Annotated in this window: 197 protein-coding genes, 5 tRNA genes and 3 pseudogenes (2 of these 205 running past the window's edge); 113 read left to right on the top strand and 92 right to left on the bottom strand. The window is 33.6% G+C overall.

All coding sequences use genetic code 11. The annotated features are described in order from the left end of the window. From FDY99_RS04025 to FDY99_RS03995, 7 genes are all read left to right on the top strand, one after another. A protein-coding gene (locus FDY99_RS04025; RefSeq protein ID WP_139419362.1) for a class I SAM-dependent methyltransferase crosses the window boundary here: on the top strand, positions 1-1,235 show its 3' portion. 226 nt of this gene lie to the left of the window's left edge; only the last 1,235 of its 1,461 coding nucleotides appear in the window; the start codon falls outside the window, past its left edge; its stop codon occupies positions 1,233-1,235. 2 nt (positions 1,236-1,237) lie between these two features. Further along, positions 1,238-1,864, top strand: a complete 627-nt coding sequence (locus tag FDY99_RS04020) for an alpha-ketoglutarate-dependent dioxygenase AlkB (protein WP_228448733.1) — start codon at positions 1,238-1,240, stop codon at positions 1,862-1,864. 658 nt (positions 1,865-2,522) lie between these two features. After that, positions 2,523-3,803 (top strand): hypothetical protein, encoded by a 1,281-nt coding sequence (locus FDY99_RS04015; protein ID WP_228448732.1) that lies wholly within the window; start codon positions 2,523-2,525, stop codon positions 3,801-3,803. Next, positions 3,776-4,423: a condensin complex protein MksE gene (locus FDY99_RS04010; RefSeq protein ID WP_139419358.1), complete on the top strand. Its 648-nt coding sequence runs from the start codon at positions 3,776-3,778 to the stop codon at positions 4,421-4,423. The genes FDY99_RS04015 and FDY99_RS04010 overlap by 28 nt, the downstream gene beginning before the upstream one ends. Then, complete coding sequence (locus FDY99_RS04005; RefSeq protein ID WP_139419356.1) at positions 4,420-7,662, top strand: DNA repair protein Rad50; 3,243 nt, start codon at positions 4,420-4,422, stop codon at positions 7,660-7,662. Before FDY99_RS04010 ends, FDY99_RS04005 begins: the two co-directional genes overlap by 4 nt. After that, on the top strand, positions 7,659-8,612 hold the full coding sequence (locus FDY99_RS04000; RefSeq protein ID WP_139419355.1) for a hypothetical protein: 954 nt from the start codon (positions 7,659-7,661) through the stop codon (positions 8,610-8,612). Before FDY99_RS04005 ends, FDY99_RS04000 begins: the two co-directional genes overlap by 4 nt. A gap of 374 nt (positions 8,613-8,986) precedes the next feature. Beyond that, a complete protein-coding gene (locus tag FDY99_RS03995; protein ID WP_139419353.1) occupies positions 8,987-10,564 on the top strand; it encodes a recombinase family protein in 1,578 nt (525 codons plus the stop codon). Positions 10,565-10,989: 425 nt separating this feature from the next. Here the strand turns inward: FDY99_RS03995 and FDY99_RS03990 are convergent. Then, positions 10,990-11,063: transfer RNA gene (locus FDY99_RS03990), tRNA-Arg, on the bottom strand. Between the two features lie 32 nt (positions 11,064-11,095). After that, positions 11,096-11,170 (bottom strand) — tRNA-Pro (locus FDY99_RS03985). Positions 11,171-11,917: 747 nt separating this feature from the next. Here FDY99_RS03985 and FDY99_RS03980 point away from each other — a divergent pair. Further along, on the top strand, positions 11,918-15,037 hold the full coding sequence (locus tag FDY99_RS03980; RefSeq protein ID WP_139419351.1) for a M60 family metallopeptidase: 3,120 nt from the start codon (positions 11,918-11,920) through the stop codon (positions 15,035-15,037). Between the two features lie 675 nt (positions 15,038-15,712). Beyond that, positions 15,713-16,915: a CynX/NimT family MFS transporter gene (locus FDY99_RS03975; RefSeq protein ID WP_139419349.1), complete on the top strand. Its 1,203-nt coding sequence runs from the start codon at positions 15,713-15,715 to the stop codon at positions 16,913-16,915. A 310-nt stretch (positions 16,916-17,225) separates the two neighbouring features. Here the strand turns inward: FDY99_RS03975 and FDY99_RS03970 are convergent. The 3 genes from FDY99_RS03970 to FDY99_RS03960 all read right to left on the bottom strand — a co-directional run bounded on the left by FDY99_RS03970 (position 17,226) and on the right by FDY99_RS03960 (position 17,506). After that, positions 17,226-17,299: transfer RNA gene (locus FDY99_RS03970), tRNA-Arg, on the bottom strand. 32 nt (positions 17,300-17,331) lie between these two features. Then, positions 17,332-17,406, bottom strand: a tRNA-Pro gene (locus FDY99_RS03965). A gap of 13 nt (positions 17,407-17,419) precedes the next feature. Further along, a tRNA-Ser gene (locus tag FDY99_RS03960) sits at positions 17,420-17,506 on the bottom strand. A 136-nt stretch (positions 17,507-17,642) separates the two neighbouring features. On the opposite strand from FDY99_RS03960, the gene FDY99_RS03955 reads away from it, so the two are divergent. The 4 genes from FDY99_RS03955 to FDY99_RS03940 all read left to right on the top strand — a co-directional run bounded on the left by FDY99_RS03955 (position 17,643) and on the right by FDY99_RS03940 (position 22,229). Further along, positions 17,643-18,668 (top strand): N-acetylmuramoyl-L-alanine amidase, encoded by a 1,026-nt coding sequence (locus tag FDY99_RS03955; RefSeq protein WP_139419347.1) that lies wholly within the window; start codon positions 17,643-17,645, stop codon positions 18,666-18,668. A 68-nt stretch (positions 18,669-18,736) separates the two neighbouring features. Continuing rightward, positions 18,737-20,137 carry an aspartate ammonia-lyase gene (gene aspA, locus FDY99_RS03950; RefSeq protein ID WP_102978508.1) on the top strand — a complete coding sequence of 467 codons (1,401 nt, stop codon included), beginning with the start codon at positions 18,737-18,739 and terminating at the stop codon, positions 20,135-20,137. Positions 20,138-20,227: 90 nt separating this feature from the next. Continuing rightward, positions 20,228-21,082 carry a glycosyltransferase gene (locus FDY99_RS03945; protein WP_139419345.1) on the top strand — a complete coding sequence of 285 codons (855 nt, stop codon included), beginning with the start codon at positions 20,228-20,230 and terminating at the stop codon, positions 21,080-21,082. Between the two features lie 118 nt (positions 21,083-21,200). Then, the gene (locus FDY99_RS03940; RefSeq protein WP_139419343.1) at positions 21,201-22,229 is read left to right on the top strand and encodes a glycosyltransferase family 4 protein; all 1,029 of its coding nucleotides are present in this window, start codon (positions 21,201-21,203) and stop codon (positions 22,227-22,229) included. Here FDY99_RS03940 and FDY99_RS03935 read toward each other — a convergent pair. From FDY99_RS03935 to FDY99_RS03925, 3 genes are all read right to left on the bottom strand, one after another. Then, entirely contained in the window at positions 22,222-23,697 is a 1,476-nt protein-coding gene (locus FDY99_RS03935) for a lipopolysaccharide biosynthesis protein (protein WP_139419341.1), read from the bottom strand. The two genes, FDY99_RS03940 and FDY99_RS03935, sit on opposite strands and share 8 nt — an antisense overlap. A 9-nt stretch (positions 23,698-23,706) precedes the next feature. Beyond that, positions 23,707-24,501, bottom strand: a complete 795-nt coding sequence (locus tag FDY99_RS03930; protein WP_139419338.1) for an FkbM family methyltransferase — start codon at positions 24,499-24,501, stop codon at positions 23,707-23,709. 104 nt (positions 24,502-24,605) lie between these two features. After that, entirely contained in the window at positions 24,606-25,283 is a 678-nt protein-coding gene (locus tag FDY99_RS03925) for a DUF2461 domain-containing protein (RefSeq protein WP_139419336.1), read from the bottom strand. A gap of 273 nt (positions 25,284-25,556) precedes the next feature. On the opposite strand from FDY99_RS03925, the gene FDY99_RS03920 reads away from it, so the two are divergent. The 8 genes from FDY99_RS03920 (at position 25,557) to FDY99_RS03885 (ending at position 33,912) form a co-directional block, all read left to right on the top strand. Beyond that, positions 25,557-27,278, top strand: coding sequence for a DEAD/DEAH box helicase (locus tag FDY99_RS03920; protein ID WP_102978514.1), 1,722 nt, complete (start codon positions 25,557-25,559; stop codon positions 27,276-27,278). A 232-nt stretch (positions 27,279-27,510) separates the two neighbouring features. Next, a complete protein-coding gene (locus FDY99_RS03915; protein WP_074229593.1) occupies positions 27,511-28,149 on the top strand; it encodes a DUF47 domain-containing protein in 639 nt (212 codons plus the stop codon). Between the two features lie 15 nt (positions 28,150-28,164). Further along, positions 28,165-29,307, top strand: a complete 1,143-nt coding sequence (locus tag FDY99_RS03910; protein WP_102978515.1) for an inorganic phosphate transporter — start codon at positions 28,165-28,167, stop codon at positions 29,305-29,307. A gap of 102 nt (positions 29,308-29,409) precedes the next feature. Next, positions 29,410-30,381 carry a polyprenyl synthetase family protein gene (locus FDY99_RS03905; protein WP_074230251.1) on the top strand — a complete coding sequence of 324 codons (972 nt, stop codon included), beginning with the start codon at positions 29,410-29,412 and terminating at the stop codon, positions 30,379-30,381. 73 nt (positions 30,382-30,454) lie between these two features. Continuing rightward, positions 30,455-31,411 carry a GSCFA domain-containing protein gene (locus tag FDY99_RS03900; RefSeq protein WP_139419334.1) on the top strand — a complete coding sequence of 319 codons (957 nt, stop codon included), beginning with the start codon at positions 30,455-30,457 and terminating at the stop codon, positions 31,409-31,411. Between the two features lie 31 nt (positions 31,412-31,442). Further along, positions 31,443-31,970, top strand: coding sequence for a DUF4269 domain-containing protein (locus FDY99_RS03895; RefSeq protein ID WP_139419332.1), 528 nt, complete (start codon positions 31,443-31,445; stop codon positions 31,968-31,970). A gap of 5 nt (positions 31,971-31,975) precedes the next feature. Further along, positions 31,976-32,743, top strand: a complete 768-nt coding sequence (locus FDY99_RS03890; protein WP_139419330.1) for a TatD family hydrolase — start codon at positions 31,976-31,978, stop codon at positions 32,741-32,743. Between the two features lie 11 nt (positions 32,744-32,754). After that, the gene (locus tag FDY99_RS03885; RefSeq protein WP_139419328.1) at positions 32,755-33,912 is read left to right on the top strand and encodes a hypothetical protein; all 1,158 of its coding nucleotides are present in this window, start codon (positions 32,755-32,757) and stop codon (positions 33,910-33,912) included. Positions 33,913-33,950: 38 nt separating this feature from the next. On the opposite strand, the gene FDY99_RS03880 is transcribed toward FDY99_RS03885, so the two are convergent. The 6 genes from FDY99_RS03880 to FDY99_RS03855 form a co-directional block, all read right to left on the bottom strand. Then, entirely contained in the window at positions 33,951-35,219 is a 1,269-nt protein-coding gene (locus tag FDY99_RS03880) for a DEAD/DEAH box helicase (protein ID WP_139419326.1), read from the bottom strand. Between the two features lie 166 nt (positions 35,220-35,385). After that, positions 35,386-35,877, bottom strand: a complete 492-nt coding sequence (locus FDY99_RS03875; RefSeq protein WP_139419325.1) for a DUF6438 domain-containing protein — start codon at positions 35,875-35,877, stop codon at positions 35,386-35,388. A 77-nt stretch (positions 35,878-35,954) separates the two neighbouring features. After that, entirely contained in the window at positions 35,955-36,593 is a 639-nt protein-coding gene (locus tag FDY99_RS03870) for a porin family protein (RefSeq protein ID WP_139419323.1), read from the bottom strand. Positions 36,594-36,678: 85 nt separating this feature from the next. Beyond that, the gene (gene obgE, locus FDY99_RS03865) at positions 36,679-37,662 is read right to left on the bottom strand and encodes a GTPase ObgE (RefSeq protein ID WP_139419320.1); all 984 of its coding nucleotides are present in this window, start codon (positions 37,660-37,662) and stop codon (positions 36,679-36,681) included. 81 nt (positions 37,663-37,743) lie between these two features. After that, on the bottom strand, positions 37,744-38,322 hold the full coding sequence (locus FDY99_RS03860; protein WP_139419318.1) for an adenylate kinase: 579 nt from the start codon (positions 38,320-38,322) through the stop codon (positions 37,744-37,746). A 140-nt stretch (positions 38,323-38,462) separates the two neighbouring features. Next, on the bottom strand, positions 38,463-39,017 hold the full coding sequence (locus tag FDY99_RS03855; protein WP_074229582.1) for a phosphoribosyltransferase: 555 nt from the start codon (positions 39,015-39,017) through the stop codon (positions 38,463-38,465). 172 nt (positions 39,018-39,189) lie between these two features. Here FDY99_RS03855 and FDY99_RS03850 point away from each other — a divergent pair, with 172 nt between their 5' ends. The 6 genes from FDY99_RS03850 (at position 39,190) to FDY99_RS03825 (ending at position 46,082) form a co-directional block, all read left to right on the top strand. Then, positions 39,190-39,867 (top strand): response regulator transcription factor, encoded by a 678-nt coding sequence (locus tag FDY99_RS03850; RefSeq protein ID WP_139419316.1) that lies wholly within the window; start codon positions 39,190-39,192, stop codon positions 39,865-39,867. Between the two features lie 175 nt (positions 39,868-40,042). After that, a complete protein-coding gene (locus tag FDY99_RS03845) occupies positions 40,043-41,329 on the top strand; it encodes a sensor histidine kinase (RefSeq protein WP_139419314.1) in 1,287 nt (428 codons plus the stop codon). Between the two features lie 54 nt (positions 41,330-41,383). Continuing rightward, positions 41,384-43,366 (top strand): LTA synthase family protein, encoded by a 1,983-nt coding sequence (locus FDY99_RS03840; RefSeq protein ID WP_139419312.1) that lies wholly within the window; start codon positions 41,384-41,386, stop codon positions 43,364-43,366. 77 nt (positions 43,367-43,443) lie between these two features. Beyond that, the gene (locus tag FDY99_RS03835) at positions 43,444-44,235 is read left to right on the top strand and encodes a phosphatase PAP2 family protein (protein ID WP_139419310.1); all 792 of its coding nucleotides are present in this window, start codon (positions 43,444-43,446) and stop codon (positions 44,233-44,235) included. A 9-nt stretch (positions 44,236-44,244) separates the two neighbouring features. Then, positions 44,245-45,273, top strand: a complete 1,029-nt coding sequence (locus tag FDY99_RS03830) for a sulfite exporter TauE/SafE family protein (RefSeq protein WP_139419308.1) — start codon at positions 44,245-44,247, stop codon at positions 45,271-45,273. A 110-nt stretch (positions 45,274-45,383) separates the two neighbouring features. Next, positions 45,384-46,082 (top strand): DUF1826 domain-containing protein, encoded by a 699-nt coding sequence (locus FDY99_RS03825; RefSeq protein ID WP_139419306.1) that lies wholly within the window; start codon positions 45,384-45,386, stop codon positions 46,080-46,082. Positions 46,083-46,587: 505 nt separating this feature from the next. On the opposite strand, the gene FDY99_RS03820 is transcribed toward FDY99_RS03825, so the two are convergent. From FDY99_RS03820 to FDY99_RS03795, 6 genes are all read right to left on the bottom strand, one after another. Beyond that, entirely contained in the window at positions 46,588-47,817 is a 1,230-nt protein-coding gene (locus FDY99_RS03820; RefSeq protein ID WP_139419304.1) for a type II toxin-antitoxin system HipA family toxin, read from the bottom strand. Next, on the bottom strand, positions 47,814-48,119 hold the full coding sequence (locus tag FDY99_RS03815; protein WP_139419302.1) for a helix-turn-helix domain-containing protein: 306 nt from the start codon (positions 48,117-48,119) through the stop codon (positions 47,814-47,816). The genes FDY99_RS03820 and FDY99_RS03815 overlap by 4 nt, the downstream gene beginning before the upstream one ends. 148 nt (positions 48,120-48,267) lie before the next feature. Further along, entirely contained in the window at positions 48,268-49,641 is a 1,374-nt protein-coding gene (locus FDY99_RS03810; protein ID WP_162304134.1) for a 5-methylcytosine restriction system specificity protein McrC, read from the bottom strand. Next, positions 49,634-50,722, bottom strand: a complete 1,089-nt coding sequence (locus FDY99_RS03805; RefSeq protein ID WP_139419298.1) for an AAA family ATPase — start codon at positions 50,720-50,722, stop codon at positions 49,634-49,636. The genes FDY99_RS03810 and FDY99_RS03805 overlap by 8 nt, the downstream gene beginning before the upstream one ends. Before the next feature lie 85 nt (positions 50,723-50,807). Further along, positions 50,808-51,080, bottom strand: a complete 273-nt coding sequence (locus FDY99_RS03800) for a hypothetical protein (RefSeq protein ID WP_139419295.1) — start codon at positions 51,078-51,080, stop codon at positions 50,808-50,810. A gap of 29 nt (positions 51,081-51,109) precedes the next feature. After that, the gene (locus tag FDY99_RS03795; RefSeq protein WP_139419293.1) at positions 51,110-52,090 is read right to left on the bottom strand and encodes a TlpA family protein disulfide reductase; all 981 of its coding nucleotides are present in this window, start codon (positions 52,088-52,090) and stop codon (positions 51,110-51,112) included. 623 nt (positions 52,091-52,713) lie between these two features. Between FDY99_RS03795 and FDY99_RS03790 the strand changes: the two genes are divergently transcribed. Both FDY99_RS03790 and FDY99_RS03785 read left to right on the top strand, forming a co-directional pair. Then, positions 52,714-53,001, top strand: coding sequence for a helix-turn-helix transcriptional regulator (locus tag FDY99_RS03790; protein ID WP_139419291.1), 288 nt, complete (start codon positions 52,714-52,716; stop codon positions 52,999-53,001). A gap of 69 nt (positions 53,002-53,070) precedes the next feature. Next, complete coding sequence (locus FDY99_RS03785) at positions 53,071-53,211, top strand: helix-turn-helix domain-containing protein (protein WP_228448922.1); 141 nt, start codon at positions 53,071-53,073, stop codon at positions 53,209-53,211. Between the two features lie 537 nt (positions 53,212-53,748). Here the strand turns inward: FDY99_RS03785 and FDY99_RS03780 are convergent. Beyond that, positions 53,749-54,603: a hypothetical protein gene (locus FDY99_RS03780; protein ID WP_139419289.1), complete on the bottom strand. Its 855-nt coding sequence runs from the start codon at positions 54,601-54,603 to the stop codon at positions 53,749-53,751. Positions 54,604-54,994: 391 nt separating this feature from the next. On the opposite strand from FDY99_RS03780, the gene FDY99_RS03775 reads away from it, so the two are divergent. After that, positions 54,995-55,837: a tyrosine-type recombinase/integrase gene (locus tag FDY99_RS03775; protein ID WP_079467322.1), complete on the top strand. Its 843-nt coding sequence runs from the start codon at positions 54,995-54,997 to the stop codon at positions 55,835-55,837. Next, a pseudogene (locus FDY99_RS03770) lies at positions 55,821-56,927 on the top strand (IS91 family transposase). The gene FDY99_RS03775 and the pseudogene FDY99_RS03770 overlap by 17 nt, the downstream one beginning before the upstream one ends. Before the next feature lie 224 nt (positions 56,928-57,151). On the opposite strand, the gene FDY99_RS03765 reads toward FDY99_RS03770, so the two are convergent. Next, on the bottom strand, positions 57,152-58,081 hold the full coding sequence (locus FDY99_RS03765; protein WP_139419287.1) for a hypothetical protein: 930 nt from the start codon (positions 58,079-58,081) through the stop codon (positions 57,152-57,154). A 427-nt stretch (positions 58,082-58,508) separates the two neighbouring features. On the opposite strand from FDY99_RS03765, the gene FDY99_RS03760 reads away from it, so the two are divergent. Both FDY99_RS03760 and FDY99_RS03755 read left to right on the top strand, forming a co-directional pair. Then, positions 58,509-59,351 carry a tyrosine-type recombinase/integrase gene (locus tag FDY99_RS03760; RefSeq protein ID WP_079467322.1) on the top strand — a complete coding sequence of 281 codons (843 nt, stop codon included), beginning with the start codon at positions 58,509-58,511 and terminating at the stop codon, positions 59,349-59,351. Beyond that, positions 59,335-60,441, top strand: a complete 1,107-nt coding sequence (locus FDY99_RS03755) for an IS91 family transposase (protein ID WP_079467321.1) — start codon at positions 59,335-59,337, stop codon at positions 60,439-60,441. Before FDY99_RS03760 ends, FDY99_RS03755 begins: the two co-directional genes overlap by 17 nt. Before the next feature lie 236 nt (positions 60,442-60,677). Here FDY99_RS03755 and FDY99_RS03750 read toward each other — a convergent pair whose 3' ends face one another. The 4 genes and pseudogenes from FDY99_RS03750 to FDY99_RS03735 form a co-directional block, all read right to left on the bottom strand. Beyond that, positions 60,678-61,613 (bottom strand): HNH endonuclease, encoded by a 936-nt coding sequence (locus FDY99_RS03750; protein WP_139419284.1) that lies wholly within the window; start codon positions 61,611-61,613, stop codon positions 60,678-60,680. 202 nt (positions 61,614-61,815) lie between these two features. Further along, complete coding sequence (locus tag FDY99_RS03745; RefSeq protein ID WP_139419282.1) at positions 61,816-63,042, bottom strand: IS4 family transposase; 1,227 nt, start codon at positions 63,040-63,042, stop codon at positions 61,816-61,818. An 87-nt stretch (positions 63,043-63,129) separates the two neighbouring features. Further along, the gene (locus FDY99_RS03740) at positions 63,130-63,687 is read right to left on the bottom strand and encodes a serine acetyltransferase (protein ID WP_139423757.1); all 558 of its coding nucleotides are present in this window, start codon (positions 63,685-63,687) and stop codon (positions 63,130-63,132) included. A gap of 15 nt (positions 63,688-63,702) precedes the next feature. Beyond that, a pseudogene (locus tag FDY99_RS03735) lies at positions 63,703-64,845 on the bottom strand (glycosyltransferase); the annotation flags it as partial. 70 nt (positions 64,846-64,915) lie between these two features. Between FDY99_RS03735 and FDY99_RS03730 the strand changes: the two are divergent. After that, a complete protein-coding gene (locus tag FDY99_RS03730) occupies positions 64,916-65,239 on the top strand; it encodes a DUF4298 domain-containing protein (protein WP_139419280.1) in 324 nt (107 codons plus the stop codon). Here FDY99_RS03730 and FDY99_RS03725 read toward each other — a convergent pair. Next, the gene (locus FDY99_RS03725) at positions 65,223-65,483 is read right to left on the bottom strand and encodes a hypothetical protein (protein ID WP_139419278.1); all 261 of its coding nucleotides are present in this window, start codon (positions 65,481-65,483) and stop codon (positions 65,223-65,225) included. The genes FDY99_RS03730 and FDY99_RS03725 overlap by 17 nt on opposite strands. A gap of 155 nt (positions 65,484-65,638) precedes the next feature. Here FDY99_RS03725 and FDY99_RS03720 point away from each other — a divergent pair, with 155 nt between their 5' ends. Then, positions 65,639-66,610 carry an IS30 family transposase gene (locus FDY99_RS03720; RefSeq protein WP_139419275.1) on the top strand — a complete coding sequence of 324 codons (972 nt, stop codon included), beginning with the start codon at positions 65,639-65,641 and terminating at the stop codon, positions 66,608-66,610. A 651-nt stretch (positions 66,611-67,261) separates the two neighbouring features. Here the strand turns inward: FDY99_RS03720 and FDY99_RS03715 are convergent. The 9 genes from FDY99_RS03715 to FDY99_RS03675 form a co-directional block, all read right to left on the bottom strand. After that, complete coding sequence (locus FDY99_RS03715; protein ID WP_139419273.1) at positions 67,262-67,897, bottom strand: hypothetical protein; 636 nt, start codon at positions 67,895-67,897, stop codon at positions 67,262-67,264. Next, the gene (locus FDY99_RS03710) at positions 67,894-68,775 is read right to left on the bottom strand and encodes a toprim domain-containing protein (RefSeq protein WP_139419271.1); all 882 of its coding nucleotides are present in this window, start codon (positions 68,773-68,775) and stop codon (positions 67,894-67,896) included. The genes FDY99_RS03715 and FDY99_RS03710 overlap by 4 nt, the downstream gene beginning before the upstream one ends. Positions 68,776-69,007: 232 nt before the next feature. Further along, positions 69,008-70,231: a virulence-associated E family protein gene (locus FDY99_RS03705; RefSeq protein ID WP_228448731.1), complete on the bottom strand. Its 1,224-nt coding sequence runs from the start codon at positions 70,229-70,231 to the stop codon at positions 69,008-69,010. Positions 70,232-70,274: 43 nt separating this feature from the next. Further along, positions 70,275-70,559 (bottom strand): helix-turn-helix domain-containing protein, encoded by a 285-nt coding sequence (locus tag FDY99_RS03700; protein ID WP_056222955.1) that lies wholly within the window; start codon positions 70,557-70,559, stop codon positions 70,275-70,277. Between the two features lie 200 nt (positions 70,560-70,759). Next, positions 70,760-71,899: a site-specific integrase gene (locus tag FDY99_RS03695; protein ID WP_139419266.1), complete on the bottom strand. Its 1,140-nt coding sequence runs from the start codon at positions 71,897-71,899 to the stop codon at positions 70,760-70,762. A gap of 169 nt (positions 71,900-72,068) precedes the next feature. Then, the gene (mnmE, locus tag FDY99_RS03690) at positions 72,069-73,454 is read right to left on the bottom strand and encodes a tRNA uridine-5-carboxymethylaminomethyl(34) synthesis GTPase MnmE (protein WP_139419264.1); all 1,386 of its coding nucleotides are present in this window, start codon (positions 73,452-73,454) and stop codon (positions 72,069-72,071) included. Between the two features lie 85 nt (positions 73,455-73,539). Next, entirely contained in the window at positions 73,540-74,118 is a 579-nt protein-coding gene (locus FDY99_RS03685) for an NAD(P)H-dependent oxidoreductase (RefSeq protein WP_139419262.1), read from the bottom strand. Positions 74,119-74,193: 75 nt separating this feature from the next. Beyond that, positions 74,194-74,760, bottom strand: a complete 567-nt coding sequence (locus FDY99_RS03680; RefSeq protein WP_139419260.1) for a Crp/Fnr family transcriptional regulator — start codon at positions 74,758-74,760, stop codon at positions 74,194-74,196. Positions 74,761-75,054: 294 nt separating this feature from the next. Further along, on the bottom strand, positions 75,055-76,824 hold the full coding sequence (locus FDY99_RS03675) for an aminopeptidase P family protein (RefSeq protein WP_139419257.1): 1,770 nt from the start codon (positions 76,822-76,824) through the stop codon (positions 75,055-75,057). Positions 76,825-77,166: 342 nt separating this feature from the next. Here FDY99_RS03675 and FDY99_RS03670 point away from each other — a divergent pair, with 342 nt between their 5' ends. Both FDY99_RS03670 and FDY99_RS03660 read left to right on the top strand, forming a co-directional pair. Then, the gene (locus FDY99_RS03670; protein WP_139419255.1) at positions 77,167-77,604 is read left to right on the top strand and encodes a DUF6526 family protein; all 438 of its coding nucleotides are present in this window, start codon (positions 77,167-77,169) and stop codon (positions 77,602-77,604) included. 205 nt (positions 77,605-77,809) lie between these two features. Next, on the top strand, positions 77,810-78,913 hold the full coding sequence (locus FDY99_RS03660) for a DNA topoisomerase IB (RefSeq protein WP_139419253.1): 1,104 nt from the start codon (positions 77,810-77,812) through the stop codon (positions 78,911-78,913). A 14-nt stretch (positions 78,914-78,927) separates the two neighbouring features. Here the strand turns inward: FDY99_RS03660 and FDY99_RS03655 are convergent, their stop codons facing one another. Further along, entirely contained in the window at positions 78,928-79,434 is a 507-nt protein-coding gene (locus FDY99_RS03655) for a hypothetical protein (protein ID WP_139419250.1), read from the bottom strand. A gap of 133 nt (positions 79,435-79,567) precedes the next feature. Between FDY99_RS03655 and pruA the strand changes: the two genes are divergently transcribed. Continuing rightward, positions 79,568-81,193 (top strand): L-glutamate gamma-semialdehyde dehydrogenase, encoded by a 1,626-nt coding sequence (gene pruA / locus FDY99_RS03650; protein WP_139419248.1) that lies wholly within the window; start codon positions 79,568-79,570, stop codon positions 81,191-81,193. A 247-nt stretch (positions 81,194-81,440) separates the two neighbouring features. Here the strand turns inward: pruA and FDY99_RS03645 are convergent, their stop codons facing one another. Together FDY99_RS03645 and FDY99_RS03640 are read right to left on the bottom strand one after the other, a co-directional pair. Further along, entirely contained in the window at positions 81,441-82,286 is an 846-nt protein-coding gene (locus tag FDY99_RS03645) for an ABC transporter permease (protein WP_139419246.1), read from the bottom strand. Positions 82,287-82,288: 2 nt separating this feature from the next. Beyond that, a complete protein-coding gene (locus FDY99_RS03640; protein ID WP_139419244.1) occupies positions 82,289-83,191 on the bottom strand; it encodes an ABC transporter ATP-binding protein in 903 nt (300 codons plus the stop codon). Between the two features lie 182 nt (positions 83,192-83,373). Here FDY99_RS03640 and FDY99_RS03635 point away from each other — a divergent pair, with 182 nt between their 5' ends. From FDY99_RS03635 to FDY99_RS03620, 4 genes are all read left to right on the top strand, one after another. Next, entirely contained in the window at positions 83,374-84,723 is a 1,350-nt protein-coding gene (locus tag FDY99_RS03635; protein ID WP_139419243.1) for an AAA family ATPase, read from the top strand. Between the two features lie 621 nt (positions 84,724-85,344). Next, positions 85,345-86,304, top strand: a complete 960-nt coding sequence (locus tag FDY99_RS03630) for a T9SS type A sorting domain-containing protein (protein ID WP_139419241.1) — start codon at positions 85,345-85,347, stop codon at positions 86,302-86,304. 460 nt (positions 86,305-86,764) lie between these two features. Continuing rightward, entirely contained in the window at positions 86,765-87,877 is a 1,113-nt protein-coding gene (gene prfB / locus FDY99_RS03625; RefSeq protein ID WP_139419238.1) for a peptide chain release factor 2, read from the top strand. A gap of 87 nt (positions 87,878-87,964) precedes the next feature. After that, positions 87,965-88,681, top strand: a complete 717-nt coding sequence (locus FDY99_RS03620) for a DedA family protein (protein ID WP_074231570.1) — start codon at positions 87,965-87,967, stop codon at positions 88,679-88,681. A gap of 302 nt (positions 88,682-88,983) precedes the next feature. Here FDY99_RS03620 and FDY99_RS03615 read toward each other — a convergent pair whose 3' ends face one another. Then, entirely contained in the window at positions 88,984-89,844 is an 861-nt protein-coding gene (locus FDY99_RS03615; RefSeq protein WP_139419236.1) for an alpha/beta hydrolase, read from the bottom strand. A gap of 293 nt (positions 89,845-90,137) precedes the next feature. Between FDY99_RS03615 and FDY99_RS03610 the strand changes: the two genes are divergently transcribed. Beyond that, the gene (locus FDY99_RS03610) at positions 90,138-91,043 is read left to right on the top strand and encodes a DUF808 family protein (protein WP_074231576.1); all 906 of its coding nucleotides are present in this window, start codon (positions 90,138-90,140) and stop codon (positions 91,041-91,043) included. 56 nt (positions 91,044-91,099) lie between these two features. Here FDY99_RS03610 and FDY99_RS03605 read toward each other — a convergent pair whose 3' ends face one another. After that, positions 91,100-92,059 (bottom strand): alpha/beta fold hydrolase, encoded by a 960-nt coding sequence (locus FDY99_RS03605; protein WP_139419234.1) that lies wholly within the window; start codon positions 92,057-92,059, stop codon positions 91,100-91,102. A gap of 171 nt (positions 92,060-92,230) precedes the next feature. Between FDY99_RS03605 and FDY99_RS03600 the strand changes: the two genes are divergently transcribed. Continuing rightward, a complete protein-coding gene (locus FDY99_RS03600) occupies positions 92,231-93,148 on the top strand; it encodes an acyltransferase family protein (RefSeq protein ID WP_139419232.1) in 918 nt (305 codons plus the stop codon). Between the two features lie 63 nt (positions 93,149-93,211). Here FDY99_RS03600 and FDY99_RS03595 read toward each other — a convergent pair whose 3' ends face one another. The 6 genes from FDY99_RS03595 to proS form a co-directional block, all read right to left on the bottom strand. Next, positions 93,212-93,562, bottom strand: coding sequence for a prevent-host-death protein (locus FDY99_RS03595; RefSeq protein WP_074231583.1), 351 nt, complete (start codon positions 93,560-93,562; stop codon positions 93,212-93,214). A 105-nt stretch (positions 93,563-93,667) separates the two neighbouring features. Next, positions 93,668-94,786, bottom strand: a complete 1,119-nt coding sequence (dnaJ, locus tag FDY99_RS03590) for a molecular chaperone DnaJ (protein ID WP_074231585.1) — start codon at positions 94,784-94,786, stop codon at positions 93,668-93,670. Positions 94,787-94,884: 98 nt separating this feature from the next. Continuing rightward, on the bottom strand, positions 94,885-95,421 hold the full coding sequence (locus FDY99_RS03585; protein ID WP_102979394.1) for a nucleotide exchange factor GrpE: 537 nt from the start codon (positions 95,419-95,421) through the stop codon (positions 94,885-94,887). 461 nt (positions 95,422-95,882) lie between these two features. Beyond that, on the bottom strand, positions 95,883-97,220 hold the full coding sequence (locus tag FDY99_RS03580; RefSeq protein ID WP_139419230.1) for an Nramp family divalent metal transporter: 1,338 nt from the start codon (positions 97,218-97,220) through the stop codon (positions 95,883-95,885). A gap of 109 nt (positions 97,221-97,329) precedes the next feature. After that, positions 97,330-98,625, bottom strand: coding sequence for an OmpA family protein (locus FDY99_RS03575; RefSeq protein WP_139419228.1), 1,296 nt, complete (start codon positions 98,623-98,625; stop codon positions 97,330-97,332). A gap of 127 nt (positions 98,626-98,752) precedes the next feature. Continuing rightward, entirely contained in the window at positions 98,753-100,228 is a 1,476-nt protein-coding gene (proS, locus tag FDY99_RS03570) for a proline--tRNA ligase (RefSeq protein WP_139419226.1), read from the bottom strand. A gap of 146 nt (positions 100,229-100,374) precedes the next feature. Between proS and FDY99_RS23620 the strand changes: the two genes are divergently transcribed. Both FDY99_RS23620 and FDY99_RS03560 read left to right on the top strand, forming a co-directional pair. Continuing rightward, positions 100,375-101,445, top strand: coding sequence for a prolyl-tRNA synthetase (locus tag FDY99_RS23620; protein ID WP_139419224.1), 1,071 nt, complete (start codon positions 100,375-100,377; stop codon positions 101,443-101,445). A 30-nt stretch (positions 101,446-101,475) separates the two neighbouring features. After that, on the top strand, positions 101,476-102,903 hold the full coding sequence (locus FDY99_RS03560; RefSeq protein ID WP_139419222.1) for an OmpP1/FadL family transporter: 1,428 nt from the start codon (positions 101,476-101,478) through the stop codon (positions 102,901-102,903). Between the two features lie 173 nt (positions 102,904-103,076). On the opposite strand, the gene FDY99_RS03555 is transcribed toward FDY99_RS03560, so the two are convergent. Then, positions 103,077-103,793 (bottom strand): ZIP family metal transporter, encoded by a 717-nt coding sequence (locus FDY99_RS03555; protein WP_076563050.1) that lies wholly within the window; start codon positions 103,791-103,793, stop codon positions 103,077-103,079. Further along, complete coding sequence (locus FDY99_RS03550) at positions 103,793-104,518, bottom strand: class I SAM-dependent DNA methyltransferase (RefSeq protein ID WP_139419220.1); 726 nt, start codon at positions 104,516-104,518, stop codon at positions 103,793-103,795. The genes FDY99_RS03555 and FDY99_RS03550 overlap by 1 nt, the downstream gene beginning before the upstream one ends. Positions 104,519-104,640: 122 nt before the next feature. On the opposite strand from FDY99_RS03550, the gene FDY99_RS03545 reads away from it, so the two are divergent. Both FDY99_RS03545 and FDY99_RS03540 read left to right on the top strand, forming a co-directional pair. Next, positions 104,641-105,810, top strand: a complete 1,170-nt coding sequence (locus FDY99_RS03545; RefSeq protein ID WP_139419218.1) for a THUMP domain-containing class I SAM-dependent RNA methyltransferase — start codon at positions 104,641-104,643, stop codon at positions 105,808-105,810. Positions 105,811-105,814: 4 nt separating this feature from the next. Continuing rightward, positions 105,815-106,213, top strand: a complete 399-nt coding sequence (locus FDY99_RS03540; RefSeq protein ID WP_139419216.1) for a branched-chain amino acid ABC transporter substrate-binding protein — start codon at positions 105,815-105,817, stop codon at positions 106,211-106,213. A 30-nt stretch (positions 106,214-106,243) separates the two neighbouring features. Here FDY99_RS03540 and FDY99_RS03535 read toward each other — a convergent pair whose 3' ends face one another. From FDY99_RS03535 to FDY99_RS03525, 3 genes are all read right to left on the bottom strand, one after another. Next, positions 106,244-106,591 carry a DUF1622 domain-containing protein gene (locus FDY99_RS03535; protein ID WP_074231599.1) on the bottom strand — a complete coding sequence of 116 codons (348 nt, stop codon included), beginning with the start codon at positions 106,589-106,591 and terminating at the stop codon, positions 106,244-106,246. Between the two features lie 364 nt (positions 106,592-106,955). After that, a complete protein-coding gene (locus FDY99_RS03530) occupies positions 106,956-107,894 on the bottom strand; it encodes a YeiH family protein (protein WP_139419214.1) in 939 nt (312 codons plus the stop codon). A 71-nt stretch (positions 107,895-107,965) separates the two neighbouring features. After that, positions 107,966-108,856, bottom strand: coding sequence for a LysR family transcriptional regulator (locus FDY99_RS03525; RefSeq protein ID WP_139419212.1), 891 nt, complete (start codon positions 108,854-108,856; stop codon positions 107,966-107,968). A gap of 103 nt (positions 108,857-108,959) precedes the next feature. Here FDY99_RS03525 and FDY99_RS03520 point away from each other — a divergent pair, with 103 nt between their 5' ends. After that, positions 108,960-109,964, top strand: coding sequence for a glycosyltransferase (locus tag FDY99_RS03520; protein ID WP_139419210.1), 1,005 nt, complete (start codon positions 108,960-108,962; stop codon positions 109,962-109,964). Positions 109,965-110,137: 173 nt separating this feature from the next. Here the strand turns inward: FDY99_RS03520 and FDY99_RS03515 are convergent, their stop codons facing one another. Then, on the bottom strand, positions 110,138-111,367 hold the full coding sequence (locus tag FDY99_RS03515) for an aminotransferase class I/II-fold pyridoxal phosphate-dependent enzyme (RefSeq protein ID WP_139419208.1): 1,230 nt from the start codon (positions 111,365-111,367) through the stop codon (positions 110,138-110,140). 145 nt (positions 111,368-111,512) lie between these two features. Between FDY99_RS03515 and FDY99_RS03510 the strand changes: the two genes are divergently transcribed. After that, the gene (locus tag FDY99_RS03510; protein WP_074231604.1) at positions 111,513-111,971 is read left to right on the top strand and encodes an Lrp/AsnC family transcriptional regulator; all 459 of its coding nucleotides are present in this window, start codon (positions 111,513-111,515) and stop codon (positions 111,969-111,971) included. A gap of 155 nt (positions 111,972-112,126) precedes the next feature. Here the strand turns inward: FDY99_RS03510 and FDY99_RS03505 are convergent, their stop codons facing one another. From FDY99_RS03505 to FDY99_RS03495, 3 genes are all read right to left on the bottom strand, one after another. Continuing rightward, entirely contained in the window at positions 112,127-113,158 is a 1,032-nt protein-coding gene (locus tag FDY99_RS03505) for a bestrophin family protein (RefSeq protein ID WP_139419206.1), read from the bottom strand. A gap of 95 nt (positions 113,159-113,253) precedes the next feature. After that, a complete protein-coding gene (locus FDY99_RS03500; RefSeq protein ID WP_139419204.1) occupies positions 113,254-115,326 on the bottom strand; it encodes an alpha-ketoacid dehydrogenase subunit alpha/beta in 2,073 nt (690 codons plus the stop codon). A gap of 76 nt (positions 115,327-115,402) precedes the next feature. Next, positions 115,403-117,538, bottom strand: coding sequence for a S8 family peptidase (locus FDY99_RS03495; protein WP_139419202.1), 2,136 nt, complete (start codon positions 117,536-117,538; stop codon positions 115,403-115,405). 240 nt (positions 117,539-117,778) lie between these two features. Between FDY99_RS03495 and dnaE the strand changes: the two genes are divergently transcribed. Then, the gene (gene dnaE, locus FDY99_RS03490) at positions 117,779-122,446 is read left to right on the top strand and encodes a DNA polymerase III subunit alpha (protein WP_139419200.1); all 4,668 of its coding nucleotides are present in this window, start codon (positions 117,779-117,781) and stop codon (positions 122,444-122,446) included. 334 nt (positions 122,447-122,780) lie between these two features. Further along, entirely contained in the window at positions 122,781-126,476 is a 3,696-nt protein-coding gene (locus FDY99_RS03485; protein ID WP_162304133.1) for an Ig-like domain-containing protein, read from the top strand. A 337-nt stretch (positions 126,477-126,813) separates the two neighbouring features. Here FDY99_RS03485 and FDY99_RS03480 read toward each other — a convergent pair whose 3' ends face one another. Beyond that, positions 126,814-127,641 (bottom strand): ion transporter, encoded by an 828-nt coding sequence (locus tag FDY99_RS03480; RefSeq protein WP_102979414.1) that lies wholly within the window; start codon positions 127,639-127,641, stop codon positions 126,814-126,816. Positions 127,642-127,700: 59 nt separating this feature from the next. On the opposite strand from FDY99_RS03480, the gene FDY99_RS03475 reads away from it, so the two are divergent. Both FDY99_RS03475 and FDY99_RS03470 read left to right on the top strand, forming a co-directional pair. Beyond that, positions 127,701-128,798, top strand: a complete 1,098-nt coding sequence (locus FDY99_RS03475; RefSeq protein WP_139419196.1) for a Nif3-like dinuclear metal center hexameric protein — start codon at positions 127,701-127,703, stop codon at positions 128,796-128,798. A gap of 2 nt (positions 128,799-128,800) precedes the next feature. Then, on the top strand, positions 128,801-129,577 hold the full coding sequence (locus FDY99_RS03470) for a zinc ribbon domain-containing protein (protein ID WP_074231614.1): 777 nt from the start codon (positions 128,801-128,803) through the stop codon (positions 129,575-129,577). A gap of 236 nt (positions 129,578-129,813) precedes the next feature. Here FDY99_RS03470 and FDY99_RS03465 read toward each other — a convergent pair whose 3' ends face one another. Continuing rightward, on the bottom strand, positions 129,814-131,592 hold the full coding sequence (locus FDY99_RS03465; protein ID WP_139419194.1) for an AMP-dependent synthetase/ligase: 1,779 nt from the start codon (positions 131,590-131,592) through the stop codon (positions 129,814-129,816). Positions 131,593-131,831: 239 nt separating this feature from the next. On the opposite strand from FDY99_RS03465, the gene FDY99_RS03460 reads away from it, so the two are divergent. Together FDY99_RS03460 and FDY99_RS03455 are read left to right on the top strand one after the other, a co-directional pair. After that, complete coding sequence (locus FDY99_RS03460; RefSeq protein ID WP_079464901.1) at positions 131,832-132,971, top strand: acyl-CoA dehydrogenase; 1,140 nt, start codon at positions 131,832-131,834, stop codon at positions 132,969-132,971. Positions 132,972-132,996: 25 nt separating this feature from the next. After that, positions 132,997-133,362, top strand: coding sequence for a hypothetical protein (locus FDY99_RS03455; protein ID WP_115950923.1), 366 nt, complete (start codon positions 132,997-132,999; stop codon positions 133,360-133,362). Positions 133,363-133,503: 141 nt separating this feature from the next. Here FDY99_RS03455 and FDY99_RS03450 read toward each other — a convergent pair whose 3' ends face one another. Beyond that, positions 133,504-134,418: a DUF4349 domain-containing protein gene (locus FDY99_RS03450; protein WP_139419191.1), complete on the bottom strand. Its 915-nt coding sequence runs from the start codon at positions 134,416-134,418 to the stop codon at positions 133,504-133,506. 220 nt (positions 134,419-134,638) lie between these two features. Between FDY99_RS03450 and FDY99_RS03445 the strand changes: the two genes are divergently transcribed. Then, a complete protein-coding gene (locus tag FDY99_RS03445; protein ID WP_139419190.1) occupies positions 134,639-135,133 on the top strand; it encodes a hypothetical protein in 495 nt (164 codons plus the stop codon). An 11-nt stretch (positions 135,134-135,144) separates the two neighbouring features. Further along, the gene (locus tag FDY99_RS03440) at positions 135,145-137,469 is read left to right on the top strand and encodes a reprolysin-like metallopeptidase (RefSeq protein ID WP_139419189.1); all 2,325 of its coding nucleotides are present in this window, start codon (positions 135,145-135,147) and stop codon (positions 137,467-137,469) included. A gap of 84 nt (positions 137,470-137,553) precedes the next feature. Here the strand turns inward: FDY99_RS03440 and FDY99_RS03435 are convergent, their stop codons facing one another. Both FDY99_RS03435 and rsmA read right to left on the bottom strand, forming a co-directional pair. Beyond that, on the bottom strand, positions 137,554-139,149 hold the full coding sequence (locus tag FDY99_RS03435; RefSeq protein WP_139419187.1) for a peptide chain release factor 3: 1,596 nt from the start codon (positions 139,147-139,149) through the stop codon (positions 137,554-137,556). A gap of 582 nt (positions 139,150-139,731) precedes the next feature. Next, positions 139,732-140,502 carry a 16S rRNA (adenine(1518)-N(6)/adenine(1519)-N(6))-dimethyltransferase RsmA gene (rsmA, locus tag FDY99_RS03430; protein ID WP_139419185.1) on the bottom strand — a complete coding sequence of 257 codons (771 nt, stop codon included), beginning with the start codon at positions 140,500-140,502 and terminating at the stop codon, positions 139,732-139,734. A 91-nt stretch (positions 140,503-140,593) separates the two neighbouring features. On the opposite strand from rsmA, the gene FDY99_RS03425 reads away from it, so the two are divergent. The 14 genes from FDY99_RS03425 (at position 140,594) to FDY99_RS03360 (ending at position 154,891) form a co-directional block, all read left to right on the top strand. Beyond that, positions 140,594-141,490: a cell division protein FtsX gene (locus FDY99_RS03425; protein ID WP_139419183.1), complete on the top strand. Its 897-nt coding sequence runs from the start codon at positions 140,594-140,596 to the stop codon at positions 141,488-141,490. Between the two features lie 2 nt (positions 141,491-141,492). After that, on the top strand, positions 141,493-141,789 hold the full coding sequence (locus FDY99_RS03420) for a DUF3098 domain-containing protein (RefSeq protein WP_074231623.1): 297 nt from the start codon (positions 141,493-141,495) through the stop codon (positions 141,787-141,789). 99 nt (positions 141,790-141,888) lie between these two features. After that, positions 141,889-142,707, top strand: a complete 819-nt coding sequence (locus tag FDY99_RS03415) for an undecaprenyl-diphosphate phosphatase (protein ID WP_102979422.1) — start codon at positions 141,889-141,891, stop codon at positions 142,705-142,707. Positions 142,708-142,711: 4 nt separating this feature from the next. Then, the gene (locus FDY99_RS03410) at positions 142,712-143,167 is read left to right on the top strand and encodes a hypothetical protein (protein ID WP_139419181.1); all 456 of its coding nucleotides are present in this window, start codon (positions 142,712-142,714) and stop codon (positions 143,165-143,167) included. After that, positions 143,167-143,865 (top strand): tRNA pseudouridine(55) synthase TruB, encoded by a 699-nt coding sequence (gene truB / locus FDY99_RS03405; protein ID WP_139419179.1) that lies wholly within the window; start codon positions 143,167-143,169, stop codon positions 143,863-143,865. The genes FDY99_RS03410 and truB overlap by 1 nt, the downstream gene beginning before the upstream one ends. Further along, a complete protein-coding gene (locus tag FDY99_RS03400; RefSeq protein WP_139419177.1) occupies positions 143,862-144,437 on the top strand; it encodes a hypothetical protein in 576 nt (191 codons plus the stop codon). Before truB ends, FDY99_RS03400 begins: the two co-directional genes overlap by 4 nt. Further along, a complete protein-coding gene (rluF, locus tag FDY99_RS03395) occupies positions 144,437-145,156 on the top strand; it encodes a 23S rRNA pseudouridine(2604) synthase RluF (RefSeq protein WP_139419176.1) in 720 nt (239 codons plus the stop codon). The genes FDY99_RS03400 and rluF overlap by 1 nt, the downstream gene beginning before the upstream one ends. A 221-nt stretch (positions 145,157-145,377) precedes the next feature. Next, on the top strand, positions 145,378-146,163 hold the full coding sequence (locus FDY99_RS03390; protein ID WP_139419174.1) for a hypothetical protein: 786 nt from the start codon (positions 145,378-145,380) through the stop codon (positions 146,161-146,163). An 11-nt stretch (positions 146,164-146,174) separates the two neighbouring features. Next, positions 146,175-147,017, top strand: a complete 843-nt coding sequence (locus FDY99_RS03385) for a hypothetical protein (protein WP_139419172.1) — start codon at positions 146,175-146,177, stop codon at positions 147,015-147,017. A 2-nt stretch (positions 147,018-147,019) separates the two neighbouring features. Next, positions 147,020-147,850 carry a hypothetical protein gene (locus tag FDY99_RS03380; protein WP_139419170.1) on the top strand — a complete coding sequence of 277 codons (831 nt, stop codon included), beginning with the start codon at positions 147,020-147,022 and terminating at the stop codon, positions 147,848-147,850. Between the two features lie 266 nt (positions 147,851-148,116). Continuing rightward, entirely contained in the window at positions 148,117-149,907 is a 1,791-nt protein-coding gene (gene rpsA / locus FDY99_RS03375; protein ID WP_074231631.1) for a 30S ribosomal protein S1, read from the top strand. 187 nt (positions 149,908-150,094) lie between these two features. Then, positions 150,095-152,710 (top strand): T9SS-dependent M36 family metallopeptidase, encoded by a 2,616-nt coding sequence (locus tag FDY99_RS03370; RefSeq protein WP_139419168.1) that lies wholly within the window; start codon positions 150,095-150,097, stop codon positions 152,708-152,710. Positions 152,711-152,827: 117 nt separating this feature from the next. Next, the gene (locus FDY99_RS03365) at positions 152,828-153,811 is read left to right on the top strand and encodes an EamA family transporter (RefSeq protein ID WP_139419167.1); all 984 of its coding nucleotides are present in this window, start codon (positions 152,828-152,830) and stop codon (positions 153,809-153,811) included. 84 nt (positions 153,812-153,895) lie between these two features. Then, positions 153,896-154,891 (top strand): alpha/beta fold hydrolase, encoded by a 996-nt coding sequence (locus FDY99_RS03360; RefSeq protein ID WP_139419164.1) that lies wholly within the window; start codon positions 153,896-153,898, stop codon positions 154,889-154,891. 373 nt (positions 154,892-155,264) lie between these two features. Here the strand turns inward: FDY99_RS03360 and rplS are convergent, their stop codons facing one another. Beyond that, a complete protein-coding gene (gene rplS, locus FDY99_RS03355) occupies positions 155,265-155,621 on the bottom strand; it encodes a 50S ribosomal protein L19 (protein WP_034709455.1) in 357 nt (118 codons plus the stop codon). Positions 155,622-155,888: 267 nt separating this feature from the next. On the opposite strand from rplS, the gene FDY99_RS03350 reads away from it, so the two are divergent. Then, positions 155,889-158,636, top strand: a complete 2,748-nt coding sequence (locus FDY99_RS03350) for a fibronectin type III domain-containing protein (RefSeq protein ID WP_139419162.1) — start codon at positions 155,889-155,891, stop codon at positions 158,634-158,636. 175 nt (positions 158,637-158,811) lie between these two features. Beyond that, positions 158,812-159,513, top strand: coding sequence for a CoA transferase subunit A (locus FDY99_RS03345; RefSeq protein WP_139419160.1), 702 nt, complete (start codon positions 158,812-158,814; stop codon positions 159,511-159,513). Between the two features lie 143 nt (positions 159,514-159,656). Here FDY99_RS03345 and FDY99_RS03340 read toward each other — a convergent pair whose 3' ends face one another. After that, positions 159,657-160,337: a DUF3575 domain-containing protein gene (locus FDY99_RS03340; protein ID WP_139419158.1), complete on the bottom strand. Its 681-nt coding sequence runs from the start codon at positions 160,335-160,337 to the stop codon at positions 159,657-159,659. 163 nt (positions 160,338-160,500) lie between these two features. Further along, on the bottom strand, positions 160,501-162,306 hold the full coding sequence (locus FDY99_RS03335; RefSeq protein ID WP_139419156.1) for an ABC transporter ATP-binding protein: 1,806 nt from the start codon (positions 162,304-162,306) through the stop codon (positions 160,501-160,503). 122 nt (positions 162,307-162,428) lie between these two features. On the opposite strand from FDY99_RS03335, the gene FDY99_RS03330 reads away from it, so the two are divergent. Next, positions 162,429-163,082, top strand: coding sequence for a CoA transferase subunit B (locus tag FDY99_RS03330; protein ID WP_066678629.1), 654 nt, complete (start codon positions 162,429-162,431; stop codon positions 163,080-163,082). Between the two features lie 334 nt (positions 163,083-163,416). Here FDY99_RS03330 and FDY99_RS03325 read toward each other — a convergent pair whose 3' ends face one another. Then, on the bottom strand, positions 163,417-164,223 hold the full coding sequence (locus FDY99_RS03325; RefSeq protein ID WP_139419154.1) for a DUF4197 domain-containing protein: 807 nt from the start codon (positions 164,221-164,223) through the stop codon (positions 163,417-163,419). Positions 164,224-164,640: 417 nt separating this feature from the next. On the opposite strand from FDY99_RS03325, the gene FDY99_RS03320 reads away from it, so the two are divergent. From FDY99_RS03320 to FDY99_RS03290, 7 genes are all read left to right on the top strand, one after another. Further along, positions 164,641-166,887 carry a glycoside hydrolase family 20 protein gene (locus tag FDY99_RS03320; RefSeq protein ID WP_139419151.1) on the top strand — a complete coding sequence of 749 codons (2,247 nt, stop codon included), beginning with the start codon at positions 164,641-164,643 and terminating at the stop codon, positions 166,885-166,887. A gap of 32 nt (positions 166,888-166,919) precedes the next feature. Beyond that, positions 166,920-167,912, top strand: a complete 993-nt coding sequence (locus tag FDY99_RS03315; protein WP_139419150.1) for an isoaspartyl peptidase/L-asparaginase family protein — start codon at positions 166,920-166,922, stop codon at positions 167,910-167,912. Positions 167,913-168,004: 92 nt separating this feature from the next. After that, positions 168,005-168,370 (top strand): hypothetical protein, encoded by a 366-nt coding sequence (locus tag FDY99_RS03310; protein ID WP_139419148.1) that lies wholly within the window; start codon positions 168,005-168,007, stop codon positions 168,368-168,370. 195 nt (positions 168,371-168,565) lie between these two features. Next, positions 168,566-169,228 (top strand): copper homeostasis protein CutC, encoded by a 663-nt coding sequence (locus tag FDY99_RS03305; RefSeq protein WP_139419147.1) that lies wholly within the window; start codon positions 168,566-168,568, stop codon positions 169,226-169,228. Positions 169,229-169,714: 486 nt separating this feature from the next. Beyond that, positions 169,715-170,092, top strand: coding sequence for a GxxExxY protein (locus tag FDY99_RS03300; protein ID WP_139419145.1), 378 nt, complete (start codon positions 169,715-169,717; stop codon positions 170,090-170,092). Then, a complete protein-coding gene (locus FDY99_RS03295; RefSeq protein WP_139419143.1) occupies positions 170,093-172,579 on the top strand; it encodes a beta-mannosidase in 2,487 nt (828 codons plus the stop codon). 221 nt (positions 172,580-172,800) lie between these two features. Continuing rightward, positions 172,801-173,292, top strand: coding sequence for a DinB family protein (locus tag FDY99_RS03290; RefSeq protein WP_074231646.1), 492 nt, complete (start codon positions 172,801-172,803; stop codon positions 173,290-173,292). A 91-nt stretch (positions 173,293-173,383) separates the two neighbouring features. On the opposite strand, the gene FDY99_RS03285 is transcribed toward FDY99_RS03290, so the two are convergent. From FDY99_RS03285 to lptB, 5 genes and pseudogenes are all read right to left on the bottom strand, one after another. Continuing rightward, positions 173,384-174,484: a linear amide C-N hydrolase gene (locus tag FDY99_RS03285; RefSeq protein WP_139419141.1), complete on the bottom strand. Its 1,101-nt coding sequence runs from the start codon at positions 174,482-174,484 to the stop codon at positions 173,384-173,386. 5 nt (positions 174,485-174,489) lie between these two features. Continuing rightward, positions 174,490-175,440, bottom strand: coding sequence for a helix-turn-helix transcriptional regulator (locus FDY99_RS03280; protein WP_139419139.1), 951 nt, complete (start codon positions 175,438-175,440; stop codon positions 174,490-174,492). A gap of 223 nt (positions 175,441-175,663) precedes the next feature. Then, positions 175,664-177,388: an ABC transporter ATP-binding protein gene (locus tag FDY99_RS03275; RefSeq protein ID WP_139423755.1), complete on the bottom strand. Its 1,725-nt coding sequence runs from the start codon at positions 177,386-177,388 to the stop codon at positions 175,664-175,666. Positions 177,389-177,551: 163 nt separating this feature from the next. Then, positions 177,552-178,139 (bottom strand): hypothetical protein, encoded by a 588-nt coding sequence (locus FDY99_RS03270; RefSeq protein ID WP_139419137.1) that lies wholly within the window; start codon positions 178,137-178,139, stop codon positions 177,552-177,554. A gap of 353 nt (positions 178,140-178,492) precedes the next feature. Then, a pseudogene (gene lptB / locus FDY99_RS03265) lies at positions 178,493-179,218 on the bottom strand (LPS export ABC transporter ATP-binding protein); the annotation flags it as partial. Between the two features lie 150 nt (positions 179,219-179,368). Here lptB and FDY99_RS03260 point away from each other — a divergent pair. From FDY99_RS03260 to FDY99_RS23680, 6 genes are all read left to right on the top strand, one after another. Continuing rightward, a complete protein-coding gene (locus tag FDY99_RS03260; RefSeq protein WP_139419135.1) occupies positions 179,369-180,277 on the top strand; it encodes an AEC family transporter in 909 nt (302 codons plus the stop codon). 208 nt (positions 180,278-180,485) lie between these two features. Continuing rightward, complete coding sequence (priA, locus tag FDY99_RS03255; protein ID WP_139419133.1) at positions 180,486-182,933, top strand: replication restart helicase PriA; 2,448 nt, start codon at positions 180,486-180,488, stop codon at positions 182,931-182,933. Positions 182,934-183,092: 159 nt separating this feature from the next. Further along, a complete protein-coding gene (gene dacB / locus FDY99_RS03250) occupies positions 183,093-184,559 on the top strand; it encodes a D-alanyl-D-alanine carboxypeptidase/D-alanyl-D-alanine endopeptidase (RefSeq protein WP_139419131.1) in 1,467 nt (488 codons plus the stop codon). A gap of 80 nt (positions 184,560-184,639) precedes the next feature. Continuing rightward, positions 184,640-186,562, top strand: coding sequence for a M1 family aminopeptidase (locus tag FDY99_RS03245; protein ID WP_139419129.1), 1,923 nt, complete (start codon positions 184,640-184,642; stop codon positions 186,560-186,562). A gap of 61 nt (positions 186,563-186,623) precedes the next feature. Then, complete coding sequence (locus FDY99_RS03240) at positions 186,624-187,031, top strand: hypothetical protein (protein WP_139419126.1); 408 nt, start codon at positions 186,624-186,626, stop codon at positions 187,029-187,031. 312 nt (positions 187,032-187,343) lie between these two features. After that, positions 187,344-187,451 carry a T9SS type A sorting domain-containing protein gene (locus FDY99_RS23680; RefSeq protein WP_139423754.1) on the top strand — a complete coding sequence of 36 codons (108 nt, stop codon included), beginning with the start codon at positions 187,344-187,346 and terminating at the stop codon, positions 187,449-187,451. A 143-nt stretch (positions 187,452-187,594) separates the two neighbouring features. Here the strand turns inward: FDY99_RS23680 and FDY99_RS03230 are convergent, their stop codons facing one another. Next, positions 187,595-188,461 (bottom strand): cupin-like domain-containing protein, encoded by an 867-nt coding sequence (locus tag FDY99_RS03230; protein WP_139419124.1) that lies wholly within the window; start codon positions 188,459-188,461, stop codon positions 187,595-187,597. A 166-nt stretch (positions 188,462-188,627) separates the two neighbouring features. Between FDY99_RS03230 and kbl the strand changes: the two genes are divergently transcribed. From kbl to gldG, 6 genes are all read left to right on the top strand, one after another. Continuing rightward, a complete protein-coding gene (kbl, locus tag FDY99_RS03225) occupies positions 188,628-189,824 on the top strand; it encodes a glycine C-acetyltransferase (protein ID WP_139419122.1) in 1,197 nt (398 codons plus the stop codon). A gap of 68 nt (positions 189,825-189,892) precedes the next feature. Then, positions 189,893-190,333: a toxin-antitoxin system YwqK family antitoxin gene (locus tag FDY99_RS03220; RefSeq protein WP_139419120.1), complete on the top strand. Its 441-nt coding sequence runs from the start codon at positions 189,893-189,895 to the stop codon at positions 190,331-190,333. A gap of 83 nt (positions 190,334-190,416) precedes the next feature. Further along, a complete protein-coding gene (locus FDY99_RS03215; protein WP_139419118.1) occupies positions 190,417-191,067 on the top strand; it encodes a hypothetical protein in 651 nt (216 codons plus the stop codon). A gap of 92 nt (positions 191,068-191,159) precedes the next feature. Next, positions 191,160-191,714 carry a CopD family protein gene (locus tag FDY99_RS03210; RefSeq protein ID WP_139419116.1) on the top strand — a complete coding sequence of 185 codons (555 nt, stop codon included), beginning with the start codon at positions 191,160-191,162 and terminating at the stop codon, positions 191,712-191,714. 109 nt (positions 191,715-191,823) lie between these two features. After that, the gene (locus FDY99_RS03205; protein ID WP_139419114.1) at positions 191,824-192,552 is read left to right on the top strand and encodes an ABC transporter permease subunit; all 729 of its coding nucleotides are present in this window, start codon (positions 191,824-191,826) and stop codon (positions 192,550-192,552) included. 4 nt (positions 192,553-192,556) lie between these two features. Beyond that, entirely contained in the window at positions 192,557-194,224 is a 1,668-nt protein-coding gene (gldG, locus tag FDY99_RS03200) for a gliding motility-associated ABC transporter substrate-binding protein GldG (RefSeq protein WP_102979457.1), read from the top strand. A gap of 532 nt (positions 194,225-194,756) precedes the next feature. Here the strand turns inward: gldG and FDY99_RS03195 are convergent. After that, on the bottom strand, positions 194,757-195,884 hold the full coding sequence (locus tag FDY99_RS03195; RefSeq protein WP_139419112.1) for a hypothetical protein: 1,128 nt from the start codon (positions 195,882-195,884) through the stop codon (positions 194,757-194,759). 325 nt (positions 195,885-196,209) lie between these two features. Here FDY99_RS03195 and FDY99_RS03190 point away from each other — a divergent pair, with 325 nt between their 5' ends. Further along, entirely contained in the window at positions 196,210-196,884 is a 675-nt protein-coding gene (locus FDY99_RS03190; protein ID WP_074231662.1) for a YceI family protein, read from the top strand. A gap of 273 nt (positions 196,885-197,157) precedes the next feature. Here FDY99_RS03190 and FDY99_RS03185 read toward each other — a convergent pair whose 3' ends face one another. The 7 genes from FDY99_RS03185 to FDY99_RS03155 form a co-directional block, all read right to left on the bottom strand. Further along, positions 197,158-197,670: a ClbS/DfsB family four-helix bundle protein gene (locus tag FDY99_RS03185; RefSeq protein WP_139419110.1), complete on the bottom strand. Its 513-nt coding sequence runs from the start codon at positions 197,668-197,670 to the stop codon at positions 197,158-197,160. Between the two features lie 19 nt (positions 197,671-197,689). Continuing rightward, positions 197,690-198,328, bottom strand: coding sequence for an ABC transporter ATP-binding protein (locus FDY99_RS03180; protein ID WP_139419108.1), 639 nt, complete (start codon positions 198,326-198,328; stop codon positions 197,690-197,692). After that, positions 198,315-199,226: a hypothetical protein gene (locus FDY99_RS03175; RefSeq protein WP_139419106.1), complete on the bottom strand. Its 912-nt coding sequence runs from the start codon at positions 199,224-199,226 to the stop codon at positions 198,315-198,317. The genes FDY99_RS03180 and FDY99_RS03175 overlap by 14 nt, the downstream gene beginning before the upstream one ends. A 175-nt stretch (positions 199,227-199,401) precedes the next feature. Next, entirely contained in the window at positions 199,402-200,154 is a 753-nt protein-coding gene (locus FDY99_RS03170) for a YwqG family protein (protein ID WP_139419104.1), read from the bottom strand. 22 nt (positions 200,155-200,176) lie between these two features. Then, complete coding sequence (locus FDY99_RS03165; RefSeq protein ID WP_139419102.1) at positions 200,177-200,995, bottom strand: DUF2314 domain-containing protein; 819 nt, start codon at positions 200,993-200,995, stop codon at positions 200,177-200,179. A 306-nt stretch (positions 200,996-201,301) separates the two neighbouring features. Further along, entirely contained in the window at positions 201,302-201,640 is a 339-nt protein-coding gene (locus FDY99_RS03160; RefSeq protein ID WP_228448730.1) for a hypothetical protein, read from the bottom strand. A gap of 8 nt (positions 201,641-201,648) precedes the next feature. Further along, the gene (locus FDY99_RS03155) at positions 201,649-202,077 is read right to left on the bottom strand and encodes a DUF4268 domain-containing protein (protein ID WP_139419098.1); all 429 of its coding nucleotides are present in this window, start codon (positions 202,075-202,077) and stop codon (positions 201,649-201,651) included. Between the two features lie 164 nt (positions 202,078-202,241). Here FDY99_RS03155 and FDY99_RS03150 point away from each other — a divergent pair, with 164 nt between their 5' ends. From FDY99_RS03150 to FDY99_RS03125, 6 genes are all read left to right on the top strand, one after another. Then, a complete protein-coding gene (locus FDY99_RS03150; RefSeq protein ID WP_074231726.1) occupies positions 202,242-202,649 on the top strand; it encodes an RrF2 family transcriptional regulator in 408 nt (135 codons plus the stop codon). A gap of 86 nt (positions 202,650-202,735) precedes the next feature. Next, the gene (locus FDY99_RS03145; RefSeq protein WP_139419096.1) at positions 202,736-203,428 is read left to right on the top strand and encodes a phosphoadenylyl-sulfate reductase; all 693 of its coding nucleotides are present in this window, start codon (positions 202,736-202,738) and stop codon (positions 203,426-203,428) included. Between the two features lie 24 nt (positions 203,429-203,452). Next, positions 203,453-204,361: a sulfate adenylyltransferase subunit CysD gene (cysD, locus tag FDY99_RS03140; RefSeq protein WP_139419095.1), complete on the top strand. Its 909-nt coding sequence runs from the start codon at positions 203,453-203,455 to the stop codon at positions 204,359-204,361. A 134-nt stretch (positions 204,362-204,495) separates the two neighbouring features. Further along, positions 204,496-205,737, top strand: coding sequence for a sulfate adenylyltransferase subunit 1 (locus tag FDY99_RS03135; RefSeq protein WP_139419094.1), 1,242 nt, complete (start codon positions 204,496-204,498; stop codon positions 205,735-205,737). A gap of 26 nt (positions 205,738-205,763) precedes the next feature. After that, positions 205,764-206,648 (top strand): sulfite exporter TauE/SafE family protein, encoded by an 885-nt coding sequence (locus FDY99_RS03130; protein WP_139419092.1) that lies wholly within the window; start codon positions 205,764-205,766, stop codon positions 206,646-206,648. Positions 206,649-206,728: 80 nt separating this feature from the next. Next, positions 206,729-207,019 (top strand): putative quinol monooxygenase, encoded by a 291-nt coding sequence (locus FDY99_RS03125; RefSeq protein WP_139419090.1) that lies wholly within the window; start codon positions 206,729-206,731, stop codon positions 207,017-207,019. A gap of 236 nt (positions 207,020-207,255) precedes the next feature. Here FDY99_RS03125 and FDY99_RS03120 read toward each other — a convergent pair whose 3' ends face one another. Both FDY99_RS03120 and FDY99_RS03115 read right to left on the bottom strand, forming a co-directional pair. Continuing rightward, positions 207,256-208,551: a T9SS type A sorting domain-containing protein gene (locus FDY99_RS03120; protein WP_139419088.1), complete on the bottom strand. Its 1,296-nt coding sequence runs from the start codon at positions 208,549-208,551 to the stop codon at positions 207,256-207,258. 244 nt (positions 208,552-208,795) lie between these two features. Next, entirely contained in the window at positions 208,796-209,362 is a 567-nt protein-coding gene (locus tag FDY99_RS03115) for a hypothetical protein (protein WP_139419086.1), read from the bottom strand. A gap of 447 nt (positions 209,363-209,809) precedes the next feature. Here FDY99_RS03115 and FDY99_RS03110 point away from each other — a divergent pair, with 447 nt between their 5' ends. From FDY99_RS03110 to FDY99_RS03070, 9 genes are all read left to right on the top strand, one after another. Next, positions 209,810-211,930 carry a TonB-dependent receptor plug domain-containing protein gene (locus tag FDY99_RS03110; RefSeq protein WP_139419084.1) on the top strand — a complete coding sequence of 707 codons (2,121 nt, stop codon included), beginning with the start codon at positions 209,810-209,812 and terminating at the stop codon, positions 211,928-211,930. A gap of 10 nt (positions 211,931-211,940) precedes the next feature. After that, positions 211,941-213,050: an HmuY family protein gene (locus FDY99_RS03105; protein WP_228448729.1), complete on the top strand. Its 1,110-nt coding sequence runs from the start codon at positions 211,941-211,943 to the stop codon at positions 213,048-213,050. A 24-nt stretch (positions 213,051-213,074) separates the two neighbouring features. Next, entirely contained in the window at positions 213,075-213,953 is an 879-nt protein-coding gene (locus tag FDY99_RS03100) for a heme/hemin ABC transporter substrate-binding protein (RefSeq protein WP_139419080.1), read from the top strand. Continuing rightward, complete coding sequence (locus tag FDY99_RS03095; protein WP_139419078.1) at positions 213,937-214,977, top strand: FecCD family ABC transporter permease; 1,041 nt, start codon at positions 213,937-213,939, stop codon at positions 214,975-214,977. Before FDY99_RS03100 ends, FDY99_RS03095 begins: the two co-directional genes overlap by 17 nt. Beyond that, a complete protein-coding gene (locus FDY99_RS03090; RefSeq protein WP_139419076.1) occupies positions 214,977-215,747 on the top strand; it encodes a heme ABC transporter ATP-binding protein in 771 nt (256 codons plus the stop codon). Before FDY99_RS03095 ends, FDY99_RS03090 begins: the two co-directional genes overlap by 1 nt. A 1-nt stretch (position 215,748) precedes the next feature. Beyond that, positions 215,749-216,399 carry a class I SAM-dependent methyltransferase gene (locus FDY99_RS03085; protein WP_139419074.1) on the top strand — a complete coding sequence of 217 codons (651 nt, stop codon included), beginning with the start codon at positions 215,749-215,751 and terminating at the stop codon, positions 216,397-216,399. Between the two features lie 5 nt (positions 216,400-216,404). Continuing rightward, positions 216,405-217,433, top strand: coding sequence for a hemin-degrading factor (locus FDY99_RS03080; protein ID WP_139419072.1), 1,029 nt, complete (start codon positions 216,405-216,407; stop codon positions 217,431-217,433). A gap of 192 nt (positions 217,434-217,625) precedes the next feature. Then, positions 217,626-218,498, top strand: a complete 873-nt coding sequence (locus FDY99_RS03075) for a ChaN family lipoprotein (RefSeq protein ID WP_139419070.1) — start codon at positions 217,626-217,628, stop codon at positions 218,496-218,498. Positions 218,499-218,813: 315 nt separating this feature from the next. Continuing rightward, on the top strand, positions 218,814-219,443 hold the full coding sequence (locus tag FDY99_RS03070; protein WP_139419068.1) for a peptide deformylase: 630 nt from the start codon (positions 218,814-218,816) through the stop codon (positions 219,441-219,443). 7 nt (positions 219,444-219,450) lie between these two features. On the opposite strand, the gene FDY99_RS03065 is transcribed toward FDY99_RS03070, so the two are convergent. From FDY99_RS03065 to FDY99_RS03050, 4 genes are all read right to left on the bottom strand, one after another. Then, the gene (locus FDY99_RS03065) at positions 219,451-220,077 is read right to left on the bottom strand and encodes a hypothetical protein (protein ID WP_139419066.1); all 627 of its coding nucleotides are present in this window, start codon (positions 220,075-220,077) and stop codon (positions 219,451-219,453) included. 178 nt (positions 220,078-220,255) lie between these two features. Beyond that, on the bottom strand, positions 220,256-220,678 hold the full coding sequence (locus FDY99_RS03060; RefSeq protein WP_074231688.1) for an organic hydroperoxide resistance protein: 423 nt from the start codon (positions 220,676-220,678) through the stop codon (positions 220,256-220,258). Next, the gene (locus FDY99_RS03055) at positions 220,675-221,112 is read right to left on the bottom strand and encodes a MarR family winged helix-turn-helix transcriptional regulator (RefSeq protein WP_139419064.1); all 438 of its coding nucleotides are present in this window, start codon (positions 221,110-221,112) and stop codon (positions 220,675-220,677) included. Before FDY99_RS03055 ends, FDY99_RS03060 begins: the two co-directional genes overlap by 4 nt. 27 nt (positions 221,113-221,139) lie before the next feature. Beyond that, positions 221,140-221,772 carry an NAD(P)H-dependent oxidoreductase gene (locus FDY99_RS03050; protein ID WP_139419062.1) on the bottom strand — a complete coding sequence of 211 codons (633 nt, stop codon included), beginning with the start codon at positions 221,770-221,772 and terminating at the stop codon, positions 221,140-221,142. Positions 221,773-222,058: 286 nt separating this feature from the next. On the opposite strand from FDY99_RS03050, the gene pheT reads away from it, so the two are divergent. The 3 genes from pheT to FDY99_RS03035 all read left to right on the top strand — a co-directional run bounded on the left by pheT (position 222,059) and on the right by FDY99_RS03035 (position 226,107). Then, positions 222,059-224,461, top strand: coding sequence for a phenylalanine--tRNA ligase subunit beta (gene pheT, locus FDY99_RS03045; protein WP_139419060.1), 2,403 nt, complete (start codon positions 222,059-222,061; stop codon positions 224,459-224,461). Positions 224,462-224,531: 70 nt separating this feature from the next. Then, on the top strand, positions 224,532-225,611 hold the full coding sequence (locus FDY99_RS03040; RefSeq protein WP_139419058.1) for a hypothetical protein: 1,080 nt from the start codon (positions 224,532-224,534) through the stop codon (positions 225,609-225,611). Positions 225,612-225,696: 85 nt separating this feature from the next. Next, on the top strand, positions 225,697-226,107 hold the full coding sequence (locus tag FDY99_RS03035) for an META domain-containing protein (RefSeq protein ID WP_074231693.1): 411 nt from the start codon (positions 225,697-225,699) through the stop codon (positions 226,105-226,107). A gap of 52 nt (positions 226,108-226,159) precedes the next feature. On the opposite strand, the gene FDY99_RS03030 is transcribed toward FDY99_RS03035, so the two are convergent. The 7 genes from FDY99_RS03030 to FDY99_RS03000 all read right to left on the bottom strand — a co-directional run. Beyond that, positions 226,160-226,399, bottom strand: a complete 240-nt coding sequence (locus FDY99_RS03030; RefSeq protein WP_002977986.1) for a hypothetical protein — start codon at positions 226,397-226,399, stop codon at positions 226,160-226,162. Between the two features lie 155 nt (positions 226,400-226,554). Next, positions 226,555-227,445, bottom strand: coding sequence for a 3-hydroxybutyryl-CoA dehydrogenase (locus FDY99_RS03025; protein ID WP_185148749.1), 891 nt, complete (start codon positions 227,443-227,445; stop codon positions 226,555-226,557). Next, a complete protein-coding gene (locus FDY99_RS03020) occupies positions 227,445-227,861 on the bottom strand; it encodes a hypothetical protein (RefSeq protein ID WP_139419055.1) in 417 nt (138 codons plus the stop codon). Before FDY99_RS03020 ends, FDY99_RS03025 begins: the two co-directional genes overlap by 1 nt. Before the next feature lie 30 nt (positions 227,862-227,891). Further along, positions 227,892-228,764: a CGA/CIA family class A beta-lactamase gene (bla-A, locus tag FDY99_RS03015; protein ID WP_139419053.1), complete on the bottom strand. Its 873-nt coding sequence runs from the start codon at positions 228,762-228,764 to the stop codon at positions 227,892-227,894. A gap of 90 nt (positions 228,765-228,854) precedes the next feature. Continuing rightward, positions 228,855-229,244 carry a hypothetical protein gene (locus FDY99_RS03010; RefSeq protein WP_139419051.1) on the bottom strand — a complete coding sequence of 130 codons (390 nt, stop codon included), beginning with the start codon at positions 229,242-229,244 and terminating at the stop codon, positions 228,855-228,857. A 110-nt stretch (positions 229,245-229,354) separates the two neighbouring features. Further along, positions 229,355-230,065 (bottom strand): LytR/AlgR family response regulator transcription factor, encoded by a 711-nt coding sequence (locus FDY99_RS03005; protein ID WP_074231699.1) that lies wholly within the window; start codon positions 230,063-230,065, stop codon positions 229,355-229,357. Next, a protein-coding gene (locus FDY99_RS03000; RefSeq protein WP_139419049.1) for a histidine kinase crosses the window boundary here: on the bottom strand, positions 230,043-230,686 show its 3' portion. Its footprint extends 127 nt past the window's final position; 644 of the gene's 771 nt are visible here — the last part of the coding sequence; its start codon lies off the right edge, out of view; the stop codon is at positions 230,043-230,045. The genes FDY99_RS03005 and FDY99_RS03000 overlap by 23 nt, the downstream gene beginning before the upstream one ends.

The raw sequence follows: 230,686 nt of genomic DNA, 5'->3' as shown, positions 1-230,686 counted from the left end.
GTTTTTATTTCAAGAGAGCAAATATACTTGCCTCGGTAATGAACTGTTCGAACCATATTGGTGAAAACATCTTTAAGAATAGACTCAGGGCATGGATGCACCATAGGCAGTATAGAGATGCGGAATCGCATTGTAGGCTTTTTGGGAAGTATCTTGAAAAACTATCATCGGCGATAACTGATGGGGTGGAGGATTACGAAAATGACGTACTACGTGATCTATACACCTATCACGTGCAGACTGCTGCTCTACTTGAGGGAAAAGGCAAAATAGCTGCACTGCATACCTTCGAAGAACTCTTTGAAGATCCTGATTTGCTTCAACAGTATCCTATACTTGAGATCTACCAACAGAACCGCCAGCAGTTTACCGCAGAGATAGCGATCGAAGATGAAGTTAAAAAAATTTATGAGCCTTCTATTTTCACAGAAGCGCTGTTTAACAATAAGTTTCTTGATTATCTCCGTAACCATCCCAGAACGGAATGGCATGAGATTTTGCTGGGCTATGACCAGTATACCGTCAGGAAAAAGATCATTAATTTTGGGCAGGCACATTTTGATGATTTATATGGCCATCTGACCAGTAATGATATTGTTAAACTTTACTGTTATTTTAATATGCGCAAACATTACTACTCCTCCTTGTATTTGTTTGACCGTTTCAACCATATAGCTCGATTTCATGGGACAAACGGCAGGATTAAGTTTATTGATGTAGGCTGTGGTCCGGCTACTTCGGGCATAGCACTGGTAGACCATCTCTATTCGGATAGTGCTGAACTTGTTTCTTTTGACTATTTTGGTGTCGATTATTATGGGTCGATGCGTGAGGAGGCTGAATACATGATGCAGAACAGCGCATATAACGATCAGGGTACGACGTTTTATCTTGCCGATCTTGCAGAACTGGGCTATGAGCTGCTAGACAACGCAAATAGCATTTATATAAATACCTGTTACCTGTTTGCAAGCGACAGTCTTAATGAGAATAAACTAGCAGAGGATGTGATGCACATTAGAAAATCTAAGCCTGATGTACCTTGTTACCTTCTGTTCCAGAACAGCACGGACCCTGCTAAAAATGTGAAATATAACAATTTTAAACGACTGCTGAGATATGTGGAGCCTCCCATATTTTCGACTACTGCAAGGGTCAGTTACAATAACAGAAGGAGCAGCATGTTTGGTCCGACACACGAGGATGTATACTTTGAAATTTTAGAATTAACTTAAAAATGTACGATTTATTTAATCCACTACCGGATGATATGGACAAAATCCCATCAATAAATGAAGGGATAGATTTAAGTGTAATCAGAGGACTTGGATATATTCCCAATTTTATCACAGGTGCAGAGGAAAAAAATCTTTTGGAGTCCATTAACAGGGAGCCATGGCTGAATGATTTAAAAAGACGTGTTCAGCACTATGGTTATAAATACGATTATCGTGCGCGCTCGTTGAATTATTCCATGTATCTTGGGGATCTCCCGGCATGGGTAGATCCTGTTGTTCATAAAATGCGGCGCAGAAATTTGATTGATCAGAATTTTGATCAGTTAATTGTTAATGAATATCTCCCAGGACAGGGTATTGCCGGGCACGTTGACTGTCATCCATGTTTTGGAGAGACTATCTTTGCACTCAGTCTAGGGTCAACATGCCTAATGGATTTCATCAATATTGAAAGTAAAAATATAGTTTCACTTCTTTTGGAGCCTAGAAGCCTGTTGATTATGTCTGAGGAAGCCCGTTACAAATGGACACACGGTATCGCCGGGAGAAAGACTGACGTATATAAAGGACGTTCTTTTCCTAGGAAAAGCAGGGTTTCGCTGACTTTTAGGAAAGTTATTTTCTAAATTAGTTTTGGCTATTGCAGAGCTGTGGAAACCAAATTCAAAGAAACCGGATAAAAAAATAGCTACTAGATGCCTAATACATATTGTTTTTGGTCTAAATAATCAGTTCCGAATTAAAGGTGGTGATCAAACTAAAGTTTTCATTAAGGAATTAAGATTTAATTAGTCGAAATTGCCAATATAAATTGTGAGCTTCAAAATTTTATCATTTTGTAGATCATAGATTCCCTAAAAAACAATTCCTCAGGTATCTAGATCAGATTTACACATCACATTAACATTTAACGGGGACCTGATAAAAGCTGGATCGAATTCTTACTCAAAAACGGAAAACTGGTGAGTGCCTTCGATTTTTTTAACAAGGGATTGAACATTGATTGGTATAATACGCAAAGTAAATATACAATTCATAATTGTACGGTTTATTGTTTCTTAGAGTTAATACTTCTAGAGTTAAAATCGGCATACTTATCATAATTGTTGAAATTTCAGCCAATTAAATATTGTGTCTACTCAAAATTTGTTGATAATAAAAATGGATAGCCGTAATACTTTACTTTTTGTTTTTAATATATTTGTTTAAGAACATCTTTTTTAATCTATTACTAATACTTTTTGTAGCCATTTGAGTGAAAATTTAAAACCTGATTTCAACTTTGTGAGTGTTCTCAGTGAGAACGAAACCTATAAGCTTCTTTTTCCCGCAAAAGAGGTGGGAATGGCAATTGTCATACTTTATGAGAGAATTGTCAATAAGGAATTTGATGACGACAAGTTCTCCGAAAAAGATATCCATACGGCATTTGAGGAAATTTATCAGACCAATATGCGGTATCCCAAAGAAGTGTACAGTGGTCATATTATGGATCTTCAGGAATATTTTTTGGATTATGATCAGGAAAAGCAAAAGTATTATTTTAAGGATTATGCCAATAAATTCTGTTTGCATGCAAAGGATACGCTGAAGGGCGCATTTAACCCCACAAGAATTCAGCAGATATGTTCCCATCTGAGTTCAACACTCAAAAATTCGGATGATCCCAGATTCTGGCTCGAGGAAACGTTTAAAAAATTTGAACCGGACCTCAGGGAGCAGCTTGATTTTTTGGACCGTCAGATTGTGCTGTCCGTTGAGGATTTAAAAAATGAGACGAATTTTTCGGATCATAGTTTTATTGATGTACTTGTAGCCACACAGGAGCGGTTGTCACAATCGCAAGCACATGTGCAGGAGCTCCGTTCGGCGTATTCAGAAACCAATAATATCCGTGCTACCTTGGATAATATAGATTTTACTGATCCGGTAATCAATGATCTGATCTTGGAGGTTCATGCGTGCCTGAGATACATCAATGACAGGCTCAATTCACTCGACCGGAAATTAGACCGTATTCAACCCAAGGTCCGCAAATTATTTTCCACATTGAATAAGCCTTCGTTTAGTTCAAAAGTTGAGAAATTTATAATCCATCTTCTGAATGAAAGTGTTTTGGAGAATAGGAATATTGTTTTTCCCGGAAACATTAAGCCACCACAACTGCACATCGATACACCTGAATTTACTATTGTAAGCAGAGATAAGGAGCTATTTCCACCAAAGCCGAAGGAAAGAAAAACATATGTTCAAAATGAGGAAATCATACAGGAGAATGTAGAAAAGGTCAAAAGGGAAATCCGGGAGATGGAAGTTATTGGCAAGTGGGAGAAACTGATATTTGCGGAGCTTGAATTAAAAGGCGAGATCAGATTATCAGCCTATTTTTTTGAGATACTGAGAGATTCCCAGAGCAGCCAGATCGCGGTAACTGTTTTGTTCAACGTTATAAAGCAGGTATATGCCAGTGAGGGTAAATTTAAACTGTTAACAGAAAAAACTCTGCAGAGAGATTCTGAACATAAAAATATTGGATTATGGAAAATGTCAATTATCAGGACATAATGCTCGATTTCCTCTATGATGAGGAAGCACGGGAAATTTTTGCCACAATTGATTATCAACTGAAGGATGGCGTGCATTTTCAGGATAGCGGGAGCCAGACCAGATACTTCGCCTATATACAGCGGAATATAAAAAGTCTTGTGAATTATTACCATAATTTTTTTGGTGTGCGGCTGAGTGAGGGGGGCGAGAGTCCGGACAATTATTTTTATTTGGATTTCTATGGAAATGACCGTGGGAAAATTTCCTCCAGGCACCGTAATATCCTTAAAAGCGAATATGTGATTATCGGCTTTATACTTTATAAAATCGTATATATTGACAATGATTTATTGCTCGACTCTGTCCAGAGACTAAAGGAAAAGATCCGGATCGACTATGATGATTATAAAAGGGGCATTTATTATCTGATCGCAAAATCAAAAAATATCGGTCCCGGCAATGTAAATGACACGATGTTGGATTCCACGGTACAGTCAGCTCTGATCGAGTTCAAAAAGATCGGATGGCTGATTTTAGAAGGCGATGAATTCACCGTGCTACCGGCGTTTGATAGGTTGATAAAGATTTATGAGGAATACATTGTGGATATTGATAATACGTTAAATGAACTGAAATGAAAGATTATCCGCGAATAAAAAGACTGTCAACATTAGGAATCATCAGGCATCAGCACTTTGACTATGAGTTCGGTCCTTTCAGAACGGATTTTGTCGGGGAAGGGGGCGCAGGTAAAAGTATGATTTCCGATCTACTTCAGCTGATCTTTGTTGGGGTCCGTTATTTCCATTCTCCCACCAAAGGTAGTGGTCCCAGAGAGGCTAAGACTCTGGTGTTACGATCGGAGGGAAAGGGTACTGATATGGGCTATGCATTTTTGAGCCTTGAGCTCAAAAAGAACCAATATGTGATCGTCGGGATATATCTGGAAAGTTCGGGCGCTGCAGAGATGTTCATTGTTCAGCAGGGGAATAATTTTGAAGCCGATACGAAGCTGGCAACGTTTGGCCAGCTGCTCGGTGTTGCTGAATTCCAGCGGGATAATTCCATTTTGCCCATCAATGAATTACGTGACCATATCATTGATAATTTTAACCTGACCTGTGAAAGCTGGGAGAGGACCCAGACCTACCATAAGATTTTATTTAACAATGATATTCTGCCGCTGGATCTTTCGGTAAGTAACCAGGCATTGCATAATTACGCAAGGATTGTTCAGGCTTTTTCGCGGGAATCGCTAGATATGGATAAGAGTGTCAGCTTGCAGTCTTTTCTGTTCGGTGATGAGAAAGAAAAAGAATTTTATAACAGGTTTGAAACCACGGTTGAGGAGCTGCAGGGTGATGAGAAGCAGTTTCAGGATAATGTCGCGGAAATAGATAAGCTTAAAATTAAGCAGCAGAAACTCAGTGATCTGCTCGATCTGAAGGTTTTAAAGGAGCGTCTTTTTAAAGACTATATCGAAGCCGAGTATGATTTCCTGGGCCAGCAACAAGATGGTCTATTTAAGGAGCTCGAAGAATTGATACTAAAATATGAAGAAAGCACCAGGCTCCTTCCACTTCTTGAATCTGTTCTTTTAAAAAAAATGGAGGAAATAGCACAAGAGCAACCTGTAATTGAGAAACGGGTTGAGGATGCTCTTGTTCTAACAAAGGAATGGACCGATAAACGTAAGAAAAGAGGTGATTTCTTGCGCTGGCTGGATGAGCTGGAAATTTCTGCCGAACAGGTTCTGGCCAAATACGACAGCTATCAGGAATCCAAGGATAATATCCGAAAGATAAATGAACTTGAAGCGCAGATTCAAAAGAATAAGATATCAACAAACCTGCTGGCCAATTATTCGGGAAAAGCAGTACTTGTACAGATTCAGCATAGTTGTGACCTATTGCAACAGGAAATCGAATTTAAAAATAAGCTTCGGTCCCTAAACAACCTGGATGAAGCCACTTCTATTGCCAGATGGGCTCTTGAAACAGACAGTGTTTTGAATCAGAGACAGGAGGGAATCATCAGAATGTTCCAGAATCAGGACATCAGGGTCGATCAACCGCAGGATAAGCTGTACAGATATCTTCCGTCGCCGGAGATATTGATTCACGGGGAGATTCCAGTTTATAGCGAAGATGAGCTTGGATTTTGGCTAAATCTCAATGGTGTTCTTGAATTTATTTCAAAAGATTTTGAACCTGTGTTCAATACCGGAAACAAAGATGACATTAAAAAATATTTCGAGGTCCAGACCAGTAACATTGCTAAGGATATACAGGGTTTAGAAAAGAGTTTAGCAGATTTAAGTGTTCTTTACAGGATTCTTGAAGAACTTGGAGATGCCGATGAATATGTTAAAGCCTGGGGGGCAAAGTGGGAGCTGGATGTGCAATTACAGTCTCATGAACTGTTTGCGTTAAAGAAAGATGAGCTTGTCGATCATTTCAATTTGGCGAATGATAGTGAAGTGCCGGCAAAAGCAATGCAGTATGAAAACTCCTACAAAACATTAAAAAAGGAAGAAAGTGAGTTGATAACCTTATCAAGCAATCTATCCCAACTGGAGAAATCTTTCATTGATGCCATATCCGATGAACAAGTTGTAGGCATAAAAAGTAAATGGCGTTTTGATTCTGCAGAGCAGCCTACTGTCCTTAATGATCTGGTCGATGCTTCAGATAATGCGGAGTTTTATGATGATTTTTTCGGGATTTACAAAAATCAGGAGAAGAATTATGCTGGTTCAGAAAGGATTAAAGAATTGGATCGACTGATAAATGAATTAAAGTCGAAGAGGAATGATGCATATGGTAAGTGTCCGGAACTCTTTGTTTCAACCTATGTTCCCAAGATCAGGCAATATGAGGAGGTTGAGCAATTGCGTGAAGATTGTTCTGCAGCAGAAAATAAATATATCGTCAAATATAATGTCATTGCAGGGGAAAATTTAAACAATAATTTCAAAAGATTCGAGGATTCGGGAGATTTTCAGGCTTTGTGTGCAGAGATCTTACCTCCCGAAATTCTAAGTGATGAAAATATTTTGGAAAAAGATGTTATTGAAAAAATAGGAAAGTATCTGGCTGATATAAATTTAAAGAACAAGAAATTGAATTCGCGTAAGCTGAATAAACTGGCTTCGATTATTGAAGATGTCTGGCTTGAAGTCAGTACCCAGTTAAACATCGCACGACAGATTCGGAATTTTCTGAACGATGATGAGAAAATAATCTCCGGCGGTCACAAGGCTACCTTGGCTGAGATAAAAGACAATTCACTTTCAGCCGACTGGATGCAAATCTTTGTTGAGAAGATTAAAAAAGATGCTGAGCTTGGATCTGACGAGACTTTATTTGAACAGGAGAAAGGGATTACAAATGAGCTTGAAAAGTATCACTCTTTAACCGATAAACTTCAGCAGGCCTATTACCGCTCGGGCGGTGACCGAAACCTTAAACCCAAAATAAAAGATCTCTTAAATCCTAAGTCGTATTATGGACTTAAATTTTCAATGGTAAACAGTTCCGGAAAGAAAAATGATGGAAGTAACAGTCAGACGTATTCTGCAATTGCACTTTTGTGTATTGCCAAGTTAGCATTACTTGACAAAAAATCTGGCAGTAAAGACAAGGATGCAATTCGTTTTATGGCCATTGATGAAGCAGCAGGTTTGGGCAAAAACTTTGATATGCTATATAAAATAGCAGAGGCTAATGATTATCAGATTATTTCTATGTCAATATCTCCCCATAAGATAGATGCAGCCAAGCAGAATATCTACCTCCTGCATAATAGTGTGGAGGACGATGAGGTAAATTATGATCCTGTCCCAATATTTGGTCTACTTGAAAACGGAACAGTATGAGAACAGTAGAGTGGAAATATTTAAGAGGCCTCCATGAATTATATGTAGGTGGTAAAACAAGGTTAAAAATACTGAACAACAGTTATATTGAAAGGATCATTTTTACGCAAAAAAAGCTTGTAAGATATCAAAAAGGAAATCACTTAGTTCTCGAGTCCTCGAGTAGGTTTAAACCTTTTTATGAAAAAGAATTTTTGGAAACTTTTCTCTATTACAATAAGTTTTTTGAGGAATCAGGGCTGGAGAATAACAGTAAGAAAAATTTTACTGAACAAGATCTGAAGGCTTTAATATTTGTATTTTACAATAAACAAGAGATCAAAAAGAGGATGACCACCAGAAAAAAGCTTTCAGCGGAGCTTTTTAGAAAAGAAAACTCAAAGTATATCGAGAACAGGCCTTCTTTGGAGAAAGCGATATTGCAACTTTTAGAAGTAGATGCATTTCCTGAAAATGATCCAAAAAATCATCAATGGAGATGGGTCGTTGACTGCCTGGAGCCGCAGGTTATCGTACTGTGCGAAAATCTGGATTGCCTGAAGGTACCTGTTGAATACAAAAAGAGCAACATTGAACTCTGGTACGTTGGCGGTAATAATACGAAGCCCCTGCAAGACATTTCGGCAGATAAGCTGGGCCTGCCCATCTATTATTTTTGTGACTGGGATTATAACGGCCTAGATATCTATTGCCAGGTGAAAAATATTTTTAAAGAAAAAGGAAAAGATATAATACTCATTGAACCTCCTAAAAATGCTAAAAAATTACCAGTCACGGTAAAACATCACAAAAGTAAATGGAGCCAGGAAAAGCAATTTTCAGGACTTGACCAGTCTCATTTTACGATTGGGCAGATTGAGGTAATTGATTCGCTTATTTCAAAAGATGAATGGATTGAGGAAGAATCTATTGATTTAATAGAATATTTAATATTCGCGTGTAGAAACTAATGACTCATTAATTTTAGTTTGTTAAGATTTTGTATGTTTTAACCAATATAAGGAGTTGTGGCAAATTCGTGGTAGATAATTTTTTTTACTAAGTCATTGATTAATAATGTTTAATTGCATTAGATGGTAATCTCTACACAGATTCGAACCATTCTTTTCAGAATAGTATAAAATTCCACTATTTAATCATTTTCAAATTACTGCCATGATTCTACAATAAATATAAATCATGCTATTATCTAGTAGAACAGAATATGACCGAAGCATAAATATTTTTTGTTAAAATATGTATGTAAACTCGTCAAATAATTTGTTCTATTTTTCGTTTAAATATATAGGAGTTCTAACTAAAGGACTTTAATTAATACCACGCCATGCAAGCCGTTTATCTGTACATACGAGTCAGTACTGATGAACAGGCTGTAAAAGGATATTCCCAACGCAGCCAGCTGGATCGACTTGTGCACTATTGTAAAGATCACAATCTCATTGTTACCAAAACTATTTTCGAAGACTATTCTGCGAAAACATTTAACCGGCCAGAATGGAACAAATTGTTCGCTGAACTTAAGCTCATTAAAAATCAATCTTCACTTATTCTCTTTACTTATTGGGATCGATTCAGCCGCAATATTATGGACGCTTACAAGATGTTAGAAAGATTGCAGAATATGAAAGTTTCTATTCAGGCAATTGAACAGCAGATAGACTTCTCAATTCCGGAAAGCAAAATTATGTTGGCAATGTACTGGGCTACTTCTGAAGTAGAAAACGATAAAAGAAGCCGTAATGTACGTTTGGGAATGCAAAAAGCAAGACTGGAAGGAAGATGGATTAACAAAGCTCCTCTAGGATATAGAAATAAAATAACATCTGATGGAAAAAAATATATAGCCCTCTACGAACCGGAAGCATATATTATCCGTGAGGCTTTTACAGCTATAGTGAGACAAAGTAAATATTGTTTAACTGAAATATACAAGGATGCGTTATCAAATGGGCTTCATTGCAGTAGAAGTGCATTTTACCGGCTGGTAAGAAATCCTATTTATTGTGGTAAAATAAAAATTCCGGCATTCGAAGATAAAGCTGAAAGAATTGTTGAGGGTGCTCATGAGCGTCTTATACCTGTCGTTTTATTTGATCAGGTTCAAAGAATAATAAAAGGCGCAGATTTAAACCATTCTAAGAAACTAACTTCAAAAAGGATAGTCAATGAAAATTTAATTTTTAGAGGAGTCCTACAATGTCCTAATTGTGGAAATACGCTTACAGGAAGTGGATCGCAGGGACATACTAAAAAATATTATTATTATCACTGTGTGGGACTCTGTTCATACCGGGTAAGAGCCGACCTTATCAATTTAAGTTTTCTCTCATTTCTTAAGAACAATAGAGTGGTAGAACCATTTTTAGAACTTGCCAATAGTATCTCAAAGGAAATTTACGGTGAAGAACATCATGATTATATTCAGAAAAAAGAGGAGATAAAGAAAGAAATGGAAAAATTGATTGATAGGGGATTCAATGCACAAAAGCTATTTTCAAATGGGAATATTGACTATGATGATTATATACTAATAAGAAGTCGTTGTCAGGAATCTTTAAAAGATAATACTGATAAGTTGAGACAGCAGGCTTTAAAAATAGTGGCTGAAAAACATACAGAAAAGGGAACTGATTACATAATTAACCACTTAGGGGAGTTTTATGAAAATTCAGATACTATAACCAAACAGAGAATTATCAGGTTGTTTTTTCCGGAGAAAGTAAAAGTAATAGAAGGGAATATTGGAAAAATGCTATCAGAAAGTGTTAAGACTATATTTGGATTAACTGCTTCAGCTTCGAAAATAAAAGAAATCCATGGTCAGCAGACAGAGCAAGCAATAGTTGAATTTTTTAAAGAATTATATTTTTTAGGGTATGAACAAAACTTAAAAAATATCTAAAAATTGATTGATTAGTTTTTGATTTTTCAGAGTAAAGCTGATATTTTAAATTGTATTTATATAAAACGCTGAAAAACAATATTTTATATGGCATTTGAAGTGTTCGAAATCCTGTATAGATAACGTGATGGGCTTGTCTTTTCGAACTTTTTGCTCCACAGAAAAAAAATGATTTTGGTATTTATTTGATTTTCAGTTATTTAATATTTTTGAAAAAGTTCGAATCCTGTCAGGTTCGTAGCAATAATATGGAGCTTTAATCGAAAAATCGTCTTAAAAAGATAAAATATTGGTTTTTTAAGAAAAAATTTTTGCTTTAAAAAATAAGGTAAAAGGGTGAAAAATACTCTAAATAGACTGAATAACAAGTATTTATAAATAAAATGACACCATTTGGCCTAAATTGTCCTAATGGTGTCATTAAGTGAGCGCGAAAGGATTCGAACCTTTGACCGTCTGCTTAGAAGGCAGATGCTCTATCCAGCTGAGCTACGCACCCATTAAATAATTTTGAGAAAACTATTAAAACAGTCGGGGCGGCAGGATTCGAACCTGCGACCTCCTGGTCCCAAACCAGGCGCGATGACCGGACTACGCTACGCCCCGATTAAAGGTCATCTTAACAAGAATTACCTTGTTTTTTGTGGGTGCAAAGATAGAATATTTTTTTGTAATTCAAAATAAAATTTGCAATAATTTTTCGTGACTATTAGAATTTTATTTTTTTGCTATCATTATGATGTTAATAATCATGGATTTATCTGAAATTAAAAAATTAAAAGAATTTTATAATTTCACTTTGATAATATAGTGTTAGTGATTATAATTAAAAGTTGGGAAAGTTAAATTATCTTTTTTATGTAGTACAGTATTTTAAGATATATCAAATTGTCTTTAGAAAATTACTCGAATTGTGCTGAATGATCGATTTGAAGCTGCTTGTGTAAGCTTGCACGTTTTTATAACCTTCTTTATATACGATTGCAGAGATTGTCAATTGATTAACGCAAAAACTACAGACTTTAATTATATAATAAAACATGACATCTGCTAATATAAAAATGACAGAAAGCAGGTCCGAACTATTTCAAAAAATTAATATCTTTTCTTCTATTTAGAATATATAATTTATAATAAATGTTTTGTTTTCTTGTGAAATATTAAAAAAAATATCTTCGATTTTGATCCTAATAATTATTTTCTTTTTAAACTAAATTATTTTAATTAAAAATAATAAATTGATAATGTGTATGTTATATTTTTTTTAAGAGAAAGATTACTTTGTTGAAAAACTTATATAAAGAATTAATATATTTATCTTTCAATTATTGATAATCAAAAATTTAACACAAGATGAAAAACAATTTTTTTATTATTTTATTTCTTTTCTTCTTACAGACGGCTTTTGCTCAGCAATATAAAATGCCTGTAATTTATGTGAGATCGTTACAACCAGCGCAATCAGAAATGGATGCAGTAATGTGTAATGATAATAATGTCAATACACTTTATCATTCCGGATATAATTTAAGTACTGCAATTCCAGATCAATTAAATTTCAATTTTTCCAATCGAGTAAAAAGTATAAATAAATTGATATATAAGCCAAGGCTTTCTGGTACTCTCGGAATTTGGACAAGTGTAAAGATTTCATATTCTACACAATCAAGCCCTACAGTTTTTACTACAGCAACCGGAGTTATTTCTTGGGCGGCTAATAATACGGCTAAAACCATAGATTTGCCTACAGCAATTATTAATCCTGCCGTTATAAGAGTAGATGTTTTGAGTGCTCAGAATAATTATTCAACCTGTGCAGAAATGGAATTTTATTCTTCAGAACAAATGGATCCTGTACAAACAGAATGTACACTTGCAACCAGTGAGTTTGCAGCTTATACAGATATTCAAGTATTACCCTTGGTTACAGGATCAGTTGCTTCAAGTTTCCAGCCGGGTGCAAACATTCAGTTGTCTTTTGATGGTGATGTTAGCACAATTTATCATTCCAATTGGAATGGAACAGCAGCCAGCTTTCCTATTTCTTTGACTTATAGATTTAATGGACAAACGGCAATGAATTATCTAAAATATACGCCAAGACAGAATGGTGAAAATGGTTTTTTTGGAAATGTGAAAATAAGTTACAATACTGTTTCCAATCCCACTTATATTGATCTTTTAACACAAAATTTCGCACAAACAGGCACAAGTAAAACGGTGATTTTTCCTTCCACAATTACTCCATTAAATGTTAAAATTGAGGTTTTAGATGGCAAAAATAATTTTGCAAGCTGTGCTGAAATGGAGTTTTTTCGAACAAATCCAAATGGTTTTAATTCTTCGCTGTATTCTAATTTATTTAATGATAGTATTTTTAGTACACTAAAGCCTTCTGTTACTCAGCAGGATATTAATGCTATTACCTCACCATTCATAAAAGGATTAGCTCAATGTTTGTTAAATAATACCTATAATAAGAAATACAGAGTTCAGACATTTAGTTCTTATAAAACAACTGAATCTATAAACAGTCAATATAAAATAGGAAATTATAACGGATTTGAAAATCCTACAGGAATTGCATTTCAATCAAACACGACAGCAATTATTTTTGCAAAAGATATTACAAATATAAATAGAGCTTATTTAAAAATAAGAGATTTTGCTACAGAAGGATCTTCTTCTTCTCAAAATTATTATGAATTGAAAAATGGATTAAACATTATTGAGATTAAGAATGCAGGACTTGGATATATTGCTTATTATACTGATGATGCAAATGCGGTACCTATATCGTTAAATATCACAGCAGGTATTGTAAATGGTATGTATAAAAAAGGTACAACATCTACAGAATGGGCAGAAATGTTAACCAATAATGTTTATCCAAAAATTGATATAGAAGGTTATTACACAAAACTTGTAATTGATAAGTTTGCTGTAAGTAATTTTCATTTTACAACAGCGCAACCTTTAATTGATAAGTATGATGTAATTGCAAAGTCTGAAAGAGAAATGATGGGCTTTTTTAAGTTCAATAAAAATTTTAAAAACAGACAACTTGTTTATACTGAATCTTCAGGAGGTTGGTTTGCGGGAGGTTTAGGCGTTCATTTAGATCTTTCTTGGGGACTTTCAAATTCGACTTCGGCAACTGGGTTTAGCCTTTGGGGGGTCACTCATGAATTAGGACATATAAACCAGATAAGACCAGGCTTGAAATGGATTGGAACCACAGAAATTACAAATAATTTATATTCATTGTGGGCATATTACAATTTGTATTCACCCACAGGAACTAACCGGTTTACAAGGCTAGAAGGTGAAATTGCAGATCAAACAGCTTTTCCTAAAGTTGCCGGGAACAGATTTGGAGAAATTATTATTCAGACACAGATTAATGGGAATAATATTATGGATCAGTTCGGAACAAATTATGCGAACCCAACTGATGCGTATTTTAGAAGCCTTGTTCCGTTTTGGCAATTAGAATTATATTATCAATTAGCAGGTGCTTCAAAAGGAGCTCCAACCCTTGCTTTTGATTCGGATATGTCAGATGAAGATATACAATCTCCAACAACCCCTGTTTCGGGAATAGATTATGCACATTGGTTGGCAATAGTAGCTGAGAAAGTGAGAACTACTGATGAATCACAACTCACGCAGGGGCAGTTGGTTATGAATTTTGTAAAGAATACGTGCGATGCGGTACAAGAAGATCTTACTGATTTCTTCACAAATACAGGATTTTTAAAACCTATTAATGCCACACTTTCAGATTATACAACCGATCAGCTTACGATTACACAAAGTATGATTGATGATACTAAGGCTTATATCTTAATGAAGGGGTACACAAAGCCGGTATCTCCGGTGATTAATTATCTTTCGGCAAACAGCTTGAATGCTTATAAAAATCTTCTTCCTGTTTCTGGTGTTACAGGGATTGGGGTTCAACTGATAAACAATGCACAAGGTCAGTTCTTATTGGTAAATAATTCTCAGTGGAGTAATGCTGTTGCATTTGAAACTTATGATACAAATAACCAATTAATTAGTGTTTCTATTGTAGGAACAGGAGATACTACATTGGCAAATACATATGTTGATTTCCCTTCCAATGCTGTAAAAGTTTATGCTGTGGGATACGACGGGCAAAAAATTCTGGTTTATCCGACAAATATGTTAGGTGTTAATGATATTAAAGTAAATAATAACAACATTATTATTTATCCAAATCCTCTAAAAAATGGACAAAAATTAGTTATTGATATTAAAAATTCAAAAGAAAACCTGAAAGCAGAAATGTATGATATGACAGGTAAGTTATTTATTTCTGTAAAAGGATCTTTAAAAGGTATTAATGAGGAAATTAATAATCAAATGCAGAATTTAAAAACTGGAATTTATATTATTTCAATAAATGATGGAACTAATAAATATCAATCCAAGATTATTAAAGAATAATATTTTATATATATGAATTAAAAATCCTCATGTGAAAGCTTGAGGATTTTTAATATTTTAAAGATATTTTACAGTTTCTTTTTAATTAGATGCAGTAAAACACATTGCAACGTTCTACATAAAGATCAAAAAATGCACTGAAATTTTCAATTAATTAAAATTATATTAACCCCCAATTTAATATCCTCGCTAATCCTGAAGAACAACTATTAGCTCATAAAAATAAAAAGACTCACAATCTTTATTGTTAGTCTTTTTATTTGTGAATGAATAATTGTCGAATTGTTTAATTCTTCACTTTTTGTAAATCTATTTCCGGCGAAATGCCTTTCATTTTTATGCTTTGCACTTTACCTTTTTATCTAAACTAAAGATGGGAAATATCTCTGTACTCTCATGTAATGACAAAAGTGTTTGCTTTGATTTCCTTTAAAAAAATCTCAACTCTTCCAAACCATTTATCTTTATATAGCCGATTAAAGCTTCATTTTTAAGGTTGTATTTATGCATACATTATAATGTACCCAATCGTCTTCAAGCTAAACAAAATTAAGCCTGGGAAATTTCATCAACGTCTAAAGTTCCGGCAGAAATTATGTCGTTTCAGATTGATATTATGGCAAATTTATATAAAATAACCAAGCTAATTTTGTAATATCAATTTTATAGAACATCATGAAAAATAAAATAAGAGAGGGTTTTTCTTACATCCTGTTGATAATAAATGTGTTAGTTTTGGTTTTAGTGTCTAGTAATTTGCGTTCTCCCATTACTTCTGTAGGTCCGGTTCTGAATCAAATTAGTAATTCGCTTCATTTAAATAATTTGCAAAGCAGTATGCTCACGTCAATTCCTCTCATGATGTTTGCGAGTTGTTCGGTTTTGGTGAGTAAATTTTCGCACCGTTTCAGTATCAATCGATTTTTATTATACGCATTGATTATTTTAAGTTTCGGGCTTTTTATGCGAGTATTTGGCTCGGTCTGGACTTTATTTACTGGGTCAGTATTTATTGGCTTAGGAGTTTGTATCGGAAATGTTATTACGCCGGGTTATATTAAAAATAATTTTCCGAAACAGATAGGTTTAATGACCGGTATTTTTGCAGTCTCTATGAATCTTACTGCTGCTTTGGCTTCAGGATACAGTGTGAGTCTTGGTGAATGGACAGGATATGGATGGCGTGGTTCTTTAGGAATTTGGCTCGTAATTGCATTGTTAGCATTGTTTGTCGTAGCTGTAGAATTGTTGCTGAATAAATCTAGAGTACAACAGACTGGGACTTCGCTTGTTAAATCTGATTTTAATATGTTTAAATCTAAACAGGCTTGGAATATCAGTATTTTTATGGGACTTCAGTCTTTAGTGTATTATTCATTAATCTCTTGGCTGCCGGCTGTTCTTGGCGATTATGGAATGCAGGGAAACGAACCGGGTTGGATTTTATTTATCATACAGATTTCGATGATTCCAATCACTTTTGTAGGGCCAATTATTGCAAATAAAATGAAAGATCAAAAAGCGATGATCGTTTTTATCTTTATATTGATGCTCACCAGTGTTTTGATGTTTGCCTGGTTGAGATCAGAATGGATTTATGTAACCGCAGTATTATTAGGTTTATCAAATGGTCTTTCATTTAGTTTATCAATTTTATTTTTCTCTTTACGAACAAAATCCAGTGCCAATGCAATTAAAATTTCAGGAATGGCACAATCTGTAGGGTATTTGATAGCAGCTTTCGGACCAGCTATTTTTGGTAAATTACACGATTTTGACTTCTCTTGGAAGTGGTCTTTTTACTTTTTAGGACTTTCGATTACAACAATGTTTTATTTTGGAATGAAAGCGGCAAGAAGAAAATTTGTAGAAGATTAAATGAGAAATTTTACAGCTGAAAAAGAATGGGGGGATTTTTCCAATAATTTGCTAAATAATATTTGGTGAATTATTTTAGAAAAAAATGATTTAGCAAAATATAAAAAGTTCAAAAAAATAAAAAAACTCACAATAGAAATTGTGAGTTTTGTGTGAGCGCGAAAGGATTCAAACCTAAGACCGTCCCGATTAAATCGGGATGCTTTATTCATTTGAATATTTGTCGAAAGATTTTAGAAGAAACTATGCGGTAAAATATAGTAAGTTCATTAAAACAAAAAAACTCACAATAGAAATTGTGAGTTTTAAGTGAGCGCGTCAGGATTCGAACCTGAGACCGTCTGCTTAGAAGGCAGATGCTCTATCCAGCTGAGCTACGCACCCATTGAATAGTTTTGAGAAAACTATTAAAACAGTCGGGGCGGCAGGATTCGAACCTGCGACCTCCTGGTCCCAAACCAGGCGCGATGACCGGACTACGCTACGCCCCGAGAATAATAAGTGCGGAGAGTAAGGGATTCGAACCCTTGGTACCGTTTCCAGTACGCATGTTTAGCAAACATGTCCTTTCGGCCACTCAGGCAACTCTCCTAAATAACGTCTTTTTGAATGATCGCTGCTCCGTTATTGCGAGTGCAAATATAGAACAGATTTCTTTATTTACCAAATAAATTTCAGAAAAAAATTGTGTATTTTTACGCTTATAAATGATTAAAAATTTAAACTAATGCGTAAGACATTATATATCATAAGCTTAAGTACACTTGTTTTTTCATGTACGTCACAAAAAAATATTAAAAAAAATACGTACCGCTCGAAAACTCCAGTCTCACAACCAAAAACTGTCATTAATTCTACTTCTCAGGAAAAAATTAAACCACAAATAACAAAAGAAAGTGGAGTAGAGTTTTTTACTACCAATATTGCAGATATCACTAAAAATGATAATACGGCAAGTTACGGTTCTATTGTTTCGGCAAAACCTGCAGGATATAAAGTGGTGAAGACCCATTTCCCCGCAATTGCACAAAATTTCAGACAAAAATATCTGATTCTTCATTACACCGTTTTACCGGATGATAAATCGGTAACAGTTCTTACTCAGCAAGGCGTTAGTGCACATTATCTTGTAAATAATTTAGGTGACAATGAGATCTATCAATTGGTAGACGAAAACAAACGTTCTTATCATGCAGGAGTAAGTGCATGGCGTGCAGATAAAAACCTAAACGACACCTCAATTGGAATTGAGATCGTCAATATGGGATTTACAGCTGATGCAACTGGAGCAAGAACCTTTCAGCCTTTTAGTGATGACCAAATTAAAAAAGTGGCAGCTTTGGCTAAAGATATTGTAACCAGATATAATATTCCTGCAACCAATGTTTTGGCGCATTCAGATATTGCCCCTTTAAGAAAACAAGATCCGGGTCCACAGTTTCCTTGGAAAAAATTGTACGACGAATATCAGATAGGAATGTGGTATGACGAAGCTGCAAAACAAAATCTTTTGACTTTAGCACAGACTGATGTTTCAACGAGATACAATGACTCTCCGTTCATCTTTTTGGTTCAGACTGCATTGCAGAAATTTGGTTACGAAATTTATCCTAACGGAAAGTGGGATGATGCTACCAAAAAAACAATTGAAGCATTGCAATATCACTTCAGACCTCAAAACTACGATGGGATTATGGATGCCGAAACATGGGCAATTCTTCAAGCTTTAAATCAAAAATATCCTACAAAATAAATTTTTAAAGCGCATCTTTACGGTGCGTTTTTTATTAATCAAATAATTAAACTATTAAATAATATTTAATGGAAAATTTCAGACAAGAAAGTGATTTACTCGGTGAATTAAATGTGCCGTTAAATGCTTATTACGGAGTTCAGACTCAAAGAGCAATAGACAATTTCAAAATTTCAGGACAGCTTTTGTCATCATATCCGGAATTTATTAAAGGTTTGGCGTATGTGAAAAAAGCGGCTGCTAAAACCAATTATGAATTAGGTCTTTTAGATCAGGATTTATATTTTAAAATTGCAGAAACCTGTGACGAGTTAATCGGTGGATTATTCCACAGCGAATTTCCGGTAGATATGATTCAGGGTGGAGCAGGAACTTCTATTAACATGAATGCTAATGAAGTAATTGCGAACCGAGTTTTAGAAAAATTAGGTAAAAATAAAGGTGAATACGAATTCTGTTCGCCAAACGATCATATCAATCTTTCGCAGTCTACCAATGATGCATATCCTACCGCAATCAAAATGGGATTGTTGCAGATGAACGAAAATTTAGTGAAAAAATTGGTGGGAATCGTGGAAGCTTTCCGTGAAAAAGGAAAAGAGTTTCATGATGTCATTAAAATGGGAAGAACGCAACTTCAGGACGCTGTTCCGATGACGATGGGACAAGAATTTGAAGCATTTGCAGCAACTTTAGAAGAAGATATTTCTAAATTAAATAACAACGCCAATCTTTTTGTTGAAGTCAATATGGGTGCAACGGCAATTGGTACCGGAATCAACGCTCCAATCGGTTATGCTACGCTTTGTGCTAAAAATTTAGCTGAACTGACGGGATATCCGGTGATTTCTGCTCCAGATTTGGTTGAAGCAACTCCAGATACAGGTTCTTATGTGATTTATTCTTCAGCAATGAAGCGTCTTGCGGTGAAACTTTCTAAAATCTGTAATGATTTAAGATTGCTTTCTTCAGGACCTAGAGCCGGATTATCTGAAATTAATCTTCCGCCAATGCAACCCGGTTCATCGATTATGCCTGGAAAAGTAAATCCTGTAATTCCGGAAGTGGTTAATCAGGTTTGTTTTAAAGTGATTGGAAATGATTTGACAGTGACTTTTGCTGCTGAAGCCGGACAATTACAATTAAACGTAATGGAGCCCGTTCTTTCGCACGCGATTATGGAAAATATTCACTTCTTGTGTAATGCTCTAGAAACGCTTCGTGAAAAATGTGTCATCGGAATTACTGCCAATAAAGACGTTTGTCTGAATATGGTAAAACACAGCATTGGAATTGTAACTGCTTTGAATCCTTACATCGGATACAAACAGTCAACAAAAATTGCAAAAGAAGCTTTAGAAACCGGTAAAAGTGTTTATAATTTAGTTCTGGAACAGAATCTACTTTCTCAGGAAAAATTAGACGAAATTCTGGACCCTAAAAATATGTTGAAACCGCACAATAAATAATATTAACGATAATTGATAAATGATAATTGATGCAAGCTAATTGTTGAATTTTATCATTTATCAATTGTTATTCATCATTGGTAATTTACATTGAAATTTTTAATCATAATTCCTGCACACAACGAGGAAAATAATCTTCCGTTTACTTTAGATTCTTTACAACAGCAAAGTTTTAAGGATTTTAAAGTAGTAGTGGTGAATGATGGCTCGACTGATAAAACTTCAGAGGTCATTAAAAAATACGCTGACCGAGATTCCCGATTTGAAACCATTAATTTGGAAAAATCCCTGCACCAACCAGGTTCAAAGGTAGTTGCGGCTTTTAAAAAAGGTTTAAAAACCCAGGATTTGAATCAGTTTGATGTTATCTGCAAGTTTGATTCGGATATTATCTTGTCTGAAAATTATTTACAAACTGTCGCAGATTCTTTTGTGAAAAACCCTGATTACGGTTTGGTTGGAGGACTATTATATGTTGAAAAAAACGGAGAATGGGTGTATGAAGGAAATTCCAACAAACATCATGTTCGTGGTCCGATGAAAGCGTATCGAAAGGAATGTTTTCTTCAAATGGGTGGTTTGCGTGAAACATTGGGTTGGGATAATATTGATGCAATTCTTCTGCAAAATTTAGGGTGGAAAGAAGTTGTTCTTCCTGATTTACACGTAAAATTAATTAAAGTAAAAGGTGCAGATTATACCATAAAACCAGCTGATTATTATGGACGATATTTTTATTTCTTAGGCTTAAATCGCTTCCTGACTTATGTTGCGGCAGCAAAAGAATCTGCAAAAATAAAATCGCCTTCTTTTTTATTTCAGATTATCAGTTCGTACGAAAAATGCAAATCTCAAAATCTTGAGTTGAAAATTTCAAAAGATGAACAAAAAGTGATTAATGAGCAGCGTTGGAATCAGTTTAAGAAGAAATGGTTTAAAATGTGATACATTTTAAATTTCAATAGAAATGGGCGTGTCATCCTGAGCTTGTCGAAGGAAGACCATATTTTTAATACAATGAATACAATTGGCTTTAGCCAAAACTTAAAATCTAAATTTCACTTTGAAAAAAATAGCTTACATAGAAATCGATACCCACGCAGAAATTGCGGCCGATTTTATGAATTTGATGAACGATTCAGAAGAATTTTCTGTGGATTATTATTTTTCAGAAAGAATTAAAAATCAGATTCAAACAAGTGACGAAGCTGTTTTTTTATCAGATAATTCGATGATTTTAGACCAGCTTAAATCTAAGAAATATTACCTGATTATTATTGGAACAGTTCATCGTTACTTCAATACTTTTTTGAATATTACCAATAAATATAAAACAGCTGTTATTGTTCATAATCTCAATTTTTCAAAGGCTTCCAAATTAGGTTTAATCAAAAATGTTTTCAAAGAAGATGTTATTTACCGATTGAAATTATGGTGGAAGGAAGGTCTTTTTAATACATCAAAAGTTTATAAAAAATCAAAGAATCTTTTGGTTTTGGATAAAGAATTTTCTTCGCAGGAATGTCAGTTTTTGCCACTTTTTTACACCAAAGAATTTCCTCAAAATAAGAATGAAAGATTCACTGTTGTAATTCCGGGCGGAGTTTCTCAAAAAAGACGTGATTATCAACATGTTTTAGAGGTAATTCAAAAAGCTGAAAGAGCGAAAAACATTGAATTTGTTTTTTTAGGTAAAGCAAAAGGAGAGGAGCTTGAAGCGATTGAGAGAATTTCTAATCAATTTAATATTACCTATTTCAAAGAAAGAGTTTCGCAGCAAGATTTTGAAATGTGGATGAAAAAAGCGGATGTTTTGTGGTGCCCGATTCAGCAGCAAACAGAATTTTTCAGCCAAAAAGAAGTGTACGGAAAAACAAAAATGACCGGAAATATTGGGGATGCAATAAAGTTTGGTAAAATCGCTGTTTTCCCCGCAAATTATACTTCAAATCTAGATTTTATTGTTCCTGAAAAAGAAAATGTTATTGAGCAGTTTTACGAATTGCAGAATGCTCAATATGATTTTCAGAAAGAATACAGCAAACAAACAGTTCTTGAAAATTTAGAAAATCTTCTTCACAAGCTTACTTAAATTTCAAAATACTTTTAAAGAATTTCATATTCAGATAATCTTCGATCGGGAATATTTTGGTGAAATGATTTCCAATAAATATAAGCACTAAAACAACAGCCGGTTTATAAATAAGATTAATGAAATTATTATCAAAAACAGGCAAAACAATCGCCACCGTAATCGCTAAAGTACAGATAATCGAAACGAAAATCATTTCAATAGAAAAAGGCGAAACCTTAAACACGAAATAATTGAAAATAACTTTAATAAGATTGTAAAGAGTAACCGAAATTGCGGTTGACAGCGCAATTCCAATCAATGAAAGGTCGGTGTGGTTGATGAAATACCAGTTTAAGCTAATCGTTAAACCAGCCAGTAAAAGCATTACGATAATATTGAATTTGTAATATCTTGAAAGTGAGATAATATTTCCGTTAAAACCTGTCGCTAAATCCATTAAAACTGCAGAACCCCAAATCCAGATAACCGGTTCGTACATTCTTAATAAATCTCCTTTATTCGGCATGAAATGCGTTAAATAAGGGAATCCTACCATAATACAGCCAAACAAAACAGCTCCTAAAAAATAAATAGTTAACGATGTTTTTTTATGAAATCTGTCAAGTTCTTTCATGTCTCCATCGGCTAAATTTTTTCGGATAATCGGCGCAGAAATATTAAATAATCCCAATTGTGGAATGGAAATCAATGAAATAAGTGCCAATAAAATGCTGTAAACCGCGATTTCTTCTTCACCAATAAATTCACCGATCATATAGTTGTTGATTGCCATATGATTTCCGAAAGTTCCTAAAAATCCAAAGAAACTATACGCCGCAAATTCTTTGTAAAAATTATCTTTTTTAAAGTAATCTCTGCTGAAATCAAAGTATATTTTGTCAAGTTTATTGGTGTAATAAATATATCCTGTAAGCATTAAAGCAAACATTCCGAAGAAAAAAGCTAATGCAATCTGCTCTGAAAACTGAAAATAAAAAAACAGACAGAAAGAACCTAAGTTGGCTAATTTCGGCAAAAGATTGTCGAAGATATTAGAAACAACAATTCTTTTATAATTGGAAATATATCTATTGAAAATCGCACATAAAGAAAGCGTTAAAACAAGCGGCAAAATGTATTTTTTGCTTTCCCAGATTTTCATTTTTGTAAATTCGGGGAAAAAGCTTGGGATAAGGAAAAAAACAACCAAAAAGATTAAAAAATTAATATAAACCAATGCTAGAGAAAGAGACAACATATTTTGATGTTTGTCGTCTTCATGAGCCTTTCCAAAAAACTTCACATTCGAATATGAAATTCCCAACACCACAAAAGGAACCAGCATTTCTGCAGCAGACATGATGTATCTTAGTTTTCCGTAAAAAAAGAGGTCGTTGGTGAAAATAAAAATGGAGAACATCCCGATCAACGTCGCGACGTACCCGATAATGGAATACTTAAAACCCTGCCTTGCTACTACACTCATATTTAGATTTTAAACGTTTTTGGGAAAGAAAATGATATTGTTGATGTAGTCGGTTTTATTTTTTTCGTCGCTGATGTTTTTTAATAAAATTTCTTCAGTCAGTTTTTCGAGGGTAAATGTTTTTCGGTTTAGATAATGCGCTTCAAAACCCCAGTTTTCAACTTCGAAAATCTCGTTCCAAATGGGTTGATCGTGGTGTCTTTGTTCCATTTCAACCATTAAGGTTGGTTTGAATTTTTGTATGGTATCTTTTCCGCCAAAAAGAGTTTTCATTTCGTTTCCTTCCACATCGATTTTGATGAAATCTATTTTTTTGATGTTTTTAGATTTCGCCCAATCATCCAGCTTTACAACTTCTACGGTTTCTGTATAAGAGTTTTCTTCGTCTTTTTCTTTGTAAGAAGTATTTAAAGTGCCTCTTGAGGCAACCATTTTTCCTTTAATGATCGGAACTTTAAATTGTGCCGTCGTATTTTCGTCAGAAAGTGCCACAGAAGAAATATGCATCGTCGGGAAAAGTCTTCTCAGTCTGATGTTGAGTTTTTTATTAGGCTCAAAAGCGTAAATATTCTTGTGATTCAGCTTGTTTTCAAACTGGTAAAGAAAAGTTCCTACATTGGCTCCGATGTCAAAAATTACAGCATCGTTTTTTAAATATTCTTTGATCCAAACCAACTCTGGCTCTACATTACGGCCTGAAAAATTTTCTTTGGTGAGATTTTTTAAACTTTTAAAATACCTCTGTTTATAAAAACTTGGACTGATGTACTGTAGTTTTTCTGCGAGTTGCTGGTATAAAGACATTGTATGGAAATTTGACGACCAGCAAAGGTAATGAAAAATGTTAAATTGTTGTTAAAAATATTTAATTGTAATAGGTTGATTATCAGTGTTTATTTTGCTTTTGTTTAATTTTTAAGATTTGAAATTGAGGTATCTAGAAAATCATTCAAAGGTTTTGCAGCTTCAAATATTTTTGAAACGTTTTTTACAGCATTTTTATCAGAAAGATCTTTGTTGGTGATGTTGTGAACTCCAATGAAACTTTTTAGTTTTAAATATTCTCCCATCGGATCTTCTTTTTCAAAGCCTTGTGGAACGTTCTTTAGTTTGTGCTCCTGATCGAGTTCCTCATAATATTTTTTGAAATCTTTATCATCGATTGCTTTCAGGAAATCATCTTTAAAAAGAGAGATTTCTTTTCTGATTTCTTTTAAAACAGGTGAGTCCGGTAAATAAATTCCGCTTCCTAAAAAAGATTTCCCGGGTTGTACATGAAGATAAAATCCTGCTTTTGTATTTATCTTACCCATTCCAAGTGAGGCTCCGAAATAGTTTTTGTATGGCGTTTTGTCTTTTGAAAATCGGGTGTCTCGGTAGATTCTGAGCAAAGATTTTTTAGCATCAAGTTTTAAAATAGTTTCATCAAACTTTCCCATTTCGCTAATCAGCTCTTCAGTGAAATCCTGAAAATCTGATTGTGCTTCAAGAAAAAGATTTTTATTATCATTAAACCATTCTCGGTTGTTGTTTTTATCAATAAGTTTTAAAAAATCAAATACTTTGGATGAAATCTGAGATGCCATATTTTAAATTTTAATCAAATGTAAATAATAATATTCAAAATAAATACCCATAGAATTTTCATTAATTCATAATTATTACTCTACAAAATGTATTATTTGCTAATTGTGATTATTGTTGAAAAATTTTTAAATTAAAAATAAAAAAGATGTAGTTTTTTTGTCTAAATATAAAAATGATTGTGGTTTTCTAAAATAAAATTATCAATTCGTTAATATTGTATAATTCAATATCCAAATAAAAACCGTATCTTTGCAAAAATTTTATAATATTTAATGAATTTATTTACGGAGACCAATTTAAGTCCTGATATCCTTAAGGCCATTGGCGAACTGGGTTACGAAAGCCCGACAGAAATCCAAAAACAGACTATCCCTTTCATTCTTTCAGATATTCGCGATCTAATCGCACTTGCGCAGACAGGGACAGGCAAAACAGCAGCGTTTTCGCTTCCGATTTTGGATATGATTGACGATACGAGTCGCAAAATCCAATTTTTGGTGCTTTGTCCGACACGAGAATTATGTCTTCAGATTACAAAAGACATCAAAAATTATTCAAAGTACATGCAGAACATCAAAACTACAGCAGTTTACGGTGGAAGCAGTATTATGGATCAGATTCGTTCTTTAAAGGAAAAACCACAAATTATTGTGGGAACTCCTGGAAGAGTAATCGATTTGATTAACAGAAAAGCATTAGACTTTTCAGCAATTCACTGGTTGGTTTTAGACGAAGCAGATGAAATGCTTTCAATGGGTTTCAAAGACGAGTTGGAGACCATTATGAAAGAAACTCCTGAAACAAAACAAACTTTCTTGTTCTCGGCAACGATGAGCAAAGAGGTGGAGCGTATTTCAAAAAATTATTTGACAAAACCTCACCGTATCTCTGTGGGTTCTATTAACGAAGTTAAAAAGAACATTAAGCACGAATATTATGTGGCTGGTTACCGTCAGAAAAAAGAGGCTTTGAAGAGATTAATCGATTCAAACCCTAATCAATACTCAATTATTTTCTGTAGAACAAGAATGGAAACTCAGGAAGTTGCCGATTTCTTGATGCAGAATGGGTATGCAGCAGATGCTCTTCATGGTGATCTTTCTCAAGCGCAGAGAGATACGGTAATGAAGAAATTCAGATTGAAAAATATCGATATTTTGGTGGCGACTGATGTTGCAGCTCGAGGATTAGATGTAGATTCTTTAACTCACGTTGTACATTATTCTTTACCAGATGATCCTGAAGTATTCGTTCACAGAAGTGGTAGAACGGGTAGAGCAGGAAAAGATGGTATCTCTATTTCTTTAATTAAACCTGAAGAAAGCAGAAAATTGAAGCAGATTAAATCTGTTACAAAGATTGAGATCGTTGAAGCTAGAATTCCCACAGGTGAAGATATTGTAAAAGCTCAGGTTGCAGGTGTTTTCGAAAACTTGTTAGAAGTACACGAAGATTTCTTTGAATTTGATGATTCATTGATTCCTGATCTTTCTGAATTTACAAAAGAACAATTGGTGCACAAATTACTTCAGTTCCAGTTAAAAGATCTTGCTTTGTACTACAAAGACAGACATGATCTTCTCGAGCAGAAAATGAGCAGCAGAGATGATGACAGAGGAGGAAGAGACCGCGACAGAGGAAGAGATCGTGACAGAGGAAGAGATCGTGATAGAGGCCCAAGAGGAGATCGTGACGGAAGAAGCGACAGAGGAAGAGGTGATCGTGGTGGAAAACCTAGACAAAGAGACGAGAACATGACTAGATTTTTCTTCAATCTTGGTAAAAAAGATCAGTTGAAAAAATTAGATGTTTTAGAAATCATCAACAAGGCTACTTCAAGCAAAGGTAACAAGAGAGCTGAAATTGGTAATATCGAAATTCTTGAGAAATTCTCATTCTTTGAGATTGAAAAATCTTATAAAAATGAGCTTTTAGGAAATATCCAATCAATGAAGTTCAAAGGAAAAGATATGAGAGCTGAAGAAGCTAACTAATCTTATTCATACCATATTAAAAAAGCCGGCATTTTTTGTCGGCTTTTTTGTTTATATTTTATTTAAACAATTGTTTAAAATATTGATTCAAAGGCTTGTACAAAGATGCAGGTTGATAGTGGTTTTTTATGTGAACAAATATTACTTCAATGTGAACAAAAATTAACGCTGGATGCTTTTTGGTGACATGGTTTTTTAGGAAATTTGCACACGAATTTATAAATACTATAAAATGGGCATTGGTAATATTTTCCACGCTTTTCAACCGAAAGATAAAATCTTCTTTGTACTTTTCGAAAAAGTTACAGATAACCTGGTTGCTATGTCTAACGATTTTAATCATGGAATCAAAGATTTTGATCTGAATGATGATTCTATGTTAAAATTGATGAGCGACTACGAGCACAAAAATGATGAGCTTACTCACGAGATTTTCGTTGAATTGGGGAAAAACTTCATTACACCTTTTGATCGTGAAGATATTCACACTTTAGCTACAGGTTTAGATGATATCGCAGATTATATTTACGCTTCTGCTAAATATATCTTCCTTTACAAATCTCCTTTGATGAAGGCTTATGCAGATTTTTCATTATTGATTCACAAAGCTTGTCTTGAGATTCAGAATGCGATGAAAAACCTTAAAGGTTTCAAAAATATGGAGCAGGTGAAAGAAGCTTGTATTAAAGTAAACTCTATAGAAAATATTGCAGATGATCTTCTTTCAAATTCTATGGTAGAATTGTTTGAGACCAATGATGCAATTAATATTATTAAAATTTCATCAGTATTAAATTACCTTGAAGTAGTAACCGATAAAGCAGAAGATGTTGCCAATACAATTGAAAACATCATGATTAAATACGCATAAAACAATATAACAGAAATGGAATTTCCTATTTTACTTACGGTTATTATTGCTTTAGCTTTAATCTTCGATTATATCAACGGTTTTCATGATGCGGCAAACTCTATTGCAACCATTGTTTCTACTAAAGTTCTTACACCGTTTCAGGCGGTACTTTGGGCAGCGGTTTGGAACTTTGCAGCTTTCTTTATTGCTGTTTATATTATCGGAGAATTTAAAATTGGTAATACAATTGCAAAAACCGTCAACGAAAACTTTATTACTTTAGAAGTAATTTTTTCAGGACTTATTGCGGCAATTGCTTGGAATCTTTTAACATGGTGGTTTGGTATTCCTTCATCATCATCACACACTTTGATTGGTGGATTTTTAGGAGCAGCATTAATGCACGCTTTTCTGTTAGATTACCGCGAAGTTGTTGCAAGTCAACCTGACTTAGGAATGTTTGCTACGCTAAAAGAAGCGATGATGAAAGTAACCACACAAGATGTTGTGAAATTTAGCAAAGTAATTCCTATTTTCTTATTCATATTCTTAGCTCCGGTTATTGGGATGATAATTTCAATTATCATTACTTTAATTATCGTTCATTTATATAAAAAATCAAATCCGCATAAAGCAGATAAATCATTCAAAAGACTTCAGTTGGCATCTTCGGCTTTGTTCAGTTTAGGACACGGTTTGAATGATGCTCAGAAAGTAATGGGGATTATTGGTGCAGCTCTTATTTACTACCACGTAAATATGTTGCAGGATCCTGTTTATTTGAATATTGAAGCGGCAGAACGTTTTAATTATTTCTCTAAACATTACATGTGGGTTCCTTTGGTTTCTTTCATTGCCATTGCATTAGGAACAATGAGTGGTGGATGGAAAATCATCAAAACAATGGGAACCAAAATTACAAAAGTAACACCATTGGAAGGAGTAAGTGCTGAAACAGCAGGAGCAATCACGCTTTTCATCACTGATCACTTTGGTATTCCGGTTTCTACAACACATACCATTACAGGGTCAATTATTGGAGTAGGTCTTACGAAAAGAATCTCTGCGGTACGTTGGGGAATCACGGTAAGCTTACTTTGGGCTTGGGTTTTAACAATTCCTATCTCGGCGATTGTTGCTGGAGTTACTTATTTGATAATTACCTATTTCTCATAAGCGAAAAATTTTATCACAATACAAAACTTTGTCCGTTTGGGCAAAGTTTTTTGTTTTACAACCCCTGAGAAAATCGTATTTTTGTTCAAATTAAAATCTTTTATGGAATTCTTAGACACCTACCAACAGATTGTTGCTGATGCTATTACTAAATATACGTTTAAAGACAAACCTACAGAGCTGTATGAGCCGATGAATTATATCATCTCGCACGGTGGAAAACGTCTCCGTCCGATTATGGTTTTAATGGCTTGCGACTTGTTTGGTGGTGATCAGAAAGAAGCGATAAAGCCGGCTTTGGCGATTGAGTTTTTTCACAACTTTACGTTAATTCATGACGATATTATGGATGAAGCTCCGCTAAGAAGAAATAAGCCGACTATTCATACCATTCACGGTCTTAATACTGGGATTCTTTCAGGAGACGGTTTAATGCTTAAAGCCTATAAGTTTTTTGAAGATCTGGAACCTGAAATTTTTAAAGCTTGTGTAAGAATTTTCACTCATACAGGTTTGCTTCTTTGTGAAGGTCAACAATATGATATTAATTTTGAAACTCAGGAAAATGTAACGTTTGAAGATTATATCAGAATGATTACTTACAAGACCGGAGTTTTGAGCGCATCTTCTTTTGAGATTGGAGCAATGATCGCTAAAGCACAGTTTAAAGATGCCAAAGCAATTTTCAATTTCGGAAAACATATCGGTATCGCTTTCCAGATTATGGATGATTATTTGGATGTTTTTGGTGATCAGGCTCAGTTCGGTAAAAAACATGCCGGAGATATTTATGAAAACAAAAAAACAGTACTTTATCTTTTGGCAAGAGAGCACGGAACTGAAGAAGAACGTAAAGAATTAGACTATTGGTATTCTAAAAAAACTGATAACATCGATAAAGTTTACGGTGTTGAAAAGATTTTCAGAAGAACAAGAGTTGACGAAAAAGCATTACGCTTAATCGAAAAACATAATGAAATCGGACAAAGCTATCTTGCAAAAATAGATGTTCCCGAAGAAAAGAAAAAACCATTCTCTGAACTTGCAAATTACTTGTTGAGAAGAGAGAGTTAAATTTAGATAGTAGATTTTAGGTTGCAGGTAGTAGTTTCCTATAACCTAAAATCTGCAACCTTTTACCTGCAAAATGAAATTCCGTACAGAAGTTGACATACAATCATCGCAGCAAAAAATTGAAATTGAAGATAAAATATTTTCAATAGGCTCTTGCTTTGCTTCGGAAATGTCAGATTTGTTTCAGAAAGGTCAGCTTCAGACGGTAAATAATCCTTTTGGGACGATTTTTAATCCGTTTTCGATTAACAATTCAATAAAAAGGCTTCATGATTCAGAGTTTTACTACGAAGACGATTTAATTGCGTATAATGACGAATATATTTCTTTGGATCATCATACCAATTTTGATACAAGATACGTTCACCAGACTTTAGATAAAATCAATTCGAAAATAGAAGAGGGAAACCGTTTTCTGCAGGAATCCAATTGGGTGATTATTACTTACGGAACTTCGTTTATCTATGAATTTGAACCTAAAAAAAAGCTGGTTGCGAATTGTCACAAAATCCCACAAAAATTCTTTGAAAAAAGACTTTTAACTTATCAAGAACTCACAGATTCTATTTACGATACAATCATTAATCTTCAGGATATTTGTCCTGAAAATGTCCAAATTTTGTTTAGTGTTTCACCCGTTCGTCATACAAAAGACGGAATGATTGAAAACCAATTGAGCAAATCTAAGTTGATAACGGCGATTCATGAAGTGGGTTCACAATTTGAAAATTGCCATTATTTACCGATTTACGAAATCTTAATGGATGATTTGAGAGATTATCGGTTTTATAAAGATGATTTGATACATCCTAATTCACAGGCTGTTAATTATATTTTTGAGAAATTTGGTGAAGCTTATTTTTCTGATGAAACCAAAGATTTTATTAAAGAAAATTTTAAAATCAATAAAGCTTTGGAACATCGAACAGATGATGAAAAAGACCCGAAATTTATCGAGTTTAAAGAAAAACTGAATCTGAGAATTGAAGCTCAGAGACAAAAAGTAAAACACGATATATTCAAGGTTTAAAGTTCAATGTTTAATGTTAAAACCTAATGTAATGATTGATTTTACAAAACTCGATTATCTGAAAATAGGAAATGAAAAGCAAAAAAGAGCTTACGAAATTCTTACAAAATATAAAATTTTCGAAAAATTAGACAATTATTCACCACTTTTAACTGGTACAATTCCCATCGAAATTGATATTGAAAATAGTGATTTGGATATTATTTGTGAAGTTGATTTTAGATATGAAGAAGATTTTCTGGAAGAAATAAGCTTAAGTAAATTAATTCCGTATGAAGTTGATGTTATACTTGAATATCCAAATTTAAATGATGAGAAATGTATTACTTTAAATTTTATGTTGGAAGAATTTCCAATCGAAATTTTTGCACAAAATAAACCGACAATTGAGCAAAATGCTTACCGCCATATGATTGCAGAATATAAAATTTTGCAGGAAAAAGGAGAAGAGTTTAAACAAAAAATAATCGATCTTAAGAAAAAAGGTATAAAAACCGAGCCGGCTTTCGGAATGCTTTTAGGTTTAGAAAAACCTTATGAAGATCTTTTAAAATTTTAAAAATAATGATTGATACACATACGCATTTATATGCAGAAGAATTTGATGAAGACAGAAAGGAAACGATTCAGAGAGCTTTAGATAAAGGAATTACAGAGTTTTATCTCCCGGCTATTGACTCAGAATCGCACGAAAAAATGCTTCAGTTGGAAAGCGAATATCCTGATCAGATTTTTTCGATGATGGGATTGCATCCTTGTTATGTAAAGCCAGAATCTTGGGAAAAAGAACTTGAAATTGTAAAGAATTATCTTGACCAAAGACATTTTCCTGCGATCGGAGAAATTGGTATTGATTTGTATTGGGATAAATCGACTTTAGATATTCAGGTAAAAGCTTTTGAGCAACAGATTGACTGGGCGATAGAAAAAGATTTGCCCATCGTTATTCACACCAGAGAAAGTTTTGACGAAACTTTTGAAGTTTTAGAAAGAAAAAAACACACAAAACTTCGAGGAATTTTCCATTGTTTTTCAGGAAATTTAGAGCAGGCAAAACACGCTTTAGATTTAAACTTTATTTTAGGAATCGGTGGAGTAGTGACCTTTAAAAACGGGAAAATTGATCAGTTTTTAAATGAAATTCCATTAGATAAAATCGTTCTGGAAACAGATTCTCCTTATCTTGCTCCTGTTCCTTTCAGAGGAAAAAGAAATGAAAGCTCTTATCTTGATCTGGTTGCCGGAAAATTGGTAGATATTTATCAAAAAGATTTTGCAGAGATTGATAAATTGACGAGTGAGAATGCGAAGAGAATGTTTCAAAGAAATTAATTGAACGATTAATGAAGAGTACTTTGTTTAAATTTTTAGAAGATTCAAGAATGATGAAAATAATTATTTTTATCATTTACTTCATTATCAATTTTTTATTTTTAGTAAAATACGGCTCTCGTCAGGAAAAAGTGCCCATTTTATTTTTGGCTGTAATTTTTATTCTTATTCATGGAATATTCTATTTTAGTTATCATTCTATTGTAAATAAATTAAAACTAAGCTCAAAAACTATTTATGTTTTAGTGATTGTTACAGGTATTATCTATCTGTTTTTATCACACCTTACCAAAGATCCTTATGCCCTGAAGATTGATCGTTGGCAAACTGTCGAATATTCGCTTGATTACTGGCTTCATGGAAAATATATTTACAGCACCAGAAATTTTATGGGAAATGTTCCTTCTTATTTGCCTGGTCAGCTTTTATTTTTGGTGGGTTTTTATCTTATTGGAAATGTAGGATATTTGCAGGTTGTAAGTTTAGTGCTTTTTAGTTTTGCTGTCATAAAAGAATTTAAAACCAACAACATCCGTTTATTAGGGATTTTGATGATGTTTTTTTCTCTTTCTTTTATTTATGAAGCGGTCTGTAAAAGCGATTTCATTTCGTCTTTTATCATAGTTTCTTTTTTTATTATTTATTGGAATAAAAAATATAAAAATAATTATTTTCAGAAACCTTTACTTTTAGGTATTATTTTGGGTGTCTTATGCCTTACAAGAACTGTGGTGATTATTCCTTTAATTCTTTTTTTATGTAAACCATTTTTTATGGCTTCGTGGACAAAGAAAATTAAGTTTACTTCAATGTATCTTACCACTATTACCTTATTGCTCTTATCAATACTTTTGCCGGCTGAAAATTTTGATTACATTTTAGCTTATAATCCTTTAGGAATGCAAGGTCAGTCTAATATTTTTATCATCTTAATTTTTCTTTTATTATCTGTTCTTTTATCATTTATTGTAAAAGAAATCCAACATATTTTTTATCTGTCAACAATTCTTGTGTTTAGTTTAATGTGCAGTCACATTATCGAACAATTGTTAAGACAAACAACTTTTAATTATCTCAATATTACTTATCTCGCAGCAGCTTTACCTTTCTGTATCATAAGCTTTTGCTTTCTGTCACAGAAAGAAATTGCAGATAACAGTCAATTATAGATTCAACAAAAAAGCCTTCCAATCGGAAGGCTTTCATTTTATTTCTTTCTAGAAAAATTGCTTTTATTCTTTGGCTTTTTAAAACCGACATCTTTTCTCTGTTGACCAGGATTTGCTGGTTTTGGTCTCGGTGTAAAAGGTTTGTTGTTAGAATCTCTTTTCTCAACAACCAAATTATCGGTGTGATAAGGATGATCTTTTACGACAGGAATTTTCATTCCGATCAGTTTCTCTGTATCTTTTAAATTTAATAAATCTAAACCATCAACGAAAGAAAGTGAACTTCCTTCAGCTCCGGCACGACCTGTTCTTCCGATTCGGTGAACGTAAGTTTCTGCAACGTCCGAAAGCTCGAAGTTGATCACATATTTCAGTTCATCAATATCAATTCCTCTCGCTGCAATGTCTGTAGCCACCAAAATACGTGTTTTTCCTGATTTAAAATTATTTAAAGCATTCTGTCTCGCATTTTGAGATTTATTACCGTGAATCGCTTCTGTCGGGATATTAGCGGCTTGTAGTTTTTTAGCAATTTTATCTGCTCCGTGCTTTGTTCTTGAAAAAACTAAGACAGATTCAGAAATTTTATTTTGTAAAATATGAGAAAGAAGATCCAGTTTTTTATCTTTATCTACAAAATAAATAGATTGTTTAATAGTTTCTGCAGTAGAAGAAATTGGCGTTACAGACACTTTTATAGGAGTATTCAGAATAGAATCTGCCAATTTCTGAATTTCTGTAGGCATTGTTGCAGAGAAGAAAAGAGTCTGTCTTCTTTGGGGTAAAAGTTTAATAATTCTTTTTACATCGTGTACAAATCCCATGTCAAGCATTCTGTCGGCTTCATCCAAAACAAAAATTTCAAGATTTTTAAGAGAAATAATTCCCTGTGCAATAAAATCTAACAATCTTCCCGGAGTTGCTACCAAAATGTCAACACCTTTTCTCAAAGCTGCCACTTGATTTCCCTGTTTTACACCACCGAAAATTACCAGTTGTTTTAAGGGTAAATTTTTTCCGTATGCATTGAAGCTTTCTTCAATTTGTATAGCCAATTCTCTCGTTGGAGTAAGAATTAATGCTTTAATATGATTATTTTTCGGTCCTTTTCTTTCTGTAAGGTTTTGCAGAATTGGGATAGCAAAAGCCGCTGTTTTACCTGTTCCTGTCTGTGCTGTACCAAGTACATCTCTGTGTTCTAAAATCGATGGAATCGCTTGTTCCTGAATTGGAGTTGGTTTTTCGTAACCTTGGCTTTGAAGCGCATCTAAGATGGGCTTAATTAGTTTTAAGTCTGTAAATAACAAAATATATATTGCGTATTAAAATAATGCGGTCGAAGCAGTATACTTCATCATTTTTTAGCAGATCTGCCAAAAATTTTAACAGAATTTTTAAGTAATATCAATTACTATTTGGCTGAGAATGCCGCGAAATATGTTGCAAAGATAGTTTAAATAATTTTAAGTGTAATTATTGAACCTTTTCCCACTGCTGATTGTGCTTTAAATTCTCGAAAAATTGGTAAACTGTAATCAGTTTTTCAGTTCCTCGTTTTCCATAATCTTCGATGTTTTTAGATGATCCGTCATTAAATTTTACTCTAAGATAAGAAGTCGGCATATCTGTAATATTCCGTGAACCGTATTTTTCATTAAGACTTTTTATATCTAAATCGTCAAGAAGTGTAACCAGTTTTTTGTAATCAGCTTCTTTAATAGTTGTTTTGAATGTTCCTTCTCTGGGTTTACTAAATTCTCCTTTTGAAAACTCTTTCGAAAAATTAAAATGTTCGGCTTCCAAAATAGCTGTTCGGTCAGGATTGATGGTCATTTTAAAAATAGGGCAAGAACCAAAACAAGCTCCAGCTTCATATTCTATGGTTGAGTATTTTGACGAAGACATTTTCTGTGAAGAACATGAGAACAGAAAAATTATTGTCAATAAGCTTAATAAATATTTCATTGTTTTTTATTTAATATAAATCTTTCAATAAGTATTCCAAATAAAAAGAGAAACCTTTTGAGTTTCTCTTGTATGTTTTAATTAAATCTATATCCTAAACCAGCTTGCAGAAAACCAATTTTTGTTTCAAAACCATTTTTGTGTGTGTCAAAAAAGTTGAAGTTGTATCGCGCGTCAACAAAAATTTTATCTGTTATTTTATATTCTGCACCAAGAAAAGGGAAGAGGTTTAGCGTTTTATAGCCAACTAAATCCTGAGAATCTGTACCATTTACAATTTCATCGGTTTTAACTTTTTCAGAAAGATTAAAACCGAAATTCATTCCTGCAGAAGCAGAAAATTTTGGAATAAAATAGTATTTTACTGAAACCGGAACCTGAATCTGAGTAAATTGATAATTAAAATCAACATTTCCCATTTCTACAATTTCGCTGCCAATAAGCTGTACCAAAGGAAGAGAATCTGTACCGCCAATCTGAGTGTATAAAACTTCAGCCTGAATGCCTACTTTTGATGAAAGAGGCTTTTCTGCTACAAAACCTGCATAGAAATAAGATTTTGAATCTAATTTGTCATCAAAAAATTTCATGTTTGATAAGGAATAACCTGCTTTTACGCCAAATTTAAAATCTGCATCAGAGGTAGATTCTTGAGTTTGAGCACTAATAAGTCCCGAAATTGTGACTGAAAGGGCTAAAAAAAAATTCTTAGTCATAATTTTTTAAGTTTAATTTAAAAATGAAACGGAGAATTATGAAAGAAATTGTGCTGTAATCAACGATTATAGCACAATATTATTTTTATCCGTGAAGCCTTTTCCAAATAGCATCTTTCAGTTCCGTTAAACCTTCTCCGGTAACACCCGAGAAAAATAACGGTTTTTTGTTTTCCGGAAATTCTGCGGCGATTTCTTTTTTCAGTTCATCATCCAAAAGATCGGCTTTAGAAACAGAGATAATAAAATCTTTATCTAAAAGCTCAGGATTATATTCTTTCAATTCGTTTTCCAAAATTTTAAACTCCTGAAAATGGTGTTCAGAATCTGCAGGAATTAAGAATAATAAAATTGAATTTCTTTCAATATGTCTTAAGAATCTGTGACCAAGACCTTTACCTTCTGCAGCACCTTCAATAATCCCCGGAATATCTGCCATTACAAAAGATTTGTAATTTCTGTAATCTACAATTCCTAAGTTGGGTGTTAAAGTCGTAAATGCGTAATTGGCAATTTTTGGTTTTGCAGCAGAAACTGAAGCTAAAAGTGTAGATTTTCCTGCATTTGGGAAACCTACAAGACCTACATCAGCTAAGATTTTAAGTTCGAAAATGATATACCCCTCTTGTCCGTCCATTCCTGGTTGAGCAAAACGTGGAGTTTGATTGGTTGATGATTTGAAAAATTCATTTCCTTTTCCACCTTTTCCACCTTCCATTAAGATGATTTCCTGACCATCTTCCAGAATTTCACCTACAACTTCTCCTTCTTCATTTTTAGCAATCGTTCCAATAGGAACGTTGATGTAAACATCTTCTCCGTATGCTCCTGTTAACTGGTTTTTTGCTCCGTTTTGTCCGCGTTCCGCTTTTACGTGACGGGTGTATCGAAGGGGAAGTAAAGTCCATTCATGGGCATTTCCTTTCATGATGATGTGTCCTCCGCGACCTCCGTCACCTCCATCAGGACCACCTTTAGGAATATATTTTTCACGGCGAAGATGGGCAGAACCCGCACCTCCGTGACCGCTTTTACAATGAATCTTTACGTAATCTACAAAATTTGACATATATTTTTAACTTAGGATTTAGGGCTTAGAGCTTAGGATTTAGCGTAAATAACTATTACCTAACCCCTAAACCCTAATTCCTTATTTTACTTTTTCTACTTCAGCAAAAAGTTTTTCAGAAATCTCGTTGATTTCTCCTACACCGTTGATCTCTACATATTTACCTTGTTGTTTGTAAAGTTCGGCTACTTCTGCTGTTTTTGTGTAGTATTCTTTTATTCTGTTTTCGATAATTTCTACATTGCTGTCATCAGATCTTCCGCTGATTTCACCTCTTTTCAGTAATCTTTCAACCAAAATAGAGTCTTCAACAACTAAAGAAAGACAAACATCGATATTATCATTCAGTTCTTCTTTTACAATTTTTTCCAAAGCTTCTGTCTGCACTGCAGTTCTAGGATATCCGTCGAAAATAAATCCTGCAGCATCGCTTGGTTTTCTGATTTCGTCAATCAGCATATCTGTTGTTACCTGATCCGGAACCAATTCTCCTTTATCGATATAAGATTTTGCCAGTTTTCCCAATTGGGTATCATTTTTCATGTTGAATCTGAAAAGATCACCTGTTGAGATTTGCTTTAAATTAAATTTCTCGATTAAGTTTTGCGCTTGAGTACCTTTTCCACTTCCTGGAGGACCGAACAGAACAATGTTTATCATAATGTTGTTTTGCTTTAGGCAATAGGCAATTTGCTTTTGGCGATTTGCAACTTTGCTTTCAGCTTTTTTAGTTATTATTAAATTTATTTCTTTATTTTACTTTTTTAAGCTAAAAGCTGTGAGCTCATAGCCAACAGCGTTTAATGGTTGATTTGTCCGTCTTCCAATTGGTATAGATTCGATAGGTTTCTTCCTAATTCATCATAATCCAATCCGTATCCTAAAACAAATTTATTTGGAATTTCTTTTCCGATATAATCTAGCTTGAAATCTTTTTTATAAACATCCGGTTTCAATAAGAATGAAGCAATTTTAACAGATTTCGGACGTTGTGTTTCATTAAAATATTTAAAAAGACTTTCAACAGTATTTCCTGTGTCTACGATGTCTTCTACAAGAATGATGTGACGGTCTTTTACATCTTTTGTCAGTTCCATTTTCTGATACACAATCCCTGTAGATTCTGTTCCTGCATAAGAACTCATCTGGATAAATGCGATCTCGCAAGGTCCTGGGTAATGTTTAAGAAGATCTGAAAAAAACATGATAACACCGTTTAAAACACCAATGAAAACAGGTACTTCGTCTTTGTAATCTTCATAGATTTTTAGAGCGGTTGCCTTTACAATTTCCTGAATTTCGGCATCCTTTAAATAGGGAACAAAAGTTTTGTCGTGAACTTGAATACTTTCCATAAAATTTTTCGTAGGGCGCAAAGTTACGGATTTTAGATTAAAATATTTTGTAGTTTTTGCTCATGTATTATTATTGATATTATTTTTATGAAGATTGATCTATTTTAAATCTTATCTTTAGTGTTATTTTAATTCAGAATTTCTTCTAAATTGAATCCATAAATTTGTTGCTGTGAAAATTTTAATCATAGAAGACGAAACAGAATTGTCTAAAAGTATTGCAGAATATCTTTCCGGGGAAAGTTATTTGTGCGAATTTGCCACGACTTTTGCGATGGCAATGAATAAAATAGAAATATTCCAGTACGATTGCATTGTTTTGGATATCATGCTTCCCGATGGAAACGGATTGACTATTTTGGAAGAATTAAAAAAACAGAATAAACAAGATGGTGTCATCATTGTTTCCGCAAAAAATGCTTTGGAAGATAAAATTGTAGGCTTACAGTTGGGAGCCGATGATTATTTGACCAAGCCTTTCCATCTTTCTGAACTCATGGCGAGAATTTATTCTATTATCAGAAGAAAACAGTTTAATAATTCTAATATTATTATTCAAAACGAACTTCAGATTGATATTTTAGCTAAAACGGTTATGATTAACAATCAAAATATTGATCTTACAAAAAAAGAATTTGACCTGCTTCTTTATTTTATAGGAAATAAAAATAAAGTCATCTCTAAAAGTACTTTGGCAGAACATCTTTCGGGTGATTTGGCAGATATGCTCGACAGTCATGATTTTGTTTACGCTCATGTGAAAAACCTCAAAAAGAAATTATACGATGCAGGTTGCGAACATTATCTTAAAACAGTTTACGGAACCGGCTATAAATGGGCCGATAATTAGTTATAAGTTATGAATGATAAAAAGAATATTTTGAAAGATAAGAGCTTTATTTTTGTAATAAGAATTGTAAAACTCTACAAATACATTGTTATACATTAAAAATATTAAAAATGATTCGTAGCGCCATTATAGCAACAAAATCGAAAAACTTATAATTCATAACTTATAATTTTTAATGAAACCGCTTTTAAGTAAAACCACAAAACCATTTATTATCTATGTACTCGTTATTTTGTTAATGAGTATTCCCGTTTACTATTTTATTGTAGATACAATTTGGCAGAGTGAACTCGATGAGCACAACAAAACGATTGCAGAAAAAACGGCGTATGAATTTAATCATCTGAAATTGTCTGATGAAGCTTTGGATGAAAGTATTGAGCTTTGGAACAACATTCAGCCGGAAACGAATATCGAAAAACTTAAATTCGACAATAGAAAAAGAGATCAATATTTTACTATTGAAAAAGCCGAAACTTTTTCTGCGGAACCTGAAATAGAACGTTACCGTTGTCTGGAAAAAGTAGTTTACATCAATAATAAACCTTTTCTTTTTACGGTACAGACCAATATTGAAGAATCTCGTGAAACCATTGCAGCGATTGCGCTCAACACCGCATTTTTCTTTGCGATTATTGTTGCAGGACTTTTAATTCTCAATAGGAGAATTTCGGCGGTGGTTTGGAATCCGTTTAGAAATACATTGGAAAAGCTGAAAAATTTTAACCTGAATCATCAAAGTAAAATAGAGTTTGAAAAAACCGATATTTCAGAGTTTGAAGAACTTCACCAGTCTTTATCTAAATTGATAGAACACAGTATTTCTGTCTATAAAACCCAAAAAGAATTTACCGAAAATGCATCCCACGAATTACAGACGCCTTTGGCAATTATTAAGCACAAATTAGATATTCTTCTTCAGGATAAGGATTTAACTTTAAAACAATACGAAATTGTAGAAGATATGAACAGAGCTTTGACCCGAAGTTCCAGGATCAATAAAAACCTTTTGTTGCTTGCTAAAATTGAAAACAGTCAGTTTGATACAACTGAGAATATTCTGCTGAATAATGTAGTTGAGCAAAGTATTGAAATATTGGAAGAACATTTTCAACAAAAAAACATTAAAGTACAATCTTCATTTGAGGCGGAAGTTTTTGTAAATGGAAACATGAGCTTAACAGAGGTTTTGATCAATAATTTAATCGTCAATGCGATTCGACACACGACTCAGAATGGTTTTATCGATATAAAACTGATGAACTCTTCTTTTCAGATTGCCAATTCCGGAGCGGAAAAACTCAACGAAAATTTTTTGTTTAAAAGATTTTCTAGGCTTTCTACAGACAGTAACGGAAGCGGTTTGGGTCTCGCCATTATTTATGAAATCTGCAAATTTCAAAATTGGAAAATCTCTTATACCTTTGAAAACAGTCAGCACATTTTTACAGTAGATTTTTAAAATTCTAAATTAATTCTAAATTGAGCAACACCTTTACACCTTAAAAAGTAAAGCATGTCCTCAACAAAACTTTCAAATCTTACAGAAAAAGTATTTAACAGTAGATTTTCTGCATTTTTCAGTATTCTAAGTTTATATATTTTATTGTCATTTTTAATAAGAGTGGTATTTCTTATCTGGTCGTCAAAAGATGTAGATTTTAATTTTATTTATATTCTTAGAATATTTTTTACAGGCTTGCTATATGATTTCGTTTCGGGATCATTATTCTTATTTCTTTACCTTTTTTATCTTTTAATTTTTCCAAAAAAATGGATAGGTTCTTTATTTGACAAAGCTTTCACTTATTTTTATTTGGCAGTTATTCTTTTGGTTCTTTATTTCAGTCTTTTGGCAGAAATTCCGTTTTGGGAGGAGTTTGGAGCAAGGTTTAATTTTATTGCAGTTGATTATTTAATTTACACTTACGAAGTTGTAGAAAACATCAATCAGTCTTATCCGTTGCCTTTGCTTATCGCAGTTTTAATTGGCTTGGTTGCTTTGACGTTTTTTATGATGAGAAAATTTAAAGTTTTTAAAAATATATTTTCAGATAAAGTAAACTTCAAAAAACGTTCATTTTTTGTGATTCCTGTAGCGATTTTCACGATTGTTTTGGGATTTTTAATGAAAAATAAATATGCCGATTTCAGCAATAATCTTGTAGATAATGAGCTTGGAAAAAATGGGGCATTTTCGTTTCTTGCAGCTTTCAGATCAAATGAACTTGATTATGAAGCCTTTTATCCTAAAATTTCAGATAAAAAAGCATATTCAATTTTAAAACAAAATCTTTTGCAGGAAAATCAAACTTATACTTCTGCTAAATTTGATGATATTTCGAGAATTACAAAAGGTGATGGAGAGCAAAAACCAAATATCGTTGTGGTTACTATCGAAAGCTTCAGTGCAGAGTTTTTAAGTGCATTCGGAAATAAAGATCATCTCACTCCCAATTATGACCAGTTGGCAAAAGAAAGCATTTTCTTTACCAATCTTTATGCAACCGGAACCAGAACTGTTCGTGGAATGGAAGCGCTTACTTTGTGCGTTCCGCCAACTCCTGGAAACAGTATTGTAAGACGACCAAATAATCAGGATTTATTTTCTGTGGCAACTATTTTAAAAGAGAAAAAATACCAACCTTATTTCATTTACGGTGGTGATGGTTATTTTGATAATATGAATAACTTTTTCGGCGGACAAGGATTTACGATTGTAGACAGAGACCGCGGAAATCCTTTATCAGAAAAGATAAAAACTGAACGTTTTCAAATAAAAGATGAGGAAGTGAGTTTTGAAAATGCATGGGGAATCTGCGATGAAGATCTATACAAACAGGCAATAAAATATGCAGATAAAGAAAGTAATTCAAATAAACCGTTTTTTGAGTTTATTATGACAACATCCAATCATAAACCTTATACATTTCCTAACGGAAAAATCGACCTTCCGCAAGGCGAAAGAGATGGTGCTGTAAAATATACAGATTATGCATTAGGAAAATTTATTAATGATGCAAAGAAAAAACCTTGGTTTAAAAATACTGTTTTTGTAGTGGTTGCAGATCATTGTGCAAGCAGCGCCGGAAAATGGGAAATCAATATTGCGAAACATCATATTCCTGCGATTATTTATAATCTTAAACAAAAACCTGAGGAAATCAACCGACTGACTTCTCAGATCGATCTTATGCCTTCGCTTTTCGGATATCTGAACTGGACCTACACTACCAGTTTGTACGGAAAAGATATTAATAAAACCAAAGTAGGAGAGGAGAGAGCTTTTATAGGCAATTACCGTACTTTAGGATTGCTTAGAAACGATCTTTTCACCCAAATTGATGACAGAAAAAGAGTGAAGCAGTTTACCGTGTCTCCAACCGATAAATCTTTGCAGGAAGTTAACTTTAAAAATGAAGATCTTGTTTCTGAAACAATTTCTTATTATCAAACTGCAAGTGAAAGATTTAAAAATGGTAAAATGAAATCGAAATAACATGCATGGATACGCGAAATTTCTAAATTTCTTCTAAATTGAGTTGCAACTTTGTATCATAATAAAGACTACAAAGTATGTTTACGAAAAGTTTCCTTCCCATTTTACTATTTGCATTTTTAGGATTTCACAAAACGTTTGCACAAGACAGTTTGATGCAGAATGCAGTTCAGGATAGTGCAAATATTTCAAAACTTGATATTGAAGATAAAACGCATCAATTCAGCTATAAAAAACTGATTGTTCCGGCTTCGTTTATTTCTTATGGTTTGGCAAGTTTAAGCATCAAAGAACTCAAACAGCTGAATTCTTCTACAAAAGACGAAATTAAAGAGCATCAACCCGATCACATCAGACTCGATAATTATACTCAGTTTGTACCTGCTGCAATGGTTTATGGCTTAAATGCTTTTGGAGTGGAAGGCAAACATAATTTCAGAGATCGAAGTATTATTTACGGAACTTCGATGTTGATTACTTCAGCAATTACAGTTCCGCTAAAACATGTAACCAAGGAAGAAAGACCGGATGGATCAAATCATCTGTCTTTTCCTTCTGGCCATACTGCGGTTGCTTTTGCATCAGCGCAGTTTATGTTCAGAGAATATAAAGACACCAATTTTCTGTTGGGAATTTCGGGGTATTCATTTGCTGTTTTTACCGGAGTTTACAGAATGCTGAATGATAAACATTGGTTTGGTGATGTATTTGCAGGTGCGGGTTTTGGAATTTTATCGACCGAACTTGCGTATTGGTTATACCCAAAAATCAATAATCTTTTAGGAGGAAAAAAGGAAAAATCACAAGTGATGATTATGCCTTATTATCAAAAAGGAAATGCCGGAATTGGTCTTATTAAAAATTTCTAAAATTTAAAAATGATATTCAATATAGCACTTTTGTTTTTTGGAACTATTCTCGCATTTTGGATAAGCGCAATCTGTGGCGGTGGCGCAAGTCTGATTTTGATTCCTGTTCTCAATCTGTTAATTCCGAGTTCTGTAGTTCCTTTTTCTTTAACGATCGGAACTTTTACAAGCTCTGTATCTCGAATTGCCGTTTTCAAAAAACACATTAAATGGCAGATTTTCTTTTGGTTTGTGCCTTTTTCCATCCCTTCGGTTTTATTGGGAGCTTGGCTGATTAAATACATTAATCCTAATTATTTGCAGTTTATTGTCGCTTTTTTTCTGATTTTAAATCTTTCCGAATTGTTTAAATCAAAGAAAAAAGAAATTCAGGAACAGAAAGCCTACCCGAAATTTATATTAATAATCATCGGGTTTTGTGCAGGTTTGGTTTCAGGAATTACGGGCGCAATAGGATTGCTTTTTAATCGATTTTATTTACGTTTCGGACTTACGAAAGAAGAAATTGTTGCTACAAGAGCCATTAATGAAGTTTTTCTGCATTTTATAAAACTCATTATTTATATTTCTCTCGGTTTATATTCTAAAACAGCATTATGGTTAGGTTTAACGATTGCAGTGGCAACGGTGATTTCTTCATTTACAGTGAAGTATATTCTGCCTTACCTCAGCGAATTTCTTTTTAAAAAAATTGGGTATGGAGCGATGGTTTTTTCAGGATTTCTATTGTTGATAGGAACTTCCGAAAAAATAATTCAGCAGGACAAAATTTCTATTTCCGCTGCTCAGCAAGAATCTGTAATCTCATGGAGAAATACCGATTTTGTAATAGAATTTGCTTTCGATGATGTCTTTGAAGTTGAAAGACCTATAAAATCTGACGAATTGCCGGATCATATAAAACCAAAATACAATTCTTTACTCGGGGAATATGATAAAATTTATCTTGAAAAAGTGTACTCATTCGGTAAGAAACATGCGTACGAATTTTATTGTTATCAGGATAATAAGTTGGCTAAAAAGCTGGAGTATGAATAGAAATGAAAATTCTTAGAATGTATTATTTTTCAAAGATTTTGAACATTATCTTCTAATCTATTCTTTATTTTTGCAAAAGAATTAAACGACTAAATTGTTGATTCTAAAATATGAGCAATACATTTTCTGATAACAATCAAGTTGGAGTAGTTTCTTCTTTTCCCGAATTAATAAACACCAAATTCAAAGGAACGGTGAATGCAATCTGCTGGACTCGAAGTTTGAATGGAGATTTTGAAGAAATTGTTTCTAAGCTTCAATTAAAAGAGAACATTACAGAAGTTTCTATTGAAGATCTTTTAGCTTTAGAACTATCAGAAAAAGGAATGTTAGCAAGAGAAATTATTTTAAATGACTTAGAGCTATTAACAGATTTCGGAGCATTGCCGTCCCTCAATTTGCTTAAAAACTACGAACGAGATGAAGATTTTGATTTCATTTCGACAGATGTATATTCTTTTCATGTAGATCGTTCGCCAATTGGTACCGATACTTTTTTATGTACTTATCACGGCGCAGCAAGCGATATTATACCTAACGATCATGTTGAACAAAAAATTCTGATACCAGAAATCAGAGAAAAGCTTAAAGAGCTACACGACGGACCAGAGGAAGAGTTAGAAGACTTTTTTAAAGAAAACTTTTTCGATCTTCATTATGAGGCAAAACCTGATGCAATTCCAACAAATTTAGGAATAGGAAATCTTTGGCGATTGGCGGTAGATCATCCTTCACAAGAGCTTTTACCTTGTGTTCACAGAGCTCCTGTTGAAAATGATGGGGAATATCGATTGCTTTTGATTTGTTGATTCATTAAAAAACCACACTTTTAGATGTGGCTGTATTTTAATGTAATTTGAACGTCTTTTACTTACCAATACGAAAGTAATAACATCTTATTATCAGTTGTTTACGTAAAATAGTAACATGGTAGAATCAAATAAATTTTTTTAGAAATTTTTCGATACAGTATCTATAGAAGTGTTTATTAATGGTGGTTTACATAGATTGAGGTGTACAAAAGTGGTACACGATTAAGATGCTGCAACATCTTTTTTTTCTACTTTTCCGCACGAATCTCGTCACGTTAAACACTTGTAAACCAATATTTTACAATATTTTATCTTAAATTTAAAAATTCATTTGTACCACTTTTGTACACCTCCAACCTTATAAATTATTGTAAATTAGACAATTAACACTTCCCGAATGCGACAGTGATAATTGATACATTTCGCCTGTACACCTCAATTTTCATCTATTTTTAGAACGAAAATAATTTAAAATTCTAACAAGTATAGCTCAAATTTTCTATTAAAATGTTTTAATTAATCTACTTATCAATTCTTTGTTGGATTTACTAACTCCAAAATCTTCTGATAAATTTGACCATTTACGAAGTGCAGAAGTTGTTTGCTCAATAACATTCTCTATGAATTCTTTTGATAGTTTAGCTTCCTTTCCTAATTTAGTAAGATGTTTGACGGTAATATTTCGTCCTTCTCCCATTACCATAGTGCTTTGTTCTCCACCTGGTCCAGATGAGAAAGTAAGGTCGTAAGCGGGTGATAATTTCCATTCTCCAAATTCATTCATCAGAAACGAAAAATTCTTAGCATGGTCGTCTCTATTGTGCGCCATAACATTGAAAACTGCTAACCGAAACATTTTTTCTACTTCTCGAATGTCTTTGGTTAAAACACTCGTCAATGATAATAAATCTTCATAATCAAGAGACGGAAACCTAAAATTACTATGAACGAGTCCACTCACCGTATGCATATGGAGACGCTTATTTCCTTCTCTATCAAAACGCTTTACAGCAAAATAGCCATTACCTTTTTGTGACGGAAACAAATGGACTTCAGGCATTTTAATTCCTGCATCTACAGCCATTAAAGCGTAAATGTATTCTATTGATCCAGCATCTTTTCCATCTAATGAGTTTGGAAATTTCACCATCCAAGGTTCAAAATTATCGCTTAACAAATTCGCTCCGTAGGATATATTTTTTCTCTCTGCATCAACGCCGATCAATGCTTTTGGTCGTGCTCCAGCAGAGGATCCGTTCAAAGCCAAAAGTTCTGCGATCACTTCTTCTGAATCACCTTGCAAAACGTCTTCTGTTTGAGTAGCCAACACGTCCAAATCAATCATCTCATTACTACTATCTGGACTTTGATCCGGCTCATAAATCAATGCGCCCATACCGTGCAATCCAACGTACGCTAAACGGTCAAGTGGTGAAATATCAGATGAAGAAATTCCTTCCGAGCGAAGCATACGATCAAAGAGCAATCTTCCCCAACCGTCGGGCAAACTATCATTGAAAACACCAGCCAAACCTTCGAAAGGATCTCTTGGAAGCTCTATTACGTCTCGTTGCAAAGGAAGTTTTATAGGTGAAATTTCTAAATTGGTTTGCAGAAATTCTTCATCGTATTGAAAATAGATGATGCCATTACGAATTGCCAAACGTCCAACGGGTTGAATTCCAGAACCAAAATTCAATCCTACTTTTATTTCTTTGATGGCTATTTTCATTTTCTATTTCCTCGTTTTTTAATAGACTTTTCCTCTGATTTTAATACATCATCAATAGATTTAAAATTGTTTTCTTTCGGTTTTAAAGCATCAACCATTTCTTCTAAACCACCAACAACAGAAAGCAATTTTAAAAATGAATCTAATGAGATCAAGCCTTTTTGTTCAAATTTTCTGAGAGTTGGTAAAGGAACACCCGATCTTTCGGCCAAACCTTCCTGTGTCAGATTCATTTGCAATCGTCTTTTCCGGATATTATCAACTAATTTTTTTTGAGTTTTTGACAAAGGAACAAATAACATAATAGTGGTATTTAGTATAATAATATAGTAATAAATGATATTATTGTATTACAAATGTACTGAATTTTCAGGTATTTATATTGTAAAATAAAATAGAAATTTAATTAGTAAGTAAACTAGATATTAATCAAATTCACCTGTATGAAGTTTAGTTATTTACTAATCTAATCTCTTGCAAATACATTTTATTATAAATTGAAGATGTTCTAATTTTCCAATCTAAAACCTGCGCAACTTCTACTGATCCTTCATTGGTAAAATATTCACTATAATTTGTTTCAAGTTGTTCAGTGCTTAATTCGGCAGGATAAATGAAATATGCTGGAATAATTATGTCTTTAGAAATACCCAATTCTTTGTAAATGCTATTTAATCTTGTATATCCTGCCAATTGTCTGGCATCTTCCATAGATGGATTTCCGCTCTTGTAACGGGGTTTATATTTTGCATCAACAATCGCTTTTAAACCGCAGTTAGTATTTAAAATAAAATCTGGCTCATGTCTATTGTATTTCTGGTGGTATTTAACCTCTCCCTCATATGGAAAACGTTCTCGTAGTTTTTTGAAAACATATAACTCAAAAAGTTTGCTCATATCGATCCAAAAAGGTGGATGTAATGATTTGTCTGTGTCTAGACTTTTTGCGATATTATGATCGGTTAATGCCAATATCTGATTGCCCAATTGAACTGCTTTATTATAGTTTTTATAAAAAGGATTTTTTTCCTGATACTTCAGATTCCTAAATATTTTCGGGCTAACTTGATAAAAACCACCTGTACAATAATTTAATAATTCTGTTAGATTTCTGTGTAGTTCGGAATTTTTAGAATACAATTCTAAATGCCCCAAAACTTTAGTTAAAACATAATTTATAAACTGATTAACCTCTGTGTCAATTCCAAATTCTTGATATTTACAAACGGTCTTTGTAATCTGATTTTTTAAAATGTTTTTCTTTATTTGTTCACCAACCAATACTTTCCCTCGAATTCTACTGTTTAAATTTTCTACTTTATCGTAATATGATTTTCTTAGTCCTTTTCTAACTAAGTCTTTTACCACAGATAAAAATTGAGCAATGAGAAAAGGTGTTAATAAAGGTTGCAAAGTATTCTCAATTTCTATCCATTCTTCATCGAACTTGGTTGTTAATAATCCATCCAAATGATCAAAATTTTTAGGCTCTTGTAATGATTCTAAAAGAATTTTCACATAATCTAATTTTATTTCTTTGGTATTCATTTTAGGTTCTATGTAAACACTTAAACCCATTTTCGGAAACCTATCCAAACCAATATAGTAGGATGAATTTATATTACAAGAGTACTTTTTTTGTATTTCTTGTTGGTTTTGATCTAGATTCAGTGATATAGAAACATAGTTATTCTCTTCATCAATTGCAATACAATCATCTAATATTGGTTGATTGAAATAAGATTCCCATTCATTAATTACCTCGAAAAGAAATAAATGGTCTTTTCGTTCATAAAACTCAATATGTTCTGAAATTTTAAGCACTTTCGGCATTTGCTTTTAATGTTTTGATAACCTCTCTTGCTGATTCTTTTAAAATTCCATCTTTGATATATTCTTCTAAAATAGGAATTATTTCATATTGAATTCTGGTTGAAAATTTTTCCGGAATCAAAATTTCTTCACCCTTATCATTCTTATCCTTTTTCTGAATAAAATAAGAATGACCTAACCAAACATCTTGAGGTTTAAAATCTGAAAACAGTGTATCAGCTGGTATTAAATCTACCATTTCATCACTTATGTATTGATCATAATTTTTGATAAATAATTCGCTAACTATCTTGAAAATATCATCCTTAAAAATAATTTTCTCATCTGCTAATTTCTTTGGCAAAACATCTACAAAGGCGAATCTTCTTCTAATCGCATAATCAATATGTCCAACAGATCTATCTGCCTTATTCATCGTTCCTATAATGTATAAATTTGGAGGAAGGATAATTTGATTTTTGTTTTGAAGTGTAGAATCTTCCACTGCATACATAGAATCTACTGTCTTGCCTCGATATTCCAGAGCATATATTAATTCGCCCAAAACCGAGGAAAGATTAGCACGGTTAATTTCGTCTATGATAAGGATGTAAGGCTTCTCTACAACTTTCAAAGTATCAATTTCTGGTATGGTTTTATCTTTTATAAATTTTAAAAATGCTTGTAGAATTAATACATAATAAGTAGCATGTTGTCTTGCAGATCCTGAAATATTCATATTTTGGGATAAATCTTTTCGGATAGAGTTACCATCAAAGTAAGCTTTCTTTATATCCTTAAAGAGCATTCTATGTTCGTAACCTTTCCAATTTGCACCAATATATAAAAATGCATCCTCCTCTAAATCAACAATATTGACATTATCAGTGAGTTTAAAATATTTCTCATTATTTAAATCTTCTGCAATCTTTTCAACGAAATAATCAAATTGTTCATCTATCCATTTTTCTTTTGAAATTTGTGAAACTTCTTTTTTTGAATCTTGATAATTTTGCAAAGCAACTTCGGCAAACTTACCGAGGGCTTTATTTATATTTTTGTACTCAATTTTTTCTCCTTTGGATTCTGCCACAATACCTCTCACAAAATCTTCATAGGTATAACTTGGGTGAAATTGAATGAGTTTAAATTGTTCACTATGATTTTAATGGTTAGTGTTATTTGTCCTTTACCACCAACATAGGCAGTTCCTTTGCGATTTCAACCAATTCAAGGTCATATGCAGAAAGTTCTTTTTGAATGCTTTTCAAATCTTGAAAACTTGAGAATTTCAGATCGACTTTTCCCAGATAGCCTGTTTCATCTATTACAGGTAATGTTGTAATATCGTTGGTTGCTAGGGAGGATAGTAAAAAATCAAGACTGACATTTCGGAGCATATAAGGAGATTTCAATACATTTCCGATAGGTTCACCACCTTTCGATGCCATCTTATCAATACCTGAAGTCCTTCTCAGAACTAAGCATTTAACAGTTTTCTTTTCGATATTCCCAACATAATTGGAATTTCATTGACATACCTAAGCATTCTAGTGTATAGATTATTAGCTTCTTCTTTTGGAACAATGTATTCAATGCTGTACAGCTTCTCAAAATTCCCACCGGTTGTAGTATTGAAATCGATGGCTTCGGGATTTTTTAAAAGATTTATCAGACGTTTATCCGAAAATTTATCTCCGAACTCTCGAAATAATTCATACGAAATACCTCTGTAGATATTCATTAAGGAAAAATTGGTAAACTGTCTTCCATAAATGATTTCTCCATCTCTATGAAACCCTGAACCAAATGGAATTGCCCGTATTCTTCCTTTAGCGAAAAGATTATAACCTAAAATGTTACTCAGTTTTTCCAGTTCAAAATTATCAGAAAGCATCAGCGGACGTTTTCTATCTATCTGAATGACCGTCTGCAAAGAAGATGTTTCATTTTTCAATACCTCTGTAATGGTTTGTTCATTGACTTGTCCGCCATCTGTGGTATTGATGATTTTTCCGTCTTTTATCCAAACAATAAAAGGGACAGCAGTATGAGGAAACATCTGATTTAGCATTTTGTCGTCCACGACTGATAAAACACTTTTGTAACGCTGTCCGTTGGCAGAGCCAAAGAATTTTTCAATCGTTGCCCCGTCTTGGTCGGTTACTGCTATTATGTTAATCTTATCACCGAATTTCTTTTTGAGTTCTTCCATTTGTGGGAATTTCTTCAGACAGGCACTGCACCAGGTAGCCCAGAAATCCAGCAGGATGAGCTTGTCTTTATCTGCGGTAAAGCTGAAGGTTTTTTGTTGGTGGTTGACTACTTGTAGAGGCTTTGTCCAGAAGCTTTCGGGAAGAGATTCTCCTACTTTAAGAGATTTGTTTTGAGCAAAGGATGTGTTGGCTGCCACAAGTGTAAAAACAAGGGACAAAAGTCCCCTGCAAAAAATATTTTTCATACTTTTGAATGGTTTAATTCGTTAAACTTGGCTCTTTCCTGCTCGGCGTCAACTTTGCGGAAAGGGCTTTTCTATTGGTTTCTGGGTTGATTAATTTTTACTGTCTGTTTCGTGTGATGATTTTTTGATAGACCTTTCGGGAGGAAGCCCTGCCAGTGCACAACACTTCCTGCCAGTACAGGTCAAAATTTGAATATGAATGAAATTTGTGTCTCGTGAAAGCTGTTAAGCCGCAATGGATTGTACACCCCATTGTATAATGCAGTCTGATACTGTATTTTGTGGAAGTAGCTTAGAATTAATTGTAGAGAAAGGCGGACAGCATCGAAAAAAAAACAGCGTGAAAATCTCAACATTATCCGCTTTTGAGGCACTGGTATACCTTGCAACAGATAAGAGGATGAGACTCACGCCGCGGTCGTGAGCCTTCTGCTTATCTTCTCGTTGCATAAAAATTACCAGTTTTCAAAAGCGAGATTCTAAGCGAATAGCTTCTATATTTCTTTGAAGTATCGCAAAAGTACATCTATTGTACTTTATATTTTACAAATATAGTAAAAATATTTAATGGTAACTTATAGGTATCCTAAAATTTAATTGTAAACCGGGAAATTTACAAATAAATGACAGAATTAGAACTTATCAAATCGCAAAAGGCTGTTGGTTACAGAATTTTCGAATTACGAAAAAAGATAATCAATACTGAGACTGGCAATCCTATTTCACAAGATGAATTAGGACTAAGGACTGGTTTGACAAAAAAGACTATAGGGGAGTTAGAAAGGGGGAATACTAATCCTGAATTCAAGACATTACTAATAATTTGTAAAGAGTTAAATGTTACTCTCAGAGAGTTTTTTGATTTTGATGTCAATGAATATTTTAAGCTCTCGCAATTAAAGCGTTACTAATTACAGGTGGGATTTTTTGTTATGGCACCGCCTATCAATTATGTTTAAAGTTGTCAAGCATATAAAGATATAGGTAATTCTTTAAAGAAAAAAAGGAAAGAAAAGAAGTTAACACAACAACAAGTTGCCAAATTAGCAGGCAATATTGACCGTTCAAAAATCAGTGATATAGAAAACGGAAAAGAGATTTTCTGTTTTCAACACTCTTAAAGCTATGTACTACGGTAGATACAAGTATTTTCGATATTTTATCAAGTAAAAACTAATCATAAATATACTAAAATTATTACGTCTACTAAAGCGACTATGATATAGACGTTAGATAATATAATTAAAAAAGTAATGAGTAGTAAGCTTTTAAATAGAAGTTTTTTGAATACTTTCCGTCACCGAATGAATATTATTTCTGCAACCTTGTATCTTCATATTTTGCCCTTTCAGTTTTCAAAGACACCAACCAATCCAGATACATATTTTCAGGCATACTACGATAACCTATTTTATGAATGTGGGCATATTCTTTATTCATCAGATCAAACAATTCTTTGGCTTTCGGATCGCTTAATATAGCCTGAATATCTGTTGTAGCTCTTTCATCAGTTTTTGGAACTGCTTCGTATAGGTTTCTACTTGTAGTAGCAAAGCATTCGCTAAATATGGATAAATTTGTATTGCTCTTTCTTCACATTTTATCGGAAAACTCCCATCATTGTCAGGAATTTTTTTTTGTACACCTATTATCTGCACTTATTTTTTGTCATCTAAATTAAAGTCATTTAACAAAGATTGTCCGAGTTCTTTATTCCAAAAATCGTTATCATTTAAGATTTCATTTTCTATTTTATTTTGTTGGTCGTCGCTTGGGTATTGCATATTTTCAACAACCTTTATTCTATTTCCTAAAAACGAGCAAATTGGAAAATAAGTTAAATCTTGAGGAATATTTAATATACCTTCTTTTGGATTAATTAGAACATCACCTAATGTATTTTCATCACCGTAATTTTTTAGAACTGCCCAAAAAACAAACTTGTTGAATTTGCCATAAATTAAAAGGCAAGTTTGTGGTTCGTTATCAACGATAGTCCCATCCATAACTCTAGTTAAGTAGAAATCTACTCCTTTTAAATCTGTTGGATTTTCTTTAACTCTGTCGGTTAGTAATATGCATATTTTGTTAAAGTTTTGTGGAATTGTTGCATTTAATAAATATTCACGCCACTCTTTTTCAGCATTTATAATTAGATCATAATACCACTTGTGACTAAGATCTTCTTTGTCAAGTTCTGAAATTAAAATCCGCCATAAAAATGAAACTGTAAAATAATAAAGATTTTCATCATATTTTAGAATGTGAACTCCAGCTAAATATGGTCTGAAAATTTTCTCTGCAAACCACTTTTCTCTCTTCGAAAAATCCTGTTCTGCATCTCGACCTAATAGATATTTTTTTATGCCGTCCTGCTTTCTTTTGTCAGGTTCGATAAAACTTCTTAAATATTTTGAGCCCGTTTGTTTTGTGTAGTTGATAACAAATTTTGGAAAAATATGACTTTCTTGAAGCTCAGTTTCTAAATGATAAAGTTTACAAATTCCTTTCATAGTTTGTTTGTGTATATGTTTGTTAAAATTGCAGGTAACTTTTCGGGTATTCACGATGGTGAGGAATCGAAGTACAAATCTTTAATTCTGCACAAAAGTTCAATCGAAGAAATTCTATTGAACTTTGCAGTTTCGCAACACTATAGCAGAACCCTTGTTGAACTAAACCTCCGGTAGCTTTTCCCTTCGCTGTTTTATTAACTTTGGTAAAACAACAAAAAATCTTTAAAATGGCTACAAAAAAAAATCTCCGGAGGAGTTAAGGGTAAACAAAATTCTGAACCGCGCCTCGAGCGAAGTTAGTGGTTTTGCTGAACTGCTGCAACGCTTTGAGCGGAATATTTCTATCCTGGGCAGGAGCCCCAGAACCTTTGATAATTATTCCCGTCATGTGGCGGCCCTGGCGCTTCACTTTGGAACTTTGCCCACCGAACTGGATCCTGAACAGGTCAAAGATTATCTTTTTGAACTGCAGCGGCGGAGCAGAACCCCTTCGCAATCGTATTTTAAGCATACTGTATACGGTCTTCGGTTCCTGCTGAAAACTGAGGGTTTGCCTTATAGTTTTCTGCACCTTCCCACCATTGCTAAAGTGAAGAAACTTCCTGTAATCCTGAGTCGGGAAGAGATCTGGCGTATGCTTCAGAGTGCCGAACTCCTGAAACATAAACTGCTCATCGGTCTGATATACGGCTGTGGACTGCGGTGTATGGAAGTCAGGAATATCGAACTTCAGCATCTGGATTTTGACCGGAAGATGTTGCATGTTGTTCAGGGTAAAGGGAGCAAAGACCGTTACGTTCCCTTGTCGGAACATTTGATCCGGGGACTGAAAACCTTCATCAGTATTGAGAATCCGGTTCAGTATTTATTCAATGGAAACCATAACAGGAATATTGAAGAGATTGATGCGCTCAGCACAGGGGCTTCACGGTCTGCCAGCAAAGATTTCGATTCCCGCTACAGCCAGCGCGGTGTGCAGTGGGTAATAAAAACCATTTCTAAAAAAGCCGGCATCACCAAAGACGTTCACACCCACACGTTGCGGCATTCTTATGCCACACACCTTTTGGAAGACGGCGTTCCGATCATCATGGTACAGAAACTTCTGGGTCATGAGCGTATTGAAAGTACAATGGAATATCTTCATGTGTGCCAGCTCTCGGACCAAAAACCGCACAGTCCTTTGGATACGGTATTTACTTTATGCAGCAGGAATGCAGGCCCGAAGTAAAGGTGCGAGTGTAGCAGAAGTTCTTCGCAAAATCAATTTATCATCCCAAAACTTCAGCGTTCATCAGGAAAAGACGCTTAGGGCATTGTCCAACTGCCGGACTTCTGCCTTGGGTGGTCATATTGATACGTGTGATGGTTGCGGAAATCTTTCCATCAGCTACAACTCCTGCCGTAACCGGCACTGTCCGCAGTGTCAGGGACACAAAAAGGAAGAATGGATCCAAAAGCGCGAACAGGACCTCTTGCCCTGCAGCTATTACCATGTGGTTTTTACCCTGCCGGAGGAGTTGAATGGGCTAGCAATATCCCAGCCCCAACTCATTTACAAAGCCTTATTTGAGGCCGCCTGGGCTACTTTAAACCAGTTCGGCAAAACCGAAGGCCTTCAGTTGGGAATGATTGCCATACTTCACACATGGGGACAAAATCTGAGCCTTCATCCGCATCTGCACTGCATTGTGCCGGGAGGTGGTCTCACGATGCAGGGAAAATGGAGAAAGAAAGTAAGGACGGATAAGTTTCTGTTTCCAGTAAAAGCGCTGAGCAAAGTCTTTCGGGCAAAGTTTGTGACTTCCTTAAGAGCCTGTGGAATTACTGACCGGGATTTAATGGAGAAACTCTTCACCAAGAACTGGGTCGTATATGCCAAGCGGCCTTTTGGCGGCCCGAAACAGGTGATCGAGTACTTGGGGAGATACACTCACAAAGTCGCCATCAGCAATCACCGCATAAAAGAAGTGACGGATCAGCAGGTCCGTTTTGAGTACAAAGATTACCGCAAAGGCGGCGAAAAAAAGGAAATGACTCTTGCAAACACGGAGTTTGTCCGGAGGTTTTCGATGCATATTTTACCGAAAAGATTTGTAAGGATCCGGCATTACGGCATCCTGAGCAGCAGCTGGAAGCGTGGGAAACTGCAGGCACTGTAATCGGATTTGAAAATCAGAGTTACTGCAGCAAAACCGAAAACTTTGCTCCGGAAATGTCGAAGTTGCAAGGAAGGAAACTTAGTCACTATAGCTGTTTTCGGGCAGCGCGGTCCGCCACCGGAATTTCTTTTCGTTATCCAACCATTGTCTGCAAAATAACCTTTGCGGGTAAGGGAATTTATATGCTGCAGCGAAGAAAAACCTGCAGAAAACCACTCATAAAGGCTACCAAATGCCACAAAAAAAAGCAGTCATTCCAAAAAACTGCTTTGTTACCCTAAATCCTAAAATCGAAAACTCCATAGACGGCCAAAAAAGCTCCCGGAGCTTCCGTTCAACGGGCTTTCATCTCGTGTCCTGCGGACAAGACGAAAGCTTAGTTATTAGCTGATGTTTTTCTTAGGTTTAAAATTACTAAATAAATAACCTAAAATTGCTCCAATGATTGTCACTAAAAGCGAGAAAATGATATTAGAATAAGTATTCATTTTATCTTCTAACTTTTCTACTTTAAGGTTGTTTAGTTCCTTTTCTCTATCAATTATTTGATTTAATCTTTCAAAATGATTATCTATTTTTTGTAACTCAAGAATATTCTTAGGGTCTTGAGTTATTAATTTTTCAATATTTATTAATCTTTTCTTAATTTGTTCGATTTCTATATCTGTTTTAGTAATAGTATCCTTTTTTGAATCAATGATTGACAGCTGAAATTTTAGCTTTTCAAGTTCTTTATAAATATTTGAATTTACAATATCATTTTCTTTCTTAGTCTTAGTATTATCAAAATTAAAGATGTCCAAACTTTGAGTCAAAAGCATTGCAATTATAAGAGAAACAATTGCAGTTGCTAATGTTGTGGTTAAAACATTTTTCTTATTAATGTTTTCTTTTTTTTCTTCTTCTATTATAGATTCTAAATCAGCTTTTTCATCGGCTTTTCGTTTAGAAATTAAAGTTTGAAAATTCGGAAATTCGTCCTTGCTAACATTTATCAATTCACTATTGAAAAGTGTATAAATAGAAAAATCGTCATTCGTCTCATTCGGTGTTACAACATAGAATGTAGCATCTTTTTGACTCAAAACTTTTTTATATAAATTATAATTTTCAATATCATCATTAGAAATATTGTTTCTAAAATCTATTAATGCTATATAATTATTGGTTTTTGTATCTAAAATGGCTAAGTCTGCATAGATTATACCTCCTTTATCAACATAGTGATAATTCAATAAGAAAGAGTCATCAGGAAAATTTTTATCTGATTTTAAAAATTGAATAAATTTATTTTTAATGAAGAGTTCTGTCATAAAATATCAGCTAACGGTTAGCGGCTTTGCGAAGGAGCGGATTAGAAAGACGAAGCTTTCAATATTTGCTAAATGTAGCAAAAGCATTTTCTTTTTGCTAAAATATGAAAAAAGGAAATATAAAATGCTGTTGCGACTAAAAATGATCAAAGTTTCTATATTGCCCTTAACTCGCCATTTCGCAAAACCGATGTTGAACTAAACCTCCGGTAGCTTTTCCCTTCGCTGTTTTATTAACTTTGGTAAAACAACAAAAAATCTTTAAAATGGCTACAAAAAAAAATCTCCGGAGGAGTTAAGGGTAAACAAAATTCTGAACCGCGCCTCGAGCGAAGTTAGTGGTTTTGCTGAACTGCTGCAACGCTTTGAGCGGAATATTTCTATCCTGGGCAGGAGCCCCAGAACCTTTGATAATTATTCCCGTCATGTGGCGGCCCTGGCGCTTCACTTTGGAACTTTGCCCACCGAACTGGATCCTGAACAGGTCAAAGATTATCTTTTTGAACTGCAGCGGCGGAGCAGAACCCCTTCGCAATCGTATTTTAAGCATACTGTATACGGTCTTCGGTTCCTGCTGAAAACTGAGGGTTTGCCTTATAGTTTTCTGCACCTTCCCACCATTGCTAAAGTGAAGAAACTTCCTGTAATCCTGAGTCGGGAAGAGATCTGGCGTATGCTTCAGAGTGCCGAACTCCTGAAACATAAACTGCTCATCGGTCTGATATACGGCTGTGGACTGCGGTGTATGGAAGTCAGGAATATCGAACTTCAGCATCTGGATTTTGACCGGAAGATGTTGCATGTTGTTCAGGGTAAAGGGAGCAAAGACCGTTACGTTCCCTTGTCGGAACATTTGATCCGGGGACTGAAAACCTTCATCAGTATTGAGAATCCGGTTCAGTATTTATTCAATGGAAACCATAACAGGAATATTGAAGAGATTGATGCGCTCAGCACAGGGGCTTCACGGTCTGCCAGCAAAGATTTCGATTCCCGCTACAGCCAGCGCGGTGTGCAGTGGGTAATAAAAACCATTTCTAAAAAAGCCGGCATCACCAAAGACGTTCACACCCACACGTTGCGGCATTCTTATGCCACACACCTTTTGGAAGACGGCGTTCCGATCATCATGGTACAGAAACTTCTGGGTCATGAGCGTATTGAAAGTACAATGGAATATCTTCATGTGTGCCAGCTCTCGGACCAAAAACCGCACAGTCCTTTGGATACGGTATTTACTTTATGCAGCAGGAATGCAGGCCCGAAGTAAAGGTGCGAGTGTAGCAGAAGTTCTTCGCAAAATCAATTTATCATCCCAAAACTTCAGCGTTCATCAGGAAAAGACGCTTAGGGCATTGTCCAACTGCCGGACTTCTGCCTTGGGTGGTCATATTGATACGTGTGATGGTTGCGGAAATCTTTCCATCAGCTACAACTCCTGCCGTAACCGGCACTGTCCGCAGTGTCAGGGACACAAAAAGGAAGAATGGATCCAAAAGCGCGAACAGGACCTCTTGCCCTGCAGCTATTACCATGTGGTTTTTACCCTGCCGGAGGAGTTGAATGGGCTAGCAATATCCCAGCCCCAACTCATTTACAAAGCCTTATTTGAGGCCGCCTGGGCTACTTTAAACCAGTTCGGCAAAACCGAAGGCCTTCAGTTGGGAATGATTGCCATACTTCACACATGGGGACAAAATCTGAGCCTTCATCCGCATCTGCACTGCATTGTGCCGGGAGGTGGTCTCACGATGCAGGGAAAATGGAGAAAGAAAGTAAGGACGGATAAGTTTCTGTTTCCAGTAAAAGCGCTGAGCAAAGTCTTTCGGGCAAAGTTTGTGACTTCCTTAAGAGCCTGTGGAATTACTGACCGGGATTTAATGGAGAAACTCTTCACCAAGAACTGGGTCGTATATGCCAAGCGGCCTTTTGGCGGCCCGAAACAGGTGATCGAGTACTTGGGGAGATACACTCACAAAGTCGCCATCAGCAATCACCGCATAAAAGAAGTGACGGATCAGCAGGTCCGTTTTGAGTACAAAGATTACCGCAAAGGCGGCGAAAAAAAGGAAATGACTCTTGCAAACACGGAGTTTGTCCGGAGGTTTTCGATGCATATTTTACCGAAAAGATTTGTAAGGATCCGGCATTACGGCATCCTGAGCAGCAGCTGGAAGCGTGGGAAACTGCAGGCACTGCAATCGGATTTGAAAATCAGAGTTACTGCAGCAAAACCGAAAACTTTGCTCCGGAAATGTCGAAGTTGCAAGGAAGGAAACTTAGTCACTATAGCTGTTTTCGGGCAGCGCGGTCCGCCACCGGAATTTCTTTTCGTTATCCAACCATTGTCTGCAAAATAACCTTTGCGGGTAAGGGAATTTATATGCTGCAGCGAAGAAAAACCTGCAGAAAACCACTCATAAAGGCTACCAAATGCCACAAAAAAAAGCAGTCATTCCAAAAAACTGCTTTGTTACCCTAAATCCTAAAATCGAAAACTCCATAGACGGCCAAAAAAGCTCCCGGAGCTTCCGTTCAACGGGCTTTCATCTCGTGTCCTGCGGACAAGACGAAAGCTTAGTTATTAGCAGAAGTTTTATCTTTTGTATGCCCAGCTCATTAGTTTATTTATTGAGTTTAAGTTATTAATGTAATCATCATTGTTTCCATCATAAATTTTTAATTCTATTTCCTTGCTGATAGAAATTGTATTATTTATTTGTGTAATTATTTTGTCCAACTCTATATTAGGTAATGGAAGAAGTGCTGTAAAACTTCTTTTAGATTTTTCTGAAGTTAAATCAAAAACAATCATCACACATTCTAAGCCTTTATTCATCACAAAATATAATCCTGGTTTCATTTTATTGGTGTTGTATCCCCAAAAATTCTCTGGATAAATTCTTTTGGCTGGATTAAAAATTTGTTCTCTAATTAAGTCGTAACTTTTATCAATTATTAATGAGTATCCAGTTTTTTGGAAAAGTATTATAAATGCAGTTTTTAATATCGAATATTCTAAATTTTCAGGTATAACTCTACTTTTTAGAAAATTAAAATCAATGATTTTATCTTTTCCAACTTTTTCCATTATGGGATTAAGTATTTTAGGGTTGTTATTTTTTGCACTGTGGAAAATACTCATTTCTCCCTTTTCATCAATTGAAATAGTTGTTCTTAAAGTCACACCATCAATATTTGTTAAGGCTTTAAATTCTGTGTTAGGAAGAAATAATTTATTGTCTAACTCCTTCATTCTTTCTGCAAGATGAAAATCAATTTTTTCCCCAGCTTCATTATTACACTTTTTACAGGTCAATGTGTTAGCTCTTCCACCTAGAGATTTTGGTGGTGCATCTTCGAGTGTTAAGAAATTATTTTCATCGATATACATTGACATATAGTTTTTTAGACAAAGTGGACATAAGTAACTGTCTTTTTTGCTTGACACTAATTGGTTATCTTTTAAGAGATTGATATTATTAATGTATTTTTTGAAAATTCGTTTTCTTTGTGCTTCGTATCTTGACATAATCTTTGGATTAAATTTCTACTAACTTCTAAATTTACGCATTGCGTCAATCTGATGTATATAACTTTCGCAAAACTATTCCTACCACTAATATAAAATTTCACTATCAAACGGATAAACACACAAATGAGTAATATTCCTTCATAAAACATTGTTTTTCAATATGTTTTTATAAGAATACAAAAACTCACCTCTCTGTTTTTCAGAACAATTCTGTCTGTATCCAAGGTGGTTTTCTTCGTTTTTTCTGTTTCGTGTAAGTTCTCCTGCTGTTCTGTACCATCCAAAATATTTCCAGATGGCTGATTAAATGAATCCTGATGAGTGCCGCAATGGTAGAAAATGCCTTTTTGCTCTTTGATTTTACACGTAGAACTTGCAACAGTAGCTGTGCAATCAGGGTACACCAAATTTGGGTTTTGATGCCGTTTTCTGTTTCGGAATAAAAATAATGTAACTGGAAGTTTTGTTTGAGTTTTTTGAACAATAGTTCAATGTTCCAACGAAGTTTGTACAAAAAAGCGACTTCTTCCCGGCTGATTTCAAAATTATTGGTGATAAACTCAAAAATCCGCCCTTTATCATCCCTGTAGTTTACTTTTCTGAGGCATAAAGTCTTTTGCTTATTGTCTTCTTTGTAAATGAGATGAACGTGCTCTTCCAGCAAAACACTGGATTCTCCGTCTTGCAACTCTTGTCTGAAGAGTTCTTCCTCTACTTGATATACCGCATTTTTCTTCAATCTGCACACAAAATTGACTTGTTGCTCCGTCCAATGGGCAAATTGTAGGTAATGATTGTAAGCTCTGTCAAAAACAATCATGCTGTGGGCTGCCAGATTCAAATACTGAAGAAAATTTTTGTCGTGCAGTTTAGCTTCGCTGATTTTCACAAATTCAGGCGTATCGCTGTGGGCATCTGTCATCATGTGTACTTTCAGTCCGCCTTTTTTCTTTCCTTCGTTCTTGGGGTTTCTGCCTACTCCTTTCATAATGTCTGAAAACAAGCGTATGGTACTGGAATCGAAGATGAAAAGCTTGGCAAAAGAAACATTATCAATACGGCTGACCGACAAAACGGACTTGAAATGTTCCAATAACATAAAATAGACATCCTTGAAAAATTCATTGTCCCTGCCCCGAAGCCCATAGCCTGCCGTGCTCTTGGCGGGAGATTTTTCCATTCCCAAATAATTGAGTTTCCCTGCCAAACCTTGCATCCCATCGCATATTTCACCCATAGAATCGCATCGGCTGAATATGCCGAAAAGCATCGTCATCAAATGCGTCCACGAATCAAATGTTTTATAATATCGGTCTGATTGATGCTTGTTAACCAATAAATCAAACTTGTTGCGGGGGATAAATTGCAATATTTGTTTGAAAATTGGCTGACCGACTAAATTCTTTTCTGTATTTTTATGGCTCATATTTTTAGTGTGTAGTAAAACTAAAGTATGAAAAAAGGAGCTACCTGAACAGATGGCTCCTTATATTTTTTTGTCGGTTAGTAGTGATTAAATTTTATTATTAATGTATCCCATTGTAGCATTGGTATTGCTACTGATGCTTGCGGGATTGCCGATAACCACAGAATGATCAGGAATATCGAAATTCACATAAGCGTTCGGTGCGATCAGAACATTGTTGCCAATTGATATTTTTCCCACCAACACCGCGTTTGGACCAATCCACACTTCGTCACCAATTACAGGAACGCCCTCATTTTTTCCACGGTTGGCTTGGGCAATCGATACGCCTTGTGCGATGTTGCAGTTTTTTCCAATTTTCGCTTTTGGGTTGATCACTACGTTTCCCCAATGTCCCAAATAAAAACCCTCTCCAATTTGTGTTTCCGGATAGATTTGGAAGCCGTATTTAATTTGATGATGCCTTAAAACTAATCGCCAAAACATTCCTAATACAGAGTTTTTCCTGTAATGCTGGGTTTTCCGTAAGATATAGATAAAATGCAAGTTGGGATTGATGCATTTTGCCCAAATTTGCAAAGGAGACAGCCAATTTCCGCTTTCCCTATAAAAATCCTTCTGGATACTAGTGTGATTACTTTGCATAAGACAAAAATAAAGATTATCGATGATTTTTTGAATGTGTTGCACAGATTTTTCGAGGGTAAATGGCATTTGGTAACCTTTCATATTTTCCAGGTATTTGTCGAAAGATTCGGGATTTTCAAGTGCTTTTTTCATTCCATCATAAATTCCCTGTTCGGAATTTTCTACAATAAGTCCTAATTTTCCGTTTTCCAGCATTTCGCTAACTCCCGAAACTTCGGTGGCGATAATTTTCTTTTTTAAAGTAATTGCTTCAAATAAAACCGTCGGAAAACCTTCATATCTCGAGCTCAGAACAAAGAAATCCGCATTCCGAAAGTGCGGATAAGGATTGTCGGTAAAGCCCGTCATATCTGCAGTATCGACCACACCAAGATCAGATTTCAGTTTTTTGATGTTTTCAAAATCATAACCATCACCAACAATTTTGAGTTGGTGATTAAATCCTTCTTCTAGAAGTTTTTGATGTACTTTCAACAATCTGTCGAAACGTTTCTGCGGAAAAACGGTTCCTACAGAGACGAAAACGGGTACTGCGTTCGATACTTCCTGCTTTTCTCTTCCGGCTTTTTGCAAAATTTCTTCAGTATCCAATGGATTATAAACGCGGACAATCCGGCTCTTTTCATCCTCATTCTTTGCGAGTGATTCAAAATCTTTCTGAATATGCTGGGAAATCACCATTATTTTATCAAAACCGAAAAACTTCTGGATTTCGTTGTCGGTGTAGTTGTGAAAATGAGTTTTGCGTAAATCATTATGAATCCAGACGATTTTTTTTGAATTCTTTAATGGCGAATTTAATATTTCATCGCGAAATCCGTGGATTGCAGCAAATTCGATGTCGTATTTTTTATTCTTTAAAATCGTGGAGTAGAGCAGTTTCGGAAACTTCTACAAAACAAACTGATACATCACGCGGAAAACTTTTACCGGAATATCCTGAAGCCGGTTGGTGGTAATCATCTCGCCTTTGTTCAGGTAAATAACATTAATCCAATCTGGGATTTCACTCAGATATTTTCCGGAATACAAATTCAGTAGAAGATCAATTTCGTATTTATCGTCCGGAAGTTTTTTAAGAAAAGTCGCCAAAACTTTTTCTGCGCCGCCATGACGCAGAGAACCGATTCGGACGAGGATTTTCTTTTTTTTCATGCTAAGGAAACCGTCTTTGCAAACTTAATTTTCATCAAATATACGTTTAGTCTTTTTTAAATTTTTATTTTTGCAGCAAATTTTAATGGAAATGGAAATTGATCTTGAAAGAATCACCGAGATGGAAAATGCCTTGAACCAAACCGACCAGTTGATCAAGGAAATGGAAAATCTATTGAAAAAATGGGAAGAGAACCTACCCAATTACCAAAAACTTTATAGTTATTACTACAGCGAAGAATGGAGCAAAGATTTCGAAGTGGCGAACGAAAATAAATTTCCAGTCGGTTTCCCGCACGGTGTTTTGAGTGAAGATGCGGCTTACAATACGTTGGGAGATTTCCGCGAACTGTCGCTAAGAATGTTGAAAATTGGCGTTAAGGGCGTGGAGTAGAATTTTTCACAGGTTTGTAGGTGTGCGGAAGATTTTTTTGGAGATAATCTTCGAGTGCTTTTCGGTTTTGTTCCAATTCTCGCGGATACATCACATTGTTCGTCAGCAATCGTTCGCCATATTCATCAATAGTACAAATGAATTTCGCGGGACTTCCAACATAAACCGAATTATCTGGAACAGAAGAACTTACTACGCTTAAAGAACCGATAATACAGTTGTTTCCTATGGAAACTCCCGGCATGATAACACTTCTTAAATTCCATTAGTAAGTGCAACAATTAAGTAAGAATATTCTCTCTTTTGAATGAAGGCGTAGCCGAAATGAAAAAGAGAGAATGTCCGGGACAAACTCTCTTCAAAGAAATGTTTATCTTCGTTTAATAACGACAAAAAACGATGGGATATAAACATTTAACTTTATCACAAAGATGCGAAATTAAAGCGTATCTTAAATGCGGAAAATCACAAACTTTTATCGCGGAACAACTCGGCGTGGCAAAATGTACTATTGGTAGAGAATTGAAGAGGAATCAGGGCAAAAGAGGAGGCTATGACCCTCACAAAGCTCAAGAGTCTGCTGATATTAGAAAAGAGAGATTCTGCAAGAATAGGCGATTTACCAAGCCTGTTAGAGATTTTGTAGATGATAAATTAACCAAAGAACAATGTTCTCCGGAACAAATTGTGGGCTACTGCCAGAAGCACGAAATCCCAATGGTAAGCATTGAACGGATTTATCAATATATCCGGGAAGACAAAAAGAACGGAGGTACATTGTATACGCATTTGAGACATCAACTCAAACATAGAAAACGACCTGTTTCAGGGAAGAAAGAGGTGATTAAAAATAAAAAATCTATAGATGAAAGACCGGAAATAGTACTCACTAATGAAGAATTTGGACATTTTGAAGTAGATTTAATCGTTGGAGCGGAGCATAAAGGAGCTATCGTTACCGTCGTAGAGCGGAAAACCAAATTCCTGTTCATGAAAAAATTACGAGGAAAGAATGCCAAAGAACTGTCTAAATCCTTGATTGATTTATTATTACCTTACAAAGGATGCATCAAAACCATAACAAGCGACAATGGAACGGAGTTCTCAAGACATGAAGAAATCAGTAAAAAACTGGAATGTGAATTTTATTTCGCTCATCCTTACTCATCGTGGGAAAGGGGGTTAAATGAAAATACCAATGGACTCATTAGGCAATATATTCCAAAAGGAACTTATTTTGAGAAAGTTAGCCATGAGAAAATAAAAGAATATCAATATAAAATCAACCGTAGACCTAGATTAACATTAAATTTTGAAGAGCCTAAAAACTTATTTTTTAAATTTGTGCATAATGTTGCACTTGCTAGTTGAATCCGTCCTCATATTTTTAGTGTGTAGTAAAACTAAAATATGAAAAAAGGAGCTACCTGAACAGATGGCTCCTCATATTTTTTTGTCGGTTAGTAGTGATAAAATTTATTTTGATGGTTTGATTGTTTGGTACTTACAAATATTTTTATCTTTAGTTTTCTTTGGATTGACGAATGTTTTGTTTTTTGATAACCACAAATTTAGATAGAATAAACTCCACTTCTTACTACAGAACTTAAAATACTACCTACAGTAAATCGACAATCAAAAGATCTTTTTAATTTCATCCTTAAATCTCAACAAACCTTTCGCTTTATTTGGATTGTTTTTAATCCACTGTTGTATCTACTTATTATTCCTGTTCAAGATTTATCATTTAATTTTCTTCCTATATTTTTTGTCTTTTCACCAGCAATATCTTCAATATAACTGTACGAAATTCATATTTCTTTATCCTAAAAAAAAATATTTCTAAAACAAAAAAAACGAGTTCCGAAGTTTTTTCACCCTTTTCGCGGAAAAGGCAAGAGAGTCTTGGTAGTACAAAATGTAAATTTTGTACGTACAAAGACACATCTTGCTATATAGTTTTCATAAATTAAAAATTATATTTTAGTCTACCTTAATTTAGACTAGTGGTCATAGATGATTTTAGTCTAGTTTCGGTCTTTTAATAATTGGAAGATTAGATAGCAAAGAACTTCCATTAAAGTGTGAAACATCAAGGGTATTCATATTTTTTTCGAGAGTAGATTGCCAATTCAAAATAGGTCTTCCTAATGAATTTTTCCAATCTGCTTCTTCCCATTTGTGAAATTTTTGAATCAATAGATCATCTAACATTTCTGAATAGTCTTTTAAAGTTTTTGCAAATTCCATAAACTGTTTCAGGCTAGGATATTTGGAATTTGAATTATTCACAATAATTTCCGGCTCCAGAATCTGATCTAATTCTTTAATAAAATCTTCTTTTATTTCAGTTTTTGCTATTACGTTTGGTGAGTCATTTACTTTTAAAATGAAACGATTCGGAAAACCACGATTTCTATTGTAATCTAAAAGTCCTAAAAGTTTGAGTTTATTTTTCGCAGTAATAATCGTTTGTCTGGAAAGCCCCAGTTCTCTTGCCATTTGATAGTCTGATAATACAATTTCCTTTCGCAGATCTTCACATTTGTAGAGGATAAAAGTGAAAACAGCTATGGTATTTGCACCAATTTTATTTTTTGAATTTAAATCAAAAATTTTTTCAAATAAGTTTACGTCAAAAGTTTTAGAATTTTTCATCGCTTAAATCTCGGTTTAGACTGGTTTTCAACTGCACTGGTTTGTTGATTAAGGTATTCATTCAAATCTTTAAAATCTGAATATAAAACCCGACAATCTTTCGCATTTTGTATTTCACTACTAATGATTTCAACAGCACGATTTCCAGCTTCATCATTATCTAAATAAAGCCCCACTTTTTCATATTTTCCTAGTGAACTTTTAATATTATGAATCATCGAAACAGAATTCAAAATGAGATAATCAGAAGGTTCTTTTTTTAATTCATTTTCTAAATTTTTAAATGAAACAAAATCGAAAAAACCTTCGAAAATCCTAACTGAATTTGAATCGTTTTTAATTGTTGAAATATCTTTTTTGCCTAAACAAATTTTGGAGTACTTATTGCGAATTTCGTAACCGCCAGAATCGTTTTTGAAGCCAATTCCGAAATAGTTTTTATCGTTCATTCGGTAATGAATTTCGTGTAAAAATTGGGTATGATTTCCCACTTTTCTCTCATTCAAATATTCTAAAAGTCCAGGATGCTGAACATTTTTAATTTCAATGATTTTATAATTTTTAGAAGGATTTTCTAATTTACGATTAGAAAGATTTTGCTGATGAAAAGAAGAGAAATTCTGATTTTCTGCCCAAAGTAAAACTTCACTTACTGATGCATTCAAATATCTTTTCATAAAATCGATATTTTTTCCGCCGATTCCTTCAGAGTACAAATACCAATAGTTTAGACTTTTATTAATTTTAAAAGAGGCGTGGTTCTCTTTGGCAAATGGATTGAGAAACCACGCTTCTTTTTTTGATTGTTTCGTGGGAAGGTGTCCGAGAGAAAGGAGGACTTCTTCCAACGGGATTGTATTAAATTGTTTGCAGTTCATTTTTTAATTTTTCTGTGATTTTTGTTTAAAAGACTTACCTAATTACCAAAATCTTGATAATCAAAATAATAAATCCAATTATTCAGCTACCTTAAATCACCTACTTACCAGAATTTTCTTTTATAGGTAAGTTCAAGTAGATTTAAACAACTGGACCTACCTTAATAATAAATTGGTTTTCAAATATTTAAAACTTTTAGGTAAGTAGGTAAATGATTATGTATTATTAAAATTAATTTGCGATTTTCGATCGAATGAGGTAACCGTAAATTTGTCTTTGCGGATGTTTAACTCTGGGAAATTTGAAAGACGATAAAGCTCTTCCGATTTTCAAATGGTTGAGGCGAATTCCGTGAGAATTGAGATCAATTATCACTTCTGTGGCGGTTTTAAATTCTTCTAGATTGTCAGATGCTTCATAGAACTTACTTACCATTTCCTGTTCTAAAGTCATTTGAGTGAAGCGTTCATTGCGTTTTTCGTTTTCGGAAATATCTGCTAAAGTGAGTTCAGGATTGTAATTTTCTCGTTTATAAGCGTTGAAATAAGCTTGAGACCAAACTTTATCAATATCAATTTCAGATGAATAATTGAAGTTGATTTTCTCGATGACTTCAAAAATAATCCAACGAACACTTCCTGATTCGTCTGTTAGAAAGTCCGTTTTGTTGGTAGAACCAACAAAACTGCAAATTCTTTCCAGATATTCAGCTTTCCTGGCATAAGGCAATCTTTCGTTGATATGCGTTTTTGAGATCATCGCTTTCAAAGAATTGATGTCAGCTTTTGCCAAAACCGAAAGTTCATCTAAATTGACAATCAAATTTTTGCACAATTTTATTCTGCTATCTTTATCCAAACCAATATCTTCCGAAAGGTAATTCGTTAGTTTTTTAGGAATAAAAAATCTTAAGAATGTTGACTTTCCACTATTCTGAATGGTATTTGCCAAGACCAAACAATGTTTATTGATTTTCTCTTTTTCTAAAGCACAAAAGACCGCTCTTGTAAACCACTTTTCAACGTGATACAAAAATTTTTCATCATCGTTAGTCTTCACATAACTGCATAATTTTGAGATATGATCTTCGCCATCCCAATCCTCCAAACTTTCAATATATTCTGAAATAGGATTATACTGTTCTATCAAATGGCTTCTGACTAAGATCTCCAACTTATTAATCGGTATATTAATTCCAGATTGAATAAGCTCTATATACAATGAGTTTAAATTTAAATCTGTCCATTTTTTATCTTGAATCAGTTTGATTTCAAACTCCAGAGAGATGGTGTTAAATCTTAATGAATACTTCGAATTGAGATAATTTAGAGTACGATCAAAAATAGTTTTGCCTTCTGTACCATTTTGATACAGAGTATTTTTCTCTTCCATAAAAACATCTGGGTATTGTGGAAATAGAAACAAATAATTATTATATTTGTACTTTACTTCCAAGTAAAACAAAGATTTTAAGCCTAACTACTGCTATAGTTAGGCTTTATTTTTTGCGTAAAGAAAATTCTATCGCTTCTTGTTGAATTTCATCATTTGATTTATGGCTGTTTTTTAACAACCATTCGTCAATTTTTTTGCGTTCAAAAAATAGAACTTTCCCGTTGGGCTTAGAAAAAGGAATACTGTGCGAATGAACTAATTTGTAGATGTAGGATTTCTTGAATCCCGTATAATCTGCAAGTTCTTCGACGTTGAGAATTTCCTTTAAACCGAAAATATGTTTTTCAATTCGGTTGAGTTTGTGCAGAATGATTTCGTTATTTTCCATTGCTTTCGTTTAACAAATTTAATGAAGCAAAAGTCATCATAGAAAATCATAAAAACAATAGAGTCAAACACTTAAAGGCGAAATAAGAATAATATGGATTAATCTGGAATTTCAAAAGTCTAAATAAGAATAATCTGGATTAAAATAGATTCAGTACAATTTTACTAACTAAAATATTACTCTACCTAAAAATATATTTTTTACAGTTCGATATTTAGTTCTGGGATAATCTCAGCGGCTTCTTTCATTTTGCTATCCACAATTTTAGCATAAATCTGCGTCGTTCTCAATTCTCTATGTCCTAATCTTTTGGAAACTGTATAAATATCTGCACCATTTTCCAGAAGTAAGACAGCATTCGTATGTCGAGCTGAATGAAATGTAATATGTTTCGGAACCGCAGCACGATTGCACCAGCGGATAATTTCAGTATTGTAGGTCATTCCATATTTTAAGCCCTTGAAAACTCTTTCTTGCGGATCTTGTCTTTCACCCAACAATTCTCTGGCTTGTTTTGAAATATAGAGATATTCTACACCCTCTGTTTTTTCTTGTCTGAAATTGACTCTAGAAATATCACCTTCATCACGAACTTCTTTCCAAATCAAAGTATTTATATCCGACCAACGTAATCCGGATAAACACGAAAAAAGAAAAGCTTTTTTCAAAACCGGATATTTACATTCCGCTTTTGCTAATCGTTGTAGTTCGTCAAAAATCAGATATTCCCTTTGGCTTTCAGCCTGCTCAAATGATTTTATTTTTGAAGCATAATTTACTGTCAAATATCCATTATCAAAAGCATTTCGAAGTGCAGCCTTAAATTTATTGAAATATGAATATTTTGAATTTTGAGAAAGTGGAATTTCACTTCTGGTGAGAGCGTCCTTTTCAAAATATCGGTGAACTTTTTTGACAAACTTTTCATCAATTTCATCGAAAGTCATATTCTTTGAAACGATTTTTTTTAAATGTTGCAAAGTAGAATACCAGTTGCCGTAATTATTAGAAGAATCCTGCAATCGTTTTTCATCTGTCAACTCTTCAAAATATGTTAAAAAAGTTCTTTTACTTTTCACCGTATCTTTTAAGTCGTAACGTCCTTGGACATATTCAGCTTTTTTGATTGCCAAAATACTTTCGGCAAGAGCCATAGCTTCTTTATTTTCTTTTTTTTCCTTAGGCGTTTTAGGTTCGGGGTGCAAATATAGTTTCAAGTACTCAAAATCCCGCAAATGAATTCTTTTTCCTTGTACATTGGTGGAAGAACCTTTGTAATACTCAATGAAAAGACTAATCCTTCCATCAGCTAAATTTTTCTGTTTTAAAGTGATATTCATACATTTTATTTGAGGTGTACATTTGTACACCTCGTGGCTAATTTTAGTAGCTCAAGGTGTACACCAGGTGTACAAATATATAAATAAACTCCAAAAAGAGAAAATAAAAATTATATAAATATCTGATAGTCAACTAAAAGGCAGAAAAAGAAATCAAAGAAAAGCTAATTTATTTCCCGATACAAAACTTAGAAAAAATATTCCCCAACACTTCATCATTCGTCACTTCACCTGAAATTTCTCCGAGATGTTCTAACGCATTTCTCAACTCATAAGCTAAAAGCTCTGTTGAAATTTGAAAAGTAATGGCTTCTTTCACTTTATTCACTGCATCCAAAGATTTTTCTAAAGCTTCATAGTGACGTTGGTTGGTGATGATCACGTTGCTTTCTTCAGATTTTAGCTGTTCTACGTAAGACGATAGTTCGTCTTTTAAATCTTGCATATTTTGATTTTCAACTGCCGAAATGGTAATGAAATCAAAATCTTGTGAAATTTCCTTTCGGAAAATATTTTCGACTAGTTCATATTGAGAAGGAGAAACTTCATCTATTTTTGTTGCGCAGATAATCAATTTTAAATCATCTCTTTGCAAAGATTTTATCATCTCGATGTCTTCAGAAAAGTTTTCTGTGGCTGCATCGGCAAGGTAAACAAGAATGTTGGCATTTTCTACTTTTTCTTTTGCTTTTTTTACACCGATTGCTTCGATTTCATCGGCAGTTTCACGTAAACCGGCAGTATCAATTAATCTGAATGCATGACCTTTTATGTGAAGTATTTCTTCAATGGTATCTCTCGTCGTTCCGGCAATATTGCTCACAATTGCTCTTTCTTCTTTTAGCAAAGCGTTGAGAAGGGTAGATTTTCCTGCGTTTGGTTTTCCAATAATCGCAACGGCAGTTCCATTTTTAATAGCATTTCCGTATTGAAAACTTTCAATAAGAGAATTTAATTTAGTTTCAATTTTATCAAGCAATTGATTCAGAGCGCTTCTGTCTGCAAATTCTACATCTTCTTCAGCAAAATCAAGTTCTAATTCGATTAAAGAAACAAAATTTAATAAATCGGTTCTTAGAAAAGAAATTTCGTTGGTGATTCCACCTTTTAGTTGGTTTAGTGCTACTTTTCTTGAAGCTTCATTTTCTGAAACGATCAAATCAGCAATCGATTCAGCCTGGCTTAAATCAATTCTTCCATTCATGAACGCACGCATTGTAAATTCACCGGCTTTTGCCATTCTTGCTCCGTTTTTAATTAAAACTTCAAGAATTTTTTTTGCAATATGTGGTGAACCGTGAAAAGAAATTTCTACAGAATCTTCAGCGGTAAAGGTTTTCGGAGCTTTAAAAACAGAGATCATTACTTCGTCAATTACCTCATCGCCATCTTTTATAAATCCGTAATGAACGGTGTGCGACTGCACTTTTTCAAGATTTTTACCGTCAAAGATTTTAGCTGAAACAGAAATTGCATCATCCCCGGAAATTCTGATAATTCCGATGGCTCCGATTCCGTTGGCTGTAGCAAGTGCGCAGATAGTGTCATGATTCATTTTGCAAATTTACGGTTTTAAATGAAAATTTTTTATGCTCATTTGCAAACATATTTTTTCGGATTAAATTTTACCTAAAACTATTTTATTTAAGCTTTTCACCCAGTGAATATACTTTTTCAATCCATTTTTTGCGTTGCTCTTCTTTTGCGTTTTTAATAATTCCTATATAAGTAACTTTTACAGGTTTTATTCCACAAAATTCTAAGGTTGATTTTTTGAGCTGATTGATACTTGGTCTTCCATAAAATATCCTGTAATACCAACTTGGTTGATCTAAAGTTGTAATGATATGTGCGGTTTTTCCGGTAAGAAGCTTATCCCACCAAACTGAATTTTCACGATATTTAAATGATAAACCGGGAAGAAAAAGACGGTCGATAAAACCTTTTGTAACCGCAGGAAGTCCGCCCCACCAAACTGGATGTACCCAAACCAAATGATCTGCCCATTGTATAATTTCCCAGGCTTTTATTAAATCGGGTTCTAATTCCATTCTTTTTTGATAACCAAATTGTAGATTAGGATTGAAATCAAGATCGCGGATAATGATCTCCTTTATTTCTGCTGCTGAATTTTCTGCTCCTTTTTTATAAGCTTCGGCTAAAGCGAAATTAAATGATTCTTGATTGGGGTGCCCGTTGATCAATGCGATTTTTTTCATGATTTAATTATTTGAATACTCTGATTCTTTCATACAAAATTATGCATCATACGTATCAATGAAAAGGACAAATGTCTAAAAAGAAATTTCTTTCCTGATGCGACTTAAATGTCTTTGGGTAATGCCTAAATAAGATGCTAAATATTGCAGAGGAATTTTTTGGATATAATCCGGTTGATTTTCAATTAGAAAGGCATATCTCTGAGCTGCATCATCCCGTTGAAGCTGGAAAAAACGTTTTTCAAGTTCCAGATATTCCTGTTCGGCAATCATTCTGAGAAATTCGCTCCAATCCGGATTTTCAGATGCAAGTTCCTGAATTTTTTCTTTCTTAATGACGAGTAGAGTAGCTGCTGTAATAGCCTGCAGATTTTCTATGCTTGGTTTGTCGGAAATAAATGACGAATAAGAAGCCATCAAATCATTAGGAAATCTAAAGCAATAGGTATTGTCTTTTCCTTCATGCGAAGTATAATAAGATCTGAAGATTCCTGATTGTATAAAAGCGATTTCCCTGCATCTTTCGTTTTCTTTCACAAAGAAATCATTTTTGGCAAGCGTTCTTTCTTTAAAAAAAGTCAAAAGATGATCTATTTCATTTTCAGAAAAAAGGTTGAAACTTTGAAAGAACTGCCGAATCATTTCGTAAATAAATTAGGTTATTAATTGTAACAAATTTAAGTAAAGATTCGCACTAATAAAAAAACGTCACCTCTATTAAATAGAGATAACGTTAAAGGATATTAGTTTTTTAGTATATAACTGTGATCGGTTTTGCTTGCACAAAAATAGCTGATAAGAATTTATTTTCCTTCAGGATATTCCTCATAAATAATACCGTAAAAATACGGTTGCGTAAAATGAAAAATCGTCCTGCAAAGAAATTTGCAGGACGACTAGTATAATTTATATCAGAATAATTGATAATTTATTCTTTTAAAACGGGCTCACAAGTGATAAAAACCACTCTTTCACTTCGCCTTCCAAATGTGGAGCCAATTTTTCTTCACACGTTTTATGATAAGAATTTAACCAGTTGATTTCATCTTCAGAAAGAATTTCTTTTACAATATCATTTTTAAAGAACGGGCAGAACGTTAATGTTTCAAACTCGTAAAATGTACCGTGAATTGTAGTTTCAGATTCTTTTACGGCAATCAGGTTTTCATGACGGATTCCATAATCGCCTTCCAAATAATATCCCGGCTCATTTGAAACGACCATTCCAACCAAAAGTTCCTGCGGATTCATATCTTTTCTGATATTTTGAGGACCTTCGTGAACGTTCATAAAACTTCCAACTCCATGACCTGTTCCGTGATTGTAGTCTTTTCCGTGCATCCATAAAGGAAGTCTTGCGATCGCATCCAACTGAACTCCTCTTGTTCCTTTTGGAAATTTTACCATCGATAAACGGATCATTCCTTGTAAAACCAGAGTAGAGTTGGTTTTAAATTCTTCAGAAACAGCTCCCAAAGCTAAAGTTCTTGTAATATCTGTTGTTCCTTCTAAATATTGACCTCCAGAATCAACCAAAATACTTGCGTCATTGGTCACTTCTTTGCTTCCTTCGCTTTTTGCAGAATAGTGCATCATTGCGCCGTTATCTTTATATCCAATGATACTTCCAAAACTTTCACCTACAAAATTTTCGCCTGCAGCACGGAATTCTCTCAGCTTTTTACCGATAGAATATTCGTTCATGGTTTCTTTTCCTGCATTGTGCGTTAACCAGTAAAGGAATTTTACCATCGCAACACCGTCTCTTACCATTACTTTTCTGAAACCTTCCAATTCAGTTTCGTTTTTTTGAGCTTTCATCAGATTTCCCGGAACAGCAGCTTTTACAAATTTATTGTCAATTTTTAAAGCTTCAAAAATCGATTGGTTGCTGTTTGGTGAGACTAAAACGTTTTCGTTTTTAATCGTTCTAAGATGATTGTAGAATTCTTCGTAAGGCATCATTTTCACGAATGATTCATCCATTTGTTTTCTTGCTTCAACCTCCATTTTTTCAAGGTCTGTAAACAAGATCGCATCATTTTTAGTAATTAAAATATATCCTAAAAACACAGGATTGCTTTCTACATCACTTCCTCTTAAATTCAAGGTCCATGCAACATCATCAAGACTTGAGATCACATGAACAGTAACTTCCTGCTCTTCCATTTTCTGACGGATTGCAGAAATTTTATCGGTAACAGATTTTCCTGCTCTGTCAAGCGGATGTACAAAAATTGGATTTTTTGAAGGAGTGCCTCTTTCTTTCCAGACTTCTTTTAATAAAGGAGAATCTACTAAAGTTAAATTTTTTGCGTTCAGTTTTTGGTATAAAAGTTCCCAGTTTGAATGGGATGTTGCCAAAGCATTAACTGCCACTTTTCCGTTGGCTGGAATTTCAGAGATAATCCAATCGATATAATTGGGTGTTCCTTCCATTCCGTCTTTGAAAAGGTCGATTCCTGAACCAGCCAATTCAATTGGAGCCTGAGTGAAATATCTTCCGTCTGTCCAAAGTCCAGCTTTATCTTTAGTAATTACCACGAAACCTGCAGAACCGAGAAAACCTGAAAGCCAGGCTCTTTCTTGCCATTCTTCAGGTAAATATTCGCTCATGTGAGGATCTGCAGAATATACTATAAATGCATCAACATTATTTTTCTGCATTTCTTCACGAAGCGCAGCTACTTTTTCCTTTGAAGTCATTTTTTTATCAATTTTAAAGATGGAAAGTTACGAATTAATGCTGATTTCAAGATTAAAAAAACGGACAAAGTTTGGATGGATTTGTTGGATGTCGGAAGCGGGAAGTTAATTGGGAATATAGATTCAAAACTTTTGATTTATCTCTTTATAAAAATCTTTAAAGGCTTCGACTTCGCTCAGCCTGACAATTGCAATTCTAAATATTACGTATAGAATTAGAGACGCAATCATCAGCGAAGTCTCCAGCTTCCCTCATCAAACATCCAGTCTTTTCACATACCACATCATATTCTTCATTACGGAAAATTTATTTTTTGGAAAGATTATTGCAGTATCGGCAATATGGGAACGCAAAACTATAATAACCACCGAAAATTTTATCCGCCGCATCATTTTATTTACCTGCCATTGTTGCTCATCGCAGAGATCTTTGGAGTTTATAAAATCTTCGCAGATTCAGAAAACCAACTGTTATGGTTGCTGTTTTCGATCGTCCTATTTTTAATTCTTTATTTGGGAATTATGGTGCGTCAACATTACGCATTGGGACTGCAAAATCGTTTGGTAAGACTTGAATTTAAACAAAGATATTTTGAACTGTTCAACAAAAGATCAGATGAGGTGGAAGAAAAGTTGAGTTTCGGTCAAATTGCAGCTTTAAGATTCGCTTATGATGAAGAATTTAAAGAGCTTTTATATAAAGCTTTAAAAGAAAATATTTCAGGAGATCAGATCAAAAAATCGATCAAAAAATGGAGACCAGATCACCATCGAATTTAGAATAATTAACAACCTAAATTATATTACTATGAAAAAGTGGACTTTATACAGCATGACTATCCTTAGTTTAATGCTACTTACGAGCTGCGAAGCAGTGGAAACAATCTTTAAAGCAGGAATGTGGTGGGGAATCATTCTGGTTGTAGGAGTGGTAGGAATCCTAGTATGGCTTTTTTCTCGGGGTAAAAACTCATAACCAATTTTTATGGAACAATCAGACTTAGAGATTATTTCTCATCTTAAGCCATCGAAGATTGTGAAAATTATGAAAGATCCGGTAGCTTCTGCAAAGGCAGTGAATCTTATTTACACTTCCGATGCAGAAACTTCCGGAATTATTCGCAGGAAAAGAGGTAAAAAGTTTCAGTATTTTAAAGAAGGCGAAAAGATTAAAGATAAGGAAGAGATCAAGCGTATTAATGGTTTGGTAATTCCTCCGGCTTGGGAAAATGTTTGGATCTGTGCTTTAGACAACGGACATCTTCAGGCAACAGGTTTTGACGTAAAAAATAGAAAACAATATCGTTATCATTCCTTGTGGAGCGCTCTGAGAAATCATACCAAATTTTACAGAATGCTGCAGTTTGGTTATGCTTTACCGGAAATCCGTCTGCAGCTTGAGAAAGACTTAGCTTTAAGGAATTTTGAAAAGCGAAAAATTCTGGCTTTAATTGTCAGTTTAATGCAACGAACCAATATTCGTATTGGTAATAATATTTATGAAAAACTCTACGGTTCTTTTGGTTTGACCACTTTAAAGGGAAAACATGTAAAAGTAGAAGGACAAAAAATTAATTTTTCATTTAAAGGGAAGAAAGGAGTAATGCATAATGTCAATCTTAAAAGTAAAAGACTGGCAAAATTAATTATGAAATGCAAAGAAATTCCCGGGAAAGAATTGTTTCAATATGTTGATGACGAAGGAAAAAGACATTCTGTAGATTCTGGAATGGTGAATGATTATATTAAAGAAATTAGTGGCGAAGATTTTACGGCAAAAGATTTCAGAACTTGGTCCGGAACAGTGAATGCTTTAATTGCCTTTAAAGAAATCGGCTACGCTGAAAATAATTCTCAATATAAAAAGAAAGTAAAAGCTGCATTAGATATTGTTGCGGAACATCTTGGAAATACAAGTACGGTTTGCCGAAAATATTATGTTCATCCTTTGGTGATCAATTTATATGAAAATAATTCCATCAAAAAATATCTTGATCAGCTTGAAATTATTGAAGAAAATGATGGTAAAGCCGATTTAACACAGGAAGAAAAATTGGTTTTAAAAATTCTTGAAACTGAGAAAATGTAGGCTATTCCAAGACTTTAATGTCCAATAATAGTGGGTGGAAGATTTTCACCTTCATTCATTTCGATAATTTGTGCGTTTTCATCGAAAGAAACATCAACAGCTCCCGACAAAAATCTAGATAAATTTGTAGCACATTTTTGATCAGGTGATGTAATTTTAAATGGACGATGGCCCATTTGTACGGTTGTACTTCCATCATTCATTTTCATAATCTCATAAGTGCCTTTTATTAAACTTTTACAATTTTTCTGATTAATATTAATCTGAAATCGCTTATTATCAACGAAATTGAACACATCAGGTTTTGTATTGCTTTTATCTAAATAAAGCTTGCCTTCCTTATAGTTTTTCATGTTAAAATGCCATTTTGAGCCTTTTAGAGTGCCATTCAACAATTGATCATCAGGAATCTTATATTCTTCTATTTGTTGTTTTACAGGAATTTTCTCAACATTTTTTTTCTTATGCTGTGCGAAAATATTTTGTGATAAGCATAAAAGAATAAAGATTATTTTTTTCATTTTCTAGAATTTTAATATCTATCAAATATAATCATTCTCATAAATAATAAAACTGAAATAGTTTCTATCGATTTTCAGTCCAAATTAAATGTTGTAAATTTGTAAAAAGCAAAAATTAAACAATACAACTCATATGTCAAAAGCAATTTCGCAAGTACCATTTGCAGTAAATGAGCCGGTAACTTCTTACGAACCGGGATCAGCAGAAGTAAAATCTCTTCTTGCAACTTACAAAAAAATGTGGGCAGAAAAGATAGAAATCCCAATGGTGATCAATGGTAAAGAAGTAAAAACAGGTAATACTGTAAAACTTCAGTCTCCACAAGATCATGCACACGATTTCGGTTTTTATCATAAAGGAACGATGCAGCATGTAGATGATGCAATCAATACTGCTTTAGCGGCAAAAAAAGCGTGGAATGACCTAGGTTGGGAGCACCGTGCTGCAATTTTCTTAAAAGCAGCTGATCTTTTAGCTGGACCTTACAGAGACGTTATCAATGCAGCAACAATGATTGGACAATCTAAGAATGTTCATCAGACTGAAATTGATGCAGCTTGTGAATTCATCGATTTCTTGAGATTCAATGTAGAATTTATGACAGAAATGTATTCTGAGCAGCCGGTTTCTGATGCAGGAATCTGGAACAGAGTAGAGTACAGACCATTGGAAGGATTCTGTTTTGCAGTAACTCCGTTCAACTTTACAGCAATTTCAGGAAACTTGCCAACTTGTATGGCAATGCTTGGAAACGTTGTAGTTTGGAAACCTTCAGACAAACAAATCTATTCTGCAAAAGTAATTATGGATGTTTTAATCGAAGCGGGTCTTCCTGCAGGGGTTATCAACATGATTTTTACAGACGGAAAAGAAACTGCTGAGAAAGTAATGGCTCACAGAGATTTTGCAGGACTTCACTTTACAGGTTCTACAAAAGTTTTCCAGGGAATGTGGAAAATGATTGGTGATAATATTCACAACTACAGAACGTACCCAAGGATCGTTGGTGAAACTGGTGGTAAAGATTTCGTTATCGCTCACCCTTCTGCAAATGTAGAAGCTGTTGCAACTGGTTTGGTAAGAGGTTCTTTCGAATATCAGGGACAAAAATGTTCTGCAGCTTCAAGAGCTTATATTCCTAAATCTCTTTGGGCAGACGTAAAAAAAGTAATGGAAACTCAGATTGCTTCAATTAAAGTAGGTTCTCCGGAAGATCCTTCAAACTTTGTGAATGCAGTGATCGATAAAAATTCTTTCGAAAAGTGTAAAGGCTATATCGACAGAGCAAACGCTTCTAGCGTTGCAAATGTCATTATCGGTGGTAAAACTGATGATTCTAAAGGATGGTTTGTACATCCAACAGTTATCGAAACTACAGATTCTCAATACGAAAGTATGGTTGAAGAAATTTTCGGTCCTATTTTATCTGTTTTCGTTTATGAAGATGCAGATTGGGCAGAAATTTTAAAAGTTGTAGATTCTTCTTCTCCATATTCATTAACAGGTTCAGTTTTCGCACAAGACAGATATGCTGTAAATGAAGCTTTCAAAGCATTGGAAAATTCATCTGGAAACTTCTACATTAACGATAAACCAACCGGTGCAGTTGTTGGTCAGCAACCTTTCGGTGGAGGTAGAGCTTCAGGAACAAACGACAAAGCGGGTTCTAAAATGAACTTACTAAGATGGACTTCTGTAAGATCGATTAAAGAAACTTTCGTTTCTCCTAAAGATTACAAATATCCATATCTTGGTTAATAAATGATAAGTAATGGGCAATAAGTAATTGTTGTTCGTTAATATATACAGCCTCGGAATTTTATTTCGGGGCTTTTCTATTTTAAGATATTAGACTTTTTAGATTAAATATTTTGAATGAAAGAGTCCTGAAAGGACGATTTATCAAAGCATCGGGTAAAGCCCGATGAAATAATTAATAATCAAGTATAACAAAAAAAGTGACTCATTTGAATCACTTTTAATTTTGAATAATATGTAAATAAATTTACCAGTCTCTTTTCTTTAGAATCAAATAAGATCCGAAAATAAATATAGCACACCAAACTAAACAAGCAATAAGACTTTCTGTAGGGTAAGTAAATTCATATTTTAAACCCATCATTTTTGCCATATTTAATCTCATCATAGGATTTGGAATTAAACTAGACATGCTTTCTAATGGTAAGAGCTTACTGAAGAAAAAGCTATTTTGGAAAATTTCGTTTCTTTCTGCAGCCTGTGTTCCTGCTACTTTACTATAAGTTTCAATTCCGCCAAGAATAGATTCTCCTATCCAAATCACAAAAAATGCAAGGAAAACAAAAATCGATTTTCTCAATAGGATCGATAAAAACATTAAGAAACAGAAGAATGAGAACAGTTTTAAAAAATAGTTTCCAATGAAAAATATTTCTTTATAAACTAATGATGATTCAGTAGTTGTTGAATATTGATATCCTAAAAACATTGTGATTGCAAAAACTAAAACAGTAGAAATTAATGTGAAAATAGCAATCGTTAATAATTTGGAACCAATAAATTCTTCTCTGCTCAAACCATCAATTGTATTTTGTTTAAACATTCTGTTACTGAATTCCTGACAAATAGAAAATACAATGATTAGACCAAGGAAAATCTTTAATAAAGCGACAGTCCAGGTTGTAAAATTCCAAATCTCAGGGAAATTGTACATCCCTTGTTCTTTTAAATTAATTGTGCTTCCGAAAAGTTTTAAATCGATCAAACCAATACAAAGGAAAACAACCAATATTGCAAAATACAGTATCGTGAAAACCTTAAAAGGAGTGTAATTCAGATTTTTATAATATTCTAATTTTAATAATTTCATCATGATTAATTAGTGTTTTTTACAAGTTCAAGAAACTGATTTTCAAGCGATTGTTTTTTCTTTGCTAAGTGCGACAAGAAAATACCTTTTTCAGCAAGTTTCTGGTTTAATGTGGATGCAGAAATTGAGGCATCATCACGAACCTGTGCTTTTACGAGTTCACCTTCTGTAGAAACTGAAGTAAACCATTGAAGTTCTTCCAAAGCGTGCAAAAGGGCCGTATTATTATCTGCTTTTAATTCAAAAAAGCCTTGGTTGCTGGTAATTTCATCCACTCTTCCCGAATAAATGGCATTTCCTTCTTTTAAAACAATTACATGACTGCAAATTTTTTCGATTTCATCTAAAAGGTGACTCGCAATAATGATGGTAATACCTTGTTTTGCAATAGTCCCGATAATTTCTCTGATCTGAATAATTCCTTCAGGATCTAAACCATTTGTAGGTTCATCTAAAATTAAAACTTCAGGATTGTTGAGCAAAGCAGAAGCGATTGCCAAACGTTGCTTCATTCCTAATGAAAAGGTTTTAAACGCATCTTTTTTTCTTTCTAAAAGTTTAACCGTGTTTAAAACTTCATCAATTCTCGAAAAAGGAGTTCCTTTGATTTCGGCAACAATTTTAAGGTTGGTTTCCGCACTTAAGTAAGGGTAGAAGTTAGGTTGCTCAATAATAGCTCCGATTTTTTTTAGCGTTTCAGGAGTTGTTCCTTTTTGTCCAAACCAAAACCAGTCACCGCTTGTGGGATTAATGGTTGAAAGAAGCATCCCGAAAGTAGTAGATTTTCCACTTCCGTTGGGACCGAGAAGACCGTAAACATTACCTCTTTCTACATCAAAAGAAATATTGTTGACTACGACTCTTTTGAATTTTTTCGTCAGATTCTTTACTGATAAAATTTTTTCCATGTAGTATATTGTATGTACTATGAGTTTCTCTTTTTTGTGAAATGTTACAAAGAAGATTAATTTTAATATAAATGATGAATGATGAATGATGAATGATGAATGATGAATACTTTTAGCTAACAACCAATAACTAACAACCAACAACCAATTTTTTTCATTAAATTTGATTTAAAGATGTTTGTATGAAGTTAATTGAACTTGCAAAAGAATTAAAGGTTTCTGCAGAAGCCATCAAACAGTTTATTCAGGATTTTGATCTTGATTTGATTGATTGTATTTCGACTCAATTTGAAGTGAAAGAAGATTTTGAAAAATTTGCCCGTGAAAATGTAGATTTTTTGAAACTATATGAAAAAGATTTAGATGAAAATAAAACCGTTGAGCAAATTGCAGAAACCATCAATCAGCCTAAAGAAAAAATAGAAAAAGCCATTGAAGAAAATCCGTCAAATATTTTTGATAACGGATTGTTTCGTTCTTCGATTTCTAGTTATGGAATTGATCAGAAATTAGGCGGAAATTATAAGTTTGTCTACAATTATTTTGGAAATAAAACCAAGCTTCAGCAAAGAGATTTTATCGGTTACCGAGATCTTTTCTTTTATATTTCAGATGTTTTGGAACCGTTTTTAAATCCTCAGCAAACCAAAGACTGGGGAATTCACAAGCCTGCAGGAATTATTTTGTACGGACCTCCAGGAAGCGGAAAGATATTTTGGGCAAATAAAATTGCCGAAATCATTAATTATAAATTTAAAGAAGTTAAAAAACATTACCTAGGTACTTCATTTATTGACGGAAATCAAACCAATTTCAATGATTTTTTGGTATCGATGATGAACGAAGATAGAGTGTTGCTATTCCTTGATGATTTTGATGAAATTATGATGGAAAGAAATGCTGAAAATAATGTAGCTTCCTGCAATCTCGAAACTCAGGAGATTATTCTTCATCACGTATCAAAATTTGAAAGTGAAGGGGTTTTGATGGTGGGTTCTGCCAATTCTGTTGTTGATATTAATGAAGAAATTCTTGCACCCGGAAGATTTGATGTTTTAGTTCCTATATTTCCACCAAATGCAGCCGAAAGGTCAGAAATCATTCTCTATTCAATGACCAAAAATCTGGATAAAGATTCTTTGCTTTTCAAAATTCTTAAAAATAATAAAGCAGATAAAATTCCTTTCTGGACAGAAACTGTTGCGAAAATGAAGGTTTTCAGCAATACAATGCTTATCGATTTTACTCAAAGTTTAAAAAAGAGAATCAAAAACCGTTATCAGAGAACAAAAGATGAAAAACTAAAAATTGATGAAACTCTTCTCAATGGTGCTTTACGTGATGCTGCTGCAAAATTAACGGAAGAATATCTCAATCAGATTGCTCAGTTTTTAAATGATGTAATTATCAACAATCTGGATGATTTCCAAATGAGAATTCACTCGCTAAAAGCGGAACTGGAAACCTATCAAACGGTGGAAGAACCAAGGAGAGAAATTGGTTTTATGCATAATGATGAAGATAAGGCATAATCTGAAAAATGTATAAATTCACCATTTTATTTTCTTTACTGACGGTTCCGTTGGTTGCATTTGTTATATTTTTTGGCGGCGGCGGTCACGGAACTTATATTCCTTTTCTTGTGCTTTTTCCTTTGGGATTAATTGGAACTTTTGTATCTGATAATATAAAAATTTTGTTTTTTGTTCTTGGGCTGTTTCAATTTCCAGTGTACGGTTTTTTAATGGATAAATTTAAAAGTAGGAAAACATTTCTGTTTATTTTTTTATTTCATATTTCTATCATACTTATTATTTTGCTTTTTAAGAAGAATGAATTTCTTTATCACATCATTCACTATTTTCTTTTTAATTTTAAATCATAATCTTTTTCGTGTTATAAATTATTCATAGTGTTTGTTTAATTATTGAGATTGTCGTTTTTATTCTGAGTATTTATTGCTTGAAATAATTAAAATTATTTGAAATATTAGTTTTTAAGCAATTCTATAAGCGGTGAGTATATGTTGAGTATGTACTTTCAGTGCATAGAGTAGCACTTTTCAAAGGTCATCTAATATATTTGTTGATGTTTTGATTCTAACGAAAACTTAGATCTATCAAAAAAGTTAATCAACATTAAATATAAAAACTATGAAAAGAAAACTACTTTCTCTTGGTGTAATTCTAACTTTGGCTCAGTTAAATGCACAGACTTATCAAACATTAGCGGTTTCAGGATTTAATGCAGATGTGATTGCAAACGGAGTTGGTCCATCTTTGAATTCTACAACGATGAGCTTAGATAAAGACACCGATAATTTTGCTTATATGTCGAAAGATTTTAAAGTAAATTCTTCGGCTTCGGCTTTAACGTATGGTTTGCCGGAAAGTGGTTTGATTACTTCTGCAGTTTCTACAACCAGCGGGTTAACTTATCAACTCGCCTCTTACTCTGCAAATAATTCTTTAAGACTTCCCAATGCAAATGATATTGGTACGCTCACTTTAGCAACGCCAAAAGCTGCAAATATTCTGTATGTTCTTGCTGTAAGTGGAAGTGGCTCTTCAACAGGAGAGATAACAGTAAACTTCCAGGATGCTACAACTCAGGTTTTCTCGGCGGTTAATTTTCAGGATTGGTATGACGGAACAAGTGCTGCAATTCAGGGAATTGGGAGAATTAACAGAGCTTCCAATGCTTTAGATGCAGGTGGTGGAACGAACCCCAGAATTTATCAGATTCCTTTAGCAATTAATGTTGCCAATCAATCTAAAATAATAACATCTGTTACTTTCAAAAAAACTTCTACAGCGGTAACGGTCATTAATGTATTTGGGATTTCCGCACAGGTTGCACAGCTTTCTGTTTCTGACGTTAAAAAGGCTAAAGACAAATCGGTTTATCCAAATCCTTTTTCGAATGAATTGAATTTAGCAGATATTTCAGATTTAGTTTCCATCGATATTTTAGATTTTTCAGGTAAGACTGTAAAAAGAAATATTCAGCCAGAATTAAAATTAGACCTTTCATTTTTAGATAAAGGAAACTACATTCTTGTTCTTAAAAATAAGAACGGAACTTCAACTTCTCAGAAAGTTGTTAAGCATTAATTTGGAGTTTTTTTCACTTTGATTATTATATAATTTACACGAAAATCATTGTGGAACAAGCCGGTTTTAATTAATCGGCTTGTTTTTGCTTTTATAAATTAATAGTTATATTAAGTCGGTTTAAAATAATTTTAACTTTAACCGCAAAAGAAACAAAAGACAATTATTGAGCTATTATTAGATAATCAAAGTTTTCAAAAGAATAAAAAATCGAAGATTTTTTTTAGGTTTTTGTGCGCTTTTTTCTTTATACTCATTAACTTTAAATAGAAATATCTAAATCTTTTGTTCCTTTTGTGGTTAAATAAAAAGTCTAAACAAGTTTTTCAATGAAAATTTTTTGAATTTTATATTAAATCTTAATGCCTTTCAAGCTCAATTTTCAAACTTTTAATTACTTTTTTAACATTACCAAAACTCGTGATTTTATCCGTAAATTTGCTTTTCAAATTTTTTAGTTTTGATTAATAACGACCAGATAAAAGAAATTCAATCTAGAATTGAAGACCTTCATAAATATCTTCAGATTGATAAAAAGAAGATAGAGATTTCTAATGATGACGAAAAAACAGCAGCTCCGGAATTTTGGGACAACCCTAAAACTGCTGAGGTTTTTCTAAAGCAGCTTCGTTCCAAGAAAAAGTGGGTAGAAGAATATGAAGAAATCAATACTCAGTTTGAGGATCTTCAGGTTTTGCTTGAGTTTGCAAAAGAAGACCCTGATTCTGAAAAAGAATTGGATGAATCTTTTCCTCAATTGTTAGAGAAAATAGAAAATCTGGAGTTTAAAAACATGCTTTCTAACGAAGGTGATGAGCTTTCGGCTGTTCTTCAAATCACTGCAGGAGCGGGTGGAACTGAAAGTTGCGACTGGGCTGCAATGTTGATGAGGATGTATAATATGTGGGCGGAAAAACAGGGCTATAAAATAAAAGAACTAAATTTTCAGGAAGGTGAAGTTGCTGGTGTGAAAACCGTAACGCTGGAAATCGATGGCGAATATGCTTTTGGTTATCTTAAAGGTGAAAATGGCGTTCACAGACTGGTAAGAATTTCTCCTTTTGATTCTAATGCAAAACGTCATACAAGTTTTGTTTCAGTGTATGTTTATCCGTTGGTGGATGATACGATTGAAATCAATATTAATCCTGCAGATATCTCATTTGAAACCATGCGAAGCTCAGGTGCGGGTGGACAAAACGTAAACAAAGTAGAAACTGCGGTTCGTCTTCGTCACGCACTGACAGGAATTATTATTGAAAACTCAGAATCTCGTTCTCAGCTTCAGAATAAAGAAAAAGCAATGCAGCTTTTGAAATCCAGATTGTATGAAATGGAATTGGAAGAACGTCTGAAAGCCCGAAACGAAATTGAAGCCAACAAAATGAAAATCGAGTGGGGAAGTCAGATCCGAAATTATGTGATGCATCCTTACAAATTGGTGAAAGATGTACGCTCCGGTCATGAGACTTCGGATGTTGATGCCGTGATGAACGGAAATCTTACGCCATTCCTTAAAGCGTTTCTGATGGCCGATGGAACGGCGGTTTCAGACGACGATTTAGACCTATAAAAAATCATGTTTACATTTTTGTTAAAATATGCTAATATATTTTCAGCATAATTTTATTAAGCTTATTTTTGTTCATCATCATTACATATGGAAGAATTCAATAGCTGGAGAGATTTATTAAACCCCGAGTTTTATATCAACATGGGTGGGTTTTGGGTAATATTGTTTATCATATTTGCCGAAACAGGTTTATTTGTAGGGTTTTTCCTTCCGGGAGATTCACTGCTTTTTGTTTCTGGGATTTATGCGGTAGACATTATTTCTAAAACATTTGGTTCTACAGGAAGTGACTTTTTAGACACCACCATTTTGGCAAGTGCAGTCGCTTTTGCTGCGATTGTGGGTAATCAGGTAGGGTATTGGTTCGGAAGCAAAACTGGTCCTGCTTTATACAAGAAAAAAGACACGATGCTTTTCAAGAAAAAGTATCTTTATCAGGCACACGATTTTTTTGAAAAAAACGGAGCTTTAGCAATTATCATGGCAAGATTTTTACCGGTAGTAAGAACTTTTATGCCAATTGTAGCAGGAATTGTGAAGATGGATAAGAAAGCTTTCCTTCGTGATAATATTATCGGAGGTATTCTTTGGTCTTTCAGTTTAATTTTTGCGGGACATTATTTAGATAAACTATTCCTTGATCAGTTTGGTATCAACCTGAAAGAAAAATTAGAGTTTATCATTATTGTAATTGTTTTAATTACGACTGTTCCTGTGGTTCTGAAATTTATGTTTGGAGCACCAAAAGGAAATCCGAAACTGGAAGATGAAGTTTTGGAAGATTTGATTGACAAAGAAAAATAATCAATTTAAAAAATGTAGAAAATAACCTGCAACAAAATTGCAGGTTATTTTTTTTGCTTCTAAAAAACTGACTATCATTTTTTAGCGTAAAGATTCTATAACTTGGGCAGATTTTCAGCACAAATTATCTGCAGAATCTGCATAATCAGCGAGATAAAAAGAAATAATTATATAAGATTTTGGTACATGAAATTTATTTTAACCGCAAAAGAATCAAAAGATTTTACTAAGTTTTTAATTAGTCAAAAGTTTGCAAAACAATTAAAAATTCAGGTTTTTTGGATTTTGTAAACTTTTGAATTTTAATTTCTAATCCACTCCAGGATATTAGGATAAATAATACTGTCTCTTTTTTTCTTGTTAAAAAATCTCGGTGCATGTCCGGTTTTATCCATAAAAACCAGTTTATGCGGAATATCCATTTTCGTTAACACAGAATCTAAAGCTAAACCTTGTTTCTGATTCACCAAAAAATCCTGATTTCCCTGAAATAAAAGCGTCGGAACATTTGTCACATTCGCTATCGGACTTGCTTTTTGAAAATCTTCAGACAAGTTTTTACGGTTAAATTTAGTTCCCACTACTTTTTGAATACTTCCTGAAGTATATTTTGAATAAAATGATTTTAAATAATCATGAGAATAAAAATCTGTCGGCCCGCTGAGAGAAATAATTTTCTTGATTTTATCAGGATTTTGATAACCGTAAAGCAGTGCTAAATGTCCTCCTGCACTTTCTCCCAAAAGAATATAATTGTTCGGACGAAGTTCTGCTTTTTCTGAAAGCGCATTGAATTTTTCGATCACAGAATTAATATCTTCCAACTGATCTTTGTATGTAAGATGTTTGGAAACCAGGCGGTAATTCATATTAATACTCGGAATATTATTTTCAAAAAGCATTTTCTGAATTTGAATCATGTGTTCTTTTCTGCCATATTTCCAAGCGCCGCCGTGAACAATTAAAATAACAGGAGAATCTTGTGGATAATCTGCGGGAAGAAAAATATCCATTTTCTGGCGTTTGTGTTCACCATATTTCAGATTATAAATTTTCTGACTGTCTTTTCCCACCCAAACTCTGAATTTAGAATTGCATGAATTTAATACCAAAGCAATTAATCCTAAAACAAAGAAATGGTAATTGAGAATCAGCTTTTTCATAAAGTAAAGGTAAGGAGAATTTGATTTCAATGGTTATCAATACCTATGATTTTTAGTATCTGTTTAATTTTTTTACCCTAAAATTTCAAATAATAATTGAGACGGAGAGATGACGAAGCGATGACGGAGAAACCTCGGAAGAAAAACAACTTCAAAAGCAATAAAATATTCTGACTGTTTAAATTTTAATCTGAAAAATTATTCAGACAAATGAGATTTAAAAATTCTCTAAAACCAATTAAAATCTATATTTTTGTAAGACTTAACACTTATTAAAAAAATATTAAAATACTATGGCGTCTGGTTTTTTTGCGATTTTAGATGATATCGCTGCTTTGATGGATGATGTTGCTGTAACAAGTAAAATTGCAACCCAAAAAACAGCAGGTATCTTGGGCGACGATTTAGCGGTAAACGCAGAAAAAGCTACAGGTTTCCTTTCTTCAAGGGAAATTCCCGTATTGATGAAAATTATGAAAGGCTCATTTATCAATAAACTGATTATTGTTCCTTTTGTTTTCCTTCTGGAGTGGCTGTATTCGCCTGCAATTAAAATTATTTTAATTATTGGTGGATTTTATTTAGCCTATGAAGGTGTCGAAAAAATTGTCGAATTTTTATTTCACAGAGAGAAAAAAGGACACGAAGTAATCGAAGAAGCCCAGGATGTTGAAGAAGACGGTGAGGCGGTAGAAAAAGCTAAAGTGAAATCTGCAGTTACCACTGATTTTATTTTGTCTCTTGAGATTGTTATTATCGCATTGGCTGCTGCAAAAGATGGTTATCATGCACTTAAATCGCAATTTGATCCGTTTCTTGTAGAAATTGTTACGGTTTCTATCGTTTCGATTATTGCAACTGTTGGTGTTTACGGAATTGTGGCTTTGATCGTAAGAATGGATGATGCAGGTTTTAAATTAATTAAAAAAAGTAATGACAAAGGCTTTTTTGGTAAATTAGGACATTTGCTTGTAAAAGCACTTCCTTGGGTTATTAAAGCTTTGGGAATCATCGGAACTATCGCGTTGATCTTGGTTGCAGGTGGAATTTTTGATCATAATATTGATTATCTACATCATGCATTACCAACTTGGAGTGAAATGCTAAAACAGGTTCTTTTTGGTTTAGCAGGCGGATTGATTGCCCTGTTTTTAATTACCGGAGGAAAGAAAATTTATACATTAGCAACAAAGAAATAATTGTTAGATCTTAATAAAAAAATCCTGCTTCAATCTTTTTGAGCAGGATTTTTATTTTATCTAAAGTTTACCTCCTTCAACCATTTTTCTATTTCAGAAAAACTTTGCGAAGCGTTTTCTACCCAGGGAAAATGCCCTGCTTTTTCTACGAAAACCAATTTAGAATTGGGTAATGTTTTGTGAAGTTGTTCGGCAAATTCAGGTAAATTATTGGTGTCTGCTTTGCCATTGAGAATCAAAGTTTTTGTTTTGATCTGCGAGAATTTTTTCTGTTGATTATAGTAATATTCCAGCATTTTTTCAGTTTGAGGCATTTGTCCGTTCATTGGTTTTCTTCTTCCTGCTTTTGAGATTTCTTTCATAATCGGAATTACTTGTTGTGAAGATTCTTCATCATAACACCACCATTTCAGGGGAGCTTCAGATAAATCTCTTCCATCAGGAGCTTTTTCAGTTTTGTTGGTATACATGTAATCCCAGTCTTTTACGACTTGCGAAAACCATTCAGATTCTTTTATTCTTTTGTTTTCCGATTCTTTTCTTCGGTTGTACACATCTTCCGGTGATGCAACTAAAGAAGTTCCTGTCAAGATCATCCCTTCAACATGATTCGGGTATTTTAAACTATAAAGCATGGCAATTCCGCTTTGATCAGAATGGGCAAAAAACCAAATCTTATCGGCATTGAGTCTCTTTCTTAATTCTTCAATTTCCACAACACTTTTTTCAAGACTGTAATCTTCTATTTTAGTTGGAGCATCAGATTTTCCGGTTCCGCGTGAATCATAATAAACCAGAGTGAATTGCTTTTCTAATGGTTGTAAAGTTAATTCATAGCCTGTTTTTCCTGAATTCGGATGTCCAACAAGCATTACCGGACCGTTTCCTTTAATGGTATAACTGATGTTGATACCGTCAATTTTTTCTGTGAAATTTCCGTTTTTAAGCTGTTGTGCTTGTGTGAAAATTATAAAAAATGTGTTGAAAAAGAGTAGGGCATTATATTTAAATCTCATAATTATTTACAAATAAAATACTTTCAAATATATCTAAATAATATGAATTATTATGCTTTTTTCTATTTATTGCTAAAATGAGCAGAAGAATTATTTGCCTTAATAATCAATTTTAAATATTTACTTTTGCAAAAGTATGAATCTTCAAAAACGGTTTGATTTTATTTAATTATGGGTAGAAATTTATCAATTGATGTTTTAAAAATCATACTGGCTTTTTTTGTCGTGTTTCTGCACATGAATTTTTTGAAAGAAACCTATCCTTTATTGAGCTATATTTTGGTAAACGGCCTTTTTAGACTTGCAGTTCCCGTTTTTTTAGTCATTACCGGATTTTATTTCTTCCATATTGACACTGCAAAAAAACTCAGGAAATGGCTTTTCAGAACGTTTCTGTTGTACGCAATCTGGATGTTGATTTATATTTCTTACTGGAAAGATAATGATGAAATTTTACTAACAATCGTTTTCGGATATCATCATTTATGGTATTTAATAGGAACCTGTTTTTCAGGACTGATTCTCTATTTTCTCAGAAACCAAAACTCACGAATATTGATTGCTTTGGCGATGTTTTTATTCTTTCTCGGCTATATTGTTCAGGTTTTAGGAAATCTACATTATTTAAACGCTGAATCAGATTCACTTTTGAATGATTATCTGCTTTACCGGAATTTTCTTTTTGTATGCTTCCCGTTTTTAACGATTGGTTTTTTGATTAACAAACACCAAATTGATCTTTCAACATATAAAAACTCGTCTCTGTTGGTGATTTTATCAATTTTATGTGTAATTGTTGAATCTTTTTTCAATTATAAATATATCAGTAGCGAAAGCACAGATATATTATTTTCATTGATTTTTGCGAGCCCGTTGCTGTTTTTGTATTGTCAGAAAATATACATTAAAACTACCTCAAAAATTTTAGCCAGTTTTTCTACAGCAATATATGTTGTACATCCGCTAATTATGAAATCTGATTTTTACGAAGAAATTGAGTCTTTCAAAATCTTGATTTTTTTAGCAATTTTAATTCCTGTAAGCCTTGGTTTGGTCTATCTTAATAAGAAATTGAAGTATTTACTTTAAGCTTTATCCCAAGTATTTAAAATAAAAAAAGACAACGAAATAATATAGTTGTCTTTGTATAAATTAGTTCATTTCGTAATTGATAATAACCATTCTCAAAATGAAATGTACGAAATCTTGCTCGGCATCTCTTCTGCTGATGAGTCGGTTTTTATAATCGTAAGATTTAAAAACTTTTATTAATCTCAGATACGTTTCAAGCTCTTCATCTTTAATTCTGATTTTTACGTGCCCGTCTTTTCTTTTGATAATCTGATCATCTAGAGTTCTTACTCTGAATAAAACATCGCATAATATTGGTTTTACGCCACCATATCTCTCCACAATATTTACTTTGAATGCATCAAAAGTAATAGCATGGAAAATTAGTTTAGGTTGAGAATCTGGTGTGCGAAGTTCAAGCTTGTAGTTCATGAGAGGTTTTTTACAATATCCTTTTTACAAGGAATATATCAAATTAAATATTGATGTAAATTTAAAAATAAAAGAGACTTTAAAAAGCCCCTTTTTAAATTTTTTTTAGTTGAATAAATCTTTTACTTTATCGAAGAAAGTTTTTTCTTTTCCAGACGGTTCTGCTACCATTTCTCCGCTGCTCATCTGTTTCTCGAAAAAGTCTTTTTGGTCTTTGGTCAATTTTTGTGGTGTCCAGACATTAATGTGAATAAACATATCTCCTTTACCATAACTGTCGATACTCGGTAAACCTTTTCCAGCTAATCTTAAGATTTTTCCAGATTGTGTTCCAGGATCAACGGTAATTTTTACTTTTCCACCAACGGTAGGAATTTCTTTTTTAGTTCCCAAAGCCGCTTCAGCAAAAGAAACATATAATTCCTGGTGAAGATTATCACCTTCTCTTTTGATCGTGTTGTCTACTTCCTCTTCTACAATCACCAAAAGATCTCCAGGAATACCGCCAAATGGCGCATCATTTCCTTTTCCTCTTACATTCAATTGGATGCCGTCTCTTGCACCTGCAGGAATGTTGATGGTAATTTCTTCTTCATCTTTTATTAAGCCTTGTGCATTGGCTCCTGCAGGAATTTTATCGGCAACTTTACCGATTCCCTGACAAGTTCCACAAGTAGTTTGTGTTTGCATCTGTCCGAACATCGTATTCATCACCTTCATCTGAACTCCGGCTCCGTTACATGTAGGACAAGTTTTTGAAGTGGCTCCTTCTGCCATCTTCATTTTTTTTACTTTAAGAGTTTTTTGGGTTCCGTTCACCATCTCTTCAAGATTCAGCTTGATTCTGATTCTTAAATTAGAACCTTTCACCTGTTGACGACCACCGCCGCCACCAAATCCTCCGAAACCGCCGCCACCAAAAATATCTCCAAACTGGCTGAAAATATCTTCCATGTTCATACCGCCACCGAAGCCGCCACCGCCAAAACCACCGGCACCACCTACTCCGGCGTGTCCGTATTGGTCATAGCGAGCTTTTTTGTTATCGTCGCTTAAAACTTCGTAAGCTTCTGCAGCTTCTTTAAATTTATCTTCAGCATCTTTATCACCGGGATTTTTATCTGGGTGATATTTAATGGCCATTTTTCGGTATGCTTTCTTTATTTCGTCGGCACTCGCAGATTTGCTGACCTCAAGAACCTCGTAATAATCTCTTTTTGACATGATATATTATAATTGATGATTGATAAATGATAGTTGATATTTAAATTTTAAGTGAAAATTTAAATCAATTACCACTCATCATTTATCATTAATGAATTTTAGTTTCCTGTTACAACTTTTGCAAAACGAATCACTTTATCTCCTAAAGTATATCCTGTTTCGATAACGTCTACAATTTTCCCTTTCAAATCTTCAGAAGGCGCAGGGATTTGAGTAATTGCCTCATGGAAGTCTACATTAAAGCTGTCTCCGGCTCTTACTTCCATTACCTTTAAACCTTTTTCGGTAAGCTTGTTTTTAAACTTGTTGTAAATCAATTCAACACCCTGAAGATCTGCCTCATTACCATTTTTGGCAATTTCTTTTAAAGCTCTTTCAAAATCATCCAAAATACCCAACATAGAAACCATCATTTCTTGGTTGGCGTAAGTGAAAAATTCCATTTTCTCTTTTGATGTTCTTTTTTTATAGTTTTCAAACTCAGCGTACAGTCTGATGTAACGGTCTTTTTCTACTGCCAAAAGTTCTTCTGCGGTAGGCATTTCTGTCACATTTTCCTCAACTGTTTCTTCAGTCTGTGTGATATTTTCTTCCTGATTATTGATATTTTCTTCGTTGATATCCTGATTTTCCATATTTCAATAACTTTTTACATTGTTGTTTCACAAACATTCTGCCAAAGAAAAAAGAATGACATTTAGGCAGAGTTTAGTTGGTGGTTGATAGTTGATAGTTGTTGGTTATTAGTTATTAGTTATTAGTGAATGGTTGATTATTGAATATTGTTTTTTTAGTTCTAATGCTGGTCTGTTAATTCCCCTCCTGTGGAGGGGTGGCGAAAATTTCTTTGAAATTTTTGTCGGGGTGGTTAAATAAAGTGAGTTTTAAAATAATTCTATGATTTAAATGCTGTATTTAATTGTTTACAACCCTATTTCCTAGCCCCGATTACAGCAATTGTTTGAGCTCGTTTTTTTGTTTTTGGCTGCGGCGGCTTTGCCGCCGCAGCCAAAAACAAAAAAACAGCGAGTGCGGAAAGCGGGAACAGCTTCAAAAACAATCGACGAGAGTCGAACAATTCCTAAAAAATTAGTAATTATTCTCCGAAAAATGTTTGGTACAAAAGATAAAGATTTAAAATAATGATAACGACAGAAATAAACCAGACACAGATTTTTAAGAATGGTTTATTGACAAATTCGCCCATTTTTGCTTTATCATTGGTGAAAATGACCAAAGGAACCACTGCAAAACTTAGCTGCATCGACAAAATAACCTGGCTTAAAACCAAAAGATCTGTCGTTCCGTGCTCTCCATAAATAATGGTTACAATTAATGCTGGAATTACCGCGATCAATCGGGTAATTAATCTTCTCAACCAAGGTTTTAATCTGATATTTAAAAATCCTTCCATTACAATTTGTCCCGCAAGAGTTCCGGTTAATGTTGAATTTTGTCCGGAAGCTAAAAGAGCAATTGCAAAAGCGATACTTGCCATAGAAGCTCCTAAAATTGGAGTCAACATTTTATAGGCATCATGAATATCGGCAACATGTTCATTTCCTGTAGTATGAAAAGTTGCAGCTGCTAGAATTAAAATGGCTGCGTTTATGAAAAAAGCGAGTAGTAAAGAAACTGTACTGTCTAAAGTTGCAAATTTTATGGCCTCTTTTTTTCCTTCCCTGTCTCTTGTGTAATCACGGGTTTGTACAATGCTGCTGTGTAAATACAAGTTGTGGGGCATTACGGTCGCACCCAAAATTCCTATTCCAATGTATAGCATTGCCGGATTGGTGATGATTTCTTTTTGTGGAATTAATCCTCCTAAAATCGCATTTATTTCAGGTTTCGAAATAATAATTTCATACCCGAAACAAACCAGAATAATAAACATTAAACCCGCAACAATACTTTCTATCCAACGGAAACCTTTTGCCTGAAGCAGTAAAATAATTAATACATCAATCGTGGTAATCACAATTCCCCAAGTCAGTGGAATTCCAAATAATAAATTTAAGGCAATTGCAGAACCGATAACTTCAGCTAAATCACAGGCGGCAATGGCAATTTCACAAAATACCCAAAGAATGAAATTGGTGGTCGGTTTAAAATGATCTCTACAAGCCTGCGCTAAATCTCTTTCGGCCACAACTCCTAGTTTTACCGACAAATGCTGCAAAATCATTGCGAAAATATTAGAAATAAGAATTACAGAAAGTAGAGTGTATCCAAACTGTGATCCACCTGCAATATCGGTTGCCCAGTTTCCCGGATCCATATAACCTACTGCAACCATCAATCCAGGACCTGCAAAGGCAAGATATTTCCTCCAAAACCCTGATTTTTTAGGAATAGAAATAGAAGAGAATACCTCTGGTAATGAATGGGATGTTTTATCTTTTCGCCAAGCGTTTTTCATATTGAATTCAGTCATTGTTAGAAATGACTAACAAATTTAATTAAATAAATGAAATGAACATAAAGTTCTCATAAAAAATCCCGAAAAAAAACTTTCGGGATTCATTTTATATTTTAAAAAGAAATTATTTTGCAAATCTGACAGACATTTTTCTGTCAACTGCTCTTTCTTCGTTTGAAGCTGATGCATCAACTTTAGCAAATTCACTTCCGTATCCATCGGCAGCAATAACCTGTGCTCCTACACCTTGTTTTCCTAACCAATCTTTAATGAAATGAGCTCTGTCTGAAGAAAGCTTTTTGTTCTTAGCTTCATCTCCGGTTTTATCGGTATAACCGCCAATTTTTATTTTTGCATCGGGATATGCTTTTAGAATCGCTACTAAATTTTGTAATTGTCCTTCAGAACCAGCTTCTAAAGCATTAGCACTTCCAATTTTGAAATTTACATGATCAAAATCATACCATTTATCTTTTAAAGCTTCATCGTTTGCTGCATTTTTGTAGCCATCAGATTTTAAGAAGGTAATCATTTGATCTTCCAGTCCGCCTTTGTAACCTTTCAATGCCATTCCGTTTAAATCGATATCTTCATCAACTTTGGCGGTCGTCATTGTAGTTGTATCGTTTTGTGTCGACATCGTATCATTTACAGTATTTAAGCTGTCACCTGAAACAGTTGTTGTAGTCGTAGTTTCTTTTTTATTGCATTGCTTCCATAAAAAGTAGGATGCTGCAATTAAAAGTAACAATGGAAGAAGCCATTTCCAGATAGATCCGCCTTCGGAAGGAGTCGGGTTGTTTGGGAAAGTACCGCCATCTGAAACGCTTCTGGTAACTTCTACTTTCGGTTCTTCGTGTGGAGTTGATGCAATAGTGTCGTTATCATTGTCAAACTTATAACCTTTTGCCCAATCACCAACATTTAAAGATGCTAACGAAAGTCCGGCTGGTAAAAGTGTAGAAACAACTCCTTTCTGATCATTTAATAATGATGAAATGCCAGATTTGTCTAGATTATTTTCTGCAGCATATTTTCCTACAGAACCTACTGTTGCACCGGTTACTAAATTTAATAACGAAGATGAAGAATTGTTGCTGATTCCGGCATAGGTTGCAATGGTATTGATAATTCCACTAAGTTTATCACCGAAAATTGATGACAATAGTCCAGAAATCATAGAATTGTTAGACGCGGTGTCTAATAAATTCCCCAAAACACCTTGCGAAGAAGCATTGGAAACAGAATCCAATACTGCAGGATTGTCAGAATTGTTGGCTAATCCGCCTACAATCACCGGAAGTAAACCCGAAACGGCTTTAGAAATCCCGGCTTCACTTTCTCCAAGTTGCGATGCAGCCTGAGAAATAAGTGCAGAACCTAGCTGCCCTTTGATAAGATCAATGATGTTTAATGACATATTAATTTATTTTGAAGTTAATGTGAGATAAATTTAATCAAAAATCTATCCAAATCATAGGTTTTAAAAAAAAATCTGCAAAAATTCTTAAAATTTTTGCAGATTTAATAATTATTATGTTAATTTTTTAGTAAGCTTTCGCAAATAAAACTCTTCTTTTTGATGGTTTCCCAGAGATCAGAGAAACACCTTCTTCAATATCATCATCTAAAGGAATACATCTAATGGTTGCTTTGGTTTCTTCTTTAATCTGCTCTTCTTCTTCAACAGTTCCGTCCCAATGTGCGTAGATGAATCCTGGCTTTTCTTCTAAAACTTTTTTAAACTCATCATAAGAATCTACTTTTGTGAAATTGTTTTTTCTAAACTCATAAGCTTTAGTATACATATCCTGCTGAATGGTTTTCAATAAATCTTCGATATAAGAATCTAAACCTTCCAATGGACGCGTTTCTTTCGTAAGATTATCTCTTCTTGCGATTTCTACAGATTTGTTTTCTAAATCTCTAGGCCCCATTGCAATTCTCAACGGAACACCTTTCAATTCGTATTCTGCAAATTTCCAGCCTGGTTTGTTTTGAGTATCATTATCAAATTTAACTGAGATACCTTTCAGTTTTAATTTATTTTGAATTTCTAAAGCTACCTCACTAATCTGATTTAGTTGCTCTTCTCCTTTAAAGATAGGAACAATTACCACTTGGATCGGTGCTAAAGTCGGAGGAAGTACTAATCCAAGATCATCAGAGTGTGTCATAATTAAAGCACCCATTAAACGGGTAGAAGTTCCCCAAGAAGTTGCCCAAGCGTGTTCTATTTTTCCTTCTTTGTTAGTGAATTTTACGTCGAATGCTTTTGCAAAATTCTGTCCAAGGAAGTGAGAAGTTCCTGCCTGAAGCGCTTTTCCATCCTGCATTAATGCTTCAATACAATACGTTTCATCGGCACCAGCAAATCTCTCTGAAGGTGTTTTTAAACCTTGTACAACAGGCATTGCCATAAAGTTTTCTGCAAAATCTGCATATACTTTGTTCATTTTTTCTGCTTCTTCTACCGCTTCGTCTTTGGTAGCATGAGCGGTGTGGCCTTCCTGCCACAAAAACTCTGAAGTTCTTAAGAATAGACGGGTTCTCATTTCCCAACGCACAACATTTGCCCATTGGTTGATAAGAATTGGTAAATCTCTGTATGACTGAATCCAGCCTTTATAAGTATTCCAAATGATTGCTTCAGAAGTTGGTCTTACGATAAGCTCTTCTTCTAATTTAGCTTCCGGGTCAACAATTAATTTCCCTGGATTATCTGGATCGTTTTTTAGTCTGTAATGCGTTACTACAGCACATTCTTTAGCAAAACCTTCAGCGTTTTTTTCTTCAGCTTCAAACAAGCTTTTGGGCACAAAAAGCGGGAAGTAAGCATTAACGTGACCTGTTTCTTTGAACTTTTTGTCCATCTCATCACGCATTTTTTCCCAGATTGCATATCCGTATGGTTTTATAACCATAGAGCCTCTCACGCCTGAGTTTTCAGCCAAATCAGCTTTCACAACCAATTCATTATACCATTTGCTGTAATCTTCGCTTCTTGAAGTTAATTTTGCCATTAATTTTTTTTTAATATTTTAACTTTTCTAAAATTATGTAATCTAAAAATAAAGATCTATTTTTGATAGATTTTTGTTACCAATAAGTTGGTATATTTTTGGTACAGAATGCAAATATAATTTAAATTAAAAATTTTTACATTATCATGAAAAGAAATATACATAAAAATTTACTTGGAATGCTAAAATCGAAAGGTATTTTAGCCGTTGCAAGTGGATTGTTGTTAATGTCTTGTGGTGCACAGATGGGTGGATATAGCGAGACTGATGGGGTGTATTATGACCCAAATAAAGATACGTTGCCGGAAGGTGTCATCATCAATGGTAATGAAGGAAACAGAGTAGGAGAATATTATGATTATTATCAGGATGACTCTAATCTGGTTCAAAACGCTCAAATAAATGCTGCTCAACAAGATAATCGTTACAGCAACTGGAATAACTCCAATTGGAATAGTAATGCTACCGATTCTGACTGGGGTAATTTTGCAGGAAACGAAACCAACTACTACGACAATTCGTGGGGAATGATGGGTTGGGGTTCACCTTGGGGTTGGGGCGGAGGCTTCGGTTCTTATTGGGGATCTGGTTGGGGCATGGGAATGTCTTTTGGCTGGGGTAACTCTTGGGGATGGGGAGGCTACAATCCTTATTGGGGAATGGGCTGGAACTATGGTTGGAATAATTATTGGGGATATAATCCTTACTGGGGTGGTTACTACGGAAATCCTTATTGGGGATGGGGTGGTTACTATAACAGAATTCCTTATGCAAGAAGTGGAGCAAACGGTAGATTTGGCACTTCTGGACCTGGAGCTTACAGAACGAATAATTCTGCTTTAAAAAGCGCTTATAATAACGGAGCTGGTTTCAGAAATAATAATTCAAGTATGAGAGCTGGTTCTTACAGACAGCCTACCAATATGAATAATGGAGGGTATAGAACTAACAACGGAGGTTATCGTAATCCTAATAATGGCATGAGACCTAATATGAATAACGGTGTAAGATCTACAAGACCAAACTATAACTACAATCAGCAACAATCTCAGCCAAGATATAGAAATGAAAGTACAAGACCGAGTGATAATGGAGGTTTCAGATCAGGAGGTTTTAATTCTGGAAGTAGCAGTGGCGGTTTCAGAGGTGGTTCTTCCGGAGGCGGAGGAGGTATGAGATCCGGCGGAGGCGGCGGTTTCAGATCAGGTGGTAGATAATATTCAACTTAATAACTATTAAAAAAAATAATGTTAAAAAAATCTCTAGTATTAATAGGTGTGACTGCAGCATTCTATTTGCAGGCTCAGGATATATCAACGATAAGAAATTCAATTGATGTTTATTCAAACACACCAATGGTTGGATCATCAAAGTTTAATGCAATGGTAGGGTCTAACGGAGCTTTGGGAGGTGATGCTACATCGCTTCTTACCAACCCGGCAGGTTTGGGTGTTGCAATTGCAGGTGATTTTTCCGCAACTTTATCCGTTACAGGTAATAAAAATACAAGCACTTTAGCAGGATCTTCAGTTAATTATAATATTACTAAAGGAAATCTTGGAAATGCAAGTGGTGTTGCAGCTTTTCAGTTGATGACAGAAACTCCTTGGAAGTTTATTAATTTGGGAGCAAGTATTTCTACACAGTCACTTGAAAACTATGTAGAAACTGGGGGAAATACCAATATTTCGATTCCCAAAAATCTTGTTGACGGTTCAGGAAATGCAGTGGTAGGTAATCTTGCTTATTTGGGGCATGCTTATAACAGATACGGAACTCAAACTAAATTTAATCTTGGGGTAGGTGCCAATTACAACAACTCTTTATATCTTGGTGCAAGTATTAATATGCATTATGCAGATTTAGAGCAATATGACAGTGCCAATTTTGGGTTAGATTTAGACAATACAATCTATTCATTTGATAAACAATACACTCCTTTTTCTGAAAAATCAAACGGTTTTTCTGCGACTTTAGGGGTAATTGGTAAGATTACTAATCAGTTTAGATTGGGAGCTTCAATTGAAACTCCAACATGGTGGAATATAGATAGAATCTACTCAGATTATTATACAGGATCTGACGGATTAATTTATTATGATGATTTTACTGAAGACAGATCTTTCAGATCACCTATGAAAGCTACTTTAAGTGGTGCTTTTGTTCCTACAAAGAATTTTGCAATTAACGTAGATTATACTTTGGGATTAACGAAACCTAAATATAAAGTTCAGGGTGCTGCAGAAACTGAATTGAATTCTTTCTTTAGCGATTCATACAAAAATTTATCAGAAGTAAGAGTTGGTGCAGAATATAGAATCAAAGCTTTCAGATTGAGAGGTGGTTATTCTTACGCTTCAAGCCCGTTTGACGCAATGACGATAAGTGCTTATTCTAATAATGGTCAAGCTGGAGATACTAATTACAGCGATTTGATTTTAGGAGCAAGAAACACAATTGGTGCAGGTATCGGATATGATTTCGGTAAATTCTATGTTGATGCAGCATATCAAAACATCAGTTCTAAATATAAAAATCCTTTCTTAAGCGGAAACGAAAGCTTCGGAACAGGATATTATTCAGGCGATTTTGATGTAGCTACGCCAAATTCAGTAGTTTCAGATGTTAAGAATATCAGAAATAATTTCTTCCTAACTGTTGGTTGGAAATTCTAAAATACTATTTCTAAAATATAAAAAAGGCTTCGGGAAAATTTCTCGAAGCCTTTTTACTTTTTTCTATATTTTTTATTGTACTTCAAATTAATCAGCTTTGGAAATTTTGCCACGAATGCATAAATTATTAATATGCTCAAGAAATATTCGTGCATTCGTGGCAAAATTTAAATTTAATGATGATGTCCTACATGCGAATGATCATGAAATAAATGCATCATTAAAGCTAATGAAACTCCCAAAATAACCAATCCTATTTTAGACCAATCAATATTGTGGTTTTTATTACTTTCAAATATAATAACAGAAGAGATATGCAGGAAGATTCCACCTACAATAGCTAAAAAATAAGGTTGCCAATCTGGATTAAAATAGTTTCCTAAAAGCATTCCAAACGGTGATGCTAAAGCAAATAACGCAACAATTAATATTGAAGGATAAGATATTTTTGAATTTGTTCTGTTAAATAAAAATGCTCCCAAAATAAAAGAAATAGGCAAGTTATGAAACAAAATTCCCAACAGATAAGGTGAAAACGGGTTCGTTTCATTCGCCAAAGGAATTCCTTCAATAAAAGCATGAATAAAAAGTCCGACCATTAATGCCATCGGAAGAATATTGCTTTCTCCATGATGATGAAAATGCCCATGCTCGAAACCCTTCGTCAAAGCTTCAAGAATCATCTGCAGCAAAACTCCGCCAATAACGAAAATCCCAAGATTACCAATGTCTGAAGTATAAACCTGCGGGAAAACTTCATTTAAACAAATGGTAATTAAAAATCCGGCACTTAAGATCAATAGATTTTTGGAAAATTTTTCTTTTTGTCCAAAATATTTACCGAGTAAAACTCCGGCAACAACACTTAAAATAAGAAGAATGAAAATCATTATTTTTTCTTAAATAAATTGATACAACGTGGCGAAACATCTTTATTGAAATCATTCAATTGATAATCTCCCCAGATTTTAACTCTTTCAAAACCGCTTTCTTCAGCATAGTTTTTAATGGTTTCCAAAGTATGAAGCTTTACTTTTTCGAAAAAATGATGAGATTTTCCGTCTGCTTCAAATCTTATATTTTTAATAATATGCCTGTCTTCGATTTTTTTAGAAATTTTAAAATCAATTCCTTCTCTGCTGATAACGGTTTCCGGAACTAAAGAATTTCTAACGAACTCTTCATTCAGATAATCCAAAACAAAATAGCCATCTTTTTTCAAAGCATTGCAAACCGATTGAAAAACTTTTTTATCATCTTCTTCATTATCAAAATATCCGAAGCTTGTAAAAAGATTAAAAACCGCATCTACAGGATCGTAATCAATAGGATTTCGCATATCGTGAACATCAAAAATCAACGTTTGGTTTTCAAACTTTTTATTATGTTCAATACTTTGGCGGGAAAGATCTAATCCCAATACATCGTAACCCAATTTATTAAGAAAAACCGAGTGTCTTCCCTTTCCACAAGCAAGATCAATGATTTTTGCCGATTGAGAAAGCTCTAACTCTGAAGTAAGCTTAGTGATAAAATTTTCAGCTTCTGTGTAATCTCTGTTGCTGTATAATAAGTGATAATAAGGGGTATCAAACCAAGATTCAAACCATTCCATGATGCAAAAATAGTGTTTTTGATTGATGGTACATCGTTGTTGGTTGATGGTTTTTATAAGATAGAGCGATTTCTATCAACTATAAACTGACAACCAACAACTAAAATGACTATTTTTGCAAAATGGATACAGAAAATCTAAAAATTCAGATAAAAACATTCTTCGGATTAGAACCTATTCTTGCTGAGGAAGTTAAAAAACTAGGGGGAAGAAATGTAGAACTTAAAAACCGCGCAGTAAACTGTGAAGGTGATTTAGGTTTTTTATATAAAGTCAATTACGCAGCAAGAACTGCATTAAAAGTTTTGGTGCCGATTGACGAGTTTAAGGCTTATAACGAAAGCAAATATTACGATAAACTTTTCAAATTTGAATGGGACGAATTTATGGATGTCAATCAGACTTTTGCCATCGATTCTACCGTAAACTCAGAAAGATTCAGTCATTCTCAGTTTATGACTTTTAAAATGAAAGACGCCATCGTAGATTATTTCCAAAATAAATACGGAAAAAGACCAAGTATTGAAACAAAATCTCCGGATATCAAATTTCATTTGCACATCGACAGAGAATTGGTGACCATTTCACTAGATTCTTCAGGAGATGCTTTATTTAAAAGAGGTTACAGAAAAGAGCAGGGTGAAGCTCCAATCAACGAAGTTTTGGCAAGCGGAATGCTGCAATTGGCAGGTTGGGACGGAAAAGGAAATTTTCTTGATCCAATGTGCGGTTCAGGAACGCTTTTAATTGAAGCGGCAATGATTGCTTTGGATCTTCCGGCACAGACTTTCAGAAAAAGGTTTGGTTTCCAAAACTGGAAAAACTATGATGCCGATTTATTTTCAAAAATAAAAGAAGTAAGAATCAATCGTGTGAAAGAATTTACAGGTAAAATTGTAGGATACGATATCGACGGAAGAATGCTGGATGCAGCTGATGCCAACATAGCTTCTGCAGAAATGGAAGATGTAATCGAAGTAAGAAGACAAGATTTCTTTGATTCTAAAAAAGATTTATTCCCGTTATTGATGGTCTTCAACCCGCCTTACGATGAGCGAATTTCTATTAATGATGATGATTTTTACAAGAAAATAGGAGATACTTTCAAAACACATTATCCAAATACTTTGGCTTGGTTGATTTCTTCAGACCTGGAAGCGGTAAAGAAAATCGGACTTCGACCTTCAAGAAAAATAAAACTTTTCAACGGAAAACTGGAAACCAGATTTTTACAGTATGAAATGTATGAAGGAACGAAAAAACTTCATAAATTAGAGAATAAAGAAGAATAAGAATATGCCTTTTAATATTTTTGATGGCTTAGATGCGCTTGTAGATTTACTGACTTTGGATTTTTCTAAAAATTCATCTTCAAAATCTGCAGGCTCTAAAAAGCCTTCAAAAAAATCAAAATACACAACAGAATTATGGAGTGGAAGCTTTCTTGTGATCGCTTCCATTCTTTATTTTATTGTTTTTAAAGATCCTTTTCCGGAAGAAAATTATATACAAAGTGTACTAATTTGTACTCTTATCGGTTTTGCTATTTCTTTTATTCTGTTTTTTTCACTTTATCATCTTGGGCTTTTTTATTTTAAAAGTCTTTTTAAACTTATTTTTTTTAGTGGTTCGGTAATTTTGTTGGTGATTTCTTTTGTACTATTCATTTATTACCAATCAGGAATTTTCTTTTAGAAAATACTTTTATTTCTTTTACAAAACAGTTTAAATTTCTTCTTTTTTCTGCCAAGGAAATTTACCCTCTACTTCAACCTGAATAGAAATGCTCAGAAAAGTACGGATGAGCACAATTAATCCTAAAGCTAAAAGCCGATCAATTGTGGGTTCAGTAACTACTGTTGCGATAATATCTCCTGCAACAAGAATCTCAAGACCTAATAAAATTGCTTTTCCTAATTCTTGCTTTAGTATTTTATAAGATCTGGGATTGGTACTTTGAATAGAAAATAAATACTTTATTAAAGCGATTACTGCTCCGGCGAAAATTGTAAGTACCCCGATAACTTCAATAATTCGGGCAATATAATCTATATAAATTTTAATTTCTTCCATTTTGGCGTAAACATTTTAAGAGAAAATTAAGATACTAATTTTAATTAATTTTTGACCTCCAATAAGTTTTAAAGATTTGAAAATGCAAAAATAAATCTGCGTAATCAGCAAAATCAGCGTAACAAATTTTATAAATCAAATTAATTTAAAATGTTCTTTAAAAGAAATTTAAATAAGAAATTATTATTGTGCACTTTTTGTCATATTAGAAAAGTCTTTGTATGCTTAGTTAAGTGAAATCGAAGATTAGACGAAGTCAAACGCCTTTGCGAGCTTAAAAACAGTGAATTGTTTAAAGAAATCTTTGCGCTCTTTGCGTCAAAATTTTTATTATGATCAAAAATGATAGACATATAAGAAATATTTAAATCCACAAAATAACCAACAAACTTCCCACAGAAATAAGCGCCCAAAGCAAAACACCCTGGATTAAAGGTTTAATTCCAACAGCTTTTAAAGCAGTGATGCTCATGTTTGAACCAATAAGAAATAAAGTAAGGGTTAAACCTTTTTTAGCAAGAAAAACGATGTTTCCGGAAATAGCTTCCACAGCAGGAATATAAGAACTTGCTACAATTGCCAATACAAACAAAAAAATGAAATAGGGGATTTTTATTTTACCAGTCCCATTCTTTTTATTAATAAAAGCAAAGAGTAAACTTATAGGAATAATCCACAATGCGCGTTCTAATTTTACCGTCGTTGCAATTTTAAGAGCTTCATTCCCAAATTTTGAAGAAGCACCAACAACCGAACTCGTATCATGTATCGCCACAGCACACCAAAGTCCAAATTGATGCTGATCCATGTTTAAAAGATGTCCTAAAACAGGAAAGAGAAATAACGCAATAGAATTGAGTGCAAAAATAGTCGCCAAAGAAACTGAAGTTTCATTTTCGTCAGCGTTTATAACCGGAGCAATTGCAGCAATTGCACTTCCGCCACAAATTGCAGTACCTGCAGAAATTAAGGTAGAGGTATTTTTTCGTATTTTCAAAAACTTTCCGATAAGAATTCCTGCACTTAATGTGAGAAATATGGATGCCACTGTAAATACGAATCCTTCTTTCCCGGCTTTCATTGCTTCGTGGATATTCATTCCGAATCCTAAACCAACCACAGAAAATTGTAATAGAAAATGAGTGAGTTTCCCCTGATATTTTTTAAACGAATCCGGAACAATTGACGAAACCAAAAATCCTAATACCAATGCTAAAGGAGCATCTATAAATGGAAGTAAGCAAATAAATAAAGCAAAAAAGAAAATAAATTTTCTGAGCGAAGGTGAAATGTTTTGTATCATAACGATGAATTTCTTTATACAAAATTCAGAAAACTAAATCACATTCATTTATGATAAAATATTATCTATTATTACTTTATGTTATTGTTTAAAAAGTTTAAGAACAGTTTTGGAATATCTTTTAATGAACCATGAAGTTCTACAGAATAGAAGGAACGCAACATTTCTAAGTTGTCGATATCTAAAATTTTTAGTTTTCCGGCAAGAATTTCGTCTGTTATAGAATAAACGGAAACAAAACCAATGCAATCTGATACTTTTAAATACGATTTTATGCTTTCGGTACTTCCAAGATAGGCTTCTGTTTGAATGTCTTTTCTGTGAATTCCAATTTGTTTTAAATAAACATTCAAAACATCCAAACTTCCGGAACCTTGCTCCCGAAACACCCATGGAAACTGCAAAATATCATGAACAGAACAACTGTTTCTTTTGGCTAAAGGATGATTTGCATTTACGGTACACACCAATTCATCTTTTCCAATTTCGGCATATTTCAGCTGAGATTTTCCGGAAATTCCTTCAATAAATCCTAAATCAATTTTTTTCTGAATCAGTAAATTCTCAATTTCTTCTGTATTATTGTTGAATAAAGTAATCTCGATTCCTTGATGTTGAGAAGCAAATTGTGCAAGAATTTTTGGAAGAATATATTGTGCAATGGTTGTACTTGCTCCGATTTTAAGGGTTCCGTCATATTTGTTTTTAACCTGATTCATGACGAACTTTCCTTCTTCGTAAAGATTCATAATCTCTTCTGCAAAAGCCGAATATTTTTCGCCTTCCAAAGTTAATTTCACGCCTTGTTTGGTTCGTTCAAAAAGCTGAACTCCCAACTCATCTTCCAAAGTTTTGATGTGTTTACTCACTGCAGGTTGCGTGATGAATAAAGCTTCAGAAGCTTTAGAGAAATTCAGATGTTTTTTTACTTCCAGAAAAACTTTTAGTCGGAAATCTGACATGAAATTTTTTTATAAAAGTAACTATTTTTTATTTTTAACAAACAATTCAATTCTACATTTGCAAACTGTCTCGCAAAATGGTTAATTTTGAAAAATTTTCAATTTGAAACCTACTATTTCCATCGTTGTTGCTATTTTCAACCGAAAAGATGAACTTTTCGAGCTATTAAATTCACTCAATTCTCAGACTGATAAAGACTTTGAGGTGATTATCGTTGATGATGGTTCTTTGATTGATTTACAACTGACAATCCATCAATTCGAAGAAATTTTAAATATAAAATATTTCAAAAAAACCAATTCAGGACCTGGTTTATCGAGAAATTACGGCGCAAAAAGAGCTTCAAATGATTGGTTGGTTTTTGTAGACAGTGATGTGATTGTAGAGAAAGATTATATTGAAAATATTAAAAAAGATATTCTTACAATTCCTTGCGATGCTTTTGGTGGAGCCGATAAAGCGCATAAAGGTTTTAATCTGATGCAGAAAGCGATTTCCTATTCTATGACTTCTGTTTTTACAACTGGCGGAATCAGAGGAAATAAAAAAGCGGTTTCAAAATTTCAGCCGAGAAGTTTCAATATGGGCGTGAAAAAAGAGGTTTTTGAAAAAGTAGGTGGTTTTTCGGAGATGAGAATTGGTGAAGATCCGGATCTTTCAATGACGCTTTGGGAAAATGGTTTTACCACTGCTTTTTTTGATACTATTGCAGTGTATCACAAACGAAGAGTAGACTTTGGAAAGTTTTCAAAACAGGTCTATCAGTTTGGTTGTGCAAGACCGATCCTTAATCAAAGACATCCTGATTACGTGAAAATTTCTTTCGCATTTCCAACTTTGTTTTTGTTAGGTTACGTTTTAGGATTTATTGAATATTTTATGTTAGGAAAAGGTTTTATCCTTTCTCTTTTCGGGTTGTACACTTTCATGGTTTTAATTCATGCTACCATTGTTACTAAAAATATAGCAATTGGCGCAATGGCGGTGATTTCAACGTATATTCAAATGTTTTCTTATGGATATGGTTTTTTAAAATCGTGGACATTATTAAATGTTTTAAAAATGAAACCTGAAGATGCATTTCCGAAACATTTTCATAAAGTTTAAACTATAGTTTGTCATTGGCTACGCCGAATCTTTGATTTCTGACGAAGGAAGAATCTCAGCGTATAAAAAGATTCTTCACTTCACTTCGTTACGATCAGAATGACATTAAGAATCCGAAATTTTCAAGAAAAATAATAAAAGCTGTCAAAATTTTGACAGCTTTTATACAATAATTAAAATATGGATGAAGTGATTTCATGGTTTAGAACGCTTGTTTTGAGCATGCATTCTTTCATCTTTTCGTAGGTACGTTCGATATCGTGGTCGAGACCGATTGAGAATCTTATTAATCCGTCAGAAATTCCCATTGCTTCACGTTCCTCTTCAGGAATTTCTGATGAAGTTGAGCTTCCGGAGCATGAGAATAATGTTTTATAAAAGCCTAAACTTACCGCTAAATAACCTAGGTTTTCCTGCTGCATCATTTCCATCAATTCGTTGGCTTTGTCTGTTGTTCCTGCATCTAAAGTCAGTAATCCGCCAAATCCGTATTCTTCATGCATCATGCTTTTCATTAATTCATGATTTTTATGAGACTTTAAACCCGGATATGAAACTTTTAAACCATCTTCCTCAAATCTTTCAGCTAAAAATAAAGCGTTGTGACTGTGCTGTTTCATTCTGATATGAAGCGTTCTTAAATTTTTAAGAATACTTGCCGAGCGGAAACTGTCCATTGTAGGACCCAAAAGCATACACGCTCCGTTGTTTACATTTTTGGTGTCATTTATGAATTCCTGACTTGCACAATAAACTCCACCCACAGTATCACTGCTTCCGTTGATGAATTTGGTTAAACTGTGAATCACAATATCTGCTCCCAAAAGAGTAGGAGAGATGGTAAGTGGAGAAAAAGTATTGTCTACAATAAGTTTTAGGTTATGTCTTTTGCAGATCTCTGAAAGTTTTCTAAGGTCGGCAACTTCCAAAAGAGGGTTGCTTACACTTTCGCAATATATAATCTTTGTGTTTTCGTTAATAGCATTTTCTATAGATTCAAAATTATTGATATCTACAAATGAAGTTTCGATCTGGAAAGGCGGCAGAAAATTTTTCATAAAAGCATACGTTCCGCCGTAAATTGTTCTGCTTGAAATAATATGGTCACCCGATTTGCAAACCTGCATCAAAACAGAAGTGATCGCACCCATTCCTGAAGCGGTAACATTGGCAGCTTCAGTATTTTCCATTTTTGCTAAAGCCTCAGAAAGGTAAAGGTTCATCGGAGATGAATGTCTTGAATATAGATAACAACCTTCTGCATTACCTTCGAAGGTATCAAACATTGTTTTCGCTGAAAGAAAAGTATACGTTGAGCTGTCAGAAATTGAAGGATTTACGCCTCCGAATTCTCCGAAATACTGAAGGTCCTGTATTTCATTTGCCGCATTGAAATGGTTCATATTTTTTTGTTTTAAAAATGAATATTTCCAATGCATATAACAACTAAAATTTAAATATTTAGAAAATAAAACTATTAAATATTATTTTTGTAGAATTTAAGTTGGTTATATTTGTTTTATTATAAATTTTAGTAAAATATTATCTATGACTTTTGATGAAACCGATAAAAAACTATTGCAATATTTACAGGAAGACTGTAAGCAAACCACCAAAGAACTGTCTTACAAGCTTGGTCTTTCGGTTACTGCGGTCTATGAACGCATCAGAAAGCTCGAAAATTCAGGTGTAATTTCCAAATATGTAGCTTTGGTTGACAAGACAAAAATTGACAGAAAATTTTTGATTTTATGCCATGTGAAATTAACGCAGCACAAAAAAGAATATGTGATGCAGTTTGAAAAAGAAGTAATGAATCTACAGGAAGTCACCGAATGCTTCCATGTAAGTGGCGATTACGATTATATTTTGAAAATCTGCCTGAAAGATATGGATGATTACAGGAACTTTATGGTGACCAAACTCACGACTTTGCAGCATATTGCAAGTACACACAGCTCTTTCACGATCTCTGAAGTGAAAAATACAACCAAAATTATTTTGTAGTATACCATCGAACGTGGTTATTATGTTTTTGGCAGCTTTTTCCGCCTTCCGCTCCCAATCTTTTTTGTTGGTTTCGACAAGCTCAACCAACAAAAAAGGATTTCCGCTCAAGTCGGGCTGTAAAGTGGTTCGTATTTTAGAATTTAGCTTTAAAATTAAACTAAAACTCCGTTTTTAGAAGTGATTGCATCTGGTAAATCTTTGTCACCTCCCATTTGTAAAAGATCAACTTCTATACTTCGGCAAATTGCAAGCATCGGAATGTCAAACATCAATCCTTCGAAAGGATTTTCAGAATAATCACCCACCAATTCCATAATAATATAGATCCAGCCAATCGTAATACAGAAAGGAATAGAAGCCCAAATCCCCCAATCTCCTAGCTTGGCAAATTCGCTCACCAAACCTAAAGGAAGCAGCATAATAAAGATAACGTTAAAAACAAAAGCGGTACTCGCAAACTGCCTTGGTAAAGGGAATTTTTTAATTCTCTCGGCTTGTCCCTGCAAAGTATAAAATTCATTAAGGCAATCTTGTAACTGTATTTGGTTGAATTCTGAAATGGCTTCCATATTTTTCAGCTCATTCACATCTTTCGATTGCTGAGCAATAAGGTAAGTTGCAAAGTTTTTATAATGATTTTGTAGCTCAGCTTCTTCTTCAGATAAATATTTATTGAGGAAAATAGGAGTTCTTCCGTAATCCGGAAAACCTGCCTTTATCAAACGATTTCGTTTGTGATCGATGTTTTTGAAATGCTCTTCCTCTACTTTAATATGCTCCCATTCAGCTGGAACCAAAAGCTGCTCACGAAAAGCATACAGCCATGCAATATGACGGTGAACAATTTTTTTCTTGCGGTCTTCAATATCAAACTTTCCTAAATTTTCATTGTTGGTATCAAAAGCATAAACCATAGTCGCAAACGAACGGCTTGAATTGACAATTCCGCCCCAAATTTTTCTGGCTTCCCACAACCTGTCGTATGCCTGATTATTTTTAAAACCGACCAAAAATGCTTCTGCTGTACCAATCAAAGCGACCGGAACCCAGGGAATAATCATCCAATCCCAATGAAAAACGTGAAAAAGTACTGCAATCAAAGTACACCAAACAGCAATTAAAATTAAGTGGAATCCTGATAAGTTAAGAACCTGCCTGTAATTGACGTATTTTGTAGTGATCATTTAATTGTAAAATTTTTGTATAACCAAGTTAGCAAAAACCGTACAAAAAAACCTCTAAAAATTTTAGAGGTCTTATTATTTATTTTTTGTCTGAATTAATATTTCAGCATTTCATCAATTTTCTTCGTAAGCTTTTCGGCATTTGGAAGCATTTCTTTTTCCAGAATTAAATTGATTGGAACTGCAGGAGTATCAAGCGATCCTATCGTTTCTACAGGCGCATCAAGATATTTGAAGCAGTTTTTAGAAATACGGTGTGCAAAGGCTTCAGCGAAAGAATTATTAAGTTGTTCTTCCGTTAAAACGATACATTTTCCGTGTGCTTTTACTCTTTCAAAAACTAATTCTTCATCCAATGGAATAAGAGTTCTTAAGTCAATTACTTCCACTTTTCCACCGAAGTTCTTTACGGCTTCTTTTGCCCAATAAACTCCCATTCCGTAAGTTATTACCACTACAGTATTTCCCTTTTTAATTTCTTTATCATCTGCTTCAATTACTATTTTTCCTTTTCCAAAAGGTAAAATATAGTCTTCAGCAGGCTCAATCGTTTTAGCATCTTCAGTTCCGGGAACTTTGCTCCAGTATAAACCTTTATGCTCTAACATAACAACAGGATTCGGGTCGTAATAAGCTGCTTTTAATAAACCTTTGAAATCAGCTGCGTTGCTTGGATAAGCGATTTTAATACCCTTAATATTCGCTAAAATACTTTCAACACTTCCACTATGGTAAGGTCCACCACCGCCGTAAGCTCCGATCGGAACACGGATGATATTGCTTATAGGGAATTTACCCTGACTTAAATAACTAGATTTTGAAATTTCCGTGATCAACTGATTGATTCCCGGATAAATATAATCTGCAAACTGTACTTCAACAATCGGTTTCAAACCAACTGCGCTCATTCCGGTTGTAGAGCCAATGATGTAAGCTTCCTGAATTGCTGTATTGAAAACTCTTTTGCTTCCGAATTTCTTCCCTAAAGTTACTGTCTCACGGAAAACTCCACCAATTCTTTCACCAACATCCTGTCCGTACAACAATGCTTCAGGATGTTTCCACATGATTTCTTGAATAGCGTGAATAGCTGCATCTACCATCACGATTTTTTCTCCACCTTCCGGTTCACGAGTTCCTACTTCTTCTGTGATAGGAGTTGGTGCAAAGATATGTTGCATCACTGTTTCAGGCTTCGGGTCTTCAGCTTTTTGAGCTTTTTCGAATGCTTCTTCAGCTTCAAGACGAGCTTTTTTAGTGATTTGTTTTAATAATTCTTCATCAACACCAGATTCCAGCAATTGATTTCTCAGAATTTCTCCCGGATCTTTTGCTCTGTGCTTCGTTAAATCTTCTTCATCTCTATAGAATTCTCTTCTCACTCCGGAAGTATGGTGACCAATTAAAACTGTTTTTGCACAAACAACCAAAGGTTTTCTTTCTGCTCTTACAAAATCGACAGCTTTTTTCATCACTTCGAAGCTTTCAACGAAATTTGTTCCGTCAACACGCATTCTTCCCAAACCTTCAAATCCGGCTACGAAATCATAGGCATCACAAGTTCTTGCTTCTTCTTTGGTAACCGAAATTCCCCATTCATTATCCTGAACCAAGAAAATAATAGGAAGCTGGTGTAAAGCTGCAAATTGCAACGCTTCACTTACTTCACCTTCAGTCACAGAATTGTCTCCAAGACTACAAACAACCACAGGATTGTTTTCAAATTGCTGTAAATTAAAATCCTGAATATATTTTATTCCCTGTGCAACACCCGCAGTCGGAATTGTCTGCATTCCGGTTGCTGAACTTTGGTGAATAATTTTTGGTTTGTCTTCATCTCTGCTAGAAGGGTGAGAATAATAAGATCTCCCCCCAGAAAAAGGATCATCTGCTTTAGCTAATAATTGTAACATTAATTGGTAAGGCTGAAAACCTATTCCCAAAAGAATGCTTTCGTCTCTATAATAAGGAGAAACCCAGTCTTCTTTTTTTAATTGGTAAGCCGTTGCCAACTGAATAGCCTCATGACCTCTTGATGTGCTATGAACATATTTAGTAACATTTCTGTTCTCTTCATAAATATCTGCCATTGCTTTTGCAAGCATCATGTGATTGTACGCTTTAAGCAAAATATCTTTTGAAACTTTCTCGTGAAGTGTATTTTCCATAGGAAGCAAATATACATAAAAAAACAAAACACTAACAAGTGTTAGTGTTTTGCGTAAAATTATATCTGAGTTATAATTATTCTTTGATAACTTTCTTAGAAATAACGTCTTTATCAGTTTTTACTTCAATGATATAGATACCATTGGTGTAAGAAGATAAACTAATTGTTTCTTGAGCGCTATTGATTACTCCATTTTGTAATTTCTTACCAGATAAATCATATACTGTGTAGCTAGATTTTTTAGGTGCTTTTAAGATGTTTACAACATCTTTTGTAAGAGTTGGTGCGATAACAATTCCATTTGTTGGATTTGTAGCATCTTTTGTTCCTAAAACTTCATTGAACCCTGTAACAATTATAGAATAGTTTTGAGGCGTTAATATAGGAGTTGTAGCATTATTTACAAGTGTCCCTTTATTGGTAATTTCTATTTTATAAGTTCTACCAGCCACTGGATTATCTATAACTACTTGCTCTACATTGTCTACTGTATTGTCGCCTTTTGTAGCTGGAGCCATTGGGTTATTCGCATCCAATTTCCAAGGTTGGTATATAGTATTTGTCGTAGTGTCAATGATTCTTAGATCGAGGTCATTTACTAATCTTGAGGATCTATTATTATAAATGTCGCTAATAAATTCATCAGGATAATCAAATTGAGGATCAATCCAAGTTATAGTAACCTTTAAAGGTTCAGAACCAGAAGCTTTTATTGTTTTGGAGTTCATTACTCCGCTAGTAAGCGTTTCATCAGTAAATATGATAGAATTATTTGATTTTCCAACTAGTAATTCAGCTCCTCTCTTTGCATCGATGAAACCCCATCCAAACCATGGATCTGGACCTACGTTTCCAGCTTCCAAAGCAGAATGAATCATTAGGGTTTTAGCGGAAGCAGCATTAAGTTCAATATTATTGAATAATTGTTTATTGATTTGTGTCCAAAGACCAATAATTCCAGTAACTACAGGAGCTGAAAAAGATGTTCCACTTCCGCCTGCATATAGAGTAGCACCATTAGTATCAGTCGATGGATAATATACATTAGTTCCGGTAGTAGATATGTCTGGCTTAATTCCTCCATCATCTCTAGGCCCAGCACTACTATAACTCGACCTAATTACATCGCTAGCCTGAGTATATTTAAAATTATTACTTGTAATAATATCAGTTGCTCCTACTACAATGATATTTTTCGCTAAAGAACCAGGACCAATACAGTCATGACCTAAAGCACAGTTATCGGCAGGTAAGGTTGCATTGGCTGCAAATGTAACATAGTTATTTCCACTTTTGTAATATTTTGGAGCGGTACCAGATGTTGCATTAGGTCCCATACCAAAATAGTTTCCTGCAGATTTAACAATAATGTAAGAAGGATTGTTATAAACTATATTATCATAATTATAATCATTACTCCAATATGTACCATTTAAGTCAAAAATTAGTCCGTTTTGTATATAGCCATCCCAATAATAACCAGTAACAGGGTAAGGCGAAACACTACTATTGGTTTCTCTCCATCCCGCATTAACGCCATAAGAATGATTAGATATTTTAGGTTGTGCAATAAGAATTTTATCAAAAACAGTACTCGGTGCTAAATTGTTAGGAGCTGGTAAAGTAGTTGTGGCAAACCTATAATTATCCATAATAGAATTAATTGCAATTCCCTTTGTATTTCCTACAGATACAGGTGGTGTTCCTGTAGTTAAATTCACACTTCTAGAACCGATAAACCCTGAAACACCTGTTGCATGATCTGAATATGGTTGAGAAGAATCTTCTTTGTTGTTAATTCTTGCTACACCATTTGTTGTATTATTGAAAGCTGCATGTGATGCAGCTGCTCTACCACCGTCAAAAACAGTGTATTTAATACCTTCTCCATTAAAAGTACCTGTTAAACCAGCTATACTCCCACCAGCATTTAAGACATCAGCATTAGAATTTGAAACTTGTCTTGTATCATCAAGTTGGTAAAAATAAGGTTGGTTAAGATAAAAGCCAGCAAGGTTTGCTTTCTCTTTTTCTATTTCTTTTAAAACTTCTGGAGATTTATCAGCTCCATAACGTTTTGCAACATAAGAGTCAAATTTAGCATTGTTCTCTCTATTCTGTCTTTCAAAATCTCTCTTTAGCGCATCGTTACTTTGCGCGCTCATAAGAGAAATTGCCAATGTACTTATTAAAAGTAAATGTTTTTTCATGATAGATTATAAAAAATTATTACACGATTATGAGTGACAAATATATGAATTAATAACTTTCTGTGAGTAAAATTATTAAATTAGTAAAAAAATATTTAGTTCTTTTATTAAAATTGTTGTTTTTGATATACTTCTTATGATGTTAAAAAAGGGAGTTGTTTTTATAAAGTTATCAGAAAAAATTATAAAAATTGAAGTAACTTTACATTCTCTTTTTTTAATAAAAGCTAGAAAAAATACATGTATTTAGTTTTTGACACAGAAACCACAGGTTTACCAAAAAATTTCAATGCTCCACTATCAGATTCAGACAACTGGCCAAGAATGGTGCAGATTGCTTGGCAATTACATGATGATGAGGGTAATTTACTTGAAAATCAAGATTATATAATAAAACCGGAAGGGTATGATATTCCCTTTAATGCTGCTAGAATTCACGGTATTACTACTAAAATTGCCAATGAAGAAGGTCGTGATCTGCAAGAGATTTTAGAAGAGTTTTCTAAAATTTTGGAGCGCGTAAGAGTAGTTTCCGGACATAATGTTGAGTTTGATTACAATATTGTAGGTGCCGAATTTTTCAGAAAAAATATTCAGGATAATCTTCAGGAAAAACCCAAGGCCGATACCATGATTCTGGGGACAAATTATTGTCAGCTAGGTGGTGGAAGAGGTGGAAAGTATAAATCTCCAAAATTGGAAGAGTTATATGAAAAGTTATACGGCCATAAATTTGATGAAGCACACAATGCCGCGGCCGATGTAAATGCTACAGCTCAGGTTTTCTTCGAAATGATGCGTATCGGGATTATTCCTGCTGAGGTTTTGAAAACTTCGGAAGACCAATTGGCTTATTTCAAAACTTTGCATCCAAATCCTATAAAACCTTTTGGAATAATTATCAGAAGGCAGGTTGCGGATTTCAATAATAAGAAAAAGCAGTCTGATGTTGGAAGTATTGATGATATTGATTTAGGAAGATATTTCAACTTCGATAATAAAAGTGTTTTTTCAACATTAACGGCAACTTCAGGGATTAATGATTTAATAAAGAAAGCTTCAGAAGAAAATTTTCCAGCAGTCGGAATGGTCGATTTGGGGAATATGATGGGGGTTTTCAAATTTGTTTCAGCAGTTGAATCTACCAATTCTGACCGTTTAAAAAAACATAAAGAATTTTTAGCAAAAAAACAGGAAGCTGAAGAAAATGGAACGGAATTCAATGAAGAAGAGCCTGTTTCTGAGCCTTTGATTCCTGTTGTAGGTTGTGAATTTTATATTTCAGACCGTTATGAGCAGAAGCAATTTACCAAAGACGATCCCGACAGAAGAACGCAAGTGGTTTTGTTGGCGAAAGATTTTAATGGATATAAAAATTTAGCAAAACTTTCGAGTATTGGTTTTCTTAAAGGATTTTATTTTGGAGTTCCAAGAATTAGCAGAGAATTAATTGCTGAATATAAAGAAGGGCTGATTGCTTTGACTTCGGGAATTCATGGAGATATTCCTGATGCGATCCTAAATACGGGTGAGCAAAAAGGGGAGGAGCTTTTTAAATGGTGGAAAGATACATTTGAAGATGATTTTTATGTTCAGATTCAAAATCATAAACTTCCTGAAGAAGAGCATTTGAATGATGTTTTATTGCATTTTGCTGATAAATATAATGTTAAAATATTAGCCCAGAATCAAACTTATTATACCAATAAAGATGATTCTAATATTCAGGATATTGTAAGCTGCATTAAAGATGGCGAAAAGTTGACAACTCCTGTTGGAAAAGGCTTTGGAAAAAGAAGAGGTTTGGCAACCGGAGAATATTACATTAAAAATTCTCATGAAATAAAAGAAGCTTTTCTCAATTATCCCGATGCATTTGATGCGTATGAAGAATTTACGGCAAAATTCAGTCCTTATACTTTAAAGAGAGATGTACTCTTGCCGAAGTTTGATATTCCTGAGCAATTTATTCATGCAGAAGATGAGATTGATGGGGGGAAACGTGGAGAAATGGCTTATTTGACGCATTTAACTTATGAAGGCGCAAAAAAAAGATATGCTGATACAGGAATTACTCCTGAAATTAAAGAACGTCTTGATTTTGAACTTGAAGTTGTTGCTAATACAGGTTATCCCGGTTACTTTTTGATTGTACAGGATTTTTGTAACGAAGCCAGAAAAATGGGAGTTTGGGTTGGTCCTGGACGTGGTTCTGCAGCAGGTTCTGCGGTTGCTTATTGTACGGGAATTACCAATGTAGATCCAATTAAATATGATTTGCTATTCGAGAGATTTTTGAATCCGGAAAGGATTTCAATGCCCGATATTGATATCGATTTTGATGATGAAGGTCGTGACAAAATCATCAAATGGGTTGTAGAAAAATATGGTAAAAATCAGGTAGCACAGATTATTACTTACTCGGTTTTGGGTGGAAAATCTGCAATTAAAGATGCGGGAAGAGTTTTAGATTTACCGATTCCTGATACTAATAATATTGCAAAATTAATTCCTCCAAGTCCGGGGATGAACATCGCAAAAGCTTTATCGAAATACGATAAATTAAAGCCTGAAGAGCAAATGCTTGTCGATGAGATGAAGTATGTTCTTAATACTCCCGGTGATGCGCGTCATGATGTTTTGTCAAGCGCAAAAAAAATGGAAGGCTGCATCAGAAATACCGGAATTCACGCTTGTGGAGTGATTATTACACCGGAAGATGTGAGTAATCTGGTTCCGGTTACAATTGCTGCGAAAGATGCCGATATTTTGGTTTCTCAGTTTGATAACTCGGTAGCGGAAAGTGCCGGACTTCTGAAGATGGACTTTTTAGGTCTCCGAACTTTGACGATTATTAAAGATGCTTTAAAAATTGTTAAAGCCAGACATGGAGTTTATATTGATCCGGATTTGATTCCTTTGGATGATGCTAAAACCTATCAGTTATTTAAGGAAGGAAGAACGGTTGGGATTTTCCAGTATGAAAGTCCAGGGATGCAAAAATATATGCGTGAGCTGAAACCGACGGTTTTTGCAGATTTAATTGCCATGAATGCTCTTTACAGACCGGGTCCTATTAAATATATTCCGAGTTTTATCAACAGAAAACACGGAATAGAAGAAGTAGTCTATGACTTGGATGAAACTGAAGAATATTTAAAAGAAACCTACGGAATTACTGTTTATCAGGAGCAGGTAATGCTTTTATCTCAAAAATTAGCCAATTTTACAAAAGGTGAAGCCGATACTTTGAGAAAGGCGATGGGTAAAAAGCAGATTGAGGTTCTAAACAAGATGTATCCAAAATTCATTGAAGGAGGAAGAAAAAACAATTTGAATGAAGAAAGATTAGAAAAAATTTGGAATGACTGGAAAGCTTTTGCAGAATATGCTTTCAACAAATCTCACTCTACTTGTTATGCTTTAATTGCTTATCAGACTGCGTATTTGAAAGCGAATTATCCTGCAGAATATATGGCGAGTGTAATGAGTAATAACATTAACAATACCGAATCGATTACCATGTTTATGGAAGATTGTAAAAGTATGGGTGTTGATGTTTTGGGACCTGACGTAAATGAATCACAATATAAATTTTCGGTAAACGAAAAAGGTCAGATTCGTTTTGGTTTGGGTGCGATAAAAGGAATTGGGGAAGGTCCGAGTGAAGGAATTACCAAAGAAAGAGCCAATGGAAGGTTTAAAAATGTTTATGATTTTTTCGAAAGAATTTTACCTTCTCAGATGAATAAAAGGGTAGCGGAAAGTTTGGTTCTTGCAGGAGCTTTTGATGAATTAGGCTCTTTCCATAGAGGTCAGTATTTTGATATTGATATGTCGGGAAAAACTAATTTGGAACGTTTAATAAGATACGGACAAAGTTTTCAGGAAAGTAAAAATGAAATGGAACATTCTCTTTTTGCTGATTTTGCCGATGAAGTTCAGATTGAACAGCCCAAATTAGCACCTTGTCCGGAGTGGCCGAATATGCATAAGTTGAATAAAGAAAAAGAAACAATTGGTTTCTATCTTTCGGCGCATCCGCTGGATGAGTTTAAATTTCAGTATCAGTTTATGCAGGGAAGTCTTTCTAAAAAATCTGTTTTGGAAAAAGAGGAAGAAGCGAAAGTGGTAACTGAAGAAGTTCCAATTCTTGAAAAAGATTCTGTGGATGAGGTTGCAGATTTAATTGAAATTGTGTCTGACGAATTATTAACGGGTGAAGAAGAGATTATAGAAGAAGTGACTAAGAAAGCAGAACCAAAGGGTGTTTTCGGATTTTTAAATCTTGATGAAGTTGATGCTTATAAAGAACAGGCTTTTGCAAATAAACAAGAAGAACTGTTTGAAGAAAAGAAGAAAGACTGGAAAACACTACAGAAAGAAAGAGAAAATGGTGGTGGCGGAAAAGAATATACTGTTGCCGGTTTGATAACAGAATATGTTGTGAAAGATGGCTTTAGAAGCGGTGAAAAAGTGGCTTTTGTAACATTGGAAGATTATTCTGGATCGTATTCTTTCAGGTTAGGAGATCGTGATTATATGAAATTGAAGGAGAAACTCGAAGTGCAACGTTTTGTGATTTTAAAAATAAAATTTGCCCAGGTAAAAGATGGAAGAGTATTCGTTAATGTAAATGAAGTCATCGAGTTGCAGGAAGCTTTTGAAAAATTTGCAAAAAGTATTTCGTTGGTAATGGATGTGATGGACTTCAGGCCGGAAGATCTCAGTTTCTTTAGAAATTTTTTGAATGAAAATCAAGGAAATCAAAAGTTTAAATTTTACATTAAAAATATTGAGGATGATTCTCATATTGAAGTTCAATCGATGAAACATTCGATAAATCTTAATGGAGATTTAATTAAAAATATTCAGCTTCTTAATAAATATGAGTTTTATCTGAACTAATATTTGGCAATAGATATATAAAAAAGTCGCAATCTAAATCAGATTGCGACTTTTTTATATATTATAAGTAATGAAGTTTTTTGAATAATTATTGTTAAATAGATTGATTGTTGTATTGAATTAATAGTCTAATAATTAATTGTTTATAAATAATTTTAATTGTGGAGTGTTGATTGTAATTAAATGTTTGTTTAATAATATTTCATCTATTTCACTACATTGTTAGTATGTTTTTAAAAAATTAACATTTTTTTTGAATTATAATGTTAATAATTATTAATTTAGCCATCTAATTTTAATTTAACTGAGTATGAAAAAATTTTTACTAACGTGCATGTTAGCTCTAACTGCTGGAGCTTATGCACAAGTAGGACCTCCTTCAGCTGTAAATCCAAATGCCAATAATGGTTATGGTTTTACACAATCTTCGGGAGCCTACACACCACTTTCGGCCAGCCGAACTATTTGGCAATCTGGAGCAACTCTTTCAACCGATGCTATTTCCAGTTTGGTAACAATACCATCCTTTAAGTATAATGGGAGGACGTATAATTCTATTTTTATTAGTAATAATGGGTTTATCACTTTTGGTACAACTCCTAGCGTAGCAACAACCACTACAGGTCTATCAGCTGATTCATCTGCTCCAAATACTATAGAAGGGGCAATTGCTGGTTTTTCGGCGAATTTAGTGAATGCTAATACAACAACTTCTGAAATTGCTTATGAAACGGTAGGCTCTAAATTTGTAGTACAATTTACAGATCTCAAAGTAAGCGGAGGTTCTGCTACTCAATTACTTAATTTTCAAATTCAATTGGATTCATCAAATAATTCAATTGCTATCGTTTATGGAACTTGTGCTTCGGGAAGCGCAAACGGAACAGGGCAGATTGGATTAAAAGGTGCAGAGGCTTCTGATATTAACAATAGAGTAGGGGCTGATTGGACCTCAACAACAGTTGGTACAGCAGCTACATCAAGTGTAACATTAGGGACTACTGGCGGAGCAACAATACCGGCATCTGGACTAACCTTTACATATAACCCAGGAACTTGGATTACTGCTCCAACTACATATGCAACAATTCCTTTTACTGAAAATTTTTCTAATTGGGCAAATGGAAATTCAACACTAGATTTACCTAATGCCTCATATTGGAGAACTTGGCCATCAAGAGGCGATAACTCTTGGAGACAAAGTGATATTTCTTTAAGTGGATTTACTTCAGCTTCGGGTTGGAGCTCAGTCAACGGAACCGCAACAGTAGCTTCTCCGGCTACTGAGCCTACGGCACGATTTCATTCTTATAACTGTTTATATGTTTCTGGATACATGGATTTATATGTAAATCTTTCTGGAAGTTCTGGTGATAGGCTTTTAGCATTTAATTATATTAATCCTACAGGTTCTGATGTTTTACAAATTCAATTATCTACAGACGGTGGAAACACTTTTACTAATATTGGTTCTCCTTTAGGAGTTCAGGCTGCGTGGGCTATGAAAGAGTTTGTTTTACCTTCAACAAGTAGTACAGCGATTTTAAGATTTTTAGCAACCGGAGATAATGGTAGTGATGATATCTATGTAGATAACGTAAATATATTAATTAATAACACTCCTCCTGCATGTACAACCATTACAGCTCCTCTTAATAATGCTACTGGAGTTGTTATTGCTCCCACAATTACTTGGGCTTCAGCTGTGGGGACATCTTCATATAAAATAAATTTAGGAACGATTCCTGGAGGTACTGATGTTCTTAATAGTCTTGATGTAGCGAATGTGCTTACTTATACAATACCTGCTGCAACTCCATTATTGTATGGCAAGCTATACTATGTAACAATTTTGCCTACAAATGTAAACGGTACAGCTACAGGATGTACGGAATTTTCTTTTACAACCAAAAACTTAAATTGTCCTTCTGTGACTGCTCCTGCATCATCTGCGACGGGAGTATCAACTACTCCTGCATTTACATGGGGTGCTGTAACAGACGCTACGGGATATAAGCTTACGATAGGTACTACAGCAGGCGGTAATAATATTTTGAATGCTTTTGATCTTGGAAATGTTACAACGTATACATTACCAACACCATTGATGATTGGAACAAAATATTTTTATACGATAAATGCTTATAATTCTTACAACTCTTCCTTAAGCTGTACTGAAAGAAGCTTTACTACTGCTGGCTGTGCAACTGTGAGTGCACCTGCTGCTGCTGCTACTGGTGTTTCTGTTACACCTACATTTACTTGGACTGCCGCTGCAGGAGTTACTGGTTATAAATTAACTATTGGATCAACTGTAGGTGGTAATAATATTTTAAATGCATTTGATGTAGGTAATGTGACTACTTATACATTACCAACGCCTTTGGCATTGGGAACAAAGTATTATTATACATTGAATAGTTATGATGCTTCAAACACTACTGCAGGATGTACGGAGAGAAACTTTACTACTGTTACTGCATGTCCTACTGTAAGTGCACCAGCTTCTGCTGCTACGGGAGTTTCTGTGACACCTACCTTCACTTGGGCGACTAATGCAAATGCAACAGGATATAAGATTACAATTGGAACTACTTCGGGTGGGAATGATGTGTTAAATGCTTTTGATGTAGGTAATGTTCTTACTTATACTTTACCAACTCCTCTAAATAATGGTATAAAGTATTTTTATACTATCAGTGGATACAATGCGACAAGCACATCTTTAGGATGTTCTGAAAGAAATTTTACGACTTTAGTTACTTGTTTTGCACCTACTGCTTTGGCAATAACTGGTTCAAGTATTACAACATCTGGAGCTACGGCAACTTGGACTGCTCCTTCTACAGTTCCAGCTAACGGATATGAGGTGTATTATAGTACTTCGAGTACAGCTCCGACATTTACAACTCCTTTAAATGCTACAAACTCTGTTACTTCGACTACTACTACTGCTTCTATAAGTGGATTATTATCATCTACAGTATATTATGTTTGGGTAAGATCAGTGTGTATTGGTCCTGATAGAAGCTCATGGACTTCAGTAGTGTCTTTTGCTACATTGTGTCAACCACCTACGCTTCTTTCCACTACAGGAGCAACAGTTTGTCCTAATACTTCAGCTACCCTTTCGGCAACAGCAGATTCGGGAGCAATAATTAATTGGTATAATGGAATGAGTGGTGGTGCTTCTGTGGCAACAGGTACTAGTTTTACTACACCAGCTTTATCAACAACTACAACTTATTATGCAGATGCATCGTATGTAAATACTTCGGCGGGGCAGGCAAGAGCAACATATGCGACAGTAAGTGCTACTGATGCAAGTGATTATGGATTAGTATTTGATGCTACTAGAGCGTTTAAACTTAATTCTGTTAAAGTTTTCTTAGAGAGAAATGCTACGACTAACTTAGTGGTTAATTTAACTAATAGTACAGGAACTGTACTTCAAACTATAACTATTCCGGCAGCGAATTTACCTACTGGTGGAACAACAACTACTCCTGTAAGCTATACAATTGTTTTAGGATGGGATATTAATGTTGGTACTGGCTATAGATTGATGGCAAATTCTGGTCCTTATATGATAAGAGAGAGTGCTTTAGGAGGTTTTCCTTATTCTCTTGGAGCGGCTGGAAATATTACTTCAGGTTATATTAGTGGTACTAGTACCTCATACTATTACTTCTATAGTTGGGATTTAACGACTGTATGTACTTCTTCGCCAAGACAATCAATCGTTGCAACCGTTGACTCTGCTGGATGTCCTAGTTTAGCTACTGGTGAAGTTATTGCAAATGAAAACAATGTTAAAGCTTATCCAAATCCATTTGCAGATGTGTTAAATATTTCAGATGTATCAAATGTGAAATCTATATCTGTGGTAGATATTTCAGGTAAATTGGTTAAAACATTTGATAAGCCAGAATCTGTACTTCATTTAAGAGAATTAAATTCAGGAATGTATTTAGTTATTCTGAATATGAAAGATGGTTCTAAGCAAACTATCAAAGCAATTAAAAAATAATTTATTTTAAATTTCTTTATAAGATTAGGCTGGTCAATTGGCCAGCCTAATTTTTTATAATAAATTTGTGTAAAGAATAAATTAAAAAAGCTTCCCATTTTTTGGAAAGCTTTTTCTTATTCTGTTAAATTTTATTTATCGGGGGATACTGGTTTAATGTCTCCCGTATTCATAAGGTCAAAAACTGTTGGGAAAAACAAAACGAGAATAAAATAAATAATAATCATCAATACGATTAAAGCAAATAGAATAAGTACTAAACTATTCGGCTTATTTTTCTTTTGTGGTTCCATGATTTTGTCGATTTTGGTTAATAGGTCAATTTGTATAAAATCTATTATGCCAATTTCTTGCCACACTGTTTACAATACCGTGCATCATCATCAATATCCTCATTTCCGCATCGGTCGCAGACTAATTCCAAGTTTTGTCTTTTATTCCTCATTTCTGCCGTTACAATTCCTGTAGGAACCGCAATAATAGAATAACCGGCAAGCATCAGAATAACCGCAAAAAATTTCCCCATCGGAGTGATCGGCGAAACATCACCATAACCCACTGTTGTTACCGTTACTACAGCCCAATAAATAGATTGCGGGATTGTTTCAAAACCAGGTCTTCCGCCTTCCACCATAAACATCAGAGAACCAACGATCACCGAAAAAATAATTAAAAATAAAAGGAAAATATATATTTTTCTTGAACTGTTTCTTAAAGCTCGTACAATGACAGATCCATCATTCATAAAATCTAACAGGTTGAAAACCCTGAAAACACGCAGCATTCTGAGCATTCTGAAGATCAGAAAATATTTGGTCACAGGAAAAAAGAAACTCAGATAAAACGGAACCAAAGAAAGAAAATCAATAATACCAAAAAAGCTGAAAATGTAATGCTTCTTATTTTTTAAAACAGCAATTCTTGCCCAATATTCTGCTGTGAAAAATACAGAGATCACCCATTCAGAAATGATGAAATAAACGTGGTATTTTTTATCAAGTTTAGGCACGCTTTCCATCATAATAATGAAAGTGCTAACCAAAATAAGCGATAAAAGCGTAATATCAAACAGTTTTCCGAGTTTTGTATCTGCTCGGTAAATGATCCTAAACAAAAATCTCTTCCAAAGTTTATCTCCAGGAACAAGATTGTGCTCTCTTTCCATGATGTGTTTTTTATTTTAACTAAATTATAACTAATTTCGTCACAAACATACAGAATAAAATGACAATTAAAGAAGTAATTTCTATTATAGAAAAACAGATTGCAATGCCACAGGCGGAAGATTTTGATAATGTAGGACTTCTGTGCGGATTACCTAGCCGTAATGTAAGCGGAGTTTTAGTTTGTCATGATGCTTTAGAAAGTGTGATTGATGAAGCGATTGCCAAAAATTGTAATCTTGTGGTGTGTTTTCATCCTATCATTTTTTCAGGTTTAAAATCTCTTACCGGCAAAAATTATGTTGAAAGAGCGGTTTTAAAAGCAATTGAAAATAAAGTTGCTATTTATGCTATTCACACCGCTTTTGATAATGATTATTCTGGAGTAAATGCAGGAATTTGCAATGCTTTAGGTTTAAAAAATTTAAAGATACTTCAACCGAAGAAAAATAATTTAAAGCAGTTAAATATTTATGTTCCCAGTGATTATTCTGAACAGTTGAAAGAAGCTCTTTTTTCGGCAGGAGCCGGAAACATCGGTTTTTATGATGAATGTAGTTTTAAAACCGAAGGAAACGGTACTTTCAGACCGATTGAAGGTTCAAACCCTTTTTTAGGACAACAGAATGTGAGAGAAAATGCAGATGAAAATATGATTTCTGTAATTTTTGAGGGGTATAAACAACATCAGATTATTGCAGCAATGAAAGAAGTGCATCCTTATGAAGAAGTGGCGCACCAAATTTATTCTTTAGATAATGAAAACCAATATTCAGGATTGGGAATGTATGGCGAATTTGATCAGGAGATGGATGAAAAGGATTTTCTGAGATTTATTAAAGGTAAATTTAATGTTGAGGTGATTAAACATTCAGACTTTACAGGTAAAAAAATAAAAACAGTAGGAGTTTTGGGAGGTTCCGGAGCAAGCGGAATAAAGTCTGCTCTTGCAAAAAAATGTGATGCATACATCACCGGCGATCTTAAATATCATGATTATTTTCAGGCAGAATCTAAAATATTGCTTTGTGATGTAGGACATTATGAATCAGAACAATGGGTTGCTCAACAATTATTTGAAATTTTATCACAAAAAATTAGTACATTTGCAATCTTAAATTCTAGCGAAAAAACAAACCCAGTAAATTATTTCCTTTAGATATGGCAAATTTAACAGATATTTCAGTTGAAGAAAAATTAAGAGCTTTATATGATTTACAGATCATAGATTCAAGATTAGACGAGATTCGTAACACAAGAGGAGAATTGCCAATCGAAGTTGAAGATCTTGAAATTGAAATTGAGGGTCTTGAGACAAGAGCTGAAAAATTTCATGCAGATATTAAAGAGCAGAACGATCAAATCAATACTAAAAATGAAGTGATCAATCATGCAAAAACACTTATTGATAAATACAAATCTCAACAGGATAGCGTAAGAAACAATAAAGAATTTGAAGCTTTAGGAAAGGAGATAGAATATCAGGAACTTGAAATTCAGCTTTCTGAAAAAAGAATCAAAGAATATGGAGCTAAAATTGCTCATAAAGAAGAAACTTTGAATGAGTTGACTACAAAAATCAACGATTTGAAGAATCACCTTAAATTCAAAAAAGAAGAATTGGAAGGTCTTGTTTCTGAAACTCAGAAAGAAGAAGAATATCTTCTTGAAAAGTCTAAAGAATTTGCTGCTAAAATCGACGAAAGATTGTTGGCTTCTTATCACAGAATCAGAACAAGCTCTTCTACAGGTTTAGCGGTTGTAGGTCTTGAAAGAGGTGCTCCGAAAGGATCATTCTTTACAATCCCTCCTCAAAAGCAAATGGAAATTGCTCAGAGAAAGAAAATCATTATTGATGAGCATTCAGGAAAAATTCTTGTAGATGACGAATTGGTAATGGAAGAAAACGAAAAAATGAAATCTGTAATTAAATTCTAATTACTCGTTTTATTAAGAATATAAAGCTGTCTCAAATTTTTGAGACAGCTTTTTTTATGTTAATTGCGAAAGTTAGCAATGATTTAAATTCACCTCCTTTGGAGGGGTGGCGAAAATTTCAAAGAAATTTTTGACGGGGTGGTTCTATGGATGTATTAGTTTAAAAACTACCAAGACTTAAAAAGATTCTCTAAAGGATAAAAAAGCCGCTTCCAAAAGAAACGGCTTCATATTATTTAGTCATGATGCTCATACATCTTATTGTAAAGATCAATAAACTTTTCTTTAATCGCTTTACGTTTAAGCTTTAAAGTCGGCGTAAGAAGTCCCGCTTCAATTCCCCAAACTTCTGGTGTTAATTCAATTTTCTTGATTCTTTCCCAGTTTCCTAAATGTTCGTTGATGTCATCAATCTCTTTTTCTATTCTTGCTTTCAATTCAGGGCTTTTTGCAATCTCTTGCGAAGTGGTACCGATGTTCAGATTATTTCTCATTGCCCAGTTTTTAGCAAATTCAAAATCGGGTTGTACCAAAGCGGTTGGCATTTTTTCGCCGTCACCAACAACCATAATCTGTTCGATAAATTTCGAGGCTTTTGCTAAATTTTCAATCGTTTGTGGGGCAATATATTTACCTCCGGAAGTTTTAAACATTTCCTTCTTACGGTCGGTAATCTGCAGGAAACCATCACTGTCGATGTGACCGATATCTCCGGTTTTGAAATATCCGTCTTCTGTGAATGCCTCTTTGGTTTGCTCCTCATTTTTAAAATAACTTTTAAAAACTGAAGGTCCTTTTACAGTAATCTCTCCATCCTGTTGAATTTTTACGGTTAAATTATCCAATGGATGTCCTACAGTTCCCACTTTCATTTTTCCGAAAGAGTTTACCGAAATTACGGGTGATGTTTCAGTCAGACCATAACCTTCCAAAATAGGAATTCCTGCATTTTGGAACATTAAATTAAGTCGGGAAGACAAAGCTGCCGATCCCGAAACTAAAGTGATAATTTCACCGCCCAAACCTTCTCTCCATTTTTTGAAAACCAGTTTGTCGGCTATAATTTCCTGCAATCCTGAAGGTTTTGAAACTTCTTTCTTTTTTTGAATCAATTGTAAGGCCCAGAAGAAAATTTTCTGTTTTAAACCACCTGCATTAGAACCGGTATTATAAATTTTATCATACACTTTTTCTACCAAACGAGGTACTACACTCATGTAATGAGGTTTTACTTCTTTTACATTTTCACCCATTTTTTCGATGCTTTCGGCAAAATAGATAGAAAAACCATTGTATTGGAAAAGGTAAAACAACATTCTCTCAAAAATATGACAGATTGGTAAAAAGCTTAATACTCTGGTGTCTTTATAATCCAGACTTTTCTTTTTTGGAATTCTAGGAATTGAACCTAAAACATTGGAGACAATATTTTCATGCGTCAACATTACTCCTTTTGGTTTTCCTGTAGTTCCGGAAGTATAGATTAAAGTTGCCAAATCTTCGGTATTGATTGCTTTGGAAAGATCTTCCACTTCAATTTGTGTAGAATCGTCTTCACCCAGATCAAGAATTTCTTTCCAGTTGGCAGCTCCGCTTACATTATCAAAGGTAAAAATACCTTGCAAGCTTGCTACATTATGTTTGATCTTCATTACTTTGGCAAGCAATTCTTTATCAGATACAAAACAGTATTTTATTTCGGCATTATTAAAGATAAATTCATAGTCTTCCGGTGAAATACTAGGATAGACCGGAACTGAAACTACCCCAATCTGAGAAAGCCCAAGATCCATCACTGCCCATTCTGTACGGGAATTTGTTGTAATTAATGCGATTTTATCACCAGGTTTGATGCCTAGTTTTAAAAGCCCTCTCGAAATTTTATTTCCCTGATTGATAAATTCCTGTGTGGAAGTTTTTTTCCATTCACCATGATATTTGGTGACAAACATATCGCTTTTGGGGAAGTGGTCTAAAGCATAGTGAGGTATATCGAATAATCTTTTGATTGACATAATTTTCAAATAATAGTTAGGATTTTAAATATAAGAATTTTTTTTAACTAGGGAAATAAGTTCTTATTGTTTAGAATTTAATAAAATGTATGTCATAATACTTTTAATAATTCAAATTAAAATAATATCTTCTGAATAATTACAAATCTGCTTGAAACCTTCATTAACTCTCAATTAATGAATCTATTTTCAGATTTGCTTAAAAAGTGTAAATTAGCCACCATATAATAGAAAATTTTATGGACTTTAATTTATCAGAAGAACAGCTGATGATTCAGCAGGCAGCAAGAGATTTTGCACAAACCGAACTTTTACCTGAGGTAATTGAAAGAGACCGTGAGCAGAAGTTTCCAGCTGAGCAAGTGAAGAAAATGGGGGAGATGGGACTTTTAGGTATGATGGTTGACCCAAAATACGGTGGTGCAGGAATGGATAGCGTTTCTTACGTTTTGGCAATGGAAGAGATTGCAAAAGTGGATGCTTCTGCAGCTGTGGTAATGTCTGTAAATAACTCTTTGGTTTGCGCTGGACTTGAAAAATTTGCTTCTGAAGAGCAAAAAGTAAAATATCTTACCCCTCTTGCAAGCGGACAGGTAATCGGAGCTTTTGCTTTATCTGAGCCTGAAGCGGGTTCTGATGCGACATCTCAACAAACTACTGCTGAAGATAAAGGAGACTACTATTTATTAAATGGTATTAAAAACTGGATTACAAATGGTGGAACTGCATCTTATTATATCGTAATTGCACAAACTAATCCTGAGAAAAAACATAAAGGAATCAACGCATTTATTGTTGAAAGAGGTTGGGAAGGTTTCGAAATCGGAACGAAAGAAGACAAACTAGGAATCAGAGGAAGTGATACGCATTCTTTGCTTTTCAACAACGTAAAAGTACCGAAAGAAAACAGAATCGGTGAAGACGGTTTCGGATTCAATTTTGCAATGGCTGTTTTGAACGGTGGTAGAATCGGTATTGCTTCTCAGGCTTTAGGTATTGCTTCAGGAGCTTACGAATTGGCTTTGAAATATGCTAAAACAAGAAAAGCTTTCAAGACTGAAATTATCAATCACCAGGCGATTGCTTTCAAATTGGCAGATATGGCTACTCAGATTACGGCTGCAAGAATGCTTTGCTTTAAAGCGGCTTGTGAAAAAGATGCCGGAAAAGATATTTCTGAAAGTGGAGCAATGGCAAAATTATACGCTTCTCAGGTTGCAATGGATACTACCATTGAAGCTGTACAAATTCACGGTGGATACGGATATGTGAAAGAATATCACGTAGAAAGAATGATGCGTGATGCAAAAATCACCCAGATTTATGAAGGAACTTCTGAAATCCAAAAAATTGTGATTTCTAGAAGTATTTCTAAGTAATTAAAAAAACATCAAACACTATCTTATGAAAAAATCTTTGTGGATTACTTTAGGAGTCGTTTTACTTCTTGTAGGAGTTTTCGTTTGGTATAAGTTTTTCTTCGTTTTCGGAGAAGGCGTAAAATCAGGATATCTCAATTATGCCATTAAAAAAGGGTATGTTTTTAAAACGTACGAAGGCAAATTGATTCAGGAAGGTTTTGGAGGAGGTAAAACAGGAACCATTACAAGCTATGAGTTTGAATTTTCTGTATCTGATCCCGAAGTTTTCAAACAACTGGAGCTCAACAGCGGTAAAAACTTTGATCTTCATTATAAAGAATACAAAGGATCACTTCCTTGGAGAGGAAACACAAGATATGTTGTAGATAAGATAGTCAATATGAAATAAATGGAAAAGGCTCTCAATTGAGAGCCTTTTCTTTTACACCAAATCACAATATTAATAAAATTATGAAGTGATAAATTTAAAAGGAAAAACTTAAACTTTATCATTTCTCTTCTTAAAATTTGCTTAAAATTTAATAATAATCTAGTTTGGTTGATTTCCAGACTGTTTGTTGCTTTTCTTTTTGTAGAAATAGTAACCAATCCCGGCAATTACAAAAAGTGGCCAAAGCGGAAGAATAAACAGGAAAATTGAGGTAATTACATTCCAGCCGGAAGAGACTGCGGCTAAAGATTTTCCTCCAAATGTTTCAGGTTTTGCTTTTACCAACGCAGCTTCAGAAGTTCCGTACAACGTAATTTCCATATCACATAGCGTATTGTTTACAAAATATTGCCCGCTCACATCAATTCCTTTATTTTCTACATTTCCAATATTAAAACTAAGGTCATCCATCAGATAATCAAATTTCTGAATCGGAACTTTTACTTTCAGATAAGCGATTTTTGTATCGTTGTTATTAAGAGAAGTATTTTCACTTTTTACAAATCCGTCATATTTTTTCACTAACTCTTTTACGGTTTCTTTGGCTGTTTCAGCATCGTTTACATTCAGTTCCAAAATTCCTGTTTTCTGCATTTTGTTCTGAGAAATTTTTTCTACTTGTTTATGTTTGTCTCTGTAAATGATTTTTGTTTCTTTAATCACTTTCGTAGCCGGAACATTGACCACAATTTTATGAAGAGAATCTTTCTTTTCTGTTTTTGATTCCAGTTTCATACTGCTTATTTTTTCTGATAAAGAATCAACGCTTTTTGAAGTTGCCTCCATCTTTTGAATAGCTTCGCTTTTTGTTTTCTCGAAATCTTTAATTTTAATACTTGCAGAGTCGAATACCGCTTCTGCTTCATTATTAACTGAATTGATTTTCTCACTAACATTTGCAACAGCACTATCTGCGCTGTTAATTGCGTTTTCTAACTGAGGTTGCGTTGCTTCACCTTTTTTACACATTACAAATACGCTTGATACTGCAACTAGTACAATGAACTTTTTCATAAGATTATTTTTTTGTTGAAGTAAAATTAAGAGTGAAGTTTTTGTAATGCTTGTAAAAGAAATGTATGATTTTAGTAAATTTTTATATCTTTGAAAATCAATAATTTGTAAAATTTTTGTAAGTGTTTTACAAAAATTTTAGTTAAATGTTAAAAATGTTAAAAGAAAATATTCATTAGAAATATAATAATATTTACCTTTGCTTTTTAAGACTTTCATAATGAAAAACGTTGGATTGGTAATATTTTCGTTTTTATGGCTCGTTGCAGTATTGAATTGCGGCAATTCTGTTCAACCTACAAGTGATATGAAAACAAATACAGTAATGATTGCAAAGGAGAGTTTTATTGATTTTTCAGAAGTTAGAAGATTAAATAAGGATATTGATTTGAAAGAATTTATGATTCTTGCAACATTTGATCAAACTTTAGATCTTTACGGAAAATTAGAGGATGGAAAGTTTTCCCGATCTGAACCTATACCAACACTTTTTGATAATGAATTTTTTATTGTATTGAAACCACTATTGAAAAAACTAAAATACGGAGATATTAATGTAGTAAGAATTGAAGAAAAAAATTCTGTTTTGAATGTGTATTATAAAGAAATAAAAAACGACGAATATTTATCAAATAAACAAAAAAACCCAATATTGATTTTGAGATTAAAGGGAAATATCCCTTCAAATGTTAAACTTATACCCCTAAATATTTAAAAAGATAAAATATGAAGAAAAAATTACTCATTCTGAGTACTTTACTTGTGTTTTCAGTCGCCAGTTTTGCTCAGCAAAATAACTGGAAGAAATTTAATTCTAAAATCACCAGTGAAGTGCGTGAGAATAATGTAAAAGTTACAGATTATTCTCTGTTTACTTTAAATATCAACGAAATTCAAAGTAAACTTAAAAATGCACCTGACATAGATCAACAGTCTACTCGTAAAGGAATTGTGCTAAATTTTCCAAATCTTGTAGGAAATTTTGATACATATGAAATTTTTGAATCTTCGACAATGCATCCGGATCTTCAGGACAGATATTCTGAAGTAAGATCTTATGTTGGATTTAAAAAAGGAGATAAATCATCGAGTTTAAGATTTACTATTGATCCTTATTTTGGTTTCAATGGTATGGTTAGAAACAATGAGGGTATTTATTATATTGATTCTTATACAAAAGATAACCAAATCTATAAATTGTATGATAGAAAAAAAGCATCATCTTTAAATCAGTTTGAATGTCTTTTCAATGGTGATAGTGAAATGAAAGAAGCAGTTGCTGTTGCCCAAAAAACTGTTATTGACGGACTTAAAAGAAAATATAGACTTTCAATTACTACCACTATAGAATATACAGCATATATTGCAGGCCAAGCAGGTGTTGGCTCAGGAACTAATGCTCAGAAAAAAGCTGCGGTACTTGCTGCTGTCAATCTAGCAGTTACTCGCCTTAATGAGGTTTTTGAGAGAGATATGTCTATAAGATTACAATTGATATCTAATACGGATGCATTATTTTTCATCAGTACCGATACTTTTGATAACTTGAGTGCAACTCAAATGCTTAGTGAAAATATAACGGTTACAAATTCTGTTATCGGGGCAGCTAACTATGATATTGGGCATTTATTTTTTAAAGTAGATAATGCAAATAATAATAATGGCTTGGCTGCAACGCCATCAGTATGTGGAACAAGAAAAGCTGGCGGAGTTACTGGTTGTGTAGTGCCTGTGGGTGACCCTTTTGTGATTGATTTTGTAGCTCACGAAATGGGACACCAATTTGGAGCTATGCATACTCAAAATAACGGCTGTAATAGAAATGCTCCTACGTCTATAGAGCCGGGAAGTGCAAGCACTATTATGGGATATGCAGGAATTTGTGCTCCAAATGTTCAAAGTAATAGTGATGCTTATTACCACGCAGTTAGTATAAGAGAAATGTATACAACGCTTACTGGAACAGGATCACCTTCTACTTGCGGTGAAAAAACACCAATAAATAATGCGGAGCCAATTGTAAATGCAGGCTTAGATAAGAGCATTCCTAAAAGTACGCCATTTGTTTTAACAGCTTCAGCAACAGATGCTAATAATGATTCACTTACTTACACATGGGAACAAATAGATCCAGGAGCGGTAACTGCTACTGCGCCACCAACTTCTACTCTTGCGGCAGGTCCATTATTTAGATCTATTACTCCGACAACGGTCAATTATAGATATTTTCCAAAATTACCTGTAATTGTAGCCCCATCTACAGTAAGTACTTGGGAAGTTCTTCCTTCTGTTGCAAGAGACCTTAACTTTTCAGTTCTGGTAAGAGATAATAATGTATTAGGAGGACAAAATGGTCGTGATGATGTAAAGCTTACTGTTGTAAGTACAGCCGGGCCTTTCGTGGTAACCTCTCAAAATACTGCAGGGGTGGTTTGGGCTGAAGGACAGTCGCAAACAATCACCTGGAATGTAGCCAATACAACAGCGGCGCCTGTGAGTACACCTAATGTAAGTATTTTGTTATCTACTGATGGAGGTGTTACTTTTCCTCATGTCTTGATTGCGAGTACCCCTAATGACGGAAGCCATGCAATTACTGTTCCTGGAGGCTTAGGAAATAGTACTAATGCGAGAATTATGGTCAAGGCTGTAGATAATGTGTTTTTGAATGTAAATTCTCAAAACTTTACGGTGACTTCTTCTGCTGTTGTAGTACCACCTAATCCAGGAACTCCAGGAACTCCGGGAACTCCGGGAACTGCTCCTTCTCCTGTATATGATGGTTTAATGATCTATCCGGTTCCTTCGAATGATGGTATTGTTTATATTAAATTAGATTTCCCTAGACTTATACCACAAGCTCCATATCCATTTTCATATACCATTTATGCAATGGACGGTAAGCTTGTTATACCTAAGAGAAATCGTCTTTTCTTCTCTGATCATTTAGAGAAAATTGATTTAAGAGGCGTACCATCTGGAACTTACATGATTGAAGTTGAATTGATGGGTGAGAAAATTGTTAAAAAATTACTCATGCTGAATAAATAGAAATATTAATTTCAAATAAGAAACCCGTTAAGTTTAATTGCTTAACGGGTTTTTATTTTTTATAAAACTAACTTAAATTAATTTTTAAGCATTCTTAAATTCACTGATGAAATGTAGTTTCACATTCGGGAATTTTTCTTGTGTCATATGAATTGTAAACGAAGAGTCTGCCAAAAAAACTAATTGGTTATATTTATCTCTTGCTAAAAATCTCTGCTTTAATCTTGCAAATTCTTTGAATTCTTCAGATTTTTCGTCTGCTTCTACCCAACAAGCTTTGTGCATAGAAAGAGGCTCATAGGTGCATTTTGCACCATATTCGTGCTCTAAACGATATTGAATAACTTCGTACTGAAGTGCTCCAACAGTTCCGATAATCTTTCTGTTGTTCATTTCAAGTGTAAATAACTGAGCAACACCCTCGTCCATCAATTGATCAATACCTTTTGCCAATTGTTTTGCCTTTAAAGGATCATTGTTATTAATATATCTGAAATGTTCTGGAGAGAAACTAGGAATTCCTTTGAAGCTCAATTTTTCACCTCCGGTTAATGTATCTCCAATTCTGAAACTTCCTGTGTCATGAAGACCGACGATATCTCCAGGAAAACTTTCATCAACCACTTCTTTTTTATCTGCAAAAAATGCGTTCGGAGAAGAGAATTTCATTTTCTTACCTTCTCTTACCAACAAATAATTTTCGTTTCTTTTGAAAGTTCCCGAAACAATTTTCACGAAAGCAAGTCTGTCTCTATGTTTAGGATCCATATTTGCGTGAATCTTGAAAACAAATCCTGTAAAAGTATTTTCTTCAGGCTTTACCAAACGGGTATCACTTTCTTTTGGCTGTGGCATTGGTGCAATGTCGATAAAAGCATCCAACAATTCACGAACACCAAAATTATTTAAAGCTGAACCAAAGAAGACTGGCTGCAAATCTCCTTTCATATAATCTTCACGATTGAATTCAGGATAAACAGATTGTATCAAATCGAGTTCTTCTCTTAAATTTTGTGCTGGTTTTTCGCCAATAACTTCATCAATTTTAGGATCATTAATGTCATCAAACTTAATTGCATCACCTACTTTCTGTTTTTTCTCTTCTAAGAATAACTGAATATTGTTTTCCCAAATATTATAAATTCCCTGGAAATCGCTCCCCATACCAATTGGTAAAGAAAGCGGGCAAACGGTTAATCCCAATTTTTGTTCAACTTCATCCAGCAAATCGAAAGCATCTTTCCCTTCACGGTCAAGCTTATTGATGAAAACCAACATCGGGATGTTTCTCATTCTGCAAACTTTAACAAGTTTTTCGGTCTGTTCCTCAACTCCTTTTGCAACGTCAATTACAACGATTACAGAATCTACGGCTGTTAAAGTTCTATAAGTATCTTCAGCAAAATCTTTGTGACCCGGAGTATCCAAAATATTGATTTTATGATCTCTATATTCAAAAGCCAACACGGAAGTTGCTACCGAGATTCCTCTCTGCCTTTCAATTTCCATGAAATCGGAAGTGGCTCCTTTTTTTATTTTATTGGATTTTACCGCACCTGCTTCCTGAATTGCTCCTCCAAAAAGCAGTAACTTTTCTGTAAGAGTGGTTTTTCCGGCATCGGGGTGAGAGATAATTCCGAAGGTTTTTCTTTTTTCTATTTCTTTGATTAAGTCTGACATATCGTATTTTGAATTTGCAAAAATCGTGAATTTAATCGAATTCTGAAAATTACATTTTCAAGGTTGTTAAAATATGTTTTCAGATGAATGTTGATTTTGCAGATACTTTATTTTTTAGTAAAAAACATCTTTTCTTAAAAGTTTTTATTACATCAGTTTTGTTTGGAATTTAATTTTTATAATATAATGTGTGTAACAAATCTTACATGTTGTCGTTTCTAAATAGCAGCTTTACCATATGTAACAAATCTTAATTATTCTGATAATACTTTGACGGTAACTGCTTACACACCTTCAATCAATAATATTGCGCAAACTCTTGAATATTCTATTGATGGTGGTTTGTTTGGCAGGATTTTAATGTTTTCCTGGAACTTTTAAACAATACAAATTATACTGTAAGAGTAAGAATTAAAAGAACAAGAGATTGCCGACTGCAACGTATTGGTACAAATTTAATTTTGAATACAATAAGTCTAAAACTCAAATGAATCAATCGGGTTGGATCATGTTGAAAAACCGTGAGTAACTCTCAATATTAAATAAAAAAATGCCTTTCAGAATTTGAAAGGCATTTTTTGTTTATTGATTTTCTTTCCAAAGTGTGGTGAAAGAAATAAAATCTGCGACACTAAGCTCTTCAGCTCTTTTATCTAAAAATTCGTGAGTTTTTAACGCTTCAGGAATATTTAAAACTTTCAGTGCATTAGATAATTTTTTTCTTCTTTGATTAAACCCTGCTTTTACTATTTGCTTAAACAAAACTTCATTTCCGGCAAGACCTTCTTTAGGATTTCTGGTCAGTCTTATCACGCCCGATTTTACTTTCGGTGGCGGATTAAAAACATTCTCATGTACCGTGAAAAGATATTTTACATCATAGTAAGCCTGAATTAAAACAGACAAAATTCCGTAATCTTTTGTTCTTGGAACAGCGGCAGTTCTCTCTGCAACTTCTTTCTGGAACATTCCTAACATTTCAGGAATCTGCTCATAATAATCGATGATTTTAAATAAAATCTGTGACGAAATATTATAAGGGAAATTTCCGATAATTGCGATTTGTTCATTTTCTAAACCTGCAAAATCATGCTTTAGAAAATCTCCTACAAAGGTTTCTTCGGTTATTTTTTCGTAATGCTGTTTCAGGTATTCGATAGATTCTGTATCGATCTCTGCAAGATATACTTTTTGTTCTTTTTCAATAAGATATTTGGTAAGAACTCCCATTCCGGGACCTACTTCGAGTACGTTTCCGTAGTTTTCAAAGCTCAGTCCTTCTACAATTTTCCTGGCGATATTTTCGTCGGTCAAAAAGTGTTGACCGAGATGTTTTTTTGCTTTTACACTCAAAGTTTTTTATGATTTCGTTAACAATGATTTTCTCTAATTCGTCCCAAATTTCGGAAGATTTTTTCTAATTTAGCCAAAAATTTTAATATTAATGGCTAAATCTGTAGATGAGTTTAATAAGAAAAGGCTTCGATCCAGCAATATTACTGTCGTAGTAAGTATCGCATTAGTGCTGTTTTTGTTGGGATTAATGGGGCTTATTTTAATCAATGCTCAAAAATATTCCGACTATTTAAAAGAGCAGCTTGTAGTAAATGCTTATTTTGATGAAAATTACGACATCAAAGATTCTGCTAAAATTGCAAAACAAGAAGCCGTTGCTGTTGAATTAATCAGTAAAATGGAAGCGGTAAAACGTACCAAATACATTACCAAAAAAATGGCTACTGCTGAAGCTAAAAAGAGTTTGGGAATTGATACGGAAGCGCTTTTTGAAGAAGATATTTATCCTGCCTCTGTAGAAGTTTCGTTAAAAGCGGGTTATACAGATTCTATTAAAACAGCAAGTGTATTAAAAGAACTGAAGGCAGTTCCCGGAATAAAAGATGTGAAAAACGATACCGATTCTCAGAAAATATATGACAACCTGAATAAAATTTTAAAATGGATTTTAGGATTCTGTGTATTGTTCTTGGTTTTAGCGATTGTATTGATTAACAATTCAATTCGTCTGAAGGTTTTTTCAAAAAGATTTATCATCAAAACCATGCAGTTGGTGGGTGCAAAACGAAGATTTATTTTAACGCCATTCATCAAAGAAGCACTTGTTTTAGGAGTTCTTGGTGCAGTTATCGGTCTTTTAGCACTTTTCGGAGTTTGGTATTATTTTACAACAGCGATCAAAACACCTTTCGTACAAGATACGAATCAGTATATTTGGTTGGTGGTTTCTATATTTGGTGTAGGTTTATTCATCACCGTATTAAGTACAATTATTGCAACATGGAGATTCTTAAGGTCTAATGTTGACGATTTATATTATTCTTAAAAATGAGCAAAAAAACAAATAAATTTTCGGCATCAGATTTTGGTAACGAAACAAAAGTTTCCGACGAAAATACTTTTTACTTCGGTAAGCAGAATTTTAAATGGATGCTGATTGGTCTTGCGTGTATCGTAGTTGGTTTTCTTCTGATGATGGGTCCAGATGCAAATACGGTTGACGGAAAACTAGATCCCAATGTCTGGAACGACGACATTTTTTCAATCAGAAGAATCAGAATTGCTCCTCTTCTTGTGGTGACTGGTTTTGTGATTGAAGTCTACGCAATTTTAAAAAGGAAATAAAATTTTTTTACAATAAAAAGTAAGACAGTAAAAGATTTGAATATTAATTTGAATCTTTTGCTGTTTTTAATCTTTTAATATTTTTTGAATTAAACAAAAATGGATTTAATCAAAGCAATAATCATTGCCATCGTAGAAGGACTTACAGAATACTTACCCATTTCATCTACTGCTCACATGGGTTTTACCGCCAATTTGATGGGCTTAGAAGAAACCGAATTTCTAAAAATGTTTCAGGTTTCCATACAGTTTGGAGCTATTTTATCGGTAGTCGTTGCCTATTGGAAAAAGTTTTTTGACTTTAAAAACCTTAAGTTTTATTATAAATTAGGTTTTGCAGTGATTCCGGCTTTGGTTTTAGGATATATTTTTGATGATATGATTGAGGCTGTGTTGGGAAATCAGATTGCAATTTCCTCAGTTTTGGTTTTAGGTGGAGTCGTTTTATTGTTTGCTGATAAATGGTTTAAAAATCCGGTTATCAATGACGAGAAAGATATTTCAATAAAAAAAGCAGTGACCATTGGTTTTTGGCAGTGTCTTGCGATGATGCCCGGAACAAGTAGAAGTGCAGCTTCCATTATTGGAGGGATGACACAAGGTTTATCACGAAAAGCGGCGGCAGAATTTTCTTTCTTTTTGGCTGTTCCTACCATGTTGGCGGTGACGGTTTACTCTGTTTTTGTAAAAACCTGGGGTAAAACAACTGCAAACCCGATGAAAGGTTATGAGATGATTTTACAATCTCAGGATCACATTATGATTTTTATTGTTGGAAATATTGTTGCATTTATTACAGCACTTATCGCAATCAAAGCATTTATCGGAGTTTTAAACAAATATGGTTTCAAACCTTGGGGTTGGTATCGTATTTTTGTAGGAGTCGCATTGTTGATTTATTTTTATTACTTTAAATAAATTCATGAAATTTTATTTAAATTTTTTGATTGGATTATTGTTTGGTATTTCTACCATTTCCTGTTCTCCGGCTCATGTACTTTTTGTAAAAAACAATACAGACCAAGAAAAAGAAATTTTTGTTGAATTAAGTGGAAATAAATTACCAAACAATATTTTGTTCTGCAAAGAGTTGGTTAATGATGAAAATTTAGAACATAAAGCTTTTCCGAAATATTATAAAGAAGGTAAATGTTTTCACAAGCCTATTAATAGAATAAATGATAAGATTTATAAAATCAATCTTCCTGCAAAATATACGGTTAATATTGCCCCGAATAATTCGATTTATCCTTTTCAAAAAATATCTTATTCAGCTGACGGTAAAAAATGTCTTATTAGCAATCTTGAATCAAAGGATTGTGAACAAAAACTGAGTCAGCAACCTAAATTAGTTTTTATTACTGAAATTTTAAAATAATGACAGCTGAAGAATTACAGTCAGGACACATATTTTTATTAGACAAACCTTTGGATTGGACTTCTTTTCAGGCGGTCAATAAAATGAAATATAAACTCAAAAGAGAATTTGATCTTCCGAAAAAATTCAAAATTGGTCATGCCGGAACTTTAGATCCGCGTGCGACTGGATTACTGATTGTCTGTACAGGAAAATTCACAAAAAAAATCCCTGAAATACAGGATGCTCCAAAAGAATATTGGACCGAAATAAAAATAGGTGTACAAACCGAATCTTACGACACCGAAAAACCTGAAATTCTTCATCAGGATATTTCAAATGTAACCGAAGAAGATGTAAAAAATGCTTTAGACAAATTTTTAGGTGAAATAGATCAGAAACCGCCGATTTATTCTGCAATTAAAATTGATGGAGCAAGAGCGTACAATTTGGCAAGAGTAGGAGAGGAGGTTGAAATGAAATCCAGAAAAACAACCATTCATTACATCAAAGATGTTGAAATCAATTTTCCTTTGGTGAGTTTTACAGTGGGTTGTTCAAAAGGAACTTATATCAGAAGTTTAGCACACGATATCGGCCAGGAATTAGGAGTAGGAGGTTATCTTACCCAATTGAGAAGAACAAAAATCGGGGATTATAAAATTGAAGATGGAACCAGCGATTTTTTAGAAAACGAATATAGATTTGAAAATTTATGATTAAAAATTTATTATTGATCTTAGCTTTACTGTTTTCAATAACAGCATTTTCGCAAGTTGACGATTCAAAGAAGCCTAAAATGGGTTTTTATTTTAATCCTTCTCTAAATGTAGGTTTAAACTTAAAAAAAGAAAAGCAATTACCCAATAATACTCAATATATTCAGCCAGAAGCAAAACGAAAGATCAGTTATGGCATTACCGCAATTGGAGGTTACAATTTTCTTCCTAATTTTGCATTGGGAACAGGCTTGAAATATAGTTTTATAGAAGATAATTATCATTTGGTTTATTGGATGATTCAGCCCAAAATTATTTTTAATCCGGGAGATCAGCCTTTTTATATTGATCTTAATTATGGCAAACAGATAAACAATTCTGCTGTTTCAGACTCAGAATTTTGGGGAGCCAGACTTGGTATTCAGGTTTCGTATTCAAAAAGATTAAGTCAGGAAGGCGGGCTGTTTTTCGAAGGTCATAAAGTGGGAAATAATAATCCTTTTTTTATAGGACTAAGTTACGGAATCACGATTTTCAGCAACAAAAATTACACAGTAGAAGGAATAGAATAATGGAAAAAACACGTATCAATAAATATCTTTCTGAGGTTGGTTACTGCTCAAGAAGAGCGGCAGATAAGCTTTTGGAAGAAGGAAGAATAAAAATAAACGGACAAATTCCTGAACTGGGAACAAAAGTTTCAGACGAAGATGTAGTGGAAGTTGACGGAAAACCTATCCGTGAATCTCAGGAAAAGCCTATTTATATTGCTTTCAACAAACCTGTAGGAATTGTTTGTACTACCGATACAAAACGTGAAAGAGATAATATCATTGAGTATATCAATCATCCGCAGAGAATTTTCCCAATCGGAAGATTAGATAAACCAAGTGAAGGTTTGATTTTGTTGACAAGTGATGGTGATATCGTTAACAAAATATTGAGATCTAAAAACAATAACGAGAAAGAATATCTTGTAAGAGTTGATAAGCCTATCAACCCAAAGTTTTTGGAAAAAATGCGCAATGGGGTTCCAATTTTAGATACGATAACTAAGAAATGTGAGGTTGAAAAGATTGATGATATGACTTTTCGTATTGTTTTGACACAAGGTCTCAACCGTCAGATCAGAAGAATGTGCGAATTTTTAGGATATGAAGTAAAAAAGCTGAAGCGTATAAGAATCATGAATATCAAACTTGATATTCCTTTGGGAAAATGGAGAGACCTTACTCCGGAAGAATTTTCTGCTCTGAATGACTTGCTGGACGGCTCTAGCAAAACTTTTTAATAAATATAGGTAGCTAGTTTCTCTATTAATTTGCTGTAGATTATTGAATTTATCAATAAAGTCAAATATAATGGATAAATTGTTGATTTATTTGTGTTTAAATTATAGATTTGCATAGATGTATTTGGAAAATCCTTAAAGTACCTTTAAGATTTTTTGATAGTTATGAAAACACAATTTTAATTTAATACACGATGATGAAAAAAAAACTTCTAGCTAAAGTGGTGCTTTTATACCTGTTTTTTCTACAAAACATATGTGCTCAAGTAGGGATAGGTGCTATTGTTGTAGAAGATGATTTACTTCTAAAAACTTATTCTTCTAACAAAGGGGTTTTAATTCCTAATCTTAATATTCCAAATCTCAATCTAGCTTCACCAGTTACCACTACTCCTAGTCTTGGATTATTAGCATATAATAATGCTCCAGGTAAAAAAGGATTTAATTTTTGGGAAATTAATAAATGGAATGAACTTGTAGATTCTCAAAATATTTATTCAGTACTTGGTTTAACGGTCTCTTATAGCACATCAAGCTCTTCAGCAGTAGATTTGAGCACACTTTCAGGAGCATTGATGTATGCCGAAAATTCTGTACCAGGTTCAGTTTGGACAGAAATACCAGGTCTTTCTAAAGATATTACGATTACCCAGGCTAATAATACCATTTTTGTAATTACTGAAGGTATGGTTCAGGCTAATAATACTGATTTGAGTCCTGCCAGTACATACACTTATGCCATTGGTATTTTTGTAGATGGTAAACTTTCGGGTGTAAGAAACTATTCTTCCAATTATGGGCGCACATTTCAATATGATTTCTTTTCGATCAATACAGTGTTCAAAAATCTTAGTCTAGGTAGCCATACAATAAAAACGTATGTTACAATGAGAGTTAATAATTACCCTAATGCAACCAGTTGGAAATTTGGTGGTGCAGCCTCTTCTTCTGTGAATGCAGATATGTCTAAGATAAATATGTTTATCAAATTAACCGAAAAATCTTAAAACACAAATCCATGAAAAAAAATTATTTACTATTCCTCTTTTTAATATTAGGATACAATATTTACGGACAAAATGGATCGGTAGGGATTGGAACTGATGTACCAAATGAATCTGCGATTTTAGATCTCGTATCTGGAAATAAGGGTTTTATGTTGCCGAAAATTTCGCTAAACCCAAGCAATGTTTCAGATTATAGCTTTATGATTGCAAAACCTACAGAGTCTTTAATGGTGTACAATACTAATGCAGGTTTCCCAGGTGGAAAAGGTTTATATTATTGGGACGGAACAAAATGGGTTTTTTATTTTAGTTCAGCTAATATCAATTTGATTTTAGGAATTACTAAGTATTATTCTAAAATTTACAATACTGGTGTTGCTACAAGTAATTATCCGGCAGATGCCACCTCGGTCAATTCATTTGTGAATGGAAGTCTTTTGGCAAATCCTTGGGTAGAGATTACAGATCCTTCAGTATTCAGTTTTGTAATTGACAGACCTACAAATAATGCGGTTATTACTTTTACCGGAATGCTGCAATTAAATAATGCGTCATCAAGTAGCGAAAGTGTTACGTATGGTTTGGGGATTTTTGTAGATGATAAGTTAATTTCATCAAAATCAGCTACGATGAATGTAGATAATTCATGTGCGTTCCGAGAGTTTACTATAACAGGTCTTGTAAATAACCTCATCGTAGGTACCCATAATCTAAAATTTGCTGTGATGAATAGATCGAGTACAACAACGGCAACTATTAATTACGGACAAAAAGGAGCAAGTTGCAGTAACATCTCCAATGATGAAGCAAAAATAAGTGCCATAGTTTTAGTTAATCAACCATTACCTTACTAATCATGAAAAAAATATTTAATATAATTGTTTTAGCAGCGATACCTAATTTGTTTTTTTCACAAGTTGTAATTACAGATAAAGCCACACCTGCTTTGGATAATACGGCTGTCTTGAAATTAGATTCAGACAAAAAAGGATTTTTGCTTCCAAGAATTCCTTTAACTTCAAATATGGATGTTACTACAGTACAAAATCCTCAAAATGGAAATATAGTTTTTAACACCAATTCTACATCATCTTTGCCACAAACAGTAACGTATTTTGAAGTTGATCGATGGAATTCTTTATATACAAAAGAGCGGCTTCAACCCAAATTAGATGTCGTTAATATAAGTTCTGTTTCTTCTTCAGCAAGTACGATTATCACCGGTTTTAATCCTGGAGCTATCAACTTAGGATCAGGTACAGCCGGATGGACTTCTCTGGGAGTAACAGATTCAAAAGCATTTACGAGAACCAATAATTCTTTTGCCTTTACAGTTGAAGGAATGACGCAGCTTGATGCTTCTGTTAATGAATATTATGAATATGCTATCGGTATTTTTGTTGATGATGTACTTGTTGTAGTAAGAAAATACCATAAACAAAAAGAAAACTTTACTTGTTCATGGCATAAATTTATTTTGAATGGAGTTGTAAATAATTTATCTATAGGTAATCATTCAATAAAAGTTATGGCGCGAAATATATCTTCCACATCTAATTCAACAACGCAAAAAGTAGTGTACGGAGGAGCTGCGACAAGGTCTGACAATGCAACTACTTGCGACAACATGAGTAGCTTTTTAGGTAAAATATCTCTTAATACGACTGTTGTGGAATCGATTAATTAAGAAAATATGATTTTATCATAATTTGTGTTTTTTAACGGATGAGCATTATTGCTCATCTGTTTTGTTTTTAAAATAATTTTGTTTTTCCTGTTAGATTAATTGGAAATAAACATATGTGTAATTTCAAGTTTTTTTCGTACTTTTGCAGTCACTTTTTGTGGACAGGTCTGAAAAGGTAAATTATTATAAATTAATTACTTCCGTATTTTTTAAAACCACATTTATTCAGACCATTAAAAAAGAAGGAATACAAATTTTATTAGAAAATGTCAAAAGAGACAAATTCAGCAGAGGTTTTATTAAACCAAAACGTAGCACCAGAACAATTTGATTGGGATTCTTTCGAATCAGGTCTTGATGCAGATGCGAGAAAAGAAAAAAGTGATCTTGAAGAAATCTACAACGGATCTCTTAGCAGCTTAAACGATAACGACGTTATCACTGGTAAAGTTGTAAGATTAACTGACAAAGAAGCTATCGTAGACATCGACTTCAAATCTGAAGGTGTTATTTCTCTTAACGAATTCCGTTACAACCCAGGTTTAAGCGTTGGTGATGTAGTAGAAGTAATGGTTGACAGAAGAGAAGACAAAACAGGTCAGTTACAGTTATCTCACAGAAAAGCTAGAACGCTTAAAGCTTGGGATAGAGTAAATGAGCTTCACGAAACTGGAGAAATCGTTAACGGTTTTGTTAAGTCTAGAACTAAAGGAGGTATGATTGTTGACGTACACGGAATCGAAGCATTCTTACCTGGTTCTCAAATTGATGTTAAGCCAATCAAAGATTACGATCAGTTCGTAGGTAAAACTATGGAGTTCAAAGTTGTGAAAATCAACCCTGAGTTCAAAAACGTAGTTGTATCTCACAAAGCATTGATCGAAGCAGATATCGAAGGTCAGAAAAAAGAAATCATCGCTCAGCTTGAAAAAGGTCAGGTTCTTGAAGGTACTGTTAAGAATATTACTTCTTACGGTGTATTCATCGACTTAGGAGGTGTTGATGGATTGATCCACATTACAGACCTTTCTTGGTCTAGAGTGAACCACCCATCTGAAATCCTTGAGGACGGACAGACTGTAAAAGTTGTTATCCTTGATTTTGATGATGAGAAAACAAGAATCCAATTAGGTATGAAGCAATTAGAAGCTCATCCTTGGGATGCTCTTTCTGCTGACATGAAAGTTGGTGATAAAGTAAAAGGAAAAGTGGTAGTTCTTGCTGACTATGGTGCATTCGTTGAGATCGCTCCAGGTGTAGAAGGATTAATCCACGTTTCTGAAATGTCTTGGTCTACTCACTTGAGAAGCGCAGGAGATTTCGTAAAAGTAGGTGACGAAGTGGAAGCTGAAGTACTTACTCTTGATAGAGAAGACAGAAAAATCTCTTTAGGTATGAAACAATTATCTAAAGATCCATGGGAAAATATCGAAGCTAAGTATCCAGTAGGTTCTCAACACGTTGGAACTGTAAGAAACTTTACAAACTTCGGTGTATTCGTAGAATTGGAAGAAGGTATTGATGGATTAATCTATATCTCTGATCTTTCTTGGACTAAGAAAATCAAGCACCCATCTGAGTTCTGTGCAGTTGGTGATAAATTAGATGTTGTAGTTCTAGAATTAGACATCCAGGCTAGAAGATTATCTCTAGGTCACAAACAACTTCAAGAAAACCCTTGGGATAAATTTGAAACTAAATATGCTGAAGGAACTGTACATGCTGGTAAAGCTGTAGAAGTACACGATAAAGGTGCTTCTGTACAATTCGAAGATGCTGAAGTTGAAGCTTTCTGCCCATCAAGATTATTAGAGAAGGAAGACGGATCTAAAATCAAGAAAGGTGAAGATGCTCAGTTTAAAGTAATCGAATTCAACAAAGAATTCAAGAGAGTAGTAGTTTCTCACACAGGTATCTTCAGAGACGAAGAGAAAAAGAATGTGAAAGAATCTTCTTCTAGAAATGTTTCTTCTTCTTCAAACAACGAAGAAAGATCAACTCTTGGAGACATCGATGCTTTAGCAGAATTGAAAAAGAAAATGGAAGGAGGCAAATAATCCGACAATCATTTTTTATCATAAGAACCACTCGAAAGAGTGGTTTTTTATTTTAAAGATAAACGATCTGTCTCATTTCTAAGATAGCTGTTTTATTTATTACTATTAATATTCTTTCTTTTATCTTAATCTTAAACAGGATTTCATAAAATGTTGTTATTTTTATAAAATATTAATAACTAAAATCATGAATTGCATTTTTATTAATAAATTGAAGGCTGGAAATGTGAAAATTCTATTTGCGTTTTTTATTTTGTTTCCTTATTTCATATTTTCTCAGCAACAGAAGAGGTTGATATCCAATTATATTCTTACAAAACAAAGTAAGGATTTTAAAAAAGCAGATTTAAGAGATTTTGAAATCGATAATATAGATTCATCTGAATCTTTAAAAGGAGAAATTGTAAAAATTCAACAAAAATTTAAAGGTTATCCTGTTTATAATGCCGTAGGAACAGCGATCATTAAAGGTGATAAAATTGTATATTTTTCAGATTCTTTTGTGAAAAACTATATTGTTTCGACTTCAGAAACGGCAATGCTCAACAAAGAAAAAGCACTTGAGAATATTGCTGAAGCTTTAGGGAAAGCAGAAATTAAAAACTTTCAGATTCTTGAAAACTCGCTTTCAGAATCGAATCAGAAAAATTTCACGAAGCAAAGATTGATGTTTGTTGATGTGAATGATAATTTAAGACTTGCCTACGAATTCTCTTTTCAAGAACCAAATTCTACAAATTATTGGAATGCTTTAGTAGATGCCAATTCTGGCGAAATTGTTTCAAAAGACAACCTGAATTTATCCTGCAATTTTCATTCAGATGCGTATTCCGGAGAATCTATGGTTTCAAATGATGTAGAATCATCAAATCTTCAAAAAAATACTTTTCTAAAACTTGCAGATAATGCGAGTTACAATGTTTTTCCACTGCCGATAGAAGCGCCAACTTTTGGCAATCGGTCTATTGTTTCAAATCCTTGGATTTTAGCTTCTTCACCGGAAGGGTGGCATTCTACAGGAGCAACAAGTTTTACAACGACAAGAGGAAATAATGTATATGCTTACGAAGATACTGCAAATATAAACCAGCCAGGATTTTCTCCTGATGGAGGTATAAACAGAAATTTTGATTTCCCTTTTTCGATTAACGGAACTCCTGCGTTTAATAGAAGTGCTGCAATTACAAATCTATTTTATATTAATAATAAAGTACATGATATTTTTTACCAGTTCGGATTTACAGAATCTGCAAGAAATTTTCAACAGAATAATTTTGGTAAAGGAGGAAATGGAAATGATTATGTTTTGGCAGAATCTCAAGATGGAGGCTCTTTAAGCAATGCCAATTTTACAACACCTTCCGACGGAAACAGACCTGTGATGCAAATGTATATTTGGTCAACGGTCAATAGATATGTTTTTTATAATGCTCCTGTAACGGCAATTCCGAGAATTCCTCAGGCGAGTCCAGCTCAGTTTGGTTCACAGCTTAATGGAACAGGTGTTACGAGCGATGTTGTTTTAGCTGCTGTAATTAATGGCTGTTCCGCTTTACCTGCAGGATCTTTAGCCGGGAAAATAGGATTGATTGAAAGAGGAGGAGCTTCAGGCTGTACATTTGCTTCAAAAGTAAAAAATGCCCAAAATGCCGGTGCAATTGCTGCGATTATTTATAATAATCCTACGGCGACTAATTTTCCTTCTTCAATGGGCGGAACTGATGCAACAATAACGATACCTTCCGTTCTGATTACAAATGATGAAGGTGAATTTGTTAAAACACAACTCAATAATTCAGTAACGGTAAATATCACGTTAAAAAGTGATCCTGCAACCGTAATTACTCCCGATGGAAGTTTTGACAACGGAATTATTACTCATGAATACGGACACGGAATTTCAAACAGATTAACAGGAAACGGTTACACTTGTCTTTTAAAATCCGCAAGTAAAGAACAAATGGGCGAAGGTTGGTCAGATTTTTTTGCATTAATGTTGACCAATAAACCCGGTGATAATGCGAACGTTCCGAGAAGTGTGGGAACCTATGCAAGTGGACAATCTACAACCGGAACCGGATTGAGACCGGCAAAATATTCTCCCGATTTTTCTATTAATAATTATACGTATGGAAAAACAAACGGAATGGAAATCGAGGAAGATGGCGAAATCGTTCCCGATGTACACAGTATAGGATTTATTTGGGCATCAATGCTTTGGGATCTTCATTGGCAATATGCTGCGAAATATGGTTATTCCTCTGATGTTTTAGCTAACAAAAACAGTGGAAGCGCACGAGTTTTACAACTTGTAACAGATGCATTAAAACTGCAGGCTTGTAATCCTACCTTTATTGACGGACGAAATGCAATATTATCTGCAGAAATGTTGACTACTAAAGGAGAAGATCGATGTATGATCTGGAAAACTTTTGCCAAAAGAGGTTTAGGTTTAAATGCTTTGGCTGGAAATAAAATGAATATCAATGATCAGAAAGAAGATTTTTCAATTCCTAAAGATTGTACAGATGGAAACTCAAATATTGCGATAGATAAAAGCTTGATATCGATTTATCCTATTCCTGCCAAAGATGAATTCTTTATTTATTTAAAAGATTTTACCATCGGAAATCTTCATTTGCAGATTTATGATATGTCTGGAAAATTAATTATGTCAGAAAACAGATCTTCACAGGATTCAAGAATTCCTGTTTCTACAAAAGATTTTGAAAATGGAGTATATGTTGTAAAGCTACAGGGAATAGGAGTTGACATCAGTTCAAGGATAATTGTTAAGAAATAAAAACTCAAAAAAATAATCAATACCATCACCTCAGATTTTCTGGGGTGATTTTTATTTAATATAAAAACGTATTTAAACAAATTTTTATATCGTACCTTTGCGGGCTGTAAAAAAATTATGAAGAAGAAAAATATTTTAAAAGGAGTATTATTTGTCGGTTTTGGAGCGAGTATTTACGGAATGCTTGCTACATTCGTAAAAATGTCTTACAAAGATGGTTTTACAACTTCTGAGGTAACGACTGCTCAGTTTGCTTTAGGGATCACAGGTCTTTTGATCCTGAATTTTATTCAGACGATTACGTCAAAAAAGAAATTGTCATCACCAAGTCGTAAAGAATTCAGGATGTTGGTTTTAGCAGGTACTTCTTTAGGCTGCACCAGCTTATTTTATTATATAGCGGTACAATATATTGCTGTTTCTATTGCGATTGTATTATTGATGCAGTCAGTTTGGTTTAGTGTGGTGGTAGAAAGTTTTATTACCAAAAAGTTTCCCAATGCTAAAAAAGTGGTTGCAACACTAATTGTTTTGTTGGGAACTGTTTTAGCAACAAATCTAATTAATTTAGAAGTTAAACTTGATTGGCATGGTGTTTTTTGGGGATTATTAGCAGCAGCGTCTTTTACAATGACAATGTTTACTTCCAATACTTTGGCGACACATTTACCGGTACTCAGAAAAAGTATCATCATGTTGACAGGTGGTTCTGTAATTGTTTTGGTATTCCTGTTTTTTGCACAAATTGGACCGTTATATTCTGAAAGTTTAAGATCTTTTTATTTAAATTTTACTGAAAATACAGAACACATAAGACCATTTGATTATTCAATTTTCTGGACTTACGGATTTATTTTAGCACTATTCGGAACTATTATTCCACCAATTTTATTCAATTTAGGTTTCCCGAATACAGGTTTAGGATTGGGAAGTATTATTTCTTCATTGGAACTTCCGGTTTCTGTAACGATGGCATTTGTTCTTTTGGGTGAAAAAGTTATTCTTATCCAGTGGGTCGGAATTATTTTAATTCTAATGGCCATTGTTTTGATGAATTTACCTTCAAAAAAAGAGAAAATTCTTACCGAGCAGTTATCTTAAAAATGATAATTAAATTATAAATAATACCGAAAACCGTTTCTTTTGAAGCGGTTTTTTTAAATTTATATCTAAAATCAATTTTTCATGAAATATTTTAAAAATGCAGCAGTTATTATGTTGTTTTCATTAGCATCTGTTTCTGTGTTTTCTCAAATAAAACCTTTAGATGCGATGCTTTCCAACTATCAATATCCTTTTGAAGTTCATTTTAAAGATTTAAATTCTCAAAAACAGAATCTAAAAATGGCATATATGGATGTAAAACCAAAAAAGTCAAACGGGAAAACCATTATGTTGCTTCATGGGAAAAATTTTAACGGAGCGTATTGGGAAAAAACGGCAAAAAATCTTTCAGATAAAGGCTTCAGAGTGATCATTCCAGATCAGATTGGTTTTGGTAAATCTTCGAAACCTCAAAGCTACCAGTTTTCTTTTGCTCAATTAGCAAGCAATACCAAAGCTATTTTAGATGATTTAAAAATCGAAAAAATTATTGTTCTCGGACATTCGATGGGTGGAATGGTTGCGACAAGATTTACTTTAATGTATCCTGAAACTGTTGAAAAATTAATCCTTGAAAACCCAATCGGATTAGAAGATTATAAAGCTTTGGCAAAATATCAAACCATTGATGAAGCGTATCAGTCTGAATTGAAAAACACAGCAGAAACGTACAAAAATTATCAGCTTAAATTCTATTATGACAATAAATGGAAAGCAGAATATCAACCTTGGCTAGATCTCATTGCTGGTTGGACGCTGCATAAAGACTATCCTCAAGTTGCCTGGAATGCAGCATTGACGAGCGATATTATTTTTAATCAACCTGTTGTTTATGAGTTTAAAAATATAAAAACTCCGACCTTATTGATTATCGGAACAAGAGACAGAACAGCGATTGGAAAAGATCGTGCGCCCAAAGAAATTCAGCCAACGATGGGACAGTATCAGGAATTGGGAAAGAAAACGCAACAACAAATCGCCGGATCTAAATTAATAGAACTTGAAAACGTAGGACATCTTCCGCACATCGAAGTTTATGATAAATTCTGGAACGCTTTGTATGATTTTATAAAGTAGGATAATGGGTGTTGGAAGTGGGATGTTGGAAGTTTACAAGATTGAGAATAAACTTCAATACGATATGATGTGAATTTAAGTGGTGATGAGAATTCCCCTCCTTTGGAGGGGTGGCAAAAATTCAAAGAATTTTTGACGGGGTGGTTTTAAAACTTCGCTTTTATTAGCCCTGATTGGAACGATATCCTTTTTCTGAAATGGCTTGAAAAAAAGCGTTGGGGAAAAAGATATAGTGAAAAGCAGGAAATAGCTCCTAAAAAAATAATTAATGTGCAATCTAAATCATAATTGAGATTGCTTTGTCGCAATGACAAAAAATAAAAAGAGACCGCTAAAAATTAGCAGTCTCTTTTCGTATGTGTTGTTGTCTGAATTATTTCTTCTTGTAAGCAGCGTCTTTAATTCTCGCTTTTTTACCTCTAAGATCTCTGAAGTAGTAGATTCTAGATCTTCTAACTCTACCTCTTCTGTCAACTTCGATTTTTTGAAGAGCAGGCATGTTGATAGGGAAAACTCTCTCTACACCTACATCACCACTCATTTTTCTGATTGTAAAAGTCTTTGTAGAACCTGTTCCTCTCAATTGGATAACAGTTCCTTTGAAGAACTGAGTTCTAGTTTTTTGACCTTCCTTAATCTCGTAATACACAGTGATTGTATCACCAGCTTTGAATTCAGGGAATTCTTTTTTTGTAATGTACTTGTCTTGTACGTACTTTAATAAATCCATTTTTGTAATAAAATTTTTTTGTCAAGCTAAACAACTTACACGGACTTCGTCAGAGGTTGAATAACAGGCTGCAAATATATGAAATGTTTTTTGAATTTGCCAAACAATTTTATAATAAGAAAATACCTTTTTAACGGTTCTTTTTTATGAAAAAGTTAATGGTTGCTTATTATTAGGGTCATTTTGAGTTTACAAGTGAAATTTATATTTGCGGGATTTTAAAATTACAGTATTTCAAAAACAATCCAATTCTAAAAAAAAATTATTATGAGGCATTATTTGTTTTTCTTTTTTTTCGTCGTCCAGCTTGCAAATGCTCAAGCTTTGTTTCCTTACTTGCAAAATCCGGCTCACAATTCTATGATTGTCAACTGGAAGACAAGTTCAGACAATGAAACCACGGTTCTTTACGGAAATTCTCCCACGAACCTTAATGTAACGGTAACTGGAACTACCAATATCTTTTCTGATACAGGTTACAATAATAATTACTATTATCACACCGCAAAAATTACAAACCTACAACCCAACACAAAGTATTATTACAAAATAAAAACGGGAGCTAATGAATCTGCAGTTTATAACTTCAGAACACTTCCTCTTCCGGGTCAACCTGTAACCCTTGATGGAAAAATAAGGTTTTTGATTATGGGAGACAATCAGATCAAAGCAGAACCGCGATATGATTCTTTGAATTATAAAGCTTACAAAAAAATAAAAGAAAAATTCGGGCTTACTTCAGATCCTTCAGATAATATTGCCTTGACTTTTATGGTAGGAGATCAGGTAGATGTGGGAACCTTAGATCATTATGAAAATGTTCATTTCAAAAAAAATAGAAAATTATCACCTTACCTTCCAATATTAACAACCGTAGGAAACCACGAAACGTATGGAACGTTAGGAATGAATTCTTACTACGCCCATTTTAATATTGATGAAATTAAATATAAAAATATCACATCTGGTAACGAAAATTATTATGCTCAACAAGCAGGTAACGTACTTTTTGTAAGTTTAAGTTCTGAACATACAGGTTCTGCACAGCAAACTTGGCTTCAGCAGATCTTGACCGAAGCAAATAATGACCCTACAGTTGACTGGATTATTTCATTAAGCCACAGACCTTATCAGGCAGAGCAGTATGTTGGTGATATTTCTACCTGGGTAAGGAACAATGCAGTGCCCCTTTTAGCAGGATCTGATAAATATTTGATGCACGTAGGAGCTCACCATCACCTTTATCACAGAGGACAATTAAAAAATACTCCAAATTACCAGATTATTTCTGGTGGAACAGCGTGGGATCAATATTGGGGAATGTCGACAGAGCAGGATTTTGATGATGTACAAAAAACTTTGACAGATTGGACGTATCAAATCATTGAAGTTGATGTAACCAACGGAAAAGTAGATATTGAAAGTTATTCTATTGGAGGGATCTATACACAAAAAGATAATGTGTTGATCGATTCATTCCACCGATATAAAAATAAACCGAAACCGCTGAAACCTACAATTACAAATACTTTTTCAGCACCTATAACTTTGCCTTTAACATTAAACGGAAGCGCTTTCTCTTCACCGGCAAACGAACTTTTAAATACAACTCAGTTTTTGGTAAGCAAAGCTGCAGATTTTTCGGTCATCGAAAAAGAATTCTACAGAGATTATGAAAACTGGTTTGGGAAAGATGGAAACGGAAATCCTGACGTAACCAAAAACATAAATGCGGGAATAGATATTACTAAAGCAACTTTTGCAGCCAACTCTATACCGAATGGAGTATATTATGTAAAAACCCGCTACAGAGACAGAAATATGGAGTGGAGTGACTGGAGCGATGTAAAACAATTTGAAGTGACAGGAAGTGTGGTTTCAAATCCTAACCTTAGTTTAAATAAGACAGAATATTTACAGAATGAAGCGATCATAGCAACTTACAATGATGGGCCTGGAAATCAGCAGGATTGGGTAGGACTTTATAAAAAAGGTCAGAACCCAGCAACTACAACTTCACAAGGTTATGTTTATACCAATGGACAGACTTCAGGAATTGCAACTTTTGCAAACGGTTTAGCAACTAAAGGGCAATATTTTGCAGGATTTTTTGCTAATAATGGATATACAGAAATTGCTCCCAGAAAAGAATTTTATGTAGGACCAAAAGTTGTACTTCAGACAACTGCTGATGCATATCCGGTTGGTGGAACCGTTGTCGTTAATTTTAATAACGGACCAAATTTAACAAAAGACTGGATCGGAATTTACAAAATGGGACAAGTTCCGGGACCAACTCCGGCATCAAAATGGAGTTACGTAACAACTGCTTCTGGAACTCTTAATTTTACAGGTCTTCCAAAAGGATATTATTATGCTCAGTATTTTCTTGAAGATGGCTATACAACGGTAGGAGAAAAAGTTTTCTTCAAAGTAGGAGATATCGTTACAGAACTTTGGATCAATAAACCAGTGTATACATTGGGTGAAAATATCACAGCTTCATGGACGGACTCTCCGGGAATTATCAAAGACTGGTTGGGAATTTACCCTCAAAGTATTTCGGTTCCTGATGATCAATTCATTTCATATACTTATTTTGACGGTGTTGCTCAAGGTACAAAAACCATTACAGGAAATGTAAATGGAGTACCAACCACAGCAGGTAATTATTATATGGTGATGTTTACCAACGATTCTTACACAGAAGTTTCAAACAGAGTACAGTTTCAGGTTACCGCGGGAAGTTTAGGAACCGAAGAAACTAAAAATAAGACCGAGAAAAATGTAGTTATATATCCTAATCCTACAAAACCTGGTCAACCAACTTTTATTAAAAGTGATTATCCGATTGAGAAGATCGAATTGCTATCTGCTACAGGTCAACTCTTATATAAATCTGAAAACGTACAAAATCAACGTTTTTCTTTAGTAAATGAGAATCTTCCAAAAGGCGTTTACTTTGTAAAAGTTCATACCAGAAAATTATTTACTTTAAAATTGATTATAGAATAAAAATATTCACAACTTATTGATAGATAGCGGAACTTGTTTCCGCTATTTTATTTTTAACAATAAATTAAACTAAGTTTAAAAATAAAAATTTTTTAACGCTTTTCAAAATTCATTTGGAATACGGTAGATATGATAAAAATGTTTAAATTTAAAACGGAAAAAAATCAAATATTTCATGATAGATAAAAGAGTAAAAAATGCCGCAGAAGCGATTGAAGGAATCCAGGATGGAATGACTTTGATGTTGGGAGGATTCGGACTTTGCGGAATTCCAGAAAATTCAATCAACGCTTTGGTAGAAAGTGATGTAAAAGATTTGACATGTATTTCAAACAACGCCGGAGTTGATGATTTCGGATTGGGATTATTGCTTCATAAAAGACAAATTAAAAAGATGATCTCATCTTATGTGGGGGAAAATGCAGAATTTGAAAGACAAATGTTATCAGGCGAATTAGATGTTGAATTAACACCACAAGGAACTTTAGCAGAAAAGTGCCGTGCTGCACAAGCCGGAATTCCTGCATTTTATACTCCTGCAGGTTTCGGAACTGAAGTTGCAGAAGGTAAAGAAGTGAAAGATTTCAAAGGAAAACCTCATATTTTAGAGCATGCTTACGAAGCAGATTATTCAATCGTAAAAGCTTGGAAAGGTGATCACGCAGGAAATCTGATATTTAAAGGTTCAGCAAGAAACTTCAACCATCCAATGGCAGGAGCTGGGAAAATTACCATTGCTGAAGTAGAAGAATTGGTAGAACCGGGAGAATTAGATCCAAACCAGATTCATATTCCGGGAATTATGATTCAAAGGATCTTCCAAGGTGAAAATTTTGAAAAAAGAATAGAACAAAGAACTGTGAGAAAAAAAGATTAATTTTTTTCATTTCTAAAAAATAATACCCCGAAATCAACTTTCGGGGTATTTTTTTGTAATTATTTGTAATCCAATTGTCATTCCGACACAGGAGGAATCTTTGTTTTCAATTTTGTGAACTTCCATCACCCAACTTCCATCCTCTACAATCTATATCCAACTCTCAATCCAAAACAAAAATTAAAAACATTTCCTGAACTTTCCTCCAAATTTAATTTTTGGAAAAGTGGTTTTAAACCTGTTCCATTTCGGGTATCTTTTATTTCGTCATACTCAATATCGCTGTTGTTAATTTTTCTATTCATCATTCCCAATCCAATATAAGGTTCTAGAATAATTTTTTTCGACATTGAAATTTGATTTCCGAAAGTAATATTAAAACCTTTTGCCGTTCTTTTGGTTCCAAAATTATCTGTATAGAACTTTGTTTCATCGTTTTTTGGTGAAAAATCTACGGAATTTGTACCTTCATTTTCTCTGTAAAACAATTGTAGTCCCACATAAAACTCATTTCGTTTAGACTCGACTCTTGAATTGAGTAATTTGAATAAATAAACTCTTCCTTCAAGATTAGTTTTAAAACCTTTAGACCTTAATAATATAGTATCTGCTTTGCTAAAATCATACAATTGATATCCAAATTCTGCATTCACGCTGAAATATGGATTGATTTTTCTTTCAACAGAAATTTGTAAAGTAGGATAAGAAACTGCATCGACTAATTGCGTCGCGTTTAGTTTCAAGATCCAATTGCTTTCCTTTGATTCTTGTGAAAAAATCAAATTTGAAATCATCGGAATAAGAAAAAATAGAAGTTTTTTCATTCAAATTATTTTTAAGTTTAAAACAATTTAAAAATAATAAAAAACACACTATGTTGAAATAAAAAATTATAGGGATACTATTTTTTAAGCTAATTTAAATATTCTCAACATGTTAAACTTAAATTAATGTGACCGATTTGTTAGAGGTTTTTTCGTAGAGTTTTTAAGCCAAAGGTAATCCTGTCGCTTTTCTTTCTCCGATCTGCTGTCTCCACATCGCATAATACAATCCTTTTTCTTCAATTAATTGTAAATGAGAACCCGTTTCGATGACTTGTCCGCGTTCCAGAACATAAATTCTGTCCGCATGCATAATCGTACTCAATCGGTGCGCGATCAAAACGGTAATCTGTTCTTTTTCTTTAGATATTTCTTTAATGGTTGTTGTAATTTCTTCTTCAGTAATACTGTCTAAAGCAGAAGTCGCTTCATCAAAAATAAGAAGATGAGGTTTTCTCAACAAAGCTCTTGCAATGGCAATCCTTTGTTTTTCACCACCGCTTAATTTCAATCCGCCTTCACCAATAACGGTTTCTATTCCTTTTTCGGCACGTTCTAAAAGAGCGGAACAGCTTGATTTTTTTAAAGCCAATTGTAGATCTTCTTCCGTTGCAGAAGGGTTTACAAACAAAAGATTTTCTCTTATCGTGCCTGCAAAAAGTTGAGTGTCTTGTGTTACAAAACCAATCTGATTTCTCAATTCATCAAAATCAAATTCTTTTCCGTCAACATTATTATAAAAAATACTTCCTTCCTGTGGTCTGTATAATCCGACGAGTAACTTTACCAACGTACTTTTTCCTGATCCACTTGGCCCTACAAAAGCAATGGTTTCGCCATTTTTCACATCAAATGAAATAGAATTAAGCGCTTTATAGTGAGCACTCTGATGTTGAAATGAAACTTTTTGGAATTCTAACTCTTCAATTGCTCCGATTTTTTTAGGGTTTAAAGGTTTAGGCTCCACTTCTTTTTTCATCACTCTGTCAAAATTTTGAAGAGACGCTTCTGCTTCACGATATGAAATAATGATATTTCCGATTTCCTGCATCGGTCCGAAAATAAAGAATCCGTAAAACATCAGTGATAAATATTGTCCCGGAGTTACGATATTTTTAAAAATCAATAATAATAAAGTGAAAGTAATCACTTGCTGTAAAAAATTAACCAAAGTTCCTTGTACAAAACTTAGCGAACGGATGCTTTTTACTTTTCTCAGTTCGAGATTCAGAATTTTATAGGTATTGTTATTCAATCGTTCTACTTCCTGATTGGTCAATCCCAAACTTTTTACAATTTCAATATTTCTAAGGCTTTCTGTAGTACTTCCGGCCAAAGCTGTCGTTTCGGTAACTATATTTTTTTGGATGGTTTTAATTCTTTTACTCAGTAAATTGGTTACAACAGCAATAAGAATAATTCCAACAACATAAACCGGCATAATCGACCAGTGTAAACGAATGGCATAGACTGAAACGAAAATGATACTTACCAAAATTCCAAAAAATACATTAATGAAATTATTGATAAATTTTACAGAATCTTCACGTACTTTAGTTAAAATAGAAAGGGTTTCACCACTTCTCTGGTCTTCAAATTCCTGAAAAGGCAATCTCATAGAATGTTGTAAACCATCAGTAAAAATCTTAGCCCCAAATTTTTGAATAATAACGCTCACTACATAATCCTGAAAAGCTTTCGCAATTCGGCTGATCATTGCGGTTCCGATTAACAGCCCTAAAAAATAAAATACACCGTGATAAAGATCGGTTCCGTAGAGATATTCATTCAAAGTTCTTGGAATCAGTTTTTCTTTATCAAAATAATTAGGCTGGTTAACCAATTTATCTAATATATTCCCGGTTATGGCAGGAGCAAATAGCGAAAAGACCTGATTGATAGAGGCTAACAATAGCGATGCTATGATCAGCCATTTATATGGTTTTAAATAATTTAATAGAATTTTCATTTGTAAAATTAAAAGCCCACAAATTTACGACAATTTGCGAAGTAAAATTTATCATAGGATAAGAAAGAAAGTATTTTCGTAATTCTGAAAAAATGGCTAATTTGGTCGGATAAGATTATGCTATGCTAACTAAAGAACAAATTGCACAAAGAATTTCAAAAGAAGTAAAAGACGGATATTATGTAAACTTAGGAATCGGAATTCCAACATTGGTTGCCAATTACGTTCCTGATAATCTTTCAGTAGAGTTTCAAAGCGAAAACGGAGTTTTAGGAATGGGACCATTTCCTTTTGAAGGAGAAGAAGATGCCGACATTATCAACGCCGGAAAACAGACGATTACCATTCTTGATGGCGGGTCATTTTTCGATTCTGCATTCAGTTTTGGGATGATCAGAAGCCAAAAAGTAGATTTAACGATTCTTGGAGCAATGGAAGTTTCAGAAAACGGAGACATTGCCAACTGGAAAATCCCAGGAAAAATGGTGAAAGGAATGGGAGGCGCAATGGATTTGGTAGCTTCAGCTGAAAATATAATCGTTGCGATGATGCACGTTAACAAAGCAGGCGAAAGCAAAATTCTAAAGAAATGTTCACTTCCTTTAACCGGAATTAACTGTGTGAAAAAAGTGGTTACAGAATTAGCAGTTTTAGATGTAACTCCAGCTGGTTTCAAATTGGTTGAAAGAGCTCCGGGAGTTTCAGTAGAACACATCATAAAATCAACAGAAGCAGATTTGATCATTGAAGGCGAAATTCCTGAAATGCAATTCTAAATACAACAAAAACCTTGTCAATATGACAAGGTTTTATTTTTTGAGTAACTAAACGACTTAGGAAACGGAGGCGTTAATAAAATTGAAATTTAATCCGTTAAAAAATTCCCACTGTTTGAGTGCGGCAAGGATTAGGTTAATAAACTAAACATTAATCCGCACGAGTTTTGGGGTTTTTAGGATTCAATTTTAATTTTTAGCCGTAGTTTCCAGTCTTGAACTTTTGGTTCTTTTGTTTCAAGACAAAAGAAAATAATTAAATTTTACTGAATTTATTTTTAGTCAAGAATTTCAGGTCTTGAACTTTTGTTTAGAGATAAAACAAATTATTAAATTATTTACCATCTTGCGCCCCAAAAACCTTCTGTAAAATACTCGTTGTTCTCATTACAGAATTATTTCTGATACCGCTTTCTTTTTCGGCAACCATTTTAAAAACGCCATTAATGGTTTCGTTAGTAACATATTCATTAAGGTCGGTAGAAACGGCTTGTCCGGTCAAAGTATTGTATTTTGAGATCAAGTTTGTCCATACTTTGTCAGCGCCTACTTTTCCTAAAGAAGCTTTTACTTTTGGTTGAAAAGCAGTAAAAAGTTGAGATTGAGTTTTTCCTTGCAGATAATTGGTTGCTGCATTATCACCTCCCAACAAAATATTTTTAGCATCTGTAATCGTCATTGAGGTTATCGCTTTTGTAAAGATCGGAGCAGATTCTGTTACCGCATCTTCAGCAGCTCTGTTGAGTAATTTTACTCCTTGATCAGCCAAACTTCCTAATCCAAATGCACGAAGTTTGGTGTCAATCACTCTTAATTTTTCGGGCATTAAGATCTTTACTGCTTCATTTTTCAAGAAACCATCGGTTACTCCTAATTTTTTTACACCTTCCGTTACACCCAAATTTAAGGCTTCCTTTAAACCTGACGAAATTTGAGTTGAGGTTAAATTATTTAAGTTAACTGAAGAATTTGTAGAAGATTGTGTTGAAGTTGATGTCGTAGTAGACGTCGTATTCTTTTTAGGATTATTTAAATCGATACCGGTTTGACTTTTAACGGTAGATTTGATTGCATCTAAAATCTGTGCCTGTGCAGAAACTGAAAATAATAATCCAGCTGCTAAAAAAAAAGTTTTTCTCATCATTTATTTTTATACAAAATTAGATGTTTTGAAGCTGAAATAGTTAAATGATAGTTGTTAATTTTAATAGAAGACGAGATTTTTAACTAAAACATTCTTTGGGAAATAATTTTGTGGGAATTTATTTAAAGAATTATCTGCTTCGTTTACAAAGCTCCAGAGGAGCTTAACCTTTAGTAGAATGACTCTTAGAAAACGATATTTTTAATTAAAATTCTCGTTAGAAAATAATTTTTAAAAATTTGTGTAAAGAATTATATATTAAGTTTACAAAGCTCCGTAGGAGCTTAACCTTTGTAGCAGAATCCAAGCACATAAGTTTGAGCTCCAGAGGAGCGACACATTATATTTATCAATAACCACCAGAAAAATCCTTAGAAAATAATTATATTCGCTAAACTCAAATCAAAATCAGAAATGAAACGTTTTTTACTTCTATTTTCTATCATATTTTCGGGATTCTTCTTTTCCCAATCTCAATTGAATTTAATTCCTTATCCACAAAAGGTTGAATTTCAAAAAGGAGAATTTAATATTAATGATCAAACGGTTGTAAAAGGAGTAGACAAATCTTTTGAAAACCAATTTTTTTTAAAATCTCTAAATAAAATTAAAGGTTTTGATTTATCCAAAAATAATCGAGGTGATGGTGATAACGTTATCTTTCTGAATCTAAAAAAAGAATTAAATAATGATTACGAAATTCAAATAACATCAGATTTTATCTCTGTCACTGGAAAAGATAAATCGGGATTATTTCACGGGATTCAAACTTTACTTCAACTCATTCAAACTTCTGAAAATGGTAAAATACCTGCTCTGAAAATTGAAGATTCTCCAAAATTCGCATGGCGCGGAATGCATCTCGATGTTTGCCGTCATTTCTTCACCGTTGAAGAGGTAAAACAGTACATTGATTATTTAGCGATGTATAAACTGAATACTTTTCATTGGCATTTAACGGATGATCAGGGTTGGAGAATTGAAATTAAAAAATATCCAAAACTCACACAAATTGGCTCAAAACGTAAAGAATCGATGATCGGAGCATATGTTGACGATACTTTCGACGGAAAACCTTACGGCCCGTATTTTTATACACAAGATCAAATCAAAGAAGTTGTAAAATATGCAACAGAAAGACACATCACGGTTGTTCCCGAAATAGAAATGCCGGGTCATGCTTTGGCTGCACTTTCGGCTTATCCTGAATTGGCGTGTACAAAAGGTCCTTTTGAAGCGGCTACAAAATGGGGCGTTTTTGATGATGTTTTTTGTCCGAAAGACGAAACTTTTACGTTTTTAGAAAATGTTTTAGATGAAGTAATTACACTTTTCCCTTCGCAATATATTCACATCGGTGGAGACGAATGTCCTAAAACGAGATGGAAAGAATGTGCACATTGTCAGGAATTGATTAAGAAAAACAATCTGAAAGATGAACACGGTTTACAAAGTTATTTCATCCAAAGAATTGAAAAATATGTTAATTCTAAAGGACGAAAAATTATTGGTTGGGATGAAATTTTAGAAGGCGGATTGGCTCCAAATGCTGCTGTAATGAGTTGGACAGGTATTAAAGGCGGAGTTGAAGCCGCAAAAAGCAATCATTTTTCGGTGATGACACCGGGTTCTTATTGCTATTTTGATCATTATCAGGGTGATCCGCAAACCGAGCCAAATGCTTTTGGAGGTTTTACACCTTTGGAAAAAGTGTATTCTTACAACCCGATTCCTTCTGAATTAAATGCAGAGCAGTCGAAATATATTTTGGGAGTTCAGGCTAATTTGTGGACGGAATATATCCTTGATTTTAAACAGGTTCAGTATATGATTTTCCCAAGATTGTTTGCGCTTTCTGAAGTCGGTTGGGGAAGTTCAGATCCAAAAAATTATAAAGAATTTGAAAACAGAGTAGTGGAGCATTTTAAAATTTTAGATAAAATGAACATCAACTATGCGAAAAGTATTTATAATATTGGCGGAAAAGTAATTCCTGGTAAAAATGGAGCTTCATACGAACTTTCAACCTCACAAGATCCAAACGGAATTAGATATACAATAGATGGAAGCAATCCAAAATCAACTTCTGCAACCTATCAAAATCCAATTCCTGTTTCTAAAAAAATGACGGTAAAATCTGCTTACTTTGAAAATGGAGTATTGAAAAGTGCAGTGTCTTCTCAAGATTTTACTCCTTCTAAAACAACCGGAAAAACAATTGTTTTAGAATATCAGCCAAGCGAAAATTATTCTTTTGGTGGAGCTTTTACATTAGTTGACGGAATTGTTGGAAATGTAAAACAATTAGGAAAAACATGGCTTGGTTTTCAGGGAAAAGATGTTGTAGCAACGATTGATTTGGGTGAAAAGATAAAATTTTCTCAAGTTTATTTTAATACCTTAGACAATAAGGGAAGCTGGATTCATTTAGCAAAATCGGCTGTAATTTCTGTTTCTGATGACGGAAAAAACTTTAAAACCATTAAAGAAATTGGTAAAGATGAAATTCTTAAAACCAAAGGAAAAGTCAATCTGAAAGTAGGAAATCAGAATTCAAAATTCATTAAAATTAAAATAGAAAATGCAGGAATAATTCCTGCCGGAAATCCTGGAGCAGATTCAAAAGCATGGCTTTTTGTTGATGAAATCGGCGTAAACTAAATCCTAATTCCTAAAATCTAATACCTAGTAAAATGAATTCAAGAAGAAAATTTTTAAAAAATACAGGAATTTTATCATCCGCATTGTTGTTGAATCCATTGGATTTGATAGCTAAAGATTCACCAGAGAACAACAAAATAATTAATAAACCCATCGTACTTTCCACCTGGAATTTTGGTTTAAAAGCCAACGAAGAAGCATGGACGATTCTTGGAAAAGGCGGAAGAGCTTTAGATGCGGTTGAAAAAGGCGTTCGTTTGGTAGAAAATGATCCCAACGAAAGAAGTGTGGGCTACGGAGGCCGTCCCGACAGAGACGGAAGAGTTACGCTCGATGCGTGTATTATGGATGAAAATTACAACATCGGTTCGGTTGCTTGTCTTGAAAATATCAAAAATCCAATTTCGGTAGCAAGAGCAGTGATGGAAAAAACCCCTCATGTTATGTTGGTGGGCGATGGAGCATTACAGTTTGCCGTTTCTCAAGGTTTTAAAAAAGAAAATATCCTCACTGCAGAATCTGAAAAAGAGTGGAAAGAATGGCTGAAAGATAGCAAATATCAACCAATTGTCAACATTGAAAATCACGATACGATCGGGATGATCGCACTCGATGCTCAAGGAAATCTTTCAGGAGCTTGTACAACGAGCGGAATGGCTTTTAAAATGCACGGCAGAGTAGGAGATTCTCCAATTATTGGTGCAGGTTTATTTGTTGATAATGAAGTTGGAGCAGCAACAGCAACCGGTCATGGTGAAGAAGTCATAAGAACGGTAGGAACTCATCTCGTGGTTGAATTGATGAGGCAGGGAAGAAATCCTCAACAGGCGTGCAAAGAAGCGGTTGAAAGAATTGTAACCATCACAAAAAAAAGAAATAAAAATCTGAAAGATATTCAGGTTGGCTTTATTGCAATCAATAAAAAAGGTGAATATGGTTCTTATTGCATTCAGGACGGGTTTAATTTTGCAGTTTATGACCAAAAAGGAAACCGTCTTGAAAAACCACAGTTTGCTGTAAAATAAAGAGTGCTTGTCAATCAATAGGAACGGGTTTTATCCCGTTTTAAATAAAATAGATTATCCATTTGGCTTTAGCCAAAACTTAAAAACGAAATATGAAAAACATAATTATTATTAGTTTACTTTTAATAATAAGTTGCAGTGAGACTAAAAAGGAAGAAATTAAAATTAATAATCTCCCTAAAGAATCTGTAGTAGAAAACAATACCAAAGAAGTCGCTGAAGCAAAAACCTGGTTGGTGAAAAGTATCGAAAGTTATTTTGATGCAGATATTTCAAATCAAGAAAATATCATGCAGAATATAACGACCAAAGATTATTATGATTTCAAAACCGATGCAACGAATGTTGATTTGGATATTGATGGAAGTCTTACATTGAAAAAATTTCAGCAAAAATGGAAGAATAAGTTCAATACCGAAAATGTTGCTTTAAATACAGGTTTTCTAATTTCAGCATAAGATTGGACGAAGATTGAAGTGAAAAAATGCGACTTAAATGCAAGTCTTGAAAATGATTACAGTTTTTATGTAGAGTTGCAAGATATAGAATCTAAAGAGGTCTTTAAACGCATTATTAAGGTCACTAAAATCAAGAACAAATTCTTTATTGGAAATGTTTTAGAAAAAGTTAATTAAAAAATTAGAATAAAATATATGTTCTTAGAAATCGCTACATTCGATATCACTTCTGCCGAAATTGCTTTAAATTCTGTTGCCGACAGAATTGAATTTTGTGCAGACATCAATTCAGGAGGAATTACTCCCGATCTGGAAGAATTGAGATATTTAAAAGATAAATATTCTAAACCCATTCACGTAATGATTCGTCCTGTTGGAGGAGGTTTTTTATATACCGATTCAGAATTCAAGGAAATGCAGAAAAGCATTGTTGAATTTTCGAAAGCCAAAGCCGATGGTTTTGTTTTCGGGATTTTAGATGAAAACCAGGAAATAGATGTAGAAAAAAATAAAATCTTAATTGAATTAGCCAACGTAAAACCTTGTGTTTTTCACCGAGCAATCGACCGAACTAAAAATATTTTTGAATCGACTGAAAAGCTTATTGAATTAGGTTTTAAGGAAATCCTTACTTCTGGAGGAGAAAATTCTGCAATGGAAGGAAAAGAAAATTTAAAAAAACTGGTTGAGGATTATTCTGATGATATCAAAATTTTAATTGGTGGTGGGGTTCGTTCCAATAATATTTCAGAGCTGAAAAATGTAACTCACGGTAAATATTTTCATTCTTCAGCGGTATTATCTTATGAATCATTCGCCAATGCAGATGAAATTAAAAAGTTGAAAGTTAATTTGTAGATTTTTAGCTTTTTAGCTTTAAGTAAATTTGTTAGTTTTTGGAAGTTTTTATTAAGAGGAAATTTTTTAACGCAAAGTTTTATCATGTATATCCGCTTATTTTAAGAAGCAAAGAATTGCGACAAAGTCGCTGATTAAGCTTGAAAAAACGTTCGCTTGATAAAATCAATTTATTGATTCCTCTTGCTCCTTAACTAAAGCATAAAGAAAAAAACTTTGCGTCAAAAAATCGCTCAAGATATATAAATGATTGAAAATGTTTTAGACAAAAAGGTGAAATATAGCGAACAAGTCGCTTAAGTGTAAAAATATTTTTCATTCTACAAGAAACTATCAACCGCATGAATGCTCAAGCTTAGGCGACTTGTTCGCCACTCTTTGCTCCTTCTAAAACATAAAGAAAAAAAATCTTTGCGTTAAAAAAAATCATACAAAGTATATCAGTAGAAAACGAGATGGTAAAATTTTAAAAACACACAATCACAAATGACAGAAAACGAATTATCATATAAAATTATAGGAGCTGCTTTAGAAGTTCATAAAACTTTGGGAGTTGGGTTACTTGAAAACGCCTATGAAGTTGCTTTGGCTTATGAATTAAAAGAGCTTGGTTTGAAGGTTGAAAGTCAGTTGTTACTTCCTCTAAAATACAAAAGTGAACTCATTGATAACGCTTATAGAATTGATTTGATTGTAGAAAATAAAATAATTATTGAAATAAAATCTGTTGTAGAAATTCATCCAATTTTTTACTCTCAAGTTTTGACTTATTTAAAACTAACTGATATAAAACTAGGTCTTCTCATTAATTTTAACACCCCACTTATCAAAGACGGGATCCATAGAATTGTAAATAATCTGTAAATGAACAAAACATTACTTCTTGCTTTACTTCTCATTCAAATATTAGTCAACGCTCAATTTTCAGAGCAAAATTTATCTTCTGAAAAATGGCAGTTCAAAAACTCCAAAGAAAATAAATGGCTCACAGCCTCCGTGCCCGGGACGGTTCATTTGGATTTGATGAATAATAAACTTATTCCCGACCCTTACAAAGATGAAAACGAGAAAAAAGTACAGTGGGTTGAAAATGAAGATTGGGATTATCAGACAGTTTTTAAAATTTCAGCAAAAGAATTAGAAAATCAAAATGCAGAATTGGTTTTCCATGGATTAGATACGTTTTCTGAAATTTATTTAAATGGAAAACTTCTGAAGAAAACGGATAATATGTTCAGAACCTGGAAAATTCCGGTGAAAAATGATTTGAAAATTGGAAATAATATTTTACAGCTTAAATTTAAATCTTCAGTAAATATTGGAAAAAATTTAGCAAAAAAAGTTCCGTTTACAATGCCGGAATCACCGAGAAGTTTTGTGAGAAAAGCACAGTATCAGTTTGGTTGGGATTGGGGACCAAGATTAGTCACTGCAGGAATTTGGAAGGATGTAAAATTAAATTTCTGGAATCAGGCAAAAATTGAAAATATAAAAATAGAACAGAAAGCTTTAACAAAACAAAGAGCTGATTTAAATATTTATGCAGAAATTTATGCAGAAAAGGAAGGGAAATATGTTTTTGCAACTGATAAAGAAAATCATGATATTGCCTTAAGGAAGGGCTTGAACAAAATTTTAGTTCCGTTTAAAATTGAAGATCCACATCTATGGCAACCGAACGGATGGGGAAAAGCGATAATTTATGCGCTTAAATTTTCATTAAAGAAAAATTCGGAGACTATTGATAATAAAGAAGAAAGAATTGGACTAAGAACTGTAGAATTAGTTCAGGAAAAGGACGAAAAAGGAAAATCTTTTTACTTTAAGGTTAATGGAAATCCGATGTATGCAAAAGGAACGAACTGGATTCCGTCTGACAGTTTTACACCGAGAATTACCAAAGAAAAATATAAAAAACTCATCAAAGATTGCAAAGATGCGAATATGAATATGATTCGTGTTTGGGGTGGCGGAATTTATGAAGATGACGAATTTTACAAAGCCTGCGACGAAAACGGAATTTTGGTTTGGCAGGATTTTATGTTTGCCGGAAGTTTTTATCCGTCAGATGAAGATTTTTTGAATAACGTAAAAGAGGAAGTTAAAGATCAGGTTGACCGACTTCAAAATCATCCGTCGATTGCTTTGTGGTGCGGAAATAATGAAATTGATGAAGCGATTGTCAATTGGGGATATCAGAAGCAATTTAAATATTCAAAAGAAGATTCTTTGCAGGTTTGGAAAGATTATAAAAAGGTTTTCCATGAGGTAATTCCGAATGCGATCAATGAGTTTGCAACAAAAGACAAATCAATTTATTGGGAAAGTTCACCTTCCATTGGTTGGGGGCACAAAGAAAGTTTAACCGAAGGCGATTCTCATTATTGGGGCGTTTGGTGGGGTGAGTTTCCGTTTGAAATTTATAATGAAAAAGTTCCGAGATTTGCTTCTGAATATGGTTTTCAGGGAATGCCGAGTTTAGAAACCGTTAAATCTATGTTTTCAGGAAAATTGGATTTGAGTTTAGAAAATCCAACGATCAAAGCGCACGAAAAAAATGCAAGAGGATTTGAAATTATTCAGAAATACATGGAACGTGATTATGTGGTTCCTAAAGATTTTGTGAAATACAATTACGTTTCTCAGCTGCTTCAGGCTCGTGGAATGCAGATCGCGATTGAAGCACATCGCCGTGCAAAACCTTACAATATGGGGACTTTGTATTGGCAATTAAACGATTGTTGGCCGGTGATTTCCTGGTCGTCGATCGATTATTTAGGAAACTGGAAAGCCTTGCATTATCAGGTTAAAAGAAGCTTTGAAAATCAGGTAGTTTTAACGGAAGAAAAGGAGGGATTTCTGGATTTTTATGGAATTAATGATGAATTAAAAAAGTTCGAAGATGTTTTTGTTGAAATTGAAGTCATAGATTTTAGCGGAAAAATTTTAAACGAAATAGCAACCGTTCCAAATGGAAAAATTTTGAATGAAATCGTGAAATTTGATCCTATTGAAATTGAAAATTTAATTCCAGATTTAGATAAAAGTAAAGTCTTTTTAAAATTAATTTTAAAAGATAAAAATGAAAAAACCATTGTTGAAAATACTCATTTTTTCTCGAAACCAAAAGATTTAAAGCTTACAAAACCCAATATCAAGATCAAGAAAATCTCTGCAACAGAGATCGAAATTTCAACTGATGTTTTGGCGAAGGATATTTATTTAATGGGTGACACTCATTTTAGTGACAATTTTTTCGATTTACTTCCAAAAACTTCAAGAAAAATTATGCTTTCAAAACCATTGAAAAATGTTGAGGTAATGACTTTGTGGGATACGATGAATGAGTAAATAAAAAGACCGATTTTAAAAACCGGCCTAATTCAAATTTATCTGCCTCTACATATTTACAGTTAAAACATTTGTGTATAGGATATCAATTTAACGTGAAAAATATTTATTTATTTTAAAAGTTTTAAACTTTTTTCAAACATCAAAATTCCTGCTGACAAACTGTTGTCATAAACTGCGATTACCTTTGTCTTAAGATTAACAACTTAAAACAAAAAATTATGACAACTACAGCAATCGCAAACCAACAGTTTATTTCTTCAGCACAAATTTTAGAACATTGGCAAGGTCACAGAAACCTCACAAGAAGGGTGATTGAAGCATTTCCTGAAAAAGAATTATTTGAATTTTCAATTGGTGGAATGAGACCTTTTGCAAAATTAGCGGTAGAATTGATCAGCATTGCTGGTCCGGCTTTGAAAGGAATTGTAGAGCAGCAGGAAGAAAAATTTTCCGAAGAAGCATTTAAACCAAAAACGAAAGAAGAAATTCTTGCAAAATGGGATTCTGAAACGGAAGTGATTAACCAATATTTTAACCAGATTTCTGAAGAAAGATTCCAGGAAACGTTCAATTTATTTGGTGAATATGAATTTCCGGTGTATCAAAATATTCTATATTTTATTGATAATGAAGTGCATCACCGTGGTCAAGGGTATACTTATCTAAGAGCTTTAGGTATTGAGCCACCTTTCTTCTGGGAAAGATTCTAAGCATCTTTGATGCTTTTATAAAAAACGCTTTCAGTAATTCTGAAAGCGTTTTATTGTAATTAAAAATACCCTAACGGATAAATTAAAATATTTAATCAGGTAAAACAGATCTGAAGAATTTTTTAATGTTTTCTTTAAGTGTTACAAACATTTCAGAGGTTCCAAAGTCTTTATTATCATAACCTATTGGGAAACCTTTTTCAACATATTCATTATTCTTATGTAAAGTTAATGGCTGAAAATTCTGATTTACTTTTCCTAAATGATCGGTATGAATATCCAAAAATTTAATATCAGTGTTTTTAGAAAAATCAAGTTCTTTGATGTTGATCGACTTAATTTCTTTTTTCAGATCAGAACGGAAATATAGATTCATATTTTTCACATCAATCACCGTTTGCCATTCTCCGGCGTAAACCGAATTGAGAATATTCCACGCATAATCTACAGGTTTCTGATCGTATTTATAGTTTTTTAGCATATAATAAGCTCTGCTGTAGCGATCTTCCCAGTTTTTTCGTTGTGTAAAATCATATTTTTCGGAACCGCCAAGGAAATCAAATTTCTTTGTGGCTTCCAGATCTTTTTTATACTGATTGTTGCATAAAAGCGGCATCGGCATATCTTTATCTGTGAGGACTTTATATTTTCCATTCAACAAAGCAATGGTTGCCGTATTTTCTTTTGCATCGGTTAAGAAAAAATGACTTCCTGCTGCATTCGGCCACCAATCGATATTCGGGCCGTCATTTAAATGATCTACTACTTCTTTTACCGATTTATAATTGTCAAGCTGATATTGAATCCATTGTGCCCAAAATAGGTCGGGTTGTTTGGGATTATAAACTTTTGTTGTTTCTTCAAGATACAGCTCAACCAGAAAAAGCCCTTTTTCATTGACTCCGTAACAAGGGAAATCGTAACCTAAAAGATTGAATGTTACAGAACCGTATTTAGAAATCCATGATTTTTTTGAATTTAAATTTTCTGTTGTCAGATTTTCCCAGCTTATATTTCTTTTCTCAATATCACGTTTGTTGACAACGATCATTCCGGGCATTGTTTTCCAGTTTTCATTAAAACCAATCACGCAATGATCTTTTCCTTTGAGTAAAAAAGCGGAACAAGCATCAATTGTAGTAGAAAATGTGATTGCAGAGAGCAATAGGCATCGTAAAATTAACTGCTTCATTATGTCTAAATTATTTTTGAAATTTTTTGAATTAAATCTTTCATCGTTGTTTTTAGAAATTCAGGTTCCAGAATCTCGGCGTAATCTGCAAAGGTAATCAGCCAACGTGGAAATCCTTCGTCAATCCACTCTGTTTCAAACGTCATTTCAATCCCATTCTCAGTTTCTTTTTCTTCGATTAATCCGTAATAAATTTTTGAATTATTCAGATGTCCTGTAATTTTTTTGTCAACTAAAAGCTTGACGATGGTTTTATTGCCATTCGGAGTTTTTCTATAATCATTAATTTGCCCGTATTCCTGCAAATAAGGATTTTGAGTTTTTACAATTCTTAAAATACGGTCTATTCTAAACTGTCTGTAATCATTTCTCAACGTGCAGTAAGCAATGATATACCAATAATGAAACTCAAAAAAAACACCTACAACTTCTATTGTTCTTGTAGAAATTTTATCATCAACGGTTTTGTATTCTATTAAAATCTGTTGCTTTTCCGCAATGCCTTCCAGAATTGTTGGGATAATATTTTTTATCGTATCCTCCGTTTTTGGATTGTAATTATAAATATCAATCTGATTTTCGATATTCTGAATTAAATTTTTATCTGAATGTTTCAAAACAGAACGCAACTTTTCCATCGCCGTTTGATAATGATTTCCCAAACTTTCGTGCGAAAACTTCTGCATTAACTTTTCAGCAGTGATGAAACTCAAAACCTCCTGTTTCGTAAACATAACAGGTGGAAGCTTGTAGCCATCCATCAGAGAATAGCCGTTTCCCGCTTCCCCAATAATGGGAATTCCGGCGTTTTCCAAAGTTTTTACGTCACGATAAATTGTTCTTATACTGACATCAAATTTTTTTGCTAAATCCTGTGCTCTTACAATCGGTTTTGATTGCAGTTGCGTGAGGATAGCCGTTACTCGGTCGATTTTTTTGAGGTAATGATCGTTCATTATTGTGCAAATTTAATCTGTAACTTTTTTAAACGCAAAGGTTTTATTTTCTCACACAATATTTATGATGCAAAGTATAATCAATAAGTTGATTCCAAGCGAACGTTTCTAAGCGACTTGTCGCCATCTTTGCTCCTTAAAAACTTCACTTTTTTATTAAATCTTTGCGTTTAGTGATTTGCATTAAATTATTAATAGACTGTTAAACTGCTAAATTCTTGCATTAATTTTTAAACGTATTCACCAATTTATCCAAATTCAAACTTCTCGCAGAAGCATCAAAGATCTCTCTGTAAGTTCCGTTCATTTGTACCAACTCATCATGAGTTCCACTTTCTACAACATATCCTTTTTTCATCACATAAATTTTATCTGAATCTAAGATCTGCGAAAGTGAGTGAGAGATAATTACCACAGTTCTTCCTGCTTTGATCGCATCCAAAGAGTTTTTAATTTGTTCGGTAGCGATCGCATCTAAACTTGCCGTTGGTTCATCAAGAAAAATAATGGGTGGATTTTTCAAAAATAATCTGGCAATCGCAATTCTCTGTTGTTGTCCGCCTGAAAGTTGAGTCGCATCATGTTGATATTTTTCAGGAAGATCTAAAATCTGTTCGTGGAGATAAGCTTTTTTAGCTGCTTCTTCAATTTCCTCAAAGCTCGCATTCATATTTCCGTTACGAATATTGTCTTCAATACTTCCCTGAAAAATGTGGTTTTTCTGTAAAACCAATCCCAAATCATCTCTTAAAAAAGTATTGTTGTAATTGGATAAATCAACATTATCTAAAATAATTTCACCTGAATCGGGAAGATAAAATTTACAGAGAAGGTTGATGATTGTTGATTTTCCGGCTCCGCTTAATCCAACTAAAGCGGTAGTTTTTCCGTTTTCAATTATCATCGAAACGTCATTCAGTGCTTTAGTTCCGTTTGGATAAGTAAAATTGACGTTTCTTAATTCAAAATTACCTTTGATTTTATTTTCCACAAAAGTTCCGTTCGGTTCAATTTCATTTTCAGCATTTAAAATATCAAAATAACCTTCAGCATAAATCATCGCATCATTCATATCGTCATAAATTCTGTGAAGCTGCCTGATTGGAGAAGAAACATTGTTGAAAAGCATGATGTGAAGCATAATAGCACCAATCGTCATTTGCTGGTCTAAAACCAGATAAACGGTCAGAAGAATAATTAAAACCACTCCAAACTGCTCGATAAAAGTTTTTAAACCATCGTAAATAAAGTTGGTTTTTCTAGTGAACATTTGGCTGTCCATCAATTGCATTTGCAAATCGTACTGCTTTTTACCTTCAAATTTTTCACGCACAAAACTTTTAATCACCATAATGGAATTGATCAAATTTAAAAGTCCTGACGTTTTCTGTTCACGCTGATTCCTTAAAGTTCGTCTTACTCCACCCAGTTTTTTTGCCTGTAGCGAACTGATATAAAAATAAATAGGAACAATAATCGTAGAAACTATTCCGACATACACGTTTTGCAAATACATAATAATCAAAGCAATAAATGCATTTGAAAATAGCGGAAGCATATCGATAAAGAAGTTTTGAACGAGTCTTGTAAGGCTTTCAATTCCTCGGTCAATTCTGATTTGAAGTTTTCCAGATTCGTGATTTTCATCATTAAAATAGGCAACTCTATACGTAAGAATTTTGTCGATTGCTGATTGAGCTAAAACCGAACTTACATTAATCCTGATTTTTTCACCATAAAATTTTTGGCCGAAATTGATGAAAATATTCAGTAATTCCTTTCCCAATAAAATAATAGAAATAATAATCAGAATATGAACTCCTTCACTCATTGGATGCGGAAGATGTGTCAGTTTTGTCACTTCATCCACCGTATATTTTAAAACTAAAGGATTCACCTGGGCTGCCAAAGCGCCGAGAAATGTAAGAAACAAAGTTCCGTAAATCATCGGTCGGTAAGGCTTTATAAATGGAATCAACTGTTTGTAAATTCCAAATAAAGTCACTGTTCTGTTAAAAGGTTTTGCCATGATTTGGTTTAAAAGAAAAACGTACCGTTTCTGAGAGAAAAGGTACGTTTTATTATATTTTTTAGCAAATAATTTCTTTGTTTTAAATTTGATTCTTTAAACTTCCATCATCATTAATGTATTTAAACTGATGATTTTGATCAATAATTTTTCCTCCCATCTTTTTAAAAATTTCAAACATTCCAATCCAATCTTCTTCATCAACTTCTTTGGGAGTGTCCCATCTAATGATCCCAAAATTATTTTCTTTTTGTTTTTCGAGAATAACCCCATATTCATTTTCTAATGAAATTTTAAATCCTGGAATGAAATCATCATCAATTTTCCATTTGGTTGTAATATGTAAAATCTTAACACCAATTTTTTCACCTTTCAAACCTGTAAATTGATTCCATTCTTTATTAGTTTGAAACCAATTCCAAATATTTGTAAAATCAGCTATATTATCACTTTCCAATTCATAAACTTCTTCTATAAAAAGTTTTTTGAAATTTAATAAATCATTATTTGAATTTTCAATGGAAATTTCCTCCAATAATTCTTCGGCTTGATGCAATAGAGTAAATAATTCTTTAATCTGATATTTTTCAAAATATTCAATTTTTGGCAACCTATCTGTTTTAGAATAAACATTAGGTGTTTTATTTTTGAATAAATTTTTAAAAAACATTTATAATAAATTAAGATTTATCCCTCAAAAACATAAGTCGTCAGATAATGCAGCTCAGATTTACTTGCTGCTTTAGAATCTGCTTCTGCCTGTTCCAAAGAATAATTTGAATTAATTTCTTTTTTCTGAAATACAAAAGAATTGTTGGCATTTTTATCAACCACATCACTGAAAATATGTTCAATTTCTGAATTTCCCAAAGATGCAAAACTGATATCTTCAAAACCATACATCAATCGCAGATCATCAAACTGAGCAAAGTTTTCATTTACGAAAGACTGCATTTGAGATTTAGAATCAAAATTTCCTGCCCAAATATTGTAAGCGTAACTTTTCTTACTTGGTTTGTCGAAAATACTTTGGTAAACGAAGTTTTCACCTAAATAAGCTTCTCTTACCTGCGGATCATTTGCCAAATCTTCAGGAAGACCTTCTTTCAGGATTTTTCCTTCAAACATAATATAAGTTTTGTTGGTAATCGCCAAAGTCTGCTGTACGTTGTGATCGGTAATTAAGATTCCGATGTTTTTGTCGGTCAAACTTCTTACAATTTTCTGAATATCTTCCACAGCAATCGGGTCAACTCCCGCAAAAGGCTCATCCAAAAGAATGAAACTAGGGTCTGTTGCCAAACATCTTGCAATCTCAGTTCTACGTCTTTCCCCTCCGGAAAGAAGATCTCCTCTGTTTTTACGAACGTGTTGCAGAGAAAATTCCTCAATCAGTTCGTCGCATTTTATTTGCTGTTCTCTTTTTGAAAGTTTAGTCAACTGTAAAACGCCAAGAATATTATCCTCCACAGACAGTTTTCTGAAAACCGAAGCTTCCTGAGCAAGATAACCGATACCTTTTTGGGCACGGCGATACATTGCATCGGTCGTGATTTCCTGTTTATCGAGGAAAATTCTTCCTGAAGTAGGCTTTACCAAACCTACGATCATATAAAACGAAGTGGTTTTCCCGGCTCCGTTCGGACCCAATAAACCTACAATTTCTCCCTGCTGAACCTGTACAGAAACACCTTTTACAACTTTTTTGGGACCGTATTCTTTGATTAAGTTTTCTCCTCGTAAAATCATAGTCGCAAAGATAAAGTTTTTTTGAATTAGAAATTTATTTTATGAATAACTGCATTTTAATTTTAGCAGAGTTTAACAGAAGTTTCCAGTGTTGATTTTTTGTTACTTTTGTATGAAGACAAAAGTATAAAGAAGTAAAGTCTAAATAATATGGTGAATTTTGTTTTAATCGCAGTCTGTATTTTGGCAGGAATGATTTTCAAAGAAACAAAATCCATTCATCCCGATGCGCACAAAGGCATCAATACATGGATTCTTTATTTAGCACTTCCTGCGGTTTCTTTTAAATATTTACCAAAGGTTCAGTGGTCTGCAGCAATGCTTTTTCCGATACTTTCAACATTTGTGATCGCAATCGGATGTTTCTTTTTTATGATGTTTTACAGCAGACAAAAAGGATATTCTAGAAGATCAAGAAGTACGTTAGAATTGGCAAGTGGTTACAGCAACACTTCATTCATTGGATTTCCTTTAATCTCTGCTTTTTATGGCGAAAGTCTTTTAAGTATTGCGATAATCTGTGACCAGACGATGTTTTTTGCACTTTCCACATTGGGAATTATCGCTGCGGTGAAAGGCGGAAGCAAATCCGGAAAAGTGAGCGCGATTTTTATTTTAAAAAGACTAATTACTTTTCCTCCGTTAATAGGCTGTATTGCGGCATTGGTTTTGTCGCGGTTCATCGATTTTACTTTTGCTGAACCTCTTTTTGATAAACTGGCTGCAACGGTAAGTCCGTTGGTTTTATTTTCTGTCGGGTTACAGTTGAAATTCAATGGTTGGAAAAAATTGTTGCCACAGATTTCGGCTTCCATGTTTTACAAATTAATTTTAGCTCCGATAATGATTTTAGGTTTAGCTTTATTACTCGGAATTAAAGGTGATGTTGCGAAAATTTCTGTCTTTGAAGCCGCAATGCCGACTGTAGTTACGGCAAGTATTATTGCCGAACAATTCCGATTAAATACAAAACTGACGAATTTGATTATCGGATTCAGTATTCTTGTTGGATTTATTACTTCAGCGATTTGGTATCAGATCATTGAAATGATTTTCTAAGTCATTGCGAACAAAGTGAAGTAATCTCAAATTATTTTTTTAAACTCACGCAGATTTTGCTGATAACGCAGATTTTTATTTTTGAATCTGCTCAATCTGCATGATATATTAAATTAATGGAATCGAAATTATATGTTTTGAAAGATTTAAAGAAAACAAAATTGCAGTTCTCTGAATAAAAAATTAATTTTACACTTTAATTATTCCCTTGCAATACGCTCAAATTATTTTACCGCTCAATCTGAAAGGAACTTTTACTTACAAAGTTCCGGAAGAAATACAATCGACAATTCAACCTGGAATGAGAGTTCTGGTTCCTTTTGGTGGGAAAAAAATCTACACGGGAATTGTTTTTGAATTGCACGATGAAGAGCCTACTCAGTTTGTGGCAAAAGAAGTGATCAGTATTTTAGATGAACAGCCGATTTTGCCTTCAGAACAAATTAAGTTTTGGAAATGGCTTTCAGATTATTATCTCTGCAATTTGGGCGAAATTTACAGGTTTGCTTTTCCGTCTTCTTTAAAATTGGAAAGTGAAACCTATCTTAAATTAAAACCCAATATTACCATTGAGTTTGAAAATTTAGACGTCAACGAAATGTACCTTATTCAGGCATTAGAAGTTCGACAGCTGATTAATTTAACGGATATTGAAGCTTTTATTCCAAAAAAAGATATCATTAAAACCATCAATTCTTTGATCGATTTACAGTATATTGAAATCGACGAAAAGATTGCTGAAAAATACAAAGCAAAAGAAGTTGCTTATGTGAAAATTAATGATGAGGTTTTAAAAAATAACAATCTTACAGAGATTCTTTTAAGCTTAAAAAGAGCTCAAAAACAGAAAGATCTTTTCCTGCATATTTTAGAAAAACAGACAGAAAACCCTGATTTGCATATTAAAAAATCAGAGTTATTTGAAGATGGTTATTTTTCTAGTTCGCATTTTAAATCTTTGGCAGATAAAAATCTTGTCGAAGAATATTACATGCAGAAAGACCGAATTGAAAGCTATGAAGGTGAAATTGAAGAAGTCGAAGAACTTACGGAAGTACAAAAAGCTGCAAAAAACGAAGTGGACGAAGCCTTTGAAGAAGGTAGAAATGTTTTGCTTCATGGGGTAACTTCATCCGGAAAAACGCATATTTATTTAGAGAAAATTGAAGAATGTATTTCGGAAGGAAAAAATGTTTTGTTTTTACTTCCTGAAATCTCTTTAACGAAGCAAATTACTCAAAGATTAGAAAAAAAATACGGCAGACAACTTGGTTTTTATCATCAGAAACTCACCGATTTTGAAAAGGTAGAAATCTGGAGAAGAATAAAAAATAACAACATCAAAATTCTTATTGCAACGAGGAATGCTCTGTTTTTACCTTATCAGAATTTAGGATTGATTGTGGTGGATGAAGAGCACGATTCGGGGTACAAACCGAGAGAAGTTTCTCCTTTTTTCAATGCAAGAGATTCGGCTTTGGTTTTGGCGAATTTTTATGGAGCTAATGTGATTTTAGGTTCGGCAACACCTTCTGTTGAAAGCTATTATTTAGCCCGAAAAGAGAAGATGAAATATGTTTTTCTAAATGAAAGATTTGGGAATGTAAAACTTCCTGAATTTGAACTGATTAATTTTAAAGAAGCTCAGGATTCTAAAAAAGTTTCCGGAAATTTTTCTTTAAAACTGATTGATGAAATTAAAAAGACTTTAGAAGAAAAAAATCAAACGATGATTCTTCATAACCGTCGTGGTTACGCCAGTGTTTTGGAGTGTGAATCTTGCGGTTATGTGAATTATTGCTCAAATTGTGATGTAGTGATGACGTATCACAAAGCTGCTCACGAAATGAAATGCCATTATTGTGGGCAGAGAGCTTCTAAACCGAAAACCTGCCCGAAATGCTATTCTGAAAACCTTAATGAAAAAGGAGTAGGGGTAGAGCAGATCCATGAAGAAATTTCAAAAATTTTTCCTGATAATGAAGTCGACAGAATGGATGTTGATTCGATGCGAAAGAAATTTGCCTACGAAAAATTATACGAAAAAATCGAGGACAGAGAAACTGATATTGTTGTTGGAACTCAGATGATTTCAAAAGGTCTGGATTTTGATCATATCGAATTGGTGGCAATTCCAAAGGCTGATTCTATGCTGTATGTACAGGATTTCAGAGCTGAAGAAAGAGCGTATCAACTGATTACTCAGGTTTCCGGAAGAGCGGGAAGAGTTTCCGGGAAAGGTCGAGTTTTAATTCAGACTTTTAATCCGGATCATTCTGTTTTTCAGCTGATTAAAATGAATAATATTTCTAAGATCTATAAATATTTCCTTACCGAACGTCAGAAATTTAATTATCCGCCTTTCACAAAGCTGATTATGATTGAGCTTAAACATCGAAGAGATGAAAAAGTAGATCGTGCTTCACAGTTTTTAGGTTCAATTTTAAGAAAATATCTTCCTGAAGACTGTATTTTAGGACCTGAAAGAGCGCAGATTGCAAGATTGAATAATTTGTATCAGTTTCAGGTTTTGCTTAAACTTCCACGTGGTAAAAACTATGAGAAATTCAAAAGTCTAGTTTTGTTAAGTTTAAAGGAATTTGATGAAATCACTGCTTATCAAAGCATTAAAAAAGATGTTTTTGTGGATTTTTAACAAACTTTAACATATTTTATAGCCTTTTATTATAGTCTACTGAACTACCATACCATAATAATTTCTACATTTGGACGTTGACTATATGTTTGGAATGTGATAAATGATTTAACTAATCGTTTTTTATTCAATCCAAAATATATACAAAAGAAAAATTAGATGGTAAATTTCAGAAAATATATTTCAGGTGTTACGGTCTTGGCTGCTGGTTTTTTATTTGCACAATCGACCGTTTCTACAGTTCTTTACTCTCAAAATTACGACAATAAAGCAAACTTAAACCTTCCATCGCCTGCTGCGTATGTGGAAAAAGCTATTTTGTCGCCAAAAGAACTTGTAGACATCAGTGTAAACACAATGATGACCGATCCCGTGCTGAAAAACGCAACTTGGGGATTTGTAGTCTACGACCCTAAAACGAAGAAAATAATTTCTTCGTATAACGAAAATACTCCTCTTGTTCCCGCTTCTACAACGAAGCTGTTGACTACCGAAACTGCAATGAGCATGTTGGGTGAAAACTACCGTTGGATGACGCAGCTGGAATATTCGGGAGAAATCGATGAAAATGGAACTTTAAACGGTAATCTTTACATTGTAGGAAGCGGTGATCCATCTTTGGGAACCAATAAAGCAGGAGCTTGGTCTTACAAAGATATCGTTTCAGATTTCGCAGGCGGAATGACTCGTGAAGGTATTAAAAAGGTAAATGGTGATATTATTATTCAGACAGCGCTTTTCAAAGGTAACATTTCGGCACTTCCGGAAAATGTTGTTTGGCTAGAAAATAATAACTACTATCTTCCTGTAGGTACTACCAGAGAGATTAATCCTGCCAATGAGAAGCTTATTGTAAAAAAATCAATGAACCCTGCAGCTGATAAGAAGTTTTTCTATGTTTCGCCTTATGTAAATAAAATGGTGTATGCTGAAAAGTATGACGGAAACGGAACTTTAACAACAAAATTACCAGATGCTCCGGCTTTCCTTGCCAATTCATTCAGAGCAAGTCTGGTAAAAAGCGGAGTAGCAGTTACCGGAAAAGTAATTCCTAAAATGACAGATGCATCTCCGGAAATTAGAAAGATGATTTCAGCTTATAAATCTCCTACTTTGGGTGATATTATTTATTATACCAATCAGAGAAGCGATAACTCTTTAGCAGAAGCTTTATTAAAAACAGTTGGTTTTCAGAAAATGGGAGATCAGACTTCAGAATCTGGTAGAATTGTGGTTAATGATCATTTAAAAGATATTGAATTCGATTTGGAAGGTTTAAATTATATGGACGGAAGTGGTTTGTCGAGAAGCAATCATGTAACTCCAATTTCTCAGGTGAAGTTTTTAACTTCTTTAATGGATGAGAAATTTTATAAAACTTATTTCAACTCTTTGCCAATCGGCGGACAATCGGGAACACTTAAAGGAATGTTTGTTGGTGAAGGAAACGGGCAGGTTTTTGCGAAAACAGGTACTCTAAATAAAGTAAAAACTTTAGCAGGATATTTAAAAACCAACTCAGGAAGAACGCTGGTTTTCTCTTTGATGGTGAATAATTATGCAGGCTCAGTAGGTCAGGTGAAAAGTAAAATGGAAACGATTCTTAAACCGGCTTTAGATCTTTAATAAAATATTAATTTCATATATAAACCTTTTAATCTTTGATTGAAAGGTTTTTTTTATCTTTAATCCCTAATTATCTGACAATGAGAAAATTTTATATTTTATGTATAAGCATCTTTACGATTCATACTTTATCGGCTCAAAACCAAAATGAGAACGTAGAAAAAAAAGGCTTATTAAATAAAGAAATGAAGTCTTACGCGGCTAAAATGGTTGCAGGAAATACTAATCCCAATACTTTAAACTACGATTTGCAGTACCAAAGGATGGATGTTACTATTGATCCTGGTGTTTACAATATTTCGGGATCGGTAACTTCTCATTTCAAACCGACACAGGCGTTGAACAATATTTATTTTGATCTTAATCATAATCTTACGGTTTCTCAGGTAAATTATCATGGTCAAAATCTTACTTTCCAACAGCTTCCTACTAAAGAACTGAAAATAAATTTTACAGCTTCTTTGGCGGCGAATGTTTTAGATTCTCTTACGATTCAATATAACGGGGCTCCAGATCCTGCTGGTAATTCTTTTTTTAATGGTTCTCAAGGAGGAACTGCAATTCTTTCAACCTTAAATGAACCTTATGGTGCACAAGATTGGTTTCCGACAAAACAAAGTTTAAATGATAAAATCGAAAGGTTTGATATTAAAATAACAACTCCGGCTCAATATAATGTAGCTGCGAATGGAAAGTTGATGTCTGAAACGACTTTAGGAAACGGTCAAAAACGTACTTTCTGGAGAACACAATATCCTACTGCGGCTTATCTTATTGCACTTTCGATTACGAATTTTGTTAAATTAAACGATACAATGGGAAATCCACCTTTTCCTTTTGTAAATTATATTTATCCGTCAACTAATGCAAATGCAACAAGTATGGCGAACATCGAGTGGACTAAAACGGTAATGAATACTTTTGAAAATTATTTCGGGCCTTATCCTTTCCGTAATGAAAAGTACGGTCACATGGAATTTGAAGCCGGTGGTGGTATGGAACATCAAACCATGTCTTCGATGGGGTCTTGGGGTAAGCAATTAATTGCTCATGAGTTAGCGCATCAGTGGTTTGGTGATAAAGTAACTTGCGGAGCATGGAATGACATTTGGTTGAATGAAGGTTTCGCCACTTTTGGAGAGCATGTTGCTTACGAAAAACTGATCATGAGCAATGCTGATTTTCTTAATTATCTTTTAGGCGAAAAAAATTACATTACAAGTGCCGCTGGTGGAAGTGTATATGTTGCAGACAGTAGTTTAGGAAATATCAATTCTATTTTCAGCGGTAGATTATCCTATTCGAAAGGAGGTTATGTGGTAAGAATGATGAAATGGGTTTTGGGAGATACAGCATTTTATCAGGCATTAAAAGAGTATCACGCAAGACCAAATTTGGCTTATAGTTATGCAAGAACAGCCGATCTGAACGCATCTTTATTGACTTCAACAGGAAAAGATTTTACTGAATTTTTTAATGACTGGATTTACGGACAAGGATATCCTACTTATGACATCAGATGGAAGCAAGTTGGAAATCAGGTAACCTTTAAAGCATCACAAACTCAAAGTCATTCATCGGTTAGTTTTTTTGAAATGCCATTACCGATAAAAGTGACCGGAACTGGCGGTCAGAATGCATTTTTTGCTTTAAATAATACTTCAAATAATCAGTATTTTACAGAGGCAGTAACTTTCCCGATTGCAAGTGTACAGTTTAATTATGAATATCAAATGTTGGAGAAAAACTCAACAGTTTCTGAGTATAATACTTTGAGCACGACAGATTTTAAAACTGATGAATTTAGCATTTATCCAAACCCTGTAAAAGACGAATTGTTTGTTTCAGGATTAAAAAAAGAAGCAGACTATGAAATTTTCACAGCAGATGGAAGATTGGTGAAAAAAGGAAAATCCGATAAGAAGATTCAGATATCTCTTCTACAAAAAGGCGTTTACTTCATTAAAATATTAAATTCAAATTTAAAATTTGTAAAAGAATAAAAAATAAATTATTGTATTGATTTTCAGTGTATATTTGTTTGTAAACAAAAAACTAATACCCATGAAAACAAATTTATTCTTTTTCAAAATTCTTTTATTCATGTTATTAATTTGGAATCTCACCTCATGTGATTCTAAAAAATCCGACAATCCTTTATTGGATTCAGAGTGGAGTGGTATTGCGAAAATTCCTCAGGAAGCAGAGATTGTTCTTAAATTTTCTAAAGACAAGATTGATGTATTACTCGGAAATAAAGTAATTGAAACCATGAATTACACTTTGAGTAACGGCGAAATTGATTTGGTGAAAAATTCCGGCGGAACACCTTGCGATGCAGGAACAAAAGGTAAGTATAAGTATGAAATTATAGGCGAAAATCTTGTGATGACGCTTGTTTCTGATGAATGTACTGCTCGTATAAAATCTTTACAGGGAATCGTTTATAAAAAAACGGATGTGAAAAAGTAGCAGTAAAAATTATTTATAAACAAAAAAGCTTTCATTTGTGAAAGCTTTTTTGTTACTCTTTGTTGTGATATTAATTTAAAAAAAATGTTTGTCAGACAATGGTGATACTGGTATTATATTTAATAAACCTTAGACATTGATTAAATTTAAAAATAAATATTTAAATAGGACATTGTTACTTCTGTTTATTAATTGATTGTTTTTTGAATCTGCCGGTAGAGAAATTGAATATTGAAACAGATAGCAAAATCAATTCGATTACCATTTTCGATGCAAAAGGAAGTTTAATTAAAAACTTTTCAGGAAACCGGAATTTCCAATGGAAAAAGAATTAATGTTTCGGATTTAATTTCAGGAATCTATATGGTGAAAGTAAAAACTTCAACATCAGAGTTTACCAAGAAATTTATTAAGAAATAGTTTTTTCGAGGCTGGAAGATAGATGTTGGAAGCTGGGTGTTACTGAATTGATAAAATTATTTTTTGTCATCAATTGTGGATTTTCCTGATTTTGTGAAAATGTAAAACACGGACAGTCAAAAATATCTAACTTCCATCATCCATTATTCAGCTTTACTCATCGCTTTCTCAGCCCTTTTATTGGCAATTTTAACTTTATATTTAAACCATTTTTCTTTAAAAACGGTTCTCATTGCATTGTCAAAATGTCTGATGATAACCAAATTTTTGAAACCTCTCCATTTTTCAAGTAAACTTGATGGTAAAGCTCGCACGGAAACCGAATATCCTTCTGTTTCGTATTGAATATAATGCCACCAACCGGAAGGAATGTATAAAGTTTCGCCAGGTTTTATCACTGCTTCATAACCCTTAAGACGTTTCAAAGCTGGATATTTTTCGTAATCAGCTTCCTGAAGATTGACCAAGCTGTGAAAATTATAAGGAAGTTTGTACATCAGATCAGATTGTTCCCACGGAAATAGCCAGATTCTTTTTATTCCCTGAAATTGGGTGATGAAAACATGAGACATATCAATGTCAATATGATTTCTCGTAATCGAACCTTTTCCACCGAAAAACATGAACGGAAGCCATTTTAAAACTTTTCCTTTTGTTACATCTCTGTAATGAAGATCATCTTTAAGCTCAGGTTTTATGCTTAAAAGATTAAATAAAAACAGACGATATTCTGTGGTTTTTGTACTTATTAAATCTAAATATTCTGAAAAAGTAGTTTCTGCAACGGGTTTACTTGCCACTCTGTCAATAGATTCCAGCTCACTGCCGTAAACATTTACTTTGGTTTCGCCTGCGATTTCTTTAAAATATTCATAATTCCATTTTTGATAAGCGGGACTGTTTTGTTCTATAAAATCCTTTAAAATAATAGGTTTACAAGCTTTCATATGGTTTAAAATAAATGCTTCTGAACTAATATTTTCTGCGCTTTTTACCGGTGTCAATTTCATTATAAATAATTTAGGAAGGTCAAATATAATAATTATCCTACAAAATTAGTAGACTAATTAATTTAAATTTTTAAATGATTAATGACCGAAAAAATCAATAAAGGTGCCGAAACGTATTTTGTTTAATGCCTTTTTATTAAATTAGCGCAACTTAAATTTAATTATAATGATCTCTGGAAAATATCTTGAAAATCTACAGAACGAGCTGAAAAACATCGAAAATGACGGTCTTTTTAAAAAAGAAAGAATCATCAATTCTCAGCAAAGTGCAGAAATAGAAGCGAATGGAAAGAAGCTTTTGAACTTTTGTGCCAACAATTATTTGGGATTATCAAACCATCCTGAAGTAATGAAAGCTTCGCAGGATATGATTGGTTCTCACGGTTACGGAATGTCATCGGTACGTTTTATCTGCGGAACTCAGGATATTCACAAACAGTTGGAAGAAAAAATTGCTGAATTTTTAGGCCTTGAAGACACCATTCTTTATGCAGCTTGTTTTGATGCAAACGGTGGAGTTTTCGAACCTTTGTTTACAGAAGAAGACGCAATTATTTCAGATGAATTAAATCACGCTTCAATTATTGACGGAGTTCGTCTTTGTAAAGCGGCGAGATACCGTTACAAAAACAATAATATGGCAGATTTGGAAGCTCAGTTGATTGCTGCTTCCGAAAAAAATCACAGATTTAAAATCATCGTTACAGACGGAGTTTTCTCAATGGACGGAATTGTTGCAGACCTGAAAGGAGTTTGTGATCTTGCCGATAAATACGATGCTTTGGTAATGGTTGATGATTCTCACGCAACAGGTTTCATCGGAAAAACAGGTCGTGGAACGCATGAAGCTAACGAAGTAATGGGTAGAGTAGATATCATTACTTCTACTTTAGGAAAAGCTTTGGGTGGAGCTTTGGGCGGATTTACTTCCGGTAAAAAAGAGATCATCGATATGTTGAGACAACGCTCCAGACCTTATTTATTCTCAAACTCTTTGGCTCCGGGAATTGTAGGTGCAGCTTTAAAAGTTTTAGAAATGATCTCTGATGATACTTCACTTCGTGATACGGTGATGGAAAACGCAGAATATTTCAGAACGGAAATGAAAGCAAAAGGTTTTGATATTCCTGATGGAGATGCCGCAATCGTTCCTGTAATGTTATACGATGCTAAATTATCCCAGCAAATGGCTGAAAAACTGATGGATGAAGGAATTTATGTAATTGGTTTCTTCTATCCGGTTGTTCCGAAAGAAAAAGCGAGAATCAGAGTACAGCTTTCTGCAGCTCACACGAGAGAACATTTGGATAAAGCAATTGCTGCTTTTGAAAAAGTAGGAAAAGAATTAGGAGTAATTTCTTAAAAAATAAACCCTTCTACATTTGTAGAATAAAAACAGAATTTCTATATTTACGGAAATTCTGTTTTTTTATGCTTAAAAATATCTTACTAACCCTGCTGTCAATTTTTGTTTTGGCTTCTTGCCAAACTAAAACGAATCAATACATTAAGATTTCTGATAAAGTTCAGAAACGGCACGGAAAATGGATAGAAAAATATCCTACCGAAGAAGGAACATTAATTACAGTTGGAAAATATAAGAAAGGTGAAAAGGTAGGAGTCTGGAAAACAACTTTAGATAACCAGCTTTACCAAAAAGAAAAAATAGGAAGAAAAAAAATTAAAATGTTCGTTTATTATCGAAACGGAAATATTATGGAACGCGGACAATCAAAGCTTGATATTTCTGAAAACGAGCGCCATTGGTATTATTTCGGAGACTGGAAATTTTATGATGAAAATGGAAAATTGAAATACATAAAAAAATACGCCGATGGTAAAAAAATAGACAGTACTTCTTTTAATAAATAATTATTGTTTATAAATATAAATTATTTTGTTGTCGAATATAGAATTGTTTTATTTTTAGCAGATTAATATTCTAAGAATCTTCGATGAAAAAAGATCTACTTCTGCTTTTTATTTTTGTTTTATCAATTCAGCTTTCTGCGCAGTCTGAGGATTTTAAATCAATTATTACGGTCAGTACTTTTTCACCGTTTCGGGATCAGCGATACAATGTTGGTTATATGCACAAATTGTCTGAAAGATGGTGGATTGGTGCCGAACTAGGATATGGTTCGGAAGGAATTACGCCTTTTAACCATAATGACTTCAAGGGGAAATTTAATATGTTTGAAATTCGGCCTGAAGTTTTTTATAGTTTAAACCCTGATTCAAGATTAAAGCATTTGATTTCGGCAGAAGTTTTTTACCTAAATCATAAAGGTGATAATGTGAATGGAAATTATTATGATGAAAATGATAATTATTATTCATTCAGTTCTGCAGATTACAAAAGAACTAAAGCAGGATTAAATATCAATTACAGCATCATGCTTCACAAAGAATCGTCTTGGTTCGGATTTATGCCTAAAATTGGTTTCGGAATCAGACAGAGTGATATTTCTTACAGTAATGTGATAAATCGGGAAGAAAAATATGAGCCGACCGATGGATTGCCATTTCAATTTTTGCTAAATAAGGAAGGTTCTAAACTTGGTTTTAATTTTAATATTGATATCAAAATTATTTTTAAATTTTAAAATAATTCAATTAATCTTCTTTAATCATCATTTTCTCATATAAAATTCACTTTTTTTCTGAAATAAACTATCTTTGCACACAAATTTTTACGATGCTTTATACCATCATCAAGGCGTTACACATTATTTTCATGGTCAGTTATTTTGCGGGAATTTTTTATCTCGTGAGGATTTTCGTGTACTATAAAGATACTGATGCTTTTTCTGACGAAAAAAAGACCATTTTGAGAGAGCAATACACCTTTATGGCTCGAAGATTATGGAACATTATCACCGTTCCTGCAGGAGTTATCATGACCGTTTGTGGTTTGATTATGATCTTTTTGAATTCGGGATTAATGAAAATGCCGTGGTTTCATCTGAAGCTTACTTTCCTAATTGGATTGGCCATTTACCATTACTGGTGTTGGAAAAAAGTAAAAAAATTAGTCGAGCTCAACGGAAATACTTTAGAAACAGCCAATTTAAAACTAAGGCAAGCGAACGAAATTGCCACATTTATTTTATTTTTGGTCGTTTTTACCGTTATTTTAAAATATCAGGTTATTGAATATTGGTGGCAATTAATTACAGGATTTTTCGTTCTGGTATTTTTAATCATGATGACGGTGAAGCTGGTGAATAAGAAAGGGAAAAGTAAAAAGTAAAAAGAGCCAAGTAAAAATTAATAAAGTTAATAGTGAATGGTCAATTGTGAGTTAATGTAACGCCAATTATCTAAAACCTAATTCCTATAACCTAAAACCTAAATAAAACATGTTTGCAATTTTAAAAAAAGAACTTTGGAGTTATTTTGGGAACTGGAGCGCGTGGATCATCATCGCAGCATTCAGTCTGATAACGACTTTGTTTCTGTTTTTCTTCGAAAATGATTCTAATATTTTTGACATCGGAATGGCATCTTTACAGAGCTATTTCGTTTTAGTACCTTGGTTACTGATGTTTATTATTCCGGCGTTGTCGATGAAAACTTTTGCAGAAGAACTACAAACGGGAACTTTAAACTGGTTGTTTTCTCAGCCTCTGAAAGTTTCAGATTTGGTTTCAGGAAAGTTTCTTTCAGTTTGGGTGGTCGGAATTTTATGTCTAATTCCTTCGGTAATTTATTTTTATACGGTTTACGTTTTGGGAGTTCCTGAAGGAAATATTGATATGGGAATGACTTTCGGAAGCTATTTCGGTTTAATTATTTTGATTGCTGCTTTTTCGGGAGTTGGAATTTTAGCTTCATCGCTTTCTCAAAACCAGATCATGGCTTACCTTTTGGGAGTTTTCATGTGTTTCATCATGTATTTCGGAATCGAACAATTGGCAAGTTATAAATTGTTGGGCGGAGCTGATTTTATTTTACAAAATATTGGTTTTTATCAACATTTCTTAGGCTTTACAAGAGGTCTTATCGATTTTAAAGATGTTGCCTATTTTGTTTTCATCATTGGTCTTACCTTAACATTGTCTAATCATTTTATCAATAAAAAGAAGTAAAAACATGAAGAAGATCAACCTAAAATCTCCGTTTGCCATTTTATTGATTGGAACTTTTGCAGTCGCATTAATTCTTGCATTTTCAGGCATCAGATTAGATTTAACGAAAGAAAAAAGATATACACTTTCAGATAGTACAATAAAAGTTTTAGAATCGGTTAAAAAACCTTTAACGGTAGATGTTTACTTAGAAGGAGATTTCCCGGCAAGCTTTAAACAGCTTCAGAGCGAAACCAAGTTTATGCTTGAAGAATTCAGAAAAATCAATCCAAAAATAGATTTTAAATTCATCGATCCCATCAAAACAAAAATGTCGCAAGACACTTTGATGGCAATGGGAATGCAGCCTTCAATACTTCCGGATATTAAAGACGGAAAAGTTTCGCAGATTACTCTATTTCCTTATGCTGTTGTAAAGTATAACCAAAGAGGAGTTTCTATTCCGTTAGTTGTACAGCAATCTAATATCAATGCGGAAGAGCAATTGAGAAAATCGATTGAAAATTTAGAATATAATTTAGTTTCAAACATCAAAGCAGTTGCTTCAGATAAAAGAAAAAAAATAGGAATTCTTGTGAATCAGGATGAGCTGAATCCTCGTGAATTTGAAGGATTTATGAATCTTGCCTTAGAAAGTTATGATGCAGGGCCGATTGTTCCTAAAAATAATGTAGAAATTACTCAGGCAGACGTTCCTTTACTGAAACAAATGAGCGCTTTGGTAATTGCAAAGCCAAGAAAAGCTTTTACAGACGGTGAAAAAGTTATTCTGGATCAGTACATCATGAACGGCGGAAAAACACTTTGGATGATCGATGCGGTAAACGCTGAAATGGATACTTTAACGAGATCTAAAAAAGTAATGCCTTTCCCGGTTGATATTAATATGACTGATTTCTTTTTTAATTATGGTTTAAGAATCAATCCGGCTTTGGTAAAAGATGTAAAAAAGTATGCGCTTTTAAAACTGGTTACCGGTGAAGTAGGAGGGAATGCACAATATACAAGTCTTCCATGGCCATATTTTCCTTTGGGAATTGCAGAACACGATCATCCTATCACAAAAAATATCAATCCTGTAAAACTTGAATTTCCTACATCAATCGATACTTTGGGCGGAAGAAAATTTAAAACTCATGTTTTATTTGAATCGAGTGAAAGAACTTTACTGAAGCAGGTTCCGAATTATGTTGAGCTAAAAGAAATTTCCAGCGTAGACAGTCTCGGACAAATGGAAAAACCAAGCACACCGAAAATTTTTGCTGTTGCTCTGGAAGGAAAATTTAATTCTGCTTATGCTTCAAGAATTGAAAGAAAATCTTATCCTGGCTTTAAAGCAACAAGTCCGGAAAATAAAATGATCGTGATTGCAGATGGTGATGTCGGAAGAAATAAAATCATTAAAGGTCAAGCTTTACCTTTGGGAGTTGATATGCTGACTGACGAACAATTTGGTAACGAACAATTCCTTAGAAATGCATTAGATTATCTTCTCGATGACAGCAATCTGATGGAATTGAGAAATAGAAACATCGAAGAACGTCTTCTCGATCGTCACAGAATCGCTGATGAAAGAACAAACTGGCAATACCTTAATTTATTTTTGCCATTAGCAATAATCGGACTTTTAGGAGGGTTGTTCTTCTGGTTAAGAAAAAAGAAATTTGGATAGAATGATATAAAAAAGAGAAACAGTGAGGTTTCTCTTTTTTTGTTTTTTACGGGAAAGAATAAAATCATTTTTTAAGTTTTACAATTTCAATTTATTATGTTCATCTTCAATCTATTTTGTCATTTTATTTTTTGCTGTGATCCAAAAGGAAAATCATATTTCATAATTTTAATCAAATGGTTATAAAAAACCAAAGCTCAAATAATATTATTGGAATGTTGGTCAATAATAAAATGTAACATTTTTTTTTATTCTCTCTTATTCTTAAAATGATAAAAGCAATATTTAAAACAGTTAAGAAAATTGAAATGCCATGAAATGCGAAGACAACCAATACTGAAAATACCCATAAGTTATGTAATTCTCCATATCGATAAGAGTTAGTAACGATTATTTTTGGCAATATAAAAGCAACTAACAAAATAGTATAGGAGATAATCGTAAAAAGTTTAATGTTATATTTTATTTCCACTGATGTTTTATTATAAATATTATTTTTTCAAAGATTATCTCTTAAAGAATAGTTTGATAATTAATTTTTAAGTCTATTTGGAAATTCATCTGTTTTCGAAATCTCTTTAATTTTTTTTCTCAAAACATCATTAAGGTTTTCATTTTTCTTTAAAATTTTCATTTGCAAAAACTTTAAAAGATCTTCATCAGATTTTGTATTGCTGAACGCTTCAATCAATCCATTTTTTCCTTTTCTTTCGATGATGAGGTCACAAAGCAAACCACCAATCACGTATTGTGGATTTGTGTTTTCGTCTAGTTTGTAAAATTCAAATAGATTTGATAAATTGATTTCTTTATTTTTTTCTAAATATTCGTGTACCCTTTTGGTGTGATAAACCAGAGATTTTCCGAAATGTGCCTTTTCACCTGATAAGTAAGCTGAAATTCCTGTCAAAAGTAAATAATTGGCGTTGGGATAAAATTTATTAATGAAGTGAGTAATTTCGTGATAATGATTGGCTCCTGCATTTTCTGTTGCAAAAATAAAATTATTTTGAATTTCATAATAACCACATTCTTTAGACATTCCTTTGCTGAAAATATATTCATAACCTAAAATATCATAAATGTTGTCACAGTCTTTTGCAATAAAATATGTAAGTTTTTCAGGTTTGAGATTGAAAGTTTTACACAATTCAGAATAAAATTTCTCTGCTTGTGAAACCTCTTCTTGGTTTAAAATATAATCTGGTCTGTAGAAATAAGTAATGTTGCCTGATGAATGAGATTTCCAGCTTTTTGTGTAGTCGAAAAGATAATTAGACAGTTTGTAATTTCCATTTTCTCTTTTAGCTAAAACATTGGCAATCGCAAAAACCGATTTGTTTTCTCCTTCAAAAATAGATTTAATAAGATAAGAATCTTCCGAAAGAGGATTTACACTTAAAATATGATTAGAAAAATTCCAATTCATTAATGACGGATTGATAACCCCTTCGATATTAAGAGTATTGAAGTTTTTTAAATTTTTGGTTTCAGCAATATTCCAGTATTCTTTAGAATTTGTTTTCAAATAAGACTGCCAAAGATCTACAATCGTTTTTACATCTTTATTTTCAATATTTATATTGAAGTTTGCGGTGTATGTTTGCGAATTAAAGTAGGATGTTGTATAAATAAGAAAGAACAGAATATTTTTTTTCATAAACTCAAAATAATTTATAGAGACCTTTTAAGCCAACCAAATATAAAACAAATCCCAATTAAAATCACTTTACAAAAGAAAAATCATAATCTTGGAAGCTTTATTAATTCTACCAATATGATTTAATATTCAGTACAATTTCTAGGATTTAACGATTATTAAACTTCAATTTCCAAAAGTTTTTTATAATTTTAGTCTTTTCTTATCCTATGTTAATCATTAAGCCTTCAATTTTTCGGAGGTTTGCAGAGTCAAAACAATAAAATAAAAGTTTTGAGGTTTTATTGAGACAACAAACAATATTAATATTAAATACATTAAAAAAATGAAGAAAATTGGCGTAATCGCTTTGGCAAGTTTAGGTTTACTTCTTGCATCGTGTGGTGATAAAAAAGAAGCTGCAACTGCAGGTCAGGAACAAACAGTAGCTGAAAAGCAAGGTGATGTTTTCACTGTTGATGCGGCTGCATCTAAAGTAAACTGGAAAGCTTTCCACAAAGGAGGTTTTGCTCCACGTTGGGGAACTTTAGCAATTTCTACGGGAGAATTATCTGTTGCGGATAATCAATTGGCATCTGGTGAATTTGTAATCGATATGAAGTCGATCAAAGTAGATCCTGCTTCTGTAACTGAGAAAGACAAAAAATATACAGATCTTGAAGGTCACCTTAAAAATGCTGACTTCTTCGACGTAGAAAAACACCCGACTGCTGATTTCAAAATCACTAAAGTTGAAGATCTTGCTGCAGGTGCTCAAAACGCTGTAGAAGGTGCTAACAAAACGGTAAGCGGAAACCTAACTTTATTAGGTAAAACAATGAATGTAACTTTCCCTGCAAAAGTAGAAATCGTAGATAAATCTGCTACTTTGAAAGCTCAATTCACTGTAAACCGTGCTGACTGGGGAATCAAATTCGGAACTGACGAAACTGATCCAGCTGAATGGATGATCAGCAAAGATATCGAAATCGGTATCGATGTAAAAGCTGCTCAAAAATAATTCTGAACACCAAAAAAGATAAAGACATCTGTAGAAATGCAGATGTCTTTTTTGTTTAATAAAATTCTGTCGTCAGTTCGAGTGTTTTTCCGAATCGAAGAGAAGGAAAAATGTATCGAGAACGTTAGTTAAGAATTCAAAAGTTCTCGATAAAAATTCTTTCAGAATTTCACTCGAACTGACGTTTAATTTATCTAGGCTTTACGCTTTTTTTGATTTTTGAATTTACCGATATCTTTAAAATCTGCTAAATCCCCAAAATCTGCGAGAGAATTACTCAAAACCTTGTTCTTTTTTCCATTTCCTCAATCTCAATCTTGCATTAGCATAAGGCGAAGAGGTATTAAACTGAATCATTCTTCCTAAAGTATATTTTTCATACCAATTGATTCCATAAAGTTGGACATTCGATTTTGAATTGATGAGAACTAAAATTTTTTCTACAGTAGAATCAAGTTTTAATTTCAATTCACAGAAATCTTCATTTTCGTAATCTTGATAGAATTTCTTTGCAAGTTTTCCTAGTTCATTCCATTTGTATCCTGTTTCGGGAAGATCTACTATTTCATTCAATTCTTTTTTTGAATTCCATTTTAAAACCAATTCGCCCCAACCAATCAGATAAGAAAGAAGATTTTTCACTGACATTTCGGTTCCTTTTGAATGACCTTCCAAAGTTTTTACATCACTCAAGTCTTTAGGAACCGAATCGATTTCTGCCTTCAGCTTTTTATAATTCGATTCAATCGCAATGATTAATTCTTCTTTGTTGGACGGAATTGCCATTTGTTGAAATTATTAATATTTAAACAAATTTAAAATGATTCAGTTTTTCAAAATCAGATTTTTCAAAAATATTGCTGATGAATCCATTTTCTAAAGTAACGATTCGGTCACAAGTATGGAAAAGTGTTTCGATAATATGCGAACTTATAATCACCATTTTATTACTTTGCTTCAATTCACGGATGATGTCATACAATAAATGAACACCTTCAAAATCGACTCCGTTAAACGGTTCGTCTAAAATATTAATAGGTTTATCGAGCATCAACATTCCGATTAAAGCCAGTTTTTTTTTCATTCCACTCGAATAATATTGAACATATTTATCTAACGGAAGTTGAAATTTTTCAGCCAATTCTATAGTTTTCGGAAGTTTATCTTTTGCGAAATAAGAAAGATATTCCCTTCCTGTAATGTAAGGATAGAAATAATTTTCCGTTTCCAAGTAAGAGATATTTTGACGGAAAAGTTTCTGGTTTTGCCACAAAATTTCACCATTGTATTTCTGACTTTGATATAAAGATTCAAACAGTGTCGTTTTTCCAGCTCCGTTTTTCCCGAGAATGCCTAAAATAATACCTTCTTCAATTTCTAAATTTAAATTTTGAAGAACATTTTTATCTTTAAAACTGACCGATATATTTTTAATTTCCAACATATTTGCTGATATTTTGCTTTGCTTCTTTATTGTTTAAACGGATCATAATCAACGCAGGAATAATGGTTATGCTGTATGCAAAATATTCTATAAACACTGCGATGCTGAAGTAATTGGCTTTTTCGTGATGATGATAAAGTTTGTATTTTCTGGTGAGAATTAATAAAAAATAGCAATTCATAAAGAAAATATAATACAGAAGATATAAGCTTTCATTAAAATTAAAAATTAAAAACCCGATGTATGTAGGCGAAAGTAGCGCATTGAAAAAAACTACATTTTTATAGATTTTGTCTTTAAAATTCATCTTTTTAAAATAAACTTCAAGCATTTCTTTGTTCTCATTATTTTCATAAACGTGGGAAAGGTAATCAAGAAGAAAGATTCCGCATAAAATTAAACTTGCTTGATGATAAGCCGAAGCAACAACGATGATGTAGGTAAGAATAAACATCCATGTGTTTTTTCGCATGTAGCTTTTCCATTCAAAAAGATCATTTGATATAAAATTCCATTGCAGAGTAGGGAATGGTTTAGATTTAGGCTGTAAAAAACATAATGAAATGATTGCTACAAACGCCAGTAAACCAAATTTTTCAATCTTATAATTGATATTTGCCATTAGAAAAAGCATGTAAATAAACGCAGATTCCAGAAAAATAATCAATCTCCAATTACTGATAAATGTTTTTTTCAAAAAAGGAATATCTTTTCTGTTGATATGAAAAACCAAAACCATTGAAAAATAGAGGAGCGGATAAAAAACAGTTTGTGGAAACTTGACAATCATCAATGCGCCAAAAACCAAAATAACAGGTAAACTGACTTTGGGATTGAAATTAAAAATCCTAAAACTCTGATTAAATCTAAACTGAAAATGTTGATAAATTTTGTACAATGAAATTATTTTAGCATTGAATTAGTTTGAATCGTTTAAACAAACCAACTATCCAAACCATTTTACAAGGTTTCAAAGATATAAAAATCAATTTTAAATATCACTAAATAAGGATAATTTGAAACTCAATGAAAAAGAGAAACCCGAAAGTTTCTCTTTTAAAATTAATTTTTTCTTAGCAACAATCCCAATTAAACCAAGCTTTTTCAAAACGTTTGTTTTTTAAGTCTTCCGGATTGATGAAAAAATTGGCAACACCAGAATCTCCAAACATGATTTCATCATCAGTATCAATCTGTAATAAGAGCAAATCTTGCTTAAGATTTTTGTTGCAATCTCTAATGTCTGCCTGAGTAAAATAGGCATAACCTCCTATTTTGTGCCCCGTTCCATCAATAATTTTTTCTATTTCTTCTGTTTGGTTTTTTGTAAGCGTTTCTTGAAAATCCCAATAATCTTTATCATTAAACCTCATATCAAATCGAAAATCTTCAGAACTTCCATATTCAATTTCTTTACTGAAATCGAGTTTATGTTCACGATAAATTGGTGACTCTTCATACATTTCTTCTGTTAAAAAAGAAAAATCAGTTTGAAACTCTTCAGTGATATTGTCATGAAAAACAACTTTGTAATCATCCATATCAAACCATTCGGCAGATACAAAAAATTGCAATATTCCCTGATCAGTATAACCATCAAGAACCGGAACATCCGCAAAATTGATTTGCGTCCAAAGAACCATTGGTTTGTTTTCTTTGTCTTTAGGGTATTCCATCTCTTTTGGTAAATAAGGTTTTCCTAAAAACTTACTGTCAGAAATTTGAAGAGATTCTCCGTTTTCAAGAGGTGTGGCAGAAATTTTTATTGTTTCAAGCTTGTATTTTTCAAGCTGAGTTTTAAACTCATTGAGGAACTCTGGTATCATTTGGTATTAGTTTAAGAAGTTATTAGTTTTTTTCAAAAATAGGAATTAAATGCTCCCAATTTAGTTGTTTTGCATAATCTAAAGCAGATTTTCCTTTATTTGTTTTTAGATTTTTATCTGCTCCGGCTTCGAGCAGTACTTCTACAGAACTTAAATTTCCGGCAATCGTTTCTCGATGAAGGAGTGTAAACCCGTTTTCATCAATATGGGTCAGTTCGTTTGGATATTCTTTAAGAAATTTTACAAAATCTTCTTTCATATTTTTGCTCATCGGATGTTCGATGAGGTTTTCAGGCTTTTCTTTTTGCTCATTAACGACTTCAATCTCATTAAAATCTCCAAAATCAAGTTGCCACGCATCATCATGATCTCTTCTTTCAGATTCAGACATATCTCCACGCATTTTCTGAATGGTAAATCCACCATAAGCTTTAGGAATAGGCTCTGAAGATGAAGAAAATAATTTTGAAAGTCCTTTAGCTTTTTTCTGCATCGGAGTAATGGCAAAAAGCCAGTCACTGATTTCGTTTAACGGGATTTCAAAATAATCTCCGGGTTGTATTGTGGTCAAATCATTGGGTTCGTTGATGAGATATCCGCTAACTGTGTCGCCATCAAAGTTGATGTCATTCATCCACATATGTTCTACGATTTTGTCTCCATCAGAATTTACTTCAGAGAAAGAAGCTTTTACACAGGCAAGATTTAATCCAGGAATGATTCTTCTGTATTCCCAAGATTGCTCTCGCCAGAAATATTTAAAAGTTTCCTGCGCTTTTTTATACGCTTCAATCATTTTGGGGTCTCTTCCGTCCGTAAAAATAAACGAATTATTTTCCATTGTATTTTAAAAATTTTGTGATTTAATTTTAAAAAATATCATTATATATTCTGCCAAAAAGCCGATGAATAAATATGTAATGATATATTTGGTGTAACTAAAATACGGAAAATATTTAAACAAGAGTTTAAATTATCTCATGTTTAAAGAAATTTAACAGTTATAAATTTTCCAGATCTTTTAGAAGATTTGTTTTTGTGATTTAAAAACATTTTGTGCAGATGCTAAAGGAAATACCAATAAAATTAGTAATAAGATAATTTTTTTCATGATGTGTTTTTTGTGTTGTTAATATACTAAAGTTTTTTATTTCATATTGAATTTTTCCTTTTTCATGAATTCAATCCATTCTTCCAAAAGAATTTTCAACTCAGTGAGTGGAATCGTAAAATCATTATTAAAAATTGCATTTGGCGGATCAAATCGTAATTCACTGAATCCAAAATCAGGCAGAAAAATTTCATCATAATATTCACCTTTTAATACTGTATCAATTTCTTCCAATAAATAAGGAGCTTCAACTCTAAATGTTTCAAGTAAATCTGCAGCACAGTACGATCCTGGAATTGTCGAATATTCACACTTAAAACCACTGTAGTTTTTTAGAATGATTTTCTTAAAAGTAATACCATATTTTTTAGACATTTTCATAATTAAACATCCTTTATAAAATCTTCATACTCGTAATAAAACCTCTCAAAGCCATCCATTTTTTCAACAAAAAACTCAAAAGCTTCTCGCCATGAATTTTTATTGAAAACAGAAATTCCTTCTTTTTCAACCCAGATTCTGCTGATAACTTTTCCGTTTTCTAAAGTATAAAATTCTTCTTTATGAAAATCACCAACAAAATCTTTAAGAATATCTTCCAACGACCAGATTTTATTGTAATACGCATCTCTGAAAACTTCATCTTTCATTTCGATATCCAAAGAAACTTCCGCTTTCTTCTTATCTGCATAAAATTTAAATGAAAAATCCTTGATTTTGGTATTATACAAAAGCCATTTTCTCGGAAACGATTTTCCGAAAGCCGTCCAAAATTCTTTTTTTAATTGCTGTGCTTCTTCTTTACTGAACATGAGGCAAAGATAAGTTTTTTTTGGCTGGAAGTTAGGTGTCAGAAGCTGGAAGCTAGTGTGGTTAAGGCTTGTGCAATTTGTCATTAATCCAATTTTTTAAACCTCCAGCTTCCATCATCAAACTTCCAACTTCAATATCCAAACTTTTTCCTATTTTTGCTGTAATGCTGTCAAAAAAATCTCAATATGCTTTTAAGGCGCTTTCATATCTTGTAGAAAAGAGAAATGAAGGCCCGATTCTTATTTCTGAAATTGCAGAAAACAAGAAAATTCCGTTGAAATTTCTTGAAAACATTTTGCTTGAACTAAAAAAAGCGGACATCCTCGATAGTAAAAAGGGAAAAGGAGGCGGATATTTTTTTAAAGAAAATCCTCAAAATGTAAATTTGGCGAAAATCATTCGTTTGGTGAATGGTCCTATTGCTATGCTTCCTTGTGTAAGTCTTAATTTTTATGAAAAATGTGCTGATTGTAACGAAGATCACTGCAGTTTACATGATGTTTTAATTGAAGTAAGAGATGCTTCACTTAAAATTTTAGAGAAAAAAACTCTTTTAGATTTAATAGATTAATTAAATCATAATTTCAATTTTATAAGTCTACTTATTTGGTAGGATAATATTTTTGTTCGATATTTGCTGGTATCAAACATAAAATTATGTTTTCAAAAGAGGATATAGATACTTTGCAGCAGCTTACATTGGAGGAAGGATTACAGTTTATTTCCTCTAAATTTTCAGAAGGGGTTGTTTTCTCAACCTCGCTTGGTCAGGAAGATCAGGTTATTACAGATGCTATTTTCAAAAATAATTTACCGATAAAAGTTTTCACCTTAGATACAGGAAGACTTTTCTATGAGCATTACGATTTGCTTTCAAAAAATAATTCGCGCTATCAAAAGAAAACTGAAGTTTACTTTCCCGAAGCTTCTGATGTTGAAAAATATTTGACGGAAAAAGGAGTAAACGGTTTTTATCATTCCGTTGAAAACAGAAAAGAGTGTTGCTTTATCCGAAAGGTAAAACCCTTGAATCGTGCCTTGGAAAATGCCAAAGTATGGATTACCGGTTTGCGCTCCGAACAATCTGAAAACCGTGAAAATATGCCAATTTTGGAGTGGGATGAAGACAGAAAACTATACAAATACAATCCATTGATCAACTGGAATTATCAGGATGTTCTGGATTATTTAGAACAAAATAAAGTTCAGGAGTTGTCTTTACATAAAAAAGGTTTCATCAGTGTAGGTTGTCAACCCTGTACAAGAGCCATCGAAGAAGGTGAAAATCCGAGAGCCGGAAGATGGTGGTGGGAAACTTCACAAAAAGAATGCGGTCTGCATTCACATTAATTTTAATTTAATCTTCAAATAATAATGAGTGACTACAAACTAAATTATCTCGAACAATTGGAAGCTGAAAGCATTTACATCATGCGTGAAATTGCTGCTCAGTTTGAAAAACCTGCTTTGCTTTTCAGTGGCGGAAAAGATTCAATTACATTGGTTCATCTGGCGAAAAAGGCTTTTGCTCCGATGAAAATTCCTTTTCCTTTCGTACATATCGATACGGGACACAATTTTCCGGAAGCATTGCAATTCAGAGATTATTTTGCTGAAAGCCTTGGTGCAGAATTGATTGTCAGAAAAGTAGAAGACACGATCAAAGCTAAAAATTTAACCGAACCAAAAGGAAAATTTGCTTCCAGAAACTGGTTACAAACCCATACTTTATTAGATACGATTGAAGAATTTCAATTTGATGCCTGTATTGGCGGAGCGAGAAGAGATGAGGAAAAAGCAAGAGCAAAGGAGAGATTTTTCTCTGTCCGTGATGAATTCGGACAATGGGATCCGAAATTACAGCGTCCTGAATTGTGGAATATCTACAATGGAAGAATCAACAAAGGCGAAAATGTAAGAGTTTTCCCGATTTCAAACTGGACGGAACTTGATGTCTGGAATTATATCAAAAAAGAAAATATTCAGCTTCCATCAATTTATTTTGCGCACAATCGTGATGTGATTGAATATGACGGACAATTAATTACCGTTTCAGATTTTATTCAAATCGATGAAAATGATCAGATTCAAAATAAAAAAGTACGTTACAGAACGGTTGGAGATATGACCTGTACTGCTGCAGTGGAAAGTTCAGCTGAAACTTTGGATCAGGTTGTGAATGAAATTACCGCTTCCCGAATTTCCGAACGTGGTGAAACCAGAATTGACGATAAAGTGACCGAAGCCGCAATGGAAGACAGAAAAAAAGGAGGATACTTTTAGATAGGTAATTCGCAATGAGTAATAAGTAATTCAAATTATACTGCATATTTTACTCATGCTAAAGTTAAATTAAAAAAAAATGAACGGTTTGAAAAATTGCTCATTACCAATTACTCATTACTAATAAAATAAACGTGGACATATTAAGATTTATAACAGCAGGAAGTGTAGATGACGGCAAAAGCACGCTGATCGGAAGACTTCTATACGACAGCAAAAATATATTGATCGACCAACTTGAAGCATTGGAAAAACAATCAAAAAATAAAAACGAAAATGGAGTAGACCTTGCAATCTTGACAGACGGTTTGAGAGCCGAAAGAGAACAAGGAATTACCATTGATGTGGCGTACCGATATTTTTCGACTCCAAAAAGGAAATTCATTATTGCCGATGCACCGGGACATATTCAGTACACCAGAAATATGATTACGGGAGCTTCAAACTCTAAGTTGATCGTCATTTTGATTGATGCAAGACAAGGGGTAATTGAGCAAACCAGAAGACATTCCATCATCGCTTCATTATTAAAAATGAAGAATGTAGTGGTTGCGATTAATAAAATGGATTTGGTAGATTATTCCGAAGAAGTTTTCAATGATATTAAAGCTCAATACGAATTGGTTGCTAAAAAACTGAAGCTGGAAAACGTCAATTATTTTCCGATTTCGGCTTTTAACGGCGATAATATTGTTTCAAGATCTGAGAAAACGGATTGGTATCAAGGTTCTACGCTTTTAGATTTCTTAGAAAATGTAGAAATTAATGAAAACCAAGAAAATGAAAATCCAAGATTTCAGGTACAGTATGTTATTCGTCCGCAAACTGATGAACTGCATGATTACAGAGGTTATGCAGGTGAAATGATTTCAGGAATTTATCAGAAAGGAGATGAAATTACGGTACTTCCACAAAATATTCAGACCAAAATTTCAAAAATTGAAACCGGAGGAAAAGAAGTAGATTTTGTATTTACCAATCAGCCTGCCGTAATTCATATTGAAGATGATATCGACATCAGTCGTGGTGATTTTTTGGTGAAAACCAATCAGCAGCCGAAAGTTGAAAATGAATTGGAAGCTGTAGTTTGCTGGCTCGACAAAAAAGAACTGAATGAAGGAAATAAGTATTTCATTCAGCATAAAAGCAAGACTCTGAAAGCGATTATCAAAGAAATTGAATATAAAATTGATGTTAATACTTTAGAGCAAACTCCAATTACTGAAAGTATAAAGCTAAATGAAGTGGTAAAAGTAAGATTGAAAACGGCTTCGCCTTTGGTTTTTGACAGTTTTGAAGACAGCAAATCAACCGGAAATGCGATTCTTATTGATGAGACAAGCAATTCTACCGTTGGAGCGGTAATGATTTTATAATTCTTGATTTAAAACCAATTGATGATATGGTAATTTCACAAAAAATTCAGTTCAGGCTCAATGTACTTTTTATTACGGTTGCAGTTTTGGCAATCATATTTCTGTCACTGTACAGTTTAGGATATTTAGATGAACTTGAAATTATTCTTGCCAAAGACAACTATATATTTTATTGGATGCTTTTGGTAGGAGTTTTTGCTGAAGTTGTCGCCGGATCAATGGGAATGGGGTATGGTGTGATTTGTACAACAACACTTTTATTTCTTGGAATTCCTCCACATGCAGTGAGTGCAAGTATTCATTCTGCCGAAAGTTTTACAACAGCGGCCGGAAGTATCAGTCACATTAAACTAAAAAATGTAAGCAAAAGTCTGGTAAAAAAACTCGCTATTCCTGCAATTATCGGAGCAATTATCGGAGCCATTTCTCTGACTTATCTGGGTGAATATTATTCGAAAATTACAAAAACGGTGATTTCTTTCTACACTTTGTATCTTGGAATTCAAATCTTATCAAATGCTTTTAAACCTAAACAGAATAAAGCTTTAAAGAAAAAAACAAACCTTACCCGATTGGGAATTATCGGTGGTTTTATCGATTCTTTCGCTGGTGGAGGATGGGGACCTTTGGTGACGGGAACATTAATTAAGAATGCTTTTACACCTAGATTTGCAGTGGGAAGTTCTACGGTTGCAAAATTTATTCTGACGGTAACTGCTGCAGTGACTTTCTTTTTAACCTTAGGAATTCAACACTGGAATATTATTTTAGGTCTTTTAATTGGTGGAATTATTACTGCGCCATTTTCTGCAATGCTCACCGCAAAACTTCCTGTAAAAAATATGTTTATCATCATCGGAACTTTGGTGATTGTAATGAGCTCGATCACGATCTACAAATCTGTTTTTTAGATTTTTTTGTGAAAAATTTAGCAGAATTTGAATTCAATTAAAATCAAAAATAATTTACATTTACAGCCTAAAAATAATACATGAATTTACATATCGTTGCTCTTTTCAGATTTAAAGAAAATAATTTGATGGAAGCTGTAGAATTATTTCAGACCTTGGTGAGAGAAACCAGAAAAGAAGATGGATGCCTGCAATATGACCTAATTGAAGATAAAGATAATAAAGGTATTTTTTTTCTGATTGAATTATGGGAAAGTGTAGAGCATCATAACCAACACAACGGAGCAGATCACCTGTTGGATTTCAGAAAAAACGCATCTAAAATACTGGAAGAAACAGCACAGGTTTATAAAGGTTTTAAGATTTATTAATTTTGCTAGAAGCTAGAAGCTAGAAGCTAGAAGCTAGAAGCTAGAAGCTAGAAGCTAGAAGCTAGAAGCTAGAAAAGTCAAAAGGCAGTTTCATCATTCTTGAAACTGCCTTTTTATTAGAAAAAATAGAAAGTATTAATTTTGTGGTGAATTGTCAATTAGCTTCGCTGTCAATGGTAAATTTAAAATTGACTATTGACAATTCACTGCGAAGCAAATTCACTTTTTCACTCCTCTTATTTTACAATAAGTTTTTTTGTTTCCGTTTTTCCACCGTAAGTAATTTTTACGAGGTAATTTCCGGATGCAAGATGAGATAAATTAAGATCTTGCTTGTAGAAACCAGCTTGATTGCTTAGTTCTGCATTGTAAACTCTTTTACCGGTAAGATCATAAACTTCAACGTTTCCTTTGTTGTTATCTTTTTCTTTTACATCAAATAAAACCGTTACTTTTTTGTCAGCCGTTGTAGGGTTTGGATAAATACCGAAAGAAGCTTTTTTGCTAACTTCTGTAATACCTAAAGTTGAAGTGATATTTTTGTATTTGAAGTACATATTTCCATTATTGGTACCACCATTTGAAATGAAGTACAATCTATAATAGTCTGAACCTTGTTTAATGTAATATACTACATCTGTATAGACACCGCTTGTTGGTTTCCATGAATGACCAATTGCTGAGATATTACTTGAAAATGCAGTTGTAGCAGGTAAAGTTGCTGAAGGGGTCTCCTGAGTTTCCGGCTGTATCTTCGCTACGCTAATTGTAGGACTTTGTAATACACCCGACATTTTATACATCATAGATCCTCCTGGATAAACATAGTCAGTATAATATCTCGTAAACATGATATCCCAATTTGCTTTTGCCGGTTCTAAGTTCGGAACTTTTTCTCCTGTGGTGAAAGAAAAGTAATTGAAATAAGCATCATCCGTTCCATTAGCAATTGTTTTGGTTTGAGTAGCTCCCCAAGAAGTACCATTCCATATAGCATATTTAAATGTATAACCGCTAGCAAATGAGGTAATAAAAAATTTAATATAGTTATTGCTACCGTAGTCTAAAACAAACGTTACTTCTCCGTTTACAACATGTGTCCCCACATTATAAGTTCCCCATCCATAATTCCAAGGTCCAGCGGTAGCTTTTGTAGCGGTATCGAAAGCCCCATCTTGTAAACGAGTTGTTTGATCAGGATTGTATAAAGGAGCCCCCCAAGTTGATAGTTGTGATGGATTTACAGAATCAAATTCTGATGGAATACCTGAAGCCTGATAAACTGTAACAGTTTTAGCGTCATTTATTCTGACACCTTTATCCATTGCATTATTTCTATAAAAAGCAATATCCCAATTATCTCCTACCTGCGAAACAGTACTGTTTGCGGAAAGATCAAAAAATACTCGATTAGCATATGCTCCACCCATTGTCATATTTACTGTAGTGTATCCGTTTGCATCTGTTTGAGCCAATACAGTTTGCTGAACTGATATAGCAAAAAGTGATGCCAAAAATAGTTTTGTTTTCATAACCTTATTCCTTATTTAGAATTGTTATACAAAACTATATATTTATTTTTAATAATTCTAAATAAAAACATGATATTTATCTTGTTTTAAATTTTTTAAATTATTATTTACATATAATGTATTGTATTTCATTGATTTAAAATAAAAAGTTGGCTGCGTGATGCAACCAACTTTTTAAAAAAGATATTTACTCAATTATTTTTTGATGAATTTTGATTTAATAGCGTTGCCATTTTTAATTCAGCTAAAACATAATAAACCTCGGTTGTAATGTATTAATTTCAAAACGATTGTTGTTGGCTTTTCCAGAAGCTACTTTTTGTCCTGAAGCCAAATAAGCATCGGTATTTTTAATTTCTCCTTTAGCAACAAATTCTAAAGCCGTATTTTCTGAATTTACAGCAAATTGAATATTGCTATTGTTCTTTTCATTATCAGAAACAGCTAAGTTAGCGGTTAAATCGTAAACAACATCGTCAAAATCAGCTGCTGTATGCTGTGTAAGAGCAATTTCATTTACCGTTTTAAAAAACAATATGAGTAGAAGATGAACTTGGAATCGCTCTTGTGATAGTCTGATAAGTATTTGCAGAAAGTGTAACTGGTGCCTACCGCAACGATGGTTGTCATGTCTGTAGGATTTGATGCCAATCCGACTTGAACAACTACTGTAGCTATTTTGTGAATTCCTTCTTGCTTTGAATAAAAGAGTTTTATTTCCTGTCGGAGCAACAATTTGTAGAGCAACTAAAATATTGCGAAGTATCTTTATTACCTCCAGAATATGATGATACATATCTGTTTGTAGCATCACCTGCTTCTGCATCAACAATCATCATTGGTGTGGTGGACTCGGTGGAGTATTCATAGGAGGAAGTACAACAGACCAACCATTCTGAGGAAACGTTGCATTTCCTGTTGTAAGGTTGTTAAAATTTTCGTTAATAGTTTGCACTTGAGCATTTACTGCAAAAGCTGAAAAAACTAATCCCGCAAAAAGTAATTTAATTTTTCCTATTATTCTAAATATGATGCAAAATCAATGATTAGTTTTAATTATTCTAAATAAAGCATGATATTTATCTTGTTTTTAGTTTTCAGTTGGGTTTTAAAACTTTGCAAAAAGGTTTTTTAACATTAGTTATCATTATCAAAGTTTTGTTATCATAATTATGCTAAAAAATATCATCTTAACAAAATTTCAATTATTTTTACTTATTCTAAATAAAGCACTATATTTGTCGAAAATTTTGAGTTTATGAAGAAGAAGGTGTTTTCAGTGGTGTCGTTATCTGCAATTTTTTTGATAAATGCACAGGAAAAAGATTCTCTAAATCAGAAAAAAATAGAAGAAGTTGTTATTACGGGACAATATATGCAGCAATCAATCAACAAATCAATTTATAAAGTTGAGGTGATCGATGCGCAGCAAATTAAAAATATGGCTGTGACGAATGTTGCGGAAGTTCTTAATCAAAGTTTAAATGTTCTAATTGTACCAGATCGTAATTCTGGAAATTCTACAGCAAGTCTAATGGGATTGGGCGGTGAATACACTAAAATTCTAATTGACAATATTCCGGTTGTTGGTGATATCGGTTTAGGAAATAATATTGATTTAACTAAACTTAATGTAAATAATATCGAAAGAATTGAGCTCGTAAGAGGTTCAATGGGAGTTGATTACGGTTCTAATGCTGTCGCAGGTGTTATCAATATTATTACTAAGAAAAATAGCCATAAAAAACTAAATTTATCAGCTTCATTACAGGAAGAAACCGTAGGAAAAGAGTACGATTGGTATAAGAAAGGTGAAGGGAGACATATTCAGAATTTAAACGTAGGTTATAACATCAATGAAAACTGGTATGTAGGAGCAAATATAAATCATAATGATTTTCAGGGCTTTAGAGGAGATCGTGAAGGTTATAAATATTTTAGCGAAACCAATGACGGAAAAAGAGGGTATGATTGGCAACCTAAAGATGTATTGAATGTTGATGGAATTATAAAATATAGCAAAAATAAAACATCAATCTTTTATAAGTTTGGTTATCTAAACGAAAAATTAAACTTCTATAATCCTATTCTTAATGAACTTTATTTGGGAGAAGGAAATAGGACTTATGTTGCTACAGACAGAGATTATCTTACCACGAGATACCTTAATCAGCTGAATGTACAAACAAAATTGGGAGCAATAAATTATACCGGAGATTTTTCTTATCAAACACAAGACAGAAAATTTAGAGACTTCGATTATGATGTTCCAAACAGAAAGGCTGCAGAAAAAAATGAATATAAATCTTACAATAAAGCAGATGTTATTTATTCTAGAGGAGTTTTTAGTAATTTCTTAAACAATGACAAAATTGATTTCCAGTTAGGATACGAACTCGATCATACTTCAGGTTTTGCGGGAAATGCGGCGGGAGTTTTTCAAGGAGCGAATGACGTAAAGAGAAAAATTTTCAATTATGCTAATTTCATGACGGTAGAATGGAATGCCAATAGTTGGTTATCTGTTCGTCCGGGATATCGTTTAGCTTTAAGTGATAAATTTGATACTCAACACAATTACTCTGTTACTGCAAGAGCAAAAATTACCGACAATGATAATATAAGATTGGTTGTAGGTAGCGCAAACAGATTCCCAAATTTTGATGAACTTTATACCTATATGGTTGATAGTAATCACGATATACAGGGTAACCCAGATCTTAAACCTGAAGAAGGAATGACAGTTTCATTAAATGGAGAAAAGAAAATAAGCACAAGTTCTGGCTGGAATCTAAGAGTCGGCACAAGTGGTACTTATCTTAATCTGAAAAATAGAATTGAATTAGCTCTTATTAATCAATCGCCATTACAATATAAATATATCAACATTGATAAATTTGAATCCTACTTGGTAGAAGCAAATTTCAGAGCTCAGAAAAATAATTTTGTTGTCGGTGCAAATGCTTCTTACTATGGTATTTCCAGAGTATTAAGAGCAGGTGGAGCTACTTCACCAGACGAATTCTTCTATACTTTGGAAGCTAATCTATCTGCAAATTATACCATTCCAAAAATCAATACTATTTTATCTTTATACTATAAGTATACAGGAAAAACTCAGATTCCTGTTTTAGTTTCAGATCTTACATCATCTTATTTTGTAATTGGCGAAAGAAAAGATTTCAGCATGATGAATTTTATAGTGTCTCAACCATTCTATAATAATCATTTTGAACTGAGTCTAGGAGTAAAAAATATTTTTGATGTTTCATCAGTAAGAGATACTACAGTAAGCGGAACAGCTCATAATGCAGCCGATTCTGCAGCTAATCTTTTCTATGGCAGAAGTTATTTCGCCAGATTAAATTATAATTTTTAAATAAATTAAAATGAAAAAAATACTATTTGGATTATTAATAGGAGCTTCTTTTATTTCTCAGTCTTGTATTAATGATAACGAAGATCCTGTTCCGGTTTCAAAAACCGATGGTAATGTGGTAGACGCTAACGTTGGAGGTGCTGCACAGCCAAATCAGGTGTGGATAGATTTGGGAACTGATACTAAAACTTATACAAAAAGGACCGATTGGGATTTAGCTCTATATTCAGGAAATGAATTTAAAGTAGTTTTAAATTCATCAATCATGATGGCAGCGGGAAAAATTGCTGGTGCTACCAATATAGATTTAGTTACCGAAGCAAGTGTATCTACTTTGAAAGATCAGGTACAGGTAGCAAACTTCAATCCTGCAAACGTTGAATATATTGACGATGTTAACGGAGATTTTCCTTCAGGAGCCACTGCAATTGAAGAAATCAAAGCCAATGATTCTGAAAATGCTGTTTATCTTGTAAACTTAGGAAAAGATATCTTTAAAGGAGTGACAGCTATTGGTTCAATTACAACCGGAGGTGATAATCGTGGCTGGATGAAAGTACAGATTGTAAGATCAGGAACAGGCTATAAGATAAAATATGCCGAACTTAATAAAGCGGAACATAAAGAAATTACTGTTACAAAAAATACAGCTTACAACTTCAACTTTGTAAGTCTGAAAGATAATAAAGAGCTTTTCATTCAGCCCGAAAAAAAGAAATGGGATTTGTGTTTTACTGTATTTACCAATACAATTACAGGAGCAGGAAGTTATATTTACGGAGACTTTGTAACCACTAATAATGTGGGTGGAGCGGGAGCATATGAGGTTGTAATTCCTTCGCCGGCTTCAGGAGTTGAAGCGTATACAAATTTCAAAATTTCAGATATTGATCCAGCTAAATTCATCTATAATAATCAACGAGTAATTGGAGCAAACTGGAGAAATCCTGTAGGAACCAATGGTCTTGAAGTATATGGTGATCGTTTTTATGTAATTAAAGATCCCGATGGAAATTATTTTAAATTGAGATTCACAAGACTTACAAAAGCTACCACAGATCACAACGGTCAGGCTGGTGAAAGAGGTTTTGCTCAGTTCGAATATAAACCATTGTATTAATAATCAAATAATAATCAGTATAAAATGAAAAAATTCATCCTTGCCGCTTCTGTTCTTATGGCAATATATTCTTGCAAAAAAGAAGTACAAAAGCCTACAGAAAACGGAAATGAACTTGTTGCAGAAGCTCCAAAATCAAACAATAAAATTGTAACTTTAAACGGTGGAATTACTGAAATTGTTGCCGCTTTAGGTCACGAAAAAGAAATTGTAGCAACAGATGTTACCAGTACATATCCTGAATCTTTAAAGAAATCTTCAGAAAATTTAGGTCATGTAAGATCAATTACGATTGAGCCAATCATGGCGGTTTCGCCTACATTGATTTTAGGATCAGATAAAGATATCAACCCAGAATTGATGGGTAAAATAAAAGCTTCAGGAATTAAAACTGAAACTTTCAAGCAGGAGTATACAGTAGAAGGAACTAAAAAATTAATTGCTGATGTTGCAAAAGCAATAGGAAACACAGATTATCAGAAATTAAATGATAAAATTGATGCCGATTTAAAACAAATTCAGCCAATTGCTAAAAAACCAAAAGTATTATTCATCTACGCAAGAGGAAATATGATGATGGTTGCTGGTAAAAATACACCAATGGCGGCCTTAATTAATTTGGCAGGAGGAGAAAATGCTGTGAATGATTTTGAAGATTTCAAACCTTTAACTCCGGAAGCGGTGGTAAAAGCAAATCCTGATGTATTGTTCTTCTTTTCAAGCGGATTACAGAGTTCAGGTGGAAACGAGGGTGCTTTAAAAATGCCGGGTGTTTCTCAAACCAATGCGGGTAAAAACAAAAAAATTATCGCAATGGATGGTGGTTTAGTTTCAGGTTTCGGTCCTAGACTAGGTGAGGCTGCAGTTTCATTAAATAAACTTTTAGTTGAAAGCACAAAGTAAATTATACTTTTACATGATATTAAGTACCATACTGCTCGTTTTTATAGCAGTATGGTCTTTGAATACAGGGGTTTATGATTTCGGTGATAGATCTGCGTTTGAAGTTTTATGGAAAGTAATTGTAGGAGAGTCTGACTTGTCTTTAAGTGATAAATATATTGTTTGGGATGTGAGAGCATCTAGAATCGTGATGACAATCATTATCGGAAGTATGCTTTCGGTTTCAGGAACCAGTTTGCAGGGGTTATTCAGGAATCCTTTAGCAACCGGAGATTTAATAGGATTGACGGCAGGAGCTACATTAATGGCGGCAATTACAATTGTTTTAGGAGGGCATTTCAGAGAATATCTTCCTGAGGCAGTACAATTTTCCCTTGTCGGGATTGCGGCTTTTATAGGTTCTCTTCTTGCAATGTTGCTGGTTTACAAGATCTCTACAAGCGGAGGGAAAACCAATGTGGTCATGATGCTTTTATCGGGCGTTGCCATTTCTGCAATCGGTTTTTCTATCACAGGGTTTCTGATTTATATTTCAAAAGATGAGCAATTGCGAGATCTAACCTTCTGGAATATGGGAAGTTTAGCCGCAGCAACGTGGACGAAGAATATTATTTTAGCGGTGATCTTGATTATTTCTTACACTATTCTTCTCCCTAAAGGAAAGGCTTTAAATGCGATGATGTTAGGGGAAAAAGACGCACAGCATTTAGGAATTAATGTAGAAAGATTAAAAAAACAAATTGTTATCATCGTTTCATTAATGGTGGGAAGTTGTGTGGCTTTTTCCGGAACAATTGGTTTTGTAGGATTAATTGTACCTTATATTTTAAGGCTTTTATTCAAATCTAATTACAGTTTTATCTTGCCATTATCTGCCATTTTTGGTAGTGTTTTATTACTTACAGCAGATACAGTGAGCAGGAGTGTAGTAGAACCATCAGAATTGCCCATCGGAATTTTAACGGCAATGATGGGAGCACCTATTTTCATTGCTATTTTGTTGAAATTTAAAAAGTCAGTATAATGATAAAAGCTCAGCAAATCAGTTATAAACATAAAGAATTTCATATTCTAAATGATGTGGATGTTTCTTTAGGCTTTGGCGAATTTTTAGCGATCGTTGGTCCCAACGGAGCGGGGAAATCAAGTCTACTGAGTGTTTTGGCAAATGAAGTGAAAACCAATCATCAGATTTTATTTAAAGATAAAAACATCAGAGACTGGAAAGTTGCCGAACTTTCAAAACATAAGGCTAAATTTTCTCAGCACAACTCCAACGATATTCCTTTGGAAGTAAAAGATGTCGTGATGATGGGACGTTACCCGTATTTTGATGCTCAACCCAAAAAGGAAGATCATGAAGCGATGAACAAAATGATGTATGAAACCGATGTTTATCATTTGAAAGACAGAGAATACAATACTTTGTCGGGTGGAGAAAAACAAAGGGTGCATTTATCGAGAGTTTTAGCTCAATTGGATAATGAGATCACTCAAAAACTGGTTTTTTTGGATGAGCCTCTGAATAATTTAGATATAAAACATCAGTATAAAGCTTTAGAGATCATTAAAAATTTCACAAAGCATGAAAATTCTGCAGTGGTTGTGTTGCACGATTTAAATTTGGCCGCTCAGTACGCAGATAAAATTTTATTGATGAAATCAGGACAGGTTGCAGCATACGGTACGCCGGAAGAAGTTTTTACGGCTGAAAATATCAGCGAAGCTTACAATTTTCCATGTACTATTTGCGATCATCCGATTACTAAAAACCCAATGATCATTTTCGGATAATATGGAACAAAAAGATTTAAAAATATTAGCACAAAACCTTGCCAATCCGCAAGGCGAAAAAGGTATTCAGATTGGAGAAATGATGAATGAAACCAACATCGGAATGACGTTGGAAAGCATCAAAACTCTTTTAATTGAAGATGATGAGCACATTCTTGAAATTGGTCACGGAAATGCAGCTCACGTAAAAAGTCTTTTAAGTTTAGCTCAAAACATAAAATACACAGGAATTGATATTTCTGAAACGATGCATCTTGAAGCTAAAAGATTAAATGAAACATTTAAAAATCAGGCAGAATTTGTTTTGTATGAGGGAACGAAACTGCCTTTTGAAGATAAGACCTTTGATAAAATATTTACCGTAAACACCGTTTACTTCTGGGAAGATCCGGTAGAATATTTAAATGAAATCTACAGGGTTTTAAAAAAGAACGGAACATTTGTTCTTACTTTCGGGCAGAGAGATTTCATGGAAACTCTACCTTTTACTCAATTTGATTTTACCCTTTACAATTCTGATGAAATGGAAGAAACGGTTTCTAAAAGTCTTTTTAAAAGAATGAAAATTTCTGAAAAAGAAGAAGAAATAAAAAGCAAAACCGTAGACGAATTAATCAAAAGAATTTACACAGTTTTAACCATAAAAAAATAAATAAAATGAATACAATAGTTAACGATTTGAAAGAAAAATGGGAAGCTCTGAAAGCAGAAAATCCACATATGAGAATAAGAAATGCCGCTGCAGAATTAGGTGTAAGCGAAGCAGAATTATTATTAACTAACGTAGGAGAAGAAGTAACCGTTTTGAAACCTGAATTTGCAAACATCTTAACAGAAGTTGAAAAATTAGGAAAAGTAATGGCTCTAACAAGAAACGACGAGTGCGTTCACGAAAGAAAAGGAACTTACTTAAACGGTGATTTCAGCAGTCCTCATGCACAGCTTTTTGTAGGCGAAGATATCGATTTGAGAATCTTCCAAAATCACTGGAAATTTGCTTTTGCTGTGGTTGAAGGTGACAAAAAGAGTCTTCAATTCTTCGGAAAAGATGGTTTAGCACTTCACAAAATTTATTTAACGAAAGACAGCAATGTTGAAGCTTTCGAACCTATCGTTGCTCAGTTTAAAGCTGAAGATCAGAATGAAGTTTTCGAATTTGAAGCAGTTGCTCCAAAAGCTCCTGAAAAAGAAGATTCAGAAATCGATGCTGAAGGTTTCAAAAAAGCTTGGACAGAACTTAAAGATACACACGATTTCTTTATGATGACCAGAAAATTCGGTGTTTCTAGAACTCAGGCTTTGAGATTGGCTCCGGAAGGTTATGCTAAAAAAATTGATCCTTCAAAAGTAGTAAACGTTTTGGAAGATGCTTCTGAAAAGAGACTTCCGATCATGGTTTTCGTTGGAAACAGAGGAATTATTCAGATTCACACCGGAGAAGTGAAAAAAACAATGTGGCACCAACAATGGTTTAATGTAATGGATCCTGATTTCAATTTACATTTAGATGTTACAAAGATCGCTGAAGCTTGGATCGTGAAAAAACCAACTGAAGATGGTGAAGTTACGGCAATCGAAGTATTCAACAGCGAAGGCGAGTTTATCGTACAATTCTTCGGAAAAAGAAAGCCGGGAATCCCTGAACTACAAGAATGGAAAGATTTGGTAGCAGATCTTGAAAAATAAATAATTAGATGATTGGATGAAGACCGTTTTGTTTGAAGATTCAAAACGGTCTTTTTTGTTGAACTTAAACACAAATTTCACAATTTTTTTTTCACGAATAGCACTAATTTGTAAATTTATAATCAATAATTATTTGTGATATTTGTGAAGTCATTTGTTCCATTTGTGTTTAAAAAAATCAAAAAATATAAAATGAAAAATATTTTTATCGCCATATTGGTTTTAGGATTTTCTGCATTCAAAGCGCAGAATTTTAAATCGTATCAATTCTATAATAAAAAAGGAAAAGCCATTAAAGCTGAAAAAATGGTTAAACAGCTTGCTGATTATGATGTTGTTTTCTTTGGGGAACTTCACAATAATTCAATTGTGCACTGGCTTCAGTTAAAAGTAACAGAAGGGTTGTATGATCAAAAAAATAAGCAGATTACTTTGGGTGCCGAAATGTTTGAAAGAGATAATCAGCCACAGCTTAATAAATATCTTGCCGGTAAAATTGAAGCTAAAAGTTTAAAAGATTCTGTTCGTTTGTGGAATAATTATACGACTGATTACAAACCTTTGGTTGATTTTGCAAAAGATAAAAATCTGAACTTTATTGCAACTAATATTCCAAGAAAATATGCGTCTCAAACAGCAAAAGAAGGCTTGGAGTCATTAAATAAATTGACTGAAAAAGAAAAGTCTTATATTGCTCAATTGCCGATTAACGTAACTTTAGACACGCCGGGTTATCCTGAAATGAAAAAAATGATGGGCGATCATGCAGAAGGAACCAAAGTGATGAATTTTATTTCAGCTCAGGCGACAAAAGATGCTACAATGGCAGAATCTATTCTAAATAATCTGCAGCCAGGAAAAACATTTATTCATTACAATGGAAACTTTCACAGTAAAGAATTTGGCGGAATTTACTGGTACATCAAACAGAAAAACCCGAATCTGAAAATGGCGGTGATCTCTGTTTTTGAATCTGAAGATGATGAATTAAAAATCCCTGAGAAAGTGTATATCCCGACAGATTTTAATCTGATTATTCCCGCGGATATGACCAAGACTTATTAGGCTTAAAGAAACAAGTAAAAAGGTAAAAGAGTCAAGTTGGTGTCCAAAGAAGATCTTTGATTTTTAAGACTAATGTATTCTTTTATACATTTTAAAATTAAAATTCTAAAGTGAATAATGTGTTAAAAAATATCCCACAGATTAAACAGATTGTCACAAATTTTTATCTACTGAATTTGCTAAATCTGCGTGAGAAAAATTAAACAAAATAAATCAATAGGAACGGGCTTTAGCCCGTTTTTTAATGCAAATATTTCCATTGGCTTTAGCCAAAACCTAAAAACATTTCTATCTTTGTTTAACATTCTTTTAAAAATGAAAAAAATCTCCATACTCTTCATACTTTTTATCAATTTTATCAATGCTCAGAAATTGACGTCCAGTGAAATTTCATTGATCAATCAAGGCGATATTAATTCAGCTTTGCCGATCTATCAGACTACCGATGTTCATCAACATAAAACTTTACTAAACCTTTCAACAGAAATTGATCCGCTTGACAAAAACACGGCAACTTTGGTGAAAAGAATGGAGAAATCACTTCTTTCAACTGACGGTGGAGTAGGAATTGCCGCTCCGCAAGTTGGGATCAACAGAAAAATAATTTGGGTACAACGTTTTGACAAAGCAGGAGAACCTTTGGAATATTTCATTAATCCGGTGATTACCTGGAGGTCAGAGTTGCAGAATCTCGGCTCGGAAGGCGATTTATCTATTCCCGATTTTAGAGATCAGTTTTACAGAAGTAAAGTCATTCAACTGGAATATGTTGATTTAAAAGGTCAGAAATTCTCAGAAATGGTAGAAGGTTTTACCGCCGTGATTTTCCAGCACGAAATTGATCATCTTTTCGGAATTTTAATTTCAGATAAAAAGAAAAAAGAGGAAAATGATTCTTATCTAAAAGTAGATGCTTTTAAGAAAAGTGATTCTGTGAGAAGGTAAACTGCTTTTATTTGTTGATATCTTCAATCATTTTGATGATTTCTAAAAAATCGTTTTCTTTTTTGAAAGCTTTTATTTTGTCAACAATTTCTGGATAATCTTTAAAAAGAACATAAAGGTCTTCTTTTGCTTTTTCGTATTTCTTTTCTTTCATTCTGATTCTGAAAGGATAAGCGTAGAGTTTTTTGTCAGCATCATTAGCATCCTGAAATACAAAATTAGGATAATCTTCTAACGTTCTTGCAATTGCATTATATCCCCTGATTGACGTAAAATAAATATTGAATTTTCCTTCTGAAACAAATTCTCCAAATGTCTCTGTAATTTTTGTTGGGGTTCCAACTAGTGCATAATTGTCAGCGTAAGCTTTGAAATTATACAAAGGAACAAACTTCAAATTTTCAGCAGAAAAGCTGGTTATATCATTGGGTGCATATTTTGCGGGTTTTGCTTTTTCATCTGATCTGAAATGTAATTTATCATTTTGGCTGGGATACCATTTTATTTGTCCATTCAGTTCAGATAAATCTTTAAGAATTACTTTACCGTTAACAAATTCTGTAGCAAATGGATAGTTTTGTCCGTAAGAGAAAAGCGCAGACAAAAGTAAGCCTAAACTTAAAATATATTTCATTATTTTAATGTTTTGAAAATTTCAGAGTCAAAAATAAGAAAATAATTCTTTTGTTAAGTGAATTAGTACTAGTTCAATAAAAAATATTTCTGTCGAAATTCTTAAAATTACATTTTTATAAACAAAAAAATCTGCTTCCTATTTCGAAACAGATTTTATATCAAATTTATATCAAATTTTAATTATTGGTAACCGTAAGTTTTACCTCGATATTATTTCTTGTTGCATTAGAATAAGGACAAATCTGATGAGCTTTTTCAGTCAATTCATGAGCTTCTTCAATAGAAACTTCAGGAATATTAACTTCTAATTCTACGGCTAATCCAAATCCGCCATTTTCTATCTGACCAATACTTACATCAGCTGTTACCGTAGTTTCGCCGGTTTTTATTTTAGATTTATTGATTACTAAATTTAAAGCACTGTCGAAGCATGCAGAATATCCGGCTGCAAAAAGCATTTCAGGGTTTGTGAAGTCGTCATTGGCTCCGCCTAAAGCTTTTGGCATTCTTACCTCAAGATCAAGAATTCCGTTTTCGCTTTTTACTTGTCCGTTTCTTCCGCCTTTTGCGGTAACTTTTGTGGTGTATAATGTTTTCATTGATTGTCTATTTTGTTTAATATTTTTTTTACGCTGTTGCTGAGTTCTGTCCAGTCTTCTTTAGAAACTCCAACTTTTTGATGCATTTTAGCAGGGATTTCACAAGCTTTTTGCTGCAGAGCTTTTCCGGATTCTGATATAAAAACCTGAACAACTCTTTCATCTTCTTTTTTCCGCTTTCTCATGATAAATCCTTTTGCTTCCAGCCTTTTTAAAAGAGGAGTTAGAGTTCCGCTGTCTAAATAAAGCTTTTCACCAATATTGTTTACAGCAAGACCATCATTTTCCCACAAAGTCATCATCACAAGATATTGTGGATAGGTAATATCCAGCTCATCAAGAAAAGGACGGTAAAGACCTGTGATCTGTTTTGCGATCACGTATAGCGGAAAGCAAATTTGATTTTCTAATTTTAAAGATTCTGAATTTTCCATAAGTGCGAAAGTGAAGTTGACGAATTGTTATTTTTTGATGATAAATTCCTCCATAGGAATTCTGACTTTTTTCATCGAAGCCATCCAGTCGTTATCCTGGTCTCTGTAACCAAGATACAGCAAACTTACACTTTTCAAACCTAATTCTTTAAGCCCTAAAATTTCATCTACAACTTCATTACTAAAACCTTCCGCAGGAGTAGAATCTATTTTAAGCTCTGCCGCTTGAGCCATCGCTAAACCTAATGCAATATAAGTTTGGCGCGCTGTATGTGCAAAATGTTGTTCTGGAGTTTGTGCGTTGTACATGGTTTTTATCTTATCGGTATAACTTCCAAAGCGACCTCTCGGCAAATCTCTTTCATCTGTAGTATAATCATATACTTTATCAATTTTTTCGTTAGAATAGCTATCCCAAGCTGCAAAAACCAATACATGAGAAGAATCTCTCATTACTTCCGGATTAAGCGCTCCTTCTACCATTTTATTTTTTAAATCCTGATTTTCTACAACGATTACTCTGAAAGGCTGTAACCCTGAAGAAGTAGGCGCTAATCTTGCTGCTTCTAAAATTTTATTTAAATCTTCCTGAGAAACTTTTTTTTCCGGATTGTAAGCTTTTACTGCGTGTCTCCAGTTTAAATTTTCTATTAATGACATTTTTCTTTGTTTTAAAATTATAGGACAAAGGTATGGTAAAATTAAATTGTGCGCAATTTAATTTTGAGAAATGTATTTTAGGTGAAATCTATTAACTAAATCTTAATCCCTACTTAAATCTGTTTTTAATCCATCAATAACCATTAATATGATTTTTTTAACCTTTTTGAATTTCGGTATTTCTTAAAAAAACACGACATTTGTAGACGCAAAATTCAGAGGTGTTTCATGGTTGTTAAAAATGATGAATACAAAACCTGAAGATTAAATATTTAAAATTCTACTAATGAAAATATCAAGCAACTGGCTGAAAGACTACATCAAAACAGAACTGAAAACCGAAAGAATCGGTGAATTTCTTACCGATATTGGTCTTGAAGTAGAGGGAATCTATAAGTTTGAAAGTGTAAAGGGAAGTCTTGAAGGCATCGTTGTAGGAAAAGTTTTGACTTGTGAGAAACATCCTAATGCTGATAAATTAAACAAAACAACGGTAGATGTAGGAAACGGAAAAGTTTTAAATATCGTTTGTGGGGCTCCGAATGTTGCAGAGGGACAAACTGTTCCTGTTGCAGTAGTGGGAACTAAAATTTATGCTAAAGACGGAAGCTTTTTCGAAATTAAAGAAGCAAAAATCAGAGGTGAGGTTTCTCAGGGAATGATCTGCGCAGAAGACGAATTAGGTTTGAGCGACGATCACGGCGGAATTATGGTTTTAGACGAAACCAAATATGAAGTAGGAAAAAACTTTGCCGAATATTTCGAATTAACGAATGACGAGGTTCTTGAAATTGGTTTAACACCAAACAGAACCGATGCAATGTCTCATTATGGGGTTGCTAGAGATCTTCATGCATTCCTTTCAACAAACCAGCAAAAATCTGAGTTTGAAAAAGTATCTTCTGTTGCCTTAAACAACGAAGGTTTGCACAGTTTTACCCTTGAAGTTGAAGATACTGAATTAACACCAAGATACATTGGTGCAGTGATCGAAAACGTAAAAGTTGCAGATTCTCCGGCTTGGTTAAAAGACAGATTAAAAGCTATCGGTTTAAGCCCAATTAACAATATTGTAGATATTACCAATTATATTCTTCACGGTTTCGGTCAGCCGCTTCACGCTTTTGATGCAGATAAAATTGCAGACAAAAAAGTAAAAGTAGGAACTGTTGCAGAAGGAACAAAATTTACGACTTTGGATGGTGTTGAAAGAACATTGAACGGTTCTGAGATCATCATTAAAGACGGACAAGATAATCCGATGTGTATTGCCGGAGTTTTTGGCGGTGCCAATTCGGGAGTTTCTAGCGAGACAAAAACTATTTTCCTGGAAAGTGCTTATTTCAATCCGGTTGCGGTAAGAAAAGGAGCTAAATTCCATGGCTTGAATACCGATGCTTCTTTTAGATTTGAAAGAGGAGTAGATCCTAATATTACAAGAACTGCGATTACTCATGCCATCAAATTGATCGAAGAATTGGCTGAAGGAAAGTTGACGGGAGATTTGTTGGAAGAATATTCTAAGAAAATTGAGGATAATTATATCATCATCAGATTTTCAAAAATCGAACAGATTTTAGGAACAAAAATTCACAGAGAAAAAGTAAAAGAAATTTTAAAAGCACTGGAAATTCAGGTTTTAAATGATATCCAAAATGGTTTTGAAATCTCTGTTCCTGCATACAGAGCCGATGTAACGAGAGAAATCGACGTTATTGAAGAGATTTTAAGAATCTACGGTTACAATAAAATCGATGCTCCACAGAAAATTTCATTTACTCCGGTAAAATTAAGTGCAAACGATCAGGATGAATTGGAAAACTCTTGGGCAAGAACTTTACAGAGTTTAGGTTTCAACGAAGTAATGAACAATTCATTAACTTCTGTAAAAGATGAAAATGATGCTGTGAAATTACTAAATCCTTTAAGCGGAGATTTAGCATTTATGAGAAAGTCTTTATTGGAAGGACTTTTGCAGAATGCGGTTTACAATATTAACAGAAAAAATCAGGATATCAAATTTTTCGAATTCGGAAAAATCTACCACAAAAGAGAGAAGTACGAAGAAAGAAAACAGTTGGCTATTTTGGTTTCGGGAAGAAATGTTGCTGAAAACTGGTTACAGCCAAAATCTACTACAGATTTTTACAATCTGAAAGCTTATGTGAAAGTTTTGCTGGAAAGATTAGCGATCGATTATAAAGAAGTTGCTTTGTCTGACGAAAGATTTTCAGATGCAATTGAATACAAGTCTGAAGATAAAACTTTGGTAAGAATCGGAAAAGTAGCGCCTCAAATGTTGAAAGATTTTGATGTAGACCAAGAATGTTTCTACGTAGAAATCGAGCTTGAATTTGCTCAGGAATTGCGTTCTAAAAACGAATTGAAGTTTAAAGATATTCCTAAATTTAATAAGATCAGAAGAGATTTAGCTTTACTGATTGACAAGAATATTTCTTATCAGGACTTGTATCAAACGGCTAAAAGGAATAAATCTCCATTCATTAAAAACATTAATCTTTTTGATGTTTATGAAGGGAAAAATCTTCCTGAAGGTAAGAAGTCTTACGCAATGAGTTTTGAATTATTAAACGAAGAAAAAACTCTGGAAGAAAAAGAAATTTCTCACGTAATGGATTCTTTAATTAAATCTTTCCAGAAAGAATTTAATGCAGAATTGAGATCATAAAAGAAAATATCATATATTGGAAGCGGACATTTGTCCGCTTTTTTTATTTTAAAGATAATACTACATTAATATGAAATCATTTATAGCTCTTGTTTTTCTGCTTGTTTACACCTCTTTTCATTGTCAAAATAATGAACTGACCAATAAGAAATTAATCAGCTATTATGAAGCCGTAAATTCTGCAGAAGATAAGATTGTGACTAATGAGTTAGACAGTGCAAATTTTTACTATCAGAAGGCGTTTAAAACTTTTAAAGAACCTCATGCAAATGATTTGTATAATCATATGAAAGTTCTTCTAAACAAGAAGGATTACGAAAATGCTTTTAAACATTTTCAGTCTTTAGATTGTATGAAATATAAATTTGAAGAAACCTTTCTTTCATCTCATTTTCCCAATATTGAACAATACAAAAAGCTAAAATGTAAAAATAAATTTGATAATAATTACCGAAAAGAGCTTGATTCTTTATTTATGATTGATCAGCATTACAGAAAACTTTCCGGTGGAAATTATGCAAAATTTAAAAAGGAAATTACCAAGAATGACAGCATTGCGAGTACGAAACTTTTAAGTTTGATTCAGAAAAAAGGATTTCCGAATGAATATGATTTAGGTTTAAGCTCCGCCAATCTAGTTTTTTTTCAAAATTTTTATTTTATTATTTGGCATCAATTGGCAACTAATCTTTACAGTCCGCAAGTTGTCAATTTTTCAGACGAAATTATAAAAGCATTAAACAAAGGAAAGATTACTCCTGAAAACGCAGCTTTTCTTTTAGATTTAAACAACGGAACCCAGAATTATTCTAGTGGGCATTTCGATATAGTTCAAATTTTTAAAAATGAAGGTAATCCTGACCGACCTCATGATAAAGCAGAAGAAATGTTTGAAAAAGCAGATTGTTGCTATGTACATCAATGGTTTTATCCTGAAAAAAGAGGAGAAAAAGGAAATGCTTTGGTGAAAGATATCGACAGAAGACGAAAGAGTTTAGGAATGAGTACTTTAGATCAGAGTTTGAGAAAAAAAGTTTTTCTATTGACGAATAAAGAATATAAAATGGGACATGCCAATCTTATCGGGATGAATTTTCAGAAAGATGAAGATGCCGAAAATCTTAAAAAACATTTTATTAAAATTAAATAACTTAAAAATACATTTAACATAAATCTGTTTTTTAGAAATAAAGTATTAATAATTTCCGTAAATTTGAATTAAATCAAAAAGTAAAATGAAAAATCTTTTTTTAAGTATATGCACAGTTGCTGTTTTGGCATCTTGCGGAACAATGAAAAACGCATCTTCATCAAAAGTTGGAAAAGCGCAACCATCAATCGCCAATACAAAATGGACTTTAGCGGATAACGTGAAAGGACAGGTTCCTACATTGGTAATAGAAGGTTCAAAGATTAACGGAAATGCCGGATGTAACAGATATTTTGGTGGTATAACTATGGAAACAGCATCAGGGAAATTTGAAGCTTCACAAATGGGGTCTACAAAAATGGCTTGTGCTAATATGAGTGTTGAGCAAAACTTCCTGGATATGCTTAATAAAGCTAATAAATATGTAGTTTCAGGAACTACTTTAGAATTGTATCAGGATAATTTGTTGCTGTTAAAATTCAACAAATCTGAATAAAAATAAAAAAGGAACTCAAATTTTGAGTTCCTTTTTTTATAAGTGGTTTTTGTTAATCTTCCTCTTCTTCGTCGTACTTAGCCAACTCTTCGTCGCACCATTTGAACGCTGCTTCAACTACTTTAGTAGCCTCGTCTGCCATAGTTTCTTCATCGTCACCTTCCAAATCATCAAGCCATTCTACTTCTTCCTCTTCAACGTTTAAGATGAATCTTGGATATTCTGTATGTACTACGAATAAATCTTCAGGAAATTCCGAATTATCTGCTAATAAAAACTTTGGTAATTTCATTTTTTTAATGTTTTAACTTTGAATCAAAGATAATAAAATTATTGGTATTTGTTCTCTTTGATATTTAATTTTTTGTTAAAGTCAGTTTATAAATCTTCAATCAATATATTCATAATAAAAGAAAAATTACTACTAACGATGGACTGTTTGCGTTATTATTTTGCAAACATTTTTGCTACTTTCTCCGCTTTTTTACTTTCAGAATAATCATAGAAACCTTCTCCTGATTTTACTCCTAATTTTCCTGCCGTTACCATGTTTACCAATAATGGGTTTGGTGCATATTTAGGATTTTTGAAACCATCGTACATTACGTTTAAGATTGCCAGACAAACATCAAGACCGATAAAATCTGCCAACTGAAGTGGTCCCATTGGATGAGCCATCCCTAATTTCATTACAGTGTCAATTTCTTCAACTCCTGCAACACCGTTGTATAAAGTTTCGATAGATTCGTTAATCATCGGCATCAAAATTCTGTTGGCAACAAAACCAGGGTAATCATTTACTTCTACAGGAACTTTTCCTAACGTTTTGCTCATTTCGTAAATAGAGTCAAAAGTTTCTTTTGAAGTAGAGTAGCCTTTGATGATTTCTACCAGTTTCATAATTGGAACCGGGTTCATAAAGTGCATTCCGATTACTTTGTCTGCTCTTTTGGTAGCTGCAGCAATTTTAGTAATAGAAATAGATGAAGTATTGGTAGATAAAATGCAGTTTTCCGGAGCAAACTCATCCATCTGAGCGAAAATCTTTAGCTTTAAATCCTGATTTTCAGTTGCAGCTTCCACTACCAAATCTGCGTTGGTTACCGCATCTTTTAGCTGAGTGAAAGTGGTGATGTTTCCTAAAGTTTCTGCTTTTTGTTCTTCTGTAAGGTTTCCCTTTGCAATGATTCTGTTAAGGTTTGTAGTAATAGTTTTCAATCCTTTGTCTAAAGCTTCCTGAGAAACGTCTACTAAATTTACACTAAAACCGCTTTGTGCGAATGTATGTGCAATACCATTTCCCATGGTTCCCGCTCCGATAACGACAATGTTTTTGATCATTTTAAATTTTCTTTTTTATATATAGTTAGATTATTTAATGTACTTAGTTTTTCCTTTTTAATTATTGTCCGACTGTTAAAATCTACAATTCCGTCACTGTTTTCATTTCGGGATTTATTCTGAGAATTTATCGTCGCTTCAAGTCCTTTTATAAACTTTGCTTTTTTGCTTTTTGAGAGTGCATCAATTCCGATGAACAATTTATATTCACCTTCTCTTCCCAAACGTGACTGTCGGTATATCTCCAGCGTGTTTTTTTTACCTTGAAAACTGTTAATGTAATTCATTACGGGAGCGCTTGAAGGCGTTCCGCAACAAATGCTGTTGTAGCCTATTTCAATGTAATTTTCACTTTTCTGAGCAAAGAAAAATGCACAACTGAATACTGCTATTGTTAAAATTATTTTTTTCATTTTAATGGTTTTAAAATTAAGCTTTAAATTTTACTTATTAAAATGATCCCAAACTGCTTTTGAAATGTCTGAAATCATCTTACAATTCACGTCATCTGTTTCGGTAGAATTGCTAATAAATACTACTATTGCATAATGCTTGCCATTTGGTAAGGTAACAATTCCAGAGTCATTTTCAGCGATAGTTAAGTCTCCATCTTTCCCTGAAGAACCCGTTTTGTGGGCTATAGATTGTTTAGGTAGCTGTTCTTTTAATTTATTTCCTCCGGTAGAGGTATTCAGCATGATGTCGTATAAAAACTTTGTAGATTTTTCAGACAAAATTTTACCATCGTAGAATTTTTTATAAAGCTGGCTCAAAGAATTGGTTGTGGTATAATTTTCATACAAATATTTTGCTCCTTTGTGCATTTGCTCTTCATTATGTTTAATCTGGAAATCTTTCACTCCTTTAGAATCCATGAATTTTTGAACAACTTGCGTACCTCCGATCAATCTTAATAATACATCACAACCATTGTTATCACTCCATGCAACGGTATAATTAATGATTTCACTTAAAGGAAGTTCCATATTTCCGTTAGGGTATTTTTCCCGAATCGGCGACCATGTATTTTCAAGCAAATCGCTTTTTTTAATTAAAATTTTCTGGTCTAATGAAAGTTTTCCCTTATCTACTAAATCGAGAACTGCAGCTGCAATATGAAACTTAAAAACACTAAGCATTGGAAGTTTTGTAGTTGCATTTTTATTGTATTTAAAACCATCTTCAAAACCTAAAACAGAAACTCCGACAGTCGCTTTTTTATCTTTAACAATTGAATCAACCTTGTGTGCTAAAACAGATTTCTGAGCAAAAGTAAATGCTGAAATCAATAGAAAAAGGAGTGCTGTTTTTTTCATAATATTTTGGTTAAAAACAAATCCCTTTTAGACAATAAAAGGGATTTGCAATTTAAGATTTTTTACAATTTTAAACTCAAAATAATTTACTTATTTGAATTTGTATCCTAGTCCGATGCCTGGTTTCCAGCTTCCGTTATCAGTTGAAGTTTTGGTATTGTAATAGAAAGGGATTTGTAATACAATTTTTTTATAGATTACCGCAAAACCAATTCCTAAAGTCGGCATTATTGTACTGTTTTTGGTTCCGGAAGACTGATCTTGTTTTATTCTCAGAGAAGGAAGCATTCCTATCATCAGTTTGGTGTTTTTATGTGTGAAATTTATGTTTGGACCAGTAAAGTTTAGAAAAGCGCCGTGATCAACATATCCTGCAACTGCAATTCCGTCGAAAAAAGAAACATTTAATTTTGAATCTTTCTCCTGAGAAAAATAAAGACCGGAGATGAGAATTCCACATCCGTAAAAAAGTTTTTTCATGATAAATCATTTAATCAAAGCACAAAATTAGCCTGACTAAATGCTTTTTTAGGATCGATGTAATAAAGCGGTGAGATTTTGCAGTGAAAATAAAAAGGTTTGAAATATCTCTACTTTCCGAACATTTCCATTAAAGAATTTTTATAAGTATCACCAATCTGAAGTTTTAAAAACTGGTCAGATTCATTGGAAATCGTTGTGATTATTTCGTTGGTTGACAAAACTTTTACAGATGATAAAGCAATAATTTCTTTCTTATTTACCTGTGCAAAATCTTTTGAAGGAAGCATTTCCAGAAGAGATTTGAAATTGAGATTTTTCAGAACAATCGTCGTTCCGTCTTTCAGAATAATGTCTTTATCACGACTGTCGATTTCAGAGGTTTTAATATAGGCAATCTGTTCAGTGAAAATCGTGGATTTACCAATGTTGGTATTCCATTCGATGAACTCTTTTTTCTGACTGTTGTTTAAAAGATCTGCTGCTTTTTCAAACGCCTGAATCAGTCTTTCTTTTTTGATCGGTTTTCTTACATAATCTACCACATTCAGATCAAAAGCTTCTGCAGCATATTCTTTGTAAGCCGTTGTAAAAATGATTTTTTTTGAATCGGAAATCAATTCAGCAACCTGCAGACCGGTCATTCCCGGCATTTCTATATCTAAGATACAGAGATTGCAGTCTATATTTTTTATTTCGTTGAGGAAAATTTTAGGATCGTTGAAAGCTTTTACAACTTCTACATTTTCAATCTGTTCGCATAAAAGTTTCAGGTAGCTTATCGCCAACAATTCATCATCAAGAATAACGCATTTTATCATAGAATTCTCCTAAATTGATTGTTAATTCTGCGGTGAAGATACCGTTTTTTGAACTTTTTTGAAGTGAATAAAAATTGGTATAGATCATTTTTAATCTTTGATCTAAAGACTGACTTCCAAAACCACTGTGATCTTTGTGCAGTACATTTTTAAGCGAAGCTTTGTTACTCACTTTCATAGAAAAAATGCCGCCTTCAAGTTCCAATACAATGGAAATAAAAGAATCTGAAGCCAGAAAATCAGTATGTTTAAAAGCATTTTCAATTAAGTCAACAGAAAGCAGCGGGGCAAATATTTTTTCTTCAAAAACAGCATCAGATTTGTCAATTTTAGATTTAATTCTAAAATCAAAAAGCGGATTGATCTTAATTTTATTAATTTCAATAAGGCTTAAAGCAAAACTTAATTCTTCTTTTGGACTTACAAATTTGTTGTTGCTTTCGTACAGAATATAGTCGAGAACATTGGCAAGTTTGTCAAGCGACATATACGTTTGGTAAGCATGCGACTGTACAGAATTGAGAATATTTTTAAATAAATGTGGATTAAGCTTGGTTCCTATATGTTCCAGCTGAAACTCATTCAGTTTATGCTCAATGAGTTTATTGCTTTCAGAAAGTT

The sequence above is a fragment of the Chryseobacterium mulctrae genome (assembly GCF_006175945.1).
Taxonomy (GTDB): Bacteria; Bacteroidota; Bacteroidia; order Flavobacteriales; family Weeksellaceae; genus Chryseobacterium; species Chryseobacterium mulctrae.
Note: the sequence above shows the minus strand (reverse complement) of the source record. Positions and strands in the feature narration are given on the sequence as shown.

Coding starts and splice junctions, on each gene's coding strand:
- FDY99_RS03150 (WP_074231726.1), top strand. CDS start 202,242: ATGCTGTCAAAAAAATCTCAATATGCTTTTAAGGCGCTTTCATATCTT.
- FDY99_RS03495 (WP_139419202.1), bottom strand. CDS start 117,538: ATGAAAAAACATTTACTTTTAATAAGTACATTGGCAATTTCTCTTATG.
- FDY99_RS03700 (WP_056222955.1), bottom strand. CDS start 70,559: ATGGAAAATAACGAAATCATTCTGCACAAACTCAACCGAATTGAAAAA.
- FDY99_RS03310 (WP_139419148.1), top strand. CDS start 168,005: ATGAAAAACATAATTATTATTAGTTTACTTTTAATAATAAGTTGCAGT.
- FDY99_RS03525 (WP_139419212.1), bottom strand. CDS start 108,856: ATGTCAGATTTCCGACTAAAAGTTTTTCTGGAAGTAAAAAAACATCTG.
- FDY99_RS03445 (WP_139419190.1), top strand. CDS start 134,639: ATGAAAAACGTTGGATTGGTAATATTTTCGTTTTTATGGCTCGTTGCA.
- FDY99_RS03220 (WP_139419120.1), top strand. CDS start 189,893: ATGCTTAAAAATATCTTACTAACCCTGCTGTCAATTTTTGTTTTGGCT.
- FDY99_RS03790 (WP_139419291.1), top strand. CDS start 52,714: ATGACAGAATTAGAACTTATCAAATCGCAAAAGGCTGTTGGTTACAGA.
- dnaJ (WP_074231585.1), bottom strand. CDS start 94,786: ATGTCAAAAAGAGATTATTACGAGGTTCTTGAGGTCAGCAAATCTGCG.
- FDY99_RS03455 (WP_115950923.1), top strand. CDS start 132,997: ATGAAAAAATCTTTGTGGATTACTTTAGGAGTCGTTTTACTTCTTGTA.
- FDY99_RS03885 (WP_139419328.1), top strand. CDS start 32,755: ATGAAGAGTACTTTGTTTAAATTTTTAGAAGATTCAAGAATGATGAAA.
- FDY99_RS03275 (WP_139423755.1), bottom strand. CDS start 177,388: ATGATTTACGGAACTTTGTTTCTTACATTTCTCGGCGCTTTGGCAGCC.
- FDY99_RS03170 (WP_139419104.1), bottom strand. CDS start 200,154: ATGATACCAGAGTTCCTCAATGAGTTTAAAACTCAGCTTGAAAAATAC.
- obgE (WP_139419320.1), bottom strand. CDS start 37,662: ATGTCAAATTTTGTAGATTACGTAAAGATTCATTGTAAAAGCGGTCAC.
- FDY99_RS03535 (WP_074231599.1), bottom strand. CDS start 106,591: ATGGAAGAAATTAAAATTTATATAGATTATATTGCCCGAATTATTGAA.
- FDY99_RS03580 (WP_139419230.1), bottom strand. CDS start 97,220: ATGACTGAATTCAATATGAAAAACGCTTGGCGAAAAGATAAAACATCC.
- FDY99_RS03305 (WP_139419147.1), top strand. CDS start 168,566: ATGTTCTTAGAAATCGCTACATTCGATATCACTTCTGCCGAAATTGCT.
- FDY99_RS03050 (WP_139419062.1), bottom strand. CDS start 221,772: ATGTCATTAATAGAAAATTTAAACTGGAGACACGCAGTAAAAGCTTAC.
- FDY99_RS03795 (WP_139419293.1), bottom strand. CDS start 52,090: ATGAAAAATATTTTTTGCAGGGGACTTTTGTCCCTTGTTTTTACACTT.
- gldG (WP_102979457.1), top strand. CDS start 192,557: ATGAAGAAGATCAACCTAAAATCTCCGTTTGCCATTTTATTGATTGGA.
- FDY99_RS03080 (WP_139419072.1), top strand. CDS start 216,405: ATGAATACAATAGTTAACGATTTGAAAGAAAAATGGGAAGCTCTGAAA.
- dnaE (WP_139419200.1), top strand. CDS start 117,779: ATGTATTTAGTTTTTGACACAGAAACCACAGGTTTACCAAAAAATTTC.
- FDY99_RS03555 (WP_076563050.1), bottom strand. CDS start 103,793: ATGATTTTCATTCTTCTTATTTTAAGTGTTGTTGCCGGAGTTTTACTC.
- FDY99_RS03820 (WP_139419304.1), bottom strand. CDS start 47,817: ATGAAAATAGCCATCAAAGAAATAAAAGTAGGATTGAATTTTGGTTCT.
- FDY99_RS03120 (WP_139419088.1), bottom strand. CDS start 208,551: ATGAAAACAAAACTATTTTTGGCATCACTTTTTGCTATATCAGTTCAG.
- FDY99_RS03925 (WP_139419336.1), bottom strand. CDS start 25,283: ATGGCATCTCAGATTTCATCCAAAGTATTTGATTTTTTAAAACTTATT.
- FDY99_RS03660 (WP_139419253.1), top strand. CDS start 77,810: ATGGAACAATCAGACTTAGAGATTATTTCTCATCTTAAGCCATCGAAG.
- FDY99_RS03230 (WP_139419124.1), bottom strand. CDS start 188,461: ATGAAATTGACACCGGTAAAAAGCGCAGAAAATATTAGTTCAGAAGCA.
- FDY99_RS03350 (WP_139419162.1), top strand. CDS start 155,889: ATGAGGCATTATTTGTTTTTCTTTTTTTTCGTCGTCCAGCTTGCAAAT.
- FDY99_RS03855 (WP_074229582.1), bottom strand. CDS start 39,017: ATGGAAAGTATTCAAGTTCACGACAAAACTTTTGTTCCCTATTTAAAG.
- FDY99_RS03215 (WP_139419118.1), top strand. CDS start 190,417: ATGAAAAAAGATCTACTTCTGCTTTTTATTTTTGTTTTATCAATTCAG.
- FDY99_RS03300 (WP_139419145.1), top strand. CDS start 169,715: ATGACAGAAAACGAATTATCATATAAAATTATAGGAGCTGCTTTAGAA.
- FDY99_RS03155 (WP_139419098.1), bottom strand. CDS start 202,077: ATGTTCAGTAAAGAAGAAGCACAGCAATTAAAAAAAGAATTTTGGACG.
- FDY99_RS03340 (WP_139419158.1), bottom strand. CDS start 160,337: ATGAAAAAACTTCTATTTTTTCTTATTCCGATGATTTCAAATTTGATT.
- FDY99_RS03685 (WP_139419262.1), bottom strand. CDS start 74,118: ATGAAAAAAATCGCATTGATCAACGGGCACCCCAATCAAGAATCATTT.
- FDY99_RS03040 (WP_139419058.1), top strand. CDS start 224,532: ATGAAATCATTTATAGCTCTTGTTTTTCTGCTTGTTTACACCTCTTTT.
- FDY99_RS03195 (WP_139419112.1), bottom strand. CDS start 195,884: ATGAAAAAAAATATTCTGTTCTTTCTTATTTATACAACATCCTACTTT.
- FDY99_RS03870 (WP_139419323.1), bottom strand. CDS start 36,593: ATGACTAAGAATTTTTTTTTAGCCCTTTCAGTCACAATTTCGGGACTT.
- FDY99_RS03830 (WP_139419308.1), top strand. CDS start 44,245: ATGATATTCAATATAGCACTTTTGTTTTTTGGAACTATTCTCGCATTT.
- FDY99_RS03615 (WP_139419236.1), bottom strand. CDS start 89,844: ATGAAAAAGCTGATTCTCAATTACCATTTCTTTGTTTTAGGATTAATT.
- FDY99_RS04000 (WP_139419355.1), top strand. CDS start 7,659: ATGAGAACAGTAGAGTGGAAATATTTAAGAGGCCTCCATGAATTATAT.
- FDY99_RS03295 (WP_139419143.1), top strand. CDS start 170,093: ATGAACAAAACATTACTTCTTGCTTTACTTCTCATTCAAATATTAGTC.
- FDY99_RS03515 (WP_139419208.1), bottom strand. CDS start 111,367: ATGAACCATTTCAATGCGGCAAATGAAATACAGGACCTTCAGTATTTC.
- FDY99_RS03070 (WP_139419068.1), top strand. CDS start 218,814: ATGAAAAAAATCTCCATACTCTTCATACTTTTTATCAATTTTATCAAT.
- FDY99_RS03320 (WP_139419151.1), top strand. CDS start 164,641: ATGAAACGTTTTTTACTTCTATTTTCTATCATATTTTCGGGATTCTTC.
- FDY99_RS03485 (WP_162304133.1), top strand. CDS start 122,781: ATGTTAGCTCTAACTGCTGGAGCTTATGCACAAGTAGGACCTCCTTCA.
- FDY99_RS03005 (WP_074231699.1), bottom strand. CDS start 230,065: ATGATAAAATGCGTTATTCTTGATGATGAATTGTTGGCGATAAGCTAC.
- FDY99_RS03365 (WP_139419167.1), top strand. CDS start 152,828: ATGAAGAAGAAAAATATTTTAAAAGGAGTATTATTTGTCGGTTTTGGA.
- FDY99_RS03610 (WP_074231576.1), top strand. CDS start 90,138: ATGGCGTCTGGTTTTTTTGCGATTTTAGATGATATCGCTGCTTTGATG.
- FDY99_RS03475 (WP_139419196.1), top strand. CDS start 127,701: ATGACAATTAAAGAAGTAATTTCTATTATAGAAAAACAGATTGCAATG.
- FDY99_RS03020 (WP_139419055.1), bottom strand. CDS start 227,861: ATGAAAAAAATAATTTTAACAATAGCAGTATTCAGTTGTGCATTTTTC.
- FDY99_RS03010 (WP_139419051.1), bottom strand. CDS start 229,244: ATGAAAAAACTTTTTTACGGATGTGGAATTCTCATCTCCGGTCTTTAT.
- FDY99_RS03715 (WP_139419273.1), bottom strand. CDS start 67,897: ATGAAAAATTCTAAAACTTTTGACGTAAACTTATTTGAAAAAATTTTT.
- FDY99_RS03975 (WP_139419349.1), top strand. CDS start 15,713: ATGAAAAATAAAATAAGAGAGGGTTTTTCTTACATCCTGTTGATAATA.
- FDY99_RS03780 (WP_139419289.1), bottom strand. CDS start 54,603: ATGAAAGGAATTTGTAAACTTTATCATTTAGAAACTGAGCTTCAAGAA.
- FDY99_RS03110 (WP_139419084.1), top strand. CDS start 209,810: ATGAAGAAGAAGGTGTTTTCAGTGGTGTCGTTATCTGCAATTTTTTTG.
- FDY99_RS03765 (WP_139419287.1), bottom strand. CDS start 58,081: ATGACAGAACTCTTCATTAAAAATAAATTTATTCAATTTTTAAAATCA.
- FDY99_RS03035 (WP_074231693.1), top strand. CDS start 225,697: ATGAAAAATCTTTTTTTAAGTATATGCACAGTTGCTGTTTTGGCATCT.
- FDY99_RS03575 (WP_139419228.1), bottom strand. CDS start 98,625: ATGTCATTAAACATCATTGATCTTATCAAAGGGCAGCTAGGTTCTGCA.
- FDY99_RS03815 (WP_139419302.1), bottom strand. CDS start 48,119: ATGTTATTTGTTCCTTTGTCAAAAACTCAAAAAAAATTAGTTGATAAT.
- FDY99_RS03585 (WP_102979394.1), bottom strand. CDS start 95,421: ATGGAAAATCAGGATATCAACGAAGAAAATATCAATAATCAGGAAGAA.
- FDY99_RS03675 (WP_139419257.1), bottom strand. CDS start 76,824: ATGACTTCAAAGGAAAAAGTAGCTGCGCTTCGTGAAGAAATGCAGAAA.
- FDY99_RS03670 (WP_139419255.1), top strand. CDS start 77,167: ATGGGAACGCAAAACTATAATAACCACCGAAAATTTTATCCGCCGCAT.
- FDY99_RS03100 (WP_139419080.1), top strand. CDS start 213,075: ATGAAAAAATTCATCCTTGCCGCTTCTGTTCTTATGGCAATATATTCT.
- FDY99_RS03905 (WP_074230251.1), top strand. CDS start 29,410: ATGGAATTCTTAGACACCTACCAACAGATTGTTGCTGATGCTATTACT.
- FDY99_RS03440 (WP_139419189.1), top strand. CDS start 135,145: ATGAAGAAAAAATTACTCATTCTGAGTACTTTACTTGTGTTTTCAGTC.
- FDY99_RS03160 (WP_228448730.1), bottom strand. CDS start 201,640: ATGTCTAAAAAATATGGTATTACTTTTAAGAAAATCATTCTAAAAAAC.
- FDY99_RS23620 (WP_139419224.1), top strand. CDS start 100,375: ATGAAAAGAAATATACATAAAAATTTACTTGGAATGCTAAAATCGAAA.
- bla-A (WP_139419053.1), bottom strand. CDS start 228,764: ATGAAAAAAACAGCACTCCTTTTTCTATTGATTTCAGCATTTACTTTT.
- FDY99_RS03180 (WP_139419108.1), bottom strand. CDS start 198,328: ATGTTGGAAATTAAAAATATATCGGTCAGTTTTAAAGATAAAAATGTT.
- FDY99_RS03270 (WP_139419137.1), bottom strand. CDS start 178,139: ATGTTTTTTAAAAATTTATTCAAAAATAAAACACCTAATGTTTATTCT.
- FDY99_RS03435 (WP_139419187.1), bottom strand. CDS start 139,149: ATGTCAGACTTAATCAAAGAAATAGAAAAAAGAAAAACCTTCGGAATT.
- FDY99_RS03510 (WP_074231604.1), top strand. CDS start 111,513: ATGACTTTTGATGAAACCGATAAAAAACTATTGCAATATTTACAGGAA.
- FDY99_RS03145 (WP_139419096.1), top strand. CDS start 202,736: ATGTTTTCAAAAGAGGATATAGATACTTTGCAGCAGCTTACATTGGAG.
- FDY99_RS03530 (WP_139419214.1), bottom strand. CDS start 107,894: ATGATACAAAACATTTCACCTTCGCTCAGAAAATTTATTTTCTTTTTT.
- FDY99_RS03935 (WP_139419341.1), bottom strand. CDS start 23,697: ATGAGTGTAGTAGCAAGGCAGGGTTTTAAGTATTCCATTATCGGGTAC.
- FDY99_RS03190 (WP_074231662.1), top strand. CDS start 196,210: ATGAAGAAAATTGGCGTAATCGCTTTGGCAAGTTTAGGTTTACTTCTT.
- FDY99_RS03560 (WP_139419222.1), top strand. CDS start 101,476: ATGTTAAAAAAATCTCTAGTATTAATAGGTGTGACTGCAGCATTCTAT.
- FDY99_RS03605 (WP_139419234.1), bottom strand. CDS start 92,059: ATGAGATTTAAATATAATGCCCTACTCTTTTTCAACACATTTTTTATA.
- FDY99_RS03385 (WP_139419172.1), top strand. CDS start 146,175: ATGAAAAAAAATTATTTACTATTCCTCTTTTTAATATTAGGATACAAT.
- FDY99_RS03695 (WP_139419266.1), bottom strand. CDS start 71,899: ATGAATATCACTTTAAAACAGAAAAATTTAGCTGATGGAAGGATTAGT.
- FDY99_RS03065 (WP_139419066.1), bottom strand. CDS start 220,077: ATGAAATATATTTTAAGTTTAGGCTTACTTTTGTCTGCGCTTTTCTCT.
- FDY99_RS04020 (WP_228448733.1), top strand. CDS start 1,238: ATGTACGATTTATTTAATCCACTACCGGATGATATGGACAAAATCCCA.
- FDY99_RS03425 (WP_139419183.1), top strand. CDS start 140,594: ATGGCTAAATCTGTAGATGAGTTTAATAAGAAAAGGCTTCGATCCAGC.
- FDY99_RS04005 (WP_139419356.1), top strand. CDS start 4,420: ATGAAAGATTATCCGCGAATAAAAAGACTGTCAACATTAGGAATCATC.
- FDY99_RS03595 (WP_074231583.1), bottom strand. CDS start 93,562: ATGAACTACAAGCTTGAACTTCGCACACCAGATTCTCAACCTAAACTA.
- FDY99_RS03635 (WP_139419243.1), top strand. CDS start 83,374: ATGAAGTTAATTGAACTTGCAAAAGAATTAAAGGTTTCTGCAGAAGCC.
- FDY99_RS03980 (WP_139419351.1), top strand. CDS start 11,918: ATGAAAAACAATTTTTTTATTATTTTATTTCTTTTCTTCTTACAGACG.
- FDY99_RS03085 (WP_139419074.1), top strand. CDS start 215,749: ATGGAACAAAAAGATTTAAAAATATTAGCACAAAACCTTGCCAATCCG.
- FDY99_RS03600 (WP_139419232.1), top strand. CDS start 92,231: ATGGGTAGAAATTTATCAATTGATGTTTTAAAAATCATACTGGCTTTT.
- FDY99_RS03710 (WP_139419271.1), bottom strand. CDS start 68,775: ATGAACTGCAAACAATTTAATACAATCCCGTTGGAAGAAGTCCTCCTT.
- FDY99_RS03825 (WP_139419306.1), top strand. CDS start 45,384: ATGAGCAATACATTTTCTGATAACAATCAAGTTGGAGTAGTTTCTTCT.
- pruA (WP_139419248.1), top strand. CDS start 79,568: ATGTCAAAAGCAATTTCGCAAGTACCATTTGCAGTAAATGAGCCGGTA.
- FDY99_RS03460 (WP_079464901.1), top strand. CDS start 131,832: ATGGACTTTAATTTATCAGAAGAACAGCTGATGATTCAGCAGGCAGCA.
- FDY99_RS03240 (WP_139419126.1), top strand. CDS start 186,624: ATGAAAACAAATTTATTCTTTTTCAAAATTCTTTTATTCATGTTATTA.
- FDY99_RS03890 (WP_139419330.1), top strand. CDS start 31,976: ATGATTGATACACATACGCATTTATATGCAGAAGAATTTGATGAAGAC.
- FDY99_RS03995 (WP_139419353.1), top strand. CDS start 8,987: ATGCAAGCCGTTTATCTGTACATACGAGTCAGTACTGATGAACAGGCT.
- FDY99_RS03745 (WP_139419282.1), bottom strand. CDS start 63,042: ATGAGCCATAAAAATACAGAAAAGAATTTAGTCGGTCAGCCAATTTTC.
- FDY99_RS03545 (WP_139419218.1), top strand. CDS start 104,641: ATGGATACAGAAAATCTAAAAATTCAGATAAAAACATTCTTCGGATTA.
- FDY99_RS03920 (WP_102978514.1), top strand. CDS start 25,557: ATGAATTTATTTACGGAGACCAATTTAAGTCCTGATATCCTTAAGGCC.
- FDY99_RS03290 (WP_074231646.1), top strand. CDS start 172,801: ATGACAACTACAGCAATCGCAAACCAACAGTTTATTTCTTCAGCACAA.
- FDY99_RS03720 (WP_139419275.1), top strand. CDS start 65,639: ATGGGATATAAACATTTAACTTTATCACAAAGATGCGAAATTAAAGCG.
- FDY99_RS03245 (WP_139419129.1), top strand. CDS start 184,640: ATGAGAAAATTTTATATTTTATGTATAAGCATCTTTACGATTCATACT.
- FDY99_RS03205 (WP_139419114.1), top strand. CDS start 191,824: ATGTTTGCAATTTTAAAAAAAGAACTTTGGAGTTATTTTGGGAACTGG.
- FDY99_RS03370 (WP_139419168.1), top strand. CDS start 150,095: ATGAATTGCATTTTTATTAATAAATTGAAGGCTGGAAATGTGAAAATT.
- FDY99_RS03725 (WP_139419278.1), bottom strand. CDS start 65,483: ATGCCGGGAGTTTCCATAGGAAACAACTGTATTATCGGTTCTTTAAGC.
- FDY99_RS03060 (WP_074231688.1), bottom strand. CDS start 220,678: ATGAAAACATTATACACCACAAAAGTTACCGCAAAAGGCGGAAGAAAC.
- rpsA (WP_074231631.1), top strand. CDS start 148,117: ATGTCAAAAGAGACAAATTCAGCAGAGGTTTTATTAAACCAAAACGTA.
- FDY99_RS03210 (WP_139419116.1), top strand. CDS start 191,160: ATGCTTTATACCATCATCAAGGCGTTACACATTATTTTCATGGTCAGT.
- FDY99_RS03325 (WP_139419154.1), bottom strand. CDS start 164,223: ATGAGAAAAACTTTTTTTTTAGCAGCTGGATTATTATTTTCAGTTTCT.
- rluF (WP_139419176.1), top strand. CDS start 144,437: ATGGAAAAAACACGTATCAATAAATATCTTTCTGAGGTTGGTTACTGC.
- FDY99_RS03505 (WP_139419206.1), bottom strand. CDS start 113,158: ATGATCACTACAAAATACGTCAATTACAGGCAGGTTCTTAACTTATCA.
- FDY99_RS03480 (WP_102979414.1), bottom strand. CDS start 127,641: ATGGAAAGAGAGCACAATCTTGTTCCTGGAGATAAACTTTGGAAGAGA.
- FDY99_RS03105 (WP_228448729.1), top strand. CDS start 211,941: ATGAAAAAAATACTATTTGGATTATTAATAGGAGCTTCTTTTATTTCT.
- proS (WP_139419226.1), bottom strand. CDS start 100,228: ATGGCAAAATTAACTTCAAGAAGCGAAGATTACAGCAAATGGTATAAT.
- FDY99_RS03130 (WP_139419092.1), top strand. CDS start 205,764: ATGGTAATTTCACAAAAAATTCAGTTCAGGCTCAATGTACTTTTTATT.
- aspA (WP_102978508.1), top strand. CDS start 18,737: ATGGAAAATTTCAGACAAGAAAGTGATTTACTCGGTGAATTAAATGTG.
- kbl (WP_139419122.1), top strand. CDS start 188,628: ATGATCTCTGGAAAATATCTTGAAAATCTACAGAACGAGCTGAAAAAC.
- FDY99_RS03055 (WP_139419064.1), bottom strand. CDS start 221,112: ATGGAAAATTCAGAATCTTTAAAATTAGAAAATCAAATTTGCTTTCCG.
- FDY99_RS03420 (WP_074231623.1), top strand. CDS start 141,493: ATGAGCAAAAAAACAAATAAATTTTCGGCATCAGATTTTGGTAACGAA.
- FDY99_RS03900 (WP_139419334.1), top strand. CDS start 30,455: ATGAAATTCCGTACAGAAGTTGACATACAATCATCGCAGCAAAAAATT.
- FDY99_RS03550 (WP_139419220.1), bottom strand. CDS start 104,518: ATGGAATGGTTTGAATCTTGGTTTGATACCCCTTATTATCACTTATTA.
- FDY99_RS03860 (WP_139419318.1), bottom strand. CDS start 38,322: ATGATAAACATTGTTCTGTTCGGTCCTCCAGGAAGTGGAAAAGGTACT.
- FDY99_RS03450 (WP_139419191.1), bottom strand. CDS start 134,418: ATGAAAAAGTTCATTGTACTAGTTGCAGTATCAAGCGTATTTGTAATG.
- FDY99_RS03380 (WP_139419170.1), top strand. CDS start 147,020: ATGAAAAAAATATTTAATATAATTGTTTTAGCAGCGATACCTAATTTG.
- FDY99_RS03835 (WP_139419310.1), top strand. CDS start 43,444: ATGTTTACGAAAAGTTTCCTTCCCATTTTACTATTTGCATTTTTAGGA.
- FDY99_RS03750 (WP_139419284.1), bottom strand. CDS start 61,613: ATGTCAAGATACGAAGCACAAAGAAAACGAATTTTCAAAAAATACATT.
- FDY99_RS04010 (WP_139419358.1), top strand. CDS start 3,776: ATGGAAAATGTCAATTATCAGGACATAATGCTCGATTTCCTCTATGAT.
- FDY99_RS03345 (WP_139419160.1), top strand. CDS start 158,812: ATGATAGATAAAAGAGTAAAAAATGCCGCAGAAGCGATTGAAGGAATC.
- FDY99_RS03280 (WP_139419139.1), bottom strand. CDS start 175,440: ATGAACGATCATTACCTCAAAAAAATCGACCGAGTAACGGCTATCCTC.
- truB (WP_139419179.1), top strand. CDS start 143,167: ATGACAGCTGAAGAATTACAGTCAGGACACATATTTTTATTAGACAAA.
- FDY99_RS03165 (WP_139419102.1), bottom strand. CDS start 200,995: ATGGAAAATAATTCGTTTATTTTTACGGACGGAAGAGACCCCAAAATG.
- FDY99_RS03955 (WP_139419347.1), top strand. CDS start 17,643: ATGCGTAAGACATTATATATCATAAGCTTAAGTACACTTGTTTTTTCA.
- FDY99_RS03915 (WP_074229593.1), top strand. CDS start 27,511: ATGGGCATTGGTAATATTTTCCACGCTTTTCAACCGAAAGATAAAATC.
- FDY99_RS03465 (WP_139419194.1), bottom strand. CDS start 131,592: ATGTCAATCAAAAGATTATTCGATATACCTCACTATGCTTTAGACCAC.
- FDY99_RS03540 (WP_139419216.1), top strand. CDS start 105,815: ATGCCTTTTAATATTTTTGATGGCTTAGATGCGCTTGTAGATTTACTG.
- FDY99_RS03630 (WP_139419241.1), top strand. CDS start 85,345: ATGAAAAGAAAACTACTTTCTCTTGGTGTAATTCTAACTTTGGCTCAG.
- FDY99_RS03335 (WP_139419156.1), bottom strand. CDS start 162,306: ATGAAAATTCTATTAAATTATTTAAAACCATATAAATGGCTGATCATA.
- cysD (WP_139419095.1), top strand. CDS start 203,453: ATGAGTGACTACAAACTAAATTATCTCGAACAATTGGAAGCTGAAAGC.
- FDY99_RS03620 (WP_074231570.1), top strand. CDS start 87,965: ATGGAAGAATTCAATAGCTGGAGAGATTTATTAAACCCCGAGTTTTAT.
- FDY99_RS03740 (WP_139423757.1), bottom strand. CDS start 63,687: ATGCAAAGTAATCACACTAGTATCCAGAAGGATTTTTATAGGGAAAGC.
- rplS (WP_034709455.1), bottom strand. CDS start 155,621: ATGGATTTATTAAAGTACGTACAAGACAAGTACATTACAAAAAAAGAA.
- FDY99_RS03315 (WP_139419150.1), top strand. CDS start 166,920: ATGAATTCAAGAAGAAAATTTTTAAAAAATACAGGAATTTTATCATCC.
- FDY99_RS03875 (WP_139419325.1), bottom strand. CDS start 35,877: ATGAAATATTTATTAAGCTTATTGACAATAATTTTTCTGTTCTCATGT.
- FDY99_RS03845 (WP_139419314.1), top strand. CDS start 40,043: ATGAAACCGCTTTTAAGTAAAACCACAAAACCATTTATTATCTATGTA.
- FDY99_RS03260 (WP_139419135.1), top strand. CDS start 179,369: ATGGTGAATTTTGTTTTAATCGCAGTCTGTATTTTGGCAGGAATGATT.
- FDY99_RS03090 (WP_139419076.1), top strand. CDS start 214,977: ATGATAAAAGCTCAGCAAATCAGTTATAAACATAAAGAATTTCATATT.
- FDY99_RS03400 (WP_139419177.1), top strand. CDS start 143,862: ATGATTAAAAATTTATTATTGATCTTAGCTTTACTGTTTTCAATAACA.
- FDY99_RS03640 (WP_139419244.1), bottom strand. CDS start 83,191: ATGGAAAAAATTTTATCAGTAAAGAATCTGACGAAAAAATTCAAAAGA.
- pheT (WP_139419060.1), top strand. CDS start 222,059: ATGAAAATATCAAGCAACTGGCTGAAAGACTACATCAAAACAGAACTG.
- FDY99_RS03330 (WP_066678629.1), top strand. CDS start 162,429: ATGCTAACTAAAGAACAAATTGCACAAAGAATTTCAAAAGAAGTAAAA.
- FDY99_RS03800 (WP_139419295.1), bottom strand. CDS start 51,080: ATGGCATCGAAAGGTGGTGAACCTATCGGAAATGTATTGAAATCTCCT.
- FDY99_RS03360 (WP_139419164.1), top strand. CDS start 153,896: ATGAAATATTTTAAAAATGCAGCAGTTATTATGTTGTTTTCATTAGCA.
- FDY99_RS03500 (WP_139419204.1), bottom strand. CDS start 115,326: ATGGAAAATACACTTCACGAGAAAGTTTCAAAAGATATTTTGCTTAAA.
- FDY99_RS03680 (WP_139419260.1), bottom strand. CDS start 74,760: ATGATTCGGCAGTTCTTTCAAAGTTTCAACCTTTTTTCTGAAAATGAA.
- FDY99_RS03910 (WP_102978515.1), top strand. CDS start 28,165: ATGGAATTTCCTATTTTACTTACGGTTATTATTGCTTTAGCTTTAATC.
- FDY99_RS03655 (WP_139419250.1), bottom strand. CDS start 79,434: ATGAAAAAAATAATCTTTATTCTTTTATGCTTATCACAAAATATTTTC.
- mnmE (WP_139419264.1), bottom strand. CDS start 73,454: ATGAATCATGACACTATCTGCGCACTTGCTACAGCCAACGGAATCGGA.
- FDY99_RS03415 (WP_102979422.1), top strand. CDS start 141,889: ATGGATTTAATCAAAGCAATAATCATTGCCATCGTAGAAGGACTTACA.
- FDY99_RS03895 (WP_139419332.1), top strand. CDS start 31,443: ATGATTGATTTTACAAAACTCGATTATCTGAAAATAGGAAATGAAAAG.
- FDY99_RS03840 (WP_139419312.1), top strand. CDS start 41,384: ATGTCCTCAACAAAACTTTCAAATCTTACAGAAAAAGTATTTAACAGT.
- FDY99_RS03470 (WP_074231614.1), top strand. CDS start 128,801: ATGGCAAATTTAACAGATATTTCAGTTGAAGAAAAATTAAGAGCTTTA.
- FDY99_RS03115 (WP_139419086.1), bottom strand. CDS start 209,362: ATGCTACAAACAGATATGTATCATCATATTCTGGAGGTAATAAAGATA.
- FDY99_RS03125 (WP_139419090.1), top strand. CDS start 206,729: ATGAATTTACATATCGTTGCTCTTTTCAGATTTAAAGAAAATAATTTG.
- FDY99_RS03930 (WP_139419338.1), bottom strand. CDS start 24,501: ATGTCTTTATACCAGCAACTCGCAGAAAAACTACAGTACATCAGTCCA.
- FDY99_RS03185 (WP_139419110.1), bottom strand. CDS start 197,670: ATGGCAATTCCGTCCAACAAAGAAGAATTAATCATTGCGATTGAATCG.
- FDY99_RS03075 (WP_139419070.1), top strand. CDS start 217,626: ATGAAAAATATTTTTATCGCCATATTGGTTTTAGGATTTTCTGCATTC.
- dacB (WP_139419131.1), top strand. CDS start 183,093: ATGGTAAATTTCAGAAAATATATTTCAGGTGTTACGGTCTTGGCTGCT.
- FDY99_RS03410 (WP_139419181.1), top strand. CDS start 142,712: ATGAAATTTTATTTAAATTTTTTGATTGGATTATTGTTTGGTATTTCT.
- FDY99_RS03030 (WP_002977986.1), bottom strand. CDS start 226,399: ATGAAATTACCAAAGTTTTTATTAGCAGATAATTCGGAATTTCCTGAA.
- FDY99_RS03645 (WP_139419246.1), bottom strand. CDS start 82,286: ATGATGAAATTATTAAAATTAGAATATTATAAAAATCTGAATTACACT.
- FDY99_RS03285 (WP_139419141.1), bottom strand. CDS start 174,484: ATGAAGCAGTTAATTTTACGATGCCTATTGCTCTCTGCAATCACATTT.
- FDY99_RS03755 (WP_079467321.1), top strand. CDS start 59,335: ATGCAGGCCCGAAGTAAAGGTGCGAGTGTAGCAGAAGTTCTTCGCAAA.